The 226,065-nt window shown below is 67.4% G+C and carries 213 protein-coding genes, 3 tRNA genes, 1 other RNA gene and 1 pseudogene (1 of these 218 cut by a window edge); 132 read left to right on the top strand and 86 right to left on the bottom strand.

The genetic code is table 11. The features are described 5' to 3' along the window. Positions 1-620: the 3' portion of an aldo/keto reductase gene (locus Bsp3421_RS19550; RefSeq protein WP_274004281.1), read on the top strand. 367 nt of this gene lie to the left of the window's left edge; only the last 620 of its 987 coding nucleotides appear in the window; the start codon falls outside the window, past its left edge; it ends in the stop codon at positions 618-620. Positions 621-638: 18 nt separating this feature from the next. On the opposite strand, the gene Bsp3421_RS19555 is transcribed toward Bsp3421_RS19550, so the two are convergent. Together Bsp3421_RS19555 and Bsp3421_RS19560 are read right to left on the bottom strand one after the other, a co-directional pair. Next, complete coding sequence (locus Bsp3421_RS19555) at positions 639-1,808, bottom strand: M20 aminoacylase family protein (protein ID WP_274002538.1); 1,170 nt, start codon at positions 1,806-1,808, stop codon at positions 639-641. 27 nt (positions 1,809-1,835) lie between these two features. Next, complete coding sequence (locus Bsp3421_RS19560; RefSeq protein ID WP_274002540.1) at positions 1,836-3,065, bottom strand: diaminopropionate ammonia-lyase; 1,230 nt, start codon at positions 3,063-3,065, stop codon at positions 1,836-1,838. Between the two features lie 176 nt (positions 3,066-3,241). Between Bsp3421_RS19560 and Bsp3421_RS19565 the strand changes: the two genes are divergently transcribed. Continuing rightward, on the top strand, positions 3,242-3,733 hold the full coding sequence (locus tag Bsp3421_RS19565) for an Lrp/AsnC family transcriptional regulator (RefSeq protein ID WP_274002541.1): 492 nt from the start codon (positions 3,242-3,244) through the stop codon (positions 3,731-3,733). 3 nt (positions 3,734-3,736) lie between these two features. Here the strand turns inward: Bsp3421_RS19565 and Bsp3421_RS19570 are convergent, their stop codons facing one another. Next, the gene (locus Bsp3421_RS19570) at positions 3,737-3,937 is read right to left on the bottom strand and encodes a hypothetical protein (RefSeq protein WP_274002542.1); all 201 of its coding nucleotides are present in this window, start codon (positions 3,935-3,937) and stop codon (positions 3,737-3,739) included. A 93-nt stretch (positions 3,938-4,030) separates the two neighbouring features. Here Bsp3421_RS19570 and Bsp3421_RS19575 point away from each other — a divergent pair, with 93 nt between their 5' ends. The 10 genes from Bsp3421_RS19575 to Bsp3421_RS19620 all read left to right on the top strand — a co-directional run bounded on the left by Bsp3421_RS19575 (position 4,031) and on the right by Bsp3421_RS19620 (position 12,687). Beyond that, positions 4,031-4,432 (top strand): DnaJ family domain-containing protein, encoded by a 402-nt coding sequence (locus Bsp3421_RS19575; protein WP_274004282.1) that lies wholly within the window; start codon positions 4,031-4,033, stop codon positions 4,430-4,432. 59 nt (positions 4,433-4,491) lie between these two features. Beyond that, positions 4,492-4,971 carry a tRNA adenosine(34) deaminase TadA gene (gene tadA / locus Bsp3421_RS19580; RefSeq protein WP_274002544.1) on the top strand — a complete coding sequence of 160 codons (480 nt, stop codon included), beginning with the start codon at positions 4,492-4,494 and terminating at the stop codon, positions 4,969-4,971. A 56-nt stretch (positions 4,972-5,027) separates the two neighbouring features. Beyond that, complete coding sequence (gene ldcA, locus Bsp3421_RS19585) at positions 5,028-5,966, top strand: muramoyltetrapeptide carboxypeptidase (protein ID WP_274002546.1); 939 nt, start codon at positions 5,028-5,030, stop codon at positions 5,964-5,966. 319 nt (positions 5,967-6,285) lie between these two features. Then, the gene (locus tag Bsp3421_RS19590; RefSeq protein ID WP_274002548.1) at positions 6,286-6,981 is read left to right on the top strand and encodes a GntR family transcriptional regulator; all 696 of its coding nucleotides are present in this window, start codon (positions 6,286-6,288) and stop codon (positions 6,979-6,981) included. A gap of 144 nt (positions 6,982-7,125) precedes the next feature. Continuing rightward, positions 7,126-8,601 carry an NCS1 family nucleobase:cation symporter-1 gene (locus tag Bsp3421_RS19595; protein WP_274002549.1) on the top strand — a complete coding sequence of 492 codons (1,476 nt, stop codon included), beginning with the start codon at positions 7,126-7,128 and terminating at the stop codon, positions 8,599-8,601. An 11-nt stretch (positions 8,602-8,612) separates the two neighbouring features. Then, positions 8,613-9,407 carry an aspartate/glutamate racemase family protein gene (locus Bsp3421_RS19600; RefSeq protein WP_274002550.1) on the top strand — a complete coding sequence of 265 codons (795 nt, stop codon included), beginning with the start codon at positions 8,613-8,615 and terminating at the stop codon, positions 9,405-9,407. 144 nt (positions 9,408-9,551) lie between these two features. Next, on the top strand, positions 9,552-10,505 hold the full coding sequence (gene puuE, locus Bsp3421_RS19605; protein WP_274002551.1) for an allantoinase PuuE: 954 nt from the start codon (positions 9,552-9,554) through the stop codon (positions 10,503-10,505). Continuing rightward, positions 10,502-11,023, top strand: coding sequence for a 2-oxo-4-hydroxy-4-carboxy-5-ureidoimidazoline decarboxylase (gene uraD / locus Bsp3421_RS19610; RefSeq protein ID WP_274002552.1), 522 nt, complete (start codon positions 10,502-10,504; stop codon positions 11,021-11,023). Before puuE ends, uraD begins: the two co-directional genes overlap by 4 nt. 141 nt (positions 11,024-11,164) lie before the next feature. Beyond that, entirely contained in the window at positions 11,165-12,178 is a 1,014-nt protein-coding gene (alc, locus tag Bsp3421_RS19615) for an allantoicase (RefSeq protein WP_274002554.1), read from the top strand. Then, complete coding sequence (locus Bsp3421_RS19620; protein ID WP_274002555.1) at positions 12,175-12,687, top strand: ureidoglycolate lyase; 513 nt, start codon at positions 12,175-12,177, stop codon at positions 12,685-12,687. Before alc ends, Bsp3421_RS19620 begins: the two co-directional genes overlap by 4 nt. A 67-nt stretch (positions 12,688-12,754) precedes the next feature. On the opposite strand, the gene Bsp3421_RS19625 is transcribed toward Bsp3421_RS19620, so the two are convergent. Beyond that, positions 12,755-13,705 (bottom strand): LysR family transcriptional regulator, encoded by a 951-nt coding sequence (locus Bsp3421_RS19625; protein ID WP_274002556.1) that lies wholly within the window; start codon positions 13,703-13,705, stop codon positions 12,755-12,757. Positions 13,706-13,857: 152 nt separating this feature from the next. Here Bsp3421_RS19625 and Bsp3421_RS19630 point away from each other — a divergent pair, with 152 nt between their 5' ends. Next, positions 13,858-14,262 carry a RidA family protein gene (locus Bsp3421_RS19630; RefSeq protein ID WP_274002558.1) on the top strand — a complete coding sequence of 135 codons (405 nt, stop codon included), beginning with the start codon at positions 13,858-13,860 and terminating at the stop codon, positions 14,260-14,262. Between the two features lie 30 nt (positions 14,263-14,292). Here Bsp3421_RS19630 and Bsp3421_RS19635 read toward each other — a convergent pair whose 3' ends face one another. Continuing rightward, the gene (locus Bsp3421_RS19635; RefSeq protein WP_274002560.1) at positions 14,293-14,478 is read right to left on the bottom strand and encodes a hypothetical protein; all 186 of its coding nucleotides are present in this window, start codon (positions 14,476-14,478) and stop codon (positions 14,293-14,295) included. 122 nt (positions 14,479-14,600) lie between these two features. On the opposite strand from Bsp3421_RS19635, the gene Bsp3421_RS19640 reads away from it, so the two are divergent. Continuing rightward, the gene (locus tag Bsp3421_RS19640; RefSeq protein WP_274002562.1) at positions 14,601-15,011 is read left to right on the top strand and encodes an ACT domain-containing protein; all 411 of its coding nucleotides are present in this window, start codon (positions 14,601-14,603) and stop codon (positions 15,009-15,011) included. 120 nt (positions 15,012-15,131) lie between these two features. Here Bsp3421_RS19640 and Bsp3421_RS19645 read toward each other — a convergent pair whose 3' ends face one another. Next, entirely contained in the window at positions 15,132-16,325 is a 1,194-nt protein-coding gene (locus tag Bsp3421_RS19645; protein ID WP_274002564.1) for a urate hydroxylase PuuD, read from the bottom strand. Positions 16,326-16,377: 52 nt separating this feature from the next. Then, entirely contained in the window at positions 16,378-16,731 is a 354-nt protein-coding gene (gene uraH, locus Bsp3421_RS19650) for a hydroxyisourate hydrolase (RefSeq protein WP_274002565.1), read from the bottom strand. A gap of 509 nt (positions 16,732-17,240) precedes the next feature. On the opposite strand from uraH, the gene Bsp3421_RS19655 reads away from it, so the two are divergent. Continuing rightward, positions 17,241-18,659, top strand: coding sequence for an 8-oxoguanine deaminase (locus Bsp3421_RS19655; RefSeq protein WP_274002567.1), 1,419 nt, complete (start codon positions 17,241-17,243; stop codon positions 18,657-18,659). Between the two features lie 61 nt (positions 18,660-18,720). On the opposite strand, the gene Bsp3421_RS19660 is transcribed toward Bsp3421_RS19655, so the two are convergent. Beyond that, complete coding sequence (locus Bsp3421_RS19660) at positions 18,721-19,650, bottom strand: LysR substrate-binding domain-containing protein (protein WP_057925376.1); 930 nt, start codon at positions 19,648-19,650, stop codon at positions 18,721-18,723. A gap of 186 nt (positions 19,651-19,836) precedes the next feature. Then, positions 19,837-20,046: a dodecin gene (locus Bsp3421_RS19665; RefSeq protein ID WP_274002569.1), complete on the bottom strand. Its 210-nt coding sequence runs from the start codon at positions 20,044-20,046 to the stop codon at positions 19,837-19,839. 112 nt (positions 20,047-20,158) lie between these two features. Between Bsp3421_RS19665 and Bsp3421_RS19670 the strand changes: the two genes are divergently transcribed. Beyond that, entirely contained in the window at positions 20,159-21,034 is an 876-nt protein-coding gene (locus Bsp3421_RS19670; RefSeq protein ID WP_337995324.1) for an NAD(P)-dependent oxidoreductase, read from the top strand. A 434-nt stretch (positions 21,035-21,468) separates the two neighbouring features. Here Bsp3421_RS19670 and Bsp3421_RS19675 read toward each other — a convergent pair whose 3' ends face one another. The 4 genes from Bsp3421_RS19675 to Bsp3421_RS19690 form a co-directional block, all read right to left on the bottom strand. After that, positions 21,469-21,915, bottom strand: a complete 447-nt coding sequence (locus Bsp3421_RS19675) for a hypothetical protein (protein WP_274002573.1) — start codon at positions 21,913-21,915, stop codon at positions 21,469-21,471. 333 nt (positions 21,916-22,248) lie between these two features. Next, positions 22,249-22,680: a large conductance mechanosensitive channel protein MscL gene (gene mscL / locus Bsp3421_RS19680; RefSeq protein WP_274002574.1), complete on the bottom strand. Its 432-nt coding sequence runs from the start codon at positions 22,678-22,680 to the stop codon at positions 22,249-22,251. A 194-nt stretch (positions 22,681-22,874) separates the two neighbouring features. Continuing rightward, entirely contained in the window at positions 22,875-24,038 is a 1,164-nt protein-coding gene (locus Bsp3421_RS19685; protein ID WP_274002575.1) for a tetratricopeptide repeat protein, read from the bottom strand. A gap of 73 nt (positions 24,039-24,111) precedes the next feature. Then, a complete protein-coding gene (locus tag Bsp3421_RS19690; RefSeq protein WP_274002576.1) occupies positions 24,112-24,792 on the bottom strand; it encodes a PspA/IM30 family protein in 681 nt (226 codons plus the stop codon). Positions 24,793-25,258: 466 nt separating this feature from the next. Between Bsp3421_RS19690 and Bsp3421_RS19695 the strand changes: the two genes are divergently transcribed. Both Bsp3421_RS19695 and Bsp3421_RS19700 read left to right on the top strand, forming a co-directional pair. Then, positions 25,259-27,769: a penicillin-binding protein 1A gene (locus tag Bsp3421_RS19695; RefSeq protein WP_274002577.1), complete on the top strand. Its 2,511-nt coding sequence runs from the start codon at positions 25,259-25,261 to the stop codon at positions 27,767-27,769. 205 nt (positions 27,770-27,974) lie between these two features. Next, positions 27,975-28,523, top strand: coding sequence for a cytochrome b (locus Bsp3421_RS19700; protein WP_274002579.1), 549 nt, complete (start codon positions 27,975-27,977; stop codon positions 28,521-28,523). A gap of 12 nt (positions 28,524-28,535) precedes the next feature. Here Bsp3421_RS19700 and Bsp3421_RS19705 read toward each other — a convergent pair whose 3' ends face one another. The 5 genes from Bsp3421_RS19705 to mfd all read right to left on the bottom strand — a co-directional run bounded on the left by Bsp3421_RS19705 (position 28,536) and on the right by mfd (position 36,350). Continuing rightward, a complete protein-coding gene (locus tag Bsp3421_RS19705) occupies positions 28,536-28,979 on the bottom strand; it encodes a DUF3574 domain-containing protein (protein ID WP_274002581.1) in 444 nt (147 codons plus the stop codon). Positions 28,980-29,812: 833 nt separating this feature from the next. Next, positions 29,813-30,220, bottom strand: a complete 408-nt coding sequence (locus Bsp3421_RS19710) for a hypothetical protein (protein ID WP_274002582.1) — start codon at positions 30,218-30,220, stop codon at positions 29,813-29,815. 146 nt (positions 30,221-30,366) lie between these two features. Continuing rightward, on the bottom strand, positions 30,367-31,386 hold the full coding sequence (locus Bsp3421_RS19715; protein ID WP_274002584.1) for a threonine/serine dehydratase: 1,020 nt from the start codon (positions 31,384-31,386) through the stop codon (positions 30,367-30,369). 66 nt (positions 31,387-31,452) lie between these two features. Then, positions 31,453-32,670: an acetylornithine deacetylase gene (argE, locus tag Bsp3421_RS19720; protein WP_274002585.1), complete on the bottom strand. Its 1,218-nt coding sequence runs from the start codon at positions 32,668-32,670 to the stop codon at positions 31,453-31,455. 113 nt (positions 32,671-32,783) lie between these two features. Beyond that, positions 32,784-36,350, bottom strand: a complete 3,567-nt coding sequence (gene mfd / locus Bsp3421_RS19725) for a transcription-repair coupling factor (protein WP_274004284.1) — start codon at positions 36,348-36,350, stop codon at positions 32,784-32,786. A gap of 19 nt (positions 36,351-36,369) precedes the next feature. Here mfd and ispD point away from each other — a divergent pair, with 19 nt between their 5' ends. Together ispD and ispF are read left to right on the top strand one after the other, a co-directional pair. Further along, on the top strand, positions 36,370-37,080 hold the full coding sequence (ispD, locus tag Bsp3421_RS19730) for a 2-C-methyl-D-erythritol 4-phosphate cytidylyltransferase (protein WP_274002586.1): 711 nt from the start codon (positions 36,370-36,372) through the stop codon (positions 37,078-37,080). A 34-nt stretch (positions 37,081-37,114) separates the two neighbouring features. Next, the gene (ispF, locus tag Bsp3421_RS19735; RefSeq protein ID WP_274002587.1) at positions 37,115-37,600 is read left to right on the top strand and encodes a 2-C-methyl-D-erythritol 2,4-cyclodiphosphate synthase; all 486 of its coding nucleotides are present in this window, start codon (positions 37,115-37,117) and stop codon (positions 37,598-37,600) included. Positions 37,601-37,689: 89 nt separating this feature from the next. Here the strand turns inward: ispF and Bsp3421_RS19740 are convergent, their stop codons facing one another. The 4 genes from Bsp3421_RS19740 to ompR form a co-directional block, all read right to left on the bottom strand. Further along, entirely contained in the window at positions 37,690-38,217 is a 528-nt protein-coding gene (locus Bsp3421_RS19740) for a carboxymuconolactone decarboxylase family protein (RefSeq protein ID WP_274002589.1), read from the bottom strand. 75 nt (positions 38,218-38,292) lie between these two features. After that, the gene (locus Bsp3421_RS19745) at positions 38,293-38,841 is read right to left on the bottom strand and encodes a peroxiredoxin (RefSeq protein ID WP_252985064.1); all 549 of its coding nucleotides are present in this window, start codon (positions 38,839-38,841) and stop codon (positions 38,293-38,295) included. A gap of 196 nt (positions 38,842-39,037) precedes the next feature. Beyond that, the gene (locus Bsp3421_RS19750; protein ID WP_274002591.1) at positions 39,038-40,399 is read right to left on the bottom strand and encodes an ATP-binding protein; all 1,362 of its coding nucleotides are present in this window, start codon (positions 40,397-40,399) and stop codon (positions 39,038-39,040) included. A gap of 37 nt (positions 40,400-40,436) precedes the next feature. After that, a complete protein-coding gene (gene ompR / locus Bsp3421_RS19755) occupies positions 40,437-41,171 on the bottom strand; it encodes an osmolarity response regulator transcription factor OmpR (RefSeq protein ID WP_004192636.1) in 735 nt (244 codons plus the stop codon). 260 nt (positions 41,172-41,431) lie between these two features. Between ompR and Bsp3421_RS19760 the strand changes: the two genes are divergently transcribed. From Bsp3421_RS19760 to Bsp3421_RS19770, 3 genes are all read left to right on the top strand, one after another. Then, positions 41,432-41,722, top strand: a complete 291-nt coding sequence (locus Bsp3421_RS19760; RefSeq protein ID WP_274002593.1) for a hypothetical protein — start codon at positions 41,432-41,434, stop codon at positions 41,720-41,722. A gap of 116 nt (positions 41,723-41,838) precedes the next feature. Further along, positions 41,839-43,275 (top strand): DUF1800 domain-containing protein, encoded by a 1,437-nt coding sequence (locus tag Bsp3421_RS19765; protein WP_274002595.1) that lies wholly within the window; start codon positions 41,839-41,841, stop codon positions 43,273-43,275. Between the two features lie 46 nt (positions 43,276-43,321). Beyond that, complete coding sequence (locus Bsp3421_RS19770; protein WP_274002597.1) at positions 43,322-44,539, top strand: DUF1501 domain-containing protein; 1,218 nt, start codon at positions 43,322-43,324, stop codon at positions 44,537-44,539. Between the two features lie 33 nt (positions 44,540-44,572). On the opposite strand, the gene hpnD is transcribed toward Bsp3421_RS19770, so the two are convergent. Beyond that, entirely contained in the window at positions 44,573-45,409 is an 837-nt protein-coding gene (hpnD, locus tag Bsp3421_RS19775) for a presqualene diphosphate synthase HpnD (protein WP_274002599.1), read from the bottom strand. A 233-nt stretch (positions 45,410-45,642) separates the two neighbouring features. On the opposite strand from hpnD, the gene Bsp3421_RS19780 reads away from it, so the two are divergent. After that, positions 45,643-45,729 (top strand) — tRNA-Leu (locus Bsp3421_RS19780). A gap of 173 nt (positions 45,730-45,902) precedes the next feature. Continuing rightward, positions 45,903-46,931: a tyrosine-type recombinase/integrase gene (locus Bsp3421_RS19785; RefSeq protein ID WP_274002600.1), complete on the top strand. Its 1,029-nt coding sequence runs from the start codon at positions 45,903-45,905 to the stop codon at positions 46,929-46,931. On the opposite strand, the gene lysC is transcribed toward Bsp3421_RS19785, so the two are convergent. From lysC to Bsp3421_RS19800, 4 genes are all read right to left on the bottom strand, one after another. Then, a complete protein-coding gene (gene lysC / locus Bsp3421_RS34460) occupies positions 46,932-47,210 on the bottom strand; it encodes an Rz1-like lysis system protein LysC (protein ID WP_443111570.1) in 279 nt (92 codons plus the stop codon). Further along, positions 47,164-47,475 (bottom strand): hypothetical protein, encoded by a 312-nt coding sequence (locus tag Bsp3421_RS19790; protein WP_274002601.1) that lies wholly within the window; start codon positions 47,473-47,475, stop codon positions 47,164-47,166. The genes lysC and Bsp3421_RS19790 overlap by 47 nt, the downstream gene beginning before the upstream one ends. Then, positions 47,475-47,744 carry a hypothetical protein gene (locus Bsp3421_RS19795; RefSeq protein WP_274002602.1) on the bottom strand — a complete coding sequence of 90 codons (270 nt, stop codon included), beginning with the start codon at positions 47,742-47,744 and terminating at the stop codon, positions 47,475-47,477. The genes Bsp3421_RS19790 and Bsp3421_RS19795 overlap by 1 nt, the downstream gene beginning before the upstream one ends. Positions 47,745-48,777: 1,033 nt before the next feature. Continuing rightward, positions 48,778-52,209, bottom strand: a complete 3,432-nt coding sequence (locus tag Bsp3421_RS19800) for a host specificity protein J (protein ID WP_274002603.1) — start codon at positions 52,207-52,209, stop codon at positions 48,778-48,780. Between Bsp3421_RS19800 and Bsp3421_RS19805 the strand changes: the two genes are divergently transcribed. The 10 genes from Bsp3421_RS19805 to Bsp3421_RS19850 all read left to right on the top strand — a co-directional run bounded on the left by Bsp3421_RS19805 (position 52,165) and on the right by Bsp3421_RS19850 (position 60,395). Continuing rightward, positions 52,165-52,635 carry a hypothetical protein gene (locus tag Bsp3421_RS19805; protein WP_274002605.1) on the top strand — a complete coding sequence of 157 codons (471 nt, stop codon included), beginning with the start codon at positions 52,165-52,167 and terminating at the stop codon, positions 52,633-52,635. The genes Bsp3421_RS19800 and Bsp3421_RS19805 overlap by 45 nt on opposite strands. A 312-nt stretch (positions 52,636-52,947) precedes the next feature. After that, positions 52,948-53,877: a phosphodiesterase gene (locus Bsp3421_RS19810; protein WP_274002606.1), complete on the top strand. Its 930-nt coding sequence runs from the start codon at positions 52,948-52,950 to the stop codon at positions 53,875-53,877. Next, positions 53,855-54,718: a DNA-methyltransferase gene (locus tag Bsp3421_RS19815; protein WP_274002607.1), complete on the top strand. Its 864-nt coding sequence runs from the start codon at positions 53,855-53,857 to the stop codon at positions 54,716-54,718. The genes Bsp3421_RS19810 and Bsp3421_RS19815 overlap by 23 nt, the downstream gene beginning before the upstream one ends. Before the next feature lie 26 nt (positions 54,719-54,744). After that, a complete protein-coding gene (locus Bsp3421_RS19820; protein WP_274002609.1) occupies positions 54,745-55,104 on the top strand; it encodes an endonuclease domain-containing protein in 360 nt (119 codons plus the stop codon). After that, positions 55,101-55,889: a ribonuclease H-like domain-containing protein gene (locus Bsp3421_RS19825; protein WP_274002611.1), complete on the top strand. Its 789-nt coding sequence runs from the start codon at positions 55,101-55,103 to the stop codon at positions 55,887-55,889. Before Bsp3421_RS19820 ends, Bsp3421_RS19825 begins: the two co-directional genes overlap by 4 nt. 135 nt (positions 55,890-56,024) lie before the next feature. Next, positions 56,025-56,249, top strand: a complete 225-nt coding sequence (locus Bsp3421_RS19830) for a hypothetical protein (RefSeq protein WP_274002612.1) — start codon at positions 56,025-56,027, stop codon at positions 56,247-56,249. Continuing rightward, positions 56,246-56,545 carry a hypothetical protein gene (locus tag Bsp3421_RS19835; protein WP_274002614.1) on the top strand — a complete coding sequence of 100 codons (300 nt, stop codon included), beginning with the start codon at positions 56,246-56,248 and terminating at the stop codon, positions 56,543-56,545. The genes Bsp3421_RS19830 and Bsp3421_RS19835 overlap by 4 nt, the downstream gene beginning before the upstream one ends. Then, entirely contained in the window at positions 56,542-56,730 is a 189-nt protein-coding gene (locus Bsp3421_RS19840) for a hypothetical protein (protein WP_274002616.1), read from the top strand. The genes Bsp3421_RS19835 and Bsp3421_RS19840 overlap by 4 nt, the downstream gene beginning before the upstream one ends. Positions 56,731-57,159: 429 nt before the next feature. Continuing rightward, positions 57,160-59,469 (top strand): DNA-directed RNA polymerase, encoded by a 2,310-nt coding sequence (locus tag Bsp3421_RS19845; RefSeq protein WP_274002617.1) that lies wholly within the window; start codon positions 57,160-57,162, stop codon positions 59,467-59,469. Between the two features lie 65 nt (positions 59,470-59,534). Continuing rightward, positions 59,535-60,395: a hypothetical protein gene (locus Bsp3421_RS19850; protein ID WP_274002618.1), complete on the top strand. Its 861-nt coding sequence runs from the start codon at positions 59,535-59,537 to the stop codon at positions 60,393-60,395. Positions 60,396-60,705: 310 nt separating this feature from the next. On the opposite strand, the gene Bsp3421_RS19855 is transcribed toward Bsp3421_RS19850, so the two are convergent. Next, complete coding sequence (locus tag Bsp3421_RS19855; protein ID WP_274002619.1) at positions 60,706-61,251, bottom strand: lysozyme; 546 nt, start codon at positions 61,249-61,251, stop codon at positions 60,706-60,708. Positions 61,252-61,749: 498 nt separating this feature from the next. On the opposite strand from Bsp3421_RS19855, the gene Bsp3421_RS34055 reads away from it, so the two are divergent. The 4 genes from Bsp3421_RS34055 to Bsp3421_RS19870 all read left to right on the top strand — a co-directional run bounded on the left by Bsp3421_RS34055 (position 61,750) and on the right by Bsp3421_RS19870 (position 63,769). After that, a complete protein-coding gene (locus Bsp3421_RS34055; RefSeq protein ID WP_337995311.1) occupies positions 61,750-61,986 on the top strand; it encodes an Arm DNA-binding domain-containing protein in 237 nt (78 codons plus the stop codon). Further along, the gene (locus Bsp3421_RS19860; protein ID WP_274002620.1) at positions 61,907-62,161 is read left to right on the top strand and encodes a phage integrase central domain-containing protein; all 255 of its coding nucleotides are present in this window, start codon (positions 61,907-61,909) and stop codon (positions 62,159-62,161) included. The genes Bsp3421_RS34055 and Bsp3421_RS19860 overlap by 80 nt, the downstream gene beginning before the upstream one ends. Positions 62,162-62,852: 691 nt before the next feature. Next, positions 62,853-63,350, top strand: coding sequence for a lysozyme (locus Bsp3421_RS19865; RefSeq protein ID WP_274002621.1), 498 nt, complete (start codon positions 62,853-62,855; stop codon positions 63,348-63,350). Further along, complete coding sequence (locus Bsp3421_RS19870; RefSeq protein ID WP_274002623.1) at positions 63,347-63,769, top strand: lysozyme inhibitor LprI family protein; 423 nt, start codon at positions 63,347-63,349, stop codon at positions 63,767-63,769. Before Bsp3421_RS19865 ends, Bsp3421_RS19870 begins: the two co-directional genes overlap by 4 nt. Positions 63,770-64,276: 507 nt before the next feature. On the opposite strand, the gene Bsp3421_RS19875 is transcribed toward Bsp3421_RS19870, so the two are convergent. Then, complete coding sequence (locus Bsp3421_RS19875) at positions 64,277-65,275, bottom strand: fimbrial protein (RefSeq protein ID WP_274002624.1); 999 nt, start codon at positions 65,273-65,275, stop codon at positions 64,277-64,279. Between the two features lie 288 nt (positions 65,276-65,563). Between Bsp3421_RS19875 and Bsp3421_RS19880 the strand changes: the two genes are divergently transcribed. Further along, the gene (locus Bsp3421_RS19880; protein WP_274002625.1) at positions 65,564-65,761 is read left to right on the top strand and encodes a hypothetical protein; all 198 of its coding nucleotides are present in this window, start codon (positions 65,564-65,566) and stop codon (positions 65,759-65,761) included. A 345-nt stretch (positions 65,762-66,106) separates the two neighbouring features. Here Bsp3421_RS19880 and Bsp3421_RS19885 read toward each other — a convergent pair whose 3' ends face one another. The 3 genes from Bsp3421_RS19885 to Bsp3421_RS19895 form a co-directional block, all read right to left on the bottom strand. Then, the gene (locus Bsp3421_RS19885; RefSeq protein WP_274002627.1) at positions 66,107-67,948 is read right to left on the bottom strand and encodes an amidohydrolase; all 1,842 of its coding nucleotides are present in this window, start codon (positions 67,946-67,948) and stop codon (positions 66,107-66,109) included. Positions 67,949-68,558: 610 nt separating this feature from the next. Then, complete coding sequence (locus Bsp3421_RS19890; RefSeq protein ID WP_274002629.1) at positions 68,559-69,668, bottom strand: class II histone deacetylase; 1,110 nt, start codon at positions 69,666-69,668, stop codon at positions 68,559-68,561. A 36-nt stretch (positions 69,669-69,704) separates the two neighbouring features. Beyond that, positions 69,705-70,892 carry an MFS transporter gene (locus Bsp3421_RS19895; RefSeq protein ID WP_274002631.1) on the bottom strand — a complete coding sequence of 396 codons (1,188 nt, stop codon included), beginning with the start codon at positions 70,890-70,892 and terminating at the stop codon, positions 69,705-69,707. Positions 70,893-71,279: 387 nt separating this feature from the next. Here Bsp3421_RS19895 and Bsp3421_RS19900 point away from each other — a divergent pair, with 387 nt between their 5' ends. Beyond that, the gene (locus tag Bsp3421_RS19900) at positions 71,280-72,422 is read left to right on the top strand and encodes a helix-turn-helix transcriptional regulator (RefSeq protein WP_274002632.1); all 1,143 of its coding nucleotides are present in this window, start codon (positions 71,280-71,282) and stop codon (positions 72,420-72,422) included. A 16-nt stretch (positions 72,423-72,438) separates the two neighbouring features. Here the strand turns inward: Bsp3421_RS19900 and Bsp3421_RS19905 are convergent, their stop codons facing one another. Further along, on the bottom strand, positions 72,439-73,062 hold the full coding sequence (locus Bsp3421_RS19905) for a phospholipase D family nuclease (protein WP_274002633.1): 624 nt from the start codon (positions 73,060-73,062) through the stop codon (positions 72,439-72,441). 121 nt (positions 73,063-73,183) lie between these two features. Here Bsp3421_RS19905 and Bsp3421_RS19910 point away from each other — a divergent pair, with 121 nt between their 5' ends. Beyond that, positions 73,184-73,405, top strand: coding sequence for a hypothetical protein (locus tag Bsp3421_RS19910; RefSeq protein WP_274002634.1), 222 nt, complete (start codon positions 73,184-73,186; stop codon positions 73,403-73,405). 43 nt (positions 73,406-73,448) lie between these two features. On the opposite strand, the gene Bsp3421_RS19915 is transcribed toward Bsp3421_RS19910, so the two are convergent. The 3 genes from Bsp3421_RS19915 to Bsp3421_RS19925 form a co-directional block, all read right to left on the bottom strand. Then, positions 73,449-73,646 carry a CsbD family protein gene (locus tag Bsp3421_RS19915; protein ID WP_274002635.1) on the bottom strand — a complete coding sequence of 66 codons (198 nt, stop codon included), beginning with the start codon at positions 73,644-73,646 and terminating at the stop codon, positions 73,449-73,451. A gap of 71 nt (positions 73,647-73,717) precedes the next feature. After that, positions 73,718-74,068: a BON domain-containing protein gene (locus Bsp3421_RS19920; protein ID WP_274002637.1), complete on the bottom strand. Its 351-nt coding sequence runs from the start codon at positions 74,066-74,068 to the stop codon at positions 73,718-73,720. Next, on the bottom strand, positions 74,065-74,274 hold the full coding sequence (locus Bsp3421_RS19925; protein ID WP_274002638.1) for a hypothetical protein: 210 nt from the start codon (positions 74,272-74,274) through the stop codon (positions 74,065-74,067). Before Bsp3421_RS19925 ends, Bsp3421_RS19920 begins: the two co-directional genes overlap by 4 nt. Positions 74,275-74,497: 223 nt before the next feature. Here Bsp3421_RS19925 and Bsp3421_RS19930 point away from each other — a divergent pair, with 223 nt between their 5' ends. Then, positions 74,498-75,487 (top strand): 2-dehydropantoate 2-reductase, encoded by a 990-nt coding sequence (locus Bsp3421_RS19930; RefSeq protein WP_274002639.1) that lies wholly within the window; start codon positions 74,498-74,500, stop codon positions 75,485-75,487. Between the two features lie 33 nt (positions 75,488-75,520). On the opposite strand, the gene Bsp3421_RS19935 is transcribed toward Bsp3421_RS19930, so the two are convergent. Next, entirely contained in the window at positions 75,521-75,970 is a 450-nt protein-coding gene (locus Bsp3421_RS19935; RefSeq protein WP_252985047.1) for a MarR family winged helix-turn-helix transcriptional regulator, read from the bottom strand. A gap of 140 nt (positions 75,971-76,110) precedes the next feature. Next, positions 76,111-77,268: a glycerate kinase family protein gene (locus tag Bsp3421_RS19940; RefSeq protein ID WP_274002640.1), complete on the bottom strand. Its 1,158-nt coding sequence runs from the start codon at positions 77,266-77,268 to the stop codon at positions 76,111-76,113. Between the two features lie 368 nt (positions 77,269-77,636). Here Bsp3421_RS19940 and tig point away from each other — a divergent pair, with 368 nt between their 5' ends. From tig to Bsp3421_RS19975, 7 genes are all read left to right on the top strand, one after another. Next, on the top strand, positions 77,637-78,986 hold the full coding sequence (tig, locus tag Bsp3421_RS19945; protein ID WP_274002641.1) for a trigger factor: 1,350 nt from the start codon (positions 77,637-77,639) through the stop codon (positions 78,984-78,986). Between the two features lie 136 nt (positions 78,987-79,122). After that, positions 79,123-79,776, top strand: coding sequence for an ATP-dependent Clp endopeptidase proteolytic subunit ClpP (gene clpP, locus Bsp3421_RS19950; protein ID WP_274002642.1), 654 nt, complete (start codon positions 79,123-79,125; stop codon positions 79,774-79,776). 152 nt (positions 79,777-79,928) lie between these two features. After that, the gene (gene clpX, locus Bsp3421_RS19955) at positions 79,929-81,200 is read left to right on the top strand and encodes an ATP-dependent Clp protease ATP-binding subunit ClpX (RefSeq protein WP_274002643.1); all 1,272 of its coding nucleotides are present in this window, start codon (positions 79,929-79,931) and stop codon (positions 81,198-81,200) included. A 197-nt stretch (positions 81,201-81,397) separates the two neighbouring features. Next, positions 81,398-83,818, top strand: coding sequence for an endopeptidase La (lon, locus tag Bsp3421_RS19960; protein WP_274002644.1), 2,421 nt, complete (start codon positions 81,398-81,400; stop codon positions 83,816-83,818). 211 nt (positions 83,819-84,029) lie between these two features. Next, positions 84,030-84,105, top strand: a tRNA-Val gene (locus Bsp3421_RS19965). Positions 84,106-84,126: 21 nt separating this feature from the next. Then, a tRNA-Asp gene (locus tag Bsp3421_RS19970) sits at positions 84,127-84,203 on the top strand. Positions 84,204-84,288: 85 nt separating this feature from the next. Then, entirely contained in the window at positions 84,289-86,223 is a 1,935-nt protein-coding gene (locus Bsp3421_RS19975) for a SurA N-terminal domain-containing protein (RefSeq protein WP_274002646.1), read from the top strand. A 258-nt stretch (positions 86,224-86,481) separates the two neighbouring features. On the opposite strand, the gene Bsp3421_RS19980 is transcribed toward Bsp3421_RS19975, so the two are convergent. Beyond that, complete coding sequence (locus Bsp3421_RS19980) at positions 86,482-87,156, bottom strand: arylesterase (protein ID WP_274002648.1); 675 nt, start codon at positions 87,154-87,156, stop codon at positions 86,482-86,484. Here Bsp3421_RS19980 and Bsp3421_RS19985 point away from each other — a divergent pair. Continuing rightward, the gene (locus tag Bsp3421_RS19985) at positions 87,155-87,874 is read left to right on the top strand and encodes an ABC transporter ATP-binding protein (RefSeq protein ID WP_252984660.1); all 720 of its coding nucleotides are present in this window, start codon (positions 87,155-87,157) and stop codon (positions 87,872-87,874) included. The two genes, Bsp3421_RS19980 and Bsp3421_RS19985, sit on opposite strands and share 2 nt — an antisense overlap. Before the next feature lie 92 nt (positions 87,875-87,966). Here the strand turns inward: Bsp3421_RS19985 and pgi are convergent, their stop codons facing one another. The 3 genes from pgi to Bsp3421_RS20000 form a co-directional block, all read right to left on the bottom strand. Continuing rightward, positions 87,967-89,586 (bottom strand): glucose-6-phosphate isomerase, encoded by a 1,620-nt coding sequence (gene pgi, locus Bsp3421_RS19990; RefSeq protein WP_274002649.1) that lies wholly within the window; start codon positions 89,584-89,586, stop codon positions 87,967-87,969. Positions 89,587-89,665: 79 nt separating this feature from the next. Next, positions 89,666-91,219, bottom strand: coding sequence for an NAD(P)H-hydrate dehydratase (locus Bsp3421_RS19995; protein WP_274002651.1), 1,554 nt, complete (start codon positions 91,217-91,219; stop codon positions 89,666-89,668). An 86-nt stretch (positions 91,220-91,305) separates the two neighbouring features. Continuing rightward, the gene (locus tag Bsp3421_RS20000) at positions 91,306-92,610 is read right to left on the bottom strand and encodes an FAD-dependent oxidoreductase (protein ID WP_274002652.1); all 1,305 of its coding nucleotides are present in this window, start codon (positions 92,608-92,610) and stop codon (positions 91,306-91,308) included. A gap of 230 nt (positions 92,611-92,840) precedes the next feature. Here Bsp3421_RS20000 and purL point away from each other — a divergent pair, with 230 nt between their 5' ends. Further along, positions 92,841-96,908, top strand: a complete 4,068-nt coding sequence (gene purL / locus Bsp3421_RS20005; RefSeq protein ID WP_274002654.1) for a phosphoribosylformylglycinamidine synthase — start codon at positions 92,841-92,843, stop codon at positions 96,906-96,908. Positions 96,909-97,046: 138 nt separating this feature from the next. After that, on the top strand, positions 97,047-98,267 hold the full coding sequence (locus tag Bsp3421_RS20010) for an ISL3 family transposase (protein WP_273998400.1): 1,221 nt from the start codon (positions 97,047-97,049) through the stop codon (positions 98,265-98,267). Positions 98,268-98,332: 65 nt separating this feature from the next. Here Bsp3421_RS20010 and Bsp3421_RS20015 read toward each other — a convergent pair whose 3' ends face one another. The 5 genes from Bsp3421_RS20015 to Bsp3421_RS20035 all read right to left on the bottom strand — a co-directional run bounded on the left by Bsp3421_RS20015 (position 98,333) and on the right by Bsp3421_RS20035 (position 102,107). After that, positions 98,333-99,112: a peptidylprolyl isomerase gene (locus tag Bsp3421_RS20015; protein WP_252984654.1), complete on the bottom strand. Its 780-nt coding sequence runs from the start codon at positions 99,110-99,112 to the stop codon at positions 98,333-98,335. 27 nt (positions 99,113-99,139) lie between these two features. Then, on the bottom strand, positions 99,140-99,448 hold the full coding sequence (locus Bsp3421_RS20020; protein WP_274002655.1) for a BolA family protein: 309 nt from the start codon (positions 99,446-99,448) through the stop codon (positions 99,140-99,142). A gap of 1 nt (position 99,449) precedes the next feature. Continuing rightward, entirely contained in the window at positions 99,450-99,980 is a 531-nt protein-coding gene (locus Bsp3421_RS20025; protein ID WP_274002657.1) for a septation protein A, read from the bottom strand. A 78-nt stretch (positions 99,981-100,058) separates the two neighbouring features. Continuing rightward, entirely contained in the window at positions 100,059-100,490 is a 432-nt protein-coding gene (gene msrB / locus Bsp3421_RS20030) for a peptide-methionine (R)-S-oxide reductase MsrB (RefSeq protein WP_274002658.1), read from the bottom strand. 51 nt (positions 100,491-100,541) lie between these two features. Further along, on the bottom strand, positions 100,542-102,107 hold the full coding sequence (locus Bsp3421_RS20035; protein ID WP_274002659.1) for a protein adenylyltransferase SelO: 1,566 nt from the start codon (positions 102,105-102,107) through the stop codon (positions 100,542-100,544). A gap of 116 nt (positions 102,108-102,223) precedes the next feature. Between Bsp3421_RS20035 and Bsp3421_RS20040 the strand changes: the two genes are divergently transcribed. The 5 genes from Bsp3421_RS20040 (at position 102,224) to Bsp3421_RS20060 (ending at position 110,019) form a co-directional block, all read left to right on the top strand. After that, on the top strand, positions 102,224-103,867 hold the full coding sequence (locus Bsp3421_RS20040) for a 3-(methylthio)propionyl-CoA ligase (protein WP_274002661.1): 1,644 nt from the start codon (positions 102,224-102,226) through the stop codon (positions 103,865-103,867). A gap of 199 nt (positions 103,868-104,066) precedes the next feature. After that, positions 104,067-106,151 carry a 3-hydroxyacyl-CoA dehydrogenase NAD-binding domain-containing protein gene (locus Bsp3421_RS20045; RefSeq protein ID WP_274002663.1) on the top strand — a complete coding sequence of 695 codons (2,085 nt, stop codon included), beginning with the start codon at positions 104,067-104,069 and terminating at the stop codon, positions 106,149-106,151. A gap of 35 nt (positions 106,152-106,186) precedes the next feature. Beyond that, on the top strand, positions 106,187-106,813 hold the full coding sequence (pncA, locus tag Bsp3421_RS20050) for a bifunctional nicotinamidase/pyrazinamidase (protein ID WP_274004286.1): 627 nt from the start codon (positions 106,187-106,189) through the stop codon (positions 106,811-106,813). A 45-nt stretch (positions 106,814-106,858) separates the two neighbouring features. After that, positions 106,859-108,037 (top strand): acetyl-CoA C-acyltransferase, encoded by a 1,179-nt coding sequence (locus Bsp3421_RS20055; RefSeq protein ID WP_274002664.1) that lies wholly within the window; start codon positions 106,859-106,861, stop codon positions 108,035-108,037. A 155-nt stretch (positions 108,038-108,192) separates the two neighbouring features. Next, the gene (locus Bsp3421_RS20060) at positions 108,193-110,019 is read left to right on the top strand and encodes an ATP-binding response regulator (RefSeq protein WP_274002666.1); all 1,827 of its coding nucleotides are present in this window, start codon (positions 108,193-108,195) and stop codon (positions 110,017-110,019) included. A gap of 658 nt (positions 110,020-110,677) precedes the next feature. Here Bsp3421_RS20060 and Bsp3421_RS20065 read toward each other — a convergent pair. The 3 genes from Bsp3421_RS20065 to Bsp3421_RS20075 form a co-directional block, all read right to left on the bottom strand. Next, positions 110,678-111,025: an STY0301 family protein gene (locus Bsp3421_RS20065; protein ID WP_274002668.1), complete on the bottom strand. Its 348-nt coding sequence runs from the start codon at positions 111,023-111,025 to the stop codon at positions 110,678-110,680. Continuing rightward, positions 111,012-111,449, bottom strand: coding sequence for a BPSL0067 family protein (locus tag Bsp3421_RS20070; protein ID WP_274002669.1), 438 nt, complete (start codon positions 111,447-111,449; stop codon positions 111,012-111,014). Before Bsp3421_RS20070 ends, Bsp3421_RS20065 begins: the two co-directional genes overlap by 14 nt. A 378-nt stretch (positions 111,450-111,827) precedes the next feature. After that, positions 111,828-112,349 (bottom strand): lipocalin-like domain-containing protein, encoded by a 522-nt coding sequence (locus tag Bsp3421_RS20075; protein WP_274002670.1) that lies wholly within the window; start codon positions 112,347-112,349, stop codon positions 111,828-111,830. A gap of 133 nt (positions 112,350-112,482) precedes the next feature. Here Bsp3421_RS20075 and Bsp3421_RS20080 point away from each other — a divergent pair, with 133 nt between their 5' ends. The 6 genes from Bsp3421_RS20080 (at position 112,483) to Bsp3421_RS20105 (ending at position 116,829) form a co-directional block, all read left to right on the top strand. Further along, positions 112,483-113,406: a LysR substrate-binding domain-containing protein gene (locus tag Bsp3421_RS20080; protein ID WP_274002671.1), complete on the top strand. Its 924-nt coding sequence runs from the start codon at positions 112,483-112,485 to the stop codon at positions 113,404-113,406. An 87-nt stretch (positions 113,407-113,493) separates the two neighbouring features. After that, positions 113,494-113,805, top strand: a complete 312-nt coding sequence (locus Bsp3421_RS20085) for a Dabb family protein (protein ID WP_274002672.1) — start codon at positions 113,494-113,496, stop codon at positions 113,803-113,805. After that, positions 113,805-114,293, top strand: coding sequence for a PaaI family thioesterase (locus Bsp3421_RS20090; RefSeq protein ID WP_274004288.1), 489 nt, complete (start codon positions 113,805-113,807; stop codon positions 114,291-114,293). The genes Bsp3421_RS20085 and Bsp3421_RS20090 overlap by 1 nt, the downstream gene beginning before the upstream one ends. A 43-nt stretch (positions 114,294-114,336) precedes the next feature. Next, positions 114,337-115,335, top strand: a complete 999-nt coding sequence (locus Bsp3421_RS20095; RefSeq protein WP_274002674.1) for an NADP-dependent oxidoreductase — start codon at positions 114,337-114,339, stop codon at positions 115,333-115,335. 67 nt (positions 115,336-115,402) lie between these two features. Beyond that, positions 115,403-116,362 (top strand): alpha/beta hydrolase, encoded by a 960-nt coding sequence (locus Bsp3421_RS20100; protein ID WP_274002675.1) that lies wholly within the window; start codon positions 115,403-115,405, stop codon positions 116,360-116,362. A gap of 26 nt (positions 116,363-116,388) precedes the next feature. Continuing rightward, the gene (locus Bsp3421_RS20105) at positions 116,389-116,829 is read left to right on the top strand and encodes a GNAT family N-acetyltransferase (protein WP_274002676.1); all 441 of its coding nucleotides are present in this window, start codon (positions 116,389-116,391) and stop codon (positions 116,827-116,829) included. A 23-nt stretch (positions 116,830-116,852) separates the two neighbouring features. Here Bsp3421_RS20105 and Bsp3421_RS20110 read toward each other — a convergent pair whose 3' ends face one another. Then, on the bottom strand, positions 116,853-117,698 hold the full coding sequence (locus Bsp3421_RS20110; protein WP_274002677.1) for an NRDE family protein: 846 nt from the start codon (positions 117,696-117,698) through the stop codon (positions 116,853-116,855). Positions 117,699-117,778: 80 nt separating this feature from the next. After that, positions 117,779-118,792: a CAF17-like 4Fe-4S cluster assembly/insertion protein YgfZ gene (gene ygfZ, locus Bsp3421_RS20115; protein WP_274002678.1), complete on the bottom strand. Its 1,014-nt coding sequence runs from the start codon at positions 118,790-118,792 to the stop codon at positions 117,779-117,781. Positions 118,793-118,869: 77 nt separating this feature from the next. Here ygfZ and mltG point away from each other — a divergent pair, with 77 nt between their 5' ends. The 10 genes from mltG (at position 118,870) to Bsp3421_RS20165 (ending at position 127,792) form a co-directional block, all read left to right on the top strand. Continuing rightward, positions 118,870-119,886 (top strand): endolytic transglycosylase MltG, encoded by a 1,017-nt coding sequence (gene mltG, locus Bsp3421_RS20120; protein ID WP_274002680.1) that lies wholly within the window; start codon positions 118,870-118,872, stop codon positions 119,884-119,886. A 2-nt stretch (positions 119,887-119,888) separates the two neighbouring features. Next, a complete protein-coding gene (gene tmk, locus Bsp3421_RS20125; RefSeq protein ID WP_274002682.1) occupies positions 119,889-120,509 on the top strand; it encodes a dTMP kinase in 621 nt (206 codons plus the stop codon). A gap of 17 nt (positions 120,510-120,526) precedes the next feature. Continuing rightward, positions 120,527-121,561 carry a DNA polymerase III subunit delta' gene (locus tag Bsp3421_RS20130; RefSeq protein ID WP_274002684.1) on the top strand — a complete coding sequence of 345 codons (1,035 nt, stop codon included), beginning with the start codon at positions 120,527-120,529 and terminating at the stop codon, positions 121,559-121,561. 29 nt (positions 121,562-121,590) lie between these two features. Beyond that, complete coding sequence (locus tag Bsp3421_RS20135; protein ID WP_274002685.1) at positions 121,591-122,097, top strand: GNAT family N-acetyltransferase; 507 nt, start codon at positions 121,591-121,593, stop codon at positions 122,095-122,097. A 20-nt stretch (positions 122,098-122,117) separates the two neighbouring features. Then, a complete protein-coding gene (locus tag Bsp3421_RS20140) occupies positions 122,118-122,930 on the top strand; it encodes a TatD family hydrolase (RefSeq protein ID WP_274002686.1) in 813 nt (270 codons plus the stop codon). 11 nt (positions 122,931-122,941) lie between these two features. After that, positions 122,942-123,655, top strand: a complete 714-nt coding sequence (locus tag Bsp3421_RS20145) for an ankyrin repeat domain-containing protein (RefSeq protein ID WP_274002687.1) — start codon at positions 122,942-122,944, stop codon at positions 123,653-123,655. A 79-nt stretch (positions 123,656-123,734) separates the two neighbouring features. After that, positions 123,735-124,088: a Rap1a/Tai family immunity protein gene (locus Bsp3421_RS20150; RefSeq protein WP_252987698.1), complete on the top strand. Its 354-nt coding sequence runs from the start codon at positions 123,735-123,737 to the stop codon at positions 124,086-124,088. 78 nt (positions 124,089-124,166) lie between these two features. Continuing rightward, positions 124,167-125,354: a mechanosensitive ion channel family protein gene (locus Bsp3421_RS20155; protein ID WP_274002688.1), complete on the top strand. Its 1,188-nt coding sequence runs from the start codon at positions 124,167-124,169 to the stop codon at positions 125,352-125,354. Positions 125,355-125,388: 34 nt separating this feature from the next. Then, positions 125,389-126,564 carry an AAA family ATPase gene (locus Bsp3421_RS20160; protein WP_274002689.1) on the top strand — a complete coding sequence of 392 codons (1,176 nt, stop codon included), beginning with the start codon at positions 125,389-125,391 and terminating at the stop codon, positions 126,562-126,564. A gap of 163 nt (positions 126,565-126,727) precedes the next feature. After that, positions 126,728-127,792: a glycosyltransferase family 4 protein gene (locus tag Bsp3421_RS20165; RefSeq protein WP_274002691.1), complete on the top strand. Its 1,065-nt coding sequence runs from the start codon at positions 126,728-126,730 to the stop codon at positions 127,790-127,792. A gap of 76 nt (positions 127,793-127,868) precedes the next feature. Here Bsp3421_RS20165 and Bsp3421_RS20170 read toward each other — a convergent pair whose 3' ends face one another. The 3 genes from Bsp3421_RS20170 to Bsp3421_RS20180 all read right to left on the bottom strand — a co-directional run bounded on the left by Bsp3421_RS20170 (position 127,869) and on the right by Bsp3421_RS20180 (position 129,546). Then, complete coding sequence (locus Bsp3421_RS20170) at positions 127,869-128,456, bottom strand: BPSL1445 family SYLF domain-containing lipoprotein (protein ID WP_274002692.1); 588 nt, start codon at positions 128,454-128,456, stop codon at positions 127,869-127,871. 159 nt (positions 128,457-128,615) lie between these two features. Further along, a complete protein-coding gene (locus Bsp3421_RS20175) occupies positions 128,616-129,056 on the bottom strand; it encodes a hypothetical protein (RefSeq protein WP_252987703.1) in 441 nt (146 codons plus the stop codon). A 205-nt stretch (positions 129,057-129,261) separates the two neighbouring features. Continuing rightward, positions 129,262-129,546 (bottom strand): PsiF family protein, encoded by a 285-nt coding sequence (locus Bsp3421_RS20180; protein WP_274004289.1) that lies wholly within the window; start codon positions 129,544-129,546, stop codon positions 129,262-129,264. A 704-nt stretch (positions 129,547-130,250) separates the two neighbouring features. On the opposite strand from Bsp3421_RS20180, the gene Bsp3421_RS20185 reads away from it, so the two are divergent. Then, the gene (locus Bsp3421_RS20185; protein ID WP_274002695.1) at positions 130,251-131,627 is read left to right on the top strand and encodes a PelD GGDEF domain-containing protein; all 1,377 of its coding nucleotides are present in this window, start codon (positions 130,251-130,253) and stop codon (positions 131,625-131,627) included. A gap of 479 nt (positions 131,628-132,106) precedes the next feature. Beyond that, positions 132,107-133,141: an asparaginase gene (locus Bsp3421_RS20190; protein ID WP_274002696.1), complete on the top strand. Its 1,035-nt coding sequence runs from the start codon at positions 132,107-132,109 to the stop codon at positions 133,139-133,141. 64 nt (positions 133,142-133,205) lie between these two features. Here Bsp3421_RS20190 and lysM read toward each other — a convergent pair whose 3' ends face one another. From lysM to gcl, 4 genes are all read right to left on the bottom strand, one after another. Then, complete coding sequence (gene lysM, locus Bsp3421_RS20195; protein WP_252981911.1) at positions 133,206-133,676, bottom strand: peptidoglycan-binding protein LysM; 471 nt, start codon at positions 133,674-133,676, stop codon at positions 133,206-133,208. Positions 133,677-134,032: 356 nt separating this feature from the next. After that, positions 134,033-134,941 carry a 2-hydroxy-3-oxopropionate reductase gene (locus Bsp3421_RS20200; RefSeq protein ID WP_274002698.1) on the bottom strand — a complete coding sequence of 303 codons (909 nt, stop codon included), beginning with the start codon at positions 134,939-134,941 and terminating at the stop codon, positions 134,033-134,035. A 43-nt stretch (positions 134,942-134,984) separates the two neighbouring features. Beyond that, complete coding sequence (hyi, locus tag Bsp3421_RS20205; protein WP_274002700.1) at positions 134,985-135,794, bottom strand: hydroxypyruvate isomerase; 810 nt, start codon at positions 135,792-135,794, stop codon at positions 134,985-134,987. Between the two features lie 49 nt (positions 135,795-135,843). Further along, positions 135,844-137,619, bottom strand: coding sequence for a glyoxylate carboligase (gcl, locus tag Bsp3421_RS20210; protein WP_274002701.1), 1,776 nt, complete (start codon positions 137,617-137,619; stop codon positions 135,844-135,846). Positions 137,620-137,775: 156 nt separating this feature from the next. On the opposite strand from gcl, the gene Bsp3421_RS20215 reads away from it, so the two are divergent. After that, positions 137,776-138,687, top strand: a complete 912-nt coding sequence (locus tag Bsp3421_RS20215; RefSeq protein WP_274002702.1) for a LysR family transcriptional regulator — start codon at positions 137,776-137,778, stop codon at positions 138,685-138,687. A 94-nt stretch (positions 138,688-138,781) separates the two neighbouring features. On the opposite strand, the gene Bsp3421_RS20220 is transcribed toward Bsp3421_RS20215, so the two are convergent. Further along, positions 138,782-139,174, bottom strand: a complete 393-nt coding sequence (locus tag Bsp3421_RS20220; RefSeq protein ID WP_274002703.1) for a cupredoxin domain-containing protein — start codon at positions 139,172-139,174, stop codon at positions 138,782-138,784. A gap of 16 nt (positions 139,175-139,190) precedes the next feature. Further along, complete coding sequence (locus Bsp3421_RS20225; RefSeq protein WP_274002705.1) at positions 139,191-140,105, bottom strand: metallophosphoesterase family protein; 915 nt, start codon at positions 140,103-140,105, stop codon at positions 139,191-139,193. 198 nt (positions 140,106-140,303) lie between these two features. On the opposite strand from Bsp3421_RS20225, the gene Bsp3421_RS20230 reads away from it, so the two are divergent. The 9 genes from Bsp3421_RS20230 (at position 140,304) to Bsp3421_RS20270 (ending at position 147,218) form a co-directional block, all read left to right on the top strand. After that, positions 140,304-140,945 carry an RNA polymerase sigma factor gene (locus Bsp3421_RS20230; RefSeq protein WP_274002707.1) on the top strand — a complete coding sequence of 214 codons (642 nt, stop codon included), beginning with the start codon at positions 140,304-140,306 and terminating at the stop codon, positions 140,943-140,945. After that, a complete protein-coding gene (locus Bsp3421_RS20235; protein WP_274002708.1) occupies positions 140,935-142,212 on the top strand; it encodes an anti-sigma factor family protein in 1,278 nt (425 codons plus the stop codon). The genes Bsp3421_RS20230 and Bsp3421_RS20235 overlap by 11 nt, the downstream gene beginning before the upstream one ends. Before the next feature lie 222 nt (positions 142,213-142,434). After that, on the top strand, positions 142,435-142,809 hold the full coding sequence (gene rpsF / locus Bsp3421_RS20240) for a 30S ribosomal protein S6 (RefSeq protein ID WP_039221416.1): 375 nt from the start codon (positions 142,435-142,437) through the stop codon (positions 142,807-142,809). A 38-nt stretch (positions 142,810-142,847) separates the two neighbouring features. Continuing rightward, entirely contained in the window at positions 142,848-143,147 is a 300-nt protein-coding gene (priB, locus tag Bsp3421_RS20245) for a primosomal replication protein N (protein ID WP_274002712.1), read from the top strand. Positions 143,148-143,150: 3 nt separating this feature from the next. Continuing rightward, positions 143,151-143,426, top strand: a complete 276-nt coding sequence (rpsR, locus tag Bsp3421_RS20250) for a 30S ribosomal protein S18 (RefSeq protein ID WP_047900883.1) — start codon at positions 143,151-143,153, stop codon at positions 143,424-143,426. 27 nt (positions 143,427-143,453) lie between these two features. Continuing rightward, a complete protein-coding gene (gene rplI / locus Bsp3421_RS20255; RefSeq protein WP_274002715.1) occupies positions 143,454-143,906 on the top strand; it encodes a 50S ribosomal protein L9 in 453 nt (150 codons plus the stop codon). A 143-nt stretch (positions 143,907-144,049) separates the two neighbouring features. Beyond that, the gene (locus tag Bsp3421_RS20260) at positions 144,050-145,432 is read left to right on the top strand and encodes a replicative DNA helicase (protein ID WP_274002717.1); all 1,383 of its coding nucleotides are present in this window, start codon (positions 144,050-144,052) and stop codon (positions 145,430-145,432) included. Between the two features lie 138 nt (positions 145,433-145,570). Then, on the top strand, positions 145,571-146,197 hold the full coding sequence (locus tag Bsp3421_RS20265; RefSeq protein ID WP_274002718.1) for a DUF47 domain-containing protein: 627 nt from the start codon (positions 145,571-145,573) through the stop codon (positions 146,195-146,197). 10 nt (positions 146,198-146,207) lie between these two features. Continuing rightward, positions 146,208-147,218, top strand: coding sequence for an inorganic phosphate transporter (locus Bsp3421_RS20270; RefSeq protein WP_274002720.1), 1,011 nt, complete (start codon positions 146,208-146,210; stop codon positions 147,216-147,218). Between the two features lie 458 nt (positions 147,219-147,676). Here Bsp3421_RS20270 and Bsp3421_RS20275 read toward each other — a convergent pair whose 3' ends face one another. Beyond that, positions 147,677-148,744, bottom strand: coding sequence for a C40 family peptidase (locus Bsp3421_RS20275; RefSeq protein ID WP_274002721.1), 1,068 nt, complete (start codon positions 148,742-148,744; stop codon positions 147,677-147,679). Between the two features lie 244 nt (positions 148,745-148,988). After that, positions 148,989-150,779, bottom strand: a complete 1,791-nt coding sequence (locus Bsp3421_RS20280) for a PhoH family protein (RefSeq protein WP_274002722.1) — start codon at positions 150,777-150,779, stop codon at positions 148,989-148,991. Here Bsp3421_RS20280 and Bsp3421_RS20285 point away from each other — a divergent pair. Further along, positions 150,663-150,913 (top strand): annotated as a pseudogene (locus tag Bsp3421_RS20285) (hypothetical protein). The gene Bsp3421_RS20280 and the pseudogene Bsp3421_RS20285 sit on opposite strands and share 117 nt — an antisense overlap. A 192-nt stretch (positions 150,914-151,105) precedes the next feature. Here the strand turns inward: Bsp3421_RS20285 and Bsp3421_RS20290 are convergent. From Bsp3421_RS20290 to Bsp3421_RS20330, 9 genes are all read right to left on the bottom strand, one after another. Further along, positions 151,106-151,567 (bottom strand): peroxiredoxin, encoded by a 462-nt coding sequence (locus Bsp3421_RS20290; protein WP_274002724.1) that lies wholly within the window; start codon positions 151,565-151,567, stop codon positions 151,106-151,108. Positions 151,568-151,645: 78 nt separating this feature from the next. Then, on the bottom strand, positions 151,646-152,542 hold the full coding sequence (locus tag Bsp3421_RS20295; protein WP_274002725.1) for a polysaccharide deacetylase family protein: 897 nt from the start codon (positions 152,540-152,542) through the stop codon (positions 151,646-151,648). 12 nt (positions 152,543-152,554) lie between these two features. Beyond that, positions 152,555-153,610, bottom strand: coding sequence for a bifunctional UDP-4-keto-pentose/UDP-xylose synthase (locus Bsp3421_RS20300; RefSeq protein ID WP_274002727.1), 1,056 nt, complete (start codon positions 153,608-153,610; stop codon positions 152,555-152,557). Further along, positions 153,607-154,554 (bottom strand): formyltransferase, encoded by a 948-nt coding sequence (locus Bsp3421_RS20305; RefSeq protein ID WP_274002728.1) that lies wholly within the window; start codon positions 154,552-154,554, stop codon positions 153,607-153,609. The genes Bsp3421_RS20300 and Bsp3421_RS20305 overlap by 4 nt, the downstream gene beginning before the upstream one ends. Next, complete coding sequence (locus tag Bsp3421_RS20310; protein WP_274002730.1) at positions 154,551-155,570, bottom strand: glycosyltransferase; 1,020 nt, start codon at positions 155,568-155,570, stop codon at positions 154,551-154,553. Before Bsp3421_RS20310 ends, Bsp3421_RS20305 begins: the two co-directional genes overlap by 4 nt. Positions 155,571-155,578: 8 nt before the next feature. Beyond that, a complete protein-coding gene (locus Bsp3421_RS20315; RefSeq protein WP_274002731.1) occupies positions 155,579-156,730 on the bottom strand; it encodes a DegT/DnrJ/EryC1/StrS family aminotransferase in 1,152 nt (383 codons plus the stop codon). A 136-nt stretch (positions 156,731-156,866) separates the two neighbouring features. Continuing rightward, the gene (locus tag Bsp3421_RS20320) at positions 156,867-157,238 is read right to left on the bottom strand and encodes an SMR family transporter (RefSeq protein WP_274002733.1); all 372 of its coding nucleotides are present in this window, start codon (positions 157,236-157,238) and stop codon (positions 156,867-156,869) included. 16 nt (positions 157,239-157,254) lie between these two features. Then, positions 157,255-158,940 carry a glycosyltransferase family 39 protein gene (locus tag Bsp3421_RS20325; protein ID WP_274002735.1) on the bottom strand — a complete coding sequence of 562 codons (1,686 nt, stop codon included), beginning with the start codon at positions 158,938-158,940 and terminating at the stop codon, positions 157,255-157,257. Positions 158,941-159,039: 99 nt separating this feature from the next. Continuing rightward, complete coding sequence (locus Bsp3421_RS20330) at positions 159,040-159,414, bottom strand: Mth938-like domain-containing protein (protein WP_252986264.1); 375 nt, start codon at positions 159,412-159,414, stop codon at positions 159,040-159,042. A 319-nt stretch (positions 159,415-159,733) separates the two neighbouring features. Here Bsp3421_RS20330 and Bsp3421_RS20335 point away from each other — a divergent pair, with 319 nt between their 5' ends. The 6 genes from Bsp3421_RS20335 to moaE all read left to right on the top strand — a co-directional run bounded on the left by Bsp3421_RS20335 (position 159,734) and on the right by moaE (position 165,962). After that, the gene (locus Bsp3421_RS20335) at positions 159,734-160,972 is read left to right on the top strand and encodes a pyridoxal phosphate-dependent aminotransferase (RefSeq protein ID WP_274002738.1); all 1,239 of its coding nucleotides are present in this window, start codon (positions 159,734-159,736) and stop codon (positions 160,970-160,972) included. Between the two features lie 43 nt (positions 160,973-161,015). Next, the gene (locus Bsp3421_RS20340; RefSeq protein ID WP_274002740.1) at positions 161,016-162,344 is read left to right on the top strand and encodes a homoserine dehydrogenase; all 1,329 of its coding nucleotides are present in this window, start codon (positions 161,016-161,018) and stop codon (positions 162,342-162,344) included. A 10-nt stretch (positions 162,345-162,354) separates the two neighbouring features. After that, the gene (gene thrC, locus Bsp3421_RS20345; RefSeq protein ID WP_274002741.1) at positions 162,355-163,806 is read left to right on the top strand and encodes a threonine synthase; all 1,452 of its coding nucleotides are present in this window, start codon (positions 162,355-162,357) and stop codon (positions 163,804-163,806) included. Positions 163,807-163,934: 128 nt separating this feature from the next. Further along, positions 163,935-165,188: a molybdopterin molybdotransferase MoeA gene (locus Bsp3421_RS20350; protein WP_274002742.1), complete on the top strand. Its 1,254-nt coding sequence runs from the start codon at positions 163,935-163,937 to the stop codon at positions 165,186-165,188. A gap of 24 nt (positions 165,189-165,212) precedes the next feature. Then, positions 165,213-165,470 carry a molybdopterin converting factor subunit 1 gene (gene moaD, locus Bsp3421_RS20355; protein WP_274002743.1) on the top strand — a complete coding sequence of 86 codons (258 nt, stop codon included), beginning with the start codon at positions 165,213-165,215 and terminating at the stop codon, positions 165,468-165,470. A 9-nt stretch (positions 165,471-165,479) separates the two neighbouring features. Then, a complete protein-coding gene (gene moaE / locus Bsp3421_RS20360; RefSeq protein ID WP_274002744.1) occupies positions 165,480-165,962 on the top strand; it encodes a molybdopterin synthase catalytic subunit MoaE in 483 nt (160 codons plus the stop codon). A gap of 18 nt (positions 165,963-165,980) precedes the next feature. Here moaE and Bsp3421_RS20365 read toward each other — a convergent pair whose 3' ends face one another. Then, positions 165,981-166,544: a group III truncated hemoglobin gene (locus Bsp3421_RS20365; protein WP_274002745.1), complete on the bottom strand. Its 564-nt coding sequence runs from the start codon at positions 166,542-166,544 to the stop codon at positions 165,981-165,983. Positions 166,545-166,746: 202 nt separating this feature from the next. Between Bsp3421_RS20365 and Bsp3421_RS20370 the strand changes: the two genes are divergently transcribed. Both Bsp3421_RS20370 and clpB read left to right on the top strand, forming a co-directional pair. Then, positions 166,747-167,259, top strand: coding sequence for an Rrf2 family transcriptional regulator (locus Bsp3421_RS20370; RefSeq protein WP_252988002.1), 513 nt, complete (start codon positions 166,747-166,749; stop codon positions 167,257-167,259). Between the two features lie 132 nt (positions 167,260-167,391). Next, positions 167,392-169,989 carry an ATP-dependent chaperone ClpB gene (gene clpB, locus Bsp3421_RS20375; RefSeq protein WP_274002746.1) on the top strand — a complete coding sequence of 866 codons (2,598 nt, stop codon included), beginning with the start codon at positions 167,392-167,394 and terminating at the stop codon, positions 169,987-169,989. Between the two features lie 108 nt (positions 169,990-170,097). Here clpB and Bsp3421_RS20380 read toward each other — a convergent pair whose 3' ends face one another. The 10 genes from Bsp3421_RS20380 to trxA form a co-directional block, all read right to left on the bottom strand. Then, positions 170,098-170,529 (bottom strand): YidB family protein, encoded by a 432-nt coding sequence (locus Bsp3421_RS20380; RefSeq protein ID WP_274002748.1) that lies wholly within the window; start codon positions 170,527-170,529, stop codon positions 170,098-170,100. Positions 170,530-170,610: 81 nt separating this feature from the next. Continuing rightward, positions 170,611-171,156: a ComEA family DNA-binding protein gene (locus Bsp3421_RS20385; protein WP_274002749.1), complete on the bottom strand. Its 546-nt coding sequence runs from the start codon at positions 171,154-171,156 to the stop codon at positions 170,611-170,613. A gap of 376 nt (positions 171,157-171,532) precedes the next feature. Further along, positions 171,533-172,885, bottom strand: coding sequence for an MATE family efflux transporter (locus Bsp3421_RS20390; protein WP_274002750.1), 1,353 nt, complete (start codon positions 172,883-172,885; stop codon positions 171,533-171,535). A gap of 3 nt (positions 172,886-172,888) precedes the next feature. Next, positions 172,889-174,640, bottom strand: coding sequence for an ArnT family glycosyltransferase (locus tag Bsp3421_RS20395; protein WP_274002751.1), 1,752 nt, complete (start codon positions 174,638-174,640; stop codon positions 172,889-172,891). Between the two features lie 209 nt (positions 174,641-174,849). Next, complete coding sequence (locus Bsp3421_RS20400) at positions 174,850-175,113, bottom strand: type B 50S ribosomal protein L31 (RefSeq protein WP_274002752.1); 264 nt, start codon at positions 175,111-175,113, stop codon at positions 174,850-174,852. A gap of 157 nt (positions 175,114-175,270) precedes the next feature. Then, the gene (locus tag Bsp3421_RS20405) at positions 175,271-176,107 is read right to left on the bottom strand and encodes a zinc-dependent peptidase (protein WP_274002753.1); all 837 of its coding nucleotides are present in this window, start codon (positions 176,105-176,107) and stop codon (positions 175,271-175,273) included. Between the two features lie 45 nt (positions 176,108-176,152). Beyond that, positions 176,153-177,709: an MFS transporter gene (locus tag Bsp3421_RS20410; RefSeq protein WP_274002754.1), complete on the bottom strand. Its 1,557-nt coding sequence runs from the start codon at positions 177,707-177,709 to the stop codon at positions 176,153-176,155. Beyond that, positions 177,706-178,191 (bottom strand): MerR family transcriptional regulator, encoded by a 486-nt coding sequence (locus Bsp3421_RS20415; protein ID WP_274002755.1) that lies wholly within the window; start codon positions 178,189-178,191, stop codon positions 177,706-177,708. Before Bsp3421_RS20415 ends, Bsp3421_RS20410 begins: the two co-directional genes overlap by 4 nt. Positions 178,192-178,324: 133 nt before the next feature. Continuing rightward, positions 178,325-179,587: a transcription termination factor Rho gene (gene rho, locus Bsp3421_RS20420; RefSeq protein WP_006478662.1), complete on the bottom strand. Its 1,263-nt coding sequence runs from the start codon at positions 179,585-179,587 to the stop codon at positions 178,325-178,327. A gap of 194 nt (positions 179,588-179,781) precedes the next feature. Further along, positions 179,782-180,108, bottom strand: coding sequence for a thioredoxin TrxA (gene trxA, locus Bsp3421_RS20425; RefSeq protein ID WP_252982903.1), 327 nt, complete (start codon positions 180,106-180,108; stop codon positions 179,782-179,784). A 365-nt stretch (positions 180,109-180,473) separates the two neighbouring features. Here trxA and ffs point away from each other — a divergent pair. The 11 genes from ffs (at position 180,474) to rlmD (ending at position 192,233) form a co-directional block, all read left to right on the top strand. Then, positions 180,474-180,572: signal recognition particle sRNA small type (gene ffs, locus Bsp3421_RS20430), an RNA gene on the top strand. 140 nt (positions 180,573-180,712) lie between these two features. Continuing rightward, positions 180,713-183,064 carry a DNA polymerase III subunit gamma/tau gene (gene dnaX, locus Bsp3421_RS20435; protein ID WP_274002836.1) on the top strand — a complete coding sequence of 784 codons (2,352 nt, stop codon included), beginning with the start codon at positions 180,713-180,715 and terminating at the stop codon, positions 183,062-183,064. Between the two features lie 93 nt (positions 183,065-183,157). After that, a complete protein-coding gene (locus Bsp3421_RS20440; protein ID WP_274002838.1) occupies positions 183,158-183,484 on the top strand; it encodes a YbaB/EbfC family nucleoid-associated protein in 327 nt (108 codons plus the stop codon). 28 nt (positions 183,485-183,512) lie between these two features. Further along, complete coding sequence (recR, locus tag Bsp3421_RS20445) at positions 183,513-184,109, top strand: recombination mediator RecR (protein ID WP_274002840.1); 597 nt, start codon at positions 183,513-183,515, stop codon at positions 184,107-184,109. An 84-nt stretch (positions 184,110-184,193) separates the two neighbouring features. Further along, positions 184,194-185,399 (top strand): CaiB/BaiF CoA transferase family protein, encoded by a 1,206-nt coding sequence (locus Bsp3421_RS20450; RefSeq protein WP_274002842.1) that lies wholly within the window; start codon positions 184,194-184,196, stop codon positions 185,397-185,399. 61 nt (positions 185,400-185,460) lie between these two features. After that, the gene (gene surE, locus Bsp3421_RS20455; protein ID WP_274002843.1) at positions 185,461-186,222 is read left to right on the top strand and encodes a 5'/3'-nucleotidase SurE; all 762 of its coding nucleotides are present in this window, start codon (positions 185,461-185,463) and stop codon (positions 186,220-186,222) included. Continuing rightward, on the top strand, positions 186,219-187,220 hold the full coding sequence (locus Bsp3421_RS20460; protein WP_274002845.1) for a protein-L-isoaspartate(D-aspartate) O-methyltransferase: 1,002 nt from the start codon (positions 186,219-186,221) through the stop codon (positions 187,218-187,220). Before surE ends, Bsp3421_RS20460 begins: the two co-directional genes overlap by 4 nt. Positions 187,221-187,225: 5 nt before the next feature. Continuing rightward, entirely contained in the window at positions 187,226-188,128 is a 903-nt protein-coding gene (locus Bsp3421_RS20465; protein ID WP_274002846.1) for a peptidoglycan DD-metalloendopeptidase family protein, read from the top strand. 11 nt (positions 188,129-188,139) lie between these two features. Continuing rightward, on the top strand, positions 188,140-189,222 hold the full coding sequence (gene rpoS / locus Bsp3421_RS20470; RefSeq protein ID WP_274002847.1) for an RNA polymerase sigma factor RpoS: 1,083 nt from the start codon (positions 188,140-188,142) through the stop codon (positions 189,220-189,222). A 7-nt stretch (positions 189,223-189,229) separates the two neighbouring features. Further along, positions 189,230-190,006: a 3'-5' exonuclease gene (locus Bsp3421_RS20475; protein WP_274002849.1), complete on the top strand. Its 777-nt coding sequence runs from the start codon at positions 189,230-189,232 to the stop codon at positions 190,004-190,006. Positions 190,007-190,835: 829 nt separating this feature from the next. Then, positions 190,836-192,233 carry a 23S rRNA (uracil(1939)-C(5))-methyltransferase RlmD gene (gene rlmD, locus Bsp3421_RS20480; protein WP_274002851.1) on the top strand — a complete coding sequence of 466 codons (1,398 nt, stop codon included), beginning with the start codon at positions 190,836-190,838 and terminating at the stop codon, positions 192,231-192,233. 73 nt (positions 192,234-192,306) lie between these two features. On the opposite strand, the gene Bsp3421_RS20485 is transcribed toward rlmD, so the two are convergent. Then, the gene (locus Bsp3421_RS20485) at positions 192,307-193,005 is read right to left on the bottom strand and encodes a Bax inhibitor-1/YccA family protein (protein ID WP_274002853.1); all 699 of its coding nucleotides are present in this window, start codon (positions 193,003-193,005) and stop codon (positions 192,307-192,309) included. 251 nt (positions 193,006-193,256) lie between these two features. On the opposite strand from Bsp3421_RS20485, the gene ndk reads away from it, so the two are divergent. The 17 genes from ndk to Bsp3421_RS20570 all read left to right on the top strand — a co-directional run bounded on the left by ndk (position 193,257) and on the right by Bsp3421_RS20570 (position 211,920). Continuing rightward, entirely contained in the window at positions 193,257-193,682 is a 426-nt protein-coding gene (gene ndk, locus Bsp3421_RS20490) for a nucleoside-diphosphate kinase (RefSeq protein ID WP_274002855.1), read from the top strand. Between the two features lie 40 nt (positions 193,683-193,722). Beyond that, positions 193,723-194,859 (top strand): 23S rRNA (adenine(2503)-C(2))-methyltransferase RlmN, encoded by a 1,137-nt coding sequence (rlmN, locus tag Bsp3421_RS20495; RefSeq protein ID WP_274002856.1) that lies wholly within the window; start codon positions 193,723-193,725, stop codon positions 194,857-194,859. A 153-nt stretch (positions 194,860-195,012) separates the two neighbouring features. Continuing rightward, on the top strand, positions 195,013-196,053 hold the full coding sequence (locus Bsp3421_RS20500) for a helix-turn-helix domain-containing protein (protein ID WP_274002857.1): 1,041 nt from the start codon (positions 195,013-195,015) through the stop codon (positions 196,051-196,053). 89 nt (positions 196,054-196,142) lie between these two features. Continuing rightward, positions 196,143-197,447 (top strand): flavodoxin-dependent (E)-4-hydroxy-3-methylbut-2-enyl-diphosphate synthase, encoded by a 1,305-nt coding sequence (gene ispG, locus Bsp3421_RS20505; RefSeq protein WP_274002859.1) that lies wholly within the window; start codon positions 196,143-196,145, stop codon positions 197,445-197,447. A 17-nt stretch (positions 197,448-197,464) separates the two neighbouring features. Further along, positions 197,465-198,805, top strand: coding sequence for a histidine--tRNA ligase (gene hisS, locus Bsp3421_RS20510; protein WP_274002861.1), 1,341 nt, complete (start codon positions 197,465-197,467; stop codon positions 198,803-198,805). 52 nt (positions 198,806-198,857) lie between these two features. Then, positions 198,858-199,487, top strand: a complete 630-nt coding sequence (locus Bsp3421_RS20515) for a tetratricopeptide repeat protein (protein ID WP_274002863.1) — start codon at positions 198,858-198,860, stop codon at positions 199,485-199,487. Positions 199,488-199,533: 46 nt separating this feature from the next. Next, entirely contained in the window at positions 199,534-200,679 is a 1,146-nt protein-coding gene (gene bamB, locus Bsp3421_RS20520) for an outer membrane protein assembly factor BamB (RefSeq protein ID WP_274002864.1), read from the top strand. A 264-nt stretch (positions 200,680-200,943) separates the two neighbouring features. Next, a complete protein-coding gene (gene der / locus Bsp3421_RS20525) occupies positions 200,944-202,281 on the top strand; it encodes a ribosome biogenesis GTPase Der (protein ID WP_274002866.1) in 1,338 nt (445 codons plus the stop codon). A gap of 142 nt (positions 202,282-202,423) precedes the next feature. Further along, the gene (gene hfq, locus Bsp3421_RS20530) at positions 202,424-202,663 is read left to right on the top strand and encodes an RNA chaperone Hfq (protein ID WP_006399927.1); all 240 of its coding nucleotides are present in this window, start codon (positions 202,424-202,426) and stop codon (positions 202,661-202,663) included. Positions 202,664-202,735: 72 nt separating this feature from the next. Further along, positions 202,736-203,899 carry a GTPase HflX gene (gene hflX / locus Bsp3421_RS20535; RefSeq protein ID WP_274004293.1) on the top strand — a complete coding sequence of 388 codons (1,164 nt, stop codon included), beginning with the start codon at positions 202,736-202,738 and terminating at the stop codon, positions 203,897-203,899. 47 nt (positions 203,900-203,946) lie between these two features. Continuing rightward, positions 203,947-205,305 (top strand): FtsH protease activity modulator HflK, encoded by a 1,359-nt coding sequence (gene hflK, locus Bsp3421_RS20540; protein ID WP_274002923.1) that lies wholly within the window; start codon positions 203,947-203,949, stop codon positions 205,303-205,305. Between the two features lie 15 nt (positions 205,306-205,320). Further along, a complete protein-coding gene (gene hflC / locus Bsp3421_RS20545; protein WP_274002924.1) occupies positions 205,321-206,220 on the top strand; it encodes a protease modulator HflC in 900 nt (299 codons plus the stop codon). A 39-nt stretch (positions 206,221-206,259) separates the two neighbouring features. Then, entirely contained in the window at positions 206,260-206,451 is a 192-nt protein-coding gene (locus Bsp3421_RS20550; RefSeq protein WP_252982925.1) for a DUF2065 domain-containing protein, read from the top strand. 102 nt (positions 206,452-206,553) lie between these two features. Continuing rightward, positions 206,554-207,702, top strand: coding sequence for an ATP phosphoribosyltransferase regulatory subunit (locus tag Bsp3421_RS20555; protein ID WP_274002925.1), 1,149 nt, complete (start codon positions 206,554-206,556; stop codon positions 207,700-207,702). Positions 207,703-207,825: 123 nt separating this feature from the next. Further along, positions 207,826-209,172 (top strand): adenylosuccinate synthase, encoded by a 1,347-nt coding sequence (locus Bsp3421_RS20560; RefSeq protein WP_274002927.1) that lies wholly within the window; start codon positions 207,826-207,828, stop codon positions 209,170-209,172. 6 nt (positions 209,173-209,178) lie between these two features. Next, positions 209,179-209,769, top strand: a complete 591-nt coding sequence (locus Bsp3421_RS20565; RefSeq protein ID WP_274002930.1) for a phosphoribosyltransferase — start codon at positions 209,179-209,181, stop codon at positions 209,767-209,769. A gap of 258 nt (positions 209,770-210,027) precedes the next feature. Next, positions 210,028-211,920, top strand: a complete 1,893-nt coding sequence (locus Bsp3421_RS20570) for a potassium transporter Kup (RefSeq protein ID WP_274002932.1) — start codon at positions 210,028-210,030, stop codon at positions 211,918-211,920. Between the two features lie 168 nt (positions 211,921-212,088). Here the strand turns inward: Bsp3421_RS20570 and Bsp3421_RS20575 are convergent, their stop codons facing one another. Then, the gene (locus Bsp3421_RS20575) at positions 212,089-214,410 is read right to left on the bottom strand and encodes a Tex family protein (RefSeq protein ID WP_274002933.1); all 2,322 of its coding nucleotides are present in this window, start codon (positions 214,408-214,410) and stop codon (positions 212,089-212,091) included. 146 nt (positions 214,411-214,556) lie between these two features. On the opposite strand from Bsp3421_RS20575, the gene Bsp3421_RS20580 reads away from it, so the two are divergent. From Bsp3421_RS20580 to Bsp3421_RS20590, 3 genes are all read left to right on the top strand, one after another. Beyond that, positions 214,557-215,294 (top strand): hypothetical protein, encoded by a 738-nt coding sequence (locus Bsp3421_RS20580; protein WP_274002935.1) that lies wholly within the window; start codon positions 214,557-214,559, stop codon positions 215,292-215,294. An 86-nt stretch (positions 215,295-215,380) separates the two neighbouring features. Continuing rightward, a complete protein-coding gene (locus tag Bsp3421_RS20585; protein ID WP_274002937.1) occupies positions 215,381-215,596 on the top strand; it encodes a YdcH family protein in 216 nt (71 codons plus the stop codon). Positions 215,597-215,660: 64 nt separating this feature from the next. Next, a complete protein-coding gene (locus Bsp3421_RS20590; protein WP_274002939.1) occupies positions 215,661-217,907 on the top strand; it encodes an ATP-dependent DNA helicase in 2,247 nt (748 codons plus the stop codon). 102 nt (positions 217,908-218,009) lie between these two features. Here the strand turns inward: Bsp3421_RS20590 and Bsp3421_RS20595 are convergent, their stop codons facing one another. Next, positions 218,010-218,834 carry an outer membrane protein assembly factor BamD gene (locus Bsp3421_RS20595; protein WP_274002942.1) on the bottom strand — a complete coding sequence of 275 codons (825 nt, stop codon included), beginning with the start codon at positions 218,832-218,834 and terminating at the stop codon, positions 218,010-218,012. A 51-nt stretch (positions 218,835-218,885) separates the two neighbouring features. Between Bsp3421_RS20595 and Bsp3421_RS20600 the strand changes: the two genes are divergently transcribed. The 6 genes from Bsp3421_RS20600 to phaR all read left to right on the top strand — a co-directional run bounded on the left by Bsp3421_RS20600 (position 218,886) and on the right by phaR (position 226,004). Continuing rightward, complete coding sequence (locus Bsp3421_RS20600; RefSeq protein ID WP_274002943.1) at positions 218,886-220,103, top strand: RluA family pseudouridine synthase; 1,218 nt, start codon at positions 218,886-218,888, stop codon at positions 220,101-220,103. Beyond that, positions 220,100-220,936 carry a peptidoglycan editing factor PgeF gene (gene pgeF, locus Bsp3421_RS20605; protein WP_274002945.1) on the top strand — a complete coding sequence of 279 codons (837 nt, stop codon included), beginning with the start codon at positions 220,100-220,102 and terminating at the stop codon, positions 220,934-220,936. Before Bsp3421_RS20600 ends, pgeF begins: the two co-directional genes overlap by 4 nt. Positions 220,937-221,404: 468 nt before the next feature. Then, the gene (gene phaC, locus Bsp3421_RS20610; protein WP_274004295.1) at positions 221,405-223,186 is read left to right on the top strand and encodes a class I poly(R)-hydroxyalkanoic acid synthase; all 1,782 of its coding nucleotides are present in this window, start codon (positions 221,405-221,407) and stop codon (positions 223,184-223,186) included. 102 nt (positions 223,187-223,288) lie between these two features. Next, a complete protein-coding gene (locus tag Bsp3421_RS20615; RefSeq protein ID WP_274002947.1) occupies positions 223,289-224,470 on the top strand; it encodes an acetyl-CoA C-acetyltransferase in 1,182 nt (393 codons plus the stop codon). Positions 224,471-224,578: 108 nt separating this feature from the next. Further along, positions 224,579-225,319, top strand: coding sequence for a 3-ketoacyl-ACP reductase (locus Bsp3421_RS20620; protein WP_252982938.1), 741 nt, complete (start codon positions 224,579-224,581; stop codon positions 225,317-225,319). Between the two features lie 118 nt (positions 225,320-225,437). Further along, entirely contained in the window at positions 225,438-226,004 is a 567-nt protein-coding gene (phaR, locus tag Bsp3421_RS20625) for a polyhydroxyalkanoate synthesis repressor PhaR (protein ID WP_274002950.1), read from the top strand. Positions 226,005-226,065: the final 61 nt, after the last annotated feature.

Genomic DNA, 226,065 nt, shown 5'->3' on the forward strand with positions numbered 1-226,065 from the left:
ATCGCGTCGATCCGGCCGTCCCGATCGAGGACGTCGCGGGCACGGTGAAAGACTTGATCGCGGCCGGCAAGGTGCTGCACTTCGGCCTGTCGGAAGCGGGCGAGGACGTGATCCGCCGCGCGCATGCGGTGCAGCCGGTGTCGGCGCTGCAAAGCGAATACTCGATCTGGGAACGCAACCTGGAAGTGCGCATCCTGCCGGTGCTGCGCGAGCTGGGCATCGGGCTCGTGCCGTTCAGTCCGCTGGGGCGCGGCTTCCTGACGGGGCTCGCGAAGCGCGCCGACGAATACGGCGAGCGCGACTTCCGCGCGAGCCAGGATCCGCGTTTCCAGCCGGAGAACTTCGATGCGAACCAGCGGATCGCGGCGCGGGTGGCCGAGATCGCCGCCGCGCGCGGCGCGACGGCCGCGCAGGTGGCGCTCGCATGGGTGCTGCACGCGGGCGGCGATGTCGTGCCGATTCCGGGCACGAAGCGTCGCACCTACCTCGAAGCCAATCTCGCGGCCGCCGATCTCGCGCTGACGCCCGATGAACTGGCGCGTCTCGACGCGGTGCTCGACGAAATCGGCGTGTCGGGCGCGCGCTACACCGCGCGCGGCCTGTCGATGGTCAACCGCTGAACGGCGCGGCGCGCCGGCTCACCGGGGCAGTTCGAGGCGCGCGAGCGCCGCGAAGTAGCGCGCGCCCGTCGTCAGCACATCGTCGTTGAAGTCGTAGGTTGCGTTGTGCAGCGGCGTGCCGCCCGGCTGGTCGGGCGCGCCGTTGCCGATCAGCACGAACGCGCCCGGCACCACCTGCAGGAAGGCGCCGAAATCCTCGGAAATCATCAAGGGCGCGAGGTCGCCGTCCACCCGTTCCGGGCCGACCACCTCGCGCGCCGCGGCGAGCGCGATCGGCACGCACGCGGGCCAGTTCACGGTCGGCGCGAATTCATGTGTGTAGTCGACTTCGCACTGCGCGCCGTGCAGCGCGCACATCCCCGTCGCGATCTCGCGGATCCGCCGCTCCAGCAGCGCCTGCACGTCGGGCGCGTAGCTGCGCGTGTCGCCCTTGATCACGACATGCGTGGGCGTCGCGTTGCGAATCCCGTCGGTGATGAATTCGGTGCAGGACACCACGGCGCTCATGCCCGGATCCAGGTTGCGCGCCACGATCGTCTGCAGCGCCAGCACGACCTGTGCGCCGATCACGAGCGGATCGACGCCCGTGTGCGGCCGTGCCGCATGCGCGCCGCGGCCGCGGATGCGGATCGTGAAGTTGTCCTCGCTCGCCATGATGCCGCCCGCGCGCGTCGCGATGTGGCCGGCGGGCAGGCCGGGCAGGTTGTGCGCGCCATACAGCGCCTCGATGGGGAAGCGCTCGAACAATCCGTCCGCGATCATGGCTTTCGCGCCGCGTCCATGTTCCTCCGCCGGCTGGAAGATGAAATGCACGGTGCCGTCGAAGTCGCGGCGCTCGGCGAGCAGGCGCGCCGCGCCGAGGATCATCGCCATGTGGCCGTCGTGGCCGCACGCGTGCATGGCGCCCGGGAACGTCGAGGCGTACGCGCGGCCCGGCGCGTCCTCGGTGATGGCGAGCGCGTCCATTTCGGCGCGCAGGCCGATCGCGCGCGGGCCGTCGCCGGCCCGCAGCGTCGCGACGAAGCCGGTGCCGCCGATGCCGCGCTCGACCTCCAGTCCGAGCGCGGCGAGGATGTCGGCCGCATAGGCGGCGGTGCGCTGTTCCGCGAAGCCGGTCTCGGGATGGCGGTGCAGGTGATGGCGCCATTCGACCAGTTGCGCGCGCAGGTTCGTGTCCTCGTGATACATGCGACCTCCTTCCTGGGTGAGGGAACGTCAGGCCGCGGCGCGCACGCGCCAGGCTTGTTGACGGCGCAATACCGATTCGGCGGCCTCGCCGGTCAGTTCACGATACACGCTCGGCGCGGTGGCGCCCTCGGTGTTGACGAGCAGTACGCGCGAGGCGGCGTCGAGTTCGAGCTGCGCGGCGGCGGCCGGGTCCGCGCACAGCGCGATCAGGCCCGCGAGTCCTGCCGCGCCCGATTCGCCGGAGACGATCGGGATGTCGAGCGTGTTGCCGGCGGCGAGCATGCGCATCGCGATGCCGGCGTCCTGATCGTCGATGGTCAGGAAGGCGTCGATGCTGTGTTCGAGGAAATCCCAGGCCAGCGGCGACGCCGCGCCGCACGCGAGGCCGGCCATCACTGAATCGACGCTGCCGAGCGTGTGCGCGGCGCGGCGCACGCGCGCGCTTTGCAACAGGCAGTCGGCCTGCTGCGGTTCGACCACGATGAAGCGCGGGCGCTGCGCGCCGTGGTATTCCCACAGATAGCTCGCGATCCCGGCCGCGAGGCCGCCCACGCCGCCCTGGATGAGCACGTGCGTGTGGGACGGCGCGTCGGCGCGCGCGCCGGTCTGCTCGACCAGTTCGGCGGCGATCGTGCCGTAGCCCTGCATCACGTCGCGCGGCACGGCTTCGTAGCCGTCGTACGAGGTGTCGGACACCACCTCCCAGCCGTTGCGCGCGGCGAGCCGCGCGGCTTCGGCGACGGACTCGTCGTAGTTGCCGGCGATCCGCACGATGCGCGCGCCGAACGCGGCGATCGCACGCTCGCGTTCGGCGTCGACGCGCGCATGCAGCACGATCACGCAGCGACAGCCGACGCTCTGCGCGGCGGCGGCGAGCGCGCGACCGTGGTTGCCGTCGGTCGCGCTGATCACGGTGAACGCGCTCAGCGATTCGCGGTGGCGGCCGGTGATCAGGTCGACCGGGGTGTAGCCCGCGCGCGGAAAGCGGCGCATGACGAGCCGCAACAGCGCGATCGGCGCGCCGAGCGCCTTGAAACTGCCGAGCGGCGAGCGCACGGATTCGTCCTTGAGGTCGAGCGCCGCGAGGCCCAGCGTATGCGCGAGGCCCGTCAGCGGGTAGAGCGGGGTGGCGTCGGGCAGCATGCGATCCCAGTGCGCGAGCCACGCGCGGCTCTCATGCGCGCGGGCGATGTTCAGGATGGCGGCGAGGGCGGCGGGATAGGGCGCGCGATGCGCGGCGGGGTTGACGATCAGCATGCGGGACTCCGAAAGAACGGGCGCAGCAGGGATCTCGCTGCCGCCCGGTTGAACCGATTAGGAATAATATTGCGCAATTGATTCGTTTTTTTCGCGTTGTAGCCGATCGATTTGCAACGTTTTTGCAATTTTGGCCGGCTATTCACGATTCGATTGTTCCTGCCGAGACTTTCCCGATGCCGACCGACCTCGACGCGTACGACCGCAAGCTGCTCGCGGAGCTGCAACAGGATGCCCGCCTGCCGCAGGGCGAGCTGGGCGAGCGTGTGAATCTCTCGGCCGCGGCCGTCAATCGGCGGCTGAAACGTTTGCGCGACGAGGGCGCGATCGAGAAGTACACGGCCGTGATCGCGCCCGACGCGCTCGGTTATCCGTTGACCGTGATCGTGGAGGTGGAAGTCGAGAACGAGCGGATCGACCTGCTCGATGCGATGAAGCAAACGTTTTCGGCCTGTCCGCAGGTGCAGCAGTGCTACTACGTCGCGGGAGAGTGGGATTTCGTGCTGGTGCTCGCGGTGCGCAGCATGGAGCAGTACACCGAGCTGACACGCGCGTTGTTTTTCGGCAGCAACAACGTGAAGCGCTTCAAGACGCTCGTCGCGATGAGCCGCGTGAAGACGGGCTACGGCGTGCCGATCGATATCGATGCCCCGCCCGACGGGGCTTGAGCGTCAGAAGCTCATGCGGGTGCCGCATCCGCCGGCATAGCCGCCGTTGGTGCCGGCGCCGCCGCAGAATACGCCGCAGCCGGACAGGACGAAGGCCAGCGCGAGGGCAGCGGCGGCGAGGCGAAGGCGGTATTTCATCGCGAAAAAGGTTCGTTTACCTGAGCAAGCGGAGGGTTTGCCGGCAAGGATACCGTCTTTCGCCATCGCGAGTCCGAATCTGGAGCATTTGCTCGACAGGGGGTGGAGTTCGGCGGATCCCCTGCTAGAATCCGCATGCCGCATTGTTTTGAATTGCCGATGAGACTGCTTGACGCCTTGGTCGAACAACGTATTGCCGCCGCCGCCGCGCGGGGCGAGTTCGACGCTTTGCCGGGAACCCCCGCACCGACGACGCTGGACGACGATCTGCTCGTCCCCGAAGAGGTGCGCGCCGCGAACCGGATCCTGAAGAACGCGGGCTTCGTGCCGCCCGCGGTCGAGCAGCTGCGGGCGCTCCGCAATCTGCGGGACGAATTGCGCGCGGTCGACGACCGCGCGACCCGCTGCCGGCTGCAAGCGAAGATGCTGGCTCTCGATATGGCCCTGGAATCCTTGCGCGGCGGCCCGCTGGTCGTGCCGCGCGAATACTGCCGCCGCATCGCCGAGCGTCTGTCCGAGCGCGTGCTCGTCGACGGCCCGGGTGAAGCGGGGCCGATGTGAAGCCGGACGACACTGTTACGCCGCCGTCCGAACCGGGCGACGCTCGCGACCGCTATTTCATGCAGCTCGCGCAAGCCGCGGCCGACGAGGCCCGCGCGGCGGGCGAGGTGCCGGTCGGGGCGGTGCTGGTGCGCGGCGACGAGGTGATCGCGCGCGGCTTCAATCATCCGATCGGCGGCCATGATCCGTCCGCCCACGCCGAAATGGCCGCCTTGCGCGAGGCGGCGCAGATTCTCCAGAACTACCGGATGCCCGGCTGCGAGCTGTACGTGACGCTCGAGCCTTGCCTGATGTGCGCGGGCGCGATCATGCACGCGCGCATCGCGCGCGTGGTGTTCGGCGCGCACGATCCGAAGACGGGCGCGTGCGGCAGCGTCGTCGACGCATTCGCCGATCCGCGCCTCAATCACCACACCCGCGTGACGGGCGGCGTGCTCGCGGACGAATGCGGCGCGGCGCTGAAGTCGTTCTTCGCCGACCGCCGGCGCGCGCTGCGCGAAGCGCGTCGCGCCGACACGACCCCGCCCGCCGAGGTGTGAACCCGGCGGCGCGGGGCGCCTCTAACACGTCCGATCCCTTTTATCGAGCCCTGTTCATGTCCGTCCCGCCGATCGCTCCCCGCACCATCCGTCTCCTTGGCCCGTCCGGCTACCCGCACGATCCCGATGCGATCGCGCGGGCGCTCGCGCGTCTCGGTGACGCGCAGCATCGGGTCGAGAACCTGGAGGCGACGCAGCGCCGCTACCAGCGCTTCGCGGGCACCGACAGCGAGCGCGCGGGCGACCTGAACCGGCTGGCCGACGCCTCGCAGCCGCTGCCCGACATCGGCCTCGCGGTGCGCGGCGGCTACGGCGCGACGCGGATCCTGCATGGTCTCGACTATCGCGGTCTCGAAAGCCGGCTGCGCGACCAGCCGATCGCGCTCGTCGGCCACAGCGATTTCACGGCGATCCAGCTTGCGCTGTACGCGAAGGCGCGCATCAAGACTTTCGGCGGCCCGATGCTGTCCGCCGATTTCGGCGCCGAGACGCCGAACGATTTCACGATGCAGCAGTTCTGGAGCACGCTGACGCAGCCGAGCGCGACCTTCGTCGCGGAGGTGCCGCAGGCCCAGTCGGTGAATGTGTCGGGCACGCTGTGGGGCGGCAACCTGGCGATTCTCGCGTCGCTGGCCGGCACGCCGTACATGCCGCGTATCGACGGCGGGATCCTGTTCATCGAGGACGTCAACGAGCAGCCGTTCCGCATCGAACGGATGATCTACCAACTGCATCTCGCGGGCCTGCTGGCCGGCCAGCAGGCGCTCGTGCTCGGGCAGTTCACCGGCGCGCGGTCGTTCGACTACGACAACGGCTACGATATGCAGACGATGATCGACCAGCTGCGCGACGTGATCCGCATTCCGGTGATCACCGGGCTGCAGTTCGGCCACGTGCCGGATCTGTTGACGCTGCCGTTCGGCGCGCATGCGCAATTGGTGGCCAACAGCCACGGCTTCCGGCTCACGGTGTCCGACTATCCGCATCTCGCGTGAAGCGGGGTGGACAAGGCGGACAAGAAGGCGGGCAACCGCCTTTTTGTTTGTCTGGAGTTGCAACTAACGGGCAAATTAAGCCAGCTGCCGCGACACGAGGCATGCACAAAATCGGCGCTGGATTGTCAACAAAAGAGCGCGACAGGGCGACTCTGATTAATTGAAATCACGCTGCCTGTCGTGACGTGATGGGCGTTTCCGGCGCATACGCACCGTGATCGAGCGTCTTCGTGCATCGTGATTGTGCAAAATCTATCCAAAGAATTGTTGACAATATTTATGTCCAACCTAGGATGCTGAACATAACGAGATGCGAATCATGACGAAGAACGATCCCGCACAGGCGGGTGCGACGAGTCCGGAGGCGATCGCCGAGCGCATCCGGACCGCGATCCTCGAGCATCGCCTCGCGCCGGGCGCGAAGCTGACCGAGGCGCAGTTGTGCGAGGTGTTCGGCGTGAAGCGCGGGCCGATCCGCCAGGCGCTCGCGCTGCTCGCGACGGACCGGCTCGTGGATCTCGAGCCGAACCGCGGCGCGTTCGTCGCGAGTCCGACCTTGCAGGACGTGCACGAGGTGTTCGAGATGCGGCGGATCATCGAGCTGGCGGTGATGGAGCGGCTCGCGGGCGGCCCGGGCGCGAAGCGCCTGAAGGGCGTCGCGACGATGATCGAGCGCGAGCGCCGCGCGTTCGAGCGGCGCGATTTCCCCGCGTGGATCCGCCTGTCGGGCGAATTCCACACGGCGCTCGCCGCGCTGACCGGCAACACCGTGCTGTGCGGCTGTCTCGACGGCCTCGTCGCGCGCTCGACGCTGATGTCGGCGCTCTACGAGTCGCATCGCAGCCCGTGCTCGTTCGACGAGCACGCCGAGATCCTCGCCGCGCTGGAGGCGGGCGATGCGGCCGACGCCGCGCGGCGGATGGCGCATCATCTGCAGCACGTCGAGCTGAGGATGCTCGACCGTCCCGCGCCCGGCGCGGTCGATTTGCGCGACGTCTTCGGCGGCGTGGGATAACGCGCCCCGGCCGCACCGCGCCCTGAACTGCGAATGTCGGGCGGCAGCGCACGCTGCCGCCGGCCGGTGCGGTACCGGACCTCGGCGCCCGGGCCGCGATTTGAAGCGACGATCGCGCGGCCCAGCCGCGGGCAAGGAGAGGTCATGGCTCAGTTCAGTGCGGCGCCGGGCAGCGCGCCGTATCACGTGCAACAGACGGGCGCCGACACGGCGCTGCCGGACGGCTACAGCGCGCGGCTCTACAACGCGGATCTCGCGCCGCTCGAACCGCAGACCTGGGGCGCCTACAACATCTTCGCGTTCTGGATGTCCGACGTGCACAGCGTCGGCGGCTATGTGTTCGCCGGCAGCCTGTTCGCGCTGGGGCTCACGAGCTGGCAGGTGCTGGTCGCGCTGCTGATCGGGATCGGCCTCGTCAACGTGTTGTGCAACCTGATCGCGAAACCGAGCCAGCAGCTCGGCGTGCCGTACCCGGTCGCGTGCCGCGCGACCTTCGGCGTGCTCGGCGCGAACGTGCCGGCGGTGATCCGCGGCCTGATCGCGATCGCGTGGTACGGCATTCAGACCTATCTGGCCTCGAGCGCGCTCGTGATCGTGGTGCTCAAGTTCGTCCCGCAATGGATGCCTTACGCGCAGGTCCACCAGTACGGCTGGCTCGGGCTGTCGGCGCTCGGCTGGGCCGGCTTCATGTTGTTGTGGGTGCTGCAGGCGCTGGTGTTCTGGAACGGGATGGAGACGATCAAGAAGTTCATCGACTTCGCCGGGCCCGCCGTCTATGTCGTGATGTTCGCGCTGGCGGGCTACATGGTGTGGCGCGCCGGCTGGCGCAACATCGGCCTGAATCTCGGCGGCGTGCGCTACCACGGCGCGCAGGTGATTCCGGTGATGGTGACGGCGGTGTCGCTCGTGGTGTCGTATTTCTCCGGGCCGATGCTCAACTTCGGCGACTTCTCCCGTTACGGCAAGAGCTTTCGCAGCGTGAAGCGCGGCAATTTCTGGGGCCTGCCGGTCAACTTCCTCGCGTTCTCGCTGGTCACCGTGATCACCACCGCCGCGACGCTGCCGGTGTTCGGAGAACTGATCACCGATCCTGTCGAGACGGTCGGGCGCATCGACCATCCGACCGCCGTGATCCTCGGCGCGCTGACGTTCACGATCGCGACGATCGGCATCAACATCGTCGCGAACTTCGTGTCGCCGGCGTTCGATTTCTCGAACGTCGCGCCGCGCCTCATCAGCTGGCGCGCGGGCGGCATGCTCGCGGCCGTCGCCTCGGTGTTCATCACGCCGTGGAACCTGTTCAACAACCCCGCCGTGATCCACTACACGCTCGACGTGCTCGGCAGTTTCATCGGGCCGCTGTACGGCGTGCTGGTCGTCGACTTCTACCTGATCAAGCGCGGCGCGTTGCGGCGCGACGATCTGTACACGATGTCGCCGCAGGGCGCGTACTGGTATCGCGGCGGGGTGAACCGGCGCGCGGTGCTCGCGTTGCTGCCTGCGGCAGCGATCGCGGTCGCGTGCGTGATGGCGCCCGCGCTGAACGGGCTCGCGAACTTTTCATGGTTCGTCGGCGCGGCGCTCGGCGCGTTGTTCTACCGCGCGCTCGCGCGCGCCTGACGGAGCATCCGATGAAGATCAAGCTGATCAACCCGAACACGACGATGCGCATGACCGAGGCGATGGGTCGCTGCGCGCGCGAGGTGGCGGCGGCCGGCACCACGGTGATCGCGGCCAGCCCGTCGATGGGGCCGCCGTCGATCGAAGGCTATTACGACGAGGCGCTCGCGACGCCGGGCCTGCTCGCCGAGATCGCGGCAGGGGAGCGCGAAGGCTGCGACGGCTATGTGATCGCCTGTTTCGGCGACCCCGGTCTCTATGCGGCGCGCGAGCTGGCGCGCGGCCCCGTGGTCGGCATCGCGGAGGCGGCGATGCATGCGGCGAGCGTGCTTGCGCCCGGCTTCTCGGTCGTGACCACGCTGGCGCGCACCTGCGGGATGGCCTGGCACCTCGCCGAGCGCTATGGCATGCGGCGCTTCTGCCGCAACGTGCGCGCCACCGAGGTCGCGGTGCTCGATCTCGACCGGCCCGGCTCGGCCGCGCGGCGGATCATCGTCGACGAATGCCGGCGCGCGCTCGACGAGGACGGCGCGGAGGCGATCGTGCTCGGCTGCGCCGGCATGGCCGAATTCGCGCGCGAGATCGAGCACGCGATCGGCGCGCCGGTGGTGGAGGGCGTGACGGCGGCCGTCAAGTGGGCCGAGGCGCTCGTCGCGCTGCGGCTGTCGACCGCGAAGCGCGGCGAGTATGCGCGGCCGCTCGCGAAACGCTACGACGGCGAATTCGCGCGCTTCAGCCCGGCGGCGGGCCCTGACGCGCGCGCCGCCGACGGCTTTTTGCCGCAGGCGCACATACATCCGGTCTGACCCGCACTATCTGCGCCGCTGTATGGGCGCTGGTGCGCGTTTTCGCTACACTGGGCCATCCCTCGCATCGGCGCGCCGGGCCCGCCAGTCAACGCCGGGCCGTCGATGCGAACCCCATTCAACGGGCCTTTATCCGCTCCAACCATGCCACTCGATCCCCATTACCCGCGCGATCTCGCCGGCTACGGCCGGCATCCGGTTCAGGCGAACTGGCCGGGCCGCGCCCGCGTCGCGGTGCAGTTCGTCCTCAATTACGAAGAAGGCGGCGAGAACTGCGTGCTGCACGGCGATCCGGGCTCGGAGCAGTTCCTGTCGGAAATCGTCGGGGCCGCCGCGTATCCGGCGCGCCACATGAGCATGGAGTCGATCTACGAATACGGCTCGCGGGCCGGCGTGTGGCGGATCCTGCGCGAGTTCGAGAAGCGCGGGCTGCCGCTCACGGTGTTCGGCGTCGGCATGGCGCTCGAACGCACGCCGGAGGTGGCGCGCGCCTTCGTCGAGCTGGGCCACGAGATCGCCTGCCACGGCTGGCGCTGGATCCACTACCAGGACATGACGCCCGAGCGCGAGGCCGAGCACATGCGGCTCGGCATGGACGCGATCGAACGGGTCGCCGGGGTGCGGCCGCTGGGCTGGTATACGGGACGCGACAGCCCGAACACGCGTCGCCTCGTCGCCGAACACGGCGGGTTCCTGTACGACTCCGACTACTACGGTGACGACCTGCCGTTCTGGACCGACGTCGCGGTGTCGAGCGGCGCGACGGTGCCGCAGCTGATCGTGCCGTACACGCTCGACACGAACGACATGCGCTTCGCGACGCCGCAGGGCTTCAATACCGCGGATCATTTCTTCCAGTATCTGCGCGATGCGTTCGACGTGCTGTACGAGGAGGGCGACGAAGCGCCGAAGATGCTGTCGATCGGCATGCATTGCCGGCTGCTCGGGCGCCCGGGCCGGTTCCGCGCGCTGCAGCGCTTCCTCGATCACATCGAACGGCACGAGCGCGTGTGGGTGACGCGCCGCGTCGACATCGCGCGGCACTGGCGCGAACATCATCCCCATCCGCTCTCCACTCAACGCGAACCTCAAGCATGAAGGCGATGCGCTATACCCTGGACCAACTGAACACGATGTCGTCGGACGCGTTCGTCGCGGCGTTGTCGGGCATCTTCGAACATTCGCCGTGGGTCGCCGAGGCCGCGGCGCCGGCGCGGCCGTTCGCCGACGTCGAGGCGCTGCACGCGACCATGTCGCGGGCCGTCGAGACGGCGGGCGAGGCGCGGCAGCTCGTGCTGATCAACGCCCACCCGGAGCTGGCCGGCAAGGCCGCGGTGCGCGGCGAGCTGACCGCCGAGTCGACCCGCGAGCAGAGCGGCGCGGGCCTCGACCAGTGCACGCAGGACGAGTTCGACGCCTTGCAGCGGCTCAACCGCACTTATCGCGACAGGTTCGGCTTCCCGTTCATCCTCGCGGTGCGCGGCTACGACCGGCACGGCATCATCGCGAACTTCGAGGCGCGCGTCGCCCATACCCGCGCGGAGGAATTGCGCGCGAGTCTCGACCAGATCTACCGGATCGCCCGGTTCCGGCTCGACGACCTGATCGACGCGTGACGCTCGCCCGCCGCGCCGGCCTTGCGCCCGCGCGGTCCGCGCGACGCCCGGCGCCCGCAGCCCGCAGCCCGGCGCGTCGCGCTTCATCCCGGCTGCCCGTCGGCAGCGTCTTTTCACGATAACCATATCAAGGACGACATCATGGCTGTTCCGCTTCTCGATCCCAATGCTCCCGACTTCACGCGCCGCTACGTGAATCTCGCCGATCCGCGCCTGGGCGCGCAGGCGCTCGAGGCGAGCGACGACTTCTTCGCGCCGAAGGAGCGGATGCTGAACCCGGAGCCGGCCGTGTTCATCCCGGGCAAGTACGACGACCACGGCAAGTGGATGGACGGCTGGGAAACCCGCCGCAAGCGCACGACGGGCTACGACTGGTGCGTCGTCAAGCTCGCGCGCCCGGGCGTGCTGAAGGGCCTCGATCTCGACACGAGCCACTTCACCGGCAACTTCCCGCCCGCCGCGTCGGTCGAGGCCGCGTTCGTCGCCGACGGCGCGCCGAACCAGTCGACGCAATGGGTCGAGGTGGTGCCGTCGACGACGCTGCAGGGCAACAGCCACCACTATGTCGAGGTGGCCGACGCGCGGCCGTTCACGCACCTGCGCGTGAACATCTACCCGGACGGCGGGATCGCGCGGCTGCGCGTGTACGGCCAGCCGCAGCTCGACTGGGCGGGCGCGAGCGCGGCGGAGGTGTTCGATCTCGCGGCGATGGAGAACGGCGGCTACGTGGTGGCGGCGAACAACCAGCATTTCGGCCCGGCCTCGCAGATGCTGCTGCCGGGGCGCGGCGTGAACATGGGCGACGGCTGGGAAACCCGCCGCCGCCGCGAGCCGGGCAACGACTGGGCCATCATCGCGCTCGCGCAGCCGGGCGTGATCCGCAAGATCGAAGTCGACACCGCGCACTTCAAGGGCAACTATCCGGACCGCTGCTCGATCCAGGCGGCCTACGTGTCGGGCGGCACCGACAGCTCGCTCGTGACCCAGGCGATGTTCTGGCCGGTGCTGCTCGGCGAGCAGAAGCTGCAGATGGACAAGCAGCACTATTTCGAGGCCGAGCTGGCCGCGCTCGGCCCGGTCACGCACATCCGCTTCAACATCATTCCCGACGGCGGCGTGTCGCGCGTGCGCGTGTGGGGGACGCTCGACAAATGAAGACGCTGGCGATCGAAGCCCTGACCCCCGAGGCGTTCGCGCCGTTCGGCGACGTGATCCAGACGGAGGGCGCGAAGCAGATTCCGATCAACCTCGGCACGACGATCCGCTTTCACGATCTCGCGAAGGTCGATGCGGCGGATGCCGGCGGGCGCACGCTCGTGAACCTGTTTCGCGGCCAGCCGCGCGCGCTGCCGTTCGAGGTCAGGATGCTCGAACGCCATCCGCTCGGCAGTCAGGCGTTCGTGCCGCTCAACGACAAGCCGTATCTCGTCGTGGTGGCGCCCGCCGGCGATCTCGATCCCGCGCGGATCCGCGCGTTCGTGACGCAGGGCTGGCAGGGCGTGAACTACGCGAAGGGCGTGTGGCATCACCCGCTGATCGCGCTCGGCGAGGTCAGCGACTTCATCGTCGTCGATCGCGGCGGCGAGGGGCTGAATCTCAACGAAGAGGATCTGGCCGAGTCGCTGTGGCTCACCGAGGAGGCGCTGCACGCGCTGTCGGCCTGACGCCCCGGCCGTGTCGGCCCGAGGAGGCCCGCGCCCGTGGCGCGGGTTTTTTATTGCGCAGCCGGGATCAGGATGTCGCGCGCCCGGGGTGGGCGCGGCGTCGCCGGTCCGCGACGGGCGCATGCTGCGCCATCAGTTCGGCGATCCAGTCGATGAACACGCGCAGCTTGGCGCTCACGTGCCGGTTGGGCGGGTAGGCCACGTACATCGGCATCGGCTCGAACCGCCACGACGTGAAGAGCGGCACCAGCGCGCCGCGCGCGCGATGCGCGGCGGCCATGTAGTCCGGCAGCCACACGATGCCCAGGCCCGCGAGGCCGGCCTCGAGATAGGCATTGCCGTCGTCGACCGACAGCACGTAGCGCCCCCGCACGTCGACGCGCTCGCCGTCATGCTCCATCGCGTAAGGCAGCGCGCGGCCGCTGCGCGCCCACCGGAAGCCCACGATACGGTGCCGCGTGTCCTCCAGTTCGCGCGGATGCGTCGGCGTGCCGGCGCGCGCCAGGTAGTCCGGCGTCGCATACACGCCGAGCTGCAGGTCGCCGACGCGGCGCGCGGTCAGCGCGTGGTCCGTCAGTTCGCCGCCGCGCACGACGCAGTCCACGTTGTCGCCGATCACGTCCACCACGCGGTCGCTGACGCCCATGTCGAGCTGGATGTCCGGGTAGCGCGCGTGGAACGCGGGTAGCGCCGGGATCAGGATCAGGCGCGCGAACGGGCTGGGCACGTCGACGCGGAGCGTGCCCCGCGGTGAGGCCGATGCGCCGGACAGGCTGGTCTCGGCGTCGTCCAGGTCGGCGAGCAGCCGCACCACGCGCGCGTAGTACGCGGCGCCGTCGGCGGTGACCGCGACCTTGCGCGTGGTGCGGTTGAACAGCTTCACGCGCAACCGCGCTTCGAGCTGCTGCACCAGCTGCGTGACGGTGGTCCGGCTCATGTGCAGCGTCTCGGCGGCCTTCGTGAAGCTGCCGGCTTCCACCACGCGGGCGAATGCCTGCATTGCATCGAATCGATCCATCGGGTCGGGGCTCCGCGCCGCGCGCAAATTGTTTGCGGCGTGCAAACAGTGTTGGACAGGGTTGCCGGTTTATCCGCCGGTCCGCGGTCCGTAAAGTGCCTTCATCGTGGATGCAGGGGCGGCTTCGCCCCACTGACTGATGGAGGTGTTGGATGGTGAAGCGTAGCGTAGTTTTCCCGCCGGGTCGCCAGGCGCTGTATGACCGCAACCGCTATTCGCCGGCGCTGCGCTCGAACGGCTTCCTGTTCGTGTCCGGGCAGGTCGGCAGCCGCGAGGACGGCTCGCCCGAGCCGGAGCTGGGCGCGCAGGTCCGCCGTGCGTTCGACAATCTGAATGCGGTGCTGCGCGCGGCCGGCTGCGCGTTCGACGACGTCGTCGACGTGACGGTCTTCCTCGTCGATCCCGAAGCGACGTTCGAGCGGATCTGGGCGATCGTCCCCGAATACTGGGGAGATGCGCCGCATCCGACGCTGACCGCCGTCGGCGTGACCTGGCTGTACGGCTTCCAGTTCGAGATCAAGGTGATCGCGCGGCTGCCGGAGGCCGTCGACGGGTGAGGCCGTGCCCGCGTCGCGCGTCGGTGCGTTTCACGGCGCGACGCGCGGCTCCCGTTCATGCGCGCGATGCAGCAACGCGGCAAGCGGCCGGGAAGCGGGCAGCGTCGCTGCGCCGCGGCGGCGCGCGGCGATGCCGCGCGTCCACGCATTCATCACGACGGCGTTGGCCATCGACGGAAGGTCGGCCGGCGTCAGCGCGCGTGCGTGCTGCGCCACGCCAAGACGCGCCAAGACGCGCCAGTTGCCGGCGCGCGATTGGCATCGCGACGCCGCCGTCGCGCGTGCTATCGTGCCGGCTTTGCCACTGCACGACGTCCGGTTACGGGCGCGCCCCGCCGATGAGCCAGCCTGAAAACAACCTCGCCACCCTGTTGCGCACGATGCAGCCCGAACTGCATCAGGGTGCGTACGCCTTCGTGTCGTTGCCGCTCGATACGGAAGTGTCGTTATCCGAAGCGATCGCGACGTTCCGCGAAACGGAAGGGCTGACGGTCGTCCTCGACGAAGAGGCGGCCGCGCGTCGCGGCTGGCCCGTGCTGTTCCGCGCCGCATGGATCACGCTGACCGTGCATTCGGACCTGCAGGCCGTCGGACTCACGGCTGCGTTCGCGCATGCGCTCGGCGCGGCCGGCATCAGTTGCAACGTGATCGCGGCCGCGTATCACGACCACATCTTCGTGCCGTTCGACGAGCGCGCCCGCGCGATGGATGCGCTGACGGCGCTCCAGCGCGATGCGCAGGGCGGCTGACGGAGCGCCTCGCCCGATCGTCGGCGCGCAGGTGCGGCGCATCTGACACAGGCAAGAAAACGGGCCCGTCGCCGGGCCCGTCCATGCGCCGATGCGCGCCGACCATCGGCGCCCGCCGACTTATTTCGTCGCGCCGCCCTCGAACCACGCGGCGAGCTTCATGCGTTCGTCGTCGGTCATGTGCGTGACGTTGCCGATCGGCATCGCCTTCAGCCGCACGGCCTGCTCGTAGATGCGCTGCGCGTTCTTCGACACTTCATCGGGCGTATCGAACATCACGCCCGCGGGCGCGCTGCCCATCAGCGTCGGCTTGGCCGAGTGGCACTCGATGCAGCGCTGCTGCAGGATCGGCATGATGTCGTTGAGCGCGAGCTTCGGCGCGTTCGCGGCCTGCGCCTGCGGCGCGACCGGGCGCGGCGCCGTCCACACGAGGGCGACGAACATCAGCGCGATGCCGCCGAGCGGCAGATACCACAGTTGCTGGCCGCGATGGCGCATCACGAAGAACTGTCGAATCAGCGCGCCCGCCAGCATGATCAGCAGCAGCACGATCCAGTTGTACTGGTTCGTGTACGTCATCGCGTAGTGGTTCGACAGCATCGCGAACACGACAGGCAGCGTGAAGTAGGTGTTGTGCACCGAGCGCTGCTTGCCGCGCTTGCCGTAGATCGGGTTCGGCTCCTCGCCCTTGAGCATCTTGTCGACCATCTTGCGCTGGCCGGGAATGATCACGAAGAACACGTTCGCGGACATGATCGTCGCGAGCATCGCGCCGACGATCAGGTACGCGGCGCGGCCGGCGAAGATATGGCACGCGAGGTACGCGGCGGCGACCACGTAGAGGCCCACGCAGATCCCGAGCAGGCGGTCCTTGGTGCCGAGCAGCCGGCACAGCGAGTCGTAGACGATCCAGCCCGCCATCAGGAAGCCGAGCGCCGACGCGACGGCGACCACGGGCCCCATGTCGAGCACGTTCTTGTCGATCAGATAGGTGTTCGGCGCGAGCAGGTACAGCACGAAGAACAGCGAGAAGCCCGACATCCAGGTCGTATACGACGGCCATTTCGACCAGTGCAGGTCTTCCGGCATCTCGGGCGGCGCGACCGTGTACTTCTGCATGTTGTAGAACCCGCCGCCGTGGACGTGCCACAGCTCGCCGAACACGCCGCGCTTGCGCTGGTTCGGGTCGGTCGGCGGTTTCAGGCTGTTGTCGAGCGCGACGAAATAGAAGGACTCGCCGATCCACGCGATCGCGGTGATGACGTGCAGCCATCGCAGCGCGAGGTTCAGCCAGTCGGTGATGAAGCCTTCCATGAAACTCCTCCGGACTCAGATCGTTGTCTTGGTATGGGCAGCCGATGCGATGTCAGCTGCCGCGATAGGTGCTGTACGCCCACGGCGACACGAGCAGCGGGACGTGGTAGTGGGCGCCGGCGTCGGCGATGCCGAAGCGCAGCACGACGCGGTCGACGAAGCGGGGTTCGGGCACCGTCACGCCGAGCGACGCGAAATAGTCGCCCGCGTGGAACACGAGTTCGTATTCGCCGGCGGCGAACGCGTCGCCTTCGAGCAGGGGCGCGTCGCAGCGGCCGTCGTCGTTGGTCAGCACGGTCTTGAGCGCGCGGCGGGCCTCGCCGTCCAGCGCGTAGAGTTCCACCTTGAGCGCGGCGCCGGGGCGGCCGTGCGCCGTATCGAGTACGTGGGTAGTGAGCTTGCCCATTCGCAATTGTCCTTGTGTGAATGCGAGGTTCGGCGGCGGCTCGATCCCATGACTGTGCGGCGGATCGAGGCTCCACGTCACGTGGCTACATACCCGTCGGCGAAGATGAAACGAGCGCCGTGCGGGCATTGTAAAAAGGTTCTCCGCACCGAGACGGGTGCGATAGCAAAGATAATGCGCCGCGCATGAACGGCTGTCGACGCCGCGCCCGGCGCGGCGCGCGCCGGGTGGCGGGCGCGCATCGGCCGGTCGGCGCGGCGTACCATATCGAATCCGTGAAGCGCGGTATTCGGGCGCGCGTATTGTGCGCCGCGCGAGCTTGGGCGATGCTCCCGCCGTGCGCGTCGGCCCAGGGCCGACGTGCATCCCGAAGACGGCGAGCACGCCGGGTAACCGGGCCAGGGCGTTCGAACGGACGCGGGCGCCGGAGCGTGCCGCGACGCTGCGTTCGAACGGCTGTACGACCCTTCCCGGGAGCAACGCCCGGGGCAGACCGACGCGGAGAACGCATGAACCCAGAACAACCGGCCGGCGCATCCGAGCGCGCGCCGCGCCTTTCCCCATCCCGCCCGAAAACCCTGCTGGTCCGGCATGCCGACGTGCTCGTGACCATGGACGACGCGCGCCGCGAACTGCGCGACGCCGGGCTCTACATCGAGGACAACCGGATCGTCGCGGTCGGTCCGAGCGCCGAGCTGCCCGACACGGCCGACGAGGTGCTCGATCTGCGCGGGCATCTCGTGATCCCGGGGCTCGTGAACACGCACCACCACATGTACCAGAGCCTCACGCGCGCCGTTCCGGCCGCGCAGGACGCCGAGCTGTTCGGTTGGCTCACCAGCCTGTACCGGATCTGGGCGCACCTGACGCCCGAGATGATCGAGGTGTCGACGCTGACCGCGATGGCCGAGCTGCTGCAATCGGGCTGCACCACCTCGAGCGATCATCTGTACATCTACCCCAACGGCAGCCGGCTCGACGACAGCATCGGCGCCGCGCGGCGCATCGGCATGCGCTTTCACGCGAGCCGCGGCGCGATGAGCGTGGGCCGGCGCGACGGCGGCCTGCCGCCCGATTCGGTGGTCGAGCGCGAACCCGAGATCCTGCGCGACACGCAGCGCCTGATCGAGACCTATCACGATGCGGGCCGCTACGCGATGCTGCGCGTGGTGGTCGCGCCGTGCTCGCCGTTCTCGGTGAGCCGCGAGCTGATGCGCGACGCGGCGATGCTCGCGCGCGAATACGGCGTGTCGCTGCACACCCACCTCGCGGAGAACGTCAACGACATCGCGTACAGCCGGGAGAAGTTCGGGATGACGCCCGCCGAATACGCGGAGGATCTCGGCTGGGTCGGTCGCGATGTCTGGCACGCGCACTGCGTGCAGCTCGACGAGGCGGGGATCGACCTGTTCGCGCGCACGGGCACCGGGGTCGCGCACTGCCCGTGCTCGAACATGCGGCTCGCATCGGGCATCGCGCCGGTGCGCAAGATGCGGCTCGCGGGCGTGCCGGTCGGACTCGGCGTCGATGGTTCGGCGTCGAACGACGGCGCGCAGATGGTCGCGGAAGTGCGGCAGGCGCTGCTGTTGCAGCGGGTCGGCTTCGGTCCCGATGCGATGACCGCGCGCGAGGCGCTCGAAATCGCGACGCTCGGCGGCGCGAAGGTGCTGAACCGCGACGACATCGGCGCGCTGAAGCCGGGCATGGCGGCCGATTTCGCCGCGTTCGACCTGCGCCAGCCGCTGTTCGCGGGCGCGCTGCACGATCCGGTCGCGGCGCTCGTGTTCTGCGCGCCGTCGCAGGCGGCGTACACCGTGGTGAACGGGAGCGTGGTGGTGCGCGACGGGCGGCTCGCGACGCTCGATCTGCCGCCCGTCATCGAGCGGCACAACGCGCTCGCGCGCGCGCTGGTCGAGGCGTCGCGCTGATGCGTTGATGCGCTGCCGCGGCGGCTCCCGGCGCCGCCGCGGTCCACGCGCCGCGCGGCCGTTACGGCTCGATCAGCGTGCGGGTGGCCTCGGCCACGAGGCCGCGCAGCCAGCGTACTTCGTCGGAGTAGTGGCAGCGTTCGTGCCACAGCTGGTAGTACTGCATCGGCGGGAAGTCGAGCGGCGCGGGCACGACCGACAGCGGCAGGAATTTCGCGTAGTGGTCGGCGAACAGGCGCGTCGTCGTGAAGATCAGGTCGGACTTGACCAACACGTAGGGCGCGAGGTTGAAGTACGGCAGCGTGACGACCACGTGACGCTTCAGGCGTTCGCGCGCGAGATGCACGTCGATCGCGCCGCGCTGGCCGACGGAGTACGGCGTCGGCGCGAGATGCGGCGCGTTCAGGTACTGGTCGAGGGTCAGCCCGCCGCGCTTGGCGAACGGATGCGTGTTGCTCATCAGGCAGACGATCTGGTCGACGAACAGGTTCGACAGGTGCAACTGCTCGGGCGGCTCGGGCCAGTTGCCGACCACGATGTCGAGCTTGCCGTCCTCGAGCGCCAGCTCGTAGTCGAAGGCGGGGCCGAGCGAATGGAATTCGAGCGTCGCGTTCGGCGCGGCCTGGCGGAAGCGTTCGACCACGGTCGGCACGAACAGCACGTTCAGGTAGTCGGGACAACCGATCCGATAGCAGCGGATCGAGGTGGCCGGATCGAAATTGTGCTGCTGGAACTTGATGCGTTCGATCTCGCGCAGCGCGTTCTGCACCGGCTCGAGGAGCCGCAGCCCGTATTCGGTCGGCACCATGCCGGACTTGCCGCGCACCAGCAGCGGATCGCCCGTGATGTCGCGCAGGCGGCGCAGCGCGGCGCTGATCGCCGGCTGCGACTGATTCAGTTTGACGGCCGCGCGCGTGACGCTGCGCTCCATCAACAAGGTGTGCAAGACGCGCAAAAGATACGTGTCGATCGCCTCGCGTTGCTGACTCATGATTGCTCCATTTATATGTCCAGGCTGATCGAGGAGGGGGTGGGGTATATCGTTTTTAATATGGTCAGAAAAGAGCGTCAAGGGCGGCTTACCCTCGACGGGGTCGCGCGCGGGCGCGCCGGGCGGTGGCGCGGTGGCGTGGATGGGGCGTGACGGCGAACGGACGGGGCGCGCTCGCGCGCCGCGCTAGTCGTCGAGGCGCAGGCCGACCTTCAGCGTGACCTGCCAGTGCACGACGTCGCCGTTCTCGATGTGGCCGCGCGTGTCGGTCACTTCGAACCAGTGCAGGTTGTGCAGGGTTTTCGCGGCTTTGGTGATGGCGTTGCGGATCGCGTCGTCGCTCGACTGCCGCGACGAGCCGGTGAGTTCGATCAGCTTGTAGACGTGGTCGCTCATGATGCCTCCCGTTCGTTCCGGACGGCCCGATATCCGGTGGTGGCCGGGCGGGCCCTGTTTCAGTGATAGGTATGATGGGCGGCAAGTTCAACCAGGATTCGACATGGACGACATGGACGTGGGATTTTGCGGCCCGGGCCTGATGGGCGCGCCGATGATCCGCCATCTGCTGCGGGCGGGGCATCGGGTGTGGGTGTGGAACCGCACGCGGGAGAAGGCGGACGCGCTCGCGGCCGAGGGCGCGAGCGTGGTCGACACGCCGGCCGAGCTGGCCGGGTGCGCGCGGACCGTGCTGCTGTGCGTGCTCGACGCGCGTGCGGTCGGCGCCGTGACGTTCGGCCCGCAGGGTCTGCTGGCCGGCGATCCGGCTGCCCGGCAGTTGCGGCGGATCGTCGATCATTCGAGCATCGCGCCGGCCGCGACGCGCGACTACGCGGCGCGCGCGGCGGCGCTCGGCGTGGACTGGATCGACGCGCCGGTGTCGGGCGGCGTGCCGGGGGCGCAGGCGGGCACGCTGGCGGTGATGGCGGGCGGCGCGGCGGCCGAGGTCGACGCGGTGCGGCCGCTGCTCGGCGCCTACGCGGCGCGCGTCACGCACCTCGGCGAGGCGGGCGCGGGCCAGACCGCGAAGCTGTGCAACCAGGCGATCGTGACGGCGACCGTCACTGCGATCGCGGAAGCGGTCGGCCTCGCGCAGGCGAGCGGGATCGACGCAGCGCGGCTCGCGGAGGCGCTCGCGGGCGGCTGGGCGGACTCGGTGCTGCTGCAGACCTTCGTGCCGCGCATGACGGGCGCCGCCGCGCCGCCGCTGGGCGCGCTCAGCACGTTCCAGAAGGACGTCGAGGCGATCGCCGATGCGGCGCGCGAGACGGGGGCGGTGATGCCGGTGGCGGGCGCGGTGCAGCAGGTGCTGCGGCTCGGCGCGGCGCTCGGGCTGGCCGACGCGGACTTCGCTGCGCTGGCGCGGATCGTGCGGCCGCGGCCCTGACACGGGCGTGGGCGCGGGATGTGCGGGGCGGCGCCGGGCGTCGTGCGGAGAGGAGCGTGGCGCGGCGCTCGGGCTGGCCGTGACGGACTTCGCTGCGCGGGCCGAATCGTGCGGCTGCAGTCTTGATACGGGCGCGGGATGTGCGGGCGGTGCCGGGCGTCGTGCGGCGAGGATAGCGGCGCGGTGCTCCGGCTCGCCGATGCGGACTTCGCTGTGCTGAGGTGGATCGTGCGGCCGGAACCCTGACACGAATGGCGTACGTGCGGTTGGAGGTGGGCGTCGCGCAGCAAGCAAGGAGCGTGGCGCGGCGCTCGGGCTGGCCGACGCGGTTTCCGCCACACTGGCGCGGATCATGCAGCCGCTGTCCCGGGCGCTGGCGCGCGGCACATGCGATATGACACGGGCCGCTTGCGCGGCCCGTCAGGGGAAGGAGGTCAGCCCAGCGAACGAGGCGTGGTATCGCCGGCGTTCTGTCGGCCGATGCCGCTGCGCAGGCTCGCCTTCACGCCCGCACCAAATTCGGGCAGGATGCGCGCGCGGGCGCGGCTCGCGAACACCAGGAACCCGAAGCCGTTGGCCTCGTACCAGTAGCCGCCGTTCTCCAGGCCATCGATCGGCTGTTCGAGCGCATTCGCGATCGAGTCGATGCAGCGCTTGCGCAGCTCGGCGATCGCCGGGTACGGCGGCTGCGCGCCGCGCACGCTGCACAGCAGGACGTCAAGCCCCGGCAGCACGTGCGCGTACAGCACCGGCTCGTCCTGCGCGCGGGCGCGCGCGATTTTCGTGTCGAGTTGCGCGAACGGCTTCGCATGGCGCAGCACGGCGAGAAACGATTCCTGGCCGTCCGGCTGCGCCCGTCTGCGTTTTTTCGGGAAGGACATAAACACTCGCCTCAAAAACATTTGCAAGAAATGCGGCTTCCTCATGCGACCCACTCCCGGCTATGCGCGCCGCATGTCGATCTTTTATAGCATACGAAAATGCCGGCTTCACGAAGCCCGATGGCATCGGACCGCGCCACGCCCAGGAGATCGCCACAGCCAGCGCTATTGCGCCTGCACTGTCGTTTAGTCTCAATAATAGACCTGCTCGTGCCGCGCGTGCGACCGGTGTGCGCAAAAAAATGGGGCGTTACGTCATGCCGGCGGGCGGCGCGCCAAAAAACAAAGCCCGCGCGAGGCGGGCTTCGGAACGGAGCGGGGCGGGGCCGCGTCTCAGCGCTTGTTGAGCGCGTCGCGGATCTCGCGCAACAGCACCACGTCCTCGGGCGTCGCGGCGGGCGCGGCGTCGTCCGGCTTGCGCAGCTTGTTGATGAATTTGACCATCAGGAAAATGATGAAGGCCAGGATGATGAAGTTGATCAGCACCGTGATGAACGAGCCGTAGCCGAACGCCGCGACGCCGGCTGCCTGCAGGTCCTTGAACGAATCGGGATTACCCTTGAAGGTCGCCGGGATCTGGCCGAGCAGGATGAATTTGTTCGAGAAATCGAGGCCGCCGGTCAGCACGCCGATCACCGGCATGATCAGATCCTTCACGATGGAATCGACGATCTTCGAGAATGCGGCGCCGATGATCACGCCGATGGCGAGATCCATCACATTGCCCTTGACGGCAAATTCCTTGAATTCCTTGATGATGCTCATGTGCGGCGTTCTCCTGAGTGAGCAGAAAGAGGGAGCGCGGCCGTGATTCGTGACTGCGCGTCAATGGACGCCATCATAACGAACCCGATCCTTTATCGGTAGTCATCTTAAGAAGCTTGACAATACGGCGTCCCGGAACGAATCAAAAGAAAAATGGGCCATTGCTGGCCCATTTCGTCGTTCTAAGCGTCCGTTCAGCTGTTGCTGCTCCAGTCGTCGCTGCTGCCGAGGTCGACATCCCCGCCGCCGCCGCCGCCGCCCGAATCCCAGTTGCCGCCTTGGCCCATGTCGAAGCCGGGGTCGTCCGCGCGCCGGCCGGGCTCGTTGTTGACGATCACGTCCCGCTCGATCACGCGCTCGCGGCCGCCGGACATGGCCTCGCCGAGCAGCACGCCGGTCAGCAGGCCGCCCATGCCGCCGCCGAACCCGCCGCCCTGCTGCACCACCACGGGCGGCTGTTGCGGCGGCGGGTACGGCGCTTGCTGCGGCGCGCCCGCGAGCCGGTCGGCTTCCTGCGCGTAGACCGAGCCCGCGCCGCCGGCCGCCGGCGCGGCGGTCGCGGTCGGATCGGGTCGACCCTCGACGCGGGCCTTCAGGCTCGCGAACTGGCGTTCGAGTTCGTCGAGCTGGTAGGGCGGCACCGCGTTCTTGCCGTTCGACAGCGCCTCGACCAGCGTGCGCGCCTGGGTCTCGACGTTTTCGATCTCGCTGTTGAACGCCGCGGCGCCGGGCGCCGTCGACAGCCGCGCGTCGAGCTTGAGCGGCCGCACCTCGTTGAGCAGGTCGGTCGCGCGCTTGAGCTGCGCGCGGCGTTCGTCGTCGCCGCGCTGGTTGTCGGACGAGCGCGCGCGGCGCAGCGTCCAGCGCAGCACCAGCGCGACCGCGCCGATCAGCACCGCGAAGCCGATCCACATGCCGGTCGAGGGTTCATGCCTGGGCGCGGGGGCGGGCGCGAGCTGTTGCTGGCCGACCTGCGGCGGCAGCACCTGGCCGCCCGAGGTGGCCGAGCGGCGGGCCTGCGAGCCCAGGCGCTCGGCATCGGCGCGCACCTTGGCCTCGGTCCGCGCGAACTTCGCGGGATCGGTGAAGCGGATCTGCGGATCGAGCGATTTCGCGCGCTCGATCTGGACGAGCGCATCGGCCGGGCGACCCTCGTGATCGAGCACCTGGCCGTACAGGTAGCGTGCGCGCGCATTGTCCGGGTAGGCCGCGATGACCTGCGACAACTGCCCGTCGGCCTGCTGCCAGTTGCCCTGCGAGATGGATTGCTGGATCTGCTGCAGCGACGGCACGGCGGCGAACGCCGAGCCTGACGCGACGAGGAGGGCGAGACTCGCGGCTGCGAGAAGCTTTTTCATGATCGAACCGGGCCGGGGCCCGTCTCCTTGCAAGCGGCGCCGGGCGCGGCGCGCCGGCCATTGGGACAATGCGTTACTGGGCCGGCGTGTTCAGTTGCTTCTTCAGCGCCTCGAGGCGATCGTCGACCGACGGCCCCTTGCTGAGGGCCGCGAGCTTGTCGTCGAGCCCCTTGCCGCTCGCGGTGTCGGCCGAATTGAGGCGGGCGTCGGAACGGGCGTTCGACAGCGTGACCTTGTCCTCGAGCTTCTGGAAATCGCCCGACAGATCCTTGCCGCCGATGCCGCCGAGCGCGGTGGCCGCGACGTCCTTGGCCTGCGCGATCTCCTGCTTGGCCTGCAGGATGTTCGAGCGGGCGTTCAGGTCGTTGCGGCGCTGGCGCATGTCGGCGATCTGCGCCTTCAGCTTGTCGACCGACGGTTCGAGCGTCACGAGTTCGGCGCCGAGCGCATTGCGCTCCGCCTCGGCGTTCGCCTGCGCGCCGAGCGCCTCGCGCGCGAGCGCTTCGTCGCCGGATTGCAGCGCGCGCTTCGCGCCTTCCTCGTACTTGCGCGCCTTGTCGTCGGCCGCGTCGCGCTTGCTGCGCTGGGTGGCGACCTGCGCCTCGATCTCGATCAGCGAGTTTTCCGCGCGGCCGATGCTGTCGTCGAGCTCCCGCACGATCTGGCGTGCGTCGCGCGACGGATCCTGCACCGAATCGGCCGCATCGTTGAGCAGGCCTTTGAGCGTGCGCGAAATAGAGTCGAAGAGCGACATGAATACCTCCGTGGATGAATGGCAATGCGCGCGTCGGCATGGGCCGACGTCGGCGGATATTACACCACCGGTTCGCTTAAAACCCGCTTAAAAACGGGCCGGAAGAAGCGGGCCGGTGAGCGCCAGATAAGGACGGTTGCGTGAATTTCCAGTGGCGCGCCGCAGGCTTTTTTCACGGCGCGTTGCTTTCAATTCGAAAGCATTGCCCGCGCATCGCGCATTCCGCTTCCATCATAGGCGCGCGGCGCGCCGGGCGCGGCCGCGCGGCGTCGGGGCTAAGGATTTTTTACAAAAAATCGAGGAGGGGGCGGGGCGATTTCATTAAAATGCGCTGTTACGTCGCGGGAACGGATCACCGCATGCAGGGGTCTGTCGACGTGATACGCTTCACGGCGCTACGTTCAACGATCCACGCGCGGCTTTCTGCCCGCGCCCGAGGCGCGCGCCACGCGCCCGCCATTCCGACATGCCTATCATTAAACGACCGTCCTCTTCTCGCCCCACGAACGAACACCATTACTCGCTGCGACGGGCGCCGTCGGGCGCCTACTACACCGACGAAGATGACGACGATGCGCACGACGACCGGCGCGGGCGCGGCGGCCGTTCGTTCGGCTCGCGCGTCGCGCTGTGGTTCGCGGGCCTGTTCGCGATCGCCGCGGTGGTCGGCGCGCTGATCGTCGGCTACGCGCTGGTGGTGATGGCGCCGCAGCTGCCGTCGCTCGACGCGCTGACCAACTACCAGCCGAAGGTGCCGTTGCGCGTGTATACGGCGGACCACGTGCTGATCGGCGAATTCGGCGAGGAGCGGCGCAGCCTCGTGCGCTTCCAGGACATTCCCGACGTGATGAAGAAGGCGGTGCTCGCGATCGAGGACTACCGTTTCTACGATCACGGCGGCGTCGATTTCCTCGGCATCCTGCGCGCGGGCGTGGCCGACCTGATGCACGGCGGCGCGCGCCAGGGCGCGAGCACGATCACGATGCAGGTCGCGCGCAACTTCTTCCTGTCGAGCGAGAAGACCTACACGCGCAAGATCTACGAAATGCTGCTCGCGTACAAGATCGAGAAGGCGCTGACGAAGGACCAGATCCTCGAGCTGTACATGAATCAGATCTACCTCGGCCAGCGCGCGTACGGCTTCGCGGCCGCCGCGCGCGTGTACTTCGGCAAGGACTTGAAGGACATCACGCTGGCCGAGGCGGCGATGCTCGCCGGGCTGCCGAAGGCGCCGTCCGCGTACAACCCGGTGGTCAATCCGAAGCGCGCGAAGGTGCGCCAGGAATACATCCTGAAGCGCATGCTCGAGATCGGCTACATCACGCAGCCGCAGTACGACGCGGCGCTCAAGGAGGAGCTTCATACGCGCACGCCGGGCAACCAGTACGCGGTGCACGGCGAGTACATCTCGGAGATGGTGCGCCAGATGATGTACGCGCAGTACAAGGACGAGACCTATACGCGCGGGCTGACCGTGACGACGACGGTCAACGCGGCCGACCAGGAAGCGGCCTACCAGGCGGTGCGGCGCGGCATCATGGATTACGAGCGCCGGCACGGCTATCGCGGGCCGGAAGGCTTCGTCGCGCTGGCGCAGCCGGGCGACGACCGCGACGAGGCGATCGACGATGCGCTCGCCGATCACCCGGACAACGGCGACCTGCAATCGGCCGTGGTGCTGAGCGCCGCGCCGAACGCGGTGCAGGTGCAGTTCGTCGGCGGCGCGACCACGGCGATCGGCGGCGCGGGCCTGCGCTTCGTCGCGGCGGGGCTGAGCCCGCGCGCGTCGGATGCGCTGCGCATCAAGCCCGGTTCGATCGTGCGCGTGATGAAGGACGCGAAGGACGCATGGCAGATCGTGCAGCTGCCGCAGGTCGAGGGCGCGCTTGTCGCGATCGCGCCGCAGGACGGCGCGATCCGCTCGCTGGTGGGCGGCTTCGACTTCAACAAGAACAAGTTCAACCACGTCACGCAGGCGTGGCGGCAGCCGGGTTCGTCGTTCAAGCCGTTCATCTACTCGGCGTCGCTCGAAAAGGGCCTCGGGCCGGCCACGATCATCAACGACGCGCCGCTGTACTTCCCGCCGAGCGTGCCGGGCGGCACCGCGTGGGAGCCGAAGGACGACGACCAGCCGGACGGCCCGATGCCGATGCGCACCGCGCTGCAACGTTCGAAGAACCTCGTGTCGATCCGGATTCTCGCGTCGATCGGCACGCAGTACGCGCAGGACTACGTGACGCAGCGCTTCGGCTTCGATCCGGCGAAGACGCCGCCGTACCTGCCGATGGCGCTCGGCGCGGGGCTCGTCACGCCGCTGCAGCTGGCGACGGGCTACGCGGTGTTCGCGAACGGCGGCTACAAGGTCGATCCGTACCTGATCGCGGAAGTCGACGACGCGCGCGGCCAGGCGCTGCAGAAGGCGCAGCCGCTGGTGGCGGGCAGCAACGCGCAGCGCACCGTCGAGGCGCGCAACGCATACGTGATGAACAGCCTGCTGCACACGGTCGCGACGGCCGGCACCGGGGCGGGCACGAACGCGCTCGGCCGCGGCGACCTGCAAGGCAAGACCGGTACCACCAACGACGCGAAAGACGGCTGGTTCGCCGGCTATCAGTCGTCGCTCGTCGCGGTCGCGTGGATGGGCTTCGACCAGCCGAAGAGCCTCGGCAGCCGTGAATTCGGCGCGCAGCTGGCGCTGCCGATCTGGGTCAACTACATGCGCACAGCGCTCAAGGGCGTGCCCGAGCAGCAGATGCCGATGCCCGACGGCCTGACGACGCTCGACGGCGAGCTTTACTACGCCGATCGCACGCCGGGCAACGGCTTCGTCGCGAGCGTGGACATCAATCCGGCGGCGAACCCGATGAGTGCGAACGACGCGCTCGGCGCGGCGGGTGCGGCGGGCCTCACGCCGCCGCCCGTGACGCAGCAGGAGAAGCAGCAGATCATGGATATGTTCGAGAGCAACAAGCCATGATGGGTTGAGCGCGCGCCTCGCCGGGCGCGCGTCGCGACTTCGAAGGGCGCCCGTGGGCGCCCTTCGTCGTTTGCGGCCGGCTTGCGGGCGGCGGGGTCGTTGAGGAAATGCTGAGGAACCTTGGGGCGCGCGTCGCCGCGCAGGACACTGGGCGCTTTTTTGCACGGGGCGGCGCGCGCCGTCTCCGTCCGAGGAGCCTTGAACCATGTCAGCTGTCATGCCGCCCGTCCGCATGCCGCCCGCGCCGCGCCACCGGTACGACGCGCTGTCGCGCGCCTTGCACTGGATTTTCGCCGCCGTGATCTTCTACACGATGGCGGCCGGATTCTCATTGCACGTCATCGAGCATCCCGCGCTCTGGAAGTTCGTGTCGACGCTCAACATGTCGCTTGCGTCGTGCCTGATCGCGCTGTTTCCGATCCGCTTCCTCTGGTCTTTCTTCCGCGAGGCGCCGGCCGAGCTCGACGCGATCCCGGCTCCGCAGCGCGCGATCGCGCACGTGGTGCATGCGTTGATCTATGCGCTCGTCGCCTTCGTGCTGTTTAGCGGCTTCGTGATGGTGCCCGACGGCTACTGGCTGTTCGGGCTGCTGTATATCCGCACGCCGTATGCGGCGGGCCCCATCACCGAGCACTGGTTCGTATTGCACAAGATCGCCTGCTACACGCTGATGGCGCTGGTCGCGCTGCATGTCGGCGCGGCGCTCAAGCATCACTTCATCTCACGCAACGGCGTGCTGAAACGCATGCTGTGAGGCCGTGCGCGGTCAGAACGACGCGCAGGTCGGCGCGAGCAGCAGGCCGACCGACTCCTGCTTGAATTGCACGATGTACGCGCGGCGGATCTCGGCGAGACGCGTGTGCGTGGCAGCCGTGTCGGGTGCGATCACGCGGATCACGAAGCTGTCCTCGCGCGTGATGCCGCCGCTCGCGCGGTCGCGCCACTGGCCATGCGTATCCCAGTAGGTGAGCCCGTCCGGAAAGCGCGGCGTGACGACGTCCGCGAGGAACGCCGCGCGTTCGGCGTCACTGACGGGGCCGCGCCCGGCGATGTCGCGGCCGAACAGCAGTTCGGCTTGCAGCGCCTGGCTGCCGCCGGCCTGCGCGCAGGCCGTGGACGAGGTCATGCCCGGGGCGGGTTGGCCGAAGCGGGCCGCGCAGCCGGAGAGCAGGAAGATGCAGAGCACGAGGCCGGGCAGTCGGGTGGACATGATGGCGATCCGAGGCGGGAGGAAGCCGGCGGCGCGCGTTGCGCGACGCGGTTCGTGAGTGTGGCATCGATGGCGAGGCCTTCCAAGCATGCTGTATTGCCGGGCAGTGCGCCGTCGCGGTGGCAGTTGCGTAAAACGTCGCGCGTTCAATGACTTGGGCGCTTGTTCCTTGGCTTATCAACAAGGCTGTCAACACAATCTGTGCATAACTGCGCAGGCGTTCCGGCAGCTCCCGCGCATCGCGGCATGCATGATCGTCCTCCTCGCGGCCGTCGAGACGCGCCTGGGGTGCGGCGAAGAGAAACGTTTTCACGCGCCTCGATGCGCTCGACGTTCGCCTCGCTTCGCCGCGCGTCGCGATCGCGACGGATCTCATGCGCCGGCGGGTCGCCCGCCATGCGGTCGGCCCCGGGTCCGATATATCGGTGTGCTTGATTTCGAGCGCAAGGCAATCCCGCATGCGCGCCGTCTTTGCACGCATGCCGAGGCAATGAAGCAAAACGTTGCGCATTCAAGCGCTTGCGCGTTTCTCCGGGCGGTTATCAACAGGGCTGTCAACACAAAATGTGCATAACTCGGGTTGCCGGGCGGAGCCGTCGTCACCTGGCCGTTGTTTCTCCGAACCCGCGAACGACACGCTGTTTGGCATCGGCGGACGCGCGCTGAAGCCGTCAAACCCGGCGCAATCGTTGCGGAGACGCGGCGCGCGCGCGGTCGCGCCACCCTGCGCACCAGGTGGCATGAAGCGAGGCGGATCAAGGACTTGGCGCGGCTGCCCCAGGCTTATCAACAGGACTTTCAACAGAAACTGGGGATAACCGACGTGCTTCGCGTCATGCCGCCACGCGCCGGACCGATACCGCGTCGTGCCGGCCGAAGCCGACGCCGAGCAGCACGAGCAAGGCGAGGAGTCCGATCCACAGTGCGCCGAGCGGCACGCCGACTTCGGCCTGCTGCTCGATCACGATGCGCTGATAGCCGAGCCCGTTGGCCCAGATCAGCAGCGCGCCGCACAGCAGCGACAGCATCAGCCGCCGGGCCGTTCCGCCGCGCGTGAAGCGCGCGTAGGCGCGGCCGAACTCCGAGCCGATGAAGAAGGCGAAGACGAGGGTGAGCGCGATGTAGCTCCACGGATGGTCGAGCCATTCGCGCCCGGGCGGGGTGTGGCGCAGGTTCCAGAACGCGGCGCCCAGCGTGCCGGCTTGCAGCGCCCAGATCGTGACGGACAGCCATCGAGTCATGCGAGCTCCATTCGGGCGCGGCGCCGGACGGGCCGGGACCGCTTTTGCGGCGCGATGGAAAAGGGGCGGTGGTTCAACAGCTTAGCGAGCTTGTCAGGCGCTTGTCCACATGCTCTTCAACGGAATCCGGGGATAAGCGCGGGGGTTCAGCGTTGCAGGCGCGCATGTTCGAGATGCGTCGCGAGCGTGACGGGATCGGTGTTGGTGCCCGACAGCAGCACGCCGACCCGCTTGCCCTGCAGCGTCTCGCGCAGCGGGCCGAGCAGCGCGGCCGTGGCCGCCGCGCAGGCCGGCTCGACGGCGACCTTCAGATAGGTGAACAGGAACAGCATCGCCGCGCGCAGCGCATCGTCCGAGACCGTGACGAGCCGGTCGATGTGCCGCCGGCACAGCTCGTAGCTGTATTCCTCGGTGTGCGGCGCGGTCAGCGAATCGGCGATGGTCCGCATCGGGCCGATCTTCACGGTGTGGTTCGCCGCGAAGCTGCGGCTCATCACGTCCGCGCCCTCGGGCTCGACGCCGTACACATGGACGCGCGGATTCGCGAGGCGCAGCGCGGTCGACACGCCGGCCGCGAGGCCGCCGCCGCCGATCGGGAGGATCACCGCATCGAGATCGGGCGTTTGCGTCGCCCATTCGTAGCCGAGCGTCGCGGTACCGAGGATCGTGTGATAGCCGCTGAACGGATGCACGAAGAAGCGGCCTTCCTCGGCCTCGATGCGGCGCACCGCGTCGAAGGCCTCGTCGGGCGCGCCCGCCATCACGACGTCCGCGCCGTACTGGCGGCACAGCGCGATGCGGGCGGGATTCGAGCCGTAGAACATCACCACCTTCGCGCTGCAGCCGAGCCGCATCGCGGCGTAGGCGACCGCGGCCGCATGATTGCCGGCCGACACGCAGGTCACGCCGGCGCTGCGCCGGCTCTCGTCGAGCGCGAGCAGGTTGGTGAACGCGCCGCGCGCCTTGAAGCTGCCGCTCGCCTGCAGCAGCTCGAACTTGAAGTTCACGTGGGTGTTGTCGAGCGCCGGCAGGCCGGTGCGCTCGAATACCGGCGTGCGCGTCACCCACGGCGTGAGCGCGAAGTGCTGCGCGGCAATTTCGTCGAGCGTCGGGATCGGCTCGCCGTTGATCGTCAAATGAGCGTTGCTCTGTTGTGAAGTCGGCATGGCCTTGCGCGGTGGGTGACGAGAGCGCCGGTCGCCCGGCGCGGCAGTGCGTCCGTCGTCGCGGAATCAGACGAGCGTCATGCTGTGGATGAACTTGCGCAGAAAGCGCTCGCATGCGTCGAGCTGATCAAGCGATACGTATTCATTCGGCTTGTGCGCCTGCTCGATGTCGCCGGGCCCGCACACGACGCTCGGAATGCCCGCGAGCGCGAACAGCCCGGCCTCGGTGCCGTAGGCGACCTTGCGCTTGTCCTGGTCGCCCGTCAGCGCGCGCACCAGTTCGGTGATCGCGGCCTGCTCGGTCGAATCGAGCCCCGGCGCGGCGGCGATCTTCGTGAACTCGATCGCGGCGTTCGGGTGTTCCTGCTGCATCCGCGGCAGCAGCGTCTCGCGCGCATAAGCGTCGATGCGCGCGAAGATCCGGTCCGGGTCGAGCGTCGGCAGATTGCGGAACTCGAACGAGAACCGGCATTCGGCCGGCACGGTGTTGATCGCGTTGCCGCCCTGGATCAGGCTCGTCTGCGCGGTCGTGAACGGCACGTCGTACAGCGCGTCGAACGGGCCCTCGGCGCGGAACTGGTCGGCGATGTCGCGGATGTGGCAGATGAGCCGCGCCGCGTACTCGATCGCGTTCAGGCCCTTCGGCGTCAGCGACGAGTGCGCCGCGTGGCCGCGCACGCAGCAGCGGTAGGCGTTGATGCCCTTGTGCGCGATGATCGGCCGCATGCTGCTCGGCTCGCCGACGATGCAGCCGCTCGGTTTGAGACCGCGCTTTTGCAGGTCGGCGATCAGGAGCGGGGCGCCCACGCAGCCGACCTCCTCGTCGTAGGACAGCGCGAAATGGATCGGCTTCGCGAGCCGCGCCGACTGCATCTCCGGCAGCAGCGCGAGCGCCGTGCCGATGAAGCCTTTCATGTCGCAGGTGCCGCGGCCGTACAGCTTGCCGTCGCGGATCTCCGGGCGGAACGGGTCGCTGTCCCACGACTGGCCGTCGACCGGCACCACGTCGGTGTGGCCGGACAGCACGATGCCGCCGTCGGTCGAGCCGTCATGCGCGGGCACGGTCGCGAACAGGTTGGCCCAGCCTTCGCGCGCATCGTGGGTGAGCGTCGAGGCGATGCCGCGCGCGGCGAGCGCATCGCGCACCATCTCGATCAGGCCGAGGTTCGGCACGCGGCTCGTCGTGTCGATCGACACGAGGCGTTCGACCCAGGGCAGGCTGATGCGCGAGGAAGGGGAGGTGGGCGGAGCAGCGGACGGGGCCGTTGCGTCGAGGGTGGACATGGCGAGACTCCGGCTGATCAATCCAAAAATCATACTCAAAAACACCGCGGCCCGCTTCAGCGGGCCGCGGTGCAGCGCAACATTTTTGGTGCGCCGATGTGCCGGCCGTCGGGCTAGCGGCTCGCCGCCGCGCGCTGCGCGACCGGCTGGCCGAGCGCGCGCAGCGTTTCCTTGACGGTCGACACGCGGATCGCGAGGTCGGGCGTGCGCGTCTCGATGCGCAGCCGGTCCTGGCCGGCGAGCTTCACGTGGCGGTGCTTCTGGACCATGTCGATGATGCGCATCGGGTCGATCGGCGGATTCGGGATGAACTGCAGCCCGATCGCGGCCTCGCTCGCATCGATCTTGACGATCCCGAGCGGCTTCGCGGCGAGCCGCAGGCGGTGTGTCTCGACGAGCGCGTGCGCGGGCGGCGGCAGCTTGCCGAAGCGGTCGATCAGTTCCTCCTGGATGCCGTCGATCGCATCGCCGTGCTCGCAGTTCGCGAGCCGCTTGTACAGCGACAGGCGTTCCTGCACGTCGCCGCAATAGTCGGCGGGCAGGATCGCGGGCGCGTGCAGGTTGATCTCGGTGGTCGCGGCGAGCGGCGCGTTGAGGTCGGGCTCCTTGCCGTTCTTGAGCGCCTTCACCGCGTCGTTGAGCATCTCCGTGTACAGCTGGAAGCCGATCTCGTGGATCTCGCCCGACTGTTTGTCGCCGAGCACCTCGCCCGTGCCGCGGATCTCGAGGTCGTGCATCGCGAGATAGAAGCCGGAGCCCAGCTCCTCCATCTGCTGGATCGCTTCGAGCCGGCGCTGCGCCTGCTTGGTCAGCGCCTGCGGATCGTGCACCAGCAGGTACGCGTAGGCCTGGTGGTGCGAGCGGCCGACCCGGCCGCGCAACTGGTGCAGCTGCGCGAGGCCGAACTTGTCCGCGCGGTGCATCAGGATGGTGTTGGCGCTCGGCACGTCGATGCCGGTCTCGATGATGGTGGTGCACAGCAGCACGTTGGCGCGCTGCGCGACGAAGTCGCGCATCACGCGCTCCAGCTCGCGCTCGTGCATCTGGCCGTGCGCGATCACGATGCGCGCCTCGGGCACCAGCGCCTCGAGCATCGACTTGCGGTTCTCGATCGTCTCGACCTCGTTGTGCAGGAAGTACACCTGGCCGCCGCGCTTCAGCTCGCGCAGCATCGCCTCGCGGATCACGCTGTCCTCCTCGCGGCGCACGAAGGTCTTGATCGCGAGCCGCTTCTGCGGCGCGGTGGCGATCACCGAGAAGTCGCGCAGGCCCTCGAGCGCCATCCCGAGCGTGCGCGGGATCGGCGTCGCGGTCAGCGTGAGCACGTCGACCTCCGCGCGCAGCGCCTTGAGCGCTTCCTTCTGGCGCACGCCGAAACGGTGTTCCTCGTCGATGATCACGAGGCCGAGCCGCTTGAACTGCACGTCGGACGACAGCAGCTTGTGCGTGCCGATCACGATGTCGACGCTGCCCTCGTTGATCTGCGCGATCGCCGCGTTCACTTCCTTGGTGGACTTGAAGCGCGACAGCTCGGCGATCCGCACGGGCCAGTCCGCGAAGCGGTCGATGAAGGTCTGCGTGTGCTGCTCGGCGAGCAGGGTGGTCGGCGACAGCAGCGCGACCTGCTTGCCGCCCATCACCGCGATGAAGGCCGCGCGCAGCGCGACCTCGGTCTTGCCGAAGCCGACGTCGCCGCACACGAGCCGGTCCATCGGCTTGCCGCTCGTCATGTCGCCGATCACCGCGGCGATCGCGGCGGCCTGATCGGGCGTTTCCTCGAAACCGAAGCTTTCCGCGAACTTCACGTAGTCGCGCGGCTCGAGCGCGAACGCGTGGCCCTCGCGCGCCGCGCGCCGCGCGTACAGGTTCAGCAGCTCGGCCGCGGTGTCGCGGATCTGCTGGGCGGCACGGCGCTTGGCGCGCTCCCACTGGCCGGAGCCGAGCGCGTGCAGCGGCGCGCTGTCGGGATCCGCGCCGCTGTAGCGCGAGATCACGTGCAATTGCGCGACGGGGACGTAGAGCTTGCTGTCGCCCGAGTATTCGAGGTGCAGGAACTCGGTCTCGCCTTCGCCGAGATCCATCGACACGAGCCCCATGTAGCGGCCGATGCCGTGCTGCGCGTGCACGACCGGATCGCCGATCTTGAGTTCGGACAGGTCGCGCACCATCGCGTCGACGTTGCTCGCCTGTTCCTGGCGCCGCCGTCCGGCGCGCCGGCCGAGCGCGCCGTACAGCTCGGTCTCGGTGATGATCGCGTAGCCTTCGCCGGGAATCGCGAAGCCGTTCGCGAGCGGGGCGACGCCGAGCGCGAAGCGCGCGTCGCTCGCGAGCCACGCGGCGAAGCTGTCGGTCGAGCCCGCGCGCAGATGATGCTCGGCGAGCAGTTGCGCGATGGTCTCGCGACGGCCGGCCGACTCGACGGTGAACAGCACGCGGTTCGGCGTCGTGTCGAGGTAGCTGCGCAGCGTCGCGAGCGGATCGTCCGCATGGCGGTCGAGCGCGAGCGGCGGCAGCGGCGTCGCCCAGCCGCCCGCCGGCTGGGCGGTCAGCACCACGCGCGCGAACGGCTTGGCCAGCGTGTAGAAGTCGTCGTCGCTGAGGAACAGCCGGCGCGGCTCCAGGATCGGCCGCTCGCGATCGTGCGACAGGAAGTTGTAGCGCTGCTTCGTCTCGGCGGTGAAGCGCTTGATCGCGACGTCGAGATCGCCGCAGAACACGAGCTGCGCATGTTCCGGCAGGTAGTGGAACAGCGTGGCCGTGTCCTCGAAGAACAGCGGCAGGTAGTATTCGATGCCCGCCGACGGCACGCCGTTGCCGATGTCCTTGTAGGTCGGCGCGCGGCTCGGGTCGCCCTCGAAGGTTTCGCGCCAGCGGCTGCGGAACGCGGTGCGCGCGGCCTCGTCGAACGGGAACTCGCGCCCCGGCAGCAGCCGCACGTCGCGGACCGGATACAGGCTGCGCTGGGTGTCCGGATCGAACGCGCGGATCGAGTCGACCTGATCGTCGAACAGGTCGATCCGGTACGGCAGCGGCGAGCCCATCGGATACAGGTCGATCAGCGAGCCGCGCACGCAATACTCGCCGGGTCGCATCACCTGGCTCACGTGCTCGTAGCCGGCCAGCGTCAGCTGAGCCTTCAGGCGCGCCTCGTCGAGCCGCTCGCCCTGCGCGAACGCGAACGTGTAGGCGGCCATGAACGAAGCGGGCGCCATCCGGTACAGCGCGGTGGTGGCGGGCGCGAGCAGGATGTCGCAGCGCCCCTCGCCGAGGTCGTGCAGCGTCGCGAGCCGCTCCGACACCAGGTCCTGGTGCGGCGAGAAGGTGTCGTAGGGCAGGGTTTCCCAGTCGGGCAGCAGCCGCACGCGCGCGTCGGGCGCGAAATAGCGCAATTCGTGCGCGAGCCGCTGCGCGTCGACGGCGCTCGCGCAGATCACCGCGAGCAGCGGAACCTGCTCGCGGTGGGCGGCGTGGTAGCGGGCGATCGCGAGCGCGTCGGCGGAGCCGTGCGCGCCGTCGAACACGAAACGCTGGCCCGGCTTGACGAGGGCGACGGGAGACGGCTGGGGAGAGGCGTTGTCTGGCATAGAAGGCGGCTGGGTTGCGGGGCCCGGGGGGCGGCGGTCGTGCGGCGGGCCGGCCAGGGCGAAAGACCTATTATAAAATCCGTCCTTCAATTTAATCTTATCGGCGTTCGCTTCCGTGACTCCCCGACTTTTCGCCCTGATTCCCTGCGCCGGCACCGGCAGCCGCTCCGGCTCGGCGCTGCCGAAGCAGTACCGCACGCTCGCGGGCCGCGCGCTGCTGCATTACACGCTCGCCGCGTTCGACGCGTGCAGCGAGTTCGCGCAGACGCTCGTCGTGATTTCGCCCGACGACACCCATTTCGACGCGCGCCGCTTCGCCGGCCTGCGCTTCGCGGTGCGCCGCTGCGGCGGCGCGTCGCGCCAGGCGTCGGTGCTGAACGGCCTGCTGGAGCTGGCCGACTACGGCGCGACCGATGCCGACTGGGTGCTCGTGCACGACGCCGCGCGCCCCGGCATCACGCCGGCGCTGATCCGCGCGCTGATCGGCGCGCTCAAGACCGACCCGGTGGGCGGAATTCTCGCGCTGCCGGTCGCGGACACGCTCAAGCGCGTGCCGGCGGCCGGCGACGCGATCGCGCGCACCGAGTCGCGCGACGGCCTGTGGCAGGCGCAGACGCCGCAGATGTTCCGGATCGGCATGCTCCGCGACGCGATCCTGGCCGCGCAGCGCGACGGCCATGACCTGACCGACGAGGCCAGCGCGATCGAATGGGCGGGCCGCACGCCGCGCGTCGTGCAGGGCAGCCTGCGCAACTTCAAAGTCACCTACCCGGAAGATTTCGCGCTCGCCGAGGCCATCCTCGCCGCGCCCGCCAACGCTTCCTGACTCACGCTTTCCTCACACGCATATCGGATTACGCATGGATTTCAGAATCGGACAAGGCTACGACGTTCACCAACTGGTGCCCGGGCGGCCGCTGATCATCGGCGGCGTGACGATCCCGTACGAGCGCGGCCTGCTCGGTCACTCGGACGCCGACGTGCTGCTGCACGCGATCACCGACGCGCTGTTCGGCGCCGCGGCGCTCGGCGACATCGGCCGGCACTTCTCGGATACGGACGCCGCCTTCAAGGGCGCGGACAGCCGCGTGCTGCTGCGCGCCTGCGCCGAGCGCATCGCGCAGGCGGGTTTCACGATCCAGAACGTCGACAGCACGGTGATCGCGCAGGCGCCGAAGCTCGCCCCGCATATCGAGGGCATGCGCGCGAACATCGCGGCGGACCTCGGGCTGCCGCTCGAACGGGTCAACGTGAAGGCGAAGACCAACGAGAAGCTCGGCTACCTCGGCCGGGGCGAGGGCATCGAGGCGCAGGCGGCCGCGCTGCTCGTGCGCCGCGCGCACTGAGGCGCCGACGCGGATCGGGCCGGTCGCGTCCCGACGAAAAAACGCCACGCATCGCGCGTGGCGTTTCTCATGGCGCTAGGGCGACGCGCTTACTTGCCTTCGGCGGCGAGCACCTGCGCGGCGGCGTTGATCACCGACGCGATGCGGCCGACGTCGCGCAGCTGCGTGACGGTCATGCCTTGTTCGTTCTTCAGCAGCGCGTAGTGTGACTTCACGCAGAAGTGGCACTTGCCGACGATCGATGCGGCGAGCGCATACATCTCGAACTTGCGCTTGTCGACGCCGCCGTGCGAAGCGTACGCGCCCATCCGCAATTCGGCGCGCTGGGTCTTCAGGTCCGCGTCGTCGGCCATTTCTACGTACGGATACCAGGCGTTGTTCATCCCCATCAGCGCCGCGGCGGTGAGCGCCGCGTTGGTTTCCTCGGGCGACAGCACGCCGGCCGAACGGATCGCGTTGACGAGCGTCGTGCTCTTCGCGGCGAACGCGGCGGCGAGCGCCACGCCGACCGAGTCGGCGCCTTCGAGTGACGAACGGGAAATCGTGCCGTCGAGGTTCAGGCGGATGTCCTTCGCGTAGTCGGGGATAAGCGACTTAATCGAATCGATGAATTCCATTGATATCTCCTATGGGTGGGCCGTTAAAAAAGCCCGCGGGCGTCACGTTCGCCGCGGGCTTCACGCATCGGGCGCTTACAGCGTTGCGCCGCCGACGGTGCGGTTGCACGGGCACAGTTCGTCCGTTTGCAGGCCGTCGAGGATACGCAGGATTTCGTCCGGGTTACGGCCGACGTTCAGGTTGTTGACCGAGACGTGCTGGATCGTGTTGTCCGGGTCGACGATGAAGGTCGCGCGCAGTGCAACGCCGGCTTCCTGGTCGCGCACGCCGAGCTGGTCGATCAGCTCGCCCTTGACGTCGCCGAACGCGTAGTGGTTCAGCTTGTCGAGGTCCTTGTGCTCACGGCGCCATGCGAGCTTCACGAATTCGTTGTCCGAGCTGCCGCCGAGCAGGATGGCGTCGCGCTCTTCGAATTGCTTCGTCAGCTTCGCGAATTCGACGATTTCGGTCGGGCACACGAACGTGAAATCCTTCGGGTAGAAGTAAATGATCTTCCACTTGCCCGGGAACGAGGCTTCGGTGATCGTTTCGAAGGCCGATTGACCGTTTTCTTCGTGGTGGTTGAAGCCCGGCTTCGCGGCCACAACGGTAAATGCTTCGAGTTTATCGCCGACGGTTTTCATGCGGATGCTCCTGTTATGAGGTAGGAAGAACTGCTGGGTCAAAGCTACTTCGTTGCTGCAACATTTCAATGACAGCGTCGGGACCCACTATAACTCTATTAAATAATTCTTTCAATAGATTTTAACTAACAAAGCCGATAGTCATTTTCAACCGCGTCGATAGCCCAGGCCGGGTGGGGCCGGGCGGTCGGTTGCGTCATGCGGTCGCACGGCCGCCGCGGCCGCTGGGGAATTCGAGCGTGACGTCGAGGCCGGCGTCCGGCGTGCGGTTGCGCAGCCGCAGCGTGCCGCGATAGCGGCCGACGAGCCGCAGCACGATCGCCATGCCGAGCCCGGTGCCGTCCGCCTTGCTGCGCGAGGTGTCGACGCGATAGAAGGGCCGCATCACGAGCGCCAGCTGGTCCTCGGGAATGCCGGGGCCCTCGTCGCGCACCGCGAGTTCGACCCGCGCGTGCGTTACGCGGGTTTCGAGCGTGATGTGCGCGATGCCGTCCGCGCGGCTCTGGCCGTACTTGCGCGCGTTCTCGACGAGGTTGCCGAGCACGCGGCGCATGTCGGTCTCGTCCGCCTCGATCACGGCGGCGGGCGCGAGATGAGTGGTGATGCGCACGCCGTCCTCGTTCGCGAGCCGCGCGGCGACCTCGTAGGCGATCAGCGACAGGTCGACGGGTTCCGGCGTGCGTTGCGCGGGGCGCGCGTAATCGATGAAGGCCGCGATGATCCGGTCCATCTGCTCGATGTCGTCGACCATCGCGTCCTTGGTCGCCTGGTCGGACGGACTCATTTCGGTTTCGAGCCGCAGGCGCGCGAGCGGCGTGCGCAGATCGTGCGAGATGCCGGCCAGCATCAGCGCGCGATCGGCTTCCAGCTGTTCGAGATCGCGCACCATCTGGTTGAAGCTGCGGTTGGTCTCGGCCGCGACCCCCATCCCGCGCTCGGGCAGCGCCTCCGGGATCTGCCCCGAGCCGAGCTTGCGCGCGGCGCTCGCGAGCCGGGCGAACGGCTGGTTCACGATGCTCGTGATGAACGCCGCGCCGAACAGCGACAGCGCGAGCGCGAACAGGCCCCAGCCCGCCCATTGCAGGCCGGTGACGGTATCGAGCTGATCGCGGTCGAGCGCGACCCAATAATCGTCATCGTCGATCTTGAAGCTGATCCACACGCCGGGGATGTCGTTGACCGATTGCGCGATCACGGTATCGTCGCCGAGGCGGCTGCGGATGTCGTGCTCGATCAGGCGGTTCAGCGATTCGTCGGGCTGCAGCTTGAACTTGTCGGTTTTTTCGCGCGGATAGACGCGCACCCCTTCGTTGCTCTCCAGGTCCTGCAGGAGCGCGCGGCGCAGATCGGGATCGGAGTAGAGCAGCGCGGTGCGCGTGAGCTTGACGACCGCGACGAGCTGCAGCGCGACGCGCTGCGCGCGCGGTTCGCGCTCGATCACGCGGAAGCTCTGGAACCACGCGGCGAGGCTGACCGCGATCAGCAGCGCGATCAGGAAGAAGGTGCGCCAGAACAGCCCGCCGAACACGAGCGTCAGAAGGCGCCGGACAATACGCATGGGTCGGGCGGGCGAACAGGGCGGGCGTATGCGCGGATCAGGCCGCGCCGTCGGGGATGAACACGTAGCCGAGGCCCCACACCGTCTGGATGAAGCGCGGGCTGCCCGGATCCGGCTCGATGAGCTTGCGCAGACGCGAGATCTGCACGTCGAGGCTGCGGTCGAACACTTCGTATTCGCGGCCGCGCGCCAGCTCCATCAGCTTCTCGCGCGACAGCGGCTGGCGCGGATGACGCGCGAACACCTTCAGCACCGAGAACTCGCCCGTGGTCAGCGGAATCTCCTGACCCGATTTGGTCAGCGTGCGCGTGGCGAGGTTCAGCGAGAACTCGCCGAACTCGAACACCTCGGTGGTTTCCGACGGCGCGCCCGGCAGTTCGGCGGGCGCCTGGCGGCGCAGCACCGCATGGATGCGCGCGACCAGCTCGCGCGGATTGAAAGGTTTCGGCAGGTAATCGTCAGCGCCCATCTCGAGGCCGACGATGCGATCGACGTCCTCGCCCTTCGCGGTGAGCATGATGATCGGCGTGCGGTCGTTGCTGCCGCGCAGGCGGCGGCAGATCGACAGGCCATCCTCGCCCGGCAGCATGAGGTCGAGTACGAGCAGGTCGAAGCGTTCACGCACCCAGAGCTTGTTCATCGCCGTCGCGTTCTCGGCGACATAGACGTTGAAACCCTGCTCGCCGAGATAGCGGCGCAGCAGGTCACGCAGACGCGGATCGTCGTCGACGACCAGAATTTTCGAGGGGTTTTTTGTTTCCATGAGCGGCATCTTATCGCGATTAGGAAAAAGCGCGCGGCTGCGATTTTTCAGGGGTTACAGTCAGTTACAAAATTTACCCGTGCAACGATGCGGAGTAAAGACAGTCGGCACAGACTCCTTTACTCCTACTGGAGATTCAGTAGATACTCCCCCACTCAACTTTTCCATTATCTGCACACCCGATTTCCGCCGGGTTTCTCCAAGTGCCAGAGGTAAGCCGGTTGCCGCGTGACGAAGGGAACAAAACGACGAAGGAAGCGAGAACAGTGATGCGGTCGACGAAGATTGCATTCGTGCTGACGCTCGTGTTCACCGGCGTCTTCGCCTCGAACCTCGCTTGTGCACAGCGGCAGGAGCGCGGCGCGCAATCTTACAAGGCGCCGCGTGGAAAAGGCGCGCCGCCGCATCAGTTGCAGGCGGACCGCGGCGGCGACGGCGCGCGTTCCGCCGTGCCGCCCGATCTCGAGCAGCGCCGTCGCGACGGCCACATGACCCCCGAGGAGCGGCACTTGCTGCGCCAGCACATCGAAGACGCCGTGCGCGAGTTGTACAAGCGCTGATTGCCGTCGCGCAGGAAAGAAGCGGTTGCAACTTCCCCGTCAACTGCGCGCATGCGCGTCGCGTTGAATCGCCAGGACGAAGCGTCGCTTCGACCGCTTTCCGGGGGCGCTCCACGATGAGTCATTCGAATTCCACCGCACGCGTCGCGACGCATCCGGGCGATGCGCGCGCCGACGCCGTCGATGCCGACGACGTGCGCCATCTGCTGAATCGCACCGGCTTTTCGCCGCCGTCCGTCGAGGTCGCGCGCTACGTGGGGTTGTCGCGCGCGCAGGCGGTGGCGACGCTGCTCGACGGCGCGCGCACCGAGGCCGTCACGCCGCCGCCCGGCTGGGCCGACGAACTGCCGCCGCCGCGCGCGCTGCGGCAGACGTGGACGCCCGAGCAGCAGCGCGCGGAACAGCAGACGCGCAACCAGCGCTACGAGGCGCTGCGCGCCGGATGGGTGCACGAGATGCTCGTCACGCCGTCGCCGCTGACCGAGCGCATGACGCTGTTCTGGCACAACCACTTTACCTCGGGACAGGACAAGGTTCCGTATCCTCAGATGATGGCGGCGCAGCACCGGCTGCTGCGCAGGCATGCGCTGGGACGTTTCGACACGTTGTTGCACGCGGTCGCGAAGGACCCGGCGATGCTTCAGTACCTCGACGGCGCGAACAACCGGAAGGGGCGGCCGAACGAGAACTTCGCGCGCGAGGTGATGGAACTGTTCACGCTCGGCGAAGGGCATTACACGCAGCGGGATGTGTCCGAAGCGGCGCGCGCGTATACCGGATGGAGCCTCGATCCCGACACGCTCCAATATGTTTGGCGTCCGAATCTTCACGACGACGGGATCAAGACCGTGCTCGGCGAGAGCGGCCCGTTCGACGGCGACCAGGTGCTCGACATCCTGCTCGCGCGACCGGAGACCGCGCGTTTCATCGGCGGCAAGCTGTGGCGCGAGTTCGTCTCGGACACGCCCGATCCCGTGCGGCTCGACGCGATCGCGGCGCGCTTCCGGCAAAGCGGCTACGACATCAAGGCGGCGCTGTCCGAGCTGCTGCTGTCGGACGCGTTCTGGGACGACGGCAATCGCGGCGTGCTGATCAAGTCGCCGGCCGAGTTCGTCGCGGGCACCGTACGCCTGTTCGACGTCAGCTACGGCGATCCCGCGCAGTTCGTGAACACCTTGCGCGCGCTCGGACAGAACTTGTTCTACCCGCCGAACGTCAAAGGCTGGCCCGGCGGCGTGAGCTGGATCAACAGCACGACCCTGCTCGCGCGCAAGCAGTTCGTCGAGCAGCTGTTCCGCGCAACCGAGGCGGCGCGGCGGCCCGCGATGCGCGCGTCGACCGGGAAACCGGCGGCGGTCGGGATGCATTTCGATCTCGACGGCTGGCTCGGCGCGTATCGCACCAAGCCGCAGACGCAGCCGGACGTCTCGACGGAACTGCAGCTGCAGCACGCGGTGCTGCCGCTCACCCCCGTCGCGGCGATCGAGGCCGGCTCGACGAGCAGCGCGTATCTGCAGGCGCTGCTGATGGATCCGGCCTACCAGTTGAAATGAACGCGCGCGGCCGGCGCGCGGGATCCGTGTATGGAAGGACAGCATCATGAATCGACGCGATTTTCTGGCCCTGACAGGGCTCGCGGGGGCGGCGGGCGCCTCGCTGTGGATGCCGGGCGCTTGGGCCGCAGGCGCGCCCGTGCGCGGCGGCGCACGTTATTCGAACGTGTTGATCCTCGTCGAGCTGAAGGGCGGCAACGACGGCCTCAATACCGTGATCCCGTATGCGGATCCGACCTACTACGCGATGCGCAGGAACATCGGCATCAAGCGCGAGCAGGTATTGCAGCTCGACGAACACAGTGCGCTGCATCCGTCGCTCGCGCCGTTGCTGCCGTTGTGGCAGCAACGACAGCTCGCGATCGTGCAGGGCGTCGGCTATCCACAGCCGAACCTGTCGCATTTCCGGTCGATCGAGATCTGGGACACCGCTTCGCGCTCCGATGAATACCTGCGCGAAGGCTGGCTCACGCGTGCGTTCGCGCAGGCGCCGATGCCGGCGGGTTTCGCCGCGGATGGCGTGGTGCTCGGCAGCGCCGAGATGGGGCCGCTCGCGAACGGCGCGCGCGCGATCGCGCTCGTCAATCCCGCGCAATTCATCCGCGCCGCACGGCTCGTCGAGCCCGTCGCGTTGCGCGAACAGAATCCCGCGCTCGCGCACATCATCGACGTCGAGAACGACATCGTGAAAGCGGCCGACAAGCTGCGGCCGCGCGACGGGATGATCGCGTTCAAGACCGCGTTTCCGGCGGGCGCGTTCGGCACCTCGGTGAAGACCGCGATGCAGGTGCTCGCCGCGTGCGATACGCCGCAGCACACGCCCGCGCCGGGGCAGGGCGTCGCGGTGTTGCGGCTCACCTTGAACGGCTTCGACACGCACCAGAACCAGCCCGGCCAGCAGGCCGCGCTGCTCAAGCAGCTTGCCGACGGACTGGTCGCGATGCGCGCCGCGCTGACCGAGCTGGGCCGCTGGAACGACACGCTCGTGATGACGTATGCGGAATTCGGCCGGCGGGTGCGCGAGAACCAGAGCAACGGCACCGATCACGGCACGGCCGCGCCGCATTTCGTGCTGGGCGGGCGGGTGAAGGGCGGGCTGTATGGCGCGCCGCCCGCGCTGGGGCAGCTCGACGGCAACGGCAACCTGCCGGTCGCGGTTGATTTCCGGCAGCTGTACGCGACCGTGCTGGGGCCGTGGTGGGGGCTCGACGCGACCGGTGTGCTTGGGCAGCGCTTCGAGCCGCTGCCGCTGCTGCGCGTGTGACGGAGCCGGTGGGGCGCGCGATGCGCGCGGGCGTCAGCGCTTGCGCGCGGCGCGCCACGCAACCCACAGCTTGCGGATCGGCGTGAGCGCGATGCGCTGGTGCAGGACCTGGAAGCCGTCGCGCGCGATTTCTTCGAGCAGCGTCTGCGCGAGCGCCGCCTGCGCGCGCAGCGTGCGTTGCGCGCGGCGTGCGTCGGCGGGGATCGCGGCGAGCGCGACGTCGAGCGCGGCGCGCGCGCGGTTCGCCTGATACTGCATCAGCTCGGTGAACGCGGGGCTGTAGCGGCGGTTGAGCAGATCGGCGGCGGTGACGGTATAGCGTTGCAGCTCGTCGATCGGCACGTAGATGCGGCCGTGGCGCGCATCGTTGCCGAGATCCTGGATCAGTTGCGCGAGCATCAGCGCGCGACCGAGGGCGGCGGCCCAGGCGTCCTGCGCCGCGTCGGCATGGCCGGCGCTGGCGCGCGCGACGAGCGTGGCGAAGCTGCCGCCGACCTGGTCGAGATAGCGCTGCAGGTTCGCGAAATCGAGGTAGCGGGCTTGCTCCAGATCCATCCGGAAGCCGGCGGCGAGCGCCTGCAGCAGCGGTGCGTCGGTCGCGATCGCGGGATGGTGCGCGGCCAGGGCCTTCGACACCGGATGCGACGGCTGGCCTTCCGCGAGCGCGGCGAGTTCCTTTTGCCACCAGGCCAGCTTCGTGTGGCCGATGGTCGGATCGCTCGTTTCCTTGACGGTTTCCTCCAGTTCGCGACGCAACGCGAACAGCGCGGTCAGGAGTGGCTGGCGGGCGTACGGCGCCTGGCGCAGCGCGTAGTAGGCGCTGGAGCCTGGGGGCGTGGCTTTCTGCTGGCAATAGTCGTCGAAATTCACGGGTCTGGAGCGAGTGGGGGCGAGGACGGCGGGGCGCGGCGGCGGGCGGGCCGGCCCGCCGCGCAGCGGACCGCGCGGCATTCTAGCATCGCGGCGGATTCGGGGCCGCCGGTAGAGACAAGCGCATGCGGATCGGTTAGAATCTCGCGCTCGCGCTTTTGGGCGGCTGTCCTGTCATGCAGGGCAAGCGGCCCTCGAAGCCCGCCGGCTGGCGGGTTTGACAGTGCCGAGGCGCGTGAGTGGCGAAATTGGTAGACGCACCAGGTTTAGGTCCTGACGCCCGCAAGGGTGTGCCGGTTCGAGTCCGGCCTCACGCACCATCATTCTGGCTAACACGGTTCCGAGTATTTGTCAATATCTCGCATCTGCCGTAAAACTTCCTAAATAAATCAGTGATTTAGCGCCGTTTGGCGCAGCTACGTGCTGCGTTATTTGTCGCTGCATTACACCTGCTGTAAACTTGGTTGCACACCAATTGCACACGGGTTTGCACATGGCCTCCATAGTTCCCTATAAGTCCGGCTGGCGGGCGTTCGTCCGCATCAACGGGAAGCGCAAGACCAAAACATTCGACCTAAAGCGCGACGCATCAGCCTGGGCCGCTGCTGAAGAAGCAGCCGCAGCGGATCTACAAGGGAAGCCGGAGGCAGAGCTACACACCCTCCGGGACATGCTGGAGCGGTACTCCAAGGAAGTCTCCACGACCAAGAAGGGCGCGCGCTCGGAGCAGCTTCGGATTACGGCGTTCCTCCGCAACTTTCCTACGCTGGGCGACAAGACGCTGGCGAGCATTCGTACCGCCGACCTAGCGGACTGGCGAGACCAAAGACTAGGCGGATTCAATGCCCCGGACGGTAAGCGGGTAGGCGCGGTTTCCGCTGCTGCTGTCCTGCGTGATCTGTCCTGGATGAGTAACGCCTTTACGGTTGCGCGGGATGAGTGGGGTTGGCTGGAACATAAACCGTTTGACGGTCTGCGCCCGCCGCCTGCTCCGCCGCCGCGCACCCGCCGAGTATTCCCCAAAGAGGTCAAGAAGATTTGCCGGAGGCTGTACCACGTCACCGGGAAAGCTCCGGAGACTAAGCAGCAAGAGGTTGCGCTCGCGTTTCTCGTAGGGCTGCGCTCCGGTATGCGTGCGGGAGAAATCCTGAGTCTCGGAAAGGGCAATCTAGACCTTACTCGGCGCGTCGCGACCGTGGAGCATAAAACGCAGCATCTCACGGGCCTGCCGCGTAGTGTCCCGCTTACAAGGCAAGCTGTCAGGCTGCTGCGTCCGGTCGCGGGCCGGGAGCGTTGTTTTTCAGTATCGTCCGGAGTGCTGGATACGCTGTTCCGGAAGGCAAGGGATCAATGCTTGATCGAGGATTTGCACTTTCACGACTCGCGAGCGGAGGCGCTAACCCGGCTGTCCCGCAAGGTGGACGTTATGACACTAGCGAAAATCAGCGGCCACAAGGATCTATCCATCCTACAAAACACGTACTACCGCGAGACCGCTGAGGACATCGCAGCCCGCATCTAGTTACTTCCCAGTGCGCGCAGCCTTCCACGCCCGGAGGGCTGATTTGTCCCTCCAGTCGCAAGCCTCCGTCACTGCCCGCTCGTCCAACAGCGCTTGGGCCAAGTCCGCCACGGTTTTTCCCGCCGGTCGCGTCGCATGAACGCAATCCTGCAAGTACGCGTCCGGAATCCCGCCAACACTCCCCGCAGCACACCCCGCCATTAGGGCCGCGATCAGGACGGCCGCACCTCCCTTAATTCCCCGCATTCGAATTCCCGTAGATCGCATCCCAGACGGCATCAGGGACGATCGTTTCCGCAGCCGTAGGGTTCACCCGGATCGCTGCTGCCAGCCGGTCTGAAGCCTCCTGCGCGCGTACCGCTGCCTTCTTCTCTGCTACCTTCTGAGCGTCCAGCGCGCGGGAGTATCCGTCCCGTTCCCGAGTGACTTCTGCCACCTTACCCTGTAGTTCGGTTGCCCGGCCGTGTTCGTGCTTTGCGTACAGGCCCGCCCCGGCCGCGACAATCGCCGCGACCAGGACTAGAATCTGGTCGATCCCGCGCATCAATCGTCCTGCTTCGGCGTCGGTTGGTCGCCTAGCTTGCGCCACAGTGACCAATCCTTGTTGATCAAGCCACGCTTGAGCGCAACCGCAGTGCGTGCGACACGAGGTAGCGCGCCCCAGATATAGCAGACGGAAAGCACGATTGACGCGAACGCCGCGTAACTGCTCAAAGGAAGGCCGGCGAGACTGTAAAGAGCCGTACCGGCTGCGGCACTTACCTTTGCTGTTGATGCGACGGCACTATCGGCCGCCTCTTGGAAAATTCCCATCTTCTCCTTGATTAGATTAAGCCCGTCCCGTCGATGACGAGGAAGTGCAAGTGGTACGTCTCATTGAACCCGCTCCAGTTCGGCGGGGTTGGTGCCCAGTCTTGCTGATACCAGCTAACGGTATCCCCGGCCGTTCGAAATAGAGTGATGCTTGGGCGGAATGTGCCGTCCCCCGAGATAAGGCTATGACAAGGGAATGGGCAAGACACAAGGACGGGGCGGCCGTAGGATCGGGATTCAGGCGGTGGGTGGGGGTGCCCCACCGTGTTCCAACCGTATCCCGTCATGTATTGGATATGTACAGCGTCTAGCACTCTGTAGAAGGGTCTACCCGTGTCTGCGATGAGTGCGCCCGTCTCGGAAAATACTTGCAGACCGAAATTTCCGCCTGCGGGTGGCGTCGTGTCGAACACGAAGAAACGCACGGTGGTCTGCTGCCACGTCACAATGCGGACGGTGTGTAGGTTGCCATCAGCCTGATCGTCCCAAATCGTTCCACCAATGCCGCCGTCAGTCGTAAATCCGTATAGCGGAGTCCGTGCAGCGAAAGTGAACGTCGCAACCCAGAATGTCCCATCGAATCCCTTGTTCGCATTGTTGTACGCGATACGAAGCCCTGTACTCTGGGCAACTGCCGCGAACGACTGGACGCACTGGAAATTCGGAGTTGTCCCGTCGATTTGGTATAGCCCGGTATCGGTGAATGCCTGGAAACCTACCGCCAATCAGTACACCCCATAGATGAGAGTTCCAGGCATGGGTCGCCGATAGTTGTCGTCGTGATACGAGTAGCTCCAGCTAATCCCGTTTGCGTCAACCTGGACAATAGGTACGGGCGAGTTCTGTATAACGTGCTGGAACAACCATCGCGGGATGAAAGCCCAGAATGGCGTGCCTCCCGTTAGGTCGGCACGCCTCGATCCACTGTTACCCGACTCGTCTAGCATGACGACACCCGCCACCCGCCCGGCGCGGCTGGACGCATCAAGTAGCGTCCTGCCCTGTGCGTCAAAAATTTGAAGTCCTACTGACATTAGTAGAAGCCCAACCTGTACCGCAGTGTGCCGTTTGCATCGAAGCCGCGCAGGCCGTTACTGTCAATGTTCAATCGATTTCCTTGTCCGTCCGTGTTGTTGATTTCGAACCATCCGCTTTTGTCCAGCCTCCATCCCTGACGACCCGAAACGAAGTTGTCCGACTGGATATAGCTGCCGATCATGGCGTTTTTGATGAAGCCGTTCCCGATGAACGCCTCGTTGAGGAACACCTGCCCGCCCTGGATGACGAACGGGGAAGTTAGGGCACTGCCGTTCGGATCGAGTACGGCGAACCGACTGGCCGCGACGAGAACTTGAGATTCCATCACGCCACTGCTGTTGTCGATGCCAACCCCGATGCCCGCGACGTATGTGCGGCCATCTTTCGTTACTTGGGTCTTGATGTTGTACGACGCAGAAACACGGCCGTTAAGATCGGCGTAGGACTTCGCGACCGTCTGCACATTCGCAGCGTTCTCGTTCACTTGCGTCTGAACAGTAGTGATCTGCTGCGCTTGGGCGCTGTCCGCGTCGACGCGAGCTTGGGATTCAGTTCGGACGGCAGCAAGAAGGGAGGAGGTCGCGGAGTGCATCTGTGCTGTCGTCGTGTCAATCTTCTGTGACAGGGCCAAGTCGGCCTCTGCGCGCGCAGACTGCTCGGACCAAACGCCTGCGTACACCTCAACGCTGCCAGCATATTCGCCGTCGCTACCCGCCATCTCCGGCACAACGACCTGAGCCTCTACTTTGTCGATACGTCCGGCCAGTGCTTTGTCGCCGTCTAAGCGCGACTGCTGCTCGCTAGAAATGCGGGCGTCGTTTACTTCTACTTTTTGCTTGAGGTCAGGAATCGACTGGATCGGGGCGAGGAGATCCTTAGATAGTTCCGTAGTGCTGATCTTGCCGACGAGATAGCCCAGAATCAGGTCCGTGTCTGCTGTCGCTGCGCCCCGCACGCCAGGAGAGGCGATGTCTGGATACCAAGGCCCGATGTTTCCGGATGTGTCTACGAGGCGTGACCAGAAATAAAGCGCATGCCCTGCGGCAAGGTTGAGCAGGTTAGCGGAGCTTGTCGGATACCCGTATCGTGATAATTGGGTCGCGCGCTCGAAGCTCGGCGCATCGCTGTAAAAGACCTCCGTGTATGACGTGTCCCCCGCATTTGTGGGGAACGCCCACGACAACCGGATCGACAGCACCTGATCTGTCGAGGCGGTGAACGCAAGGGGCTTAGGGGGGCTTCCCGTCTTTCCCTGGAGAATGGTCTCTGTCGAGTACGCGTAAGGTGACACGATGTCGAGCGCATTTACTGCACGCACGCGTGCAATATAGCGGCCGGTGTAGATGTTGACGACATCAACAGACAAGCCGCCCGTGCGGCCAGCAGCGACCCATTCGCCGCTATCTTTTCGGAACTCCACGATATACGCCGTCGCGTTGGTCGCTGCGTTCCACGCTAACGTCATGTTCGTCCGCGCGATGCCCTGGTCGATTACTACGAATTGCGATAGACGTACATTGGTCGGCGCGGCTTGAGTCGTTAGGGGACGGTCGGTGATCGGGGATGGATCAATCGCCGCGCCGCTGTCAACTGCTGCGTATTTCCCAGGCTCGTGCTGCGTAGCCGAGATTTCAAAAGTGATGCCTTCTTTTTCGGAAACGCTCGTGACGCGAAAGAGCTGGGCTTGAACTTTGCTGCTTTCTGTCATCCACACGGCCCCCACGGCCGGCAGGGTAGGGAATGGTGTTGTTGTTTGGACCTTCCCCAGGCTGACCGCAGCAATCGTGCGTTTCTGGGCTAATCCTGTTGGCATGATTACCGTGAGGGTGTCGCCCGCTGCCATGTCGGGCGGAGCCTGATCCAATGAGACGGTAGATTGATCAGTAACACTGAGTAGGCGGCCGCCGATCCGCTTACGCGCGCGCGCCGGATCTGCAACGGCTATAACTTGTCCCGGTTGCGCAAGCGTCCCGTCCATCCCAACGGAAAACGTCACGGCGTTTGTTTCGTAGCGCGAGGTAAGTAGCGTCCATTGGCCGACCCGCTGCGCCTGTGCCCGACTGGTGCAGCCGAACGCGGTTATCTCTGCCTTGTTGATCCCATAGCGATTGATGCCATCTGCATCCTCTACGTACTCGACGGTCTGTTTGTAGCCGTTTGCGGGATCGTTGTACGTGACTAGCGATGTTGTGTAGCGGGCGCGCAGCGAGCTACCCACATACTTGAATTGTCCGTTGATGACGTTCGCTGCCGTGTAGACGTACACCGGGTCGGAGGGTATGTCTGCCGATGCGATTACGCTGCCGGCCGACCAATACGCGATTCCACGGAACACACTGGCAAGGTCTTGGATGACCTTGATTGCATCCGCGCGTGACGCGATGTAGCAATTGCAAGTGAATCGCGGCTCTTGGCCGCCTTTGCCATCCGAGACCAGCACATCGCAGTACCGGCCGATCTGATACAACGCGTACCGGTCAATCATGGTTGCATCAACGTAACGGCCCAGACCGTACCGCTTGTTCAGAACGAGGTCATAGAAAATCCAAGCGGGATTATCTGTCCATCCGAAGGAGAACGTTCCGTCCCATGTTCCCGTGTAGGCACGCGTCTTGGGGTTGTAGTTCGACGGGTACTTAACCAGGAGGCCCAATACGTCATAGGCCCGCGTTGGCACGCTGGAGAATTGTTCTGCGTCGATCTGGAGGGCGATTAGGGCGCTATACGGGTACGACAGCTTTGCGTCGATGACTTCGGCATAGCTAACTATGCTCGTTTTGTCTTGGACGTATTGGGTAGTCGCGTCTGGAGTGAGTCGAACAACGCGAACTGTGTACTGTGACGCCGCGCCGGCCAGTTCGATGCGGTGCGAGCGCGTGTACGTGGAACTCGCTTTCCCATCGAACGCGGTATCGATGACCGTGGAGAATGACCCGCCGTCCTTCGAAAGTTGAATCTGGTACACGACGCGGTTGCCGGAAATGTTGCCGGTGTTCGTGTCGGTCTTCGACAGGGCGCTGACGCTAAGGGTTATGCGCGCCGCGTTGATGTCCACATTCGTGAAAGTGTGCGACCACGATTGGGACGCCGTGAGTGCGACGCCTATACGCCCCCGGCTGCGGGTGTCGCCCGCGCACGACTGGTTGGCTATTTCGAGCTTGGCGCGCATGAGGAAGAATTCGAGGGTAGGAAACGCGACCGCGAAAAGGTCGATCTTGTATTTGAACTGAGCGGCCCGAACCATGAGCCGCGTAAGCTGGACGATGGCACGCTGGTCCCTGTTCGCATCACGGCGCAAGAGACCCTGAGCTTTAGCGAGAAGGCACATTTTTTCAAGCTGTTTGCGTCGATGAACGCGGCGCACGGCGGCGTGGCGACGCACATGGCAGAGCTTCTTGGCAAGCCGTTCGTTGTTGAGGTCTTCCACCGCAAGAGCAGGGACGGCGCACGCACCTATGCAAACCTTCGCGGCCCGAGTGGTTACAACGTCAAGGGCACCACGGTTCAGGACCCACTGACGGGTAAGTCTGTTCTTCTCGAAGTGTCGGCGGCGCTGACGGACGTAAAGGCGTTCATCTGGGACATTGCCGACATTGAGATGTGGAACTCGATTTATATTCCTGGGGAATGGGCAGAACGCAAGGACGAAAAAACCGGCGAAGTTACTAGCCCCGCACGATCGAAGAACGTGATCCAGGAAAAGATCATGTCCGCGAAGAACTGGAAGGCGCATCCGCTCGCTGCCGTTGTCGCTGCCGGCGGCCAGGAGCCGGACCTCCCGGACCCGGAGACGCCGAAACGCGAAACCCCGGAGAACGAAGCAGCAGCCGACCCGCTGGCGTCGATTGGTTGAGTTTCCAGGCTTATCCCGACCGTGGAACTGGACGCACTTCCCGCATGTTAATGCGGGCGGTGTGCCAGCTTGCTAACGGTAAGCGCGTGTTTGTCGTTTGCGGCCACTCCGCAGAGCGTGACTACATGCGGCGCATTCTGCGAGATATGGATTTGGAGGGTGATCGAGTGCGGTTCGTCACTCTCCACGATTTATGGCCGTTGCGCGGGCTGCGAGAGGATGCCGCTGTGTTCGTAGACCATCATGCGCAGGAGACCGCGACTGTCAAGCAGTGGTACGAGTTCTGTGCGACGGTTCGGTCGAGCGTAGTGCATGAATGATGCCCTGCGCGCAAAGATAGCGCGTGCAGCGGCGGAATGTCCTCAAGCTGGGGCGGGGATGTTCCCGCCCGTCGAGCCGGGGCGTGCCCTTCACCTGGACGGGGACTATCTAGCCTACTTCGCGGCGGGCGGCGACGACACACAGCCGGGAATGGCGCGGCGTAACGCGTTCGACCGCATCGAGACAACGCGACTGCGTACCGGATCGGAATCGGTAGTCGTTCACCTGTCGGCGAGTGGCTGCACGAAAGCACACCGGTTCCACATTGCAACAGTGAAGCCGTATCAAGGGCAACGCCATAAACGCAAGCCGCGCAACTGGCAGTTCCTTCGGGAAGTCCTTGAGCATTACGAGGGGCCGAACTTCCGCCCGAAAGTCTGGGTAACGCGGGAGGCGGATGACGGGATGGCCCATTGTTCGCACCTGTCAGACATCGCCATTTCGACACGCGATAAGGACATGCGGATGCTTCCGGGTCTGCACATCAACTGGATGTCCTGGGAGCTAACGACCGTCCCGCGTGGCGCGTTCGACGTGATCGGCACGGATGGATTGCAGTACGGCCTTAAGTGGTTCTACCTGCAAATGCTCCAGGGCGACACGGCCGACAACATCCCCGGATTGCCCTTGCTTTTCGGCCAGCAGTGCGGAGAAGCGCGCGCCGTCAAATACCTCGCGAGCGTCGCGAACAAAGAGGATGCATACGACCGCGTACAGACCGCCTACGCCGATCATTACGGCGTGACATGGACTGATGCCCTCGTAGAGCAAGCGGGCCTCCTATGGCTGCGCACGGATGCACAAGCCAGTATCGCGAATGTCGCGGAAGCCTTTCCCGACTGCCCCCACATCGAGCGCGCTCTAGAGCGTCTGGAAGCGCGCGTAAAACAGGAGTTGAATGAGCTACGAAGGTACGAGTGAAATTATTTTCGGCGACTGCCGAGAGGCTTTGAAGGTATTTTCTAAGCGAGGCGTGAAGGCGCAAATGTGCGTTACGAGTCCGCCGTATTTCGGGCTGCGGGATTATGGCGTGTCCAGCCAAATTGGCCTTGAGAACTCGCCTGCCGAGTACGTCGCAGAAATGGTTAGCGTGTTTCGGCATGTCCGGGACGTACTCTCGGACGATGGGACACTTTGGTTGAACATAGGCGATAGCTACGCAGCAAACAGGAGCTATCAAGTTCCGAGTACAAAAGGCGGTAGGAAACATGGCGAAAGTCAGGCAGCAGGGGGGCGCGGCAGCAAAGTACCGGAGGGAATGAAGGCAAAGGACTTGATGGGCATTCCGTGGATGCTGGCCTTTGCGCTTCGCGATGACGGATGGTATCTCCGCCAGGAGATCATTTGGCATAGTCCTAATTCGATGCCAGAGCGCGTTACAGATAGGTGTGTCGGTGCTCACGAACACATTTTTCTATTCTCCAAGAGATCAAAGTATTACTTTGACTTCGAGGCAATCCAAGAGACATCAGTGGGTGGCGGACGGAGGCGTAAGCGGGATGTGTGGGTAGTGAATTCGGCGGCATACAGGGGCGCGCACGGCGCGGTGTTCCCGCCTAAGTTGATTGAGCCGTGTGTGCTGGCTGGTAGCCGTCCTGGTGACGTGGTGTTAGACCCGTTTATGGGTAGCGGAACTACTGCTGAGGTTGCTTTGCGTACCGGCCGCGCCTACATTGGCTGCGAACTCAACGCCGAATACAAGACATTGATCGATGCGCGAGTCGCATCCGTATCTCAATTGTTCAAACGGGAGGCGGCATAACTTTCAAAAAATTGTCCAAGGGTGACGTGGCAGGCTACCGCGAGAAACTGCGGAAAGAACAGGGCAACCGATGCCCTATCACTGGTTGGCACCTTACCGACGACATCGTAGCCGACCACTGCCACAAATCCGGGATGATGCGCGCGGCGCTGCCTCGCTGGGTTAATGCCGTGCTGGGGCGCGTCGAGAACTGGGCCGGGCGCGTCGGTGGAGGTGTTCCGGTCCCGACGTTCTTGCGGAAGTGCGCCGACTACATCGAGCATTACGAGCTTTTCCCATCGTTCGTTTTCCATCCGCTGCACAAGACACCGGAGGAGAAGAAGGAAGCCGCAAAGAAGAAAGCGGCCAAGCGACGCGCAGCGAAGAAAGCGGAGGCCAGCAAGTGAAGAAGCCTCGCATCCTGTCCTTGGACATCGAAACGTCCCCGATTCTGGGTTACGTGTGGTCGCTCTGGAAACAAAATGTTGGCCTGAATCAGATTCACAGAGAATGGTGCATCTTGTCTTTCTGCGCGAAGTGGCTGGACGATCCTCGTGTGATCTATCACGACACCAGCGGGCAGCGGAACAAAGAGGACGACCGCCGCATCGTTCGGAAGCTGTGGAAACTGCTTGATCAAGCCGACATCGTTGTTGCACAGAACGGAGTCAAGTTCGATGTGCGCAAGATCAATGCGCGGTTCATCTTGCTCGGTATGCAGCCTCCGTCGCCGTTCCGCGTTGTCGATACGATGCTGGAGGCCCGGAAGCATTTCGGGTTCACGTCGAACAAGCTGGAATGGCTTACAGCGAAGCTGTGTAAGACGCACAAGAAAAAGAAGCACGCGAAGTTCCCCGGCTTCGAACTCTGGCGGGAATGCCTCAAAGGCAATCCGGAAGCGTGGGCCGAGATGCGTTCGTACAACACTGACGACGTGCTTAGTCTCGAAGAAATGTACCTCGTAATGCGTCCGTGGATTACGGGACACCCGAACGTTGGCAACTACGACAGTGCGGTAGGCGACGGGCCGAAGTGTGACCGATGCGGCAGCACGAATGTTCGTCGGAAGGGTCTCCGTTACACCCAAGTCGGTCAGTACCCGCGCTACCACTGCCAAGCATGCGGGGCGTGGAGCCGTGGTCGCCTAACGGTCAATTCGAAGCAGCACAAGGCGAACCTACTCGTTAGTTGATGCTGTCACAAGTCCAAACGTTCTACCAATACGGGCGTACCGCAGCGTCGGAGGGATTCGACGTTGCGGACGCTCCTTTTGATCGCGGTACAGCGGGGCGTGTCAAGTGGCTACGCGGATTTTATGCATATCTAGATGAAAGCACTTCTGATTCACGCAGCAGAGGAGGCGGCGGAGTTCACGCAAGCCGCGATGAAGAATGCCCGGAGTGATTGGGGCAGACGGAAATTGACAGACGAGGCCGCCGACTTGGCGGCTTTTCTTTTGGTGATGCAGGAGCGCGGCGCGATCGATCCGGAGCGGTTCGGGAAGCTCCTCGCGTCGAAGGCACGAAAGATGAGGAGGAAGTACTGCCGATGAGCGGCGATCAAACCTGTGGGCCAGAGCATGCCTCAACGAACGTATACGAGAACGATTTGAAGGACATTATTCTGAAGGCATTCGTAGCATCAGCGATGGTAGACCTACTGGGCATGGAGGACGATCCGGCGTCCCAGGATGTACAGGCGTTTATGACTACGCACCCGAAAGTGGAGAAGGAGATTACGGCGGCCCTGGAGGCTCCCGGCATGGAGGAGACCTTTAAAGAGTACGCACGCGATGCAGCCCGTACGGCGCTTGTCGCCCTGAAGGAACACGTAGGCGAGGCGGCTTGAACGTTCAAGCCTGCATCAACCAAGCGGCCTACAACGCGTTCTACGATCTGGCCGCATGCGCTCTTGAGACGCACAACCCGGAGCGCGCCGTGCAGCGGATTATTGAGGCACGGGACTATCTCCCACGGGCTGACGTGAGTCGGCTTGTGCAGGAGCTTGAAGCGGATTACTACGAGTTCGCATGAAAACTGTTGCGCGTTCGCGACGCGCCATACGACAACTTGTGTAGGAGAGAGCGTGACGCGGAAATGTGGAGAATGATGCGACGTGATCCCGAGTGAAGAAGAATGAAATTCTAGTGCACGCCACTGTTCCATATTTATTCACTGTCAAGTCACCCGGGATGAATTTTTCCTTTTGAGATTGCTTGGAGATTGCCTTGGGTGTGGCTTATCCTTGGTTCCCAAGCGGCGTACATACGTCGCGGGTAAATGTAGAGCGTTTAAACGCTCTAATGGAATAGTTAAGGAATGCTATGCAAATGATTAAACCCGAGGTTCTGTATCTCATACTGTCCGCCACATACGCCCTTATGGCTTGGGCGCATATCGCGAGCAACAGCGTTTAAACATGGAACCCGCCTGCGGAACAGGCGGGCTTTTCTTCGGAGGTAGATGACCGCTATTTCGGAGTATCAGAGCCTTCGCGAAAAGGCCGTAGCAGTATCCATTACCAGAATTCCCGATGTTCGCCCGTATGCTCGCCGCCATGTTGCGCGGCTACAAGATCAAGGGCTCGCAAGTGCAATCATCAAGCAACTGTGCCGTGAAGCGCAGAGCAGCCGCCGTACCACAGACGGCACGGGACTGACGAACCGGGCGACCCTTGCTGCGGGACTGGAGGTTTTCCTCTCCGCGTTGGAAACCGCAAAGCAGACCAAGCGGAAGGTCTCCAAGATCGAACACAAGGGCGGCAAGTACAACCCTCTAAACGCCGTGGACGTAGCCGCCCAGGCGGACGCTACATGGGACGCGATTTGCGGCATGTTGGGCCGGATGGCTGATCCGGATAGACCGCTGAGTGTGCAGACGCTCGCGGGGGCCTTGGCGGGCCGTCTCCGCAATCTGACGGGCGGTGCACCAGAGTACGGTGAACTCGGATACGAGCGGGCAGCATTGCTTCTGCTGGATCACTTCTGCGCGGCTACTGGTTGGCTGGAGGAGCGAACCGGCGAAACCAAGATGATGAGCCGCACGCGCAAGCCGAACACGTTCCACCTCACGGCACGATTCATGGAAGAGGTCGCAGGCGACGGCCTCGCGGTGGACTTCGCGGAGCGGCGGCCGATGCTCGTTCCTCCAGTGCCGTGGACGACGTTCGCAACGCATGGAGGATACCTTCACGACCAGATTCCAGCAGTGCGTGGCACGCGCCGACCGATTGAGTCGGAGGTGATCGTATCGGCATTGAATGCGTTGCAAGCGACACGCTTCCGGGTGAATCGCCGCGTGCTTGAAGTCGCACAGACATTCAAGACGAATGCGGAGGACATGCGCGGAGCCGTCATCAATGGCAAGTACATCGAGGCCCGGCACGACACGCCGGAATCGCTTCGCCGCGCCAAGACGATCCGCAGCGCGCTCACGTTGGCCGCGATGCAGGAACTAGCCGACGAAGGGGCGTTTTACTTTCCGTGGAATCTCGATTGGCGCGGCCGGATGTATCCCGCAACCAGCATCATTAGCCCGCAGGGCGCGGACTTGTGCAAGGGCTGTTTGGAATTCTCTGACGGGGCGCCACTGGGCCGTGATGGCGGAAAGTGGCTCGCTATCCACCTGTGCAATCTTGCGGGTGAAGACAAAGTAACTTTGGACGGAAAGAAGGTTCATAGGACGCCTGCTGAGCGAGAGGCATGGACCCGTAGTCAGGAGTCTATGATTCTTCGCGTCGCGGCTGATCCTCGAAGCAATATGGAGTGGATGAAGGCGGATAAGCCGTGGCAGTTCCTCGCGGCGTGCTTCGAGTGGGCCGGGTTTCAGGAGGAGGGCAACGCATTCCGGAGCCGTCTTGCGGGTGCGCAGGACGGAAGTTGTAGCGGGGTGCAGATGCTTGCGGGCATGACGCGGGACGCATCTGCGGGCGCAATGGTGAACCTCGTACCGAGCGAGCGCGGCGACGACTATTACGGGCGGATGGCCGATGCCTTATCCAAGCGCCTGTGTGATCTTGTTGACCGCGCTGACACAGCGACTATGACGCGCCTGCAATTCTGGGCTGAGAAGTCGATCGACCGAGACCTGTTGAAGGCTCCGAGCATGACTAAGGTGTACAGCGCGGGAACGTACACGTTCGGGGAACAAGTGCAGAACAAGACGGGCGCACCGGATGCGGAGTCGATGTGGCTGGCTGCGCAAATCAATGCATGCTTTTCGGATGTCGCGCCGGGGATGCTCAACGCGATGGCATATCTACAGGCTGTGTCCGACGTGATGACGGCTGTGGGCCTGCCGTTGGTATGGCGAACGCCTGCGGGGCTACGGGTTGAGCAGGCGCGGGTAGCGCGCAATAGTGTTGTGCTCAAGACGCAGATTGCAGGCCCTACCAGTGCAAGAAAGCGCACGTTCTCGGTAGATGCCGACACCCTCAGCAAAAACAGTCAGCGTGCCGGGGTAGCGCCCAATTTCGTGCATGGCGTCGACGCTTCGCACATGGCGCTCGTCGTGAACGATTTGCACGGGAATGGCGTCCGTAATTTCTGGATGATTCACGACTCTTTCGGCGCACCGTTTGCCCAATGCGGAGAGGTGTTCCGCAGCACGCGGGATCAATTTATCGAGCTGATGTCTCCGGACTTGCTGCGCCGCTGGACTGATGACGTGACAGCGGCCCTCACGGGAGAGCAGCGTCTCCCGCTTCCCGAACTACCTCAGTACGGCGACCTTGATCTAGGCGTTGTGCGCGAGTCGGCTTACGCGTGGTTCTAGCTTTCATTGTGAAAGAACGTGTAAACTTCTCGTCGGGGCTAAACGATTACAACTCAAACAAGACAATGATCAAACAACTAACTGCCGTAGCTGTGCTTTCTGCATCCTTGGCCGCATGCGGGGGTGGCGACGATACCAACTCGGCGCAACCGAATAACGTTGCGCCCGCAATCAAGCTAACGTTTTCCGGTGTGCCTCTGGTTCCTGTCGCTAACCGCGCGCGCGTGATGGCTGCTGCGGATGCTTCGGCGTCTTCCCCGACCGTGCCGGACTCGCAAGACACGATCAATCGCTTGCAAGCGGCGTTCAAGGCGCGCGGGGCGGACATCGGCGTGTACCCGGGCGTCGTCAACGGAACGAAGTTGCACGACATCGTTATGAGAGTGAACAACGGAGTCGGGCCTACGTTCGCGGAGATTAACGCGGCGAACGTGAACATTTCGACGTGGACACTGGTGAATTTCCAGTACGACGACATGACGGGCTACATCGATACACCAGAAAAGAAGGCGATGGCCGAACAGTTCTACAAGGACATTCGGGTGTACGCCGCGCAGGAGTACATCAAGGGCAACGTCGTGTACTTCGCGAATCCCGTTCTATCGTGCTTGCCGGACAAGTTCGGTAGTGACGGCTGGCGCGTCGTTACCGCTACAGAGTCACTGCAAGTCGCGCTGAGTAGCGGGGGCGACAACCTCGGGCATGCGGTCGGCGGAGTCAAGCCCGCTAAGGAGCGCATGGGGAGCGATTGCCAAACTCCGGATACGGCCACCCAAGCTGTGTACATTGATAGCATCGCCGACCCGCTCACTAACGATTACAAGCTGGCTTTGGATACTATCGACAAATGCAAGCACAACCCGGAGGCGATTCCGGAGAACGAGCGCGCTGGACAGTGCTGGGGCATCAAGCAAGAAAAGAAGTAACTACACATCGCGTAGCTCGGAGGCGACCTTGACACTTGCGTTTAGGAGCCTCCTGAGCGCAATTATTTCTAGGACCATGCGGCAGTCGATCCGGATTGATCTATAGTGATTGACATCGGACGAGGGTCGATCATGACTGAATTTGATTCCATTGTACTGAAGCTACGTATCCTGGAAGCCTCGATAGAGGTAGACGAGTTATACGACGCGACGCGTAGCCCGCACACTAAGGCAAGGCTCCAGAGGGTACGGGACACGCTAGACGACACTCTGGGCGTTCTACGTAAATACGCGCCAGACGCTCACACGGCTACCCTAGGTCAGCAAGGCACGCCCGCATTGCCGCGTCCCGACGCTTGACCAGTCCGGGGAGTTGCTTTCTTGACCGATCCTTGGTCGCGCATGTCCCTGAAACATCCCCTTTGCCGTTCGCGACGGTCGCGCATGTCCATCGCGACAGTTCACGGCATGCCCCCACACGATCTCCAGCGTTGACTTTCTTGAGGAGCGTACTAGCCGCGAGGTTGGCCGCTCCTGCATTGAATGCGAAGTCCGTATATGCGATCCGTTCCCCTTCCGACAGAGGCACCTTGACGAGCCTCCGTACAGCCTTATCAGCTTCGCTGATGTCCTTCCCCAGCAAATAGCTACACACGTCGTCTGAGTACGTCTGACCAAGCCGGAGCGGCTTTCCGTTCGGGGCGGTGCGGGCGTGACCAACGCACACCGTTGGAATATCTACAGGGTCCAGGTAGACCTTGTTCGAATGCCCTTCGAACTGTGCGGTAAAAAGCGCGGCGGCCACAGCGGCAGCACCTGCTACACGAGCGACAATGGCCCGGTTAATTTGCGGCATAGATTTCCTTTTGAATGGAGAATGAATGACCGAACTGGAAGCGATCCAGATAGCCACAAAAGCAGTAGAGATTTACGCGAACAGACACCCGCGACCGTCACAGGTGACAATCACGCAGGCAGCGGAGATGCTTGGGAGGAGCAGGCCGACAGTTAGTAAGCTCCTAGCTCGTCACAGGGTAAGATTGAACGGTTGCGGTTCGATTCCCATCGAGGCAATCGATAGGATGCTCGCAGCATAACCCTGAGAAAATTGCACACCGGCTGCACACAAATCGCCAGAAACCCCGCCAAATAAAGGCCGACGAGTCCGGCCTCACGCACCACAAATTCTCCCAGCGAGAACCATGGCTGACCATAAAGCCTCGTTAGTCAATGACTTGCGAGGCTTTTTGCTACCAGCGTTGCCCATCACTTCCCATTGGCGGCCACCAAATCGGTGGGACATCGTTGGGGGCAGTTTTTCTGACTTGGGGCGTTGAAATGCCCCCGCGCTCACATGCCCCTCACCAATGTCGCGATCCAGTCGGCCAAGCCCCGCGAGAAGACCTACAAGCTGGCTGACGGTCAAGGCATGTACCTCGAAGTCACGCCGAGCGGCTCGAAGTACTCGCGTCTGAAGTATCGCATCGACGGCAAAGAGAAACGGATGGCCCTTGGGGTCTCCCAGCGATTACTTTGCTGCCGCCCGCAAGGCTCGAGACGAGATCAAAGAGCAGTTGCGCGGTGGGCTTGATCCGTCTCACGAAAAGAATCTTGTGAAGCTGCAGCGGAGTCTGGATCGCGAGAACACCTTCGAGGCTATTGCTCGGGAGTGGCATGAGCAGTGGAAGGAGCGCCATGCCGCACGGATCATGAAGCTGTTGGAGCGGGAGATTTTCCCTTCGCTGGGCGCTCGACCGATCGACTAGGTTTCGGCGCCCGAGCTTCTCGCTGTCTTTCGTAAGATTGAGTCACTCGATGCGATCGAACTCGCGCATAAGGCGATCCGGGCAACGAGCCAGATCTCCGGTATGCGATCGCGACGGGGCGTGCTGAGCGCGATCCGGCTCCGGATCTCCGCGGGGCTTTGAAAACCCGCACTGTCGTGCATATGACGCGTGTGAGCGAAGCCGAGTTGCCGGAACTGATGAAAAGCAACGAGGCATACGACGGCGATTACCAGACGCGGCTGGCGCTGCAGCTGATATCGTTCGATCCCAAGGACGTCGTTGTCTGAACCTCTGATTGGAGGCAGCATGGCAATCACGAATGAGCAGCTTGCTGAGTTTCTGATTGGCGTAGCGAGATCGCAGCAGGTGATCATCGACGCCGTCGCGCTGCATCTCGGTCAAGCAGATGGCCAAGCCTTCCGAGGACGTGCTGTGATACCAACGTTGCAGGCTGCTGCAAACGTGCGGAACCATGGCGCACAACCGACCTTACACGATCTTCCGTCGCGTGTTTTGCTGCGGCTCCAGGGAGATCCTCAGCCCGGAGCACGGCGGCTTGAGGAATGGGTAGCTCAAGAATTGACGAGAATCTTGAGATAGCCTTCGGTGATAAAGTGCGCTGTCCGCGTGGCCGTCGTGGATCCCAAAAAATGGCACTGAGAGGAAGAAAATGGCGAACGAAAACATGCGCCTCAGCGATGCGGGCTGGGCCGCACTGCGAGAGCGCGAACAGGCGGTCATGCACTACTACAACGATCAAGCGAACAACTGCACGTTCGGCGTCGGCACCCTTGCGCATACCGGCGCGTGCACGCCCGAAGAACTGCGGCGCCCGGTGACTGCAGCACAGGTCAATGCACAACTCGCCGCGCGTATTGGCACTGCAGAGGCGCAGGTCCGCCGGAACGTCACCCAGCGCGAACTCACGCAGGCGCAATTCGATGAGTTGGTCAGCTACACGTACAACGCCGGTAACACCGGGGCGCTGTCCGCGCTGCATTCTGCGAACCGGAACGACGACGCCGGGGTTGTTTCGCACATGAGCCAGCGCATCTACCTCCACCCACGCGATGCACACGGACGGCGCCTCGCCCCGGTTCGATCAACTGGGCTCGCCAACCGGCGCCGCCTGGAAGTTGCCCCCTTCCAACGTCAGAGGACCCGATGAAGAAGCACTTTCTCTGGATGCTCTTGGCGATGTCGGCGGCCGCGGTGGCTGACCAGACGCCTGGTGACGAGATTTCGGCGCGTAGTGGTCTGCCGGCCAGCGAGGTTGCCGCATTGCTCAGCAACTGCGATGGGAGCCAGACCAGCATGAATTTCTGCGCGTGGCGTGACCAGATCGTCGCCGAGCGCGAGCTGCAGCACGTCATTGACCAACAGGGCAGCGAGCACCCAGATCGCAAGGCAGCGCTCGAGGCGCGAATTTCGAAATGGAAAAAGGCGCGCGACGCGTCTTGCGAGAAGTCGGCCCGGAAAGAGTGGGGCGACGGCTCGATGCGTCCAGCGGCACAGGCGATCTGCGTGACGTCATCGACGAAGACGATGACGAAGCGGCTCGTGGCATCAAGCCACAAGGGGGCATGATGGTTAAGCGACGTAAAAAGTGCAGTACCAACTCACGGATCGGCAGGAGATGATTTTCTTTCCGATCTGGATGGTGGTCTTCATGTTCGCTATTTTCATGTACTTCAGCAAGTAGTCGACCTGATGGAGAAGCTTGATCGCTGGTAGCGCCGACGGGAAGTACCAGCTACCTGTTGAACTATGTTTGTGCCGGTCACGTTCCCGATTTCGAGGGAAAATGTCCGGGGGCACATGTGGGGGCAGGTTAAAAATACGAATTGAGAGAAACGCCTTTAAATTAATGGCTTAATTGGTGGTTGTGGTTCTCGGCCTCGCACCAGCAAGCATCCGCAGGCGGCACAAAAACACCCCACAAGCCTTTTCAAGGGGGGAATTTCGGTTGCCGGATCTCCCTAGTCACCGCACGCAATACGTCTTTCCTCGCTTCACCCGCTCCGGTTGGGAGCAGCGGCCAGCGTCGCGGCCGCGCGGTGAGATTGCGCTCGCTGCATGGCACAGCTGCCTTCCTCATTGATATGACATGGTGAACGAGGCTAGCCCGATGGCGGTTCCAGGGACCAGCGCGCCCGATGTGCGTAGATATCTCGCCGTCAGCGGGATGCTGATGTTTGCGCTCGTTGCATTGCCGATGCTCCACTGATTCTGGTTGCCGGCGATCGCGGAATCGGGACCGAACTTGATCGGGATGGCGTTGTAGAGGATTTGATAGCCGATACCCTGTGCACTCGACGACTTGTTGAGAGACAGGACGTTCGATGCATTGTCCGGCTTCGCGACATCCGTCAGCGTCAGATTGATGCCGACGCCAATCGCGCAGGTATCCAGATCGATGGAAAACTTCGTGTCGCCCGTCGTCGAACCGATGTCCTGCAGGTCTTTGCTCATTACCCGAGGCAGATCGACATTGATTGATGAATGCTTGACCTTGCAGGTCTGGCTCGCCACGGTCAAAACTCCCTCGACACGGAGGACGTAGCTCGTGCGCACCCCGTCTTGCATGGCTCGCCAGGTCATGGTGGGAAGCTGGCTTCCGTTGATGGTTCCGGACTGCACCGGCCCGGTCACGACGAGCGTGACTCCAGCGTTGAAGCTCTCCTTCGGTGTATTGAAGGAGATCGAGGTTGTCTTGTTGAAGGGAGCGACCTGCGTATTGCTGATTCCTGGAACCGCGGCGCGGAACTGGATGCCGATTCCTGGTATGCCGGTTTGGTACGTGTCTTGGTAGCCGGGCACAAGTGTTCCGCCGCTAATCTCGGCTGTGGTCTGCACTTGCCCCGCCGCACATCCCGTGGAGATCGTATTCCAGCCATGCGCATAGGTCGTCTCGGTGCTGCCAACGACTTTGTTTCTCGGGATCAGCCAGTCGTTTACGATTACAGATTGATAAATAGGGGTGGGAATAGTGGATCCGCTTCCATTAAAAAACTGGCAAGATGAATGAGCATAATTCGAGAAAATCGAAACAGAGGCAAATAATGCAATTTTTATCGATGATGTGATTGCCATATGATGGTTCCGGCGATGAGTCGAGCTGAAATTGTTTCGTCAGTACTTTATTGGGGGAAATTCAATTAGATGATTAAAAATTTGCTTTTAATTGTCGAATAGATTGCCTCGTTTTGATATGGGACGAGTACTAAATAAGATTGAAATCCATTTTGTACGAAGTCGTCGCATGACATCTCCGAGGCATGCTGCCGGCAGTGGTCGAAATTCGACCAGATCGACGCGGCCTCGAAACCCGGGGGCGGAAAGCTGTTTGACCTCAGCGTGATTGCCGGGCCGGCGACGGGAGTGAACTTCCTGCCGCGTGGGCTGAATGCGATGAATCAGAACGGCTGTGCATTCCGGGATCCTGGCATCGACGGCGGCATCGGGCGAATGTCGATCAGTGGTAGTGACAAGCAAGCGCAATGGATTGTGGATAAGGAGGTGGTTGCCGGCGAAGGAGTGGGCGGTGATTGGGTTGCCCGTCAAAGGGGGCGCAGGTGAGTGTTGTTTGAGATTGCTTAAATTCGATGGGTCGAATGGCGTCGGCTATCTTGTGGTGGGCATTGATTTTCGACGTGCCAATAAAATTTCTTTCGACCGGGGTGTCATTGGTTGACCCGAAAAAATCGCGGCGATGCAAGTCTGAGTGGCGCGAATAACATATATTTGGCGACTGCTTTCCTGGATCCTGACGCTGTCCGCGAGGTACAGGATGGCCGACGCATACGATGCCGTCCCGGCCCCTGCGCGCTCGTGCAGGTCATGCGACGCCGATCGCCGATCACGCGCTTGCGAAACGCATGATCAGCGGATCGAGCCACACCACTATCGATACCGAGACGTCGCCTAGCGGGTGTTCGCCTCCAAACTGTCGTAAACCTTGCGCCCGCTGACCCACGTCTCCAGCGCCGCGATGTCACGCAGCCGATACGGATTCCCGGGCTGATTGCCCTGCAGCGGATCGTCTGCGAGGATCACGAGGTCGGCCTGCTTCCCTTCCTTCAATGAGCCGACCTGATCGTCGAGATGGCACTGCCACGCCGCGTCGATGGTCACCGCGCGCAACGCCTCGGACGCGCTCAGGCATTCGGCCGCATTCAAGGTCGCCTGTTCCGGGTCCGCTTCCATCGTTCGCCCCATCGCCTGATCCATGTAGCGCAGCGGCCCCAGCGGAGACACGAAATGATCGCTGTGCAGGCTGACGCGCAGGCCCTCGTTCAGCGCCGATTTGCAGCGGTCGAGCTTCTGCGCGCGCGCTTCGCCCAGGATGGTCTTCTGGAACGCGCGTCCCCAGTAACCCACGTGGCCGATCAGGAAACTGGGCGAGATCGACAGCCGCTTCATGGCGCGCAGATCGTCGTCGCTGAGGAGCGAGGCATGCTCGATCCGATGGCGCAACGCGACCGGCGTCGCACCGGGTTGCGCGGTGGCCGACGCAGCAGGAGGAACCTGGCTCAGCGCCAGTTGGTAGGCCGCCAGCACATTGGCGATGGCTTCGTCCCCGTTGGCATGGGTCAGGACCGGCCATCCCTTCTCGACGACCTGTTGCATGACGTGCGCCAGGCCATCGACGGGCGAGAAGTTGAAGAGCCCGTTGGGCCCGACGCCGGGGACGCGGTGCTCGGCGCAGCACTTGTACGGCTGGCTTTGCAGGCCGGTCAGCCCCTGGTTGGAGCCGTCGGCAATCAGCTTCATCGCGCGGATGCTGAACAGCGCTTCGGGCGCGCTGGCGAATTCCGGCTTGAACTGATTCAACCACAACCGCCAAAGATCGTTGTTGCCGAACAGGGCCGCGCCCATGCGCGCCGTCATCAGCGGCGTCTTCGCCAGCGCCTGCATCAGGACAACTTCATAGAACCCGATGCCCATTCCCAAACCCGCGTCGAAGACGGTGGTGATGCCGCGCTTGTTCGCCTCCTGCAATACCGCTCGCATCGCGAGCAGCAGGTCCGCCGGTTGCGGCTTGGGGATGGCGTTCATCACCAGATCGACCCGCGTTTCGGTCAGCACCCCGTTGGGATAGGTGGCCTCGAGTCCGGCGGCCTGCAACGCGGCGCTGTTGGCATAGCCGAGATGGCCTGAGGCGTTGATCAGGAACAGGCGCACGTCCTTGCTGATGTCGTCCAGCCAGGCGCGGTCGATATCCACCCAGACGTCCATCAGCGACGGGTCGACGCCGCTTCCGCACACCCACGCGTCGCCTCCGGCCGGCGTATCGTTGACGGCAGCCACAATCTGGTCGCGGATCCAGGCCGCGCTGTAGCCGGGGCGCAGCTTCTGCTCCTCGAACGGCGTCACGTTGATCCACGGCGCGATGCGGAACACCGCGCTGGGCAGCAGGTGCATGTGCGGCTCGACCAGGCCGGGGAGCAAGGTCTGGCTGCCGTGGAGTATGCGTTCGATGGCGTTGGGGTGGCGCTCCCACATGCGTTGGCGCACCTCGTGGAGCGTGCCCGCGGCGACGACCTTGTGATCGGCGATACCCAGTGCGTCGACGCGCGTGGCGCAGTCTTCCGGATCCGGATAGATGCGTCCGCCGTGGAAGATGACGGCTTCGGGTTTTCGCGGCGTTTCCAGGCGGCTCAATTCCTGGAGCAAGTCTTGCCATGCGGATTCGCTTTGGCCGAGGACGGGCGCTAATAAATGCGGGCTGCAGCATGCACATCCGAGCTGGTGTCGCTGGAACATAATGGGCTCCTTGTCAGTTTTTATTGATTGCGCGAACGCATTGCTTATGGAAAGCAAAATCGACAGATGGGCGGGTGCGCGAAATCCGCGTATTGCCGTGCGCGGGCTACGACTTCGATGCGTGCTGCCGGGCTGCCGGCTCGCATGACGGCGCGCGACGCGACATCGTCCTTGCTGTTCGCCGCAGACAATGTCGGGAATCAAGGCGCCGAAGACGGAGGGGGCGGGGGCGCGTGATGCGGAATCGATGAAGCTCGCTTCTGGAATCCCATCGGGACATTGCGTCGGCTCCGCATGCGACGACACCCGGCGCGGCGCAAATGCAATACGCGATGATATTTATAAATATGGATTTTGTATGGAGCGAGATCAAAATACCTGCGCCGATATTCGCGGGCAACTACGATAAATGGCGGGAAATTACAATAATAATTCGAGGTATTTTGTGGGAAACAAATGTATTGCCCGGGTTTTGACGGGGAATGCGCGGCGGTCGCGCAGGCCGGCTCCCGCCGGCCCTGGATCGTCCCGACCGGCGCCGCGCATGCGGCGCATATGACGGCCTCGCCCGGCGCGCGCCGAAGCGCCGGATAGCGCCGCTGACCGACGCCTAATAACCGAACTGCGACGCCAATTCGTCGATGAGGTCGCGCTGGAACGCGTTGAACCGCTCGCCCGGCTGCTGCGCGGTCATCAGCGCGAGCGCGGGGTCGTCGACCGCGGTGCGCACGCCCGCCAATGTCTCGACGATCGCGAGGCCGCAGAACGGCACGTACGCCTCCGAATAGCCGCCTTCGTGCACGACCACCAGGCGTCCGCCGCACAGCCGTTCCGCCGCGTCCTTCACGCCTTGCGTGAGATGCCGGTAGCTGTCGCTGTGCAATTGCATGCGCGCGAGCGGATCGACCGCGTTCGCATCGAGCCCGCTCGCGACGACGATCAACTCGGGCCTGAACGCATCGAGCGCCGGCAACACGATGCGCGCGAGCGCGTGACGATAGGCGTCGTCGCCCGCGCCCGCGAGCAGCGGAATGTTGAGATTCGCGCCCACGCCCGCGCCTGCGCCGCGTTCCTCGGCGCCGCTGTAGCCGGGCGGAAAGCAGCGGTCCTGGTGCAGCGAGATTGTCAGCGTGTGGGGATCGTCGTAATAGATCGACTGCGTGCCGTTGCCGTGATGCACGTCCCAGTCGATCACGGCGATGCGTTCCACGCCGTGTTTCGCGCGCGCGGCCTCGAGCGCGATCGGGATGTTGGCGAGCAGGCAGAACCCCATCGGCTTGTCGCGCAGGCAGTGATGGCCGGGCGGCCGCGACAGCGAGAACGCGTTGGGCGCGCGCGCGTCGAGCACGGTGTCGACGGCCGCGAGCGCGAGCCCGGCCGACAGCGCGGCGATTTCGTAGCTGCCCGGGCCGAACGGCGCGAGATCGCCGAGGTCGCCGCCCGTCGCGTCGCTCAGGCGCTTGAAGGCATCCAGATACGACGCGGGATGGATCCGCCGCAGATCGGCGTCGGTCGCGGCCGGCGCGGTTTGCATCGCGAGGCGGGCGCCGAGCCCGGAGGCCTGCACGAGCGCAAGCAGGCGGCGTTTCGAATCGGGCGATTCCGCGTAGCCCGCGGCCGACGGCGGCTGGACCCAGCCGCCGACCGGCAGGAACAGCGCGTGCATGCCGCCCGTATGCCAGAACGTGCGTTCGTCGGTGAAGAATGCGGTTTTGCTCATGAGATCGGTCAGGTGGGTTGGAAAGACAAGGCAGGGTCAACCGGCGCGCCGCTCGACGCGCAGCAGCAGCGCGAGCGACGCGCACGCCGCGACGGCCGCGAGCGCGAACAGCTGGCGCTGGGTGCCGCCGCCGTCGAGCAGCAGGCCGGCGACGAGCGGTCCGGCCGCGAGCCCCGCGCCGATCACGAGGTTGAGCGTCGCGATCAGGCGGCCGGACGGATCGACGCGCGCCACGCTGGCGAGCGCGAACGGCAGCACGAAGGTCCACGCGAACTTGAAGGCGAGGATCGCGGCGGCGAAGCCGGGCGCGCCCGCCTGCGCGGCGAGCAGGGCCAGCGCCCCGACGAGAATGCCGTAGCCCGTGTACAGCATCGCGCGCCGCGCCGCGCGTCCGCCGAGCAGCGCGGCGAGCGTCGCGCCGGCGATGCCGAACAGGCTCGCGATCGCGAGCACGGTGCCGGTGGCGGACGCATCGAAGCCGGCGGCGGCGGCGGCGCGACTGGCGAAGGTCCACACGCCGCCGATCGCGAGGTAGAACGTCAGCACGCCCGCGATGGCGAGCGCGGCGAGCCGCGCGGACGAGGCGGGCGGCATCGTCTCGCCGCGGCCGGCGGCGCGCGCGCCGAGCGCGGCGGGGAACGCGCGCGCGAGCGGCGCTGCGAGCGCGCCGAGCAGGGCCAGCGCGAGGTACAGCGCGCGCAGCCCGAACAGCTGGAACACATGCGGCAGCACGAACAGGCCGATCGCGCCCGCGATCAGCTGGCCGATCACCCAGACGCCGTAGACCCGATCGTGGTTGCCGCTGGTGGCCGCGCTCGTCATGCACAGCACCATCAAGGTGCCGCCGCCGAACGCGGTGACGGCGCGCAGCGCGAGCAGCGCGGGGAAGCCCGGCATCAGGCCGGCGGTGGCGAGATTGCCGGCGCAGAACACGGCGACCGCGACGAATGCGACGCGCGGCGCGGCCACGCGCCCGAGCCATAGATAGGACGGCAGCGTCGCCGCGCTGAACGCGCCCAGCTCGACGAAGAAGTACACGCCGACCTGCGAGGCGGACAACCCGAACTGAGCCGCGAGCTGCGCGGCGACCGCGGGCGCGACGAGCAACAGCAGCGGCGTGATGGCGGCGAAGGCCACGAGCGCGGCGAGCGTGGCCGATGTGAAGTGCGGCGCGTTGGGGTGCGCGGCGGCGAGCGGCGCGGGTGGTGACAAGGTTTCGGGCATGGGGTGGCCGGTTGGGGGCGGGACGGTCAGCACGATGGTGCCGGGCGGCGCACGTGCGCGGACGGCGCGGCATCGCCGTGCCGGGGCGGGTGGTGCTGCATCGGCGCTCCTTGCCGTGAGGCGGGGCCCGATGCGACGAGTGTCGGCGGCGATCCGGACCTTGCCCAGTCGTGCAGATGAACGTTGAGGAAAACCCGCGAGAGCCGGACGGCCGGAAGACACCGGGGGTGGCGCTTCGTCCGGCGACGGCGGCGCGGCAGGTCCCCGTCCAAATGAACGGGGTGTGAACGGGGGCGCGCCCGGGGGTTTTTCAAAAAAAGCGCTCGCTATAATCGTCCGTTCATCGCGGCACGCGGCCCGGGCGGTCCGGCGGGCGAAGGAGCTTCAGTGACGGTCAGCGCAGGAATCCGGCAGTACCCCGATGCGCCGAGCGACGTGCCGGCCGCGATCGTGCTCGACGAGGCCGCCTGGCCGTCGCGCCCGGCACGCCGGGCCGACTTCGCCGGTGTGCCGGGCGCGGCGGTGGCGTCGCCGCGCGAATTGAGCCTGTTGTTGCTCGATCTGTACGCGCTCGCGGGGCAGGCCGGGATCGGCGAATTCGAATGCCGCTTCTTCGCGCTGCTGTCCGGCTACCTGCCGTTCGACGCGGCCTGGACCGGCGTGACCACCCACCTGCCGTCCGGGCCGGTGATGCACAACAGCTACCTGTACCGCCTGCCGCCCGCGTTCTTCAGCGACTGGCTGCGCGTGCGCGACGCCGATCCGCTCGCGGCGCGGACCCTGGCGGCGGTCGGCTGCGCGGCGCGGGTCTCGGCGCTCGACGCGGGGCTCGACGGCCGTTTTCGCGATTGGTGCGTGCGATACGGGCTCGCGCAGCTGATGTGCGTGAGCGTGTTCGATCGTCGCTTCGGACTCACGACCTTCCTGTCGATCTATCGGCATGGGCTGCACCAGCCGTTCAGCGACGACGACGCGCGCCGCTACGAGGATGTGATCCCGCACCTGGCCGCGGCGCTGACCATCAATCGCGCGGCGCACCTCGCGCGGCTGCGCGGCGAGGCGGCGGCGTCGACGGCGCGCGCGATCTGCGACAGCTTCGGCGTGCTGCATCACGCGGATCCGGAATTCGAGGCGGCGCTGCGCGGCGAGTGGCCGCAGTGGCGCGGCGAGCGGCTGCCGGGCGAATTGGTCGAGCACGTGCGGGGCCATGCGGGGCAGCCGTTCCTGGGCGAGGCCCTGCGCGTGCAATGTACGGGCGTGGCGGGGCTGTTCCTGCTTGAAGCGCGCCCGCGTTCGCTGCTCGACCGGCTGAGCCCGCGCGAGCTGGCGGCGATTCGCTATTACGGCGAGGGGCGTTCGCACAAGGAGGTCGCGCAGCGCATGGCCATCTCGCCCGCGACGGTGCGGCATTACCTGCGCTGCGCGTATCGGAAGCTGGGGATGCACGACAAGAGCCAGATCCCGGGCGTGCTGGGCGCGCTGGATGCGCCGGACCGGCGCGCGGCCGACCCGCCGCCCGGCGCGGCATGACGGCGCGCGGCGACGCTCAGTAGCTGGAGCGGTAGTTCGTGCCCTGGTCGTAGCGGTTCTGCCAGTGCTGCAGGTATTGCGTGGCGAGCGCCGGGTTGTTCCACACGACGAGCACGTTTTCCGAGTTTCGCGAGGCGGCGGAGGCCGAGTAGTTGAACGAGCCGGTCTCGACGTGGCGGCCGTCGACGACGATGTACTTGTCGTGATGGATGGCGTAGCGGTCGATTGTGCGGGTCGGCACCTTCGCGTTGACGAGCAGGTTGAGCGCCTGCTTCGACGCCTTCGAGCGATTGCCGTCGTTGTCGACGACCACGGCGATGTCGACGCCGCGCTGGCGCGCGTCGAGCAGCGCGCGCACCACCTTCGGCGAGGTGAACGAATAGCCGGCGAGCCGCAGCGAGGCGCGCGCCGCGCCGATCACCTTCAGGACCAGCGCTTCCGCGCCGCCGTCCGGCGAGAACGCGGCCTCGATGACCTGGCCGGCCGGCGCTTCGCGCGGCGGCGCAGAGAGCAGGCGCGACAGGTAGGCGACGACCTCGGCGTACAGGGTGTCGGTAGGCGTCTTGGCGACGGCCAGTTGAGGGGCGGACAGCAGGGCGACGGAGAGACACGCGGCGGTCAGCCGGTTGTGCAACAGCATGAGGTTCGGGCGGAGCGTGGAAAACAAACGAGGCGAGAGTGTAACGGCAGTCGGCGGGTTTCGCGAAGCGACGCGTGCGTGGGGCGAGCCGGTGGGGCGCGGGAGGAAGGAGGCGCGTCGGATGGGAGAAGGAGGGGCCGTCCGGATCGATGAGCGGGTGCCGATGCGCGCCTGCGCGCGCATCGGCAAGCCGGTGAAAGTGATGCGGCCGGCCCGAATGGATGGCCGGCCGCGCGGTTGCCTACAGGATGTGGACGACCAGGCAGGCGATCACGAGCACGCCGAGCGGCACGCCCAGCAGCCAGGCGATCAGGTACTTGCCCATTTCGACGCTCCTCGATGAGAGGGGAAGGGCGGGACGGCCGATCGTCGTCCCGCATGCCCGGTTACAGCGACTTGTCGAAATCCTTCAGTTGCCGCTCGGCCTCGTCGCGCGCGATGCCGTAGCGCTCCTGGATCTTGCCGGCGAGGTATTCGCGATTGCCTTCGACGACCGCGAGATCGTCATCGGTCAGCTTGCCCCATTTCGCCTTGAGCTTGCCGGTCAACTGCTTCCACTGCCCCTTGATCTTGTCTTCGTTCATGCTGTTCTCCTGGTTGGGAATCGACGCCGCCGCGCGGGCGCGGCGGCGGTTGGTGCGAATCGATGCAGGCGTCAGGCCTTGGCCTTCAGGCCGGCGGCATCCACGTGCTTCACGCCCTTCACGGCGCGCGCGATGGCCACGGCCTTCTTGACGGCGATCCGGGTCGGCAGCACGCCCGTGAGCGTGACGATGCCGTCGATCGTCTTCACGCCGACCTCGGTGCTCTTCACGCCGTCGGTGACGGCGAGTTCGCTCTTCACCTTGGTGGTGATCCAGGTGTCGGTGACGGGCTGGCTGGATTCGGCCGCCGCGCCGTCGCTGGCCGGTTCGGTCTGCGCGTAGGGGCTGCTCCAGCCGGCTGTGCCAAGCAGGAATGCGGTGCTGATCGCGAGTACGGACGAAAGGGATCGGGTTCGGTTCATGCGGGCCTCCAGGGGTGAAAGAAAGACGGGGTCGGCGAGCGCTCAGGCGCACCAGCCCGGGCCCGGCGCACGATCGGCGTGCCGGGTTGCGGCACGTCGGGCGGAACGGGGATGCCGGGCGGCGGCTGCCCGGGGAACGGCTTGCCGGGCTGGGGCGGCGGCACGTCGGCCGGTGGGCGCGGGTCGGGCGTCTGGTGCAGGTTCATCGGCGACTCCTTGCTTCGGATGTATTGGAATGCGTGACAGGTTCAGAATACGGAGCGGCAATCCGCGTCGACAGAGGCAAATGCACCCGGTTTCCTAGTGCGTTTGCGCCAGCCGGCGAGCAACCGGCCGCGGCGCGGGACGCCATTAAAACTGGTTGTGTTCGCAACCATGAATGCCTATCCTCGTCGGCACGACGATACCAACCAATCAGGAGACTCGACGATGAATGCATCCTCCGTGCGCGTGGCCGTGGTGGGCCTGGGCGCGATCGGCGGCCTGTTCGCCGCGGCGCTGGCGCAAGCCGGCTGGCAGGTCGGCGCGTTCGCGCGCGGCGCGACGCTCGACGCGGTCCGCGCGGACGGGCTGCGCATCGCCGACGAACAGGGCGGGGAGACCGTCGTGCGGCTGGCCGCGAGCGACGACGCGGCGGCGCTGGGCGAGCAGGACTACGTGGTGCTGGCGCTGAAGGCGCAGGCGCTGCCGGCGTTGGCGTCGCGGCTCGCGCCGCTGGTCGGGCCGCGCACGGTGGTGGTGGGCGCGATGAACGGGCTGCCGTGGTGGTTCCTGCACGGCTTTGCCGGGCCGCTCGACGGCGTCTGCCTCGAATCGATCGATCCGGCGGGGGCGGTGTCGGCGGCGTTGCCGCCGGCGCAGGCGATCGGCTGCGTGGTGCACCTGTCGTCGGCGACGTCCGCGCCCGGCGTGGTGCGGCGCGGGCGCGGCAACCGCCTGATCGTCGGCGCGCCGGACGCGGCCCGCGAGGCGGCCGCCGCGCGTTTCGCCCGGGCGCTTGCCGCGGGCGGCTTCGAGGTCGAGACGAGCGCGGCGATCCGCACCGAGATCTGGGCCAAGCTGTGGGGCAACATGAACATGAATCCGCTGAGCGCGCTCGCGGGTTCGACCGCCGATCGCCTGCTCGACGATCCGTACACGCATGCGCTCGCGCTGCGGATGATGGAGGAGGCCGACGCGATCGGCGCGCGGCTCGCGCTGTCGACCGGCATGAGCGGCCCGGAGCGGATCGCGGTCACGCGCCGGCTCGGCGCGTTCAAGACCTCGATGCTGCAGGACCTGGAGGCGGGACGCCCGCTCGAGATCGGGCCGATCCTCGGGGTGTTCCCGGAGCTGGGCCGCCGGCTCGAGGTGCCGACGCCTTACTGCGACGCGGTGCTGGGGCTGCTGCGGCAGCGCGCGGCCAACAGCGGGCTGTGAGCGGGCGCGGCCGGACGGCGCTGCGCCGGGTCGTCAGGCGAGACGGTCGCTCAGGCGCGCGATGATGCGGTCGAACGCGCGTGCGAAGACCTGCTGCTCGTGCTCGCTCAGGCCGGCGAGCAGCTCGGCGTTCCATTTGCGCGCGATCGGCATGATGCGGCGATTGAGCGCGACGCCGTCGCGCGTCAGCGCGACCAGCACGACCCGCGCATCCTCGTCGCTCGCGCCGCGTTCGACGAGCCCGCGCCGGATCAGCGCCTCCGCCGCGCGGCTGGCCTGGCTCTTGTCGAGGTGGGTGTGGCGGGCCAGTTCCATGATCGAGAACGGGCCGAACGCGCCGATGGCCGCGATCACCCGCGCCTCGGGCAGCGAGATGCCGAGCTTCGTCTGATAAAGCTCGCCGATCCCGCGATCGGACAGCTTGTTCAACACGTGCAGGCGATAGGTCAGAAACTGCTCGAGGCCGGCTTTGCTGCCTTTCATGTCGGAATCCTGAAGGAGGGGGCGGCCCGATTGTTGCCGTATCCCGGCGCGCGGTCAACGTCGGCGCGCGCGGTGCGGCGGCCGCGCGACGTCCGAACCGCCTTCGGCGAGGCGGCGGCGTCGCGCCGACGGCCGCCGTTTCAGGTGCGGCCGTACTTCAGGCGGGTCAGCTGTTCCGCCGCGTCGGCGAGCAGGCGGGCCGCGTCGCGGATCGCGACGTCGAGCGTGATCGGGCCCGGCGCGGGCGAGAAGCAGCCGTCGAAATGCGCGCCGAGCGCCGCGAGCGCGGCGGCGTCGACCGCGCCCGACAACAGCGTGGCCGGCACGCCCGCTGCGCGCGCGCGCCGGCAGGCGACGAACGGCGCCTTGCCGTGCAGCGTCTGCGCGTCGGAGCGGCCTTCGCCGGTGATCAACCAGTGCGCGCCCGCGAGTGCGTCGTCGAGGCCGATCTGCCGCGCGACCACCTCGGCGCCCGCTTCGAAGCGCGCGCCGAGCATGTGCAGCGCGAAGCCGAGCCCGCCCGCCGCACCGGCGCCGGACAGGTCGCGCGCGCGGCCGGCGGGCGTGCCGGGGCGGCGCGGCAGCGCGGCCTCGAGCAGCTCGGCGAAGTGCCCGAGCGCGGCGTCGAGCGGTTCGACCTGGGCGGGCGTCACGCCCTTCTGCGGACCGAACACCGCGGTTGCGCCGTGCGCGCCGGTGAGCGGGTTGTCGACATCCGACATGCCGATGAAGGTCGCCTGCGCGAGCCGCGGATCGAGGCCCGCCACGTCGAGGCGGGCGATGCGCGCGAGCGTGGCGGGCGTCGGTTCGAGCGCGCGGCCGTCGGCGTCGAACGCGCGCAGGCCGAGCCCGGCGAGCAGGCCCGCGCCGGCGTCGTTGGTGCTGCTGCCGCCGAGCGCGACGTAGAAGGTGCGCACGCCGTCGTCGAGCAGCGCGCGGATCGCGTCGCCGAGGCCGCGCGTGCTGCGCGCCTCGACCGGCGCGGCCATCCCGGCCGGGTCCGTGATGCCGACCACCTCGGCCGTTTCGACGAGCGCCGTATCCGGGGCGAGCCGGCCGACCGCCGCGTCGCGCGGCGCGAGCGCGGCGCCCGCCACGCGCAGCGTGCGTCGCGCGCCGCCGTGCGCGAGCATCGCATCGAGGGTGCCCTCGCCGCCGTCCGCCATCGGCCGGCAGCGCAGCTCGGCGTCCGGCTGCGCGCGGCGCACCCCGGCGCCGATCGCGTCGGCCACCTGCGCGGCGGAAAGCGAGCCTTTGAAGGAATCGGGCGCGATGACGACAACGGGCGGATGCGGCATGGTGTCTCCGGACATGGAACGTCGATTGGTGTGAGGAATTCGGCGGCGCGCGGCGCCGCGTCGGATCGAAGCTTAGCAGGGCGGCCGGGTGGCCCGGATACGGGGCGGCGCATGACCGGCATCGCGCGGGGTGCGGGCGTGCCGTCGACGGTCGCGGGGCGAGCGGGGATGGAATCTCGCGGTGCGGGGAAAATAGTTTGCTAGAATAGTCGATTCTTCCGGCCAAAGCCGTGCTTGGAAGCCGCCCGCGCTGCGCACGCTCGTCGTTTGCGCGCGGGGCGCGCAACGGCGGCGCGGGCACATCCGCCGCCGCGCGGGTACGGCAAGGAAAACCGATTCGCTCGAATAATTTTAGGACGATTGAAGCCATGGCTAACGTTGTTGAAAACCTCGGCAAGCTCGAACGCCGCGTCACGATCTCGCTGCAGAAGGCAGTCGTGCAGAAGGAAATCGACGCCCGTATTCAGAAACTCGCGAAGAACGTGCGCATGCCGGGCTTCCGCCCGGGCAAGGTGCCGCTCAAGATGGTCGCGCAGCAGTATTCGGGCCAGGTCGAAGCGGAAGTGCTGAGCGACAAGATCGGGCAGGAATTCTTCGACATCAGCCGCGCGGAAAACCTGCGCGTTGCCGGCCAGCCGAGCTTCGCGCCGAAGCAGGAAGCCTTGTCGGAAGAAGCGTACGCGTTCGACGCGACCTTCGAGGTCTACCCGGAAGTGAAGATCGGCGATCTGGCCGTGGCCGAGGTCGAGCGTTCGACCACGACCATCGGCGACGCCGAGATCGACCGCACCCTCGACATCCTGCGCAAGCAGCGCGTGCATTTCCACGCGCGCGGCGAAGGCGGCGAGCACGGTGACGGCGGCGCGGAAACGGCCGCGCAGAACGGCGACCGTGTGACGGTCGACTTCGTCGGCAAGATCGACGACGTCGCATTCCAGGGCGGTACCGCGGAAGACTTCCCGTTCGTGCTCGGCGAAGGCCGCATGCTGCCCGAATTCGAGAAGGCGGCGCTGGGCCTGAAGGTCGGCGAGTCGCGCGAATTCGACCTGACGTTCCCGGCCGACTATCACGGCAAGGACGTCGCGGGCAAGACCGCGAAGTTCACGGTCACGATGAAGAAGGTCGAGTGGGCGCACCTGCCGGAGATCGACGCGGCATTCGCGAAGTCGCTCGGCATCGAAGACGGCGATCTGACGAAGATGCGCGGCGAGATCAAGGAAAACCTGGAGCGTGAGGCGAAGCGTCGCACCCAGGCGATCGTGAAGAATCAGGTGATGGACGCGCTGCTGAAGATTTCGGAGCTGGACGTGCCGAAGGCGCTGGTCGAGCAGGACCAGGAGCGTCTCGTCGAGATGGCGCGCCAGGATCTCGCGCAGCGCGGCGTGCCGAATGCGGCGCAGGCGCCGATCCCGGCCGAGATGTTCACCGAGCAGGCCGAGCGCCGCGTGAAGCTGGGCCTCGTGCTGGCCGAACTGGTGAAGTCGAACGGCCTCGAGGCGAAGCCGGAACAGATCCGCGCGGAAGTGGACGAGTTCGCGAAGAGCTACGAAGACCCGAAGGAAGTGGTCCGCTGGTATTATTCGAACCAGCAGCGCCTCGCCGAGATGGAAGCGTTCGTCGTTGAAAGCAACGTCGTCGACTTCGTGCTGGGCAAGGCGAAGGTGACGGACAAGGAAGTGAGCTTCGAAGCACTGGCGAGCGCGACGGCGCAAGCTTAAGCGTTGCTCCAGCGGCGTGCTGGCTGTCCGAGCGACGGCCCGCACGCCGTTTTCGCATTCTGTGCGACTGCCGGTAACATGGTGGTCGCGGTTTGCTTCCGCTCCGTTCAATACTCACTCGGACAAGGCTCATTGAATGATCAATCGCGCTCAATTGCTGGATACGTTGGCTTCGCACGCTCCGCGGGATTTCGAGACCCAGGCGCTGGGTCTGGTGCCGATCGTCGTCGAGACGAGCGGCCGCGGCGAGCGTTCGTATGACATCTATTCGCGCCTCCTGAAAGAGCGCATCGTGTTCATGGTCGGCGAAGTGAACGACCAGACCGCGAACCTCGTGGTCGCGCAGTTGCTGTTCCTCGAGAGCGAGAATCCCGACAAGGACATCAGCCTCTACATCAACAGCCCGGGCGGCTCGGTGTCGGCCGGTCTCGCGATCTACGACACGATGCAGTTCGTGAAGCCCGACGTGTCGACGCTGTGCATGGGCCTCGCGGCCAGCATGGGTGCGTTCCTGCTCGCGGCGGGCGCACGGGGCAAGCGCTTCGCGCTGCCGAACGCGCGCGTGATGATCCACCAGCCGCTCGGCGGCGCGCGCGGCCAGGCGTCGGACATCGAGATCCAGGCGCGCGAGATCCTCTACTTGAAGGAGCGCCTGAACGCGCTGCTCGCCGAACACACGGGGCAGGACGTCGAGCGCATCGCGCGCGACACCGATCGTGATAATTTCATGTCCAGCGATGATGCGAAGGCATACGGGCTGATCGACCACGTGTCGGCCAAGCGTCCCTGATCTAGTGGGGTGCCGCCCCAAAACGGCGGCCGTCCCCGACGCCCCGAGCATCGGCGGCAAGCACATCCAGCCGGCCCCCGCGCACCCCGGATCGTGGTGTCGGGGGCAAACGGCGTATCATGTAACTCACGCGTCCGGAGGCTCATACATCCATGGCGGACAAGAAAGGTTCTAACAGCGAGAAGCTGTTGTATTGCTCGTTCTGCGGGAAAAGCCAGCATGAGGTGAAGAAACTCATCGCGGGCCCGTCGGTGTTCATCTGCGATGAATGCATCGACCTGTGCAACGAAATCATTCGCGACGAAGCAGCCGCGGCGGGCGTCGAAGCCAGCCTGTCGAAATCGGATCTGCCGAGCCCGCAGGAAATTCGCGACATCCTCGATCAATACGTGATCGGGCAGGAGCGCGCGAAGAAGATTCTCGCCGTCGCGGTCTACAACCACTACAAGCGCCTCAAGCATCTCGACAAGAAGGACGACATCGAGCTGTCGAAGAGCAACATCCTGCTGATCGGCCCGACGGGTTCCGGCAAGACGCTGCTCGCGCAGACCCTCGCGCGCCTGCTGAACGTGCCGTTCGTGATCGCCGACGCGACCACGCTGACGGAAGCCGGCTATGTCGGCGAGGATGTCGAGAACATCATTCAGAAGTTGCTGCAGAACTGCAACTACGAAGTCGACAAGGCGCAGCGCGGCATCGTCTACATCGACGAGATCGACAAGATCAGCCGCAAGTCGGACAACCCGTCGATCACCCGCGACGTGTCGGGCGAGGGCGTGCAGCAGGCGCTGCTCAAGCTCGTCGAGGGCACGATGGCGTCGGTGCCGCCGCAGGGCGGCCGCAAGCACCCGAACCAGGATTTCATCCAGGTCGACACGACCAACATCCTGTTCATCTGCGGCGGCGCGTTCGACGGCCTGGAGAAGGTCATCACCGATCGCACCGAGAAGACCGGCATCGGTTTCGGCGCGACCGTGAAGAGCAAGCAGGAGCGTGACGCGGGCGAGGTGCTGCGCGAGGTCGAGCCGGAGGATCTGATCAAATTCGGGTTGATCCCCGAACTGATCGGTCGTCTGCCGGTGGTCGCGACGCTCGGCAAGCTCGACGAGGCCGCCCTGGTGAAAATCCTGATCGAGCCGAAGAATGCGCTCGTCAAGCAGTACCACAAGCTGTTCGCGATGGAACGGGTCGAACTCGAAATCCGTCCGGGCGCGCTGCAGGCCGTCGCCCGCAAGGCGATCCGCCGCAAGACCGGCGCGCGCGGCCTGCGCTCGATCATCGAACAGGCGCTGCTCGACGTGATGTACGAATTGCCGACGATGAAAGGGGTCAGCAAAGTCATCATCGACGACAATGTCATCGACGGCGATGGTAAACCGTTATTGATCTATGAGGACGCGCCCAAGGTGGCGGGTTCGAATTGATCGGCTTTAAGGTGTGGTAAGCAAAAAAGCCGTTCATGGCGTCGTGAGCGGCTTTTTTTCGTTTATCTTTGTGGGTAACTCTGACTCGAACCGCCACGGTTGAATTTTTACCGAATATTTCCCACGCGCTGAAGGCTTGCAATCTGCTGTGCCGGCCTCAATTACCGAACAATTGATTCCACTCATGGGGAAATGAAATGTCAGGCACCCAACTTCTTCCGCCGGAACGCATCACGCTCCCGCTGCTGCCGCTGCGGGATGTCGTCGTTTTCCCGCATATGGTGATCCCGCTCTTCGTGGGTCGACCGAAATCGATCAAGGCCCTCGAAGTCGCGATGGAAGGCGGCAAGCACATCATGCTCGTCGCGCAGAAAACCGCGGCCAAGGATGAGCCGACCGAAAAAGACATGTACGAGGTTGGCTGCATCGCCAACATCCTGCAGATGCTGAAGCTGCCCGACGGCACCGTGAAGGTGCTCGTCGAGGGCTTGCAGCGCGCGCAGGCGCTGTCGATCGAAGAGCAGGAGACGCAGTTCTCCTGCGAGGTGATGCCGCTCGAACCGGATCACGCGGACAGCGCGGAAACCGAGGCGCTGCGTCGCGCGATCGTGTCGCAGTTCGACCAGTACGTGAAGCTGAACAAGAAGATCCCGCCGGAGATCCTGACCTCGCTGTCGGGCATCGACGAGGCGGGCCGTCTTGCCGACACCATCGCCGCGCACCTGCCGCTCAAGCTCGACCAGAAGCAGCACATCCTCGAGATGTTCCCGGTGATCGAGCGCCTCGAGCACCTGCTCGCGCAGCTCGAAGCCGAGATCGACATCCTGCAGGTCGAGAAGCGCATCCGCGGGCGCGTGAAGCGCCAGATGGAGAAGAGCCAGCGCGAGTACTACCTGAACGAGCAGGTCAAGGCGATCCAGAAGGAACTGGGCGAGGGCGAGGAAGGCGCGGATCTCGAGGAGCTCGAGAAGCGCATCAACGCCGCGCGCATGCCGAAGGAAGCCAAGAAGAAGGCCGATGCGGAGCTGAAGAAGCTCAAGCTGATGTCGCCGATGTCGGCCGAGGCGACCGTCGTGCGCAACTACATCGACACGCTGATCGCGTTGCCGTGGCGCAAGAAGAGCAAGGTCAACAACGACCTGTCGAACGCCGAGCGCGTGCTCGACGAGGATCACTACGGCCTCGAGAAGGTCAAGGAACGGATCCTCGAGTATCTCGCGGTCCAGCAGCGCGTCGACAAGGTGAAGGCGCCGATCCTGTGCCTCGTCGGGCCTCCGGGCGTCGGCAAGACCTCGCTCGGCCAGTCGATCGCCCGCGCGACGAACCGCAAGTTCGTCCGCATGGCGCTCGGCGGGGTGCGTGACGAGGCGGAGATCCGCGGTCACCGCCGGACCTACATCGGCTCGATGCCGGGCAAGATCCTGCAGAGCCTGTCGAAGGTCGCCGTGCGCAATCCGCTGTTCCTGCTCGACGAAGTCGACAAGATGGGCATGGATTTCCGCGGTGATCCGTCGTCGGCGCTGCTCGAGGTGCTCGATCCGGAGCAGAACCACACATTCGCCGACCACTACGTCGAGGTCGACTTCGACCTGTCGGACGTGATGTTCGTCGCGACCTCGAACTCGCTGAACATCCCGCCGCCGCTGCTCGACCGGATGGAAGTGATCCGCCTGTCCGGCTACACGGAAGACGAGAAGGTCAGCATCGCGCAGCGTTACCTGCTGCCGAAGCAGAAGAAGAACAACGGCCTGAAGGAAGGCGAGATCGAGGTCACCGAGCAGGCGATCCGCGACATCATCCGCTACTACACGCGTGAAGCGGGCGTGCGTTCGCTCGAGCGCGAAGTGTCGAAGATCTGCCGCAAGGTCGTGAAGATGCTGCTGCTCAAGAAGGCGACGGGCGCGATCAAGGTCGACGGCGAGAACCTCGACACCTTCCTCGGCGTGCGCAAGTACGACTTCGGTCTGGCCGCGAAGGAAAACCAGGTCGGCCAGGTCACCGGCCTCGCGTGGACGGAAGTCGGCGGCGATCTGCTGACGATCGAAGCGGCCGTGATGCCCGGCAAGGGCAACGTGATCCGCACCGGTTCGCTCGGCGACGTGATGAAGGAGTCGGTCGAGGCGGCGCGTTCGGTCGTGCGTTCGCGTTCGCGCCGGCTCGGCGTGAAGGACGAGGCATTCGAGAAGCAGGACATCCACATTCACGTGCCGGAAGGCGCGACGCCGAAGGACGGTCCGTCCGCCGGCATTGCGATGACGACCGCGCTGGTGTCCGTGCTGACGGGCATCCCGGTGCGCGCCGATGTCGCGATGACGGGCGAGATCACGCTGCGCGGCGAAGTGCTGCCGATCGGCGGGCTCAAGGAGAAGCTGCTGGCTGCGCATCGCGGCGGCATCAAGCTCGTGCTGATCCCGGAAGAGAACGTCAAGGATCTCGCCGAGATCCCCGACAACGTGAAGAACGCGATCGAGATCGTGCCGGTCCGCTGGATCGACAAGGTGCTCGAACTGGCGCTCGAGCGTTTGCCGGAGGCGCTGCCGGAAGAGGAGGCGAAAGCCGCCGCGCCGGTCGCGGATGCCGCCAAGGATGCGGGCGCGTCCGATTTCGTCAAGCACTGAGCATGAGCGGCGCGCCGTGCGGCGCGCGCTCCCGAAACCCGCGGCGCGTGCGCCGCGGGTTTTTTATGGGTGCTTGGGATCGGATCGCGCCTGGGCTATATTGCGTACGGAAGCGATGCGAATGGGCTTGGCAAACAGGGCGCGGTTGCGCTATAGTTGCGGGCTCGCTGCTTGAGGGTTGCAAGACTCCGGGCAGGCGGCAATGCGGAGCGGGTGCTTAGCTCAGTTGGTAGAGCGGCGCCCTTACAAGGCGTAGGTCGGGAGTTCGAGCCTCTCAGCACCCACCAGTTCCGATTGCCCAAGACCAAGGAGCGGTAGTTCAGTCGGTTAGAATACCGGCCTGTCACGCCGGGGGTCGCGGGTTCGAGTCCCGTCCGCTCCGCCATCATTCCGAAAGGCGAACTCCGGTTCGCCTTTTTTCTTGCCCGCTGAGGTAATATCGGGCGTTTTGTCCTTCTCAATCGTCACGCATGCTCGATTTCTTCCGTAATCACCAGCGCCTGATGATGTTCCTCCTGCTCCTGATCGTGCTGCCGGGGTTGGGGATCGTCGGGATTCAGGGTTTCCGCGGCTTCTTCGACGAGACCGCGAATGTTGCGGAAGTCAACGGGCACAAGATCACGCGCGCCGAGTTCAACACCGCGCTGCGCCAGCAGGTCGACCAGGCGCGCCAGATGCTCGGCGCCCAGTTCGATGCGAAGACCTTCGATTCGCCCGAGCGCCGCCAGCAGCTGCTCGACAATCTGATCCAGCAGCGCGCGCTCGCCGACGAGACGCGCCGCCTGCACCTGACCGCCTCGGACGCGGAAGTGCGCCAGACGCTGCTCAGCGATCCGGTGATTGCCTCGCTGAAGAAGCCGGATGGTTCGTTCGACGGTGAGCGCTACACGCAGTTGCTGGCGATGCAGGGGATGACGCCCGACCAGTACCAGGAGCGCGTGCGCTACAACCTCGCGTTGCAGCAGATCCCGAACAGCGTGATCACGACCGCCTTCACGCCGAAGAGCCTCGCGCAGCACCTGACCGAACTCGCGGAACAGCAGCGTGAAGTGCAGGCCCTGGTCCTGAAGCCGGCCGACTACGCGTCGAAGGTGCAGCCGACCGGCGCGCAGATCGGCGCCTACTACGATGCGCACAAGGCGTCGTTCGCGACGCCCGAGTCGGCGACGATCCAGTACCTCGTCTATTCGCCGGCCGCCGCGGCGGCGAGCGCGCAGTTGACCGACGCCGATCTCAAGAAGTACTACGACGACAACGCCGCGCGTTTCCGCACCGACGCACAGGTGCGCGTGAGCCATATCTTCATCGCGGCCGCGAAGGATGCGAGCGCGGCCGACAAGAGCGCGGCGAAGTCGAAGGCGGAGCAACTGCTCGCCGACGTCAAGGCGCATCCAGACCAGTTCGCGCAGATCGCCGCGAAGCAGTCGCAGGACGCGCCGTCGGCGGCCAAGGGCGGCGACCTCGGTTTCATCGCGCGCGGTTCGACGGCAGGCGGCCCGGCGTTCGACAACGCCGCGTTCGCGCTCAAGCAGGGCGAGGTGAGCACTGTCGTGGAATCGGATCTGGGCTTCCACATCCTGAAGGCGACCGAGGTCAAGGCGGCGACGCAGAAGCCGTTCGCCGAGGTCAAGGATGCGATCGCGACCGAGCTGCGCCAGCAGTACGCGGCGAAGGCCTACGCGGACAACGCCGAGGGGTTCTCGTCGACCGTCTATGAGAAGTCCAAGAGCCTGCAGCCGGCTGCCGACAAGTACAAGCTGACGATCCAGACCGCGACGGTCTCGCCGCAGCTGAATCCGGCGCTGCCGCCCGACAGCCCGCTCAACAACGCGAAGTTCCTCGCGGCGGTGTTCTCGGCCGATGCGACCAAGGTCGGCAACAACACGCAGGCGATCGACGTCGGCAACAACACGCTGATCTCCGCGCACGTGACCGAGCACAAGCCGTCCGTCGTGCCGACGCTCGATGCGATCAAGGCCGCGGTGCGCGAGAAGGTGGTGGCCGAGCAGGAACTGGCGCTCGCGAAGCAGGATGGCGCGGCGAAGCTCGCGGCGCTGCAGAAGTCGAAGTCGACCACGGGCTTCACGCCGGCCGACAAGATCTCGCGCGCGCAGGCGCACGGCTTGCCGCCCGCGGCGGTGAGCGCGATCTACAAGGTGGATCCGAAGTCGCTGCCGGCCTATGTCGGTGTCGATCTTGGCGAGGCGGGCTACGCGGTCTTCCGCGTCAACGCGCTGGTGCCGGCCGCGCCGGTCGACGCGCAGCGCCTGGCCGCCGCGCAGCAGCAGCTTGCGCAGGTGTACGCGCAAAGCGAGGTCGAGGCGGTGATGGCGGGGCTGCGCGACCGCTCGAAGGTCAAGCACTACGGCTCGATCGCGGACGCGTCCCAGGACGGCGGCGAGTAAGCCGCGCGCCCGGCTTGCCGGGCTTGCGCATCCGACACAAGGCCCCGCACGCGCGGGGCCTTGTTGCGTTTACGGCGCGCGGCGACTCAGCGCGCGGCGACTCGGCATCAGGGCTCGATCTCGCGGCGTCGAATTTGCCTGCTCATGGCTGTTCATCCGGTTGCGTTTCCTGGGACGCTGAAACATGGCGCGCGCCGGTTTCCCGGACGCTTCCGGACGAAGGCCCTATCGAAGCCTCGCCTCGCACGCGAGGGTGGCTCAGCGCGTGGTGGTCCGCAGCAGCGGCTTGAGCGCGGGCCACACGTTGTCGAGCAACTGGCCCTGCGCCTGCTGGGTCGGGTGGATCTGGTCGGCCTGGAACAGCTCGGGCCGGTTCTCGATGCCGGCCAGCAGGAACGGCACGAGCGGCACGCGCAGCTCTTGCGACAGCGTGCGGTAGACGCCCTGGAATTTCTGCGTGTAGTCCGGCCCGTAATTGGGCGGCACGTACATGCCGACGAGCAGCACCTTCGCCTGCGCGGCGCGGGCCTGCGTGACGATGTCGCGCAGGTTGCGCTCGGTGGTCGCGAGCGGCACGCCGCGCAGCGCGTCGTTGCCGCCCAGCTCGACGATCACGACCGTGGGCTTGAGGCGCGCGAGCACGGCCGGCAGGCGTGCGCGGCCGCCGCTCGTGGTGTCGCCGCTGATGCTGGCGTTCGCGACGCTATAATCGATGCGTTCCGTCGCGAGGCGCTGGCGCATCAGCGCCACCCAGCCGGTGTCGCGCGGCAGCCCGTACTCGGCCGACAGGCTGTCGCCGAGCACCACGACGACCGGCTTGCCGGCGTCGCCTCCCGCGCCCGGCGTGGCGGCCAGCGCGCCGCCCGTCGTGACGACGGCCCATCCGAGCCACGCGGCGATCGCGCCGGCTTTCCAGTGAAGTGTCTTGTTCATGCTCAAGAATACCGATCCGATCATCGAAGTTCGCAATGTGTCGAAACGCGTGGCCGACGCCGCCGGGGAACTGACGATCCTCGACGGGATCGACCTGACGGTGCGGCCGGGCAGCAGCGTCGCGATCGTCGGCGCGTCCGGATCGGGCAAGTCGACGCTGCTCGGGCTGCTTGCCGGCTTGGACAGCGCGACGGATGGCACGGTTCGCCTGCTCGGTCACGAACTCGGCGCGCTCGACGAGGATGCGCGCGCGGCGTTGCGCAACGGCGCGGTCGGCTTCGTGTTCCAGTCGTTCCAGCTGATGCCGCATCTGACCGCGCTCGAGAACGTGATGCTGCCGCTCGAATTGCGCGGCGGCGTGAGCGCGCGCGAGGCGGCGGCGCAGGCCCGCGAACTGCTCGATCAGGTCGGGCTCGGCGCGCGCACCGGCCACTATCCGAAACTGCTGTCGGGCGGTGAGCAGCAGCGCGTCGCGCTGGCCCGCGCGTTCGTCACGCGCCCATCGGTCCTGTTCGCCGACGAGCCGACCGGCAGCCTCGACGCCGCCACCGGGCATGCGGTGATCGACCTGATGTTCGATCTCAATCGCGCGTATGGCGCGACCCTCGTGCTGGTCACGCACGATCCCGAACTCGCGCGCCGCTGCGACGCCACCGTGACGCTCGACGCGGGCCGGCTCGTCGAGCCGGCCGCATCGCGGCAGCGTAGCGGCACCTGAGGGTTTCGGCCCCGGTAGCGCGGGCTCGGCCCCTCGCGCCGGGTGCCGCGCGGCTCGCGTGGAGGCGAGCCGCGCCGCCGGCACGGCGCCCGTCAGCGCGCGAGCGCGGCGCGGGCCCGCGCGATCAGCGCGGAGGTCGACGAATCGTGCTTGCCCGGATCGGCCTGCGCCGCGTCGAGATCGGCTTCCACGACCTTGCCGAGGATCTTGCCCAGCTCGACGCCCCACTGGTCGAACGGATTGATGTTCCACACCGCGGCCTGCACCAGCACCTTGTGCTCGTACAGCGCGATCAGCGCGCCGAGCGCACCCGCGGTCAAGGCCTCGACGAGCAGCGTCGTGGTCGGCCGGTTGCCGGGGAAGGTCAGGTGCGGCGCCAGCTCGGGCTTGTCGCCCGCGATGCGGCGCGCCTCGTCGAGCGTGCGGCCGAGCATCAGCGCCTCGCTCTGCGCGAAGCAGTTCGCGAGCAGCTTCGGATGATGGCTCGCGAGCGCATGCTCGGGCGTCAGCACCGCGATGAAATCGATCGGCACGATCGTCGGCCCCTGGTGCAGCATCTGGAAGAACGCGTGCTGGCCGTTGGTGCCCGGCTCGCCCCAGGTGACGGCGGAGGTCGGGTAGTCGACGAAGGCGCCGTCGAGGCGCGCCGACTTGCCGTTGCTTTCCATTTCCAGCTGCTGCAGGTAGGCGGGCAGGAAGTGCAGTGCTTCCGAATACGGTGCGACCAGGTAGCTTTGCGCGCCGAAGAAGTTGCGATACCAGATCCCGATCATGCCGAGCAGCACCGGCAGGTTCCGTTCGAGCGGCGCGTGACGGAAATGCTCGTCCATCTCGTGCGCGCCGGCGAGCAGCGCGTCGAATCCGCGCGGGCCGATCGCGATCATGATCGACAGCCCGACCGCCGACCACAGCGAGTAGCGGCCGCCGACCCAATCCCACATTTCGAATACGTTCTGTCCGGCGATGCCGAAACGAACGACCTCGGCCGGGTTCGCCGACACGCCGACGAAGTGCTTCGCGAGCGCCGTCTCCGGACAGCCCTTCGCGATGAACCAGTCGCGCAGCGAGCGCGCGTTGGTCATGGTCTCGAGCGTCGTGAAGGTCTTCGACACGATGATCGCGAGCGTTTCTTCCGGGTCGATTCGTTCGAGCACGCGCGCGAGATCCGCGCCGTCGACGTTCGACACGAAATGGCTGGTGATCTCGGGCGTGGCGAGGTGATGCAGCGCGTGCACGACCATCTTCGGGCCGAGATCGGAACCGCCGATGCCGATATTCACGACGTGGCGGATCCGCCGTCCGGTGTAGCCGGTCCAGGCGCCGTCGCGCACCGCGTCGGCGAAGCGCGCCATCTTCGCGCGCTCGGCCGCGATCTGCGCGTGGAACGGCGCGTCGGACGCGGTCGCGCGCAGCGCGGTATGCAGCGCCGCGCGGCCTTCGGTCGGGTTCACGACCTGGCCCGCGAACATCGCGTCGCGGCGCGCCTCGACGCCCGCCTCGCGGGCCAGTTGCACGAGCAGGCCCAGCGTTGCATCGGTGATGCGATTCTTCGAGAAATCGGCGGCGAGTCCGCCGCCCGAGAACGTGAAGCGCTCGGCGCGGGTCGGGGCGGGATCGTTGGCCGGCGCGAACCAGTCGCGCAGGTGCGCGTCGCGGATCTCGGCATAGTGCGATTGCAGGGCGTTCCAGGCGGGGAGCGTGTTCAGCGTCATGGCAGTCGTGGCGAAGCAGCGAATCGATGGGAGTCGCGCGCCGGCGGCGCGCGAGCGGGCCGCCGGCGCGGCGGGTCAGTCAGTATAGCGGCGCGGCCGCGATCGCGTGCGCGTAAAAGCGCCGGTTGAGCAGGCTGCGCACCATCGGCGCGAGCTCGCCCGCGGTCAGGCCGGCGGGGCCCGCGCCGCGCGCGACGAGGCAGTCGGCCGCGAGCCCGTGCAGATACACCCCGGCGCGCGCGGCCGCGAGGCACGGCAGCCGCTGTGCGGCGAGCGCGGCGATCAGGCCGCCCAGCACGTCGCCCGTGCCGCCCGTCGCGAGCGCCGCGCTGCCGGTCGGATTGATCGTGGTTTCGCCGTCCGGCGCGCAGATCACCGTGCCGGCGCCCTTCAGCACGACGACCGCGCCGAAGCGCCGCGCGAGCGCGCGCGCCGCCGCGATGCGGTCGCGCTGCACGGTCGCGGTGTCGACGCCGAGCAGGCGCGCGGCCTCGAGCGGATGGGGCGTCAGGATCGCCGCGCGATGGGTCGCGCCGTCGGCCTCGCCGGCCTCGCCGCGCGCGACGAGCGTCGCGGCCAGGTCGGCGTCGGCGGCGATCAGGTTCAGGGCGTCCGCGTCGAGCAGCAGCGGCAGGTCGAGCGCGAGCGCCGCGCGCAGCGCCGCCGCGCCGTGCACGCCGGTGCCGAGCCCGCAGCCGATCGCGAGCGCGCTCAACGCGGCGGTCGGCAGCGCGTCGGCCGGATGCAGCATCAATTCGGGGTGCGGCGGATCGTAGGCCGGCGCGCCCGCGCCGACGAAGCCGACATGCACCTTGCCCGCGCCCGCGTACAGGGCGGCGCGCGCGGCGAGGATCGGCGCGCCGGCCATCCCGGTGTCGCCGCCGACGATCGCGACGCTGCCGTAGCTGCCCTTGTGCGAGGCGAACGCGCGCGCGGGCAGCGCATCGGCGAACAGCGCCGGCGCATTCAGGCGCGTCGCGGGCGCGGCCGGCGCGTCGAGACCAAGCGACGCGACCTCGATCAGGCCGGCGAGATCGCGGCCTTCGCCCATGTAGAGCCCCGGCTTGGCGGCGATGAGCGACAGCGTATGCGTGGCCGCGACCGCGGGCCCGTCGCCCACGCGCATCCCGGTGTCGCTGTCGAGGCCGCTCGGCGTGTCGAGCGCGAGCACCCGGCCGTCGCGTCGCGCGCGGGCCGCGAGCCGCTCGGCGAGCGCGGCGAACCCGCCGTCGAGCGGCCGTGCGAGGCCGATGCCGAACAGCCCGTCGACGAGCCAGCCATAGGCGTCGAACGAGGCGGGCGGCGTCGCGCCGAGCGCGACGCCCGCGTCGCGCGCGCATGCGAGCGCCCAGCGCGCGTCGGCGGGACGCACCTCGACCGGCATGCAGACCTCGGTGTCGATGCCGAGCCGCTGCAACTGCGCGGCCGCGATCAGCGCGTCGCCGCCGTTGTTGCCGGGGCCGGCCGCGAACCAGACGGGGCGGGGATCGTCGCCGACCCGCGCCGCGAGCCAGTGCGCGGCGGCGTCGCCCGCGCGCTGCATCAGCGCATGCGGCGGCAGCGCGGCGTCGGCCCAGGCCTCGATCGCGCGCAGTTCCGCGACCGCCAGCAACGGGGCGGGCGGCGCGGCCAACGGATCGGCGGGGCGGGGGCGAAACGGGCAGGTCGGGCGGGGAGTCGGGCGGCATGGCGGCAGAGGACGGTCAGGGCCGCCCGGCGTCAGGCGGCGAAGCGTTCCACGCGAAGCGCGGCGAGCGTCTCGGCCGGCACGCGGTGCGCGTCGCCGCCGAGATAATCCGCCACCACTTTAGCAGAGCCGCATGCGAGCCCCCAGCCGGCGGGGCCGTGGCCCAGGTTCACGTACACGCGTGGATGCGGGGTCGGACCCACGACCGGCAACCCGTCCGGCGACAGCAGCCGGATGCCTTGCCACGCGCGCGCGGCGGAGATCCGCGCCGCGCCGGGGATCCAGTCGTGGGTGGCCTGGCCGAGCAGCGCGAGCGCCGCTTCCGACAGCGGTTCGGCGAGCGGGCGGCTCGTGTCCTTCATGCTTTGCAGCACCGCGCCGCCGCCGATCCTGAGCCGCTGGCTCATGCGCGTCATCGTGATGCGCTTGATCGAATCGACGATCGCGAGGCGCGGCGCGTGTTCCTCGTAGGCGATCGGCGCGGTCAGCGTGTGCAGCCGCACCGGATGGAGCGGCAGATGCACGCCGAGCCTTTCGAGCAGCGCGAGGCTGCCGACGCCCGCGGCGACCACGATCGCGTCGGCCGAGATCACGTCGACCTCCTTGCCGCGCGTGGCGCGCGGGTCGCCGGGCTCGGGCGCGAGTTCGACGGCCGCGCGGGCCGTGTCGGTGCGGATCGCGGTGACGGCGCGGCCGAGCCGGAACTGCACGTCGTGTTCGTCGAGCACCTGCTTGACCAGTTTCACGAAAAGGGGGCAGTTCGCGGTGCGCTCGCCCTCGAACAGCACGCCGCCCGCGAACGGCGGATCGAGCGGCATCGAGGGTTCGAGCGCCGCGCATTCCTCGGGGCTCAGCACCTGGTGCGGCATCCCGAGCGTGCGCAGCAGCTCGAGCACGGGCTGCGCGTGCGTCCATTCGCGCGCGTCGCGCACCACGTGCAGAACGCCGCTCTTCTGTTCGAAGTCGAGCTGGAAACGGGCCTCGATGTCCGCGATCGCGTCGCGCGACGCGTCGACGAGCGGCCGCAGCTTCGCGTAATGGGCGGCGAACGCGTCCGGCTCGTTGAATTCGCCGAGGCGGCGCACGAAGCGCCGCAGCGGGCCGTTCAGGCCGGGCTTGTAGACGATGCCGCTCTTCAGCGGGCGGCGCTGCCGCATGAAGGTCGGCCCGAACCAGACGTCGAGCGGCGTCGGCAGCAGTGCGCCGCCGTGGCCGTAGGTGGCGCCCTGCGCGACCGTCGCGTGACGGTCGACGACGCACACGCGATGGCCGGCCGCGCGTAACTGATAGGCGGTGGCGACGCCGCCGATCCCGCCGCCAATGACGATGACATCCATGCTTGATTCGATGACGGGCGCGCATGCGGCCCGATGGGTAAGCTTCGAGGCGGGCCGCGAACGACCCGGTGAAGCGCGCATGATAGCGCCAAATGTCGCCGCCGACGGCGCGGGCGGGGTCGCGCACCGTCGCGAAGCGGGTCTGGAGGGCGGCACTTCCGGGTATAATTGCGGTCTTCTTTTCGCCCCACGTCGCCAGCTTGCGCGACTCATCGACGTCAGTCCAGCCCATGGCTCACTTCTCGTGTTTTCCCGGCGCTTCGGCCCTTTCCGATTTCCGTCAAACCCGCCTGCTCGACACGCTCAAGCAAATCGACGGCGATATCGTCGCGATCCGCGGTCAGTTCCTGCACTTCGTCAATGCGCATGAGCCGCTGCCGGCCGACGACGCGGCCCGCGTCGAGGCGCTGATGCACTACGGCGCGCCGTTCGAACCGGCGGCCGAGCGCGGGGCGACCGAGACCTTCGTGGTGGTGCCGCGGTTCGGCACGGTGTCGCCGTGGGCGAGCAAGGCGACCGACATCGCGCTGCACTGCGGGCTGTCGCGGGTGCGCCGCATCGAGCGCGGCATCGAGTTCACGGTCACGCTCAAGAGCGGCCTGCTCGGCGTCGGCGGCAAGAAGGCGCTGTCCGCCGAGGCGCGCGTCGCGGTGATCGCGGCGCTGCACGACCGCATGACGGAAAACGCGATCGCGGCGCGCGACGACGCGCGCCACCTGTTCGACGAACTGCCCGCGAAGCCGCTCGCGACGGTCGACGTGCTGGGCAGCGGGCACGCCGCGCTCGAAGCGGCCAACGCCGAACTGGGCCTTGCGCTCGCCGCCGACGAGATCGACTACCTGGTCGACGCGTTCCGCAAGCTCGAGCGCAACCCGACCGACGTCGAACTGATGATGTTCGCGCAGGCGAACAGCGAGCACTGCCGCCACAAGATTTTCAACGCGCAGTGGACGATCGACGGCGACGCGCAGGACCTGTCGCTGTTCCAGATGATCCGCAACACCGAGAAGCTGAACCCGCAGGGCACGATCGTCGCCTATTCGGACAACTCCTCGATCATGGTGGGCGCGCAGGCCGAGCGCTGGTTCCCGCGCGGCGCGTCGCAGAACGGTCCGGCCGAGCGCTATGGCCGCCACACCGAGATGAGCCACACGCTGATGAAGGTGGAGACGCACAACCACCCGACCGCGATCTCGCCGTTCCCGGGCGCCGCGACCGGCGCGGGCGGCGAAATCCGCGACGAGGGTGCGACGGGGCGCGGCGCGCGCCCGAAGGCGGGCCTCGTCGGCTTCACGGTGTCGAACCTCGATCTGCCGGGCGCGCGCGAAGGCTGGGAAAACGACCGCGACGCCGCGCAGCCGCCGGCCGGGCGCAATCCGGACGCGGCCCACGGCCAGTACGGCCGCCCGGACCGCATCGCGTCGCCGCTGCAGATCATGATCGACGGCCCGCTCGGCGGCGCCGCGTTCAACAATGAATTCGGCCGCCCGAACCTCGGCGGCTATTTCCGCGTGTACGAGCAGAACGTCGGCGGCCAGAGGCGCGGCTATCACAAGCCGATCATGATCGCGGGCGGCATCGGCAACATCTCCGATCAGCACACCCACAAGCACGACCTGCCGGCCGGCTCGCTGTTGATCCAGATCGGCGGCCCGGGGATGCGGATCGGCATGGGCGGCAGCGCGGCCAGCTCGATGGCGACGGGCGCGAACACGGCCGAGCTGGACTTCGATTCGGTGCAGCGCGGCAACCCGGAAATCGAGCGGCGCGCGCAGGAAGTGATCAACGGCTGCTGGCAGCTCGGCGACACGAACCCGATCCTGAGCATCCACGACGTTGGCGCGGGCGGCCTGTCGAACGCGTTCCCCGAGCTCGTCGACGGCGCCGACAAGGGCGCGCGCTTCGAACTGCGCAAGGTGCAGCTCGAGGAGAGCGGCCTGTCGCCGCGCGAGATCTGGTCGAACGAGGCGCAGGAGCGCTACGTGCTGGCGATCGCGCCGGCCGACCTGGCGCGCTTCGAGGCGATCTGCGTGCGCGAGCGCTGCCCGTTCGCGGTGGTGGGCGTCGCGACCGACGTGCGCCAGCTGCAGCTCGTCGACGACGATGCGCAGGGCGCGCATGCGTACCCGGTCGACATGCCGATGGAAGTGCTGCTCGGCAAGCCGCCGCGCATGCACCGCGACGTGACGCGCGTCGCGGTCGAGCGCGCGCCGGTCGAGGTCACGGGCATCGCGCTCGCCGACGTCGCCGCGAGCGTGCTGCGTCACCCGACCGTCGCGAGCAAGTCGTTCCTGATCACGATCGGCGACCGCACGGTCGGCGGCACCTCGGTGCGCGACCAGCTGGTCGGCCCGTGGCAGGTGCCGGTCGCGGACTGCGCGATCACCGCGATGGACTACGCCGGTTTCCACGGCGAGGCGATGACGATGGCCGAGCGCACGCCGCTTGCCGTGATCGACGCGCCGGCGTCGGGCCGCATGGCGGTCGGCGAGGCCATCACGAACATCGCGGCGGCGCCGATCGCGTCGCTGGACAAGCTGAAGCTGTCGGCCAACTGGATGGCCGCGTGCGGCACCGCGGGCGAGGACGCCGCGCTGTTCGACACGGTGAAGGCGATCGGCATGGAGCTGTGCCCGGCGCTCGGGATCGGCATCCCGGTCGGCAAGGATTCCCTGTCGATGAAGACCAAGTGGGACGAGGCGGGCGTCGCGAAGGAAGTGGTCGCGCCGGTGTCGCTGATCATCTCGGCGTTCGCGCCGGTCGAGGACGTGCGCCGCCACCTGACGCCGCAACTGCGCCGCGTCGCCGACGCGGGCGACAGCGTGCTGATCCTGATCGACCTCGGCCGCGGCCGCAACCGGCTGGGCGGCAGCATCTTCGCGCAGGTCACGCAGCAGGTCGGCAACGACACGCCGGACGTCGACGACGCGGAAGACCTGAAGCGCTTCTTCACGGCGGTCCAGGCGCTCAACGCGCAGGGCAGGCTGCTCGCCTACCACGACCGCTCGGACGGCGGGCTGTGGGCGACCGTGTGCGAGATGGCGTTCGCCGGCCACGCGGGCGTGTCGCTCAACGTCGACATGCTCACGCTCGACGCCGATCACGCGTCGGACTACGGCGATGCGAAGGACTGGGCGAAGCAGACCAGCGGCCGGCGCGACGACCGCACGCTGCGCGCGCTGTTTGCCGAGGAACTCGGCGCGGTGGTGCAGGTGCGCGCGGCGGAACGCGACGCGGTGCTCGCGGTGCTGCGCGAGCACGGGCTGTCGACCTGCTCGCACGTGATCGGCAGCGTGAACGAGCGCGACGCGATCGAAGTGTTCCGCGACGCCAGGAAGATCTACGACGCGCCGCGCGCCGAGCTGCATCGCGCGTGGGGCGAGGTCAGCTGGCGCATCGCGCGCCTGCGCGACAACCCGGCCTGCGCGGACGCCGAATACGACACGCTGCTCGACACCGCGGATCCGGGCCTGTCGCCGGTGCTGACGTTCGACGCGCAAGAGGACATCGCCGCGCCGTTCATCGCCACGGGCGCGCGGCCGCGCGTCGCGATCCTGCGCGAGCAGGGCGTCAATTCGCATCTGGAAACCGCCTACGCGTTCGATCGCGCGGGCTTCGACGCGCACGACGTGCACATGAGCGACCTGCTCGCCGGCCGCGCGACGCTGGCGGACTTCGCGGGCGCGGTCGCCTGCGGCGGCTTCTCGTACGGCGACGTGCTGGGCGCGGGCGAGGGCTGGGCGAAGACGATCCGCTTCAATCCGCAGCTGGCGGACATGTTCGCGGCCTTCTTCGCGCGCCAGGACACCTTCGCGCTCGGCATTTGCAACGGCTGTCAGATGCTGTCGAGCATCGCGTCGATGATTCCGGGCGCGGAAGCCTGGCCGAAGTTCACGCGCAACAAGTCCGAGCAGTTCGAGGCGCGGTTGTCGCTGGTCGAGGTGCAGCCGTCGCCGTCGATCTTCTTCGCGGGCATGGAAGGCTCGCGGATCCCGGTCGCGGTTGCGCACGGCGAAGGCTATGCGGACTTCTCGCAGCAGGGCGACGCGAGCCGCGTCGCGGTCGCGATGCGCTATGTCGACCATCGCGGCGCGGCGACCGAGGCGTATCCGTTCAACCCGAACGGTTCGCCGGACGGGATGACCTCGGTGACGACCGCGGACGGCCGTTTCACGGTGCTGATGCCGCACATGGAGCGCGTGCATCGCACGTTGCAGATGAGCTGGCACCCGGACGACTGGAGCGAGGCGAGCCCGTGGCTGCGCGTGTTCCGCAACGCGCGTCGCTGGCTCGGCTGATGTCCATGCCGTCGCTGTCGCCGCGTGCGGCGGCGGCCCGCGCAGGCCAATAAAAAAAAGGTTCATCGCGGGAAACCGTGGAAGCTTTGGGTGCAGTTGGTAATCTGACGCCAGTGGAAACGGGCGTTGGAGGCCAAATTGCTGGATCGCAAAGCACTACAGGCATTGGGATGCTGGACGGGCTACCGGGTTGAGCGAGTGGAATGGCCGTCGGAGGCAAGCCGAACCCTGTCGCTGTATCTCAAGCCGGTCAGCAAAGTGATGGTCTGCGAGCAATGCGGCAAACGGTGCCAGCAGATTCACGAGACGACCGTTCGGCGGGTGCGGGATCTGCCCTTATTTGAATACCGGGTGGTGCTCCATGTGCCGCGCCGACGAGTCTGGTGCGACCACTGCGGCGGCCCTCGGTTGGAGAGGCTGGATTGGCTGGGGCGTTACCAACGGGTCACTGCCCGCTTTGCCAAGGCCTGCGAGATCTTGCTGAAGTCCGCCAGCGTACAGGCTGTTGCTGCGTTCTATGGTCTGAATTGGCACACTGTCAAATCGATCGACAAAGCCAGTTTGCAAGCCAGCATTGTTGAGCCGGATTGGGAACAGGTGCGGTATCTGGCCATGGACGAGTTTGCGCTCCACAAGGGCCATCGCTATGCCACCGTGGTTGTTGAGCCGATCAGCCGGCAAGTGCTATGGATCGGCCAGGGCCGCTCACGCGAAACCGCCCGAGCCTTCTTCGAGCAGCTTCCCGAAGGCGTTGCCGAGCGCATCGAGGCGGTCGCCATCGATATGACGACCGCCTATGAGCTGGAAATCAAGGCGAACTGCCCGCAGGCGGAAGTCGTCTATGACTTGTTCCACGTGGTGGCCAAGTACGGACGTGAAGTCATTGACCGGGTACGAGTCGATCAGGCCAATCAGCTTCGGCATGACCGTCCTGCGCGCAAAGTACTGAAGTCGAGCCGCTGGCTGCTGCTGCGCAATCGCCAGAACTTGCGGGCAGATCAGGCGGTACATCTGAATGAACTGCTGGAAGCCAACCAGCCGTTGCTGTGCGTCTATCTGCTACGCGATGAACTCAAGCGACTCTGGTTCTACCAGAGACCCGCCTGGGCTCAGAAGGCATGGGGACAATGGATCAGGCAGGCTCAGCAGAGCGGCATTACGCCGCTCAAACTGTTCGCTGAACGCCTGCAAAGCTACTGGCACGGCATTCTGGCTCGCTGCAAACACCCGCTCAATACCAGCGTCGTCGAAGGCATCAACAACACCATCAAGGTCATCAAGCGTCGGGCCTACGGCTACCGGGATGAGGAATACTTCTTCCTCAAGATCCGCGCTGCCTTCCCCGGTAATCCGCGATGAACCAAAAAAAAGCCGCTCCGGGGAGCGGCTTTTTGCTGTCCGCGCGAACGCGGACGGGTGCGGTCTTACTCGACCTTCGCTTTCTGGCGCAGACCTTCCTCGAACGACTGCAGCTTCTGCTGGACCAGTTGCTGCGCGATCTGCTGCTTGACCTGCTCGAGCGGCGGCGGCGCGATGCTGCGGATGTCGTCGACGCGGATGATGTGCCAGCCGAACTGGGTCTTCACCGGTGTATTGGTCATCTGGCCTTTCTGCAGCTGCTGCGCGGCCGAGGCGAACTCGGGCACGTAGGCCTTCGGATCGGACCAGTCGAGGTCGCCGCCGTTTTTCGCGGAGCCCGGATCCTTCGAATATTGCTTCGCGAGGTCCTCGAACTTCGCGCCGGCCTTGATCTTCGCGATCAGGTCCTTCGCCTGCTGCTCGTTGTCGACGAGGATGTGGTGCAGGTGATACTCACGGCCGCCCGCGCCTTTCACGAGGTCGTCGTAGCGCGCCTTCACCTCGGCGTCGGTCGGCTGGTTCTTCTTCAGGAAATCCTCGATCATCGCGCGCAGCACGGCGGTCTGCTGCGCGACGACGATCTGCGCCTTCACGTCGGCGCGGGTCGGGATCCCTTCCCGGATCGCTTCCTGCATCAGGATCTCGCGGTTGACGAGTTCCTGGCGCACGGCCTGCTGCAGCTGCGGCGAGTCCTGCTGACCTTGCTGGACGAGCTGCGCGACCATCGCGTCGGCGCGCGATTTCGGAATCGGCGTGCCGTTGACCACGGCGATGTTCTGGGCGAAAGCCGGAGCGGCTGCGAGAGCGGCCACCAGGGCCCACAGGCGGGGGGATTTCAGGATCATCGGGGATTCCTAATGAGACGATTTGACTTAATGAGAAGACACGTTGAATTCTTCGGGGGTGTAAGCAACGATCGCGAGCGCGTGAATACCGCGCTGCATTGCCTCGGCGAGCGCATCATACACCAGCCGATGGCGTGCGACGCGCGCCTTGCCGGCGAACGCGGCGGACACGATCGTTACCGTGTAATGGCCGCCCGCGGCGGCCCCCGCGTGGCCCGCGTGCTGCGCGCTGTCGTCGCGCACGTCGAGCGAGGCGGGCGCGAGCGCGGCCGCGAGGCGCGCCTCGATCAGCGCGATCCGTTCGGCGGGAGAGGCGTTCAGGAAAGCATCGCTCATGTCATTCTTCCTTCAGGTATTTCGCGAGCCACAGGCTCTGCAGGATGATGAACACGATCATCGCGCCCGTCGTGCCGAACAGCTTGAAGTTGACCCACTGCGATTCGGTGAAGTTGTGCACCACGTACAGGTTGGCGACGCCGAGCACGGCGAAGAACAGCGCCCAGGCGAGGTTGAGCTTGTCCCATACCGGGTGCGGCAGCGTGAGCTGCTTGCCCATCATTTTCTCGATCAGGTTCTTGTTGAATGCATAGCGGGCGGCGAGCAGGCCGACCGCGAAAAGCCAGTAAAGCACCGTGGGTTTCCATTGAATGAATTTCTCGTCATGCAGCACGAGGGTCGCGCCGCCGAACACGACGATCACGCCGAGGCTCACCCACAGCATCGTGTCGACTTTCTTGTGGCGGAACGCCACCCAGGCGACCTGGGCGAGCGTGGCGACAATCGCGACGGCGGTGGCCGTGAAGATGCCCCATAGCTTGAAGGCGGCGAAAAACAGGATGATCGGGAACAGGTCGAACAGAAATTTCATGGCGATCGCAGCTGCGTGACGGGCCTGGGCGGCCCGCCACCGTTGTAGGGACCCCGCGCGCGGGCGGTTGCCGCCCGCTTACTTCTGCCCGGGTTGAGGCTCGAAGTTTAACGCAGCCGAGTTAATACAGTAACGCAGGCCGGTCTTGTCGCGCGGGCCGTCCTCGAAGACGTGGCCCAGATGCGCGCCGCACTGGTTGCAGCGCACCTCGACGCGCGTCATGCCGTGCGTGTGGTCCATCTTTTCCTCGATCACCTCGCCGTCGAGCGGCTTGAAGTAGCTGGGCCAGCCGCAGCCCGAGTGGTACTTCGCGCCGGATTCGAACAGCGCGGTGCCGCAGACGACGCAATGGTAGATGCCCGTGTCTTCGGTATCCGTGTATTCGCCCGTGAACGCGCGCTCGGTGGCCGCGTGCTGGGTCACCTCGTACTGCATCGGCGTGAGCCGGCGGCGCAGCTCGGCGTCGTCCTTCTGGTAGGGGTAGGCCTGGTCGTCTCGATCATGGGACATGGTTCGTCTCTCCTGGGGAAGGGGCTGGGCGCGCGAGCGCGCGCCCCGGGGTCACGACGAGCAGCTCACCGCGAGCGAGCCGGCCCAGTCCGGCGGCAGCGCGGCATACGCGTCGTATTCCGGCTGTTCGTCGAACGGGCGGCTCAGCACCTGGGCGAGGCGCTCGAGTTCCGAGAAATCGCGTTCCTGCGCGCGGCGGATCGCCGTCTCCGCGAGATGGTTGCGCAGCACGTACTTCGGGTTCACGCGGTTCATCGCGGCGGCGCGCGCCGCGTCGTCGCGCGTTTCGAGCGCGAGGCGCGCGCGGTAGCGCCCGGCCCACTGGTCGAACGCCTCGCGGTCGATGAACAGGTCGCGCACCGCCGCATCGGCATGCGGGTCGTGCTTCGACACATGCGCGAGCCGGCGGAACGTCAGCGTGAAATCGGCGCGGCCCGCGTGCATCACCTCGAGCAGCTGGTTCGAGAGCGCGGCGTCGTCGTCGTGCGCGTGTTCGAGCCCGAGCTTGGCGCGCATCGCGCGTTCTAGCGCGGGGCCGAAGTGTTCCGGGAAGCGGGCGAGCACGGCCTGCGCGTCGTCGACCGCGCGCTCGGCGCGCGCGTCCTCGTCCGATGCGTCGTGCTGCAGGCCGATCAGCGGCAGCAGCGCCTGCGCGAGGCAGAAGCAGTTCCAGTGCGCGATGCGCGGCTGCATCCGGTACGCGTAGCGGCCCTGCGAATCGGAGTGGTTGCAGATGTGGTTCGCGTCGAACGCGTCGATGAAGCCGAACGGGCCGTAGTCGAGCGTGACGCCGAGAATCGACATGTTGTCGGTGTTCAGCACGCCGTGGCAGAAGCCGACCGCCTGCCACTGCGCGACCAGCGCGGCCGTGCGCTGCATCACCGCGTCGAGCAGCGCGAGGTACGGGTCGTCGGCGTCTCGGCAGGCCGGGTAGAAGCGCGCGATCACGTGGTCGGCGAGCGCGCGCAGCAGGTCGGGGCGGTCGTTCGAGAAGAAGTGCTCGAAATGCCCGAAGCGCACGAAGCTCTCCGCGACCCGCGTGACCACCGCCGCGGTCTCGATTTCCTCGCGCGCCACGGGATGGTCGGAGCCGATCACGGTCAGCGCGCGGGTCGTCGGGATGCCGAGATGGTGCAGCGCCTCCGAACCGAGGAATTCGCGGATCGACGAACGCAGCACCGCGCGGCCGTCGCCCATCCGCGAGTACGGGGTGCGGCCCGCCCCCTTGAGCTGCAGCTCGTAGCGGCGGCCGTCGTGCCCGATCTCGCCGAGCCCGATCGCCCGGCCGTCGCCGAGCTGCCCCGCCCAGACGCCGAACTGGTGGCCCGAGTAGACGGTCGCGTACGGCTGCGACGCGGCGGGCCAGGCGCGCGTCGGGTTGCCGCAGAACAGCTCGGCGAAGCCGGGGTCGCGGCACACCGCGGGGTCGAGCCCGAGCATGCGCGCGGCGTCGTCGGAGAAGCCGACCACGTAGGGCGCGGGCAGCGGTGCGGCGGGCAGGCGCGTCAGGAACTCGGCGCCGAGCGCGAGGAACGCGTCGTCGCGCGGCGCCGCGAGCGACGCGGCGAGATCGGGGAGGGTGGCCGACAGCGCGGCCTCGCTTCTGGAAAACGACATGTTGATCATATGAAAGTAAGCCGATATTGTAATTCCGCGCCGCGCGGGCTGCTTGGCCGCGCGGCGCGCCGCATGCAGCCGACCGATTCGCCGGATCCTCCTGGGAGAACAAGACGATGGGCAAGCCGTTGCTGGGCCAGATGATGGAAATGCCGCTGCTGGTGTCGTCGCTGATCGCGCACGCCGCGCGCCACGCGGGCGACGTCGAGATCGTGTCGCGGCGCATCGAGGGCGACCTGCACCGCTATACCTATCGCGACTGCGAACGGCGTTCCAAACAGCTCGCCCAGGCGCTGACCCGCCTCGGCGCGGGCCAGGGCGACCGGATTGGAACGCTGGCCTGGAACGGCTACCGGCACCTCGAAGCCTATTACGGCGTCGGCGGGATGGGCGCGGTCTGCCACACGATCAACCCGCGCCTGTTTCCCGAGCAGATCGCCTACATCATCAACCACGCGGCCGATCGCTACGTGCTGTTCGATCTCAACTTCGCGCCGCTGGTCGACGCGCTCGCGCCGCAGTGCCCGCAGGTGGAAGGCTGGATCGCGCTGACCGACGCCGCGCACCTGCCGGGCGGGGCGACCCCTTTCCTCTGCTACGAAACGCTGCTCGCGGCCGAGGACGGCGACTACGCGTGGCCGCTGCTCGACGAGCGGCAGGCGGTCGGGCTCTGCTACACCTCGGGCACGACCGGCAATCCGAAGGGCGCGCTGTACTCGCACCGCTCGACCGTGCTGCACGCGTGGGGCGCGGCGCTGCCCAACGCGATGGCGCTGTCGGCGCGCGACGCGGTGATGCCGGTCGTGCCGATGTTCCACGTGAATGCGTGGGGGCTGCCGTATGCCTGCCCGCTCGCGGGCAGCAAGCTCGTGTTCCCGGGCAAGGATCTCGACGGCAAGTCGCTGTACGCGCTGATCGAGGGGGAGCGCGTGACCTACTCGGCGGGCGTGCCGACGGTGTGGCTCGGCCTGCTCAACTACATGCGCGAGGCCGGCGTGCGCTTTTCGTCGCTCGATCGCACGGTGATCGGCGGCTCCGCGTGCCCGCCCGCGATGCTGAACACGTTCCAGGACGAATACGGCGTCCGCGTGATCCACGCGTGGGGGATGACCGAACTGTCGCCGCTCGGCACGCTCGCGACGCTCGACTGGGCGCAGTCGCAGCGGCCGCGCGAGGCGCAGCGGCGTCTGCTGGAGAAGCAGGGGCGGGTGATCTACGGCATCGACATGCGGATCGTCGACGACGCGGGCCGCGAGCTGCCGCACGACGGCGTCGCGTTCGGCGAGCTGCAGGTGCGCGGGCCGTGGGTGATCGACCGCTATTTCGGGGTGGATGCGTCGCCGCTCGTCGACGGCTGGTTCCCGACCGGCGACGTCGCGACCATCGACGCGGACGGCTTCCTGCAGATCACCGACCGCAGCAAGGACGTGATCAAGTCGGGCGGCGAGTGGATCAGCTCGATCGACCTGGAGAACGTCGCGATCGCGCACCCCGCCGTGGCCGAGGCCGCGTGCATCGCGTGCGCGCATCCGAAGTGGACCGAGCGGCCTTTGCTGGTCGTGGTGCCGCGGCCGGGCGCGACGGTGTCGCGCGAGGAGCTGCTCGCGTTCTTCGACGGCAAGGTCGCGAAATGGTGGGTTCCCGACGACGTCGTATTCGTCGACGAGCTGCCGCATACCGCCACCGGCAAGCTGCAGAAGCTCAAGCTGCGCGAGCGCTTCCGCGACCACGTGCTGCCGACGACACAGGGCGCCGCCTAGGCCCGGCGGCGGTCCGCCCCGGGACGCGATGGACAGCCCGAGGTGAATTGAACGATCGTTCTTTTTTGATGTATCCTGCCTCCTGTATTCCGACGCGCGGCGCTTGGCCGCGAGCGGCGCCCCCGGCCGCTCATGGACGCACGATCGCCGCATAGCAGGCGCGCTGCCACGGCGCGCGCAACCGCATGGAGGCAGACAGATGGCAGTGGACTACACGACTCGCGACGGCGTCGCCGTCATCACGCTCGACAATCCGCCCGTCAACGGGCTCGGCCTGTCGACCCGGCTCGGCGTCATGGAGGGGCTCGAACGCGCGCAGCGCGATCCGGCGGTGGCCGCGATCGTGCTGACGGGCGCGGGCCGGGCCTTCTCGGGCGGCGCGGACATCACCGAATTCAACACGCCGAAGGTGCTCCAGGAGCCGACGCTGCACACCGTGATCGACGCGGTGGAGTCGAGCCCGAAGCCCGTGGTGGCCGCGCTGCACAGCGTGGTGATGGGCGGCGGCCTCGAACTCGCGCTCGCCGCGCACTACCGGATCGCGGCGGGCGGCGCGCAGATCGCGCTGCCCGAGGTCAAGCTCGGCCTCCTGCCGGGCGCGGGCGGCACCCAGCGCCTGCCGCGCGCGGTCGGCCTCGAAACCGCGCTCAACATGATCGTGTCGGGCGCGCCGGTGCCGTCCGAGCAGCTCGCGAAAAGCGGCCTGTTCGACGAACTCGCGGAAGGTGATCTCGCGGCCGCCGCGCTCGCGTTCGCGCGCAAGGTCGGCGCGGTGGTCGGGCCGCATCCGCGCGTGCGCGACCGGCCGATCGTGCACGACAACGCGGCCGGTTTCATCCAGTTCGCGCGCAACAGCGCGAAAGCCGCCGCGCCACATTTCCCGGCACCGCACCGCTGCATCGACGCGATCGAGGCCGGCGTGCAGCTCGGTTTCGACAAGGGGCTCGCGGCGGAACGGGCAGGCTTCCTCGCGCTGATCATGACGCCCGAGAGCCGCGCGCTGCGCCACGCGTTCTTCGGCGAGCGCGCGGCCGCGAAGATCCCCGACGTGTCGGCGGCCACGCCGACGCGCGCGATCGAGACGGTCGCGGTGATCGGCGCCGGCACGATGGGCGGCGGCATCACGATGAATTTCCTCAACGCGGGGCTGCCGGTCACGCTGCTCGAAACCAGCCAGGAGGCGCTCGACCGCGGGCTCGCGACGATCCGCCGCAACTACGACGCGCAGGTGCAGAAGGGCAAGCTGACCGAGGCGAAGCGCGACGCGCGGCTCGCGCTGATCCGGCCGACGCTGTCGTATGCGGATCTCGCGCAGGCGGACCTGATCATCGAGGCGGTGTTCGAGGAGCTGGGCGTGAAGGAACAGGTGTTCCGCCGGCTCGACGAAGTCGCGAAGCCGGGCGCGATCCTCGCCTCGAACACCTCGACGCTCGACGTCAACAAGATCGCCGCGTTCACGAAGCGGCCGCAGGACGTGATCGGGCTGCACTTCTTCAGCCCGGCGAACGTGATGAAGCTGCTGGAGGTGGTGCGCGGCGACGCGACCGCGAAGGACGTGCTCGCCACCGTGATGCAGCTCGCCAAGAAGATCCGCAAGACCGCCGTGGTGTCGGGCGTGTGCGACGGCTTCATCGGCAACCGGATGATCGAGCAGTATCTGCGGCAGGCGCTGTTCATGCTGGAGGAGGGCGCGCTGCCGGCGCAGGTCGACCGCGCGATCGAGAAGTTCGGTTTCGCGATGGGGCCGTTCCGGATGAGTGACCTGGCCGGCAACGACATCGGCTGGGCGATCCGCAAGCGCCGCTATGTCGAGCAGCCGGATTTCCAGTACTCGAAGATCGCGGATCGCCTGTGCGAGCTGGGCCGCTTCGGGCAGAAGACCGGCGCGGGCTGGTACGACTACGTGCCGGGCGCGCGCCAGGCGAAACCGTCGGCGCTCGTCGACGAGCTGGTGGTCGGCTATTCGAAGGAGCGCGGCGTCGAGCGGCGCCGCATCGGCGACGACGAGATCGTCGAGCGGCTCGTCTATGCGCTCGTCAACGAGGGCGCGAAGATCCTCGAGGAGAAGATCGCGTCGAAGGCCTCCGACATCGACATGGTGTACCTGACCGGCTACGGCTTTCCGCTGTGGCGCGGCGGCCCGATGCTGTACGCGGACACGGTCGGCCTCTACAACGTCGAGCGGGCGATCCGCCGCTACGCGGCGGCCCCGAACGGCGACGCGTGGCGGATCGCGCCGTCGATCGCCGCGCTCGCGCAGGACGGGCGCGGTTTCAACGCCTGACGCGGCCGCGCGATCCATCCGCAAGGAGACGCATGATGAAACGCAGTGACGAGGTTCTGCTCGTGATCGACGTGCAGAACGACTTCATGCCGGGCGGCCCGCTCGCGGTCGCCGACGGCGACGCGGTGGTGCCGGTCGTGAACCGGCTCGCCGCGGCCTTCGGGCACGTGGTGCTGACGCAGGACTGGCATCCGGCCGGCCACGTGTCGTTCGCGGCCAATCATCCGGGCCGCGAGGCTTTCTCGACGATCGCCCTGCCTTACGGCGAGCAGGTGCTGTGGCCCACGCACTGCGTGCAGGACACGGACGGCGCGGCGCTGCATCGCGACCTCGCGATCCCGCACGCGCGCCTCGTGATCCGCAAGGGGCACCACGCGGACGTCGACAGCTACTCGGCCTTCGTCGAGGCCGACGGCCGGACGCCGACCGGGTTGGCCGGCTATCTGCGCGAGCTGGGCGTGAAACGCGTGTGGTGCTGCGGCCTCGCGACCGACTATTGCGTCGCGTGGTCCGCGCAGGACGCGCGCAAGGCGGGCTTCGACGCCCTCGTGATCGAGGACGCCTGCCGCGCGATCGATCGCGACGGCTCGCTCGAACGCGCCTGGCGCAACCTGCGCGACGCGGGGGTGGCGCGCGTCACGTCCGCGGATGCGCTCGCATGACGCGGCCCCTTCCCATTTGCCGGAACACGTTTTCAGGAGACAGGCATGACTGAAGCCGTAATCGTATCGACCGCCCGCACCGGGCTCGCGAAATCCTGGCGCGGCGCGCTCAACATGACGCATGGCGCGACGCTGGGCGGCCACGTGGTCGCGGCCGCCGTCGCCCGCGCGCAGATCGACCCGGACAGCGTCGAGGATGTGCTGATCGGCTGCGCGAACCCCGAGGGCGCGACGGGCGGCAACATCGCGCGTCAGATCGCGCTGCGCGCGGGCTTGCCGGTCGGCGTGCCGGGCATGACCGTGAACCGGTTCTGCTCGTCGGGTCTGCAGACCATCGCGCTGGCCGCGCAGCGCGTGATCGCGGGCGAGGGCGAGGTGTATGTCGCGGGCGGGGTCGAGTCGATCTCGTGCGTGCAGAACGAGATGAACCGCCACATGATGATGGAAGGCTGGCTCACCGAGCATAAGCCGGAGATCTACTGGAGCATGTTGCAGACCGCCGAGACCGTCGCGAAGCGCTACGGCATCGAGAAAGCGCGCCAGGACGAATACGGCGTGCGTTCGCAGCAGCGCGCGGCGGCCGCGCAGGCGGCCGGGCTGTTCGACGCGGAGATCGTGTCGATCACCGTGCGCGCCGGCGTGGCCGACAAGGCCACGGGCCGCCTGTACACGAAGGAGGTCACGTTGTCCGCGGACGAGGGCATCCGTCCTGACACGACGCTCGACGGCGTGTCGAAGATCCGCTCCGCGGTGCCGGGCGGCGTGATCACGGCCGGCAATGCGAGCCAGTTTTCCGATGGCGCGGCGGCCTGCGTCGTGATGAATGCGAAACGCGCGGAGCGCGAGGGGCTGCAACCGCTCGGGATCTTCCGCGGTTTCGCGGTGGCCGGCTGCGAGCCCGACGAGATGGGCATCGGGCCGGTGTTCGCGGTGCCGAAGCTGCTCGCGAAGGCGGGCCTAAAGGTCGGCGACATCGATCTGTGGGAGCTGAACGAGGCGTTCGCGGTGCAGGTGCTCTATTGTCGCGACACGCTTGGGATTCCCGACGAACGCCTGAACGTGAACGGCGGCGCGATCGCGGTCGGGCATCCGTACGGCGTGTCCGGCGCGCGCCTGACCGGCCATGCGCTGCTCGAAGGCAAGCGGCGCGGCGCGAAATACGTGGTCGTGACGATGTGCATCGGCGGCGGCCAGGGCGCGGCGGGGTTGTTCGAGATCGTTTGAGCGGTCGGTCGGTCGGCGGAGCGTTGCGCGCGGCACACGCCGGCCGGGTTGGGGGCTGTCCCGGACGGGGGGGAACGCGCTAAGATGCCGCTGCGCGGCGCGCAGCGGCCGCGCGCGATGCTGCTTGTCCACCAGTTGATGACGCGGACCGCCCGATGCCTGCCACCCGGACTTTCCTCAGTGCGTGCTGGTCGATTCCCGAGGCCGACGGAGAGACGCGCCGGCGTTTGCTGAACCGTCAGCTGCGTCCGCTGTTCCTGATCGTTCCGATTCTCTCGTTGACTCATTGCCTGGCCGCGATCTGGCTGATCGCCGCGCTGGGCGCCGCGCTCGCGCCGGCGGATGTCGTCGCGTGGAGTATCGGCTTCGTGCTGTGCGAGGCGGCGTGGTCCGCGCATGCGCTGACCCGGCTCGCCGCCAGGCGGTCCGGCCGCCGCGCCGACCACACGCGCGGCGATCTCGCGCTTGCCGCGCTGCTGTGCGGCCTGACCGCGCTGTGGTGCGGCCTCGGGTTGTACCTGAGCACGCCGCGCATCGTCGACGAAGCCGACCGGCTCCTCATCGTCGCCTTCGTCCCCGGGCTGATCGCCACGGGCGTGCTCGCGAGCATCACGGTGCCCCTCGTGTCGGCGGCCTGGCTCGGCACGCTGACGGTGGCCGCGTGCCTCACGGCGCTTCAACTCGATTACGTGCGCCACGGCGTCGGCATCGCGTTCCTGCTGTTGTACGCGGGGATGCTCGCGTCGGCCTTCCTGCTGATCTCGCGGATGTTCGTCGGCCGCGTGCGGGCCGAACTCGAATCGGCGCGCGAGCGGCGGCTTGCCGAACAGTTGGCGGTGGATCTGCGCTGCCAGAAGGAGATCGCCGAGCAGGCGAGCCAGGCGAAGTCGCGTTTTCTCGCGGCGGCGAGCCACGATCTGCGCCAGCCCGTCCACGCGCTGAGCCTGTTCGTCGGCGCGCTGCACAGCGTGCCGATGCCGCCCGAGGGCCGGCGGCTCGTCGAACAGATCGACGCCTCGACGAGCGCGATGGACATCCTGTTCGCGGCGCTCCTGGACATCTCGAAGATCGACGCGGGCGTCGTCGCGGTCGACCGCCGCGCGTTCCCGATCGACACGGTGCTCGAACGCGTGTGCCGCGATCATCGGGACGACGCGCGGGCCAAGGGCATCGCGCTGTCGCACGTGCGCTGCCGCGCGTGGATCGACTCCGATCCGACGCTGGTCGAGCGGATCGCGCGCAATCTGGTCGCCAACGCCGTGCGCTATACCGACGCCGGGCGCATCGTGGTCGGCTGCCGGCGTCGGCGCGGCGGCCGGATCGCGCTGCAGGTCTGGGATACCGGGCGCGGCATTCCGGCGGCGCAGCACGAACGGGTGTTCCACGAGTACTACCAGCTCGGCAATCCCGAGCGCGACCGCAGCCAGGGGTTGGGACTCGGGCTCGCGATCGTGCGCCGGCTCACGCACTTGATCGGCGCGACGGTGCGGCTGCGTTCGGCGCCGGGCTGGGGCTCGTGCTTCGAGGTGGGGTTCGCGCGCGCGCCGGAGCGGCCCGCGGAATCGCTCGACGCGGCCAACGAGTCCGACGTGCACGGCGCGGGCCTCGTGGTCGTGATCGACGACGAGGCGGCGATCCGCCTGGGCATGTCGATCCTGCTGTCGGGCTGGGGCTACGACGTGGTCGCGGCGGGCTCGGTCGACGAGGCGATCGAGCGGCTCGCCGCGCATGCGCGGCGGCCCGGCCTGTTGCTGTGCGATTTCCGGCTGCGCGGCGGCGAGACCGGGATCGATGCGATCCAGCGGCTGCGGACCGAATACAACGAGCCGATTCCGGCAATGCTGATCTCGGGCGACACGGCGGCGGAGCGCCTGCGCGAGGTGCAGGCGAGCGAGTTGCTGCTGTTGCACAAGCCGGTGCCGAACGACCGATTGCGCACGGCCATTGCGAGGCTGATCGTGATGGAGCCGGAGGAGGGGTAGGCGCTTGGCGGCGTGACGTCGCGGAGGCTGTCAACGCGACTCAGGCGACGCGCCTGCCGAGGTGCTGGCTGACGAGTGGCGGTTGTTATATCAGCCGGTGTCGAGCAGCCGGCTGCGCCCGGTTATCACCCGGCCGATCGTGATGGAGCCGGAGAAAGGTTGGGCGGAAGGCGAGGCGGTTGGCGGCGCGGGGCCTGCAGTCAACGCGACTCGGGCGACGCGGCGGCGAAGCGTCTGCGCGAGGTGCCGGCGGGCGAGTGACGGCAGTTGCACCAATTCGCACTAAACAACCAGCTGCGCCCGGTTATCACCCGGCCGATCGTGATGGAGCCGGGGAAAGGTTGGGCGAAGGGCAAGGTGGTTGGCGGCTCGATGTCGCGGGGGGCTGTCGACGCGATTCAGACGACACGGCGGCGGAGCGCCTGCGCGAGGTGCTGGCGGGCGAGTGGCGACAGTTGCACCAGCCGGCACTCAGCAACCGGCTGCGCACGGCCATCACACGGCTGATCGAAATAGAGCCGGAGGACGGCCCGGCGGAGGACGCGGAACGGCCGGCGACGCGACGTCGCCGGCCCCCGATCAACGAACCGGGGCTCGGGAAGCGCGTCGCATGACGGCCGTGCGCATCCGGCTCGGCCATTCACAGGCAAGGCGGGGCTTACCGGCAGTTCAGCCCGAGCGTCTTGTCCGCGCCAATTCGGTAATCGCAGCGCGCGATGCGCTTGGCGAGCTTCACGTCCGAGGCCTGCCCGTCCGCGTACTTGCAGCGCACCGTGACGAAGCGGCCGGCATCGTAGACATAGCCGAGCTGCCAGTTGCCCGCCGTCGCGCCGGCCTGGTCGGGAACCAGGGTCGCCTGCTCGTCCGGCGCGCCGTCGAATACGTCGACGAAGCGCAGCGGTGCGCCGTCGCGCACCGGGCAGACGGGCGCGGAGCTTGCGGGCTCGATCGCGCAGCCAAGCAGCGCGGCGAAGGACAGCACGGCGACGCGCCTATTCCACGACATAGAAGTTGTCACCGTTGTTCGAGTTGCCATGCGCGCCCCAGCGCAGCATGCGCCGGCCGACGGCCTGCGGGCTCGGCGGCGTCACGAACTGGTCGTAGACGAGGATGCCGGCCGTGCTCTGGCTCACATAGATCGCCGCGTGCCCCTGGTAGTGGCCGGCGGCGTTGAAGGTCGCGATCACGGTGCCGGGCTGGATCTCGGCATTGTCCTTGACCGCCTCGCCCTTGTGCCAGTTGAAGGTCGGCGGCAGCGTCGGGCAAACCTTCTTCACGTACGACACGCACTGGCCGCACAGCTTGGTGCCCTGGGTGTCGCTGCCGGTTGGCACGGTGTCGAACGGGGCGAGGTTGGTGGTGGGTGCGCAGGTCCATTTGCCGACCGGTGCGGCGCTGTTGTTCTGGTAGTTGCTGGAAAGATAGGGCACAAACGCCTCCTGGTCGAGATGCCGGGTATCAGCGGATGCGCCGGCCGGAACGCCCTGGGCCAATGGCAGCGCCGGGTGGGGCGGGGTCGGTGCTCGCGCATTATGCTGAGTTTCGGCGGCAATAGGCAACTGTCTGAATAATGCGCGCGACCGTGCCGGCAAAGGGGGCGGGGGCGGCGGGGAAGGCGCCCCGGGCGGGCGAGCGCAGCTTGCGCGACCGCGGGTCGGACGCGTCGGCAGCGGGCGCGCGGCGGCATGCGTATGGCCGCCCGAGTCCGTCGGATATTGCACGCGGTGACGGCGCGGACCTCCGCGCCGGTCGGGCGCACCGCGCCCTCGGCTTCTATCCGGACGTCCGGCGGCCTCACGCGCGCGGCGTCAATCGAGCCGCTTCCATACCGAGATCGGGACGTCGCCGTTCGGGCGCGGCGTCACGCGATAGCTCAGCTCCTTGCCGATCAGCTCGTACGTGCGGGTCTGCTGCTGCCCCTGCCAGTTCGGGAAGACCGCGTCGCGAATGCTGAACGTCAGCGTGTGCTCGACGGGATTCACCGTGATCGTGCCGTAATGGGTGCTCGCGCCGAGAAGCGCGTCACGGTACTCGGCCGCGGTGCCGGCGGCCTTGTCGTTCGACGCGAAGCGCTCGCGCTCGGCCTTGAAGATCTGCAGCGAGTAATTGCCGTGCGCGTCGATCAGCAGCAGGCCGCGCGGATCCGAGCCGTAGTCGCGGCCGCGCGTGCCGTCCGGGTGCTCGACGTCGGCCGCGACCAGCGTCCAGGTGCCCGCGAGCGGCGACGCGGCGGGGGCGTCGGCGGCCGCGGCGGCCCCCGACGACACGATCGATACGGCGAGCAGCAGACCGGGCAGGCGGCCCGGCTTGAAACAGGTTCCGATCTTCATGGGTCACCGTGGTGAAAGGGTGGGGTGGGCATCCGCCGCCCGGCGGGGCGGGTCGCGACGCCATTTGATACTAGCGGTTTGTCTGCGCTATAAATTCGATAATTCAGATCAAACCTATAAGCAAAACCGAAGGATGGCGATGCCGAACCTCGACATGGATGCGCTGCGGACGCTGGCGATCGCGCAGCAGCTGGGCAGCCTGAACCGCGCGGCCGACCGGATCGGCCGTTCGCAGTCGGCGGTCAGCCAGCAGCTGCGCAAGCTCGAGACGCAGCTGGGTCGGCCGCTGTTTCGCCGCCAGGGACGGGGCCTGGTGCTGACCGAAGCCGGCGAGATGGCGCTGGGCTATGCGCGCCGCCTGCTCGAACTGAACGACGAGGCGGTGACCGCGATCCGCGGAGCGTCGCTCGGCGGCGCGGTCCGGTTCGGCTTGCCGGGCGACTTCGCCGAGACCTGGCTGCCGGCCGCGCTGGGCCGTTTCAAGCGCGCGCATCCGGGGGTGCGCGTCGAAATCGCCGTCGAACGCAACGGACTGCTGCTCGAACGGCTCGACGCTGGAGAACTCGACCTGGTGCTCGCGATGGGGCACGGGCAGCGGCCGGATGCGCAGCGGGTTGCGCACTTGCCGATGGTGTGGATAGGGCCGCCCGGGATAGGGCCGCCCGGGTCAGGGCCATCCGGGTCAGGGCCTTCCGAACCCGATCTGCGCGCGTCGCACGGCGAGCCGCTCGATCTCGCGCTGTACCCGCTGCCGTGCCTGTTCCGCCGCGCGGGCGCCGAGGCGCTCGACCGCGCGGGCATCCGCTGGCGCGTCGCGTACACGACGGGCAGCTTGCAGAGCCTGTGGGCGGGCGTGGCGGGCGGTCTCGGCATCACGTTGCGGACGGCCGCCGGACTGCCGTCGACGCTGCGCGTGCTGGGCGAGGCGCAGGGGCTGCCGCCGCTGCCCTCGGTCGAACTGTGCCTGCACGCGCGGGGAACCGGCGGCGGTCCGGCGCTGGACGGACTCGCACGGGTGGTGGTCGAGTCGCTCGCGGCGAATCTGGGCAATGCATAGAGGCGCGATTAATTTGGTACGCTTGTCACCTCTCGACGCCCGACGTCGTCCAGGCCGGCCCATGCCGGCACGCACCGGAGAAACGCAGTGATCAGACATATCGTGATGTGGAAACTGAAGGAGCACGCCAACGGCGCGACCCGCGCGCAGAATGCCGCGACGCTCAAGGAACGCCTCGAGGCGTGCCGCGACATCGTGCCGGGCATCCTGCACCTCGAAGTCGGCCTCGCGACGCCGGACCTCGATTCGACCTACGACGTCGTGCTGCTTTCCGACTTCGCCGACAAGGCCGCGCTCGACGCCTACCAGGTCCATCCGCTCCACGAGGCGGTCAAGCAATTCATCGGCACCGTGCGCGAAAGCCGCGAGTGCGTCGACTACCACGTCGATCGCGCATGATGACGAGCAGCACCCCGCAACCGCCGGCGCCGTCCGATCCGACCATCGAAAGCCCGTTCGTCGACACGCTCGGCGTGCGGCTCGTGTCCGCCCGCGACGGCGCGAGCGAAGTCGTGTTGCCGCTCGCCGCGCAGCACATGAACACCTGGAACATCGCGCATGGCGGCGTGACGATGACGCTGTCCGACGTCGCGCTCGCGATGGCCGCGCGCAGCCTGACCGAGGACGGCGTCGGCGTCGTCACGGTCGAGATGAAGGTGAATTTCATGCAGCCCGGGCGCGGCGAACTGCGCGCCTACGGTCGCGTACTGCACCGGTCGAGCACGATGGCCTACTGCGAGGGCGAGGTCCGCGACAGCGCGGGCAATTTCGTCGCGAAGGCGCTCGGCACCTTCAAGTACATGAAGCGGCTCGCGGTCGGGCGCGACATCACGCGCCAGCGCAGCCGCACCGACCCCGCCGTGCAACCGGGCCCGAGCGACGCCTAGCGGCGCCTGCCCGCGCGCGTCGCCTTCCTGTCAGGAGCCCCCGATGTCCGAGATCAATCGCCAGGTTCTGCTCGTGTCGCGCCCGCGGGGCGAGGCCAGCGTCGACAATTTCCGGCTCGTTCACACGCCGTTCGCGCCGCTCGCCGACGGTGAACTGCGCGTACGCAACCACTTCCTGTCACTGGACCCGTACATGCGGGGCCGGATGAGCGACGCGAAATCGTACGCGGCGCCGCAACCGCTCGACGCGGTGATGCAGGGCGGCGCGGCGGGCGAGGTCGTCGAGTCGCGGCATCCGGATTTCGCGGTCGGCGACCGGGTGGTCGGAATGCTGGGCTGGCAGGAGTACGCGACCGCGTCGGGCGCGGGGCTGCGCAAGGTCGACACGACCCACGTGCCGCTGTCCGCCTATCTCGGCGCGGTCGGGATGCCGGGCGTGACCGCCTGGTACGGCCTGAACCGGATCATCGCGCCGCGCGCGGGCGAGACCGTGGTGGTGAGCGCGGCGAGCGGCGCGGTGGGCAGCGTGGTCGGCCAGCTCGCGAAGCAGGCGGGCTGCCGCGTGATCGGCATCGCGGGCGGGCCGGACAAATGCCGCTACGTGGTCGATACGCTCGGCTTCGACGCCTGCGTCGATCATCGCCGCGGCCAGCTGTTCGACGATCTTGCCGCGGCGGCGCCCGGCGGGATCGACGGCTGCTTCGAGAATGTCGGCGGGGCCGGGCTCGACGCGACGCTCGCGCTGATGAATCCGTTCGGCCGGATCGCGATGTGCGGGATGATCGCCGGCTACGACGGCGCGCCGTCGCCGCTCGCGCGTCCCGAGCTGATCCTGACGTTCCGCCTGCGGGTCGAGGGCTTCATCGTGTCGGAGCATCTGGAGGTCTGGCCGGACGCGCTGCGCGAGCTGGGCGGGCTGGTCGCGCAAAAGCGCCTGCATTATCGCGAGACGATCATCCAGGGGCTCGACCGCGCGCCGGAGGCGCTGCTCGGCCTGCTCAAGGGCCACAATTTCGGCAAGCTGCTGATCGCGCTGACCTGACGGCGGCGTGGCATCATACGGCGCTTGTGTTCCGCTGCCGGCGGCGCGCGTGGCGCCGCTTCCCAAGATGCCCCTGAATCCCAAGATCGCCCAGGTGCTCGACATGATCGAGCGCGCGAAGCGTCCTCCCTATCACGCGCAGACGCCGCAGGATGCGCGCAGCGCCTACGCGCGCAGCGCGCCGATCCTCGATCTGGCGCCGGCGCCGATGCATGCGGTCGAGGACCTGCGCGTTCCCGCGCGCGACGGCGGCGAATTCGGCGCGCGGCTCTATCTACCGGTCGCGCCGAGCCTCGCCGAGCCGCTGCCGGCGCTGGTGTACTACCACGGCGGTGGTTTCACGGTCGGCAGCGTGGCGACCCACGACGCGCTGTGCAGGATGTTCGCGCACGAGGCGCACTGCGCGGTGCTGTCGGTCGACTACCGGCTCGCGCCCGAGCATCGCTTCCCGACCGCGGTGAACGACGCGGACGATGCGCTGGCGTGGCTGCACGCGCGGGCGACCGGCCTGGGCCTCGATCCCGCGCGGCTCGCGGTCGGCGGCGACAGCGCGGGCGGCACGCTCGCGACCGTCTGCGCGGTGCTCGCGCGCGCGCGCGGCATCGCGCTCGCGCTGCAACTGCTGATCTACCCGGGCGTCACCGCGCACCAGCGGACCGCTTCCCATGCGCGGCTCGCGAACGGTTACCTGCTGTCCGGCGAGACGATCCAGTGGTTTTTCTCGCAATACCTGCGCGACGCGTCCGACCGCGAGGACTGGCGTTTCGCGCCGCTCGACGGCATGCGCGACGCGCCGTCGTTCGCGGGCGTGGCCCCCGCGTGGATCACGACCGCGGAATACGACCCGCTCGCGGACGAAGGCGCGGCCTACGCGGACAAGCTGCGCGCGGCCGGCAATGCGGTGACGCTGGTCTGCTACGCGGGGATGATCCACGAATTTTTCAAGATGGGGGGCTTCGTGCCCGAGGTGCGCGTCGCGCACGCGGCGGCGGCGGCGGCGCTGCGTGCGGCATTCGACCCCGACTGACGACGGCGCGACCGAGGAGACGGCGAATGGACCGGATCGAGGTGGAAAGCGGCGGCTGGTCCCGGCTCGGCGGCGATGCGTCGCGGATCCGCGATGCGGTGTTCGTGCGCGAGCAGCGGATTCCGGCCGAACTGGCGCTCGACGACGACGACCTCGATGCGCACCATGTGGTCGCCTATCTGGTCGATGGCGCGACGCTCGCCCGCCGCGCCATCGCGACGGGCCGACTGCTGCCGGACGGTGCGATCGGCCGGCTCGCCGTGCTGGCCGACGCGCGCGGTCGCGGCGCGGGCTCGCGGGTGCTGGAAGCGCTGCTGGCCGCGGCCCGCGCGCGCGGCGATGCGCGGGTGCGCCTGTATGCGCAGCAGGATGCCGTGTCGTTCTACTTGCAGCGGGGTTTCAGCATGGTCGGCGCGCCGTTCGAGGCGGCGGGCATCGCGCACGTCGAGCTTGCGCGCGCGCCCTGAGCGCGGCCGCCGCGCGCGGCCCGTCAGCGGGCGGCGGGCAGTTCGAGATCGAACACGAACGCGCGCTCGAACGCGCCCGGGCGGACGAGCCGGTGCGAACCGTCGTCGTCGCAGCGTTCCTTGAGTTCGACCGAGAGCCGCGCGCCTTCCTTCACGATCATGCGCAGCGCGGTGGTGCCGCGCGACCCGTATTCGGGCGTCTCGATGAAGGCGGCGGACAGCGCGCGTTCGCGTTCGAGCGGAATGCCCGTGTGCGGCAGCGCGTCGTCATCGGCCGTGCGCGTGTCGCGCATGATGTCGATCAGCGCGTCGAGCGGCGGCGCGGTCTCGTAGGTGAGCAGGGTGCCCAGTTCGCTGCGCTTGTGGACGAGCTTCGGCCACGGCGTGTCGAGCCGGGCGTTGGACAAGCCGTGCAGGCCGGGCGTGACGAGCGCCGGCGCGTCGGGCGCGGTCTGGCCGTCGGCCGGGCGATTGCAGTACCAGGCCAGCTCGCCGCGCCGGCCGTCGCCGACGATCAGGTTGAAGCCGTTGTACAGCGCGGCCGTCTCGGCCACGTGCGCGAGGTAGTCGAGCGGCGCGACGCCCGCGCCGCCGAGGAAATCGGACACGAGGCGGCCGCGGGTGGGCGCGCCGGCGCGGATGTCGAACGGCGCGCGGTAGTTGGTGAGCGCGGCGAAGCGGCCGTCGCGCGATACGCCGAGCCAGGTGCCGCCGCCTTCGAGGTCGCGGCCGGCGAGCACGCCGGGCACGTCTTCCCACCATGACAGCGGCGCGCTCGTGCGGCGAAAGAACTCGTCACGATTCGCGGTGAGGGTCAGCAGCGGGCCGTTGTCGGCGGTGGGCTGCCAGTCGAATACGATCAGGCACATCAGACGGATTCCTCGCTCGGATGACGCAGTGCGCGACGGCCGCGCGCGGCGCGGCCTGCGGCAGACGATAGCACGCCGGATCAGTTCTCGGTGGGTAGCGCGTAGGGCAGCGACAGGAACTGCAGCGCCGGGCCGTCGGCCGTCGCGAGGTGGACCGTGCCCGTGTCGAGCGCGACCAGCTTGATCTCGACCAGCGCGTCGACGCCGCCGTTCGGCGCGGCCGCCGCGTTGACGATCAAGCCGCACGGCTGGCCCGGGTCGTCCGAGTGGAACAGCTCGACGCCCGCGCGCGCGGCGCCGGTGTCGCCCGCGACGTGCGCGAGGGCCGTGCGGCGCTTGATGGTGCCGCGATACTGACTGCGCGCGACGATTTCCTGGCCCGGGTAGCAGCCCTTGCGGAAATTGACCGCGCCGATCACGTCGAAATTCACCATCTGCGGGACGAACTGCTCGATCGTGGGCTGCGTGATGCGTGCTTCGCCCGCGCGCACGTCGAGCCAGTCCCAGACGGCGGGCGAGACGCGCGCGAGGCGCGCATCGAGCGCGGCGAGACGCGCCTCGACGTCGGCGCGCGCGCCGATCCACAGGTAGCGCAGCCGGCCCGCCGCGTCGGGCAGCCGGATCAGCGCGCCCGCGGGGCCGTCGACCTTGGTGTGCACGCCGTCCGGCAGCGCGTCGAACATGCCGGCGAGCGCGTCGCGCACGTCGCCCGCGAAGCCGACCGCGACGAGCGCGTCGCCGGCGTCGGCGAGCTTCGCCTTGGCGCGCAGCACGAACATCGACAGGCGCTTCTGCGCGGCGGGCTGCAGGTCTTTCGACACCAGCAGGCGGACGTCATGGCCCGCGCGCCACGCGAGGAACGACGCGAGCAGGCGGCCCTTCGGCGAGCAGTAGCCGGCGAGCCGCGCGGCGCCGAGGTCGAGATGCTCGATGTCGTTGGTCAACTGGCTGTGCAGGAAGGTCGCGGCATCGGCGCCCGCGACGTCGATGATGCCGAACTGCGGCAGCAGCGTATACGCGCCGCTGCGCAGCGCGGCGTCGAAATCGGCGGAGGACGGAACGGGCAACGCGGGTGAGGCAATCGGTGTGCTCATGGAAGGCGGGAGGAGTCAATCCTGACTTTGGCGGAAGCGAGCTTGTATTATATGGGGTCTATCTGAGTCACGTTTCCATGTCCCTATTGAAGAAATGCGCCGCCCTGGCGGCGCTGGCCGTCGTTCTGGCCGTCGCGCTCACGGGCGCCGGCTATTACTGGGCCACCCGGCCGCTGCTGCTGCCCGCGGCGGCGCTGGACGTCACGATCAAGCCGCGCAGCACCGTGCGCGGCGTCGCGCTCCAGCTCCAGCGCGGGGGCGTGCCGGTCGAGCCCCGCCTGTTCGTCGCGCTGACCCGGGTGCTCGGCCTGTCGAGCCGGCTGAAATCGGGCAACTACGAGTTCAAGACGGGCGTGACGCCCTACGACGTGCTGCAGAAGATCGCGCGCGGCGACGTGAACGAATACGTCGCGACCGTGATCGAAGGATGGACGTTCAAGCGGATGCGCGCCGAACTCGACGCGAATCCGGCGCTGCAGCACGCGAGCGCGGGCCTGAGCGACGCCGATCTGCTGCGCCAGATCGGTGCGTCGGACGCCGAGGTCGCGCGCGGCAGCGGCGAGGGGCTGTTCTTTCCGGATACCTACCTGTTCGACAAGGGCACGAGCGACCTGAACATCTATCGGCGCGCGTACCGGCTCATGCAGTCGCGCGTCGCCGAGGCATGGGCGATGCGCGCGCCCGGGCTGCCGTACCGGAGCGCTTACGATATGCTGACGATCGCGTCGATCATCGAGAAGGAAACCGGCCACGCGGCCGACCGCGCGTTCGTCGCCGCGGTGTTCGCGAACCGGTTGCGCATCGGCATGCCGCTGCAGACCGATCCGACCGTGATCTACGGCCTCGGCGGCGCCTACGACGGCCATCTGCTCAAGCGCGACCTGCTGGCCGACACGCCCTACAACACCTATACGCGCCGCGGACTGCCCCCGACGCCGATCGCGCTGCCCGGCGCGGCGGCCCTGCAGGCCGCCGTGAATCCCGCGCCGACGACGGCGCTCTATTTCGTCGCGAAGGGCGACGGCACGAGCGTCTTCTCCGACACGCTCGGGGATCACAACAAGGCCGTGGACAAATACATACGAGGTCAATAGCAATGGCGCGCGGAAAATTCATTACGTTCGAAGGCATCGATGGCGCGGGCAAGACCACGCATCTGCCGTGGTTCTGCGAGCAGCTGGGCGCGAAGCTCGCGACGGCGGGGCGCCAGGTCGTCGTCACCCGCGAACCGGGCGGCACGCGGCTCGGCGAGACCCTGCGCGAGATCCTGCTGAACCAGCCGATGGACCTCGAGACCGAGGCGCTGCTGATGTTCGCCGGCCGGCGCGAGCATCTCGCGCTCGTGATCGAGCCCGCGCTCGCGCGCGGCGACTGGGTCGTGTCCGACCGCTTCACCGATGCGACCTTCGCCTACCAGGGCGGCGGCCGCGGGCTGCCGCGCGACAAGCTCGAGGCGCTCGAGCGCTGGGTGCAGGGCGGCTTCCAGCCCGATCTGACCGTGCTGTTCGACGTCTCGCCGCAGATCGCGAGCGAGCGGCGCGGCGCGGCGCGCATGCCCGACAAGTTCGAGAGCGAATCCGATGCGTTCTTTTCCCGCACGCGCGCGGAGTACCTGCGGCGCGCGGAGGAGGCGCCGCATCGGTTCGCGATCGTCGATTCGACCGAAACCATCCCGCAGATCCAAAAGCGGCTCGAAGGCGTGCTCGCGACGCTGTGACGAAGGAACGACGCTCCATGATCTATCCGTGGCAAACCGACGACTGGAACCGCCTGCAGGCGCTGCGCGCGCACTGGCCGCACGCGCTGCTGCTGCACGGGCAGGCGGGCATCGGCAAGCTGCGCTTCGCGCAGCACGTGGCGCAAGGCTTTCTGTGCGAATCGCCGCGCGAGAACGGCGAGCCGTGCGGCGCCTGCGCGGCGTGCAACTGGTTCGAGCAGGGCAATCACCCCGATTACCGGATCGTGCTGCCCGAGGCGCTCGCGGGCGAGGCGTTCGCGGCCGCGCAGGCCGATGAGCCCAAGGCCGCCGAGGCCGACGAGGGCGGCAAGAAAACCCGCACGCCCAGCAAGGAAATCAAGATCGAGCAGGTGCGCGCGCTGCTCGATTTCTGCGGGATCGGCTCGCACCGCGGCGGCGCGCGGGTCGTCGTGCTGTATCCGGCCGAGGCGCTCAACGTCGCGGCCGCCAACGCGCTGCTGAAGACGCTCGAGGAACCGCCCGCGGGCGTCGTGTTCCTGCTGGTGTCGGCGCGCGTCGACCGGCTGTTGCCGACCATCATCAGCCGCTGCCGGCAGTGGCCGATGACGGTGCCCGCGCCGGCCGCGGCGGCCGACTGGCTCGCCGCGCAGGGGGTGGCCGACGCGCCCGCGCTGCTCGCGGAGGTGGGCGGCGCGCCGCTCGCCGCGCTCGCGCTCGCGAGCGACGAGAACCGGCCGCTGCGCGACTGGACGCTTGCTCAGCTCGCGGCGGGCGAGGGCTGCGACCCGTTCGCGTGCGGCGAGACCTTGCAGAAGCTGCCGGTGCCGCTCGTGCTGGGCTGGCTGCAGCGCTGGCTGTACGACCTGCTCGCGCAGCGCATGGCGGGCGCGCCGCGCTATTTCCCGAGCCAGGCGAAGGCGCTCGCGCGCTGCGCGCAGGCGCTCGACGCGAACGCCTTCGCGCGTTTCATGAAGACGGTCACGCGGCAGCGCGCGGTGGAGAACCACCCGCTCAACGCGCGGCTCGTGTTCGAGGAACTCTTTCTCGGCTATCGCGACCTGTTCGCCTGACCCCGCCACGCCCGCACCCGGATGACACCATGACGCTTGCCTACCGTGACGCCACCCCCGACGACCTGCCCGCGATCGTCGCCATCTACAATTCGACCGTCGCGTCGCGCCAGGTGACGGCCGACACCGAGCCGGTCACGGTCGAGAGCCGGCGCGCGTGGTTCGACGCGCACAGCCCGGCCGGCCGGCCGTTGTGGGTGGTCGAGGCGGGCGGCCGGGTGATCGCCTGGCTCAGCTTTTCCGATTTCTACGGCCGGCCCGCGTATCGTCATACGAGCGAGATCAGCATCTACCTCGACGAGGCCGCGCGCGGCCGGGGGCTCGGCGGGCAACTGCTCGCGGCAGCGCTCGCGCATGCGCCGGCGCTGCGCATCGATACCGCGCTCGGCTTCATCTTCGGCCACAACGCGCCGAGCCTCAAACTGTTCGCCCGCCACGGCTTCACGACCTGGGGGACGCTGCCGCGCGTCGCCGTGCTCGACGGCGTCGAGCGCGATCTCGTGATCCTCGGCAAGCGCCTCGACGGCGCGCACTGAACCTGCATCAGGAACGCATCATGTTTGTCGATTCACACTGCCATATCAATTTCGCAGGGCTCGGCGACCGCCTGCCCGAGGTGCTCGAGAATATGCGTCGGCACGACGTGACCCATGCGCTGTGCGTGTCGGTCGATCTCGAGACCCTGCCGGACGTGCTCGCGATCGCGCGCGAGCACGACAACGTGTACGCGTCGGTCGGCGTGCACCCGGACCACGAGGACGCGCGCGAGCCGAGCCTCGCCGAGCTGATCGAGCTGGCCGCGCACCCGAAGGTGGTCGCGATCGGCGAGACCGGGCTCGACTACTACCGGCTCGACGGCCGCACGATCGAGGACATGGAGTGGCAGCGCGAGCGCTTCCGCACCCACATCCGCGCCGCGCACGCGACGATGAAGCCGCTGATCGTGCACACCCGCGCGTCGTCGGCCGACACGCTGCGGATCATGGCCGAGGAGCGCGCCGAGGTGCCGGGCGGCGTGATGCACTGCTTCACCGAGCCCTGGCCGGTCGCCGAGCAGGCGCTCGCCCAGGGCTTCCACATCTCCCTGTCGGGGATCGTCACGTTCAAGAAGGCCGAGGAGGTGCAGGACGTCGCGCGGCGCGTGCCGCTCGAGCGCCTGCTGATCGAGACCGACTCGCCGTACCTCGCGCCGGTGCCTTATCGGGGCAAGCCGAATGAACCTGCGTACGTCAGCCATGTCGGACGCTTTATCGCGGCGGAACGCGGGATGACCGACGAGGCGCTCGCCGCCGCGACGTCGCAGAATTTTTTCCGGCTCTTCAAGATCGTCCCCGAGGACGGTTCGGGCCGTGTCTCAACCCAGGGGTAGGAGTGAAAAAAATGAAATCGATCAAGTACTTGTCGAAGCAGGGCGCGCTGGCGGCGCTGGCTGCGCTGTGCGTCGCGGGCGGCCTGTCGGCGGCCGCGCCGGCCCAGGCGGAGTCACTGACCGGCATCGTGAAGGCGGTCAAGTTCGACGACATCGACGACATCGCGAAGCAGCTGAAGGGCGGGCTCGACCCGAACACGACCGACGACAAGGGCGATCCGCTCCTCGTGATCGCGGCGCGCGAGAAGTCCGACAAGGTCGCCGCGGCGCTCGCGGCGGCCCCGAACGTCGACCTCGAGAAGACCGACGCGGCGGGCGAGAACGCGCTGATGCTGGCCTCGCTGAACGGCGACCTGGGCCTCGCGAAGCTGCTGATCGACAAGGGCGCGGAAGTCAGCAAGAAGGGTTGGACCGCGCTGCATTACGCGGCCACCAACGGCCAGGACGCCGTCGTCAGGCTGCTGCTCGACAAGTCCGCGTACATCGACGCCGGCTCGCCGAACGGCACCACGCCGCTGATGATGGCCGCGCGCGGCAACCATGCGAGCACGGTCACGCTGCTGCTCGACCAGGGCGCCGATCCGGCGCTGAAGAACCAGCTTGGCATCAGCGCGCTCGACTTCGCGCAGCACTACAAGGCGCCCGACGCGATCGAGATTCTGTCGAAGCGCACCGTGCGGATCGGCGCGGGAACGCCGGGCGATGCGCAAAAAAGTGCAAAATGACGGTTTTCGGCGCGGCGTCAGGCCGCGCCGTCCGTAGTAGCGGCGGCTCCCGACGCCGCCTTGACATAAGGAACCCCCAATGTTGCGGGCTATGTTTTGCGCCGCCGCGCTCGCCGTGCCGTTGACGGCGGCTGCCTTTACCGGCGGCGATCTCGACAAGCTGTGCGCGAAGACCGACGTGAAGTCGCGGGCCTCGTGCGCGGCCTATATCGAAGGCGCGGCGGATGGCGTCTACAACACGATCGACGCGATCGGCGGCACGACCGGGCCGCGCGTCGGCCAGTATTTCTGCCTGCCGCCCGACATCAAGGCGCAGCAGATGACCGATGCGGTGCGCAAGTACATCGCGGAGAATCCGAAGCTCGCCGACTACAACGCGAGCACCGCGGTGTCGCTCGGGCTCGGCAAGGCGTTTCCCTGCCGGGCCAACTGAGCTTCAGGGCCGGCGCGGCCGGCCCTTGTCCGACGCGCGGGGCGCGCGCCCCGTCCCCCTGATCCCGCCACGGCGCTCATGATCACGCTAGACGACCTGCGGCGCATCGCCGATGCGCCGCTCCATTCCTGGCCCGGCACGTTGCTGACCTCGCTGCTCGCGGTGCTCGTCGCCGCGGCCGTGCACGGGCTCGGCGCGCGCGTCGTGCGGCGCGTCGCGCGGCCGTATCCGATCACGAGCGCGGTGGTGCGGTATATCGACAAGCCGTCGCTCGTCGTGCTCGCGTTCCTCGCGCTCGAATTCCTCTGGCTGCAGGTCGCCGATGCGCTGCCGTTCGCGGGCGGGCTGCGCACCTTCGCGGCGGTCGGGCTGATCGGCGCGCTGACCTGGCTGCTGGTGCGCGTCGCGGCGGCCGTCGCCGAGGCGATCGTCCAGGCCCATCCACTCGACACGCCCGACAACCTGCAGGCGCGCCGCATCCACACGCAGGCCCGGGTGCTCGCGCGCACCGTGATGGTGGTCATCGTGATCGTCGGCGTGGGCGCCGCGCTGATGACGTTTCCGAATGTCCGCCAGGTGGGGGCGAGCCTGCTCGCCTCGGCGGGCGTGGCCGGGCTCGTCGCCGGCATCGCGGCGCGGCCGGTGCTCGGCAACCTGATCGCGGGCCTGCAGATCGCGCTGTCGCAGCCGATCCGGCTCGACGACGTGGTCGTGATCCAGGGCGAGTGGGGCCGCATCGAGGAGATCACCGGCACCTACGTGTCGGTGCGCCTGTGGGACCAGCGGCGGCTCGTCGTGCCGCTGCAGTGGTTCATCGAGAATCCGTTCGCGAACTGGACCCGCAACAGCGCGGAGATCATCGGCACCGTGTTCCTGTTCGTCGACTACCGGTTGCCGCTCGCGCCCGTGCGCGCCGAGCTGGCGCGGCTCGTCGCCGCCGCGCCCGAATGGGACGGCCGCGTGCAGGTGCTGCAGGTCACCGACGCGACCGAGCGCGCGATGCAGCTGCGCGCGCTCGTCAGCGCGCGCGACTCGTCGCTGGCCTGGGACCTGCGCTGCCGGGTGCGCGAAGGCCTGATCGCGTTCATCCAGGAACACTATCCCGACTGCCTGCCGCGCACCCGCGCGGAGCTGTTCCCGCACGCGGCGACCGACGCGCGCGACGCCGCGCCGGCCGGCCAGCCGGCGGCGCCGTCGGCCGCGAGCACGGCGGCCCGCACGGCCGCGGATCCGACCGCATCCGAACCTTCCGCCGCGCCGCGCTGACGCGCGCCGGTCCACGCCTCTCGCCCAGGACGCCATGTCGCCGCTTTCCGTTCTCGCCATCGCCAACTACCGCTCGCTGCGCGAACTGATCGTGCCGCTCGCCGGGCTCAACGTGATCACCGGCCCGAACGGCAGCGGCAAGTCGAGCGTCTACCGCGCGCTGCGCCTGCTTGCCGACACCGCGCAGGGGCGCGTGATTCCATCGCTCGCGCGCGAAGGCGGGCTGCCGTCGACGCTGTGGGCGGGGCCGGAGCGCTTCACGCGCGGCATGCTGGCGGGCGACGAGCCCGTGCAGGGGACGACGCGCCGGGACCCGGTGAATCTCAGGCTCGGCTTCGCGAGCGAGGATTTCGGCTATGCGATCGACCTCGGCCTGCCTGTGCCGGGTCAGACGGAATTCAATTTCGATCCGGTGGTGAAGCGCGAATGCATCTGGAACGGGGCGGTGCCGCGCCCGTCGTCGCTGCTGGTCGACCGGCACGGCGCGCTGATCCGCGCGCGCGACGCCGCCGGCGCCTGGCGCAGCGTGCCGCAGCCGGTCGCGAGCTTCGACTCGATGCTGACCGAGTTCGTCGATCCGACCAGCGCGCCCGAGATGATCTCGGTGCGCGAGCGGATCCGCTCGTGGCGCTTCTACGACCATTTCCGCACCGACGCGGCTGCCCCGGCGCGCCTGTCGCACATCGGCACGCACACGCCGGTGCTCGCGGACGACGGCACGGATCTCGCCGCGGCGCTGCAGACGATCCGCGAGATCGGCGATCGCGAGGCGCTCGCCGCGACCATCGACGACGCGTTTCCGGGCGCCGCGGTCGACATCGACAACCCCGGCGGGCGCGGCCGCTTCGAGGTGCTGATGCGGCAGCCCGGCCTGTTGCGGCCCCTGGCGGCGGCGGAGCTGTCCGACGGCACGCTGCGCTACCTGTTGCTCGCCGCGGCGCTGCTGACGCCGCGCCCGCCCGCGCTGATGGTGCTGAACGAACCGGAGACGAGCCTGCATCCGGACCTGCTGCCGGCGCTCGGCCGCCTGATCGCGCGCGCGGCCGAGCGCTCGCAGGTGATCGTCGTGTCGCATGCGGCGCGCCTGATCGCGACGCTCGAGCGCGAACCGGGCAGCCACTCGCTGGTGCTGGAAAAGGAGCTGGGCGCGACCCGGCTCGCCGACGTCGACGCATTCGACCGGCCGCCGTGGAAGTGGCCGACGCGCTGAACGGCGGCCCCGGCGCCCCCGCGCCCGATGTATCCTCGCTGTAACAAACCCCAGGAAATGCAAGTGCGGCGGCGAGCGGCCCCGCACTCGATACAATAACGAGATATTCCAGCCGGTCCGGCCGTCATGGCCGCACAGCCGGCGGCCTCAGGAGATCACGCCCATGAGAATTGCCCAGATCGCGCCGTTGACGGAATCGGTGCCGCCCAAGCTGTACGGCGGCACGGAGCGCGTGGTGTCGTACATCACCGAGGCGCTCGTCGACCTCGGCCACGACGTGACGCTGTTCGCGAGCGGCGATTCACAGACCCGCGCGAAGCTGGAGGCCGTGTGGCCGCGCGCGCTGCGGCTCGACGTGTCGATCCGCGACCGGATCGCGCCGCACATGCTGCTGATGGAAACGGTGGCGCGGCGCGCGAAGGATTTCGACGTGCTGCACTTCCACATGGATTACTACTCGTTCTCGGTGTTCAACCGGCAGGACACGCCGTTCGTGACGACCCTGCACGGCCGCCTCGATCTGCCGGAGCAGCAGCCGGTGTTCGACACCTTCGATACGGCGCCGGTGATCTCGATCTCGAACGCGCAGCGCCAGCCGCTGCCGCAGGCGAAGTGGCTGACGACCGTGTATCACGGGCTGCCGGAGACGCTGTACACGCCGCAGCCCGTCGAGCAGAAATACCTCGCGTTCCTGGGCCGGATCTCGCCCGAGAAGCGCGTCGACACCGCGATCCGCATTGCGCAGCGCTGCGGCATGCCGATCCGCATCGCCGCCAAGATCGATTCGGCGGACGAGGAATACTTCGAACGCCAGATCAAGCCGCTGTTCGCGTTGCCGCATGTCGAATTCATCGGCGAGATCGCCGATCACCAGAAGGCGGAATTCCTGTCGGGCGCGCATGCGCTGCTGTTCCCGATCGACTGGCCGGAGCCGTTCGGCCTCGTGATGATCGAGGCGATGGCGTGCGGCACGCCGGTGATCGCGTTCAATCGCGGCGCGGTGCCGGAGGTGCTGGAGGAAGGCTTGACGGGTTTCATCGTCGAGGACGAGATCGGTGCGGTGGCGGCCGTGAACCGGCTGGACACGCTGTCGCGCGAGCGGGTGCGCGCGCGTTTCGAGTCGCGCTTCACGTCGCGGCGGATGGCGCAGGAATACGTCGACGTGTACCAGTCGATGATCCGCGCGCAGAAACGGGCGCGCTTCAAGGTGATCGATTCCGCGTCCTGAGCCGCGCAAAAAAACGGCGATGCAGGTGCATCGCCGGGCAAGGCGGCGGCGCGCCCCGGCACGGGGCGCGCGGCGCTCAGATCGCGAGCTTCGAGATCTTGGTGCCGTTGATCGACACGTCGCCCATCAGGCCGGCGTTGGTGAGCACGATCACCTCGACGGGGGCCGTCGCGGTGGTGGTGTCGATCGCGCCGTTCGCGCCCATCTTCACGAGCGCCACCGAAGCGTCGCCGCCCGCCGACCAGCCTTCCGAATTGCGGAATTTGTCGAACGCGTCCTGGGTCATGAACAGGAACACGATGGCCTTCGACTGCGCGCCGGCCTGCAGACCGACCGACACCGACGACGTGTTGTAGTAGCCGATGGTGCTGCCGCCCACGCGCAGCGCGCCGTTGCCGGACTGGCCGCCGATGATGAGGCCGGCCTGGATCACGTCGGGGAACACCAGCACGCCGCGCGCCTTGCCGGCCAGCTCGCGCGAGCCCGGCACGGTCGAGTACAGGCGCGACAGCGTCGCATCGACGCTCGCATCGATCGCCTGACGCTTCGACGCGTTGGTCGCGGCGCTAGCGGGCTTGTCCGGCGTGGTCGTGCAGCCGGCGAGCGCGAGGCTGCCGACAAGGAGGGCGGTGGCGGCTTTCAATACGAGATTCCGTTTCTGCATCGTCGTTCTCCATCGTTAGTCGTTCAGAGTGATTTCCGTGCTGCCGGAGCGTCACGTCAGACGTTATATCACAGCGGCTTACGAAGGCATTTCGGCGGCCCGCGTTCGGGCGGCCCGCGTTCGGGCATCGTTCGTGTTGAGAAGCATCGACCCGGCGCGTCAATGCGAAACGGGGGGCTTGATGGGCGGGCGCCGCAGCGCACGGCGGATCAGCGCGATCACGACGCCGCATGCGAACAGAAACGCGGCAGGCACGATCCAGTAGCCGACGAATGCATGCCATAGATAGCCGAACAGCGTGCTGCGGCGCAGCGTGAACTCGTCGCGGGCTTCCTGCTGGCGCGCCGCGTTCGCGGTCAGCACCTCGGCCGGGCAGCCGGCGGCGCGCGCCTCGTCGGGCTCGCCGCGGCAGCGCGCGGCCAGGCCCGCCGCGCGCTGCGCGTCGGTCAGTTGCCAGGTGGTCAGTGCCTGCTGGAGGTCGGCGTAGTTATAGGCCATTTCCTCGCGAATCTCCCGAACCGCGACGATCGCGACGGGCACGGCCCAAAACACGATCACGATCAGCCAGCGCCTGAACCAGCGGTGTTGTCTCCATGCCATCCTCTTGCCTCTCCGTTTGATGCGGGTTGAGGGGCGGCCCGATGGCGCTTCTTGTTCGTGGGGAGGGCCGCGTAGCAGCCATCATAGAAGAAAACGCGGCGAATCGCCGCAGTTGGATCAAGGCTTCGTCAGCTTGCTTCGACGCGCCCAAAAAAATGCCGCGTCCGTCGAAACGGCCCGCGGCATTGTGGCGGCGCGCGCGGTGTCAGGCGGCCGGCTGACTCGACAGGCAACTCTTCATGAACGCCTTGCGATCGTCGCCCATCTTGCCTGCCGCATCCTTGTTGCAGGCCTTCATCTTGTCTTGCTGGCTCATCTTCTTCTTGGCCGACAGGCAGTCCTTCATGAACGCCTTGCGCTCGTCGCCCGACTTTCCGGCTGCTTGCGCGTTGCACGCCTTCATCTTGTCCTGCTGGTTGTTTTGGGCGAAGGCCGGCGAAGCCAGCATGCCGCCGACGAGCAGTGCAGCCATGAGCGATCGGATTTTCATTGGACACTCCCAGTGGGTGAATTGCATGTTCTGTGACATGACCGCCCCCGCGCGAAGTGCATGGGGTGCGGTTTGCATTATGGCAAATCATCTTAAAAACAACAAAACGCTGATCGAAAAAGCCACGTCCGGCATTTCCCTCGCAAACGTACAGATTTGAACATCTTTAACACGCAAACGATTGGCACGACGGTATCGCGCGCCAAGCCGCGCGGCCGGGCGGGCGGATGCCGCTCGCGCAGGGTTGAGGGGAGCCGGGCGACGGGTTATAACCTCGCTGCGCGGTGGTTGCACCTCTCTTTTTTGAGATATTGCGGAAGGGGAAGCAGCGAGCGTTCGTCCGCGTACTGTGTAGAGCAGCGATGCCGTCGTGAAATGGCATCGATACCAAGATGGCGCCGCGGTTGCGCGGCGCCTGGCCAACGTTCGTTACGCGGCGGGGATGCATCGCACGCGGCGATTTCACGCTGTCCGGCCGGTACGCGGGATGGCAGGTTGTTGACTGATGTTGTCGTTCGATCAGATACGCGCGTCGTGTGGGGAACCATGCGCCTGCCGGCATCGCGCACCGGCACATCACTGGGCGCGTGCGGGCGGCGCGGGCCGGGCGTCGGCGCGCGTGCGCCGGGACCGGTTGCGACGCGCCGCGCCTGCCGCCGCCCGGGCGGGCGCGGTGCGGGCCGCCTTCGGCAGAGGGGCCCCGCATGGCTGAGTCGATCTCGACCGAGCTGGGCGCGCCGCATGCACGCGGCGGCATCGCAGGCTGGTTCGCGCCGGTCCGGCGCGGCTCCGCGGTGATGCTGGAGACCCTGTTCGCGACGCTCGCGCTCGTGATGGTGGGCCATTTGCGCAGCCCCGGCGATCCCTTGCAGGCGCATGCCGACTTTCCCTGGCTGTGGTTCGCGCCGGCGGTGTTCGCGCTGCGCCGCGGCACGCTGGCGGGCGTCGGCAGCGCGGGCCTGATGGTGCTGGCCGCGCTGTGCTTCGGCGACGGGCGCGTGGCCGCGGCCTTTCCTTCCGCCGCTTTCTTTCTGGTCAGTTGCGCGCTGACGCTGGTGGCCGGACAGTTCGGCGACCTGTGGGCGTCGCGCGCGCGGCAGGCGCGCGCGGCGCGCGTCGATCGCGCGGAGCGTCAGTCGGTGCGGACCAAGCATGCGTTCCTGCTGCGCCTGTCGCACGAACGGCTCGAACAGGACGGCGTGGCGCGCCCCGCGACCTTGCGCGAGGCGTTCACGCGCTTGCGCGCGCTCGCGCTCGACGATGCGCCCGCGGCAGCCTCCGCGCCCTTGCCGGGCGCTGCGCGCTTTCTCGATACAGTCGCGCAGGCCTGCCGGCTCGAACGCGCGGCGCTGTACGCCTGGCGCGACGGCGTGCTGGGCCGCACGCCGATGGCGGCGATCGGCGAGTCCTTCGAGTTCGATCCGGCCGCGCCGCTCGCGCACGAGGCGCTGGAGTCCGGCAAGCTCGCGCGCTCCCAGCCGGGCGCGCGCTCGCGTCACTTCGCCTGCGCGCCGCTCATCGACGCGACGGGCGCGCCGGTCGGCGTGCTCGTGATCGAACACATGCCGTTCCTCGCGCAAACGCGCGACAACCTGCAGTTCCTGCTGACGATGTGCGGCTACTACGCCGACGGGCTGCGCCACGCGCCGCTGACGCGCGCGCTGCGCGACGCGTGCCCGTACGATTTCGCGCTCGATTACGCACGGCTCACGCGGCTGCACGACACGACCGGGATCGAATCGTCGCTCGTCGCGCTGGTGTTCGAGCGCAGCCGGGTCGGCCGCATGTGCCGCGAGCATGTGCTGCGGATGCGCCGTTCGCTCGATGCGCAATGGTTGCGCCCGGGCGGAGCGGGCGACATGGTGCTCACGTTGATGCCGCTGACGGGGGGCGGCACGATGGACGGCTATCTGATCCGGATGGAGGAGAGCCTGCGCGTGCAACTGGGCGTGTCGTATGCCGACGCGCGCATCCGGGTCGCGACCACGCGGGTCGGCGGCGGGGAGCCGGTCGAGATGCTGCGCGCCTTTCTCGCGCAGTGCGATGAATTGAGCGTCGCGCCGAGCCGTGCATTGAGTTGAGCGTCGTGTGATCTGTTCGGACGTCGCATCTCGATCCGCGAGTGGCGCGCGCCGGCGTCGAGCGGGGCGGCTGAGGGTGCAGCCGCGCGGGACAGTGCACGGAGTTGCGTGTCGTATGGTCTGTTCCGGGCGCCGCGCCCCGATTTGCGAGCGGCGCGCGTCGGGCGGCCGCGAGAGGAGGCGCGCGGGACTATGCACCGCGTTGAGTGTCATGTGGCCTGTTCCGGACCGGACGTCGCGCCTCGATCCGCGAGCGTCGCGCGTTGGCGTTGGGCGGGGCGGCCGAGGGCGCGGCCGCGCGGGGCTACGCGCCGAATTGAGCGCCGCATGGTCTGTTCCGGGCGTCGGCCCCCGGCACGTCGGCAGTGCAGGCCGGCGCAGAGCCGGGCGGCCCCGGGTGGAACCGCGCAGGTCGCGCGCGTCGGCCCGAACCGCGCGACATTGCAGGAAACCGGGCCGCAGCCAGTACAATCGCGGCCATGAACGCATCCACACCGAATTCCCCTTCCTCCCCGTCCGGGCGCGCCTTGCCGCGCATCGCAGTGCTCGCCACCGGCGGTACGATCGCGGGCGCCGCGCCCGACGCCGCGCGCACGGCCGGCTACCAGGCGGGCGCACTGGGCGTCGCGTACCTGCTCGACGCGGTGCCGGCGCTCGCGCAGGTCGCCCGGATCGAGGGCGAGCAGATCGCGAGCATCGACAGCAAGGATCTCGCGCTGCCGCTCTGGACCGCGCTCGCCGAACGGATCAACGCGCTGCTCGTGGACGAGTCGGTCGACGGCGTCGTCGTCACGCACGGCACCGACACGCTCGAAGAAACGGCCTATCTGCTGCACCTGACCGTGAAGAGCGAGAAACCCGTGGTGCTGACCGCCGCGATGCGGCCCGCGACCGCGTTGTCGTCGGACGGTCCGCTGAACCTGTTGAATGCGGTCGCGGTGGCCGGCAGCGAGGCCGCGCGCGGACAGGGCGTGCTCGTTGCGTTCAACAACAAGATTCACTGCGCGCGCGATGTGGTCAAGACGAGCACCTATGCAGTCGACGCGTTCCACACGCCGGACCTGGGCGCGCTGGGCTGGGTGCAGGACGGCCGCATCGAGTTCGCGCGCCGCGCGACGCGGCCGCATACGCTCGCCGCGCGCTTCGCGGCGCCGGCCGAGTGGCCGCGCGTCGAGGTGGTGACGAGCTACGCGGGCGTGTCGCGGCTCGCGGTCGACGCATGCGTGGCGGCCGGCGCGCGCGGTCTCGTCGTCGCGGGCACCGGCAACGGCTCGCTCCATGCGGAATTGCAGGCCGGGCTCGCGGAGGCGGCCGCGCGCGGCATCGCGGTGGTGCGCGCATCGCGGGTGGGGGCCGGCCACGTGATGCGCAACGGCGCGGCGAACGACGACGCGCTCGGGTTCGTCAGCGCGGGCTCGTTGAATCCGTTCAAGGCGCGCGTACTGCTGATGCTTGCGCTCGCGCACGGTGTAAGCGGTGCGGCCGACCTGCAGCAGGTGTTCGACACGTATTGAGCGCGGCATCGCGCGCAGAAAAAAAGCGAACCCGCGGGTTCGCTTTTTTTTCGGCTGCCGCGGCTCAGTCCTGCGGCGGAATCACGAGCTTCTGGCCCGGATAGATCTTGTCCGGGCTCGACAGCATCGGACGGTTGGCCTGGAAGATCACGTCGTTCTTCGCGCCGTTGCCGTAGTACTTCTCGGCGATCTTCCACAGGTTGTCGCCGGACACGACGTCGTGATACTGCACTTGCGGATCGTCCGGCTGCAGGTCGTCGTCGTTGACGCCCGCGACGCCTTGCACGTTGCCGGCCGCGACCTTGACCTTGGCCTTGGTGTCGAGATCGCCGACGCTGCCCGACAGCGTGACGGTGCGCGACGCGCCGTCGAAGGCGACTTGCAGGTTCGAGGTGTCGAGGCCCTGCGCGGCGATGTAGTTCTTGATGGCGTCGGCCGCGGTCTGGTTGGCGGAGGCCGGATCGCTCGCGGCCTGCTCGTCGCTCTTGCCGAGCAGCTTCTCACCCGCTTCCTTGATAAACGAAAGAAGACCCATCGCAACACTCCTTCAGGTGGTTGATAAAAAACGCGCCGTGAAGTGGCGAAAAAAACACCGCGGCGAGCGCGGTGACTTTTTCGAAAGGCGTGGCGAAAGTGTAGGCGTTCGCGCGCGAAATTGCATGATAAATCCCACGCGCGAACGTCAAGAAATGTAATAAGCCAGGCAGGCGTGAGATCCGACAGACGGACACCCGACGATGACGTCTGACCGACCAAGGCTTCCCCGGCATCGCCGGGTGCCGCTGCGGACCCCACCAGCCGCTCTCAGCCCAGAGCGGCCTTAAATGCCCGCCGCATGCTTGCGCACGCGACGGGCGCCCCACATGCCGGCGCGCCTCGCGCGCCGGGCTGTCATGCGACCTTGGCGTCGCGCTGCGGCTCGGCTATTTCGTAGTTCGACATGATCTCGAGCGCGCGCACGATGGCGGAATGATCCCAGCTGCGGCCGCCGTGCGCGGCGCATACGCTGAACAGCTGCTGCGCGCTCGCCGTGTGCGGCAGTGCGACGCCGAGGCGGCGCGCGCCGTCGAGCGCGAGGTTCAGATCCTTCTGGTGCAGCTCGATGCGGAAACCGGGATCGAAGGTGCGTTTTGTCATCCGTTCGCCATGCAGTTCGAGTATGCGCGACGCCGCGAAGCCGCCCATCAGCGCCTGCCGCACACGTTCCGGATCGGCGCCCGAGCGCGCGGCGAACAACAGCGCTTCGGCGACCGCCTCGAGGTTGAGCGCGACGATGATCTGGTTCGCGACCTTGGTGGTCTGGCCCGCGCCGTTGTCGCCGATCAGCGAGATGTTCCTGCCCATCAGTTCGAACAGCGGACGGGCGCGGTCGAACGCGCGCTGCGGGCCGCCGACCATGATCGTCAGCGTGGCGTCGCGCGCGCCGACTTCGCCGCCCGACACCGGCGCGTCGAGGTAGTCGCAGCCGAGCGCGTTGATCTCCTTGGCGAAGGCCTGGGTGTCGAGCGGCGAGATCGAGCTCATGTCGATCACGAGCTTGCCGGCGGACAGGCCCTTCGCGACGCCGTCGTCGGCGAACAGCGCGTTGCGCACGTCGGGGGTGTCCGGGACGATCGAGATGATCACGTCGGCGGCTTGCGCGACCGCGGTCGAGTGCGCGACGACCTGCGCGGCTGCGCGCAGGTCGTCCGGCACCGGATAGGCGCCGTTGACGACGAGCCGATGGCCGCCCTTGAGCAGGTTGCGCGCCATGTGCGCGCCCATGATGCCGAGTCCGATGAAGCCGATCGTGGTTGCCATGTGTTGTCTCCTGGTTGGGCAGGGGGAGGATGCGGGGCGCGGCTCAGGCGAGCGCGCGCGCGGCGGCCGCGTCGAGGCCGGCGACGTCGCGCAGCCAGCCGAGGCCGTCGACGGTCGTCGTGCGCGGCTTGTACTCGCAGCCGATGTAGCCGTCGTAGCCGAGCGAGTCGAGCAGCGCGAACAGGTACGCGTAGTTGATCTCGCCCGTGCCCGGCTCGTGGCGGCCCGGATTGTCGGCGAGCTGGATGTGCGCGATCGACGCGAGGTGCCGGCGCAGCGTCGCCGCGAGTTCGCCCTCCATCCGTTGCATGTGGTAGATGTCGTACTGCAGGAACAGGTTGTCGGAACCGACCGCGCGGATCACGTCGAGCGCCTCCGCCGAACGGTTCAGCGCGAAGCCGGGAATATCGTAGGCGTTGCACGGCTCGACCAGCAGCCGGATGCCTTCGCGCTTGAGCGCGGCGGCGGCGAAGCGCAGGTTCTCGACGATCGTCACGAGCGTCGTGTCGCGCGCGGCGCCCGCGGCCGGGATGCCGACTAGGCAGTTCAACTGCGGCACGCCGAGCGCCTTCGCATAGTCGAGCGCGCGCCCGACGCCGTCCTGGAATTCGCCGACGCGGTCGGGCAGGCAGGCGATCCCGCGCTCGCCCTGGTCCCAGTTGCCGGCGGGCAGGTTGTGCAGCACGAGACGCAGGTGGTGGCGCGCGAGCTGCTCGGCCAGCTCCTCTTTCGCATAGGGATACGGGAACAGGAACTCGACGGCGTCGAAGCCCGCTTCCGCGGCCGCCTGGAAGCGGTCGAGGAACGGCGTCTCGTTGAACAGCATGGTCAGGTTGGCGGCGAATTTCGGCATGGTGCGAGGAATCTCCAGGGTCGGTCAGGCAGGAAGCGGCCGGATGGCCTCAGTCGAGCAGGGTGATCGCGGTCGGGGCGTGCTCGGGCTTGTCCGCGAGATCCTCGAACTCGTTGATCGCGTCGATCTCGGCGCCCATCGAAATGTTCGTCACGCGTTCGAGAATCACCTCGACGATCACCGGCACGTTGAACTCGGCGAGCATCGCCTGCGCCCGGCGCAGCGCCGGCGCGAGGTCGTCCGGCTTGAACACGCGCAGCGCCTTGCAGCCGAGGCCCTCCGCGACGGCGACGTGATCGACGCCGTAGCCGTTCACTTCGGGCGCGTTGATGTTGTCGAACGCGAGCTGCACGCAGTAGTCCATGTCGAACGCGCGCTGCGCCTGGCGGATCAGGCCGAGATACGAGTTGTTGACCACCACGTGCACGTACGGCAGCTTGAACTGCGCGCCCGCGGCCAACTCCTCGATCATGAACTGGAAGTCGTAGTCGCCGGACAGCGCGACGATCGGCCGGGCCGGATCGGCCGCGCGCACGCCGAGCGCGGCGGGGATGGTCCAGCCGAGCGGGCCGGCCTGGCCGCAGTTGATCCAGTTGCGCGCCTTGTACACGTGCAGGAACTGCGCGCCCGCGATCTGCGACAGGCCGATCGTGCTCACGTAGCAGGTGTCGCGGCCGAACACCCGGTTCATTTCCTCGTAGACGCGCTGCGGCTTGATCGGCACGTTGTCGAAGTGGGTCTTGCGCTGCAGGGTGCGCTTGCGCGCCTGGCAGTCGTCGACCCAGGCGCTGCGGTCCTTGAGTCGGCCCGCCTCGCGCCATTCGCGCGCCACCGCGACGAACAGCTCGAGCGCGGCCTTCGCGTCCGACACGATGCCGAGGTCCGGGCCGAACACGCGGCCGATCTGGGTCGGCTCGATGTCGACGTGCACGAACTTGCGACCCTTGGTGTACACCTCGATGCTGCCGGTATGGCGGTTGGCCCAGCGATTGCCGATGCCGAGCACGAAGTCGGAGGCGAGCAGCGTCGCGTTGCCGTAGCGGTGCGCGGTTTGCAGGCCGACCATGCCGGCCATCAGCGGATGGTCGTCGGGAATCGCGCCCCACGACATCAGCGTCGGAATCACGGGCACGCCGACCGTTTCGGCGAAGCTCACGAGCAGGTCCTCGGCCGCCGCGTTCAGCACGCCGCCGCCCGAGACGATCAGCGGCCGCTCGGCCTCGTTGAGCAGCGTGAGCGCGGCCTCGATCTGCACGCGCGTCGCGGCGGGCTTGTAGAGCGGCAGCGGCGAGTAGGTGTCGATGTCGAACTCGATCTCGGCGAGCTGGACGTCGATCGGCAGGTCGATCAGCACCGGCCCGGGGCGGCCCGAGCGCATCAGGTGGAAGGCCTGCTGGAACACGCGCGGCACCAGCGCCGGTTCGCGCACGGTGACCGCCCACTTGGTCACGGGCTTGGCGATCGACTCGATGTCGACGGCCTGGAAGTCTTCCTTGTAGAGGCGCGCGCGCGGCGCCTGGCCGGTGATCGCGAGGATCGGAATCGAATCGGCGGACGCCGAATACAGCCCCGTGATCATGTCGGTGCCGGCCGGGCCCGAGGTGCCGATGCACACGCCGATATTGCCGGGCGCGGCCCGCGTATATCCCTCGGCCATGTGCGACGCGCCCTCCACGTGGCGCGCGAGCACGTGGCTGATGCCGCCCGAGCGGCGCAGCGCCGAGTAGAACGGGTTGATCGCCGCGCCCGGCACGCCGAAGGCGGTCTGGATGCCTTCCTTTTCGAGCACGAGCACGGCGGCGTCGACGGCTCTCATCTTGGCCATGGGATGTCTCCTTGATTAGCGGATGCTGGATGTGGGGCAACTTTAGGGCTGACTAAAAGCTTTGATAAGATCCGGTCGAGTCGCTTATTTCGAAACTAAAAGTATGGAATGGCGGCCGGCACGCACCGCGTGGGCCGGCGCCGGAGGAGACACGGCATGGATCGCTTCAAGCAGATCGAGACTTTCGTGCGGGTGGCCGATGCGGGCAGCCTGGCCGCGGCGGCGCTGGAGGAGGGTGTGTCGCCCGTCGTGCTCGGGCGGCGCATCGACGCGCTCGAGAAGCGGCTGGGCGTCAAGCTCATGTACCGCTCGACGCGGCGGCTGGTGATCAGCGAGGAGGGCGGCGCCTTTCTCGAACGGTGCCGCGGGCTGCTCGGCGAATGGGAGCAGGCGGAGAACGAGCTGGCCGCCGGGCGGCGCGCGGTGAGCGGGCACCTGATCGTATCGGCGCCCGCCGCGTTCGGCCGCAAGCACGTCGCGCCGCTCGCGCCCGCGTTCGCGGCCGACAAACCGGGACTGCAGCTGTCGTTCAATCTCACCGACCGCGTGGTCGATCTGGTCCGCGAAGGCTACGACCTGTCGATCCGGATCGGCGGCGCGGTGGATCCGAACTTCGTCGCGGTGAAGCTCGCGTCGAACCGGCGCGTGGTGTGCGGCACGCCCGAGTACTTCCGCCGGCATGGCCGGCCCAGGACGCTCGACGATCTGCTCGCGCACAATTGCCTCGCGTTCAACCTGCAAGGCGGCCAGAACCGCGGCTGGTACTTCCGGCGCAACGGCAAGCTGGTGACGATGCGGGTGGCGGGCACGCTCGACTGCAACGACGGCGAACTGCTGCACCGCTGGGTGTCCGAAGGGCTCGGGCTCGGCTGGCGCTCGACCTGGGAGATCGCGCGCCAGCTCGAGCGCGGCGAGCTGGAGACCGTGCTCGACGAGTTCGCGCTGCCCGACTACGACATCCTGGCCGTCTATCCGCAGCAGCGCTACGTGCCGGCGCGGGTGCGCTACTTCATCGACTATCTGCGCGACGTCTACGCACGGCCCGGATACTGGAGCGGCGCGGCCTGAGCGCGTGGCGCGGCGGCTTGCGCCGGCCGTGCGCGCCGGTCGCCGACGTCGCGCGGCGGCCCGGTTCGGGATGGGGCCCGTTCATGTGACGCGCTCAGCCGACGACGATCGTGCCGTTCATCGTCTCGTGGCCGGAGCCGCAGAAGATGTCGCACAGGAACTCGACCGTGCCGGCCGCGCCGGCTTGCGCGGCCACCTTGACGACCGAGCCGGGCGGCACGTCGGCGCGCACGCCGAACTCGGGGATCGAGAAGCCCATCACGGTGTCCAGCGCGGTCAGCGCGAAGATCACGGTTTCGTGCGGCGCGAGCGTGATGCGGTTCGGCGTGAACACGAAGCGCCGCGCGCTGACCGTGATCACGCGCGGCCCGGCCGCGCGCACGCCGAGGCCGCCGAGCGCGGCGGCGGCGCCGGCGACGCCGAGCAGCCAGCGGCGGCGCGAGGCGGAGGGCGGCGTGCGGCGGTCGAGGGAAGAAAGGCGGGGCATATCGGTTCTCCTCATGTCATGAATGGTCGCCGGATGCGCCGGCGTCGATCGGGCGCTCGGTCAGCGCGAACGCGCCGGGCGCGTCGCCGACCCGCGCGTCGCGCCAGCCGAGCCCGCGATACGGCGCGGCGGGGTCCCACGGCACCGGCAGACGCTTGGCCTGCGAGCCGGGCGCGGGCAGCGGGAACATCAGCGAGCGGGCCGAGTGATGCGCGATATGGCCCGTCATCGTATGCAGCGCCTGATGGATGTGCCCGTAGAACACGGTGACGTTGGAATAGGGCATCAGCAGGTCCAGCACCTGCGCGCCGTCGCGCGTCGCCCAATCCCATTGCGGCGCGAGGTCGAACAGCGGGCGGTGCGTGAAGAGCACGATCCGCGCATCCTTCGGCTGGCGCGCGAGATCGTCGGCGAGCCAGGCGCGCTGCGCGTCTCCGACCCGGCCGGCCGGATCGGAGACGTTGTCGAGCGTGATGAAGTGCACGCCCTTGTGATCGAACGTGTAGTGCGTGTCGCCGAAGTGCTCGCGGTAGGCGGCGCCGTTGTCGAGGCTCGCGTCGTGCTCGCCGGGCATCAGGTGCAGCGGCTTCGCGTCGAGGCGCGCGATGATCGACTGGAACCCGCGCATGCGGGCGTGGCGTTCGTCGGCATCGTCGGTCGTATGCGTGAGGTCGCCCGTGAAGATCACGAAGTCGGGCGCGACGGGCAGCGCGTTGACCGCGGCCACGGCCTTCGGCAGCGTGCCCTTCGCATCGGGGTTGATGGCCGGCCCCTCGAATCCCCAGTGCGAGTCGGACAGTTGGACGAAGAAGAAATCGGCGTCGCGGGCGGCGCTCCAGCCGGGCAGCGCCGACGCGAACGCGGCGCCCGCGCCGCAGGCGGCGAGGCGAAGAAAATCGCGCCGTCCGACGGCGCGGGATGAGGGGGACATGGCGGCTCCTGGTGACGGGACGGATACCTGTCAAACCGCCGGGCCGCGCCGCTTATTCCAGATTTATTTTTCACCGGCGCGGGGGGCGGGCGGGAATAAACTGGCCGCTTGACCGGTAGGTGAGGCAACGGGGCGCGCGGCGCGCAGGACGCGCTGCGCCGGGCGACGGCATCGGCGTGACGAACTAGGGGGCGACACGTGGACGAACATGGCCGGAACGGCGGCACCGGGGCGTCGGGCGATGCGGCGGCGCGCAGCCTGCGATTCCAGCAGCTGGCGCTGCCGCATCTCGATGCGGCCTACAACCTCGCGCGCTGGCTGTGCGGCAACGCATCGGATGCCGAGGACGTGGTTCAGGAGGCCTGCCTGCGCGCGTACCGTTTCTTCGACGCCTTTCATGGCGACAGCGCGCGGGCCTGGCTGCTGACGATCGTGCGGCGCACCTGGTACACGGAATGGCGACGGCGCGCGCAGGCGCGCGAGACGGCGGCGCTGGCCGAGGCGGAGGGCGAGCTGGACGCGGCCGAGCCCGACGGCTGGGACGTGGGGGCGGATCCACAGGCCTTGCTGATCCGCGCGGAGGATGCGCGCCGCGTGCACGAGGCGCTCGCGCGGCTGCCGGCCGAGTACCGCGAGGTGCTCGTGCTGCGTGAAATGGAGGACCTGAGCTATCGCGAGATCGCGGCGATCGCGGACGTGCCGCTCGGCACCGTGATGTCGCGGCTCGCCCGGGCCCGGCGCCGGCTCGCGACGCTGCTGGCGGCGCAGCGGGGCAGCGTGCCGGCGGGGGCGTCCGTGGCGGCGGAGGAAGCGAAACCGGAGGCTGGCGATGAACTGTGAGGACGCGCGTCCGCTGCTCGATGCGGACCTTGACCGTGAACTGTCGCCGTCCGACGTGCTGCGGGTCGGACGGCATCTCGACGGCTGCGCCGAGTGTCGACGCGTGCGCGCGACGCTGGCGGCGGCCGGCCGCGCGGTGCGTCAGGCGGATTACCACCGCGCGCCGGAGGCGTTGCGGGCGCGCATCGTGGCGGGGTTGCCGCTAGTTGCGGCGGCGGGGGCGGCTGGCGCGATGGGGGCGGCAGGTACGGCAGGTACGGCAGGTACGGCAGGTACGGCAGGTACGGCAGGTACGGCAGGTACGGCAGGTACGGCAGGTACGGCAGGTACGGCAAGTACGGCAGGTACGGCAGGCACGGCAGGCACGGCAGGCACGGCAGGCACGGCAGGCACGGCAGGTACGGCAGGTACGGCAGGTACGGCAGGTACGGCAGGCACGGCAGGCACGGCAGGCACGGCAGGCACGGCAGGCACGGCAGGTACGGCAGGTACGGCAGGCACGGCAGGCACGGCAGGCACGGCAGGCACGGCAGGCACGGCAGGCACGGCAGGCACGGCAGGTACGGCAGGTACGGCAGGTACGGCAGGTACGGCAGGCACGGCAGGCACGGCAGGCACGGCAGGCACGGCCGATGCGGCCGATGCGGCCGATGCGGCGAAGCCTCCGCTGTCGCGCCCCGGGTGGCGTGCACGCTGGTTCGGCCAGGGCGGCGCAGCGAACGGCGGATCCGCGGGCCCCGCTCGCGGCCGCGCGTACGCGGCGCCCGGCGTCGGCTGGCTGGGCGGTTTCGCGCTGGCGCTGGCCGTGGCGGTGGCCGTGACAGCGCTCAACGCCCGCCGCGGCGACACGGCCGCGCAGGTCGACGAACTGGTCGCGAGCCATGTGCGCGCGGGGCTGTCCGGGCGCGACATCGACGTGATCTCGACCGATCAGCATACGGTCAAGCCCTGGTTCAACGGCCGGCTCGACTATGCGCCGCCCGTCGTCGATCTGGCGGCGGACGGCTTCGCGCTGGTGGGCGGCCGTCTCGACTACGTGGCGCACCGGCGGGTGGCGGTGCTGATCTACCGCTACCGCAAGCATGTGATCGACGTGTACGTGCTGCCCGGCGCGACCACGCCGTTCGTGACCGTCGACCAGGGCTACGCGCTCGCGCGCTGGCCGGCCGCCGGCATGACCTGGTGGGCGGTGACCGATGCCGAGGCGCCCGCGCTGGCGGCATTCCGGACGGCGCTCGCGACGCGGCTGCCCGCGCGCGCGGAATGACCGGGGCCGGATCATCCGGCGGCCCGACATGGACGGGAAAGAGGGGCGCAGGCGCTTTAGGCGGGACGAAAAACGGGCCAAGTGGTTGAAAACACGGTCGATTTGCAGTGCCGGCCACTGGAAAACCTTGCATGCGGACTGCCGGCGGGTTACACTCTCTGGCTTCTCACTTGCCACACCGGTTCAGACGCCCGGGTGGCTTTAATCCACAAGGAGTGTGTAATGCGTCATTACGAAATCGTATTCATCGTGCACCCCGATCAGAGCGAGCAAGTGCCCGCGATGATCGAGCGTTACAAGACCACGATCACCTCGCACGGCGGCCAGATCCACCGTGTCGAAGACTGGGGCCGTCGCCAACTGGCCTACATGATCGAGAAACTCGCGAAGGCTCACTACGTCTGCATGAACATCGAGTGCGACCAGGCGACGCTCGACGAACTCGAACACGCGTTCAAGTTCAACGACGCCGTGCTGCGTCACCTCATCGTCAAGATGAAGAAGGCCGAAACCGGCCCGTCGCCGATGATGAAGGAAGTTCAGCGCGAAGAAGCCAAGAAGGCGGCTGCAGCTCAGCCGACCGAAGCGCAGGCTTAAGTTTTAGTCATTAAGCCATCAAGGAGCGCGTACCCGACGTGAACAGGCTGCAACTGACGGCGAGCGTCGTCGAGCGAGAACCGCTGCGGTATACCCCCGCCGGCGTTCCGATCGCGAGCTGTACGTTGCAACACCGCACGGAGGTCGTCGAAGCAGGTGTCGCGCGGCAGGTCGAGTTGACCATGCCGGCCGTGGCGGCAGGCGAGGCGAGCGGCAGGCTGGAACGCTGCGCGATGGGCGTCGAGACGCTCTTCAGCGGTTTCCTGGCGAAGAAAAGCCGCAACGCGAGAACCTTGGTGTTTCACATCACATCATTGCAGGACATTGGAAAGGACTGAATCATGCCCCGCCCGACTGGTAAGAAATTCGACAAGCGTCGTCAGCAACAAAACCCGCTCTTCAAGCGTAAGAAGTTCTGCCGTTTCACGGCAGCCGGCGTCGAGCAGATCGACTACAAGGACACGGAAACGCTGAAGGACTTCATCGGCGAGAACGGCAAGATCACGCCGGCGCGTCTGACGGGCACCAAAGCCCACTATCAGCGTCAGCTGGACACGGCCATCAAGCGCGCGCGTTTCCTCGCGCTGATGCCGTACACCGACCAGCACAAGGCGTAATCAGGCGACGCGATAAGGAGAATTCGAATGCAAATCATTCTGTTGGAAAAAGTCGCCAATCTGGGCAACCTCGGTGACATCGTCAAGGTCAAGGACGGCTACGCCCGCAACTTCCTGATCCCGAACCGCAAGGCTCGCCGTGCAACGAAGGACGCGATCGCCGAATTCGAAGTCCGCCGCGCGGAACTCGAAAAGGTCGCCGCCGAGAAGCTGGTCGCGGCGCAGGGCGTCGGCGAAAAGCTGAACGGCCAATCGTTCCAGATCACGCAGAAGTCGGGCGTCGACGGCCGTCTGTTCGGCTCGGTCACGAACGGCGACATCGCCGAACTGCTGAAGAAGGCAGGTTACGACGTCGAGAAGGCGCAAGTGCGTCTGCCGGAAGGCCCGCTGAAGATGGTGGGCGAGCACTCGGTTCAAGTGGCGCTGCACACCGACGTCGTGGTCGATATCACGGTTGCCGTGGTTGGCGATCACGCGTAAGGCGTACAATGCTTTCGGACGGCCGGCAGGCTGTCCATAAAAAAGGGCAGGAGCCCGGGCAACCGGGTCCTGCCTTTTTTGTCGTCTGGAGAAGACGACGCCGCGCTGGCGAAGCCACGCTCATTTCGCGATAATCCCAAGCCATGAATGCGCCGCAAGATCCTCAAATCGAATCGTTGAAAGTCCCGCCGCACTCGCTCGAAGCCGAGCAATCGGTGCTGGGCGGCCTGTTGCTCGACAACGCAGCCTGGGATCGGATTGCCGATTTCCTGACGCAGGGCGACTTCTACCGGTACGACCACCGGATCATCTACGAGCACATCGGCCGCCTGATCGCGTCGACCCGTCCGGCCGACGTGGTCACGGTCTACGAATCGCTCGGCACCTCGGGCAAGGCCGAGGAGGTGGGCGGATTGGCCTACCTGAACGCCCTCGCGCAGAACACGCCGAGCGCGGCCAACATCCGCCGCTACGCCGAGATCGTGCGCGACCGCGCCGTGCTGCGCCGGCTGGTGTCGGTCGCCGACGAGATTTCCGCCGACGCCTTCAATCCGCAAGGCAAGGAAGTGCGCCAGCTGCTGGACGAGGCGGAGTCGAAGGTGTTCTCGATCGCCGAGGACGGTGCGCGCGGCACCCAGGGCTTCCTCGAGGTCGGGCCGCTCCTGACCCAGGTGGTCGAGCGCATCGATACGCTGTACCACACCGCGAATCCGAGCGACGTGACGGGCACGCCGACGGGCTTCGTCGATCTCGACCGGATGACCTCGGGCATGCACGGCGGCGAGCTGATCATCGTGGCCGGGCGGCCGTCGATGGGCAAGACCGCGCTCTCGATGAACATCGGCGAGTACGTCGCGGTCGAGTACGGGCTGCCGGTGGCCGTGTTCTCGATGGAAATGCCGGGCACGCAGCTCGTGATGCGGATGCTGGGCTCGGTCGGCCGGCTCGACCAGCATCGCATGCGCACCGGGCGCCTGAGCGACGAGGATTGGCCGAAGCTCACGCACGCCGTGCAGAAGATGAGCGAGGCGCAGCTGTTCATCGACGAGACGGGCGGCCTGAACCCGATGGAGCTGCGCTCGCGCGCGCGCCGGCTTTCGCGCCAGTGCGGCAAGCTCGGCCTCATCATCGTCGACTACCTGCAGCTGATGTCGGGCTCGTCGCAGGGCGAGAACCGCGCGACCGAAATCTCGGAAATCTCGCGCTCGCTGAAGAGTCTCGCGAAGGAACTGGACGTGCCGGTGATCGCGCTGTCGCAGCTGAACCGCGGCCTCGAGCAGCGGCCGAACAAGCGGCCGGTGATGTCGGACCTGCGGGAATCGGGCGCAATCGAGCAGGATGCGGACGTGATCCTGTTCATCTACCGCGACGAGGTCTACAACCCGGACAGCCCCGACAAGGGCACCGCGGAAATCATCATCGGCAAGCAGCGTAACGGCCCGATCGGACCTGTTCGGCTCACGTTCCATGGTCAATTTACGAAGTTCGACAACTTTGCCGGGGCGCAGAACTTCTACGGCGAGTAAAGCTGGTTGTAAACCCCTAATTTCCGAAACGTTGTATCTCGTCGCCGATGACGTGATCGAGCGCTTCGCCTCAAACTGCGAAACGGTACAATGTCGCCGTTTTTTATGACAGTTGTTTGACCATTTTCCAGGGATCCCATGTTCGGTCGATTCATGCCCACCGAAGGCAAGTTCTTCGAAATCTTCAACGCGCACGCGAACTACATCGTCTCCGGTGGCCGCGAGCTGGAACTGCTGATCGACAATCTCGCGGATGCCGAGATTCACAAGCAAAACGTTCAATCGGCCGAAAAGGCCGCCGACAAGCTGACGCACGAAGCGATCGACTTGTTGCACAAGACCTTCATCACGCCGCTCGATCGCGACGAGATCCACAAGCTGATCACGACGATGGACGACATCCTCGACCTGATGGAGGACGTCGCGACGGCCGTGTCGCTGTATGACGTGCGCGCCGTCACGTCGGAGGCGAGCCAGCTCGCGCACATGGTCACGCAGTCCGCGCAGCACGTGCAGCAGGCCGTGGCGCTGTTGTCCGACATGAAGCAGTCCGGACAGATCCTGAAGGCCTGCGAGGACATCGACCGCTGGGAATCCGAGGCGGACCGCGTGCTGCGCTCGGCGCTGTCGAAGCTGTTCCGCGAGGAAGAGGACGTCAAGAACCTGATCAAGCTCAAGGCGATCTACGAATTGCTCGAGCAGATCACCGACAAGTGCGAGGACGTCGCGAACATCATCGAAGGCATCGTGCTGGAAAACGCCTGAGCCGACGACGATGCATTCGATCCAACTCGCCCTGTGGGTGGTCGCGACGCTGGTGCTCGTCGCGCTCCTGTTTGACTTCATGAACGGCTTCCACGACGCCGCCAATTCGATCGCGACCGTCGTGTCGACCGGCGTGCTGAAGCCGCAGCAGGCGGTCGTGTTTGCCGCCGCGTTCAACGTCATCGCCTATTTCGTGTTCCACCTGAAGGTCGCCCAGACCGTCGGAAAGGGCACGATCGATGCGAGCATCGTCGACCACTACGTGGTGTTCGGCGCGCTCATCGGGGCGATCGGCTGGAACATCATCACCTGGTACTACGGCATTCCGTCCAGTTCGTCCCATGCGCTGATCGGCGGTCTCGTCGGCGCGGCGGTCGCGAAGTCGGGCTGGGGCTCGCTCAACGTCGACGGCCTGATGAAGACGGTGGCGTTCATCTTCATTTCGCCGCTGCTCGGCTTCGTCCTCGGCTCGCTGTTCATGCTCGGGGTGTCGTGGCTGTACTTCCGCACGGCGCCGAGCAAGGTCGACCGCAGGTTCAGGCGCCTGCAGCTGCTGTCCGCCGGGCTCTACAGCCTCGGCCACGGCGGCAACGACGCGCAGAAGACGATCGGCATCATCTGGATGCTGCTGATCGCGTCGGGCTACGCATCGGCCACGGCCGACGCGCCGCCCGCCTGGGTGATCGCGGGCTGCTACCTGTCGATGGGCCTCGGCACGCTGTTCGGCGGCTGGCGGATCGTCCGCACGATGGGCCAGAAGATCACCAAGCTGAAGCCGGTCGGTGGTTTCTGCGCGGAGAGCGGCGGGGCGATCACGCTGTTCATCGCCTCCTGGCTCGGCATTCCCGTGTCGACCACACACACGATCACCGGCGCGATCGTCGGCGTGGGCGCGACCCGCAAGCTGTCGGCGGTGCGCTGGGGCGTGGCCGGCAACATCGTGTGGGCCTGGGTGCTGACGATTCCCGCATCGGCGCTGATCGCCGCCGCGGGATGGTGGATCGGTCACCAGGTGTTCTGACACCGGATTTCACCGCAAGCGCGCAAGGCGCCGTGGGCCGAGAGGCCCCGGCGCCTTTTGTTTGGGCGGATGATTTCGGATCGTGTGGGCTGGGGGGCTGACGATTCCCGCCTCGGCGCGGATTATTGCCATGGGCCGCTGGATGGGGCACCCGGTGTTCCGACACCGCGTTTCATCGTAAGCCGTGCAAGATGCGGCGAATCGGGAGGCTCCTGCGTCTTTGTCGCGCGGGACCGGGAGCGGATGAGGTCCGGCTCGGCGCAGATCGCCGTCGCGGGCCCCCGGTGCTCTGGCGCAAGACTTCATCGCAAGCCGTGCGAGGTGCCGCGAGTCGTGAGTCAGCGACGCCTTTGTCGTATGGACGACTGATTCCGGATCGGGACGGCCCCCGGGGTTCTGGATTCCGGGCGGGCGCTGGACGGAACGCCGCCGACCGTTTCGCGTGGCGTGCGCGACGCTCAGTCGCCGCCGCCCGTCGCGAAGCGGGCGATCGGGTCGTCGTTGGTGCTGGTGGCGGCGGGCGCGGCGTTGCCGGGCGCAGTGGAGGCCGGCAGAACCTGGACGCCGCCCGGGGCCGCGAGTTGCGCCTGGCGTGCCGCCGCGCGCGCGGTGGGCGGCGGCGGTTCGAAGGCGTCGGCTGCGGCTGTGATCGGATCCGACGGCACGACGGCCGTCGTGGGGATCTCGTTGGCCGGTGCGACCGTGAGCACGGGAGCGGGTGCGACTGCGCCGGCCGCGCGCGCCTGCTGTTGCGCGGCGCTCAGGCCCGGAGGCGGCGGTTCGAACGGATCCGGCTGCGCGGTCGCCATCGCTGCCGGCCGGACCGGTGCAGGCACAGGCGCCGCCGGTGCCGGTGCGGGTCCGGCGGCCGCCGCGGCCGGCGCGGCCGCATACGCGGGCTGCACCGGCGCGACGCGCGGCGCGGGCGCCGGCTCGGGCGGACGGCTGGCCTCATAGGTCGGCGTGTCGAACGGCGCGGCCTTGTCCCGCGGCGGCGCGACCCGGCGGATGCCGTCGAAGCGCTTTGCCCAGTAGGGATTCGTCAGATAGTCGAGCCGCACCGTGCCGCCCGTCGAGGGCGCGTTGACGAAGCGCAGCTTGCCGACATAGATGCCGACGTGCGAATGGGCTCGCCCGGTCGTGTTGAAGAAGATCAGGTCGCCGGGCGCGATGCCGTCCGGCTCGATCGTATCGCCGCGCTGGCTCATGTCGGCCGTGGTGCGCGGCAGCGTGACGCTGGCTGCGCGGCCGACCACGTAGCGCACGAGCCCGCTGCAATCGAAGCCGCTGTCGGGCGTGTTGCCGCCCCAGCGGTACGGCACGCCGACGAGGCTCATCGCCTGGATCGAGATTTCCTCGCGCCCGACGCTGTGGTCGACGAAGTTCGGGAAGCCGCGCGGCGGCGGAAAGGCGCGGGGCGTCGTGATCGTCATCCCCGACGAACCGGTGCGCGCGGTCTTTTGCGGCACGCTTGAGCAGGCCGCAAGCAGGAATAGGACGAAGACGGACAGCCAGATTCGCAGCATCAGGGGAGGGCGAACGCGGCGCGTTCGCCGATCGTATGACCAACGGAGATAGAGGCGATAGTAGTCCGTCCGGCGGGGCTTTCGCAAGAAAACTTGAGAAACGACTTGAAGTTTCGCGCGTAACTGTTGTAACCGTCGCTTGCCGGCGCCCGGATTGCGCGAGATTCGACCCTATAAATAAAAATGGCGCCCGGGGCAAGCCCGGGCGCCATGTCGTGCCGCGTCTGGCGACGCGACGGGCGGATCAGAGGATGTCGGACGCGTAGTCGGCGAGGCGCGAGCGCTCGCCGCGCGCGAGCGTCACGTGGCCGCTGTGGCCCCAACCCTTGAAGCGGTCGACGACGTAGGTCAGGCCGGAGCTGCCTTCCGTCAGGTAGGGCGTATCGATCTGCGCGATGTTGCCGAGGCAGATGATCTTCGTGCCGGGGCCGGCGCGCGTGACGAGCGTCTTCATCTGCTTGGGCGTGAGGTTCTGCGCCTCGTCGATGATCACGTACTTGTCGACGAAGGTGCGGCCGCGCATGAAGTTCATGCTCTTGACCTTGAGGCGCGAGCGGATCAGCTCCTGGGTGGCCGCGCGGCCCCATTCGCCCGCTGCGTCGTCGGTCTTCTGCAGCACTTCGAGGTTGTCGTCGAACGCGCCCATCCAGGGCTGCATCTTTTCTTCCTCGGTGCCGGGCAGGAAGCCGATGTCCTCGCCGACCGGCACGGTCGCGCGCGTGACGATGATCTCGTTGTAGCGCTTGTCGTCGAGCACCTGCGCGAGGCCCGCCGCGAGCGCGACGAGCGTCTTGCCGGTGCCGGCCTGGCCGAGCAGCGTGACGAAGTCGATCTCCGGATTCATCAGGAGATTGAGCGCGAAATTCTGCTCGCGGTTGCGCGCGGTGATGCCCCACACGTTGTTCTTGTGGTGGCTGTAGTCGCGCAGCGTCTGCAGGAGCGCGGTCTTGCCGTTCAGCTCGCGCACGATCGCATGGAACGTGGGCTCGCCGTTCTGCGGCTCCAGGTGGACGAACTCATTGACGAGCAGCGAGGCGACGAGCGGCCCCGTCACGCGGTAGTAGGTGGTGCCGGTCTTGGTGTCCTGCCAGCTCTCCATGCCCTTCGCATGCTTGGTCCAGAAGTCCTGCGGCAGCTCGCGCACGCCCGAGTACAGCAGATCCTTGTCCTCGAGCACCTGGTCGTTGAAGTAGTCTTCCGCGGGCAGGCCGAGTGCGTGCGCCTTGATCCGCATGTTGATGTCTTTCGACACCAGCACGACCTGGCGGTCCGCGCGTTCGCGCTGCAGCGCGCGCACCACGCCGAGGATCTGGTTGTCCGCCTTGCCTTCCGGCAGGCCGTCGACCGGCTCGATCCGGGTGAGCGTGGTCTGGAAATACAGGCGGCCGAGCGCCTCGCGGCTGCCCAGACGCGAGAGCGGGATGCCGGCCGAGATCGGGCCGGCGTTCGCGACGAGCGCGTCGAGCGTGCGGCTGACCTGGCGCGCGTTGCGCGCGACTTCCGACATGCCTTTCTTGTGGTTGTCGAGTTCCTCGAGCGTCATCATCGGCAGATAGACGTCGTGCTCCTCGAAACGGAACAGGCTGCTCGGGTCGTGCATGAGCACGTTCGTGTCGAGCACGAACAGCTTCTGCAATTCGGTCGTCGCGTTCTTGCGGCCGCGCGGCTTGGCGGCCTCGCGCGGCGCGGCGGCGACCGGCGCGGCCGGTTTGGCGGCGGCGGGCTTGTCCTCGCGCGCGACGGCGGGCGCGGCGGCGGGCGCCGGCACGGGCTGCAGCAGCGCCGCGGTCTGGCGGGACTTGCGGGCGCGCGGCGCGGGCTCGGCGGCCTCGGGCGCGGCGACCGAGCGCAGCGGCGCGGCGGTGTTGGCGGCGGGCGCCATCGGGTCGGCGACGCTTGCCGCGCCGAATTCGGACGCCTGCGCGGGATCCCCTGCGGCGGCCGATTTGGCGGCTTTCGCGGGCCGCGCTTTCGCCTTGTAGTCGTCGGGTGGCAGCAGACTGCCGAGCTTGCTGGGGGGAGTAGGCAAAGGCATGGTGTCCCTCGGGAGGAATCGTGTCGCATGGAGTGCGCCGCCGATCGCATCCTGCCCGCGGGGGCAGTTTGCGCGCAGTGGCGCACCTGGGGTTTCGAAACGCCGGTTCGCCTAGATTTCGGTCAGCTCCTTGACGGGATGGACCGCCAGGCAAGGGCGCCCGGCGCGAAAACCATGAAAAAAGCCGCTGCCCCGAACGGGGCGAGCGGCTCGGCTTCAACCGTCGTGCTGCGCGTCAGATGCGAACCTGCGTTGCTTCGACCACCGGCGCAGCTACGAGAAAAATGGTGCGGACTGGCATTCATTGAAGCCCAATATAGCGCGGCTCAAAGCGCTTGTACAGCACTCAGCACGTCGTCGACATGACCTGGTACTTTCACGCCACGCCATGCCTGGCGCAGGACTCCGTCGGCGTCGATCAGGAAGGTCGAGCGCTCGATGCCGCGCACTTCCTTGCCATACATTTTCTTCAATTTCATGACATCGAAGAGCGCGCACAGCGTCTCGTCGGGATCGGAAATCAGCGGGAACGGCAGTTCGAGCTTGGCCTTGAAGTTCTCGTGCGAGCGCAGGCTGTCGCGCGACACGCCGACCACTTCGGCGCCGGCCTTCTTGAACTTCGGATAGAGATCGCGGAACTGCAGGCCTTCGGTCGTGCAGCCGGGCGTGTTGTCCTTCGGATAGAAATACAGCACGAGCTTCCTGCCGTTCAGTCCGGACAGCGAAAAATCGCCGCCCGTGGCCGGCGCGGTGAAATCGGGAACTTGACGGTCGACTTCGACGGACACGTGATTCTCCTGTTGTTATGGAAACGGCGCGGACGCGCCAGGCGAGGGCCGGCCGAGGCGGCCGGCCCGCGGCCCGACCTAGTCGGGCTGGACGATCAGCTCGCCGGAGCGGCCGGGGATCTCGCCCCATACGACAGGGTACGATGGCAGCGTGGCGCGGTCCAGCGTCGCATGGTAGTCGCCCATCGTGGCGAACGTGTGGCCTTGCGCGCGCCAGCCGGCGAGCAGCTGCTCGAACACCGGCGCGAGCTTCTGCCCTTCCAGCTCCGCGTGCAGCGTGAAGACCTGGTCGTGCGGATTGCGCTCGGTGTGCTTCAACAGGTGGGCGGCGACGTTGCCGGTGTCGATGCCGTCGATGCCGAGCACTTCGTCGAGCGTCGGCAGCGTGGTCGGCATCTGCACGTGACCGAGCGTGCGGCCGCCGACCACCGGCAGGTACGGCGAGTGGCCGCGCCCGTCGGAGGCGTAGCGCATGCCCCACGCGTCGATCTGCTCGAACGCCGCGTCGTTCATCTGCCAGCCGGCCGCGCCGTGGGTGACGGGCGGCGCGCCGAAGATGTCGACGAAGCGCGCGTGGCTTTTCTGCATCTCGCGCGCGGTCCACTCGGGCGGACGGTGCCGGACGTTGTCCTGCCAGTACACGTGGTCCCAGGTGTGGATGCCGCACTCGAAGCCGGCCTCGTGGATCGCGCGCATGTCCGCGCGCGCGCGCCGGCCGATGTCAGGACCCGGCAGCAGCACGCCGTACATCAGCTGCTTGATGCCGTAGTGCTCGACCACCGAGGTGCGTGAGACTTTCTTCAGGAAGCCCGGCCGCAGCACCCGCCGCATCGCCCAGCCGGTGTGATCCGGGCCGAGGCTGAACAGGAAGGTCGCGCGGGCGGCGTAGCGGTCGAAGATGCGGGCGAGGTTCGGCACGCCTTCGCGGGTGCCGCGCAGCGTGTCGACGTCGATCTTGAGAACGATGCGGGCCAAGCGGGGCGGTCCTCAGCCTTGCTGCTCGACGAGCGCGCGTGCTTCGCCGACGTGGCCGCGGTACGCTTCGAAGATCTTGCGCAGCGCGTCGTCGAACGACGACTGCGGCGCCCAGCCGAGTTCCTGCATCGTGTTCTCGATCTTCGGCACGCGGTTCTGCACGTCCTGGTAGCCGTTGCCGTAGTAGGCGCCCGAGGTGGTCTCGACGAGCTTCACGTGCTTCGCGGAGTCGGCGTACTCGGGATATTCGGCGGCCAGTTCGAGCATCTTGTGCGCGAGTTCGCGCACCGAGTAGTTGTTGCCCGGGTTGCCGATGTTGTAGATCTTGCCCGACGCGACGCCGTTCGCGTTGTCGATGATCTTCATCAGCGCGCTGATGCCGTCGTCGATATCGGTGAACGCGCGCTTTTGCGAGCCGCCGTCGACGAGGCTGATGTTCTCGCCGCGCACGATGTGGCCGAGGAACTGCGTCACCACGCGCGAGCTGCCTTCCTTCGGCGTGTAGATCGAGTCGAGGCCCGGGCCGATCCAGTTGAACGGGCGGAACAGCGTGAAGTTCAGGCCTTCCATGCCGTAGCCCCAGATCACGCGGTCCATCAACTGCTTCGAGCACGCGTAGATCCAGCGCGGCTTGTTGATCGGGCCGTAGGTGAGGGCGGAGGCATCCGGGTCGAACTGCTCGTCCGCGCACATGCCGTAGACCTCGGAGGTCGACGGGAACACCAGGTGCTTGCCGTACTTGACGGCCGAACGCACGATCGGCAGGTTCGCCTCGAAGTCGAGCTCGAACACGCGCAGCGGCTGCTGCACGTAGGTCGCGGGCGTCGCGATCGCGACCAGCGGCAGGATCACGTCGCACTTCTTCACGTGATACTCGACCCACTCCTTGTTGATCGTGATGTCACCCTCGAAGAAATGCATGCGTTCGTGCTTGACGAGGTCGCCGAGCCGGTCGGTCTGCATGTCCATGCCGAAGACTTCCCAATCGGTGGTCTCGAGGATGCGCTTCGACAGGTGGTGGCCGATGAAGCCGTTCACACCCAGGATCAGGACTTTTTTCGCTTTCATGAATGACGGGAAGAGTGAATGAACTGCGCGAACGCCGCGGGGGATACGACGGCCTCGCCGTCGTCGCGCGCGTGCCGCAGTTCCAGAATGGAGACGGCGCGGCTGTCGCCGCAAACGCCGAATAGCGCATTATCGCTTACGTGCAGGCCCGCCGGCAAATCGGCCGCGGCCCGCGCGGCGGGCGAGCCGGGCGCCGCGAGCCGGGCCCGGGCGATCACGAAACGGCTGCCGTGCAGGTCGGTAAACGCGCCCGGATAAGGGGGCGCGACCGCCCGGATCAGGTTGTAGACGCGCGCGGCCGGCTGCGACCAGTCGATCCGCCCGTCCTCGGGCTTGCGCCCGCCGTAGTAGCTGCCCTGCGACAGGTCGTTCGGCAGGTGTGGCGCCTCGCCGGCGAGCAGCGCGGGCAGCACGCGCCAGAGCGTCTGTTCGGCCGCGACGGTGACCTTGTCGAAGACCTGCGCGGCGGTGTCGTCGGGCAGGATCGGCACGGCCGTCTGGCCGAGCAGCGCGCCCGCGTCCGGCTTCTCGGCCATCTCGTGCAGGGTCGCGCCGGTTTCGGTCTCGCCGTTCAGCACCGCCCAGTTGGTCGGCACGCGGCCGCGATACTTCGGCAGCAGCGAGCCGTGCATGTTGTAGGCGCCGCGCGGCGCGAGCGCGAGCAGCGCGAGCGGCAGCATGTGCCGGTAGTAGAACGAGAAGATGAAGTCCGGCCGCGCGGCCGCGACCGCGTCGCGCAGCGCGGGGTCGCGCGGATCGGCGGGCGTGATCACGGGGATCCCGTGCTCGGCCGCGAGCGACGCGACGCTGCCGAACCAGATGTTCTCGGTCGGGCTGTCCTCGTGGGTGACGACGAGCGAGACCTCGACGCCGCGCGCGAGCAGCACCTGCAGGCAGCGGACCCCGACGTTGTGGTACGCGAAGACGACGGCGCGCGGTTTCATTGCGCGAGATCCCGGCGGCCGGGCAGCGTGACGCCGGGCTGGCCGTCGCGCGTTTCCAGCACGGTCTGGATCAGGTAGCGCGGCCGCGCGCGCACCTGCTGGTAGATGCGGCCGATGTATTCGCCGAGCAGGCCGAGCGCGAAGATGATCACGCCGAGCAGGAAGAACGTGATCGCGAACAGCGTGAAGACGCCCTGGACTTCCGCCCCGACGATGAAGCGGCGCACGAGCAGCAGCACGAACAGCGCGGCGGAGCCGAGCGACAGGATCACGCCGATGAACGACAGCCATTGCAGCGGCACGACCGAGAAGCCGGTCACGAGGTCGAAGTTGAGGCGGATCAGGCTGTACATCGAGTACTTCGATTCGCCCGCGAAGCGTTCCTCGTGCGCGACCTCGATTTCCGTCGGGTTCTGCGCGAACGTGTACGCGAGCGCCGGGATGAAGGTGTTCACCTCGCCGCAGCGGTTGATCGTGTCGATCACGTGGCGGCTGTACGCGCGCAGCATGCAGCCCTGGTCGGTCATCTTGATCCGCGTGATGCGTTCGCGCAGCCGGTTCATCGCGGCCGACGCCTTGCGGCGGAACAGGCTGTCCTGGCGCTGCATGCGGATCGAGCCGACGTAGTCGTGGCCGGCGCGGATCTGTTCGACCAGCTTGCGGATTTCCTCGGGCGGATTCTGCAGGTCGGCGTCGAGCGTCACGACGATATCGCCGCGCGACTGCTCGAAGCCGGCGAGGATCGCCATGTGCTGGCCGTAATTGCCGTTCAGCAACACGACGCGCGTGGTGTCGGGACGCACCCGGAACTGGTCCGCCAACATGGCGGCCGAGCGGTCGCGGCTGCCGTCGTTGACGAGGATCACTTCGTAGGCGGTGCCGAGCGCGTCGAGCGCCGGGTACAGGCGCGCGAAGAGCGCGGCGAGGCCGTCTTCCTCGTTGTACACGGGGATGACGACCGAGACTTCGGGGTTCGCCGCGCCCGGTTGTCCGGCGCGTGCTTCAAGCTGACTCATATTTCCGCTTATTTTCCGTATTGATCGCAAATCTGGTTGACGGCCTCGACCACGCGCCGCACATCGTCGCCGTTCATCTGAGTGAACAGCGGCAGCGTGACGGTGCTCGCGCCGAAGCGCTCGGCGTGCGGGAACATGCCTTCCTTGAAACCGAGCGCGCGGTACAGCGTAAACAGGTGGATCGCCGGGTAGTGCATGCCCGAGCCGATCCCGCGTTGCTTCAGCTGCGCCATGAATTCGCCGCGCGTGATCGACAGGCGTTCGAGCGGCAGCGTGATCTGGAACATGTGCCAGTTGCCGTGCTCGAAATCCTCGACCGGCAGGCCGACGCCGAGCCCGAGCGCGCTGCCGCCGGCGAACGCGTCGAAATACGCGCGCGCGAGCACGCGGCGCTGCGCGTTGAAGCGTTCGAGGTGCGGCAGCTGGCCGAGCCCGACCCGGGCGGCGACGTCGGTGAGATTGTACTTGCCGCCGAGCACGTCGCAGTCCATGCCGTCGGGACCGGTGCGGGTGATGCCCTGCAGCCGGTACTTCTCCGCGAGGCGGGCCTCGTCCGCGTCGTTCAGCACGAGCGCGCCGCCTTCGATCGAGGTCAGGTTCTTGTTCGGATGGAAGCTGAACGACACGATGTCGCCCAACGCGCCGATGCGGCGGCCCTTCCAGGTCGCGCCGAGCGCCTGCGCGGCATCCTCGATCACGCGCAGCTGGTGCGCGCGCGCGATCGCGTACAGGCGGTCCATGTCGACCGGCAGACCCGCGAGATAGACCGGGATCACGGCCTTGGTGCGCGGCGTGATCGCCCGTTCGAGCAGGTCGAGGTCGAGATTGCGCGTGACCGGGTCGATGTCGACGAAGACGGGCGTCGCGCCGGTCTCGAGGATCACGTTGGCGGTGGCGACCCACGACGCCGGGGTCGTGATCACCTCGTCGCCCGGGCCGACGCTCGCGATCCGCAGGCCGATCTCGAGCGTCGCGGTGCCCGAGTTGAAGACCCGCACCGGACGGCCGCCGACGTAGTCGGACAGCGCGGCCTCGAAGGCGGCGCACTGCGGGCCGGTGGTGATCCAGCCCGAACGCAGCACTTCGGCGACGCCCTGGATGGTCTCTTCGTCGATCTCGGGTTTGACGAACGGCAAAAACGGAACGGTGGTCTGGCTCATGGAGTCCTGGCTCGTGATCGTGATGGCGTTAAAGGGACGGATCGGACGGGCGCCCGAAACGCGCATTTAACACCGGTTGACGCAAATGCTACGTCTCTTTTTGTCGGTTGGCGGGCGGCCGGCGCGGCCCGCGGCGTCAGCTGCGCGCGAGCACCAGCACGCCGATCAGGATGATGCCGATGCCGACCAGGCGCTGCACCGACAGCACCTCGCCGAACAGATACCAGGCGGCGAAGGCGTTGACGACATAACCGAGCGACAGCATCGGGTAGGCGATCGATACGTCCACGCGGGACAAGCCGACGATCCAGACCACGACGCTCAGCACGTAGCAGGCGAGGCCGCCGATGATCGGCAGCTGGGTCGCGATCTTGAAGCCGACGGGGATAATGTTCGCACGGGTGAATTCGAAGTGTCCAACCGCGTTCACGCCTGCCTTCAGCAGCAGTTGCGCGCACGCGTTGAGCATCACGCCGGTGACGATGCAGATGAGGGAAACCGGGTTCATGGCGATCGGGCCTCGCTTACGGTTGTTGCGGCTTCGCGACGACGACGCGCCGGTTGTCCTGGGCGATCACCTGCATCGGCAGGCCTTGTCCGGCGAGCTGCCGGTAGCGTTCGGGCGACATCAGCGCGAGCGCGTAGCGGTCGGCCTTCCAGCGTTCGATCCACTGGTCGACGGTGGGGATCCACTTGCTCGGCTCGACCGAGATGCCGAACGACAGCTCGTCCTCGCGCGCGACCATGATGGTCGTGTGACGCACGTAGAACGGCAGCGTGTGGTCGAGCGCCTCGACCGAATAGAACGGCGTGTCGGGCGGCAGTTTCGCCAGTTCCGCGCGGATCGCGGGCGCGATGAGGGCGCCCGAGCTGTAGCGGCCGAACTGGTCGTGGCCGGTGCCGCCGATCGTGCCGAGCAGCAGCCAGCCCGCGCCGAACGCGGTGGCCGCGGCGGCGACGCCGGCGCGGCCGAGGCGGTTCAGGCGGACCGCGACGAGCGTCAGCACGAACGCGGCGACGAGCGCCGCATACACCCATTTCTGGAACGCGACGTACTGGAAGTTCGGCGTCCGCGGGTCGCCGAGGTGGCCGAGCGAGAGCGTGCCGACGGCTGCGGCGACGAGGAACAGCAGGTAGCCGAGCAGGTGGCGGCGGAACTGTTCGCGGGTCACGAGCGGCAGGTACGCGCCGATCACGAGCGCGAGCGCGGGCGCGATCGGCAGCACGTACGAGATCAGCTTCGAGTGCGACGCGCTGAAGAACAGGAAGATGAAGGCGCTCCAGATCAGCAGCAGGGTCATCGGCGCGAAGCCGTTCGGCTGGCGCGGCATCCGCAGCGCATGGCGCAGGCTCTGGAAGCTGATCGACAGCCACGGCAGGAAGCCGACGAGCAGCACGGGGATGAAGTAGTAGAACGGGCCGGGCCGGTTCTGTTCGGGCGTCAGGTAGCGGCGGAACTGCTGGACGATGAAGAAGAAATTGAAGAACTCGGGGTTGCGCTGCTGGACCAGCACGAACCACGGCGTCACGATCGCGAAGAAGATCACGAGGCCGCTCACGAGGTACAGGCGTTTCCACAGCGCCCAGTCGCGGGTGACGAGCGTGTACAGCACCAGCACCGCGCCGGGCAGGATCAGCCCGACGAGCCCCTTCGACAGCACGGCGAAGGCCATCGCCGCCCAGCAGAGCCACATCCAGCCGCGCGCGGCGCGCGCCGGCAGGGCGGGCCGCTGCGCGAGCAGCAGCGCGCACAGCGAGAGCGCCATCCAGAACGACAGGCCCATGTCGAGTGCGTTGAAGTGGCCCATCAGGTTCCAGTACGGCGCGGTCGCGAGCACCATCGCGGCGCAGAAGCCGGCGAGCGGATTGAACACTCGCGCGCCGGTGTAGCCGACCACCAGCACGCCCGCGAAGCTCGCGAGCGCCGTGTACAGGCGGGCCTGCCATTCACCGAGGCCGAACCAGGCGAAGGTCAGCGCGTTCAGCCAGGTCTGCAGCGGCGGCTTCTCGAAGTACTTGTAGCCGTTGTAGCGCGGCGTGATCCAGTCGCCCGTCGCGAACATTTCGCGCGCCATTTCGGCGTAGCGGCCTTCGTCGCTGGGAATCAGGTGGCGCAGGCCGAGCGGCGCGAACCAGATGACGGCGAGCGCGGCGAGCAGGAGCAGCAGCGCGGCGCGGTTGAGCGGTAGCCTCGACGGCGTATCGTTCATGAAAATAGCCTGTAGATCGGAGTAGGGAAGTCGCGGGCGGCGCAGCGCGCGACCCGCGGGCCCGCGAGCGGGCCGGAGCGTGTGACCGGAAGGGCCGGGTCAGCGTTCAATCAGCAACGCGGCCGCCACCTTGCGGCCTTCCGCCATCAGGATGTTGTAGGTCCGGCAGGCGGCCTGGAAGTCCATGGTTTCGACGCCGATCCGCCGTGCGGTCAGCTGGGCGGTGAGGCGCGGGTGCGGGAAGCGCAGCGTCGCGCCGCTACCGAAGATGACCACTTCGGGCGCGGGGGCCACCAGCAGTTCGAAATGTTCGGCCGACAGCGCGTCGAAGGACGCGACCGGCCACGCGATCACGGGCCCGCTGGGCAGCACGATCACGCTGCCGTCGTGGCGTGCGAGGTTGATCTCGACGTAATCGGGGCCATAGCCGGTGACGGTATTGAGCGCGGCGCTCGTATCCTGGTGCAGTTTCAAATTGGTGTTCCGCGATTCCGAAAGGGACTGACAAGAGGCCCGGTAACGGGCCCGGGCGGCTTCCGCAACGCGCCGGCCCCCGGCCGGTCGGGCCGGCGCGAGAGCCTGACCCGGAATGGTGCATTGCGAAAGTCAGCCAAAATCCGCTAAATTATAGCTTTTTAGCCGCCCCCGGGCGGCGATTGTCTCGTGCGCCGCCACAAGTCGCGCGCGAACACCGCTTCAGATCTGTCCTAGGCAGCGTGCACGACCGGCCGCTTTCCAGTCTCGATCCCCGTCCCCTCCAGGCCCGCAGGCGTTATCCAGGAACATGTCCGCCGTGAAACCGATTCAGAAATCGAACAAGCTGCTCAACGTGTGCTACGACATTCGTGGCCCGGTGCTCGAGCACGCGAAGCGCCTCGAAGACGAGGGGCACCGCATCATCAAGCTGAACATCGGCAATCTGGCCCCGTTCGGTTTCGAGGCGCCCGACGAAATCATCCAGGACATGATCCGCAACCTGCCGGGCGCGTCCGGCTATTCCGACTCGAAGGGCGTGTTCGCCGCGCGCAAGGCGGTCATGCACTACACGCAGCAGAAGGGCGTGAAGGGCGTGGAGCTGGACGACATCTACATCGGCAACGGCGCGTCCGAGCTGATCGTGATGGCGACCCAGGGCCTGCTGAACGACGGCGACGAAGTGCTGCTGCCGGCGCCCGACTATCCGCTGTGGACCGCGGCGGTGAGCCTGTCGGGCGGCACGCCCGTGCATTACGTGTGCGACGAGTCGAACCGCTGGATGCCGGACCTCGACGACATCCGCCGCAAGATCACGCCGAACACGAAGGCGCTCGTCGTGATCAATCCGAACAATCCGACGGGCGCGCTGTATTCCGACGAACTGCTGCGCGAGCTGCTCGCGATCGCGCGCCAGCACGGCCTCGTGATCTTCGCGGACGAGGTGTACGACAAGATCGTCTACGACGGCAAGTCGCACACGGCGCTCGCGTCGCTCGCCGAGGACGTGGTGATCGTCACCTTCAACAGCCTGTCGAAGAGCTATCGTTCGTGCGGCTACCGGGCCGGCTGGATGTTCGTGTCGGGCCTCGCGGGCTCGAACCGCGCGCGCGCGAAGGACTACCTGGAAGGGCTCGGGATCCTGTCGTCGATGCGGCTGTGCGCGAACGTGCCCGGCCAGTTCGCGGTCCAGACCGCGCTCGGCGGCTACCAGAGCATCAACGAGCTGATCGTGCCGTCCGGGCGCCTGTACAAGCAGCGCGAGCTGGCCTACGAGATGCTCACGGCGATTCCGGGCGTGTCGTGCGTGAAGCCGGAGGCCGCGCTCTACATGTTCCCGCGTCTCGACCCGAAGCTGTATCCGATCGAGAACGACCAGCAATTCATTCTCGACCTGCTGCTCAAGGAGCGCGTGCTCCTCGTGCAGGGCACGGGCTTCAACTGGCCGACCCCGGATCATTTCCGGGTGGTGTTCCTGCCGAACCTCGAGGACCTGGCGGATTCGATCAACCGGATCGCGCGCTTCCTCGACGGCTATCGCAAACGTCACGCGGCCTGAGCGGCACGCGTTTTTCCCTTTTTCATCACAGATCACACGCAGCATGGAACCGATCAAAGTTGGCCTGTTGGGCTTCGGCACGGTGGGCAGCGGCACCTTCACGGTACTGGGCCGCAACCAGGAAGAAATCAAGCGTCGCGCGGGACGGGGCATCGAGGTCACGCGCATCGCTGTCCGCAATCCGGCCAAGGCGCTCGCCGCCGCGGGCGGCAGCGTCGGCGCGGCGCAGCTGACCGACGACTTCAACGCGGTGGTCGACGATCCGTCGATCGCGATCGTCGCCGAGATGATAGGCGGCACGGGGCTCGCGCGCGAGCTGGTGCTGCGCGCGATCGCGAACGGCAAGCACGTCGTGACCGCGAACAAGGCGCTGCTCGCGGTGCACGGCAACGAGATTTTCGCGGCGGCGAGCGCGCGCGGCGTGATGGTTGCGTTCGAGGCGGCCGTCGCGGGCGGCATCCCCATCATCAAGGCGCTGCGCGAAGGGCTTACCGCGAACCGCATCCAGTACATCGCGGGCATCATCAACGGCACGACCAACTACATCCTGTCCGAGATGCGCGACCGCGGCCTCGATTTCGCGACCGCGCTGAAGGCCGCGCAGGCGCTCGGCTATGCGGAGGCGGATCCGACCTTCGACATCGAGGGCGTCGACGCCGCGCACAAGGCGACCATCATGAGCGCGATCGCGTTCGGCGTGCCGGTGCAGTTCGACCGCGCGTACGTCGAGGGCATCAGCCAGCTCGCGGCGACGGACATCCGCTACGCGGAGGAACTCGGCTACCGGATCAAGCTGCTCGGCATCACGCGCCGCACCGAGCGCGGCATCGAGCTGCGCGTGCATCCGACGCTGATTCCGGAGAAGCGCCTGCTCGCGAACGTCGAGGGCGCGATGAACGCGGTCGTCGTGCACGGCGACGCGGTCGGCACGACGCTTTACTATGGCAAGGGCGCGGGCGCCGAGCCCACCGCCTCGGCCGTGGTGGCCGATCTGGTCGACGTCACGCGCCTGCACACGGCCGATCCGGAGCATCGCGTGCCGCATCTCGCGTTCCAGCCGGAAAGCCTGTCGAACACGCCGATCCTGCCGATCGAGGACGTGACGAGCGGCTACTACCTGCGCCTGCGCGTCGCGGACCAGACGGGCGTGCTCGCCGACATCACGCGCCTGCTCGCCGCGTCGGGGATCTCGATCGATGCGCTGCTGCAGAAGGAATCGGAGCAGGTCGACGCCGCCAAGGGCGAGACCGACATCATCCTGATCACGCACGAGACGGTCGAGCGCAACGTCAATGCGGCGATCGCGGGCATCGAGGCGCTGTCGACGGTCGTGTCGAAGGTCACGAAGCTGCGCATGGAAGCACTCAACTGAGGCGGACGACATGAATTACCTCTCCACCCGCGGCGCCGGCATCGGCGAGCGCCACACGTTCTCCGACATCCTGCTCGGCGGCCTCGCGAAGGACGGCGGCCTGTACCTGCCCGCCGACTACCCGCGCGTCTCGGCCGACGAGCTGGCGCGCTGGCGCGCGCTGTCGTACGCGGATCTCGCGTTCGAGATCCTCTCGAAGTTCAGCGACGACATCCCGGCCGACGACCTGCGCGCGATCACGCGCCGCACCTACACGGCCGACGTGTACCGCCATACGCGCCACGGCGAGAACGCGGCCGACATCACGCCGCTCAAGTCGCTCGGCGTCGAGGGCGGCGCGCCGGTTGCGCTGCTCGAGCTGTCGAACGGTCCGACGCTCGCGTTCAAGGACATGGCGATGCAGCTGCTCGGCAACCTGTTCGAGTACGCGCTCGCGAAGCAGGGCGAGACGCTCAACATCCTCGGCGCGACCTCGGGCGACACCGGCAGCGCGGCCGAGTACGCGATGCGGGGCAAGGCCGGGGTGCGCGTGTTCATGCTGTCGCCGCATCGCAAGATGAGCGCGTTCCAGACCGCGCAGATGTACAGCCTGCAGGATCCGAACATCTTCAACCTCGCGGTCGAGGGCGTATTCGACGACTGCCAGGACATCGTGAAGGCGGTGTCGAACGATCACGCGTTCAAGGCGCGCCACAAGATCGGCACGGTCAACTCGATCAACTGGGCGCGGGTGGTGGCGCAGGTCGTCTACTATTTCAAGGGCTACTTCGCGGCGACCTCGCACAACGGCGAGCGGGTGTCGTTCACGGTGCCGTCGGGCAATTTCGGCAATGTCTGCGCGGGCCATATCGCCCGCATGATGGGCCTGCCGATCGAGAAGCTCGTGGTCGCGACCAATGAGAACGACGTGCTCGACGAATTCTTCCGCACGGGCGCCTACCGGGTGCGCAGCGCGGCGCACACGTACCACACGAGCAGCCCGAGCATGGACATTTCGAAGGCCTCGAACTTCGAGCGCTTCGTGTTCGACCTGCTCGGCCGCGATCCGGCGCGGGTGCTGCAACTGTTCCGCGACGTCGAGGAAAAGGGTGGCTTCGACCTCGCCGCGAGCGGCGATTTCGCGCGGGTCGGCGAGTTCGGCTTCGTGTCGGGCAGCAGCAGCCATGCCGATCGCCTCGCGACGATCCGCGACGTGTTCGAGCGCTACGGCGCGATGATCGACACGCATACGGCCGACGGCCTGAAGGTCGCGCGCGCGCACCTGCAGCCCGGCGTGCCGATGATCGTGCTCGAGACCGCGCAGCCGGTGAAATTCGGCGAAACGATCCGCGAGGCGCTGCAGCGCGAGCCCGAGCGTCCGGCCGCGTTCGCCGGCCTCGAGGCGCTGCCGCAGCGTTTCGAGGTGGTGCCCGCGCAGGTGGAGTCCGTCAAGGCCTTCATCGCCGCCCATACGGGCGCCTGACGCGCCTGACGCGCCTGTCCGCCCGGGCCCGCGCGGCCCGGGGCCGACGCCCCCGGGGTCGCGCCGATCGCGCGCGACCCCGGGGGCGTCGTTACAATGGCGCATCCGTTTCCTTATTTCCCCACTCGATGTCCGAACCCACTTCCCAGGCGCCGCGCGCGCCGATGCTGTCGACGGCCGACGCGCTGGCGACGCTGCTCGGTGCGGCGCGCCCGCTCGCCGAAACCGAAACCGTCGCGACGCTCGACGCGCTGGGCCGCGTGCTCGCGGCCGACGTGGTGTCGCCGCTCGACGTGCCGCCGATGCACACGAGCGCGATGGACGGCTATGCGGTGCGGGTCGCCGACCTGATGCACGGCGAGCGCCGCCTGCCGGTGTCGCAGCGGATCCCGGCCGGCCATCCGGCCGAGCCGCTCGTGCCCGGCACCGCCGCGCGCGTGTTCACGGGCGCCACCGTGCCGCCGGGCGCGGACGCCGTCGTGATGCAGGAGCAGACGGCGCCCGCGGGCGACGCGGTCGACATCCTGCACACACCGAAGCCGGGCGAATGGATCACGGCGCAGGGCGCGGACATCCGGCGCGGCGCGGTGATCCTGCCCGCGGGCGTGCGCCTCACGCCGCAGGCGCTCGGCCTCGCGGCGTCGGTCGGCTGCGCGCAGCTCGCGGTGACGCGGCGCGTGAAGGTCGCGGTGTTCTTCACGGGCGACGAGTTGACGATGCCGGGCGAGCCGTTGCGGCCCGGCGCGATCTACAACTCGAACCGCTTCACGCTGCGCGGGCTGCTCGAACGGCTCGGCTGCGAGGTGACCGACTACGGCATCGTGCCGGATGCGCTCGACGCGACCCGCGCGACGCTGCGCGAGGCCGCGCGCGCGCACGACCTGATCGTGACGAGCGGCGGCGTGTCGGTCGGCGACGAGGATCACGTGAAGCCGGCCGTCGAGGCGGAAGGGCGGCTCGCGCTGTGGCAGATCGCGATGAAGCCGGGCAAGCCGCTCGCGTTCGGCGCGGTGCGGCGCGGCCCGGGCGCGGCCGACGGCGAAGCGTGGTTCGTCGGGCTGCCGGGCAATCCGGTGTCGAGCTTCGCGACCTTCCTGCTGTTCGTGCGGCCGTTCCTGTTGCGCGTCGCGGGCGTGACCGAGGTCGCGCCGCGCGCGCTGTCGCTGCGCGCCGATTTCACGCAGGCCAAGGCCGACCGCCGCAACGAGTTCCTGCGCGCGCGCGTGAACGCGGCGGGCGGCCTCGATCTGTTCCCGAACCAGAGTTCCGCGGTGCTGACCTCGACCGTGTGGGGCGACGGCCTCATCGACAACCCGCCGAACCATGCGATCAGCGCGGGTGAGACCGTGCGCTTCCTGCCTTTTTCCGAGCTGCTCGGCTGAGCGCCGGGCGGAGTGTGTGACGAGATGAATATCGAACTGAGATTTTTTGCGAGCGTGCGCGAGGCGCTGGGCGTGGCGGCCGAGTCGGTCGACGTGCCGGACGGCGTCGCGACCGTGGGCGACGTGCGGGCCTGGTTGCGCGCGCGCGGCGGCGTGTGGGCGGAGACGCTCGCGGACGGCCGCGCGTTGCGGATGGCGTGCAACCACACGATGACCGACGCCGGCACGCGCCTCACCGAGGGCTGTGAAGTGGCGTTTTTCCCGCCGGTCACGGGCGGGTGAGGAGGCGCGATGGCGACGGTACGGGTCCAGACCGCTGATTTCGACGTCGGCGCCGAGCTGGCGGCATTGCGCGCGCGCAATCCGAAGGTGGGGGCGGTCGCGTGCTTCGTGGGCACGGTGCGCGACCTGAACGACGGCGCGGCCGTCGAGACGCTCGAACTCGAGCATTACCCGGGCATGACGGAGAAGGCGCTCGAGACGATCGCGGCCGACGCGATCGCGCGCTGGTCCGGGATCGACGTCGCGATCGTGCACCGGGTCGGCAAGCTTCGGCCGCTCGACCAGATCGTGCTGGTCGCGACCGTCGCGGCGCACCGTGGAGACGCGTTCGCGTCGTGCGAATTCGTGATGGATTACCTGAAGACGCAGGCGCCGTTCTGGAAGAAGGAAATGACGCCCGCCGGCGAACGCTGGGTCGACGCGCGCGACAGCGACGATGCGGCGCTGGCGCGCTGGGGCGTCGCGTCCGGCAACGCGGATCCGGCTGCCTGAAGCGCGGCCCGGGCCGCGTCAGTCGGCGTCGTCGGGGCCGCGGCCGACGAACTTCGCCGGAAACGGCTCGCCGCGCGGCCGGCGCGGCGCATCGTGGCCGTCGTGCGCGTCGCCCGCGCGCGGCGGCGCGATCAGGTCGAGCAGCGCCTGCTGCTCGGCCGGAATCCGGTAGTCCCAGCCGAACCGGCTCAATTGCAGGCTTTGCGCGATCCGCAGCGCGGGCGCCATGAAGCGGACCGCGGCCGCCGGCGCGTAGCGCGCCTCGACGGTATTCAGGAACAGCGCGAGCCAGCGGCTGAAATGCGCAGGCTCCACGCCGTCGAGCGGCTGGTGCACGGCTTGCACGTTGCCGCGATACGCCTTGGTGCCGAGCACGAGGCTCGTCCAGAACGTCACCATCTTGTCCAGATGCGGGTCCCAGCGGCCCGCCAGCTTGGCGTCGAACACGGGGCCGAGCAGCGCGTCGTCGCGCACCCGTTCGTAGAACGTATGGACGAGCGCGCGGATATTGTCCTCATCGGGCGCCGCGGCCTTGGCCGGTGGTTCGGGGGAGCGGTCGGCGGGGAAATGGGTTGCAGTCATGTCAAAAAGGGCCGGGTAGCGGCTCAGGACGGGCGCGCGATTTTGTCGCACAATAGCGATCGGCCACCCCCAATAAAGTGCAGTCAGGCCGCATCTTATGGTGCGACCGTTGAATCGGCAATGCCGGCAGCGTGTTTCGCGCAACACGCGCATGTCGTCCGTCGATTCGGGGCACGATCACTACGACACGACATATCCGCTCATGAGACTGACCGACTATACCGATTATTCTCTACGCGTCATGCTGTTCCTCGCGGTCCGCGGAGAGGGCCTGACGACGATTCAGGAGATCTCGGACGCCTATGGCGTCTCCAAGAACCACCTGATGAAGGTGGTGCAGCAGCTGGGCGAACTCGGATGGATCGAGACCGTGCGCGGCCGTAACGGCGGCCTGCGGCTCAATGCGAACTCGATGGCGCTGACGGTTGGCGAAGTGGTGCGCGCGACCGAGAACGATTTCGCGCTGGTCGGCTGCTTCCCCAGCTCGGGCGAGGCGGACTCGCATCGCCACTGCGTGATCGAGTCCCAATGCCGGCTGAAGGATGTATTCACGGCGGCGCGCTCGGCCTTCTTCGCCGAGCTCGATCGGCACACGATCAGCGAGCTGGCACAACCGAGCGCCCAGCTCGCCACGCTGCTCGGCATGATCCCGATCAAGGTGATCCCGGCCGACGCGCCGATCGGTGCGCCGATCCCGGCATCCGCAGCCGGCTGAATTCGCTGCGGCGCCCGCCGGAACCGGACTTCGCGCGTTGCGCGAAGATCCGGTGCTTTTTTTGACGATTTCGGCTTGAAAGGCGCATAACCATCCTCAAGTTGGTGGTATTCGAAAATTGGAGGTCTCTTCATGAGGATCGACAAACTCACCACCAAGTTCCAGGAAGCGCTGGCCGACGCGCAAAGCCTCGCGGCAGGGCGCGACAATCAATACATCGAGCCCGTTCACGTGCTGGCGGCGCTGGTCGCGCAGCACGACGGCTCGGCCCGTTCGCTGATGTCACGGGCCGGCGTCCATGTGCAGGCGCTGCAAGGCGCGCTCAACGAGGCGATCTCGCGCCTGCCGCAGGTCACGGGCACGGGCGGCGAGGTCCAGGTCGGCCGCGAGCTGGCCGGCTTGCTGAACCAGGCGGACAAGGAAGCGCAGAAGCTCAACGACAGCTTCATCGCGAGCGAGATGTTCCTGCTCGCGGTGGCCGACGACAAGGGCGACGCGGGCAAGCTCGCGCGCCAGCACGGCCTCACGCGCAAGGCGCTGGAGGCCGCGATCGCCGCGGTGCGCGGCGGCTCGCAGGTGCACAGCCAGGATGCGGAAAGCCAGCGCGAGGCGCTCAAGAAATACACGGTCGACCTGACCGAGCGCGCGCGCGCCGGCAAGCTCGATCCGGTGATCGGCCGCGATGACGAAATCCGCCGCTCGATCCAGATCCTGCAACGCCGCACCAAGAACAACCCGGTGCTGATCGGCGAGCCCGGCGTCGGCAAGACCGCGATCGTTGAAGGGTTGGCGCAGCGGATCGTCAACGGCGAAGTGCCCGACACGCTGAAGGGCAAGCGCGTGCTGTCGCTCGACATGGCGGCGCTGCTCGCGGGCGCGAAGTATCGCGGCGAATTCGAGGAGCGCCTGAAGGCGGTGCTCAGCGACATCGCGAAGGACGAAGGCCGCACCATCGTGTTCATCGACGAGATCCACACGATGGTCGGCGCGGGCAAGGCCGAAGGCGCGATGGACGCGGGCAACATGCTCAAGCCGGCGTTGTCGCGCGGCGAGCTGCATTGCATCGGCGCGACCACGCTCGACGAATACCGCAAGTACATCGAGAAGGACGCGGCGCTCGAACGGCGCTTTCAGAAGGTGCTGGTCGACGAGCCGTCGGTCGAAGCCACCATCGCGATCCTGCGCGGCCTGCAGGAGAAGTATGAGCTGCATCACGGCGTCGACATCACGGACCCGGCGATCGTCGCGGCGGCGGAGCTGTCGCACCGCTACATCACCGACCGCTTTCTGCCGGACAAGGCGATCGACCTGATCGACGAGGCCGCCTCGAAGATCAAGATGGAAATCGACTCGAAACCGGAGGAGATGGACAAGCTCGACCGCCGGCTGATCCAGCTGAAGATCGAACGCGAGGCCGTGAAGAAGGAAACCGACGAGGCGTCGCAAAAGCGCCTGCAGCTGATCGAGGAAGAGATCGAGCGGCTGGCTCGCGCGTACGCGGATCTCGAAGAGATCTGGACTGCAGAGAAAGCGGCCGTGCAGGGCAGCGCGCAGCTCAAGGAAGAGATCGAGAAGGTGCGCGCGGAGATCGTCCGCCTGCAACGCGAAGGCAAGCTGGAGAAGGTCGCCGAGTTGCAGTACGGCAAGCTGCCGCAGCTCGAGGCGCAACTCAAGCAGGTCACGCAGGCCGAGGAGCGCGAACAGCACAGCCCGAGCCGGCCGCGGCTCTTGCGCACCCAGGTCGGCGCGGAGGAAATCGCCGAGGTGGTGTCGCGCGCGACCGGCATTCCGGTGTCGCGGATGATGCAGGGCGAGCGCGAGAAGCTGCTGCACATCGAGGAGAAGCTGCATGAGCGCGTGATCGGCCAGAACGAGGCGATCGACGCGGTGGCCGACGCGATCCGCCGCTCGCGCGCGGGCCTCTCGGACCCGAACCGGCCGTACGGCTCGTTCCTGTTCCTCGGGCCGACGGGCGTGGGCAAGACCGAGCTGTGCAAGGCGCTGGCGTCGTTCCTGTTCGATACGGAAGATCATCTGATCCGCATCGACATGAGCGAGTTCATGGAGAAGCACAGCGTCGCGCGGCTGATCGGCGCGCCGCCGGGCTACGTCGGCTACGAGGAGGGCGGCTACCTGACGGAGGCCGTGCGCCGCAAGCCGTACAGCGTGATCCTGCTCGACGAGATCGAGAAGGCCCATCCGGACGTGTTCAACGTGCTGCTGCAGGTGCTCGACGACGGCCGGATGACGGATGGCCAGGGCCGCACGGTCGATTTCAAGAACACGGTGATCGTGATGACGTCGAACCTCGGCTCGCAGGTGATCCAGGCGATGGCCGGGGCGCCGCAGGACGAAATCAAGGATGCGGTGTGGCTGGAGGTCAAGCAGCACTTCCGCCCCGAGTTCCTGAACCGCATCGACGACGTCGTCGTGTTCCATGCGCTCGACCGCAGCAACATCCAGTCGATCGCGAAGATCCAGCTCGCGCGCCTGCACGACCGGCTCGCCAAGCTCGATATGGCGCTCGAGGTGTCGGAAACGGCGCTCGAACAGATCGGCAAGGTGGGCTACGACCCGCTGTTCGGCGCGCGGCCGCTCAAGCGCGCGATCCAGCAGGAGATCGAGAATCCGGTCGCGAAGCTGATCCTGGCTGGCCGTTTCGGTCCGAAGGACGTGATCCCGGTCGACGTGCAGGACGGCAAGTTCGTGTTCGATCGCGTCGTGCACTGAACGACGCGGTGCGGCGCGCGGGTTGCCGCGCCGGCCGCACCTAGCCGGCCGCACCAAAAACAACACCCCGCCGAGGCGGGGTGTTGTTTTTGGCGGGGCCGCTGCGCGTCAGCCCTGCTTGTTGCCGCCGAACAGGCCGGCCAACTGGGTCAGCGTGCCGAGCACGTTCGACGTGTCGACCTGGCCGCCCGCCGGCACTTCGCCGTTCGGCGTCGCGCCGTTGACGATGTGCGGCAGCACCTGCGCGAGGACGCCGGGGGCTTGCGCCGGGTCGATGCCGACCTTGCTCGCGAGCGCGCCGACCGTGTCCGAGCCGAGCACGTTCTGCAGCAGTTCCGGCGAGATCGGCTGATTCGTGCCGTTGCCGACCCACGAACCGATGATGTCGCCCGCGCCGCCGGCGTTGAATTTCTCGATGAGGCCGTTGAGGCCGCCCGGCTGGTTGTTGATGAACTCCAGCGCGGTGGAGAGCAGGGCGTTCTGGTTGTTGCCGCCCGATTGGCCGCCGATCAGACCGCCAACGATGTCGAGGAGACCCATGATGTACTCGCTAGGTTGAACGACGCCGCCCGTGCGGCGTCGCTGGGGTGGTAAATCCGCGCACGGAGCGCGGTGTGATGCTCAGGCGCCGGACGCAGCTGCTGCCGACGCCGCCTTGGCCTTCCCGCCTTTCTTCTTCGCCTTGGGGGCCGAGGCGTCGGCCGGCGCACTCGCGTCGGTCGCGGCGCTTGCCGCGGCGGCGGCCTTCTTCTTCGAACGGCTCGCCTTGGCCGGCTTGCCGCCCGCATCGCTCGCGGCCGTCGACGGCGCGGGCGTCGTCGTTGCAGCGGTCGTCGTGGCCGGCGCGGCGGCGGGTTTCGCCGCAGGGGTCTTCGCCTTCGCGCCCGTCGGCGGCGTCGATGCGCCGCCGATGGTCAGACCGGCGGCTTCCAGGTTCGTGACCGACTTCGTGCCGAGGCCCTTGACCCGGCTCGCGAGATCGTCGGCGTCCTTGAAGGGGCCGTTCTTGGTGCGTTCGTCGATGATCGCCTTGGACTTAACCGGTCCGAGTCCCTTCACGGATTCGAGCGCGGCCTGGTCGGCCGTGTTGACCTCGACCGCCGCGGCAAACGTCGCGGACAGCGACAGGGACAGCGCGACGAGCAGCATCAGCAGCTTTTTCAGCATGGCAAGGACTCCCTTGTAACGGATGAATGGCTGTTGGAGCGGCCGCCTACAGTGGCGTGCTGCGTTCAAGCATAGGACAAACGCGTGCCCTTTTTAAGACAGTCGGCTGAGTGTTGCGCAATGGGCCGTCCGCTGTAAAGGGTGGGGCGTCGATTCGCGGCCGGTTTTTACCATTCTTGACGGAGTACGGCGCGACGGCGGCGCGTCAGGGCGTTGCCACTGCACGGAGGACCGCGTCGATTGCGTCGATGGCCGGGCGGGTTGGCGCGGAGGATGTGGTGCGCACGGAGGGCGTGGCGCGCGGGCGGTGGTCCGCAAGCGTGCGTTGCGTCTGCCTTGGGCTTCAGCACGCGCGACGCCCGGTCCTGGATTCGAATCAGTCGGCCGTGAGCCGCTGCCGGCTGATATGCCGCCAGTACAGCACGAGCCCGCTGCCGGCGACCGCGAGGCTCGTCATGTTCGCGCACCAGAAGCCGCGCGCGCCGGTCAGCCACGCGGGCGCCCAGCCGACGATATCGAAGCCGAGCAGGTAGCCGCCGCCGATGCCGACGCCCCACAGTGCGGTGGCATAGATCACGGTCGGCACGATCGCGACCCGGTAGGCGCGCAGCACGAACGCGGTGCTGATCTGCACCGCGTCGAAGACGTGATAGAGGGCGACGATCGCCATCAGCGGCAGGGCCGCTGCGGCGATCTGCGGGTTCGAGGTATAGCCGAGCACGAGCACGGGCCGCAGCATGAACACGAGGAGTCCGTAGCAGCATGCGGTTGCCGCGGCGAACAGGATGGCGTGGCGCGATAGCGCGCGCGCGGCCGCCGGTTGCCCCGCGCCGAGCGCCTGGGCCACGAGGGTCGAGGAGGCGACGCCGATCGCGAGCGGCGTCATGTACAGCACCGCGCCGAGATTCGCGGCGATCTGGTGGCCGGCGAGCATGGTGGTGCCGAAGTGGGAGATGAAGAGCGCCATGCACGCATACGACGTGACTTCGATCAGGTAGGACAGGCCCATCGGTACGCCGAGCACGAGCAGGGCCTTCTGACGCCGCCACTCGGGCCAGCTGAAACGCGTGAAGATCGCGAGCGGCGCGAACACCTTGTGGCGCGCGAGCAGCACGAAGCCGATCAGCGCGAGCCCCCAGTTGATCAGCGTGCTCGCGAGCCCGCAGCCCGGCCCGCCCAGCGCGGGCACGCCGAGGCCGCCGAAGATGAACCACAGGTTGAGCGGAAACTTGAGCAGCAGCGCGCCGACCTGCAGGATCATCGCGAGGCGCGGCTTGCCGACCGCGTTGGTCAGCGCGTTGTAGATCCGGAACAGCAGCGCGGCCGGCAGGCTGAACGACAGGATGCGCAGGTAGTCGACGGTGCGCGCATGCAGTTCGTCGGGCGCATGCGCGAGGCGCAGCAGGAGTTCGGGAAAATGCAGCAGCAGGAAGCCGGGCACGGCCAGCAGCGCGGCGAGCCAGAGCGCCTGGCGGACCTCCTCGCCGATTTCGGTGGGGCGGCGCGCGCCGTACAGCTGCCCGGCGATCGGCTGCAACGCGGAGAGGATTCCGGTCAGGCCGATGAAGACCGAGATGTAGATCGAGGCGCCGAGACCGAGCGCGGCGAGGTCGACCGTGGAGAAGCGTCCGACCATCGCGGTGTCGATCACGCCGAACGCGATCAACGCGAGCTGCCCGACGAGCACGGGCCAGGCGAGTCCGACGATCCGGCGCAGGTCGGCGAGCATCGGTCAGTTCCGCGGGCGCGCCGGCCGGCGCTTGACGGGCGGCTTCGGCCGCTCGATCCGCTCGTAGAGGCGGAAGCGCTCGTCACGGTCGGCGATGCGGCGGCCTTCCCAGACGAGGCGCCATACGTATTGCGAGATCGAGCTGGGCTCGCCGTAGTCGGCGCGGTCCTGGCGCAGCAGCACGTCGCAGTCGTCGGTGAACGAGAAGTGCATGTCGCCGAAGTAGGCAAAGGTCGCGATCTGCGCGTCGCCGAGCCGGACGGGCGAGATGCACTCGTAGTCGGCCGGCAGGTGCGCGGCGATCTGCTGCGCGACGTCGCGGTAGGTCCGGCTGTAGTTGACGAAGGGCAGCCACAGCGTCATCAGCAGCACCCACATCAGCGTGGTGCCCGCGCTCGACAGCACGACGCTGCGCCACAGCACCTGCGGCTGCCGCGAGATGCGCCAGCGCACGAGCAGCACCCAGCATACCGTCACGGCGAGCGCGCACGCGAACGACAGCACCTTGAAGTGCGGTTCGTAGCCGGGCACGAGCCGCGCGAGGTTGCGCGCGAGCGGGTACGGGAAGCCCGTGAGCGAGGCGAGCCAGACGAGCCAGACGAAGCTGCCGAGGATCGTGAAGCTGAGCACCGCGAACCAGTCGATCGCGTTGATCGCGCCGCGCTTGAGGGTGGGCAGCGCGAAGGTCGCGAGCACCGCGAGCGGCGGCAGGATCAGCAGGTACATGCGGTTGGTCTGCTGGCTCTGCAGGATCACGAGCGCGACGAGCGGCACGATCACCGACAGCGGCGCGGCGATGTGCGGCCGGCGGCGGAATCCGGTCCAGCTGACCCAGGCCCACAGCGCGAGCGGCCAGGCGGGCCAGGTGAAGAGCGGCAGGTTTTTCGCCGCGTAGCCGAGCACCGCCGTGGGCGGACCCGAAAAACGCATCAGGCTGCCATACAGCCACTGGTTGAGGAACCAGTTCGCGTCGTCGGGAAACAGCGTGAGCGCCGCGACCGGCCAGACGGCGAACAGGACGATCGCGAGCGGCAGGCCGACGAGCGGCAGCCAGCGGTTGCGCAATTCGGGCGCGAACGCGACGAGCGCCGCGGTGCCGACGAGCAGCGCGCCGACCAGCACCGGGTTGCCGGACAGCGCGACGAGGCCGAGCGCGGCGCCCCACCAGAGCGCGCCTTGCAGCGGCTTGTCGACGGAGCGCACGAGCCCGTAGACGAACATCGCGATCGAGGCGAATTGCGCGAGCTGCGGGGTGGTCTCGTGGCCGCGTTCGGCGAGGCCGAAGCAGGCGACCAGGACGAGCAGCGCGCCGTCGGCGAGGGTGCGGCCGTAGTCGCGCGGCTCGGGTTCGCCGCCGAACGCGTACTTGAACGGCTGGACCTCGGGGCGGCGGCCGAGCAGGTACGCGGCGTACCAGACGAACGCGCACGCGACGCAGAACAGGATCCCGGTATAGACGCGCGAGGCGTTGCTCGGATCGACCCAGGGGCCGAGCGCGCGGATCGCGAGGCCGCCGAGCCAGTAGCCGAGCGGGCCGTCCGAGGTGATGAACTTGCCGAGCAGGTTGGGCAGCAGCCAGTCATGCAGCTTGCCCTCGGCCATCGTCCACATCACGCCGAAGCCCGCCGCATCCTCGTTTTTCCACGGGTCGCGGCCGAACAGGCCGAACGCCGCATAGACGATGCAGAGCGTGAGCAGCAGCCAGCGCGGCAGCGCGCGGGTGGCGGAGGCGGTGAGACGGACGACAGGCTTCATGCAGATGTGCGGCAGGAGAGGGGCCACGCGCGCAGCGAGGCGCGCTGGATGGGCGTGATTCGGAGCATCCGGCATTGTAGACGCGGCGGGCGATGCGCGTCAGCGGATCTGGCGGTATTTCGCGCGGCGGCGCGCGGCGACAAAAAAGGGCAGCCTGGGCTGCCCTTTTTGCTGAACCGGCGATACGGCCGCCGGTTGCGGTGCGGCACTTACTTTGCCGCCTTGCCGTTCGCGCGCGAGCCGAACTTGTTCTTGAACTTCTCGACGCGGCCGGCCGTGTCCATGATCTTCTGCTGGCCGGTGTAGAACGAGTGCGATTCCGACGACACTTCGATCTTGGCGAGCGGGTAGGTCTTGCCTTCGAGTTCGATCGTTTCGCGCGTCTGGATGGTCGAGCGCGTCACGAACTTGAAGCCGTTCGACATGTCTTGGAAAACGACTTCGCGGTAATTCGGGTGAATGCCTTCTTTCATGATTTTTCCTGGGTGAGAGCGGTAGCCAACCCGCCGCTTTCGCCATCGCACGCCCCGTGAGGACGCGTGATCGGTACCGAAAGCCCTGCGCGAGCCACTTGCCTGAGGTCGAAAGCTCGCGATTATGCCAGAGAATCAGACGCTTGACGAGTTTTTCTCACGCCGGCGCCGCGAGCGCCCCGGATCCGGCCGGATCCTGCCGGTAGTAGCGGGCGAGCAGGCGGTACAGCTCGGGAAACTCGGATTCGAATGCGTGCGGCTGCACGAACAGGGCCTCGCTGCAGACCGCGAAGAACTCCGACGGATGGTCGGCCGCATAGGGATCGATCAGCGAATCCCGCTCGAAACGGGCCCAGGCGCGATCGGACACGGAATCCACGCGGCGGCAGAACTGGTCGTAGGCATGATCGAACACGTCGGACCAGCGCTCGGCGTCGATGAACGGCGCGTGCCAGCGGCGAAAAAGGGGCGGATGCCCATCGGCCGCGCCGTTGATCATGTCGATCTTGTGCGCGAACTCGTGGATCACGACGTTGTAGGCGTCGCTGCCGTCGGTCATCTGCGCGTCCTCCCACGACAGGATCACCGGGCCGCCTTCCCACGCCTCGCCGCTCGCGTCCTGCTCGACTTCGTGCACGACGCCGTCCTCGTCCTCGACGGTCTTGCGGATCACGAACTCGCCCGGATACACGATGACGCCGACCCAGCCGCGATACAGGTCGAGATCGAGGTTCAGCACGGGCAGGCAGGCCTGGGCGGCGATGCCGACCGTCATTGCGTCGGTCAGCTCGAGGTCGTGCGCGGTGGAGAACGACTTGCGGGCGAGAAACAGGCTTGCCAGTTCGCGCAGGCGTTGCAGGTCGTCGGCGGACAGATGGGCGAGGAACGGCAGGCGTTCGACGGTGGACTGCCACAGCGGGTCGGGAATCGCGTGGGCGCGCAGCGCGCGGTCGCGGCGGCGGGCGCCGAACCACTGGGCGAATTTGGCGAGCATCGGGAGGTCGGGCGGGGGGCGGTGGAGACAGGCGCTTAACCTACCTCAATCGATCTCTTTTTGCCAAGTGGCGAACACGCCCCCACAGATCGCGACGGCGGCGAGGAAATAGAAGCCGTCGAGCGAGGTCAGGAACGCGGCCTGCCGGACGATCGTCTGGCTGATCGAGACGAGCGCGAGCGTGTGCGCTTCGCCGAGGGCGTGGCCGGCGGCGGCGAAGTGGCGCGTGAGCACGTCGACGCTGTGCTGGAAGATGGGGTTGTAGACGTTGGCCTGCTCGACGAGCCGGGTCTGGTGCAGCGCCTGCCGATGCTGCTCGACGATGATCACCGAGGCGGTGGCGAACGAGATCGTGAGCTGGCGCACGATGTTCTTGAGGCGGTAGCCGTGCGTGTACTCGTCGATCGCGAAGACGCGGAAGGTCAGGTTGGCGACGGGCAGCACGATGAACAGCAGGAGCAGGCCGCGCAGCAGCAGCGGCATGATCAGCGCGGCTTCGCCGGCATCGGGCGGCAGGCGCGCGATCCACAGCGCCGCCAGGGCCCCGAGCGCGAAGCCGGGCACGATGATCCATTTCTTGTGCGTGATCCGCTTCGCATAGCGCAGGTAGACGAACAACGCGCTCGCGGAGATCAGCGACATCGTGCCGACCAGCCGGCCCGCATTCTCGACCGGATAGTCGAGCCCGGATTCGAGGAAGCGCGAGATCAGGTAGCTGTAGCCGGTGGTCTCGTAGTAGTAGAACATGTAGAGCAGCAACCCGACGCGGAACGTGCTTTCGCGGAACGCATGCAGCCGCACCAGCGGTGTGGGGTGGCGCCACTGGTGATGCACGAACCAGGCGAGCGCACCGAGGCCGCCCACGGTCAGCAGGATCAGTTGCGGCGAGCCGGCGAACAGCTCGAAGCGCACCTGCTGCATCACGATCTGCAGCGCGCCCTGCGCAAACGCGAAGATCACGTACGGCCAGAAATGGGCGCTGCCGCGCGCGTCGGGAGGCGTCTCGCCGCCGTCCGGCACGACCAGGAGCGCGATGCCGGCGCATGCGATGCCGGCCGGCACCGTGCACGCGAACAGCGCGCGCCAGGTGAAATGCGCGACCAGCAGGCCGCCCGCGATCGGCGCGAGCGCGCTGCCGAGCAACAGCAGGATCAGGAACGCGCGGGTGGCGGGCGGACGCTCGGTCGGCGCGAAGCTGATCTGGATCAGGATCCGGCACGCGCCCATCATCGGGCCGATGAAGTAACCCTGGAAGCCGCGCGCGAACGCGAGTTGCAGCGACGTGTCGGCGAGCGCCGCGGCCAACGCGCCGAGCGAGAACATCAGCATGCTCGCGGCGAGGTAGCGCCGGTGGCCGAGCCGGTCGACCCACCATTGCTGCTGCAGGATGCCGAGCACGGCGGTGACCGCGTAGGCGCTCGACGCCCAGACGAGTTCGTCGGGCGAGGCATTGATGCCGCCCGCGATGTAGCTCGCGAAGAACGAGAAGGTGGCGTTGTCGAAGTAGTCGAGGCCGGTGAGGAGCGCGAGCGTCCACGGGAACAGATCCGCGCGCAGGCGCGCGAGGCCCGGGCGGGTCGGCCGGCCCGGCGCGGCGCTCATGACCGGCGGCGGGCGGCGGCCTGGCGTTGCGCGATCAGCGCGTCGCGCGGTTCGCCCGCGAGTCGCCGTTCGATGTAGTCGATGTCGTGCTGCAGTTCCTGCTTGAGCGCGCGCACTTCCTTCAGCTCGCGCTGCGCGGCCTCGATCCGGGCGTCGAGGGTGGCGATCTGTTGCGCGAGATTCTCGTGGATGTCGCGCAGCGACGCGTCCGAATAGCGTTGCCGGCCGTCTTCGCCGGCGTCGTCGAGGGGGCGCTTCAGCATCTCGATGATGCCGTGCAGCGAGAAGCCGATCGCGCGCAACCTCAGGATCCGCGCGAAGCGTTCGAGATCCGCCGCGTCGTACAAGCGGTAGCGGCCCTCGCTGCGGCTCGGCGTCACGAGGCCGCGTTCCTCGTAATACTTGAGCGTGCGCGGGGTCACGCCGAGCCGCTCGGCGGCGTCGCGCACGGTCAGCAGCAGGGTGGCGGTGTCTTGGGTCATGGGGCAGGCCGCCCGATGGCGGCGATTCGCTGGGCCGGTTTCAAGGTTAACGTAAACGTGCACCTGTGCGTTTGCCGGGCATGAAAAAAGCCGCCCATCGGGGCGGCTTGGCGGGGCGATGCGCGGGGCGGAATCAGCCGCCGCGGCGCATCAGGTCGAAGAACTCGGAATTGCTCTTCGTCTGGCGGATCTTGTCGAGCAGGAATTCCATCGCTTCGACTTCGTCCATGTCGTGAATGAACTTGCGCAGCACCCAGATCTTTTGCAGGATCTCGGGCTTGATCAGCATTTCTTCGCGGCGCGTGCCCGACTTGTTCAGGTTGATCGACGGATAGACGCGCTTTTCCGCGAGGCGGCGCTCGAGGTGCACTTCCATGTTGCCGGTGCCCTTGAACTCTTCGTAGATCACGTCGTCCATGCGGCTGCCGGTTTCGATCAGCGCGGTGCCGATGATCGTCAGCGAGCCGCCTTCCTCGATATTGCGCGCGGCGCCGAAGAAGCGCTTCGGACGCTGCAGCGCATTGGCGTCGACGCCGCCCGTCAGCACCTTGCCCGATGCGGGGATCACGGTATTGTAGGCGCGCGCGAGGCGGGTGATCGAGTCGAGCAGGATCACGACGTCGTGCTTCATTTCGACGAGGCGCTTGGCCTTCTCGATCACCATTTCGGCGACCTGCACGTGACGCGTGGCCGGCTCGTCGAAGGTCGAGGCGATCACTTCGCCTGCGACCGAGCGCTGCATTTCGGTCACTTCCTCGGGGCGCTCGTCGATCAGCAGCACGAACAGGATCACGTCCGGGTGGTTCTGCTTGATCGCGTGCGCGATGTGCTGAAGCATCACGGTCTTGCCCGACTTCGGCGACGCGACGAGCAGGCCGCGCTGGCCCTTGCCGATCGGCGCGATCATGTCGATGATGCGGCCGGTGACGTTTTCCTCGCCGCGCATCTCGCGTTCGAGCGACAGCGGTTTGTTCGGGTGCAGCGGCGTGAGGTTCTCGAACATGATCTTGTGTTTCGAGGCCTCGGGCGGCTGCCCGTTGACTTTGTCGACCTTGACGAGCGCGAAATAGCGTTCGCCGTCCTTCGGCGTGCGCACCTCACCCTCGATGGTGTCGCCGGTATGCAGGTTGAAGCGGCGGATCTGCGACGGGCTGATATAGATATCGTCGGTGCTCGCGAGATACGACATTTCGGGCGAGCGCAGGAAACCGAAACCGTCCGGCAGCACTTCGAGCGTACCGTCGCCGAAGATCGTTTCTCCCGTCTTGGCGCGCTTTTTGAGAATGGCGAACATCAACTCCTGCTTGCGCAGGCGGTTCGCGTTTTCGATCTCCAGGCCATTGGCCATTTCGATCAATTCGGAGACGTGCAGAGACTTGAGCTCGGATAAATGCATACGGAGATCCCGCCAGGGAGGAGAAGATGCGACGAAAGAAATAGGGAGGAGGGCGAGCGGAAACGCTCAGAGACTTAACTGCGTCTTATCGACGTGTTTTGATTCTAGCATAGGCCGATTCTGGCTTGAGTGGCCGATCGGCGGCTTCGCGGCGCACGTGTTGTCGGCAGACAACACGTGCGGGCACATCTGATTTAGAGATGGCTGTCGAGGAACGCGGTCAGTTGCGACTTCGACAAGGCGCCGACCTTCTGTGCGGCGGCGGCGCCGTTCTTGAAGAGGATCAGCGTCGGGATGCCGCGCACGCCGAACTTCGCGGGCGTCGCCTGGTTGTCGTCGACGTTGATCTTCGCGATTTGCAGCTTGTCGCCGTAATCCTTCGCGACTTCGTCGAGGATCGGGGCAATCATCTTGCACGGGCCGCACCATTCGGCCCAGAAATCCAGCAGCACGGGCTTGTCGGATTTGACGACGTCCTGTTCGAACGATGCGTCGTTGATGTGTTTGATCAGTTCGCTCATTGGGTCAATACCTCTTTCAGTTCGGGGACTGCCTGCAGGCGCCTTGCCGGCGTGCCGGCCGCCGGGCGGCCGGCCGCTCGGGCAGACAGCTCCGCTCTCCGGGAAAGAAGGGCGTGAGCGCTGCGTCGCGCGGCTCGCGGGTCATTCGGGCGTCATATTAGCTTAAATTGCTATGCGCCGTGGATGGCGATAGTAGCCTTTACGCGAGTAGGGGTGTGCCGCCGGTTTGATCCACGTCACGACCGTAAATAATGGCGGCGCGCGCAAATACAAGAGGGATACAAGAGGGCCGCGATTCGGTCGGTTTTCAGTCGATTGCGAGATAAGGGTCGCGTTGGGCGGCGGGCGGTGATAGAATTCGCCGTGACGGGCCTCCTCGCATGGAGGGGCGGTCAACCTGGTCAGGTCGGGAACGAAGCAGCCACAGCCGTTTTCCACCAGTGCCGAGGGTCAGGCTCGTCACCTTTCCTTTTCTGTTTTACCCCATCCCCCTGAACGTCCCCTTGCCGCGATGCAGTCGTGCAGTTCGTGCGCGCGTGCGCGCGTGCGCGTCCGGCGTATTCCGCCTGTCGGCGCGGCGCGGCGTTGCTGATACAATTTCCCGATGACCTATCAAGTTCTCGCACGCAAGTGGCGTCCGAAGGATTTCGCTTCGCTCGTCGGCCAGGAGCACGTCGTCAGGGCGCTTACGCACGCGCTCGACGGCGGGCGTTTGCATCACGCCTATCTATTCACCGGCACGCGCGGGGTCGGCAAGACCACGCTGTCGCGCATCTTCGCCAAGGCGCTCAATTGCGAGACGGGCGTCACGTCGCAGCCGTGCGGCGTCTGTCGCGCATGCCGCGAAATCGACGAGGGGCGCTTCGTCGACTATGTCGAAATGGATGCGGCGAGCAATCGCGGCGTCGACGAAATGGCCGCGCTGCTCGAGCGCGCTGTGTACGCGCCCGTCGATGCGCGCTTCAAGGTCTACATGATCGACGAAGTGCACATGCTGACGAACCACGCGTTCAACGCGATGCTGAAGACGCTCGAGGAGCCGCCGCCGCACGTCAAGTTCATCCTCGCGACCACCGATCCGCAGAAGATCCCCGTCACGGTGCTGTCGCGCTGCCTGCAGTTCAACCTGAAGCAGATGCCGGCCGGGCATATCGTGTCGCATCTCGAGCGGATCCTCGGCGAGGAGCGCATCGCGTTCGAACCGCAGGCGCTGCGGCTGCTCGCGCGTGCCGCGCAGGGCAGCATGCGCGATGCGCTGTCGCTGACCGACCAGGCGATCGCCTATTCGGCGAACCAGGTGACCGAGACGGCGGTGTCGGGCATGTTGGGCGCGCTCGATCAGACCTACATGGTCCGGCTGCTGGACGCGCTCGCGACGGCCGACGGCCCCGGAATTCTCGCGATCGCCGATGAAATGGCGTTGCGCAGCCTGTCGTTCTCGACCGCGCTGCAGGATCTCGCCGGGCTGTTGCACCGGATCGCATGGGCGCAGTTCGCGCCGGCGTCGGTGCTCGACGAGTGGCCGGAGGCGGGCGATCTGCGCCGCTTCGCCGAGACGCTGAGCCCGGAGCAGGTGCAGCTCTATTACCAGATCGCCACGGTCGGGCGGAGCGAGCTGGGGCTCGCGCCGGACGAATACGCGGGTTTCACGATGACGTTGCTGCGGATGCTGGCGTTCGAGCCGGCCGCTGCCGGCGCGGGCGGCTCGGCGCCGGGCGCGCTGCCGGTCGCGGGTGGTCGCGCAAGCGCCGCGCGCAGCGCGCAACCCGCCGCCTCGGCGGCGAGCGCGCAGCCGGCCGGCGTTCGACCGGTTCCGGCCCAGCCGCCGGTCGCGGCCGCGGTGTTGGCCGAGCCTGCACCTGTACCTGCGCCTGTTGTCCCTGCACCCGCTCCGCGCGCGGAAACCATCGCCGCGCAGCCTGAAGTCGCGCAGTCTGAAGTCGCGCAGTCTGAAGTCGCGCAGTCTGAAGCGCGCGCGCCGGCGCAGGGTGAAACGGTTGTCGAGGCGGCGCTCGTCGCCGAGATCACGCCGCCTGCGCCGGCCGCTCCGCTTGCCGAGCCTGCGCCGGTTCAATCCGCGGAGGCGGCGAAGCCGGCCGACCCGCCTGCCGCACGGCCTGCGCCGGCCGCATCCGCCCGCGCGGGCGGGGCGGCGGCCGCGCTTGACGTGCTGCGCAACGCCGGCATGCGCGTGTCGACGGATCGTGGTCGCGCGTCCGCCGCGCCGAAGCCGGCCGCCCCCGCTCCCACGGCGGCGGCCGCGAAGCCCGGCCCCCGGGTCAACGTGCCGGTGCCCACGCCGCGCGCGGCGCCGCAGGCCGGCGGCGCATCGAGCGATGCACCGCCCTGGGAAGACATTCCGCCGGACGACTACGTGCCGCTGTCGGCGGACGAGATGTTCGGCGCGCCGCTCGACGACGGCTTCGTGCCGGTGTTCGACAGCGGTCCGGACGATGTGCGGCTTGCCCCGAAACCCGCGCCGGCGGCGCCTGTCGACGCCCGGCCGCTGCCGCCCGCGATCGCGCTCGACGCGATCGGCTACGACGGCGAATGGCCGGCGCTGGCTGCGACGCTGCCGCTCAAGGGGGTGGCGTACCAGCTGGCGTTCAACAGCGAACTGACCGCCGTCGACGGGGGGGGGCTGAAATTGTCGGTGCCCGTGCCGCAGTACGCGGACGCCGCGCAGGTCGCGAAACTCAAGGCCGCGCTGGCGGACACGCTCGGCAAGCCGGTCGAGGTCGAGGTCACGGTCGGCGCCGCGCGTCGTACCGCGGCCGCGCTCGACGCCGCGGCGCGTGCGCAGCGTCAGCGCGAGGCGGAGCAGGAGATCGGCGGAGACCCGTTCGTCCAGCAGCTGATCCGCGAGTTCGGCGCGCGCATCGTCGAAGGCTCGGTGCGCCCGCTGGCGGCGGACGGCGGCCCGGCGGCGGAAGGCGCTGCACCGACGCTGCACTGAACGCGCGAGGGGGCGCGCCGCGCCCCATTCCCTTATCCCGGATCCGGCGCTAAGATCGCGCCGGTTTTCAAACGTATACGAAGGAGCATGTCCATGATGAAAGGCCAACTCGCGGGGCTGATGAAGCAAGCCCAGCAGATGCAGGAAAACATGAAGAAGATGCAGGAGCAGCTGGCCCTCATCGAAGTCGAGGGGCAGTCGGGCGCCGGTCTCGTCAAGGTCACGATGACCTGCAAGAACGAAGTGCGCCGCGTGACGATCGACCCGAGCCTGCTCACGGACGACAAGGACATGCTCGAGGATCTCGTCGCGGCGGCGTTCAACGACGCGGCGCGCAAGGCCGAGGCGACCTCGCAGGAAAAGATGAGCGGCATGACGGCAGGTCTGCCGCTGCCGCCGGGCTTCAAGCTGCCGTTCTGAGCCCCGTCGCGTCGTTGCCCATCCGCGTATGAAACAGCCTTCCGCCCTGTCCGCGCTCGTCGAGGCGCTGCGCGCGCTGCCCGGCGTCGGCCCGAAGTCGGCGCAGCGCATCGCGTATCACCTGATGCAGCACGATCGCGACGGCGCGGAGCGGCTCGGCCGCTCGCTGCTGTTCGCGACCGAGCATTTGCAGCACTGCGAGAAGTGCAACACGTTCACGGAGGCGCAGATCTGCGAGGTCTGCAGCGACGCGGAACGCGACCCCACGCTGCTCTGCGTGGTGGAAACCCCAGCCGACCAGATCATGCTCGAACAGACCATGACCTACCGCGGCCTGTACTTCGTGCTGATGGGCCGCTTGAGCCCGCTCGACGGCATCGGCCCGAAGGAAATTCATTTCGACCGGCTGGTGCGGCGCGCGTCGGACGGAATCGTCAAGGAAGTGGTCCTGGCGACCAATTTCACCAACGAAGGCGAGGCGACCGCGCACTACCTCGGGCAGACGCTCAAGGCGCGCGGGCTCGCGGTCACGCGGCTCGCGCGCGGCGTGCCGGTGGGCGGCGAACTGGAGTACGTCGACGCGGGCACGATCGCGCGGGCGATGCTCGATCGCCGCACGATGTAGCCGCCGCGCGGAACCACCGCGCGGCCTCTCCGCGAGCCGCCGCCGCAGGGCGGTTCAGCCTTCGCATCACATCGAGGAAGCGACATGCACGCAACCCCGGGCCCGCTCGCGGGCGTCAAGGTACTCGAGTTCGGCACGCTCATCGCAGGGCCGTTCGCGGCGCGATTGTTTGCCGAGTTCGGCGCCGAAGTCATCAAGATCGAGGATCCGAACGGCGGCGATCCGCTGCGCAAGTGGCGCAAGCTGTATCCGGAAGCGGGCGGCACCTCGCTGTGGTGGTCGGTGCAGGCGCGCAACAAGAAATCGGTCACGCTCAACCTGAAATCGGAAGAAGGCCGCGAGATCGCGCGGCGGCTCGCGCGCGAGGCCGACATCGTGATCGAGAATTTCCGTCCGGGCCTGCTCGAGAAGCTCGGGCTCGGCTATGACGTGCTGTCGGCCGACAACCCGGGCCTCATCATGGTGCGCCTGTCCGGCTACGGGCAGACCGGACCGTATCGCGACCGTCCCGGCTTCGGCGCGATCGCCGAATCGATGGGCGGCCTGCGGCACATCACCGGCTACCCGGACCTGCCGCCGCCGCGGATCGGCATCTCGATCGGCGATTCGATCGCGGCGCTGCACGGCGTGATCGGGGCGCTGATGGCGCTGCATCACCGCAACACGAACGGCGGCGCGGGGCAGATGGTCGACGTCGCGCTGTACGAGGCGGTGTTCAACATGATGGAGAGCGTGGTGCCCGAGTACGGCGTGTACGGGCTCGTGCGCGAGCGCACGGGTGCGTCGCTGCCCGGCATCGTGCCGTCCAACACCTATCCGTGCCGCGACGGCAGCATCGTGATAGGCGGCAACAGCGATCCGATCTTCAAGCGCCTGATGGCGGCGATCGAGCGGCCCGATCTCGCCGACGATCCGGCGCTCGCGCAAAACGACGGGCGCGTGCCGCGCACGCGCGAGATCGACGACGCGATTGCCGCGTGGCTCGCGACGCGCACGATCGACGAGGCGCTCGCCGTGCTCAACGCGGCGGATGTGCCGGCCGGGCGCATCTACAGCGTGGCCGACATGTTCAGCGATCCGCAATTCATCGCGCGCCAGATGATCGAGCGCTTCAAGCTGGCGGACGGCGCGGAGATCCCGCTGCCGGCCGTCACGCCGAAGCTGTCCGATACGCCGGGCGATACGCGCTGGCTCGGGCCCGAACTCGGCGCGCATACCGACGAGGTGCTGGGCTCGCTGGGCTACACGCCCGAGGCCATTCGCGCATTGCGCGACAAACGGGTGATCTGAGCGCCGCGCGCGCGACCGGACTGTCGTTCGCGCGCCATCTTTCCTCGGTTACAATCGCCGGATGCGAATCCTACTCAGTAACGACGACGGCTACCTTGCGCCGGGCCTCGCGGCGCTCCATGCAGCGCTGTTGCCGCTCGGCGAGGTCACGGTGATCGCGCCCGAGCAGAATTGCAGCGGCGCGTCGAATTCCCTCACGCTGTCGCGGCCGTTGTCGCTGCAGCGTTCGGCGAGCACCGGCTTTTACTACGTGAACGGCACGCCGACCGACTCCGTGCACCTCGGGCTCACGGGCCTGCTCGACGCGCGCCCCGGTCTCGTCGTGTCCGGCATCAACAACGGCCAGAACATGGGCGAGGACACGCTTTACTCGGGCACCGTCGCGGCGGCCACCGAAGGGGTGATGTTCGGCGTTCCCGCGATCGCGTTCTCGCTCGTCGACAAAGGTTGGGCGCATCTCGACGCCGCTGCGCGCGTGGCGGCCGAGGTCGTGCGGCACTATCTCGCGCATCCGCTGGCGGGCCAGCCGTTGCTGAACGTGAATATTCCCAACCGGCCGTACGAGGCGCTGGGCGCGTGGACGGTCACCCGCCTCGGCAAGCGTCATCCGTCGCAGCCGGTGATTCGCCAGACCAACCCGCGCGGCGAGCCGATCTACTGGATCGGCGCGTCCGGCGAGGCGCTGGATTCGAGCGAAGGCACCGATTTCCATGCCACGGCGCGCGGCGAGGTGTCGATTACGCCGCTGCGGCTCGACCTGACCCACACCCAGATGCTGGCCGCGACGCACGACTGGGCGAGCGCGAGGAGCGACGCTTCATGAGCGGCGAGCGCGCAAAGCGGTTTCCGCTTGCGCTCGAAGATCTCAAGCGCGAGCCGCGCAAGCCGGAAGGCCTGGCGGGCGAGCGCCAGGCGGCGGGCGACGCCGCGCGCCAGCGGCTCGGTTCGGCCACGGCGCGCAGCGCCTCGCAGTCGGACGGGCGCGCATCGAAGCCCTCGGCCGGGGCGGCGGCTTCCAAGCCCGCCAAGCCGGGGCACGTCGCGCCCAAGCCGGTTTCGCCCAGGCAGGTCGCCTCGCTGCCGGCCGTATCCAAGCCGGCCGTATCCAAGCCGGCCGCGCTTAGGCCGGCCGCGCCTAAGCCGGCCGCGCCCAATGTCGCCTTGAACGGGAAGCTCGCACTGACGTCGGAACGCGTGCGCGAACGGATGGTCGAACGGCTGCGCGCGAATGGCATCACCGATCCGCGCGTGCTGAATGCGCTGGCCGTCGTGCCGCGTCACATGTTCGTCGATCCCGGGCTCGCGGCCCAGGCCTATGAGGACGCGGCGCTGCCGATCGGCCATCAGCAGACGATCTCGAAGCCGTCGGTCGTGGCGCGCATGATCGAATTGGCATCCGCGGGCCGGCCGCTCGAGCGGGTGCTGGAGATCGGCACCGGCTGCGGTTACCAGGCGGCGGTGTTGAGCCAGGTCGCGGTCGACGTGTATTCGATCGAACGCATCCGCCCGCTCTACGAGCGGGCGAAACTGAATTTGCGCCCGTTGCGCGTGCCGAACATTCGGCTGCATTACGGCGATGGGCGCGTCGGTCTGCCATCGGCGGCGCCGTTCGACGCGATCGTGATCGCGGCGGCGGGGCTCGACGTGCCGCAGGCCTTGCTTGAACAATTGGCGATCGGCGGGCGGCTCGTGGCTCCGGTCGGCGCTCAGGACGGCCAGTCCCAGGTGCTGACGCTCGTCGAACGGGTCGCGGCCGCGCAGTGGCGCGAGTCGCGGCTTGATCGCGTTTTCTTTGTCCCTTTAAAATCCGGAGTGATTTGACACCGATGAGTATGTTGCGCGCGATGCAAACCAATCGTTCGAAGATTCCGCTCTCGCTCGCTCAGCGCGCGATCTGCGTGGCTGCTTTCACGCTGCTTGGCGCTTGTGCGACGCGCCTCGACCAGGCACCCGTCGTCGACCGCTCCGGCGCGCTCGGCACCACCGCGGGCGCGGCCCAGCCGGCCGTACCGCTGGGTCCGCCGCCGCCCGGTTATTACCGGGTAAAGCCGGGCGACACCCTATATCGGATTGCACTCGAAAACGGCCAGAATTATCGCGATATCGCGGCGTGGAATAACCTCACCAATCCGAATCAGATCGAAGTCGATCAATTGCTGCGCGTCGTGTCGCCGGGCGCGAGCGCCGGCGCGGCAGGCGTCGCGACGACACCGGTCGCGGGCGCCGCGGTGCAGACGGCGCCGCTGTCGAGCGGTCCGGCCGCTGCGCCCGTATATGGGTCCGGTTCGACGGCGACGCCGCCCGTGGCGACGCCGCCCGTGGCAGCGCCGGCAGGCGACGCGGGCGCGTCGGCGGCGGGCGGCGCGGTGTCGTTCATGTGGCCGGCGCGTGGTCCGTTGCTGAACACATTCGACGATGCGAAGAACAAAGGCGTCAACATCGGCGGCGCGGCGGGCGACCCGGTGAAGGCGGCCGCGGATGGTCGCGTGGTGTACGCGGGCAATGGCCTGCGGGGCTATGGCAACCTCATTATCGTCAAGCACGACGCGACTTATCTCACCGCATATGCACACAACCGCGCTTTGATGGTAAAAGAGGGGGACGCGGTGACGAAAGGCCAGAAAATCGCAGAGATGGGCAATAGCGATTCAGACCGTGTGATGCTGCATTTCGAGGTTCGCCGGCAGGGTAAACCTGTCGATCCGCTGAAGTATTTGCCGCCTCAATAGACGAGACGACCATGCCGAAATCGAAGCGCCACGAGCCGCAAGCCGAATCTGAGAACCTCAGTCGTGCCACGCAAGCATCGGTGGAACGGAAGGGTGCTTCGACCGGCGAGGACGACGATGCCGCTGACGCAGAACGCGACTACGACGCCCGTGAGGCCCGCGACGGCGAGGAAGACGCCGCAGAGGAGCGCGAGGCGCCGGCCGAGCTCGACGATTTCCGGGCGCTGCTGCAGGCGGAGCTGACCGCCGACACGATCCAGCACTACCTGAACCGCATCAGCGTGAAGCCGCTCTTGACCGTCGAGGAAGAGCAGCGCTATTCGCGGCTCGCGAAGGCGGGCGAGTTCGAAGCGCGCCAGGTGATGATCGAGCGCAACCTGCGGCTCGTCGTCAGCATCGCGAAAGGCTATCTGAACCGCGGCGTGCCGCTCCTCGATCTGATCGAGGAAGGCAACCTCGGGCTCATGCATGCGATCGAGAAGTTCGATCCGACGCGCGGCTTCCGTTTTTCGACCTATGCGACCTGGTGGATCCGCCAGAGCATCGAGCGCGCGATCATGAATCAGGCGCGCACGGTGCGGCTGCCGGTGCACGTGATCCGCGAACTGAACCAGGTGTTGCGCGCGAAGCGTCACCTGGAGAAGAACTCGATGTCGACGGGCGAGGCGGCCGAGCGCCGCGAAGCCAGCATCGACGACATCGCCTATCTCACCGGCAAGACGGCCGAGGAAGTCACCGACATCCTCGCGCTGAACGAACACACCGCTTCGCTCGACGCGCCGCTCGATCTCGATCCGGCGAGCAGCCTGCTCGACCTGTTGCCGGACGACCAGAGTCAGTCGCCCGACGCCGAGGTGCAGCACCGCGAGCTGGAAACGCTCACGCGCGCGTGGTTGTCGCGTCTCTCCGACAAGCACCGCCACGTGATCGAGCGCCGCTTCGGTCTCAACCACATCGAACCCGCGACGCTCGAGGAGCTGGCCGACGAGATGGGGCTGACCCGCGAGCGCGTCCGTCAGATCCAGCAGGAAGCGCTCGTGCGTCTCAAACGATTCTTTGCCTCCAACGGCGTACGCAAGGACGCCGTACTGTAATTCACTGATGATTCCGATTCTGGTTTTTGACATCGAAACGATTCCCGATGTCGACGGCATTCGCCGTCTCGAGGATTTGCCCGCCGACTTGAACGATGCCGAGGTCGCCGAGCATGCGTTTGCCGCGCGACGCGAGAAGACCGGCAGCGATTTCCTGCCGCATCACCTGCAGCGGATCGCCGCGATCTCCTGCGTGTTCCGCGACGATTCCGGGTTCCGCGTGCGTTCGCTCGGCACGCCCGACGATCCGGAGATCACGCTGATCCAGTCGTTCTATCGCGTGATCGAGAAGTACACGCCGCAACTCGTGTCGTGGAACGGCGGCGGCTTCGATCTGCCGGTGCTCCATTACCGCGCGCTCGTGCATGGCGTCGCCGCGCCGCGCTATTGGGACATGGGCGAGGACGACCGCGAGTTCAAGTGGAACAACTACCTGTCGCGCTACCACTCGCGCCATACCGACCTGATGGACGTGCTCGCGCTGTACCAGCCGCGCGCGAGCGCGCCGCTCGATGCGCTCGCGAAGCTGTGCGGCTTCCCCGGCAAGCTCGGGATGGACGGCGGGCAGGTGTGGCATGCCTTCCAGGAAGGCCAGATCGACGCGATCCGCAACTATTGCGAAACCGACGTCGTCAATACCTATCTGCTGTACTGCCGGTTCCAGCAGATGCGCGGCGGCCTGAGCGCGGGCGCGTATGCCGACGAGATCGCGCTGGTCAAGCGGGCGCTCCAACTGGAGGCTGCGCCGCATTGGGCGGAATATCTCGCGGCCTTCGGCGCATGACGGGCTCGGGGCTTGCGTGATTCCGGTGCGATCGGGGGATGCGACGGCGTCGCGTCGTCGATCTCGCTGCGCGTGATTCGCTCGGCTGCGGCGCGGCGACGGACACGTCATCGCGCACGCATCGTGCCATCCCTCCCTTGTTCCGTGTCATGACAACTCTCTGTCGTCGGCGGCATGCGCCCGTGTAGCGACTGCGGGTGCGTCATCGAACGGGCGCTCGCTTGCGGAGAGAGCGCCGCTGTTCCAGGGGCTGTTGACGCGCCGCGCAGGGATGGCGCGAGCGGATTGGAAACGGTTTCGAGAGCGCCGGGTGGGGCTGCCTCGCGATGCAGTGTACGCAGCGTCTTGATCGGTGCGAGTCGTCGGGCGTGATGTACACGTCAGATGCATGACCACCACGCACAGCATGCGCAATCGCCGTGTGGCGCCGGTACGAGCGCGCTGCGCGGTATCGCTGCGGGCGGGCCAGGGCGGGGCGTGGCGGACGCGCGGTGACGAGCGCGTTGCCGAAAGAACGGCGCTGTCCTGTTCGTCTGACTGAGATGGCGGACGATCGACCGCGATCGCGTCGTCGCCGCATAGCCGGGCAGCAGCGCGGCGCGTTCCATCTGCTGAGGCGGCGATGGCCGGCCCGGCAGCGCCTGGACGCCGCGCGTCAGCTTCCGCGCGCACAGGATGCCGAAATCGGCAGCCGCGCGATCCGCGTCGCCGTGCGCGTGCCGGCTCCATGGGATATTCCAATTGATCCGCCGCATCGGTGAATCTCCGTTCGAGTGCGGTCATTCGTCTACAATCTCGCCTTCCCACAAACGTTCGTCAGGAAAAGCTGGTGACTGAAGCCGTCCCCCCGTCTGCGCGCGACGCGAAGCGCGCGTCCGCCTCGCCTGTTGGCGCCCCGATTCTCGAGATCGACTCCCTCGACATGGATGCCCGCGGCGTCGGCCGCGTCGTCAACGAGGACGGCGAGCCGGGCAAGGTGATTTTCGTCGAGGGCGCGCTGCCCGGCGAGCGCGTGACGTACGCGAGCTACCGCCGCAAGCCGAGCTACGAGCAGGCACAGGTCGTCGATATTCTGCGCCCGAGCGTGATGCGCACGACGCCGAAGTGCGCGTTCTTCGGCACGTGCGGCGGCTGCTCGATGCAGCACCTCGAAATGCGCGCGCAGGTCGCGATCAAGCAGCGGGTGCTCGAGGACAATCTGTGGCATCTCGCGAAGCTGCGCGCGGAGACGATCTTCGCGCCGATCCACGGGCCGTCGTGGGGCTATCGCTACCGCGCGCGGTTGACCGTGCGCAACGTGGTCAAGAAGGGCGGCGTGCTGGTCGGCTTTCATGAGAAGAAGAGCAGCTACGTGGCCGACATGACGAGTTGCGAGGTGTTGCCGCCGCACGTGTCCGCGCTGCTCGTGCCGCTGCGCCGGCTCGTCGAGGGCCTGTCGATCCGCGATCGGATGCCGCAGATCGAGCTGGCGGTGGGGTCGACGGTCACGGCGCTGGTGCTGCGCGTGCTCGAGCCGATCAATGCGGACGACGAAGCGCTGCTGCGCGCGTTCGCGGACGCGCACGGCGTTCAGTTCTGGCTGCAGCCGAAGGGCCCGGATACGGTCGTGCCGTTCTATCCGCTCGACGCGCAGCTCGACTACACGTTGCCGGAATTCAATATCCGCATGCCGTTCAAGCCGACCGATTTCACTCAGGTCAATCATCAGATCAACCGCGTGCTGGTCGGGCGCGCGTTGCGCCTGCTCGCGCCGCGCCGCGACGATCGCGTGCTCGACCTGTTCTGCGGGATCGGCAACTTCACGCTGCCGCTCGCGCGGCGCGCGCGCGAGGTGGTGGGAATCGAGGGCAGCGAGGCGCTCACCACGCGCGCGCTCGCGAATGCGCGCGAGAACGGTGTCGACGGTCATACGTCGTTTGCGTGTCGCAACCTGTTCGAGGTGAGCGCCGACGATCTGCGCGCGCTCGGTGCGTTCGACAAATTCCTGGTCGATCCGCCGCGCGAAGGGGCGCTCGCGGTCTCCAAGGCGCTCGCGGAAATCGCGCAGAGCGGCGTGGGGCCGTTGCCGAAGCGGATCGTCTACGTGTCGTGCAATCCGGCGACGCTCGCGCGCGACGCGGGCCTGCTCGTGCACGAGGCGGGCTACCGGATGCTCGGCGCGGGCGTGGTCAACATGTTCCCGAATACCTCGCACGTCGAATCGATCGCGGTGTTCGAGCGGGACTGACGCGCCGCGCGGCATCGCGCGGACGAAAAAAAACCGGCTCGAGGGCCGGTTTTTTCTGTCGCGCGCGGCGCAATCAGTTGCGGTTGCCGCCGAAGATGCCGAGCAGCGCCAGCAGGTTCGTGAACACGTTGTACAGATCGAGGTAGATCGCGAGCGTGGCCGTGATGTAGTTGGTCTCGCCGCCGTTCACGACGCGCTGCACGTCGAACAGCATGTAAGCGGAGAAGATCACGATCGCGAGCACCGAGACCGTGAGCATCAACGCCGGCAGTTGCAGGAACATGTTGGCGGCCATGGCGAGCAGCAGCACGATCACGCCCATGAACAGCCACTTGCCGAGCCCCGAGAAATCGCGCTTGCTGACGGTGGCGATCGTCGCCATCGCGGCGAAGATGATGCCGGTGCCGCCGAAGGCAAGCATGATCAGCGACGGGCCGTTCGAGAAGCCGAGGATGAAGCTCAGCAGGCGCGACAGCATCAGGCCCATGAAGAACGTGAAGCCGAGCAGCACGAATACGCCGGCGCTGCTGTTCTTGGTGCGCTCGATCGCGAACATGAAGCCGAACGCGATCGCGAAGAACGCGAGCAGGCTCATGGCCGGGCTCGTGGCCGCGAACAGCGAGAAGCCGGTGGCGACGCCGACCCACGCGCCCAGCACGGTCGGCACCATCGACAGGGCGAGCAGCCAGTAGGTGTTGCGCAGCACGCGGTTGCGGGTTTCGGCCGTGCCGACGGCGCCGCCGCGGCCGAAGTTGTACGGATAGTCGTTCATGCTTTCTCCTAACATTGAACGTGAAAACGTTTGAAGCGCGGACTTCCGGGCGCTGTGTGCGCTGCAGCAATCCGCGATGCTGCTACTCCTAAGATAGGTTTCGAGGCCTTAGGTTTCAATGGCTTGGGCGTCGAAACCGATGTTTTTGGAACCTTTCATCTGTGTAAGGGTTCAATCGCAATGATACACGGGATCGTGTTACAATAGCGGATTCATTTGAAAACGTAACCTCTTAATTTCTTGGAGTTTTTATGGCAATCGAACGCACCCTGTCGATCATCAAGCCGGACGCGGTGGCAAAGAACGTGATCGGTCAGATCTACAGCCGTTTCGAAGGCGCTGGCCTGAAGGTCATCGCAGCGCGCATGGCGCATCTGTCGCGCGGCGAAGCGGAGAAGTTCTACGCGGTGCACGCAGAGCGTCCGTTCTTCAAGGACCTCGTCGATTTCATGGTCTCCGGCCCGGTGATGATCCAGGTTCTGGAAGGTGAAGGCGCGATTCTGAAGAACCGCGACCTGATGGGCGCGACGGACCCGAAGAAGGCGGAAAAGGGCACGATCCGCGCCGACTTCGCGGACAGCATCGACGCGAACGCAGTGCACGGCTCGGACGCCGCTGAAACGGCGCGCGGCGAGATCGCATTCTTCTTCCCGGAAATGAACGTCTACTCGCGTTAAGCGAGTGGCTGGATCCGGCGCAGCGGCAAGGCAGGGCATCATGGCGAGTGAATCTTCCGTCAATCTTCTCGACTTCGACGCCGAGGGGCTGGTCGCGTACTGCGGCAGCCTCGGCGAGAAGCCGTTTCGGGCCAAGCAGCTGCAGCGCTGGATCCATCAATACAATGCCGCCGATTTCGACGGCATGACCGATCTCGCGAAGTCCTTGCGCGAAAAGCTCAAGGGCCGCGCCGAGATCCGCATGCCGGACATCGCCAGCGATCACGTGTCCACCGACGGCACGCGCAAGTGGCTGATCGACGTCGGCAACGGCAATGCGGTCGAGACGGTCTACATCCCCGAGGAAACGCGCGGCACGCTGTGCGTGTCCTCGCAGGCGGGGTGCGCGGTCAACTGCCGTTTCTGTTCCACCGGCAAGCAGGGCTTTTCCCGCAATCTGTCGACGGCCGAGATCATCGGCCAGTTGCGGATGGCCGAATTCGCGCTGCGGGCGTCGCTCGGGCGCGCGCCGGGCCCGAACGGCAAGGCCGAACGGGTGATCACGAATGTCGTCATGATGGGCATGGGCGAGCCGCTGCTCAATTACACGGCGGTCGTACCGGCCATGCGGCTGATGCTTGACGACAATGCGTACGGCCTGTCGCGCCGGCGCGTCACGCTGTCGACCTCGGGCGTGGTGCCGATGATGGACCGGCTCGGCGCCGAGCTGCCGGTCGCGCTCGCGGTGTCGCTGCACGCGCCGAATGATGCGCTGCGCGACGAACTCGTGCCGCTCAACCGCAAGCATCCGCTGCGCGAACTGATGGCCGCGTGCCAGCGCTATCTGAAAGTCGCGCCGCGCGATTTCATCACCTTCGAATACTGCATGCTCGACGGCGTCAACGACACCGAGGCGCATGCCCGCGAGCTGCTCGCGCTCACGCGCGACGTGCCGTGCAAGTTCAATCTGATACCGTTCAATCCGTTCCCCGAATCGGGCCTCCTGCGCTCGAAGAACGAACAGATCAAGCGCTTCGCGCAGATTCTGATCGATGCGGGCGTGGTGACGACGGTACGCAAGACCCGCGGCGACGATATCGACGCCGCATGCGGTCAGCTGGCAGGGGCGGTCAAGGATCGCACGCGTCTTGCCGAGCGGACCGGCGCAGGAAAAATCATCGAGGTCCGGGCGGTTTGACGGGGATGCCCGGATCTCAGCAGTCAATACGCGAACAGCGATCGGATGCGGCGCATGATTGCGCCGTGCATTGTGTGACAACGATATTGCGCCTTCTGGCCGGCCACGCCGGCGCGAACGCGCAACTGAAGAAGAATCGACGCGAGGATTAGGATGAGCGAGCCGCAGCCGTCACAGGGCGCACAGACGAATGCCGGGCCGCAACCGGCGCCGGCGGGCATGGAATCGCTGGCGGCGGTCGGCGCCCGGCTGGCGCAGCTTCGGGAAGCGAAGGGCTGGTCGGTCGGCGACGTGTCGGCGCGGCTCAAGGTCGCGCCTCCGAAGCTCCGCGCGCTCGAGTCGGGCGACATCAGCCATCTGCCGGGCACGGCGTTCGCGGTCGGCGTGGTGCGCAGCTACGCGAAGATGCTCGGCGTCGATCCGGAGCCGTTCGCGCAGGTGCTGCGTCGCGAGCGCGGCGCGCCCGAGGTCGATCTGTCGATGCCCGCGTCGGCGGGCACGGATCTGCCGCGCGGCCGGGTGTCGATTCCGCTGGGCGGCTCGTCGCGCCATCGTTCGTGGCTGTGGGCCGTGGCGGCGGCCGTGATCGCGGTGGTCGCGGCGGCGATGTGGCATACGGGCGGCGATTCGTCGAACTGGCTCGCGCGCTTCAAGTCCTCGGGCGGCGCGGAAAGCGCGTCCGCGGTGCAGGCGCAGCCGGAGGCGAGCGCGCCCGAGGCGAGCCCGGTGGCGGGCGGGCCGATCGCGAGTGAGCCGCAGGCTGCCGGTTCCGATGCGGCCGGGTCGACGCCCGCCGCGACCGACGCTTCGGTCAGCGCGCCGGCCGCGCCGCCCGTCGCAGTGGCGCCGGCTTCCGCCGCGCCCGCCGCTTCCGCGCCGGCGCCGGTGGTGGTCGCCGGCACGACGGGCGCGAGCGATGCGGCGAGCGCGGTGGTCGCCGCCGCGGGCCAGTCGCTCGTCGAACTGAAGGTCACGCAGGATTGCTGGTTCAGCGTGCGCGACAAGAACGGCAAGGAAGTCTTCTCCGCGCTGGTGCGCGCGGGCGAGAGCAAACAGGTCTCGGGCGATGCGCCGCTCAAGGTCACGATCGGCAACAAGGCCGGGCTCGACGCGATAACGGTCGACGGAAAACCCGTCGATCCGGCAAAATATTCGACGGCTCGGGGCAACGTCGCGCGGTTCACGTTGCCCTGACGGTAAGCGCCGTGGCTGACCGGGCACGGCGCTTTTTCAATTCGCGCGTCGCCGGGCAGGCGGCGCATCCGGCGTAAATGGATCTATCGATGCAATCCGAAGCTCAATCCCCCCGCAACAGTCAGATTTGTTCAACCGAGCCGGTGTTCGGCGGCCACGCGCCGCGGCGCGTGTCGCACGCGGTGGATGTCCGTTGGGGCGGGCAGCTCGTGACGATCGGCGGCGCCGCGCCGGTGCGCGTGCAGTCGATGACGAATACCGATACCGCGGACGCGATCGGTACGGCCATCCAGATCAAGGAACTCGCGAACGCCGGCTCCGAACTGGTGCGGATCACGGTGGACACGCCGGCCGCCGCCGCCGCCGTGCCCGCGATTCGCGAGCAGCTCGACCGCATGGGCGTCATGGTGCCGCTCGTCGGCGACTTCCATTACAACGGCCATCTGCTGCTGCGCGACCACCCCGGTTGCGCGGAATCGCTGTCGAAGTACCGGATCAATCCGGGCAACGTCGGCCAGGGCGCGAAGCGCGACACGCAGTTCGCGCAGATGATCGAGTTCGCGGCCAAGTACGACAAGCCGGTGCGGATCGGCGTGAACTGGGGCAGCCTCGACCAGGATCTGCTCGCCCGCATGATGGATGAGAACGCCGCGCGCGCGGTGCCGTGGGAAGCCCAGAGCGTGATGTACGAGGCGCTGATCCAGTCGGCGATCGGCTCCGCCGAGCGGGCGGTCGAGCTGGGCCTCGGGCGCGACCGGATCGTGCTGTCGTGCAAGGTCAGCGGCGTGCAGGACCTGATCGCGGTGTATCGCGAGCTGTCGCGTCGCTGCGGATTCGCGCTGCACCTGGGCCTGACCGAAGCCGGGATGGGCTCGAAGGGCATCGTCGCGTCGACGGCGGCGCTGGGCGTGCTGCTGCAGGAAGGCATCGGCGACACGATCCGCATCTCGCTGACGCCGGAGCCGGGCGCGCCGCGCACGGGCGAGGTCGTGGTCGGCCAGGAGATCCTGCAGACCATGGGCCTGCGCGCGTTCGCGCCGATGGTGATCGCATGCCCGGGCTGCGGCCGCACCACGAGCACGCTGTTCCAGGAACTGGCGATGGACATCCAGACCTACCTGCGCGAGCAGATGCCGGTCTGGCGCAAGACCTACCCGGGCGTCGAGAAAATGAACGTCGCGGTGATGGGCTGCATCGTCAACGGGCCGGGCGAATCGAAGCACGCGAACATCGGCATCAGCCTGCCGGGCTCCGGCGAGAACCCGGCAGCGCCGGTGTTCATCGACGGCGAAAAGGTGAAGACGCTGCGCGGCGAACGCATCGCGGAAGAATTCCAGCAGATCGTCAGCGATTACGTCGAGCGTAACTATGGCCGCGCTGCGGCCGCGAATTAAACGTCAACCGAATACAGATGACAGAACAAAAGCGAAAGATCGAGAAGCTGTCCGGCGTCAAGGGCATGAACGACATCCTGCCGCAGGATGCCGGGCTGTGGGAGTTCTTCGAATCGACCGTCAAGTCGCTGCTGCGCGCGTACGGCTATCAGAACATCCGCACGCCGATCGTCGAGCATACGCAGTTGTTCACGCGCGGCATCGGCGAGGTGACCGACATCGTCGAGAAGGAGATGTACAGCTTCACCGACGCGCTGAACGGCGAGCATCTCACGCTGCGTCCGGAGAACACCGCGGCCGTGGTGCGCGCGGCGATCGAGCACAACCTGCTGTACGACGGCCCGAAGCGCCTGTGGTACGTCGGTCCGATGTTCCGTCACGAGCGTCCGCAGCGCGGCCGCTATCGCCAGTTCCACCAGGTCGGCGTCGAGGCGCTCGGCTTCGCGGGGCCGGACGCGGACGCGGAAATCATCATGATGTGCCAGCGCCTGTGGGACGACCTCGGGCTGACCGGCATCCGCCTCGAACTCAATTCGCTCGGGCTCGCCGAGGAGCGCGCCGCGCACCGCGTCGAGCTGATCAAGTACCTCGAGCAGCACGCGGAGCAGCTCGACGAGGACGCGAAGCGCCGCCTGTATACGAACCCGCTGCGCGTGCTCGACACGAAGAACCCCGCGCTGCAGGACGTCGTGCAGAACGCGCCGAAGCTGATCGACTTCCTCGGCGAGGCGTCGCGCTCGCATTTCGACGGGCTGCAGCGCCTGCTCAAGGCGAACAACATCCCGTTCACGGTCAATCCGCGTCTCGTGCGCGGCCTCGACTACTACAACCTGACCGTGTTCGAATGGGTGACCGACAAGCTCGGCGCGCAGGGCACGGTGGCGGCGGGCGGCCGCTACGATCCGCTGATCGAGCAGCTGGGCGGCAAGCCGACGGCTGCGTGCGGCTGGGCCATGGGCATCGAGCGGATCCTCGAGTTGCTGAAGGAAGACAAGCTCGTGCCGGAACAGGACGGGGTCGACGTGTACGTGGTGCACCAGGGCGAGGTGGCGCGCGAACAGGCGTTCATTCTCGCCGAGCGGCTGCGCGACACGGGTCTCGACGTGATCTTCCATTGCAGCGCGGACGGCGCGGGCGCAAGCTTCAAGTCGCAGATGAAGCGCGCGGACGCGAGCGGCGCGGCCTACGCCGTGATCTTCGGCGAGGATGAGGTCGCGAACGGCACGGCGGGCGTGAAGGCGTTGCGCGGCGCGGGAGCCGAGGGCGAGAAGAACGTTCAGCACACCGTTCCGGTCGAAGGCTTGACCGAATTTCTAATCAATGCGATGGTTGCAACCGCCGAAGACGGCGACGATTGATCGCGGCGCGTCCGTCAATAAAAAAGCGTGTACAGGAAGGAATCGCTGAGCGATGAGTTACCACGACGAACAAGAATCGATTGAAAGCGTAAAAGCCTGGTGGGCCCGCTGGGGCAACCTGACGACCTGGATTGCGATTGCAGCCCTCGTCGTCGCGGCCGGCTGGAACGGCTGGAACTACTGGCAGCGCCGTCAGGCGGCCGAGGCGTCGGTGCTGTACGAGCAGATGCAGCAAGCCGTCGCGGCGAACGACAAGACCAAGGTGGCGCGGGTCGCGTCCGACATGGAAGACAAGTTCGGCGGCACGGCTTACGCGCAGATGACGGCGCTCGCGGCCGCGAAGTCGCTGTATGCGGCGGGCGATCTGGCGGGCGCGAAGGCGCAACTGCAATGGGCGGTCGATCACGCGAAGGACGACGAGTACAAGCAGGTCGCGAAGCTTCGTCTCGCCACGCTCCTGCTCGACGAAAAGGCCTACGACGCAGGGCTCGCGCTGCTGTCCGGGGCGTCGTCCGACGGTTTCAAGGGGCTCGTCGCGGACCGCCGCGGCGACCTGCTGGCCGCGCAGGGCAAGACCGACGACGCGCGCGCCGCATACAAGCTCGCGCTCGACGCGCTGCCGAAGGACGACAGCTCCGCGCGCCAGCTGGTGCAATTCAAGCTGGACGCGCTCGGCGGCTGAATGCCCACGCTCCGTACCACAACCTAACTCTTTGCTTCGCTCACCGATGAATTTGCTGAAACGTTACGCTGCACCCGCTGCCTGCGCGGCGGCCGTCCTGGTTCTGGCGGCCTGCTCGTCAACGAAGGACGCGCGCCGCGTGCCGACGCCGCTCACCGAGATCAAACCCGTGCTCGACGTTCAGCAGGTGTGGAAGGCAAGCGTGCCCAAGGGCGGCCGCTATGCGTTCTCGCCCGTGGCTGTCGGCGACGCGGTGTACGTCGCGGGCGCGAACGGCGCGGTCGAGAAGATCGATGCGAAGACCGGCCAGGAAGTCTGGCGCACCAAGGTCGGCTCGGATCTGTCGGCCGGCGTCGGCAGCGACGGCAAGCTGACCGCGGTCGGCGCGCTCAAGGGCGGCCTGTTCGTGCTCGGGCCCGACGGCAAGCTGCTGTGGAAGACCACGGTGCAGGGCGAGGTCTTCTCGCCGCCGCTCGTCGGCAACGGCCTCGTGATCGTGCGCACGATCGACGGCCAGGTGATCGCGTTCTCCGCCGACACGGGCGAGCAGAAGTGGGTCTACCGCAACCGCGCGGTGCCGCTGAACCTGCGCGTCTCGGCCGGCATGACCTTCGCGGGCGACGCGGCCGTGCTGGCCGGCTTCCCGGGCGGCGGGCTGGTGGCGATCGACCTGAAGACGGGCGACCCGTTCTGGCAGACGCCCGTGTCGTTCCCGAAGGGGGTGACCGAGGTCGAGCGGATCAACGACGTCAGCGGCCCGCCGACGCTGGTCGGCGCCGAGACCTGCGCCGTCACGTTCCAGGGCCAGCTGGGCTGTTTCGACGCGAACTCGGGGCATGCGGTGTGGGAGAAGGCGTTCTCGAGCCGCAGCGGCATCGCGCAGGATGAAACGGTGGTGGCGGGCGGCGACGACTGGTCGGTCGTGACCGCGTACGACGCGGCGACGGGCAACCAGCTGTGGCGCAACGACAAGCTGAAGAGCCGCGACGTCGGTGTGCCGTACCTGCTCGGCCGCGCGGTGGTGCTCGGCGACTACCAGGGCTTCGTGCACTTCCTGTCGCGCGACGACGGGTCGTTCATCGCCCGGATGAAGACCGACGGCAGCGCGATCACCGCCGCGCCGGTGTTGGCCGGCAATACGCTCGTCGTGCAAACGCAGGACGGCGGGATCTACGGCTTCCGCCCGCGTTAAGTCCGGCTCGCGGTATCCGCGCGGCTCCGCCTGGTGCGGGCCGCGCGTTGTTTTTTCGCAGGCGAACGACGGCGGCCGGCCGCCCGGCTACGCGTCCGGTCCGCCGCCCATCGCCATAGAGTAGTGCCAGAACAGGCGGCGCCGGATTGCGCGCCGCGGCGCCGTCCTTCGGGAGCGGCGCGAATTTCGTGCTAATTTTCATTAAACGCAGTCGCCTGCCGGAGCAGGCCTCCCTCCGCTGCGTTTCACCGAAGACGACATCAGATGAAACCGGTCATTGCCCTCGTTGGGCGCCCCAATGTGGGGAAATCCACGCTGTTCAACCGGCTCACGCGCTCGCGCGATGCGCTGGTCGCCGATCTTCCCGGCCTCACGCGCGATCGCCACTACGGCGAGGGGCGGGTCGGCGAGCGTCCGTACCTGGTCGTCGACACGGGCGGCTTCGAGCCGGTCGCGAAGGACGGCATCCTGCACGAGATGGCGCGCCAGACGCGCCAGGCCGTCGAGGAGGCCGACGTGGTGGTGTTCATCGTCGACGGCCGCAACGGGCTCGCGCCGCAGGACAAGTCGATCGCCGACTATCTGCGCAAGACCGGCCGGCCGATCTTCCTCGTCGTCAACAAGGCCGAGGGGATGAAGTACACGGCGGTCGCGTCGGATTTCTATGAGCTGGGGCTCGGCGATCCGCGCGCGATCTCGGCCGCGCACGGCGACGGCGTGAACGACATGATCAACGAGGCGCTCGAGGTGGCCTACGCGGGCCAGCCCGAGGAAGGCGAGGACGAGGCCGCGACGCGCGGCGTCAAGATCGCGATCGTCGGCCGTCCGAACGTCGGCAAGTCGACGCTCGTCAATACGCTGATCGGCGAGGACCGCGTGATCGCGTTCGACATGCCCGGCACGACGCGCGATTCGATCTACGTCGACTTCGAGCGCAACGGCAAGCCGTACACGCTGATCGACACGGCGGGCCTGCGCCGGCGCGGCAAGGTGTTCGAGGCGATCGAGAAATTCTCGGTGGTGAAGACGCTGCAGTCGATCTCCGACGCGAACGTGGTGATTCTGCTGCTCGATGCGCGCCAGGACATCTCGGACCAGGACGCGCACATCGCGGGCTTCGTGGTCGAGCAGGGCCGTGCGCTGGTGGTCGGCGTGAACAAGTGGGACGGGCTCGACGCGCACACGCGCGAACGCACCAAGGCCGATCTCACGCGCAAGCTCAAGTTCCTCGAGTTCGCGAAGTTCCATTTCATCTCGGCGGCGGAGAAGACCGGCATCGGCGCGCTGCTGCGTTCGGTGGACGACGCGTACGCGGCGGCGATGGCCAAGCTGCCGACGCCGAAGCTCACGCGCGCGCTGATCGAGGCGGTGGAGTTCCAGCAGCCGCGCCGTCGCGGCCCGGTGCGGCCGAAGCTGCGCTACGCGCACCAGGGCGGACAGAACCCGCCGCTCATCGTGATCCACGGCAACGCGCTCGATGCCGTTACCGAAACTTACAAGCGCTACCTCGAAAACCGGTTCCGAGAAACTTTCTCGCTGACAGGGACTCCATTGCGAATAGAGTTTCGCTCGTCGCACAACCCGTACGCGGACAAGGACTGAACGGCCCGTCCGGCAAGGGCTCGGCCGAACGGCCGGAGCCGGGTGCGAAGGGCAAAATCGGCTATAGTGTAGCGATTGACGGCGGATCTCTTTTTCTTCGTCGTCAATCTAGATCAACCTGCAAAAAAAGATGGAGTACGCCATGAGCAACAAAGGGCAATTGTTACAAGACCCGTTTCTGAACGCACTGCGCAAAGAGCACGTGCCGGTTTCGATCTACCTGGTCAACGGCATCAAGCTTCAAGGGAACATCGAATCGTTCGACCAGTACGTCGTGTTGCTCCGTAACACCGTGACCCAAATGGTCTACAAGCACGCCATCTCGACGGTCGTGCCGGCCCGCCCGGTGAATTTCCACCCGGACGCGGAAGCCTCGTCCTAACCCCATGCCGCGGCTGGCGTCCGGTCGCCGTCGGCGTTACATGCCAGCCGCCCAATCTTGACATCCGACAATTTGATCAACGCAGCGTTAGTCGGCATCGATTTCGGCAAGACCGATTTCGAAGCCAGTCTCGAAGAACTCAGCCTGCTCGCCACCAGCGCGGGCGCCCATCCCACCGTTACCCTGACCGGTCGCCGAGCGAGTCCCGATGCCGCGCTGTTCCTCGGCAGCGGCAAGGCCGACGAATTGCGGCTCGCCTGCGAGGCGCACGACGTCGAGGTCGTGATCTTCAATCATGCGCTCGCCCCCGCGCAGCAGCGCAATCTCGAGCGCCTGCTGGACCGGCGCGTGATCGATCGCACGAGCCTCATCCTCGATATCTTCGCGCAGCGCGCGCGCAGCCATGAAGGCAAGCTGCAGGTCGAACTCGCGCAGCTGCAGTATCTGTCCACCCGCCTGATCCGCGCCTGGACCCACCTCGAGCGTCAAAAAGGCGGGATCGGCTTGCGCGGCCCCGGCGAAACCCAGCTCGAAACCGACCGCCGGTTGATCGGCGATCGCATCAAGATGCTCAAGTCGCGGCTCGAGAAGCTGCGTCGCCAGCACGGCACGCAGCGTCGTCAGCGCGCGCGCAACCGCATCATGTCGGTGTCGCTCGTCGGCTATACGAACGCGGGCAAGTCGACGCTGTTCAATGCGCTGACGAAGGCGCAGGCGTATGCGGCGGATCAGTTGTTCGCGACGCTCGACACCACCTCGCGGCGCGTCTACCTCGGCGACGACGTCGGTCAGATCGTCGTGTCCGACACGGTCGGCTTCATCCGCGAATTGCCGCACCAGTTGGTCGCGGCGTTCCGCGCGACCCTCGAGGAGACGATTCATGCGGATCTGCTGCTGCATGTGGTCGATGCGTCGAGCGCGGTGCGGCTCGAGCAGATCGAGCAGGTCAACGACGTGCTGCGTGAAATTGGGGCGGATTCGATCCGGCAGGTGCTGGTGTTCAACAAGATCGACGCCGTTCCCGAGCTGGCGGCCCGCAGCGAGGCGGTCGAGCGGGATGAGTATGGTAATATTTCGCGCGTCTTTTTGAGCGCGCGCACGGGCCAGGGCCTGGACGCGCTGCGCGCCGCCATCGCCGAAATCGCTGCCGCGGAACATCTTTCCGGCGCCGAGCCGTTCGACGGCCTGCCGGCAGAACCACACGAAGACCACACGGTTTCCGAACACGGGCGCTAACCGGCCAGTCCGGTAAACCGGCGCCCAATCTGGTGAACAAAACACAGGTGAACGATTACAACGAGCGGAGTACCTGGCTGCGGATGCGCGCCCTGTTGTCGATCAACGATCCCCGTTGGGGGCGTGGCGACGGCAACGGCGACAAGCCTCGCGCCAATCAACCGAAGCGCCCGGAAGGCCGCGACGGCGACGGCCCACCCGACCTCGACGAAATGTGGCGGAACTTCAACCGCCGCCTGAGCGGCCTGTTCGGCGGCAAGGGCGGCGGCGGCCTGCGTCCGGACAACGGCCAAGCCGCGCGACGCGGCGTCGGCATCCTCGCCGGCGTGCTGATCGCGATCTATGCGGGCAGCGGCACCTTCATCGTGCCCGACGGGCAGACGGGCGTCGTGCTGCAGTTCGGCCGCCTCAAGGGCACGGTGGACCAGGGCGTGCATTGGCGGATGCCGTATCCGTTCGAGTCGCACGAGATCGTCGACACCGCGCAGGCGCGTTCGATCGAGGTCGGCCGCAACAACGTGGTGCGGCTCGCGAACGTCAAGGACGCGTCGATGCTGACCCGCGAGGCCGATATTCTCGACGTGCGCTTCGCGGTCCAGTATCGGATCCGTTCGGCGACCGACTATCTGTTCCGTACCGTCGACCCCGAGCGCAGCGTGGCGCAGGCCGCGCAGGCGGCGATCCGCGAGTTCGTCGGCGCGCGCAGCGCCGACGACGTGCTGAACCAGGACCGCGATGCGTTGCGCGAGCAGCTCAGCCAGGCGATCCAGCGCGATCTCGATCGCGACCAGACCGGGCTTGTCGTGACCGGCGTGACGGTGCAGAGCATCCAGCCGCCCGAACAGGTGCAGACGGCCGTCGACTCGGTGGGGAAGGCGCGCGACGAGGCCCTGGCGGCCAAACAGGCCGCGCAGGCCTACGCGGGCGAGCTGCTGCCGCGCGCGCAGGGCGACGCCGCGAAGATGACGGACGAGGCGAAGGCTTACGCGGATCGCGTGGTCGCGCAGGCGGAAGGCGACGCGGAACGCTTCAAGCAGGTCTACGCGCAATATTCGAAGGCGCCCGCGGTGATTCGCGAGCGCATGTATCTCGAGACGATGCAAGAAATCTACGCGAACACGACCAAGGTCTATGTCGGCAACAAGTCGGGCAACAGCATGCTGTACCTGCCGCTCGACAAGATCGTCGAGCAGGGCCGGCAGCGCGCCGGCGACACGGTGGCGCCCGCGGGCGCGGTAGCGGGCGGGGCAGTCGCACCGGCGAGCGGCGCGGTGGCCGTGGCGCCGGCCTCGGCCGCCGCGGCGCCGGCCGCAGCGACATCGGCCGCGAGCCAGGCCGGCGGCGCGGATGCGCTGCGTTCGCGCGAGGCGTTTCGCAGCCGCATGCGCGAAGACGATCTGCAGTAACCAGGAGCGCTACTCATGAATCGAATCATTGCGCTCGTCGTCGCCATCGTGGTCGTGGCGTTCATTGCATCGTCGACGGTGTTCGTCGTCGATCCGCGTCATGCGGTCGTGTTGTCGGCGCGTGACGGCGCCGCGCCGTCGCTCGTCGGCCCCGGCCTGCACGTGAAGCTGCCGCCTCCGCTGCAAATGGCGACGGCCATCGACATCCGGATCCAGACGCTCGACGCGGGCGATCCGCAGAGCTACCCGACCTCAAGCCAGCAGGAAGTGCTCGTGAGCCCGGTCGTCAAGTACCGGATCGCCGATGCGCTCAAGTACTACGGCGAAACGGGCGGCGCGCCGCGCGACGCCGCGGACCGGCTTGCCGCCGCGCTGAAGGGCGCGCTGGGCGGCGCGCTCGCCCAGCGCGGGCTCGACGATGCGATTGCGGGCCAGCGCGCGATCGCCGACGAGGTGAAGGCGGCATTGCGCACGGAGGCGTCGCGCTACGGCGTCGAGGTCGTCGACGTGCGGCTGACCCGCGTCGACCTGCCCGCCGCGCAGGCCGACGCCGCTTATCAGCGGATGGCGGCGGCCCAGCAGCAGCTTGCCGACCGCGTGCGCGCGGAAGGCGCTGCGCAGGCCGAGCAGATCAAGGCGGACGCGGGACGCGAGCAACAGGCGGTCCTGGCGAATGCATACCGCTCGGCGCAGACGATCAAGGGCGAGGGCGATGCGAAAGCGGCCGCCATCGCCGCCGATGCGTTCGGCCGCGACCCGAACTTCTACCAGTTCTACGCGAGCCTGCAGGCGTACCGGAACAGCTTCAAGCCGAACGACATCATCGTCGTCGACCCCGACAGCGAGTTCTTCCGCTTCATGCGCAGCCCGACGGGCGGCGCGCCCACGCCGGCGCCCGCTCCCCGCAAACATTGACGTACAAGGGGCGCCGCGTCGTGCGGCGCTGTCGATCGCATGGATCTCGCCGGCACACTATTGCTCGCGCTCGCGCTGATGCTGATTATCGAAGGGATCTTTCCGTTCGTTTTCCCGGTCGCGTGGCGCGATACGTTTCGTAGAATAGCGGAGCGGCCCCCGCATCACATCCGGATCGGCGGCCTGATCGCCATCATGCTCGGGCTCGTGCTGCTGCTGCTCGCGACCTGAGCATTCGTCTGCGCATTCGCGGGCCGCTGCGGCCTGTCGTCCAGACCTGATTCAATCCGAGGCGCGCTGCCGCGCCGTCTTTTCCATCGTAGGATCGCAACGATGTCGACCTGGTTACTTCCCGAGAATATCGCCGACGTACTGCCGTCGGAAGCGCGCAAGATCGAGGAGCTGCGCCGCAGGCTGCTCGACCGCTTCCGGGCCTATGGCTACGAGATGGTGATGCCGCCGCTGCTCGAATATCTCGAGTCGCTGCTCACGAGCGGCGGCAACGATCTGCGCCTGCGCACCTTCAAGCTCGTCGACCAGTTGTCCGGTCGCACGCTCGGGCTGCGCGCGGACATCACGCCGCAGGTCGCGCGGATCGACGCGCATCTGCTGAACCGTCAGGGCGTGACCCGCCTGTGCTATGCGGGCAACGTGCTGCACACGCGTCCGCGCGGCCTGCACGCGACCCGCGAGCAGATCCAGATTGGCGCGGAGCTGTACGGCCACGCGGGCCTCGAGGCCGATCACGAGGTCCAGCAGCTGATGCTCGACGCGCTGCGGCTCGCGGGTCTCGCGAACGTCCGCCTCGATCTGTGCCACGCCGGCGTGCTCGGTGCACTGTTCTCGCGGGACGCCGCCGCCGCCGCGCGCGGCGAGGCGCTCTACGACGCGCTCGCGGCCAAGGACGTGCCGCTGCTGAACGAACTGACCGAGAGCCTGAGCCCCGACACGCGCGCCGCGCTGCGCGTGCTGCCGCGGCTGTACGGCGATGCGTCGGTGCTCGACGATGCGCGCCGGCTGCTGCCGGCCCTGCCCGAAATCACGCGCGCGCTCGACGATCTCGCGAGCCTCGCGGCGCAGGTCGCGGGCGCCGAGGTGACGATCGATCTCGCCGACCTGCGCGGCTATGCCTACCACAGCGGCCCGATGTTCTCCGCATACGTGGACGGCGTGCCGAACGCGGTCGCGCGCGGCGGCCGTTACGACCACGTCGGCCAGGCCTACGGCCGGGCGCGCCCGGCAACCGGGTTCTCGCTCGATCTGCGCGAAGTCGCGCGGATTTCCCCGGTCGAGGCCCGCGGCACGGCGATTCTCGCGCCGTGGAAGCAGGACGATGCGCTGCGCGCGGCGGTGGCCGCGTTGCGCGACGCAGGCGAAGTGGTGATCCAGGCGCTGCCGGGGCACGATCATGTGCTCGACGAGTTCGCCTGCGACCGAGCGCTCGTCGAACAGGGCGGCGCATGGGTGGTCGAGCCCCGCTGATACGGGGGCGGATACGGGCGCCGGCGGTTCTTTGGAGTTCCACATCGTTGAAGTGAAACGGAAAAATTCGGAACCGGCGGCGAACATAGGTAGAATACGTTTTTAACCAGCTAACGAATCAACATGTCTGCCAGCGCAGTGAATGTGACTCCCGGGCGCAACGTCGTCGTCGTGGGTACTCAATGGGGTGATGAAGGCAAGGGCAAGATCGTCGACTGGCTGACGGACCACGCCAAGGGCGTCGTGCGTTTCCAGGGCGGTCACAACGCCGGCCACACCCTCATCATCGGCGGCAAGAAGACGATCTTGCGCCTCATCCCGTCGGGCATCATGCGTGAAGGCGTCGCCTGCTACATCGGCAACGGTGTGGTGCTGTCGCCCGAGGCGCTGTTCAAGGAGATCGGCGAGCTGGAAGAGGCCGGCCTCGACGTGCAGAGCCGCCTGTTCATTTCCGAAGCGGCCACGCTGATCCTCCCGTATCACGTCGCGATCGACCAGGCGCGCGAAGCGCGCCGCGGCGCGGGCAAGATCGGCACGACCGGGCGCGGCATCGGGCCTGCGTACGAAGACAAGGTCGGCCGTCGCGCGCTGCGCGTGCAGGATCTGTTCGACGCGAAGACCTTCGCCGACCGCCTGCGCGAAAACCTCGATTTCCACAATTTCGTGCTGACCCAGTATCTCGGCGGCGCAGCCGTCGATTTCCAGTCCACGCTCGACACGATGCTCGGCTATGCGGATCGGCTCAAGCCGATGGTGACCGACGTGTCGCTGCGCCTGTACGAAGAGAACAACGCCGGCAACAACCTGCTGTTCGAAGGCGCGCAGGGCACGCTGCTCGATATCGACCACGGCACCTATCCGTTCGTCACCTCGAGCAACTGCGTAGCAGGCGCGGCGTCGGCGGGCGCGGGCGTCGGTCCGCACAAGCTCAACTACATCCTCGGCATCACCAAGGCCTATTGCACGCGCGTCGGCGCGGGCCCGTTCCCGAGCGAACTGTACGACGCGGACAACCCCAAGCGTCAGGACCAGGTGGGCGTCACGCTCGCGAACGTCGGCAAGGAATTCGGTTCGGTCACGGGCCGTCCGCGCCGCACGGGCTGGCTCGACGCAGCCGCGCTGCGCCGCTCGATCCAGATCAACGGCGTGTCGGGCCTGTGCATGACGAAGCTCGACGTGCTCGACGGGCTCGACGAAGTGAAGCTGTGCGTCGGCTACAAGATGGACGGCAAGGATCTCGACATCCTGCCGCGCGGCGCGGCCGAAGTGGCGCGTTGCGAGCCGGTCTACGAGACCTTCGGCGGCTGGAAGGAAAGCACGGTCGGCATCAAGACCTGGGATGCGCTGCCCGCCAATGCGCGCGCCTACCTGACGCGCATCCAGGAAGTCGCCGGCGTGCCGGTCGACATGGTGTCCACGGGCCCCGATCGCGACGAGACGATCCTGCTGCGCCATCCGTTCAAGGTGTAAGGCGTGATGACGCAACACTCCCTGCCAATGCTGGAAATGGCCGACCCGCGCAATGACGAGAAGAATCTCTGGGTGGGTTGGGATGAGTACCACCGTCTGATCGAACTGCTCGCGCTCGCCGTGCATGAGTCGGGTTGGAAGTTCGACAAGATCCTGTGCCTCGCGCGCGGCGGCCTGCGCGTGGGCGACCAGCTGTCGCGCATCTACGACCTGCCGCTCGCGATCCTCGCGACGAGTTCCTACCGCGAAGCGGCCGGCCGCGAGCAAGGCGATCTCGACATCGGCCAGTACATCACGATGACGCGCGGCGAGCTGACCGGCAACGTGCTGCTGGTCGACGACCTCGTCGATTCGGGCGTGACGCTCGCGCGCGTCCAGCAGCATCTGAAGGAACGCTATCCGGCCGTGACGGCCGTGCGTTCGGCCGTGCTCTGGTACAAGGGCTGCTCGAAGGTGAAGCCGGACTATCACGTGCAGTATCTGGAAACGAATCCGTGGATTCACCAGCCGTTCGAGGAGTGGGACACGGTGCGTCCGCACAACCTCGGCGCGTGGATCAAGCGTGGCAATACGCAACGCGAAGACGCGGATGCGTAAGCAAATCGTCAGCTTGACGTTCGAAACGGCGCCCCTCGGGCGCCGTTTTTTTTCCTTTTTTTTACGCTTGTCGCGCCGACGCGATGCTGGTGCGACAAGGCTTGCGCGCCTTGACAGCGCGGGGCGCCCGGAGGGGCGTGATAAACTGGCTCGCCGTTTCGCGTGGTGCGCTGACAACACAGCGAGACGGCATTTTTGCGTGCCCAGTTAGAATAGCGCTCGTTTTTTCCGACCCCAGAACGGATCTACATCGCTTTTATGACCGACACGAACCACTCGTCCACGCGCCAGCATTCTCTGCAATCGCTCGCGATAGCCGCAATCGGTGTGGTCTTCGGCGACATCGGCACCAGTCCACTGTATTCGCTCAAGGAGGCGTTCAGCCCCTCCCACGGCATTCCCCTCACGCAGAGTTCGATTCTCGGCGTGATCTCGCTGCTGTTCTGGGCCATCATCCTCGTGGTCGGCATCAAGTACCTGCTGTTCGTGATGCGCGCGGACAACAACGGCGAGGGCGGCGTGCTCGCGCTGATGGCGCTGTCGCTGCGGCCGCTCGATCCCAAGAAGAAACTCGCGGGCATCCTGATGGCGCTCGGCATCTTCGGCGCATGCATGTTCTATGGCGACGCGGTCATCACGCCCGCGATCTCGGTGCTGTCGGCGGTCGAGGGGCTCCAGATCGCCGCGCCGCAACTGTCGCACCTGGTGCTGCCGATCACGATCGTGATCCTGATCGCGCTGTTCTGGATCCAGCGGCACGGCACGGCGATGGTCGGCAAGCTGTTCGGCCCGATCATGGTGCTGTGGTTCCTGGCGATCGCGGTGCTCGGCGTGTACCACATCGTTCGCGTGCCGACGATCATCGCCGCGATCAACCCGTACTACGCGTTCTCCTTCATGTCCGAGCACGTGCTGCAGGCCTATGTCGTGCTCGGCTCGGTCGTGCTGGTGCTGACGGGCGCCGAGGCGCTCTACGCGGACATGGGGCACTTCGGCGCGAAGCCGATCCGGCTGGCCGCCTATGTGCTCGTGATGCCCTCGCTCGTGCTCAACTATTTCGGCCAGGGCGCGCTGCTGATCCAGGATCCGAAGGCGATCGAGAATCCGTTCTTCCTGCTCGCGCCTCAATGGGGGCTGTTGCCGCTCGTGGTGCTGTCGACGGTGGCGACCGTGATCGCGTCGCAGGCGGTGATCTCCGGCGCGTACTCGCTGACGAGCCAGGCGATCCAGCTCGGCTACGTGCCGCGCATGAAGGTGCTGCACACCTCGGAGCTGGCGATCGGCCAGATCTACGTGCCGGTGGTCAACTGGCTGCTGCTGTTCGTGATCCTCTGCATCGTGATCGGCTTCAAGAGTTCGGACAGCCTCGGCGCCGCGTACGGCATCGCCGTGACCGCGACGATGGTGATCACCACCGTGCTGGCCTGCGTCGTGATGCTGAAGGTATGGAAGTGGAACAAGTTTCTGGTGGGGCTCATCATCGGGATCTTCCTCGTGGTCGACCTCGGCTTCTTCGGCGCGAACCTGCTGAAGGTCGCGCAGGGCGGCTGGCTGCCGCTCGGCATCGGCGCGCTGCTGTTCTTCCTGCTGATGACCTGGTACAAGGGGCGGCACATCGTCAAGGAGCGCACCGCGGCCGACGGCATCCCGTTGACGCCGTTCCTGCAGGGCCTGCTCGCGCATCCGCCGCACCGCGTGTCGGGCACCGCGATCTACCTGACGGGCAACGACACGCTCGTGCCGGTCAGCCTGCTGCACAACCTGAAGCACAACAAGGTGCTGCACGAGCGCACGCTGTTCCTCACGTTCGTCACGCGCGACATTCCGTATGTGCGCGACGAGGAGCGCGTGACCGTGCAGGAGGCGGGCGGCGGGCTCTATATCGTGAAGGCCGAATACGGCTTCAACGAGACGCCGGACGTGAAGGCGGTGATCGAGGAGGTGGGCCGCACCTACGACATGACATTCGAGCTGATGGATACCTCGTTCTTCCTCGCCCGCGAAACGGTCGTGCCGACCCATCTGCCCGGCATGTCGATCTGGCGCGAGCGCGTGTTCGCATGGATGCATCAGAACGCGGCCAAGCCGACCGACTTCTTCGCGATTCCGGCCAACCGGGTCGTCGAACTGGGAACGAAGATCGAGATCTGAGCCGGGCCGCTTGAATCAAGACGCGAACGGATGCAGATCCGTTCGCGTTTTTTATGCGCGGCGCTTTTGCCGCGGTCGACGCGCCCGCGGTGGCGCGTCGCGCAATAAAAAACCCGCAGCGGGCAGGCTGCGGGTTTGCACGTCGAACGCGACGCCTGACGGTCGCGTTCAGCGCTTGAGCTTCGCGAACGCGGCAGCCATGGCGCCTGCCGGTTCCGGTTCGCGCGCGCGCGGCGGGCGTTGGCCGCCGCCCTGGCCGCGGGCGTTGCCGCCGCGCTCCTGCTGCGTGCCGGCAGGCGCGACGTCGTCGCCGAGCCGCATCGTCAGCGCAATCCGCTGACGTTTGACGTCGACTTCGAGCACCTTGACCTTCACGACCTGGCCAGCCTTCACGACTTCGTGCGGATCCTTGATGAACTTGGTCGACATCGCCGACACGTGCACGAGGCCGTCCTGGTGCACGCCGACATCCACGAACGCGCCGAAGGCCGCGACGTTGGTCACCACGCCCTCGAGCACCATCCCCGGTTCGAGATCCGATACCTTCTCGACGCCGTCGCGGAAGGTGGCCGTCTTGAATTCGGGGCGCGGATCGCGGCCCGGTTTTTCCAGTTCGGACAGGATGTCGCGCACGGTGGGCAGCCCGAAGCGCTCGTCGACGAATTCGGCGGCCGACAGACCGGCGAGCGAGTCGCGATTGCCGAGCACGTCGTCGATGCGCTTGCGAATCTTCGCGAGGATCCGTTCCACGACCGGATAGGCTTCCGGGTGGACCGACGAGCGGTCGAGCGGATTCTCGCCGCCGCTGATGCGCAGGAAGCCCGCGGCCTGTTCGAAGGTCTTGTCGCCGAGGCGGGGTACCTTGCGAAGGTGTTCGCGCGAGGGGAACGGGCCGTTGGCGTCGCGGTAGTCGACGATGTTGCGGGCCAGCGTCGCATTGAGGCCGGACACGCGCGCGAGCAGCGCCGCCGACGCGGTGTTCGCATCGACGCCGACCGCGTTCACGCAGTCCTCGACGACCGCGTCGAGCGAGCGCGCCAGCTCGCGCTGGTTCACGTCGTGCTGGTACTGGCCGACGCCGATCGCCTTTGGTTCGATCTTGACCAGCTCGGCGAGCGGGTCCTGCAGGCGGCGCGCGATCGACACGGCGCCGCGCAGCGTCACGTCGAGCTCCGGGAATTCCTTCGCGGCCAGCTCGGAGGCCGAGTACACCGACGCCCCGGCTTCCGACACGACGATCTTCTGCAGCTTGAGCTCGGGATGGCGGGCGATCAGCTCGCTCGCGAGCTTGTCGGTTTCGCGCGAGGCGGTGCCGTTGCCGATGCTGACCAGCTCCGCCTGGGTCTGCGCGGCGATCCGCGCGAGCTTCGCGAGCGAGCCGTCCCAGTCGCGGCGCGGCTCGTGCGGGAAGATGGTGTCGGTCGCGAGCACCTTGCCGGTGCGGTCGACGACCGCGACCTTCACGCCCGTGCGCAGGCCCGGGTCGAGGCCGATCACGGCCTTCGGGCCGGCCGGCGCGGCGAGCAGCAGGTCCTTCAGGTTGCGCGCGAACACGCGGATCGCTTCGTGCTCGGCGGTCTCGCGCAGCTGGGTGAGCAGTTCGGTTTCCAGGTGCGGCTGCACCTTCACGCGCCAGCACCAGCGGCAGACGTCGGACAGCCACTTGTCGGCCGGGCGGTTCTGGTTCGCGATGCCGACGTGGCGCGCGATCATCGCCTCGCCCGGATGCGGGACCTGCGCGTCGAGTTCTTCGCCGAGGCCGAGCTTGACCGTCAGCACGCCGGCGTTGCGGCCGCGGAACAGCGCGAGCGCGCGGTGCGACGGCACGGTCTTCAGCGTTTCCGAGTAGTCGTAGTAGTCGCGGAATTTCTCGCCTTCCTCGTGCTCCTTGCCGTCGACCACGGCCGACGAGACGATGCCCTGGCTCGTCAGGTAGTCGCGCAGCTTGCCGAGCAGCTCGGCTGTCTCGCCGAACTGCTCGGTCAGGATGTCGCGCGCGCCGTCGAGCGCGGCCTTCACGTCGGCCACGCCCTTGTCGGCGTCGACGTAGGCGGCGGCCTCGGCCTGCGGATCGAGCAGCGGATTCGCGAGCAGCGCGAGCGCGAGCGGTTCGAGACCCGCTTCGCGGGCGATCTGCGCACGGGTGCGGCGCTTCGGCTTGTACGGCAGGTACAGATCTTCCAGCACCTGCTTGCTGTCGGCGGCCTCGACGGCGGTGCGCAGCTCGTCGCTCAGCTTGCCTTGTTCGTCGATGCTCGCGAGGATGGTCGCACGGCGGTCCTCGAGCTCGCGCAGGTACAGCAGGCGTTCTTCGAGCTGGCGCAACTGCGTGTCGTCCAGGTCGCCCGTCACTTCCTTCCGGTAGCGGGCGATGAACGGAACGGTGGCGCCTTCGTCGAGGAGTTGCACCGCTGCGGCGACCTGGCGGGGTTGAACGGTCAGTTCGGTGGCGATGCGCTGTACGATCTTGAGTGCTACGGTTTCCGTCATGTCGTGATGTGCGTCTACGGCCTGCTGGCAAAAACGTCCGGGCCAGGGCTGCCGTGGCGGGCAGGCCGGTCCGGGCGGGTGAATGGAGCGGGGCATTTTGCCATAAATGCGAAAGCGCCCAGCCGGGGGGTGATAGAATTTGACACATGTCCCGCAGCTTTCCTACGACGTTGCCAACCTCCCGCTTATCCCTTGCCGCGCTCGCCGTCGCGTGCGCCGCCGCATTGTCCGTTCCGGTCGCGCCGGCCTTCGCCCAGGCGGCGGCCGTCCCCGCGTCGGGCGCCCGCACGGCCGCCGACGAGCTGAGTTTCGACGCACGTCAAAAAGTGCTCGATCAACGCACGGTGGAAAACGATTATCGTTATGCCGTGGCCCAGCACGACTGCTACAGCAAGTTCTTCGTGAATTATTGCCTGGACAAGGCGCGCGAGAAGATGCGCGACGAGCGTTCGAGCATCAGCGAAGAGCAATTGGCGCTCAACGACGAGCACCGCGCGGTGCGTGCCCAGCAACGTGACCAGGACCTGGCCCTGAAGCAGGCGCAGCAGCAGGCGAATGCGCCGCAGCGCGCGGCGGAAGACGCGGCGAATGCCGCCGCCTACCAGGACAAGCAGCAACAGAACGCACTGAAGCGCGCGCAGCGCGATGGCGAGGGGCCGCAGCGCGCATCGAACCAGCAGGCCTACGGCCAGAAGCAGGCCGACTACCAGCGCAAGCTGGACGAGGCCCGCGCGCAAGGCGCGCAGAAGGCGCAGGAACGGGCGGACAACGCCCAGCGTTACCAGGACAAGCAGCAGGCTGCTGCGCAGCACAAGGCGGATGTCGAGGCGCGGCAGCGGCAGGCCGCCGAAAAGGCGCAGCAAAAACAGCAGCAGGGGCAGTAACCGCGCAGGCGTGGGGGTAGTCGATTCGGCAGGGAGTCTCGGGCGCGCGCTTTTGCGAGCGTGCGCCGCTCAGTGTGGAGGCGAGTATGCAAACCCGTGAAGTGGACGCGCAGCAAGAGTTGAACAACCGATTGGCCTCGTTGCAGGAACTGCACAGCCAACTGGCCCGAGAAATCGAACAGAAAGAGGGCCGTTCGGATATCGACGACCTGACGCTGCACCGCCTGAAGAAAGAAAAGCTGCTCGCCAAAGACAAGATCATCATGCTGCAGTCGCAGCTCGAACCGGATAAGCGCGCCTGAGCGCGGCCTGGCAAGCGCCGGCGCCGCGGCAGGCGCCGGACAGGACACCTAGGAACCGCTTGCCTTGAATTCACCGCTTGATGCCACTCCCGACGCGCGACGCGATGTCGCGTCCGCCGCGCGTGCCCGCGCGCCCGGCGACGGCGCGTATGCGCCGAGCCCACAGCGCGTCAATGAACTCGATGCCATCTTCGGCGAGGGCGGCCTGCTGTCGCGCGTGCTCGACGGCTACCGTTCCCGCGCGTCGCAGATCGAGATGGCGCGGGCCGTCGCCGCCGCGATGGAGGCGTCGGGCAAGTTGATGCCGGAGCCCGAGATCTTCGATACGCGCAAGCGTCCCGCGCGCCGCCTGACGGATGCGCCGGCCGGCGCGGCGGCGGCCGGGCAGGACGCCGCGGCCGACCAGGCCGACAACACGCTGATCGTCGAGGCGGGCACCGGCACCGGCAAGACCTACGCGTATCTCGTGCCGGCGATGCTGTGGGGTGGCAAGGTGATCGTGTCGACCGGCACGAAGCACCTGCAGGACCAGTTGTTCCAGCGCGACATCCCGACGGTGCGCGACGCGCTCGCCGTGCCGGTGTCGGTCGCGATGCTGAAGGGGCGCGCGAACTACCTGTGCCACTACTACCTGCAGCGCACGGCCGACAACGGCCGCCTGCCGTCGCGGCAGGATACCGCCTACCTGCAGGAGATCGTGCGCTTCGCGAAGATCACCCGCAGCGGCGACAAGGCCGAACTCGCGAGCGTGCCGGAGAACGCGCCGGTCTGGTCGATGGTCACGTCGACGCGCGACAACTGCCTCGGCCAGGAATGCCCGCACTACAAGGAATGTTTCGTGATGCAGGCGCGTCGCGAGGCGCAGCAGGCGGACGTCGTGGTCGTCAATCACCATCTGTTCTTCGCCGACATCATGCTGCGCGACACCGGCATGGCCGAGCTGCTGCCGAGCGCGAACACGATCATCTTCGACGAGGCGCATCAGCTGCCGGAGACGGCGACGCTGTTCTTCGGCGAGACGCTGTCCACCACGCAGTTGCTCGAACTCGCGCGCGACGCGGTGGCGGAAGGCCTGAGCCATGCGCGCGATGCGGTCGAATGGGTGAAGCTGGGCGGCGCGCTGGAGCGTGCTGCGCGCGATGTCCGGCTTGCCTTCGCCGACGATACGATCGTGCGGGTCGCGTTGTCCCAGCTCGACGGCGATCATCCGCTGTTCGCGGCGCTCGATGCGCTCGAGGCGGCGCTCGACGCGCTTGCCGCGGCGCTGGCCGGGCAGGCCGAGCGGGCGGAATCGCTGGGCGCGTGCCTGCGGCGCGCGCGCGAACTGCAGGATCTGCTGGCGGGCTGGGTTGTGCCGGAGGCTCCGGGCGCCGTTGCGTCGGGCGCCGCTGCGTCGGGCGCTGCCGAGGAGGCGCCCGCGGAGGAATCCGGCGATCCGAATGAAAAGGTGCGCTGGGTCGAGGTGTTCTCGCATACGGTGCAATTGCACGAGACGCCGCTGTCGGTCGCGCCGATCTTCGCGAAACAGCGCGCGGGCGTGCCGCGCGCCTGGATCTTCACGTCGGCGACGCTGTCGGTGCGCGGCGACTTCACCCATTACGCGGCGCAGATGGGGCTCAGCGCGCGGCGCTCGATGACGCTCGCGAGTCCGTTCGATTATCCGAACCAGGGTTTGCTGTACGTGCCGCGCAATCTGCCGCAGCCGTCGTCGCCCGCGTTCACCGACGCGGTGTTCGAGGCAGCGTGGCCGGCGATCGAGGCGGCGGGCGGCGGGGTCTTCATGCTGTGCACGACGCTGCGCGCGGTCGACCGGATCGCGAACCGATTGCGCGACGCGATCGAGTCGCGCGGCTGGTCGACGCCGCTGCTCGTGCAGGGCGACGCGAGCCGCACCGAGCTGCTCGACCGGTTCCGTGCGTACGGCAACGCGATCCTGGTGGGCAGCCAGAGTTTCTGGGAAGGGGTCGACGTGCGCGGCGACGCGCTGTCGCTCGTCGTGATCGACAAGCTGCCGTTCGCGCCGCCCGATGACCCGGTGCTCGCGGCGCGGCTCGAAGCGTTGACGAAGAAGGGCTTGAGCCCGTTCGCCGTGCACCAGCTGCCGCAGGCCGTGATCACGCTGAAGCAGGGCGCGGGCCGCCTGATCCGCGCGGAAACCGACCGCGGCGTGTTGATGATCTGCGATACGCGGCTCGTCGACAAGCCGTACGGCCGACGCATCTGGCAAAGCCTGCCGCCGTTCAAGCGCACGCGCGAGATCGAGGTGGTGCGCGAGTTCTTCACGGAGCGTCGCGCGGCCCAGGAGGCCTGAGCGGCGCTTCGCCCGAAGCAATAAAAAACCCGGCGCCAGGCCGGGTTTTTTATTGCCTGGTCCGGCCGGCGCGCTGCGCGCCGCCCGGACGGCGGGCTGCCGTCAGAATTGCCACCAGGACTTCTTCGCGCCCGGCCGCGAGCGGCCGGTGACGTACGGGCTGTCCGGGAAGGTCGACGCGAGCACGCGCTTGGTGTCGTCGGCGAGCTGCGGCTGGTTCAGCTTCGTGTACGACAGCGTCATGATGTGCAGCGCGTCCTCGATCGCGGGCGCGTTCTTGTATTCCTTGATCGCGAGCTGCGCGCGGTTGATCGCGGCCACGTAGGCGCCGCGGCGATAGTAATAATCGGCCGCGTGCACTTCGTGCGAGGCGAGCGCGTTCACGATATAGCGCATCCGCGCGGCGGCGTCGGGTGCATACTTGCTCTTCGGAAAACGATCGACCACGACCTTGAACGCGTCGTACGACTCGCGCAGCGCCTGCGGGTCGCGCTCGCTCATGTCCTGGCCCGAGAACCGGCCGAACAGGCCCAGGTCGTCGTTGAAGTGGATCATGCCCTTCAGGTAGTACGCGTAGGGGATGTCCGGGTGATCCGGGTGCAGCTGGAGGAAGCGGTCGACGGCCTGGTCGGCTGCGGCCGGCTCGTTGTCCTTCCAGTTGCAGTAGGCGACGTTGATCTGCGCCTGTTGCGCGAAACGACCGAACGGGTCACGGCCCTGCAGCGATTCGAAGTACTTCGCGCACTTGCCCCAGTCGCCGCCCGTCAACGCATCCTGAGCCTCTGAGTATAATTTGTTGTTCGACCAGACAGCGGTCTCATCGCTCTTCTGCGGCAAACCGTGGCAGCCGGCGATGAGTGCGGCGGCCGCGGCCAGCGCAATCCAGCCGGCCACAGGTTTTGCCGCGCGTTTGGTCGAATTCATCATGGTGAATAGGGCTCGCATGTCCTAGCTTTAAGTCTCGGTGACCCAGTCTAAATGACCCGTTCAAGTTCATTGCATGCCCGGCCGGGCATGGCAAATAGCGACGATTATAGCCCAAGCGCCTCGTCGTCCAACGCTCCTTCCAGTGATTCGCTCGACGATGATCTGACGAGCGAAGCGCTGGAGGTGCGTCCCGCGCCGTCGTCCGACGGTGCGGCCGATACCGCGCCGCGCGTCGTCGAGGTTCCGCCGGCGTTGGCCGGCGAACGCCTCGACAAGGCGCTCGCCCAGCTTTTTCCTGAATTTTCGCGCAACCGGCTGCAAAGCTGGATCGATGCGCAGCGCGTGCGCGTCGACGGCGAACCCGCGCGGGTCCGCCAGCCGGTCCCGCTCGGCGCGACCATCGAGCTCGTGCCCGATCTGCTGCCCGAACAGCTCGCGTTCGCGCCGGAGCCGGTGCCGCTCACGATTGTCTACGAAGACGAGGCGCTGGTCGTCATCAACAAGCCGGCCGGCATGGTCGTGCACCCGGCGGCGGGCAACTGGAGCGGCACGCTGCTCAACGGGCTGCTGCATCGCTACGGCGACGCGGCGGCCGGGCTGCCGCGCGCGGGCATCGTGCACCGTCTCGACAAGGAGACCTCGGGGCTGATGGTGGTCGCGCGCACGCTGGCCGCGCAGACCGATCTCGTCCGCCAGTTGCAGGCCCGCACCGTGAAGCGCCGCTATTTCGCGCTCGTGTGGGGGCAGATGCCGGAGGACGGCACGATCGACGCGCCGATCGGCCGCGATCCGCGCGAGCGCACCCGCATGGCGGTGGTGACCGGTGCGTCGGGCAAACCGGCCCGCACGCATTTCCGCACCGTCGACCGGACGCTGTGGTCGCGCCAGCCGGTCTCGGCGATCCAGTGCGACCTGGAGACCGGGCGGACGCACCAGATCCGCGTGCATTGCGCGCATGTCGGTCATCCGCTGCTCGGCGATCCGGTCTACGGCCGCGCGCGCGGCAAGCGTTCGGTGACGCCGCTGCCGGACGGATTCGCGCGGCAGGCGCTGCATGCGTGGCGGCTCGGGCTCGTACATCCGGTGAGCGGCCGCACGATGCAGTGGCGCTGTCCGCTGCCGGACGACATCGCCGCGCTGGTCGAGGCGCTCGGCTTCGGTCACGACGAAGCGGAATTCGGCGACGACGACGCGGTCTATGAGGATGATTTCGACGCGGCGCGCCTGGACGGCGAGCCGTATCCCGACGACGAGGATGGCCGACCATGACGATGTTGCCCGCGCTGACGCCCGCCGATTGCCTGCAGCCCGACTGGCAGGCGCCGCCGCGCGTGCGCGCGCTGGTGTCGACCCGCGCGGGCGGCGTGAGCCTGCCGCCGTACGGCCGCTGGCAGGAGGGCATCGCGCTGCCGGGCGGCCTGAACCTGGGCCTGCACACCGGCGACGATCCCGCGCACGTCGAGGCGAACCGCGCGCGGCTTCTCGCGCTGACCGGCCAGCCGCGCGCCGCGTGGCTCGAGCAGGTGCACGGCGTCGAGATCGTGCGGGCCGATGCGGCGCTGGCCGCCGCGCCCGATGCGCCGCCGCCGCACGCCGATGCGAGCGTGACCGACACGCCGGGCGTCGTGTGCGTCGTGATGGTGGCCGATTGCATGCCGGTGCTGCTGTGCGACGACGCGGGGCGGGCGGTGGGCGCCGCGCACGCGGGCTGGCGCGGGCTCGTGTCGGGCGTCATCGAGCGCACCGCGCAGCGCGTCGCCGCGCTCGCGGGCGTGCCGCCCGAGCGCCTGCATGCCTACCTCGGCCCGGCGATCGGGCCGACGGCATTCGAGGTCGGGCAGGAGGTGCGCGCGGCATTTCTCGAGGCCGCGCCGCTCGCCGAGCACACGGCCACCGCGCGCGCGTTCGTCGCGCATGACGCGGCGCACGACAAATATTTCGCGCATCTCGCGGCGCTCGCGCGCCTGCGCCTCGCCCGCCTCGGCGTGACGCAGGTGAGCGGCGGCGATCTCTGCACGGTGACGGCGCGCGAGCGCTTCTACTCGTACCGTCGCGACCGCGTGACGGGCCGCATGGCGGCGCTGATCTGGCTCGCGGATTGAGTGCGTTCGCGAACGGGGCCAATCGGGCTGGTTTGTTGCAATTCCCAACGGTATGCGAACGATATTTTTGCTGCACTGCGCAGTTCGATTTTCGCGCGCGCTTCGCTTACACTGCCCGCTTCGATGACGTGCCGCGAAGCCTCGTGTGGCCTTGCGTTCGCCATTTTCCGCGGGTTTTCCGAACCGGCGGGCCGATCGTTGATTGACGTCACAGGTCACATGGGGAAAACGATAATGATAAAACTACCGCACTGCGTCAGAATCTGGAGGAAATACTCCAGAGCATGACGGCCCGCCCGGCGCAACCGTCTGCGGGATGAGGGCGGTACGCGGCTCGAGCAGGATTTCCAGGAAACCCGCGCAGGTATCACCGGTAATGCAGGTATGACAGCACCGAAAAAATCGTCGACATCCCCCGAGGCCGATCGCACCCACGGTAAGCAGTCCGCCGATCCGGCGGCGCAGCAGATGCAGCAGATCTTCGAGACGTGGCTGGGCGCTTGGGCGCGCGCCGCCGAGAGCGGGCGCGCCGCATCCGGCGCCGCTGCCGGGCCGTCGCCGTTCGGCGCCGCCGCGTTTCCGTTCGCGCCGCCGGCCCCCGCCGACTGGGCGGGCGCGACCGGGCCGCTCGCGGCGTTCAAGCTGCCGGTCGCCACGATTCCGCCCGCGCGCCTGCAGCAGCTGCAGACCGATTACTCACAGGAATGCGCGGCGCTGATCCGCCAGTCCACGGCGACGACGCTCGAAGCGCCCGAGCTGAAGGACCGCCGGTTCAGCGCGGATGCCTGGAAGGCGTCGCCCGCGCACGCGTTCGCGGCGGCCTGGTATCTGCTGAACGCGCGCTACCTGCAGGCGCTGGCCGATGCGGTCGAGACCGATGCGAAGACGCGCGAGCGGATCCGCTTCGCGGTGCAGCAATGGACGGCCGCGACCTCGCCGAGCAATTTCCTCGCGCTCAATCCCGACGTGCAGAAGAACCTGCTCGACACGCAGGGGGAGAGCCTGCGCCTCGGCATGATGAATCTGCTCGGCGATTTGCAGCGCGGCAAGATTTCGCAGACGGACGAGTCGCAATTCGTGGTCGGCCGCAATCTCGCCACGACCGAGGGCGCGGTCGTGTTCGAGAACGACCTGATCCAGCTGATCCAGTACAAGCCGCAGACGCCGACCGTGTTCGAGCGGCCGCTCCTGATCGTGCCGCCTTGCATCAACAAGTACTACATCCTCGATCTGCAGCCCGAGAATTCGCTGGTTGCGCACGCGCTCTCCAGCGGCCATCCGGTCTACCTGGTGTCGTGGCGCAACGCGGACGCCTCGGTGGCGCACAAGACCTGGGACGACTACATCGACGAAGGGATGCTCACCGCGATCGACGTGGTCCGCGAGATCAGCGGCCGCGAGCAGATCAACGCGCTCGGCTTCTGCGTCGGCGGCACGATGCTGGCAACCGCGCTCGCGGTGTTCGCCGCGCGCGGCGAACACCCGGTCGCCTCGATGACGCTCCTGACCGCGATGCTCGATTTCAGCGACACGGGCGTGCTCGACGTGTTCGTCGACGAGGCGCACGTGCAGATGCGCGAGCAGACCATCGGCGGCAAGCATGGCGGCAAGCCCGGGCTGATGCTCGGCGTCGAGTTCGCGAACACGTTCTCGTTCCTGCGCCCGAACGATCTCGTTTGGAACTACGTCGTCGACAACTATCTGAAGGGGCGCACGCCGGCGCCGTTCGACCTGCTGTACTGGAACGGCGACTCGACGAGCCTGCCGGGGCCGATGTACGCGTGGTATCTGCGCCATACCTATCTCGAGAACCAGCTGCGCGAGCCGGGCGCGCTGACGGTGTGCGGCGAGCCGGTGGACCTGTCGCGCATCGACGTGCCGACCTTCATCTACGGCTCGCGCGAGGATCACATCGTGCCGTGGCCGACCGCGTACGCGTCGACCTCGCTGCTGACGGGGCCGCTCAAGTTCGTGCTCGGCGCATCGGGCCACATCGCGGGCGTGATCAACCCGCCTGCGAAGAACAAGCGCAGCTATTGGACTCATGACGCGGAGGCGCGCGCCTTGCCGGCCACGGCCGACGAATGGTTCGACGGCGCGACCGAGCATCCGGGCAGCTGGTGGCCCACCTGGATCGACTGGCTCGATCCGTTCGGCGGCCGCAAGGTGAAGGCGCGCACCCAATTGGGCTCGGCGCGCCACCCGGTCGTCGAGCCGGCGCCGGGTCGGTACGTACTGCAGCGGAATTGACGAATCGCGGAACGGGGCGCACGCTCATGGCGTCCTTGCTTGGAATTTTTAACAGGGTGAATCGCGGCGCGCCGCGTCGCGCCGGGCCCGGAGGGTGGTGAAATGACTGACGTAGTGATCGTATCGGCCGCGCGCACCGCGGTCGGCAAGTTCGGCGGTTCGCTCGCGAAGATCGCGGCGCCCGAGTTGGGCGCCGCGGTGATCAAGGCGGTCCTGGAACGCGGCGGCGTGAAGCCGGAGCAGGTCAGCGAAGTGATCCTCGGCCAGGTGCTGACCGCGGCGTCGGGCCAGAATCCGGCACGGCAGGCGGTGATCAAGGCCGGCCTGCCGACCGCGGTGCCCGCGATGACGATCAACAAGGTCTGCGGCTCCGGCCTGAAGGCCGTGATGCTCGCGGCGAACGCGATCATCTCGGGGGATGCCGAGATCGTGATCGCCGGCGGCCAGGAAAACATGAGCGCGGCGCCGCACGTGCTGCCGGGTTCGCGCGACGGCTTCCGGATGGGCGACGCGAAGCTCGTCGACAGCATGATCGTCGACGGCCTGTGGGACGTCTACAACCAGTACCACATGGGCATCACCGCGGAAAACGTCGCGAAGGAGTACGGCATCAGCCGCGCGGAACAAGATGCGTTCGCCGCGCTGTCGCAGAACAAGGCGGAGGCCGCGCAGAAGGCGGGCCGCTTCGACGACGAGATCGTGCCGGTCGAGATTCCCCAGCGCAAGGGCGAGCCGGTGCGCTTCGCGACCGACGAGTTCGTGCGCCACGGCGTGACGGCGGAATCGCTCGCGGGCCTCAAGCCGGCGTTCGCGAAGGACGGCACGGTGACGGCCGCGAATGCGTCCGGCCTCAACGACGGCGCGGCCGCCGTGCTCGTGATGTCGGCGAAGAAGGCCGAGGCGCTGGGCCTCAAGCCGCTCGCGCGGATCAAGGCGTTCGCGAACGCGGGCGTTGATCCGAGCGTGATGGGGATCGGCCCCGTGCCGGCGTCGCTGCGCTGCCTGGAGCGCGCGGGCTGGACGCCCGGCGATCTGGACCTGATGGAAATCAACGAGGCGTTCGCCGCGCAGGCGCTGGCGGTGAACCAGCAGATGGGCTGGGATACCTCGAAGATCAATGTGAACGGCGGCGCGATCGCGATTGGCCATCCGATCGGCGCATCCGGTTGCCGGATTCTCGTGACGCTGTTGTACGAAATGCAGAAGCGCGATGCGAAACGGGGTCTTGCATCGCTGTGCATCGGCGGCGGGATGGGTGTTGCGCTGGCCGTCGAGCGTCCGTGACGAACGCCGGCCGCGCGGTTTCCTTGACGGAGGCGGCGCAGCCGGAACGCAGGCGAGGAAAGAGGGTTGCCGCTCGGCGCTTCTCAAAACGATAATGGAGTGATGTTTATGTCTCAGCGAATTGCTTACGTAACGGGCGGGATGGGCGGCATCGGCACCAGCATCTGCCAGCGCCTCCACAAGGATGGCTTCAGGGTGGTCGCGGGCTGCGGCCCGAGTTCGCCGCGGCGTACGAAGTGGATCGAGGACCAGAAAGCGCTGGGCTTCGATTTCGTGGCATCCGAGGGCAACGTCGGCGACTGGGACTCCACCAAGCAGGCGTTCGACAAGGTCAAGGCCGAGGTCGGCGAGGTCGACGTGCTGGTCAACAACGCCGGCATCACGCGCGACGTCGTGTTCCGCAAGATGACGCACGAGGATTGGACGGCCGTGATCGACACGAACCTCACGAGCCTCTTCAACGTCACGAAGCAGGTGATCGACGGCATGGTCGAGCGCGGCTGGGGGCGGATCATCAACATCTCGTCGGTGAACGGCCAGAAGGGTCAGTTCGGTCAGACCAACTACTCGACCGCGAAGGCCGGCATCCACGGCTTCACGATGTCGCTCGCGCAGGAAGTGGCGACGAAGGGCGTGACCGTCAACACGGTGTCGCCGGGCTATATCGGCACGGACATGGTGAAGGCGATCCGCCCGGACGTGCTCGAGAAGATCGTCGCGACGATTCCGGTGCGGCGGCTCGGTTCGCCCGACGAGATCGGCTCGATCGTCGCGTGGCTGGCGTCCGAGGAGTCCGGGTTCTCGACCGGCGCCGATTTCTCGCTGAACGGCGGCTTGCATATGGGCTGAGCCATGCGGCCGGCCGGCGCTCGCCGGCCGGTGCGTGGTTCGGGTGGTTCCGGGTACGCGTCGCCGAGCGGTTGGCGGCGCGTCGTCACTGCGCTGCGCTGGCGCTCAAAGGCGTTACATGACCAATACAAAGAAGACGGCCGAACGGCTCATCAAGAAATATCCGAATCGCCGGCTGTACGACACGGAGACAAGTACCTACATCACGCTGACCGACGTCAAGCAGCTCGTGCTCGAGCAGGAAGACTTCAAGGTGATCGACGCGAAGAGCAACGAGGACCTGACGCGCAGCATCCTGTTGCAGATCATTCTCGAGGAAGAGAGCGGCGGCGTGCCGATGTTCTCGTCGTCGATGTTGTCGCAGATCATCCGTTTCTATGGCCATGCGATGCAGGGCATGATGGGCACCTACCTGGAGAAGAATATCCAGGCGTTCATCGATATCCAGAACAAGCTGGCCGACCAGTCGAAGAACCTCTACGACACCAACGCGATGAATCCGGAGGTCTGGTCGCAGTTCATGAACATGCAGGCGCCGATGATGCAAGGGATGATGACCAGCTACATCGAGCAATCGAAGAACATGTTCGTGCAGATGCAGGAGCAGATGCAGAGTCAGGCCAAGTCGATGTTCAACGCGTTCCCGTTCCAGCAGCCGGGGCCGGGCGAGCCGGAAAAGAAGTAAAGAAGTAAATCCGCGAGTCGGCGGCGCGCGCGATATCGCCGCGCCGGCTGGCAGGCGTTCG

Origin of the sequence: Burkholderia sp. FERM BP-3421 (assembly GCF_028657905.1) — a bacterium.
Classification (GTDB): Bacteria; Pseudomonadota; Gammaproteobacteria; order Burkholderiales; family Burkholderiaceae; genus Burkholderia.

Coding starts and splice junctions, on each gene's coding strand:
- Bsp3421_RS20310 (WP_274002730.1), bottom strand. CDS start 155,570: ATGAGTCAGCTTGAAGCACGCGCCGGACAACCGGGCGCGGCGAACCCC.
- Bsp3421_RS20410 (WP_274002754.1), bottom strand. CDS start 177,709: ATGAGCGCCGCGCCGGGCCGGCCGACCCGCCCGGGCCTCGCGCGCCTG.
- Bsp3421_RS19710 (WP_274002582.1), bottom strand. CDS start 30,220: ATGACTCGATGGCTGTCCGTCACGATCTGGGCGCTGCAAGCCGGCACG.
- lysM (WP_252981911.1), bottom strand. CDS start 133,676: ATGGGTCTTCTTTCGTTTATCAAGGAAGCGGGTGAGAAGCTGCTCGGC.
- ispG (WP_274002859.1), top strand. CDS start 196,143: ATGCAATCCGAAGCTCAATCCCCCCGCAACAGTCAGATTTGTTCAACC.
- ompR (WP_004192636.1), bottom strand. CDS start 41,171: ATGCCGCTCATGGAAACAAAAAACCCCTCGAAAATTCTGGTCGTCGAC.
- Bsp3421_RS20325 (WP_274002735.1), bottom strand. CDS start 158,940: ATGAACGATACGCCGTCGAGGCTACCGCTCAACCGCGCCGCGCTGCTG.
- Bsp3421_RS19700 (WP_274002579.1), top strand. CDS start 27,975: ATGTCAGCTGTCATGCCGCCCGTCCGCATGCCGCCCGCGCCGCGCCAC.
- Bsp3421_RS20315 (WP_274002731.1), bottom strand. CDS start 156,730: ATGAGCCAGACCACCGTTCCGTTTTTGCCGTTCGTCAAACCCGAGATC.
- Bsp3421_RS19810 (WP_274002606.1), top strand. CDS start 52,948: ATGAATGATGCCCTGCGCGCAAAGATAGCGCGTGCAGCGGCGGAATGT.
- dnaX (WP_274002836.1), top strand. CDS start 180,713: ATGACCTATCAAGTTCTCGCACGCAAGTGGCGTCCGAAGGATTTCGCT.
- Bsp3421_RS20035 (WP_274002659.1), bottom strand. CDS start 102,107: ATGTCGTTTTCCAGAAGCGAGGCCGCGCTGTCGGCCACCCTCCCCGAT.
- Bsp3421_RS20140 (WP_274002686.1), top strand. CDS start 122,118: ATGTTTGTCGATTCACACTGCCATATCAATTTCGCAGGGCTCGGCGAC.
- Bsp3421_RS20220 (WP_274002703.1), bottom strand. CDS start 139,174: ATGCCCCGCCTTTCTTCCCTCGACCGCCGCACGCCGCCCTCCGCCTCG.
- ldcA (WP_274002546.1), top strand. CDS start 5,028: ATGTCCGTCCCGCCGATCGCTCCCCGCACCATCCGTCTCCTTGGCCCG.
- Bsp3421_RS19920 (WP_274002637.1), bottom strand. CDS start 74,068: ATGAACCGAACCCGATCCCTTTCGTCCGTACTCGCGATCAGCACCGCA.
- Bsp3421_RS20040 (WP_274002661.1), top strand. CDS start 102,224: ATGGGCAAGCCGTTGCTGGGCCAGATGATGGAAATGCCGCTGCTGGTG.
- Bsp3421_RS19855 (WP_274002619.1), bottom strand. CDS start 61,251: ATGCCGCAAATTAACCGGGCCATTGTCGCTCGTGTAGCAGGTGCTGCC.
- Bsp3421_RS20150 (WP_252987698.1), top strand. CDS start 123,735: ATGTTGCGGGCTATGTTTTGCGCCGCCGCGCTCGCCGTGCCGTTGACG.
- der (WP_274002866.1), top strand. CDS start 200,944: ATGAAACCGGTCATTGCCCTCGTTGGGCGCCCCAATGTGGGGAAATCC.
- Bsp3421_RS19980 (WP_274002648.1), bottom strand. CDS start 87,156: ATGAACAAGACACTTCACTGGAAAGCCGGCGCGATCGCCGCGTGGCTC.
- Bsp3421_RS20380 (WP_274002748.1), bottom strand. CDS start 170,529: ATGGGTCTCCTCGACATCGTTGGCGGTCTGATCGGCGGCCAATCGGGC.
- Bsp3421_RS19785 (WP_274002600.1), top strand. CDS start 45,903: ATGGCCTCCATAGTTCCCTATAAGTCCGGCTGGCGGGCGTTCGTCCGC.
- purL (WP_274002654.1), top strand. CDS start 92,841: ATGGCTCACTTCTCGTGTTTTCCCGGCGCTTCGGCCCTTTCCGATTTC.
- pgi (WP_274002649.1), bottom strand. CDS start 89,586: ATGACGCTGAACACGCTCCCCGCCTGGAACGCCCTGCAATCGCACTAT.
- Bsp3421_RS20015 (WP_252984654.1), bottom strand. CDS start 99,112: ATGATCCTGAAATCCCCCCGCCTGTGGGCCCTGGTGGCCGCTCTCGCA.
- Bsp3421_RS20365 (WP_274002745.1), bottom strand. CDS start 166,544: ATGACTGCAACCCATTTCCCCGCCGACCGCTCCCCCGAACCACCGGCC.
- Bsp3421_RS20215 (WP_274002702.1), top strand. CDS start 137,776: ATGGATCGCTTCAAGCAGATCGAGACTTTCGTGCGGGTGGCCGATGCG.
- Bsp3421_RS20110 (WP_274002677.1), bottom strand. CDS start 117,698: ATGTGCCTGATCGTATTCGACTGGCAGCCCACCGCCGACAACGGCCCG.
- Bsp3421_RS20105 (WP_274002676.1), top strand. CDS start 116,389: ATGGACCGGATCGAGGTGGAAAGCGGCGGCTGGTCCCGGCTCGGCGGC.
- Bsp3421_RS19805 (WP_274002605.1), top strand. CDS start 52,165: ATGGCAGAGCTTCTTGGCAAGCCGTTCGTTGTTGAGGTCTTCCACCGC.
- Bsp3421_RS19905 (WP_274002633.1), bottom strand. CDS start 73,062: ATGCTGTTGCACAACCGGCTGACCGCCGCGTGTCTCTCCGTCGCCCTG.
- Bsp3421_RS20170 (WP_274002692.1), bottom strand. CDS start 128,456: ATGCAGAAACGGAATCTCGTATTGAAAGCCGCCACCGCCCTCCTTGTC.
- Bsp3421_RS20585 (WP_274002937.1), top strand. CDS start 215,381: ATGCAAACCCGTGAAGTGGACGCGCAGCAAGAGTTGAACAACCGATTG.
- Bsp3421_RS20020 (WP_274002655.1), bottom strand. CDS start 99,448: ATGAGCGATGCTTTCCTGAACGCCTCTCCCGCCGAACGGATCGCGCTG.
- mltG (WP_274002680.1), top strand. CDS start 118,870: ATGTCCCTATTGAAGAAATGCGCCGCCCTGGCGGCGCTGGCCGTCGTT.
- lysC (WP_443111570.1), bottom strand. CDS start 47,210: ATGCCGTCTGGGATGCGATCTACGGGAATTCGAATGCGGGGAATTAAG.
- uraD (WP_274002552.1), top strand. CDS start 10,502: ATGAAGGCGATGCGCTATACCCTGGACCAACTGAACACGATGTCGTCG.
- Bsp3421_RS20620 (WP_252982938.1), top strand. CDS start 224,579: ATGTCTCAGCGAATTGCTTACGTAACGGGCGGGATGGGCGGCATCGGC.
- Bsp3421_RS19850 (WP_274002618.1), top strand. CDS start 59,535: ATGATCAAACAACTAACTGCCGTAGCTGTGCTTTCTGCATCCTTGGCC.
- moaE (WP_274002744.1), top strand. CDS start 165,480: ATGGCGACGGTACGGGTCCAGACCGCTGATTTCGACGTCGGCGCCGAG.
- Bsp3421_RS20075 (WP_274002670.1), bottom strand. CDS start 112,349: ATGAAGATCGGAACCTGTTTCAAGCCGGGCCGCCTGCCCGGTCTGCTG.
- Bsp3421_RS19910 (WP_274002634.1), top strand. CDS start 73,184: ATGGGAGAAGGAGGGGCCGTCCGGATCGATGAGCGGGTGCCGATGCGC.
- clpB (WP_274002746.1), top strand. CDS start 167,392: ATGAGGATCGACAAACTCACCACCAAGTTCCAGGAAGCGCTGGCCGAC.
- Bsp3421_RS19665 (WP_274002569.1), bottom strand. CDS start 20,046: ATGAGCGACCACGTCTACAAGCTGATCGAACTCACCGGCTCGTCGCGG.
- Bsp3421_RS19975 (WP_274002646.1), top strand. CDS start 84,289: ATGCTCGATTTCTTCCGTAATCACCAGCGCCTGATGATGTTCCTCCTG.
- Bsp3421_RS19985 (WP_252984660.1), top strand. CDS start 87,155: ATGCTCAAGAATACCGATCCGATCATCGAAGTTCGCAATGTGTCGAAA.
- Bsp3421_RS20475 (WP_274002849.1), top strand. CDS start 189,230: ATGATTCCGATTCTGGTTTTTGACATCGAAACGATTCCCGATGTCGAC.
- Bsp3421_RS19740 (WP_274002589.1), bottom strand. CDS start 38,217: ATGGAATTCATCGATTCGATTAAGTCGCTTATCCCCGACTACGCGAAG.
- Bsp3421_RS19760 (WP_274002593.1), top strand. CDS start 41,432: ATGCGGTCGACGAAGATTGCATTCGTGCTGACGCTCGTGTTCACCGGC.
- Bsp3421_RS20340 (WP_274002740.1), top strand. CDS start 161,016: ATGGAACCGATCAAAGTTGGCCTGTTGGGCTTCGGCACGGTGGGCAGC.
- Bsp3421_RS19555 (WP_274002538.1), bottom strand. CDS start 1,808: ATGTATCACGAGGACACGAACCTGCGCGCGCAACTGGTCGAATGGCGC.
- Bsp3421_RS20175 (WP_252987703.1), bottom strand. CDS start 129,056: ATGGCATGGAGACAACACCGCTGGTTCAGGCGCTGGCTGATCGTGATC.
- Bsp3421_RS19560 (WP_274002540.1), bottom strand. CDS start 3,065: ATGCTGATCGTCAACCCCGCCGCGCATCGCGCGCCCTATCCCGCCGCC.
- Bsp3421_RS20185 (WP_274002695.1), top strand. CDS start 130,251: ATGGCTGAGTCGATCTCGACCGAGCTGGGCGCGCCGCATGCACGCGGC.
- bamB (WP_274002864.1), top strand. CDS start 199,534: ATGAATTTGCTGAAACGTTACGCTGCACCCGCTGCCTGCGCGGCGGCC.
- Bsp3421_RS19885 (WP_274002627.1), bottom strand. CDS start 67,948: ATGTTCCAGCGACACCAGCTCGGATGTGCATGCTGCAGCCCGCATTTA.
- rho (WP_006478662.1), bottom strand. CDS start 179,587: ATGCATTTATCCGAGCTCAAGTCTCTGCACGTCTCCGAATTGATCGAA.
- Bsp3421_RS20095 (WP_274002674.1), top strand. CDS start 114,337: ATGTCCGAGATCAATCGCCAGGTTCTGCTCGTGTCGCGCCCGCGGGGC.
- Bsp3421_RS20235 (WP_274002708.1), top strand. CDS start 140,935: ATGAACTGTGAGGACGCGCGTCCGCTGCTCGATGCGGACCTTGACCGT.
- ndk (WP_274002855.1), top strand. CDS start 193,257: ATGGCAATCGAACGCACCCTGTCGATCATCAAGCCGGACGCGGTGGCA.
- Bsp3421_RS20575 (WP_274002933.1), bottom strand. CDS start 214,410: ATGACGGAAACCGTAGCACTCAAGATCGTACAGCGCATCGCCACCGAA.
- Bsp3421_RS20060 (WP_274002666.1), top strand. CDS start 108,193: ATGCCTGCCACCCGGACTTTCCTCAGTGCGTGCTGGTCGATTCCCGAG.
- Bsp3421_RS19645 (WP_274002564.1), bottom strand. CDS start 16,325: ATGGAAGGCTTCATCACCGACTGGCTGAACCTCGCGCTGCGATGGCTG.
- Bsp3421_RS20200 (WP_274002698.1), bottom strand. CDS start 134,941: ATGGCAACCACGATCGGCTTCATCGGACTCGGCATCATGGGCGCGCAC.
- Bsp3421_RS19630 (WP_274002558.1), top strand. CDS start 13,858: ATGGTGAAGCGTAGCGTAGTTTTCCCGCCGGGTCGCCAGGCGCTGTAT.
- Bsp3421_RS20055 (WP_274002664.1), top strand. CDS start 106,859: ATGACTGAAGCCGTAATCGTATCGACCGCCCGCACCGGGCTCGCGAAA.
- Bsp3421_RS20155 (WP_274002688.1), top strand. CDS start 124,167: ATGATCACGCTAGACGACCTGCGGCGCATCGCCGATGCGCCGCTCCAT.
- Bsp3421_RS20450 (WP_274002842.1), top strand. CDS start 184,194: ATGCACGCAACCCCGGGCCCGCTCGCGGGCGTCAAGGTACTCGAGTTC.
- Bsp3421_RS19620 (WP_274002555.1), top strand. CDS start 12,175: ATGAAGACGCTGGCGATCGAAGCCCTGACCCCCGAGGCGTTCGCGCCG.
- Bsp3421_RS19765 (WP_274002595.1), top strand. CDS start 41,839: ATGAGTCATTCGAATTCCACCGCACGCGTCGCGACGCATCCGGGCGAT.
- Bsp3421_RS20180 (WP_274004289.1), bottom strand. CDS start 129,546: ATGAAAATCCGATCGCTCATGGCTGCACTGCTCGTCGGCGGCATGCTG.
- hyi (WP_274002700.1), bottom strand. CDS start 135,794: ATGCCGAAATTCGCCGCCAACCTGACCATGCTGTTCAACGAGACGCCG.
- Bsp3421_RS20265 (WP_274002718.1), top strand. CDS start 145,571: ATGTTCGGTCGATTCATGCCCACCGAAGGCAAGTTCTTCGAAATCTTC.
- Bsp3421_RS20225 (WP_274002705.1), bottom strand. CDS start 140,105: ATGTCCCCCTCATCCCGCGCCGTCGGACGGCGCGATTTTCTTCGCCTC.
- Bsp3421_RS19695 (WP_274002577.1), top strand. CDS start 25,259: ATGCCTATCATTAAACGACCGTCCTCTTCTCGCCCCACGAACGAACAC.
- Bsp3421_RS19600 (WP_274002550.1), top strand. CDS start 8,613: ATGAAGATCAAGCTGATCAACCCGAACACGACGATGCGCATGACCGAG.
- Bsp3421_RS20065 (WP_274002668.1), bottom strand. CDS start 111,025: ATGTCGTGGAATAGGCGCGTCGCCGTGCTGTCCTTCGCCGCGCTGCTT.
- puuE (WP_274002551.1), top strand. CDS start 9,552: ATGCCACTCGATCCCCATTACCCGCGCGATCTCGCCGGCTACGGCCGG.
- phaC (WP_274004295.1), top strand. CDS start 221,405: ATGCAGCAGATCTTCGAGACGTGGCTGGGCGCTTGGGCGCGCGCCGCC.
- Bsp3421_RS19770 (WP_274002597.1), top strand. CDS start 43,322: ATGAATCGACGCGATTTTCTGGCCCTGACAGGGCTCGCGGGGGCGGCG.
- Bsp3421_RS19835 (WP_274002614.1), top strand. CDS start 56,246: ATGAGCGGCGATCAAACCTGTGGGCCAGAGCATGCCTCAACGAACGTA.
- Bsp3421_RS20135 (WP_274002685.1), top strand. CDS start 121,591: ATGACGCTTGCCTACCGTGACGCCACCCCCGACGACCTGCCCGCGATC.
- Bsp3421_RS19670 (WP_337995324.1), top strand. CDS start 20,159: ATGGACGTGGGATTTTGCGGCCCGGGCCTGATGGGCGCGCCGATGATC.
- alc (WP_274002554.1), top strand. CDS start 11,165: ATGGCTGTTCCGCTTCTCGATCCCAATGCTCCCGACTTCACGCGCCGC.
- uraH (WP_274002565.1), bottom strand. CDS start 16,731: ATGGGCAAGCTCACTACCCACGTACTCGATACGGCGCACGGCCGCCCC.
- surE (WP_274002843.1), top strand. CDS start 185,461: ATGCGAATCCTACTCAGTAACGACGACGGCTACCTTGCGCCGGGCCTC.
- phaR (WP_274002950.1), top strand. CDS start 225,438: ATGACCAATACAAAGAAGACGGCCGAACGGCTCATCAAGAAATATCCG.
- Bsp3421_RS20395 (WP_274002751.1), bottom strand. CDS start 174,640: ATGAAGCCTGTCGTCCGTCTCACCGCCTCCGCCACCCGCGCGCTGCCG.
- Bsp3421_RS20260 (WP_274002717.1), top strand. CDS start 144,050: ATGAATGCGCCGCAAGATCCTCAAATCGAATCGTTGAAAGTCCCGCCG.
- gcl (WP_274002701.1), bottom strand. CDS start 137,619: ATGGCCAAGATGAGAGCCGTCGACGCCGCCGTGCTCGTGCTCGAAAAG.
- pgeF (WP_274002945.1), top strand. CDS start 220,100: ATGACGATGTTGCCCGCGCTGACGCCCGCCGATTGCCTGCAGCCCGAC.
- Bsp3421_RS19890 (WP_274002629.1), bottom strand. CDS start 69,668: ATGAGCAAAACCGCATTCTTCACCGACGAACGCACGTTCTGGCATACG.
- rpoS (WP_274002847.1), top strand. CDS start 188,140: ATGCCGAAATCGAAGCGCCACGAGCCGCAAGCCGAATCTGAGAACCTC.
- Bsp3421_RS20305 (WP_274002728.1), bottom strand. CDS start 154,554: ATGAAACCGCGCGCCGTCGTCTTCGCGTACCACAACGTCGGGGTCCGC.
- trxA (WP_252982903.1), bottom strand. CDS start 180,108: ATGAGCGAACTGATCAAACACATCAACGACGCATCGTTCGAACAGGAC.
- Bsp3421_RS20595 (WP_274002942.1), bottom strand. CDS start 218,834: ATGATGAATTCGACCAAACGCGCGGCAAAACCTGTGGCCGGCTGGATT.
- Bsp3421_RS20565 (WP_274002930.1), top strand. CDS start 209,179: ATGACGCAACACTCCCTGCCAATGCTGGAAATGGCCGACCCGCGCAAT.
- mscL (WP_274002574.1), bottom strand. CDS start 22,680: ATGAGCATCATCAAGGAATTCAAGGAATTTGCCGTCAAGGGCAATGTG.
- hfq (WP_006399927.1), top strand. CDS start 202,424: ATGAGCAACAAAGGGCAATTGTTACAAGACCCGTTTCTGAACGCACTG.
- Bsp3421_RS20090 (WP_274004288.1), top strand. CDS start 113,805: ATGACGAGCAGCACCCCGCAACCGCCGGCGCCGTCCGATCCGACCATC.
- thrC (WP_274002741.1), top strand. CDS start 162,355: ATGAATTACCTCTCCACCCGCGGCGCCGGCATCGGCGAGCGCCACACG.
- Bsp3421_RS19675 (WP_274002573.1), bottom strand. CDS start 21,915: ATGTCCTTCCCGAAAAAACGCAGACGGGCGCAGCCGGACGGCCAGGAA.
- Bsp3421_RS20570 (WP_274002932.1), top strand. CDS start 210,028: ATGACCGACACGAACCACTCGTCCACGCGCCAGCATTCTCTGCAATCG.
- Bsp3421_RS19895 (WP_274002631.1), bottom strand. CDS start 70,892: ATGCCCGAAACCTTGTCACCACCCGCGCCGCTCGCCGCCGCGCACCCC.
- Bsp3421_RS19815 (WP_274002607.1), top strand. CDS start 53,855: ATGAGCTACGAAGGTACGAGTGAAATTATTTTCGGCGACTGCCGAGAG.
- Bsp3421_RS19625 (WP_274002556.1), bottom strand. CDS start 13,705: ATGGATCGATTCGATGCAATGCAGGCATTCGCCCGCGTGGTGGAAGCC.
- Bsp3421_RS19715 (WP_274002584.1), bottom strand. CDS start 31,386: ATGCCGACTTCACAACAGAGCAACGCTCATTTGACGATCAACGGCGAG.
- Bsp3421_RS20350 (WP_274002742.1), top strand. CDS start 163,935: ATGTCCGAACCCACTTCCCAGGCGCCGCGCGCGCCGATGCTGTCGACG.
- rplI (WP_274002715.1), top strand. CDS start 143,454: ATGCAAATCATTCTGTTGGAAAAAGTCGCCAATCTGGGCAACCTCGGT.
- Bsp3421_RS20555 (WP_274002925.1), top strand. CDS start 206,554: ATGTCGACCTGGTTACTTCCCGAGAATATCGCCGACGTACTGCCGTCG.
- rpsF (WP_039221416.1), top strand. CDS start 142,435: ATGCGTCATTACGAAATCGTATTCATCGTGCACCCCGATCAGAGCGAG.
- Bsp3421_RS19795 (WP_274002602.1), bottom strand. CDS start 47,744: ATGGGAATTTTCCAAGAGGCGGCCGATAGTGCCGTCGCATCAACAGCA.
- Bsp3421_RS20460 (WP_274002845.1), top strand. CDS start 186,219: ATGAGCGGCGAGCGCGCAAAGCGGTTTCCGCTTGCGCTCGAAGATCTC.
- Bsp3421_RS19845 (WP_274002617.1), top strand. CDS start 57,160: ATGACCGCTATTTCGGAGTATCAGAGCCTTCGCGAAAAGGCCGTAGCA.
- Bsp3421_RS19570 (WP_274002542.1), bottom strand. CDS start 3,937: ATGGCGAAAGACGGTATCCTTGCCGGCAAACCCTCCGCTTGCTCAGGT.
- Bsp3421_RS19660 (WP_057925376.1), bottom strand. CDS start 19,650: ATGAGTCAGCAACGCGAGGCGATCGACACGTATCTTTTGCGCGTCTTG.
- Bsp3421_RS20415 (WP_274002755.1), bottom strand. CDS start 178,191: ATGACCCAAGACACCGCCACCCTGCTGCTGACCGTGCGCGACGCCGCC.
- Bsp3421_RS20300 (WP_274002727.1), bottom strand. CDS start 153,610: ATGAAAGCGAAAAAAGTCCTGATCCTGGGTGTGAACGGCTTCATCGGC.
- Bsp3421_RS20440 (WP_274002838.1), top strand. CDS start 183,158: ATGATGAAAGGCCAACTCGCGGGGCTGATGAAGCAAGCCCAGCAGATG.
- ygfZ (WP_274002678.1), bottom strand. CDS start 118,792: ATGAGCACACCGATTGCCTCACCCGCGTTGCCCGTTCCGTCCTCCGCC.
- recR (WP_274002840.1), top strand. CDS start 183,513: ATGAAACAGCCTTCCGCCCTGTCCGCGCTCGTCGAGGCGCTGCGCGCG.
- Bsp3421_RS20080 (WP_274002671.1), top strand. CDS start 112,483: ATGGCGATGCCGAACCTCGACATGGATGCGCTGCGGACGCTGGCGATC.
- Bsp3421_RS19745 (WP_252985064.1), bottom strand. CDS start 38,841: ATGAAAACCGTCGGCGATAAACTCGAAGCATTTACCGTTGTGGCCGCG.
- Bsp3421_RS20320 (WP_274002733.1), bottom strand. CDS start 157,238: ATGAACCCGGTTTCCCTCATCTGCATCGTCACCGGCGTGATGCTCAAC.
- Bsp3421_RS19590 (WP_274002548.1), top strand. CDS start 6,286: ATGACGAAGAACGATCCCGCACAGGCGGGTGCGACGAGTCCGGAGGCG.
- clpP (WP_274002642.1), top strand. CDS start 79,123: ATGATCAATCGCGCTCAATTGCTGGATACGTTGGCTTCGCACGCTCCG.
- tmk (WP_274002682.1), top strand. CDS start 119,889: ATGGCGCGCGGAAAATTCATTACGTTCGAAGGCATCGATGGCGCGGGC.
- Bsp3421_RS20165 (WP_274002691.1), top strand. CDS start 126,728: ATGAGAATTGCCCAGATCGCGCCGTTGACGGAATCGGTGCCGCCCAAG.
- Bsp3421_RS20600 (WP_274002943.1), top strand. CDS start 218,886: ATGACCCGTTCAAGTTCATTGCATGCCCGGCCGGGCATGGCAAATAGC.
- Bsp3421_RS20280 (WP_274002722.1), bottom strand. CDS start 150,779: ATGCCTTTGCCTACTCCCCCCAGCAAGCTCGGCAGTCTGCTGCCACCC.
- Bsp3421_RS20000 (WP_274002652.1), bottom strand. CDS start 92,610: ATGGATGTCATCGTCATTGGCGGCGGGATCGGCGGCGTCGCCACCGCC.
- Bsp3421_RS19875 (WP_274002624.1), bottom strand. CDS start 65,275: ATGGCAATCACATCATCGATAAAAATTGCATTATTTGCCTCTGTTTCG.
- Bsp3421_RS19935 (WP_252985047.1), bottom strand. CDS start 75,970: ATGAAAGGCAGCAAAGCCGGCCTCGAGCAGTTTCTGACCTATCGCCTG.
- Bsp3421_RS20130 (WP_274002684.1), top strand. CDS start 120,527: ATGATCTATCCGTGGCAAACCGACGACTGGAACCGCCTGCAGGCGCTG.
- Bsp3421_RS34055 (WP_337995311.1), top strand. CDS start 61,750: ATGCCCCTCACCAATGTCGCGATCCAGTCGGCCAAGCCCCGCGAGAAG.
- Bsp3421_RS20270 (WP_274002720.1), top strand. CDS start 146,208: ATGCATTCGATCCAACTCGCCCTGTGGGTGGTCGCGACGCTGGTGCTC.
- rlmN (WP_274002856.1), top strand. CDS start 193,723: ATGGCGAGTGAATCTTCCGTCAATCTTCTCGACTTCGACGCCGAGGGG.
- clpX (WP_274002643.1), top strand. CDS start 79,929: ATGGCGGACAAGAAAGGTTCTAACAGCGAGAAGCTGTTGTATTGCTCG.
- Bsp3421_RS20275 (WP_274002721.1), bottom strand. CDS start 148,744: ATGCTGCGAATCTGGCTGTCCGTCTTCGTCCTATTCCTGCTTGCGGCC.
- rpsR (WP_047900883.1), top strand. CDS start 143,151: ATGCCCCGCCCGACTGGTAAGAAATTCGACAAGCGTCGTCAGCAACAA.
- Bsp3421_RS19575 (WP_274004282.1), top strand. CDS start 4,031: ATGAGACTGCTTGACGCCTTGGTCGAACAACGTATTGCCGCCGCCGCC.
- Bsp3421_RS19655 (WP_274002567.1), top strand. CDS start 17,241: ATGAACCCAGAACAACCGGCCGGCGCATCCGAGCGCGCGCCGCGCCTT.
- Bsp3421_RS20560 (WP_274002927.1), top strand. CDS start 207,826: ATGTCTGCCAGCGCAGTGAATGTGACTCCCGGGCGCAACGTCGTCGTC.
- Bsp3421_RS19685 (WP_274002575.1), bottom strand. CDS start 24,038: ATGAAAAAGCTTCTCGCAGCCGCGAGTCTCGCCCTCCTCGTCGCGTCA.
- Bsp3421_RS20405 (WP_274002753.1), bottom strand. CDS start 176,107: ATGCTCGCCAAATTCGCCCAGTGGTTCGGCGCCCGCCGCCGCGACCGC.
- tadA (WP_274002544.1), top strand. CDS start 4,492: ATGCAGCTCGCGCAAGCCGCGGCCGACGAGGCCCGCGCGGCGGGCGAG.
- Bsp3421_RS20485 (WP_274002853.1), bottom strand. CDS start 193,005: ATGAACGACTATCCGTACAACTTCGGCCGCGGCGGCGCCGTCGGCACG.
- Bsp3421_RS20580 (WP_274002935.1), top strand. CDS start 214,557: ATGTCCCGCAGCTTTCCTACGACGTTGCCAACCTCCCGCTTATCCCTT.
- Bsp3421_RS20385 (WP_274002749.1), bottom strand. CDS start 171,156: ATGCTGAAAAAGCTGCTGATGCTGCTCGTCGCGCTGTCCCTGTCGCTG.
- Bsp3421_RS19690 (WP_274002576.1), bottom strand. CDS start 24,792: ATGTCGCTCTTCGACTCTATTTCGCGCACGCTCAAAGGCCTGCTCAAC.
- Bsp3421_RS19830 (WP_274002612.1), top strand. CDS start 56,025: ATGAAAGCACTTCTGATTCACGCAGCAGAGGAGGCGGCGGAGTTCACG.
- Bsp3421_RS20145 (WP_274002687.1), top strand. CDS start 122,942: ATGAAATCGATCAAGTACTTGTCGAAGCAGGGCGCGCTGGCGGCGCTG.
- Bsp3421_RS19925 (WP_274002638.1), bottom strand. CDS start 74,274: ATGAACCTGCACCAGACGCCCGACCCGCGCCCACCGGCCGACGTGCCG.
- moaD (WP_274002743.1), top strand. CDS start 165,213: ATGAATATCGAACTGAGATTTTTTGCGAGCGTGCGCGAGGCGCTGGGC.
- Bsp3421_RS19750 (WP_274002591.1), bottom strand. CDS start 40,399: ATGCGTATTGTCCGGCGCCTTCTGACGCTCGTGTTCGGCGGGCTGTTC.
- hisS (WP_274002861.1), top strand. CDS start 197,465: ATGACAGAACAAAAGCGAAAGATCGAGAAGCTGTCCGGCGTCAAGGGC.
- Bsp3421_RS19870 (WP_274002623.1), top strand. CDS start 63,347: ATGAAGAAGCACTTTCTCTGGATGCTCTTGGCGATGTCGGCGGCCGCG.
- Bsp3421_RS19930 (WP_274002639.1), top strand. CDS start 74,498: ATGAATGCATCCTCCGTGCGCGTGGCCGTGGTGGGCCTGGGCGCGATC.
- msrB (WP_274002658.1), bottom strand. CDS start 100,490: ATGTCCCATGATCGAGACGACCAGGCCTACCCCTACCAGAAGGACGAC.
- pncA (WP_274004286.1), top strand. CDS start 106,187: ATGAAACGCAGTGACGAGGTTCTGCTCGTGATCGACGTGCAGAACGAC.
- Bsp3421_RS20390 (WP_274002750.1), bottom strand. CDS start 172,885: ATGCTCGCCGACCTGCGCCGGATCGTCGGACTCGCCTGGCCCGTGCTC.
- Bsp3421_RS20615 (WP_274002947.1), top strand. CDS start 223,289: ATGACTGACGTAGTGATCGTATCGGCCGCGCGCACCGCGGTCGGCAAG.
- Bsp3421_RS19790 (WP_274002601.1), bottom strand. CDS start 47,475: ATGCGCGGGATCGACCAGATTCTAGTCCTGGTCGCGGCGATTGTCGCG.
- Bsp3421_RS20550 (WP_252982925.1), top strand. CDS start 206,260: ATGGATCTCGCCGGCACACTATTGCTCGCGCTCGCGCTGATGCTGATT.
- Bsp3421_RS19595 (WP_274002549.1), top strand. CDS start 7,126: ATGGCTCAGTTCAGTGCGGCGCCGGGCAGCGCGCCGTATCACGTGCAA.
- tig (WP_274002641.1), top strand. CDS start 77,637: ATGGCTAACGTTGTTGAAAACCTCGGCAAGCTCGAACGCCGCGTCACG.
- Bsp3421_RS20465 (WP_274002846.1), top strand. CDS start 187,226: ATGAGTATGTTGCGCGCGATGCAAACCAATCGTTCGAAGATTCCGCTC.
- Bsp3421_RS20045 (WP_274002663.1), top strand. CDS start 104,067: ATGGCAGTGGACTACACGACTCGCGACGGCGTCGCCGTCATCACGCTC.
- lon (WP_274002644.1), top strand. CDS start 81,398: ATGTCAGGCACCCAACTTCTTCCGCCGGAACGCATCACGCTCCCGCTG.
- Bsp3421_RS19940 (WP_274002640.1), bottom strand. CDS start 77,268: ATGCCGCATCCGCCCGTTGTCGTCATCGCGCCCGATTCCTTCAAAGGC.
- Bsp3421_RS19640 (WP_274002562.1), top strand. CDS start 14,601: ATGAGCCAGCCTGAAAACAACCTCGCCACCCTGTTGCGCACGATGCAG.
- Bsp3421_RS20190 (WP_274002696.1), top strand. CDS start 132,107: ATGAACGCATCCACACCGAATTCCCCTTCCTCCCCGTCCGGGCGCGCC.
- ispF (WP_274002587.1), top strand. CDS start 37,115: ATGGATTTCAGAATCGGACAAGGCTACGACGTTCACCAACTGGTGCCC.
- Bsp3421_RS20400 (WP_274002752.1), bottom strand. CDS start 175,113: ATGAAAGAAGGCATTCACCCGAATTACCGCGAAGTCGTTTTCCAAGAC.
- Bsp3421_RS20160 (WP_274002689.1), top strand. CDS start 125,389: ATGTCGCCGCTTTCCGTTCTCGCCATCGCCAACTACCGCTCGCTGCGC.
- hflC (WP_274002924.1), top strand. CDS start 205,321: ATGAATCGAATCATTGCGCTCGTCGTCGCCATCGTGGTCGTGGCGTTC.
- Bsp3421_RS19705 (WP_274002581.1), bottom strand. CDS start 28,979: ATGTCCACCCGACTGCCCGGCCTCGTGCTCTGCATCTTCCTGCTCTCC.
- Bsp3421_RS20025 (WP_274002657.1), bottom strand. CDS start 99,980: ATGAAATTTCTGTTCGACCTGTTCCCGATCATCCTGTTTTTCGCCGCC.
- Bsp3421_RS19565 (WP_274002541.1), top strand. CDS start 3,242: ATGCCGACCGACCTCGACGCGTACGACCGCAAGCTGCTCGCGGAGCTG.
- Bsp3421_RS20100 (WP_274002675.1), top strand. CDS start 115,403: ATGCCCCTGAATCCCAAGATCGCCCAGGTGCTCGACATGATCGAGCGC.
- Bsp3421_RS20370 (WP_252988002.1), top strand. CDS start 166,747: ATGAGACTGACCGACTATACCGATTATTCTCTACGCGTCATGCTGTTC.
- Bsp3421_RS19915 (WP_274002635.1), bottom strand. CDS start 73,646: ATGAACGAAGACAAGATCAAGGGGCAGTGGAAGCAGTTGACCGGCAAG.
- argE (WP_274002585.1), bottom strand. CDS start 32,670: ATGTCCACCCTCGACGCAACGGCCCCGTCCGCTGCTCCGCCCACCTCC.
- Bsp3421_RS20500 (WP_274002857.1), top strand. CDS start 195,013: ATGAGCGAGCCGCAGCCGTCACAGGGCGCACAGACGAATGCCGGGCCG.
- Bsp3421_RS19865 (WP_274002621.1), top strand. CDS start 62,853: ATGGCGAACGAAAACATGCGCCTCAGCGATGCGGGCTGGGCCGCACTG.
- Bsp3421_RS20515 (WP_274002863.1), top strand. CDS start 198,858: ATGAGTTACCACGACGAACAAGAATCGATTGAAAGCGTAAAAGCCTGG.